The organism is Sphingomonas sp. CFBP 13714 (assembly GCF_014842205.1).
GTDB lineage: Bacteria > Pseudomonadota > Alphaproteobacteria > Sphingomonadales > Sphingomonadaceae > Sphingomonas > Sphingomonas aerolata.
Genome location: NZ_JACYVG010000006.1, coordinates 56,543 through 283,226 on the forward strand (window position 1 = coordinate 56,543; position 226,684 = coordinate 283,226).

The following is a 226,684-nucleotide window of genomic DNA, read 5'->3' on the forward strand; positions in this document are numbered from 1 at the left end:
GCGACGTCGCGCTTGCGGTGCGCGCGATCAAGGCGGGGGCGATCGAGTTCTTAGAAAAACCGTTCGAGCGCGCGACGCTGCTCGCGGCGATCGAGACCGCGCTCGCCAAGGCCGCGCGGATCGGTCGCGACCAGCTTGCCGCGGCCGAGGCCCGCGTCCTGCTCGCGGCGCTGACCCCGCGCGAGCGCGACGTGCTGGACGGGATGGTCCTGGGCCGGCCGAACAAGCTGATCGCGTTCGATCTCGACATCGCGACGCGGACGGTCGAGGTCCACCGCGCCAATCTGATGGAAAAGCTGATGGCGCGCAGCCTGTCGGACGTGCTGCGCATCGCCTTTGCCGCGGGTCTGGGCGAACCTGTCGACCCCGCCTGAGCGCCCCCCCGTGTTTTACGTACAGACCGGGTCCGCGGGTCCTGTCATCGAAGGTCCGACAAGGATCGACGATGACCCCACCGGCCCCGTTTCTGCCTACCAGCCCGGGCATCTCGCTGGTCGACGGCAATCCCGCGCGACGCCGTGCACGGCAGATCCTGCTGCTCTCCGAACGCTACCGGGTACGGTCCTATGCAAGCTGTGCGGCCCTGGTGTCCGATCCGGCATTGCGCGACCATGCGTGCATCATCCTGGACCTCTCCGATCCCCGGCTGGCGGGGCAGGATGACGACGGAATGGCGGCGCTTGCCGCGATGCGGGGCCTGGGCTGGGCTGGGCGGGCGATCCTGCTCGACGGGCGGGTGCCGTCGCCGGCCCTGCGCGCGGCGGCGGACCGGCACGGTGACCGGATCCTCGACCGCGCGACGACTGACGGTGCGCTGCTCGCGGCGATCGCGGCCGCCATGCTGACGCTCGCCGGGTAAGGACGCCGCGCGGGCAGATGGGGTCAGCGTGAGGGTGGGCCGATCGCCGCCTGGCTGAGCCGGGCGGCATGACGGGCGATCTCGTCATCCTCGCGCGAGGCGACGATCCGGATCGCCAAGCCCGGCAGCCATGCCAAGCCGGCACCGATCGCCTGTTGGGTCGCGCGGTCATGTTCGCCGATCCCGCCGGTCAGCACGAGCAGGTCGAGCCCCCCGAGTGTCGCGGCCATCGCCGCGATCTGCTTGCAGACCGATCGCTCGAACATCCGGATCGCGAGGTCGGCATCGGGGTTGCTTCCGGCCGCCGCGCGCAACACGCGCATGTCCCCCGACAGTCCCGAGATCCCCACCATTCCCGATTCGTGATCGATCAGCGTCGCCAATGCCCCGGCGTCGAGCCCGGTCTCACGGAGCAGGTACAACAGGATGCCGGGGTCGATATCCCCCGTCCGCGTCGCCATCGTCACCCCGCCCGACGGCGTCAGCCCCATGCTGGTGTCGACCGATCGCCCGTCGCGCACCGCGGTGACGCTCGCCCCGTTGCCGAGATGCGCGATGACGAGGCGCGACGGGACGCCTTCGCCGAGCTGCGCCAGGATCGATTCGCACGACAGGCCGTGAAAGCCGTACCGCCGCACCCCGCTCGCACGGTATCGGCGCGGGATCGGCAGGACCTGCGCGACATCGGGCAGATCGGCATGGAACGCGGTGTCGAAACAGGCGACCTGCGGCAGCCCGGGATAGCGCGCGCGTGCGGCCGCAATCAGCGCGAGCGCCGCGGGACCATGGAGCGGCGCGAATGCACAGGCCGCGACCAGATCCGCGGTCACTGCATCGTCGATCAGGCAATGCGCGGTACGATGCGGGCCGCCATGGACGATCCGGTGGCCGATCGCGGTCGGCGCCGTGCTGTCCCGCAACGCGGCGTCGAGCGCGTCCAGAACCGCAACGTGACCGTCGGCGGTCTCGATCGTCCCGCCGACGAGCAACTCTGGGTCCGGGTCGACGGCGTAGAGCCCGTATTTCACCGTCGACGACCCGCTGTTCAGCGCGAGGATCAGCGCGCCCATTGCCAGTCGCGCACCTCCGGCAGATCGTCGCCCTGTTCGGCGATGTACAGCTTGTGCCGTTCCATCGTCGTCCAGTAGCGCGCCGTCTCGCGCGGGACGCGGTCGCGGAACCGCGGGATCCGCTCGATCGCGTCGAGCGCGAGCCGGTACCGGTCGAGATCGTTCAGCACGACCATGTCGAACGGCGTCGTCGTCGTGCCCATTTCCTTGTAGCCGCGGACATGGATGTTGGCGTGGTTGGCGCGGCGGTAGGTCAGCTTGTGGATCATCGCCGGATAGCCGTGGAACGCGAAGATCACCGGTGTGTCGCGCGTGAACAGCGCGTCGAATTCGCGCTCGTCGAGGCCGTGGGTATGTTCGGATCGCGGTTGCAGCACCATGAGGTCGACGACATTGACCACCCGGATCCGGATGTCGGGGACATAGGCACGCAGCAGCGTGACCGCGGCCAGCGTCTCGAGCGTCGGAACGTCGCCCGCGCACGCCATCACCACATCGGGCTCGGCATCGTCGCCAGCCCAGTCCCAGATGCCGGCGCCCGCGGTGCAGTGCCGCACCGCCGCGTCGATCCCCAGCCACTGCCATTCGGGCTGCTTGCCCGCGACGATGACGTTCACATAGCCGCGGCTGCGCAGGCAATGGTCGCCGACCGACAACAGGCAATTGGCATCGGCGGGCAGATAGATCCGCGTGACCTCCGCGGTCTTGTTGGCGACGTGATCGATGAACCCCGGATCCTGGTGCGACAGGCCATTGTGGTCCTGTCGCCAGACATGCGACGTCAGCAGATAGTTGAGCGACGCGATCGGCCGCCGCCACGGGATGCCGCGCGTCGCCTTCAGCCATTTGGCATGCTGGTTGACCATCGAATCGACGATGTGGACGAACGCCTCGTAACAGGAAAACAGCCCGTGGCGTCCGGTGAGCAGATAGCCCTCGAGCCAGCCCTGGCACAGATGCTCGCTCAGCACCTCCATCACGCGGCCGTCGGACGTCAGGTGCTCGTCGACCGCCTCGACCTCAGCCATCCAGACCTTGCCCGACACGTCATAGACATCGGCGAGACGGTTCGACGCGGTCTCGTCGGGCCCGAACAGGCGGAAGTTCACGCTCGGCATGTTGAGCTTCATCACGTCGCGCAGATACCCGCCGAACACCCGCGTTGCCTCCGCCATGACCGTGCCCGGCGCGTCGACCGGCACGGCATGCGCACGGAAGTCGGGCAGCGACAGGGGCACCAGCGTCTCGCCGCCATTGGCATGCGGGTTCGACCCCATCCGCCAATGTCCGGTCGGTGCGAGCGAGGCGTAGATGTCGAGGAACTTGCCCGTCGCATCGAACAGCTCCTCGGGACGGTAGCTTCGCATCCACTCTTCGAGCAGCCGGAGATGCTCGGGGTCCTTGAAGTCGGCGATCGGGACCTGATGCGCGCGCCACGTGCCTTCGACCGGCTTGCCGTCGACGGTCTTGGGGCCGGTCCACCCCTTGGGCGTGCGAAACACGATCATCGGCCAGCGCGGGCGTTCGGGCGTCGCGCCGGGGATGCGTGCCGCGGCCTGGATCGCCTGGATCTTCGCCAGCGCGGTGTCGAGCGCGGCGGCGAGCTGCTGGTGGACCAGCGCGGGGTCGCTGCCGCCGACATAGAGCGGCTCATGCCCATAGCCGCGCAGCAGCGCGTCGAGCTCGTCCTCGTTGATCCGCGCGAGGATCGTGGGGTTGGCGATCTTGAACCCGTTGAGGTGCAGGATCGGCAGGACTGCGCCGTCGCGCGCGGGGTTGAGGAACTTGTTCGAATGCCAGCTCGCCGCCAGCGCCCCCGTCTCCGCCTCGCCGTCACCGATCACGCAGGCGACCAGCAGGTCCGGATTGTCGAACGCCGCGCCATAGGCATGCGCCAGCGAATAGCCGAGCTCGCCGCCCTCATGGATCGATCCCGGCGTCTCGGGCGCGACATGGCTGGGGATTCCGCCCGGCCAGGAGAATTGCCGGAACAGCCGGTGCATGCCCGACCGGCTGCGCTCGATCGCGGGATAACGCTCGGTATAGGACCCCTCGAGATAGGTGTGGGCCACCAGCCCCGGCCCACCATGCCCCGGCCCGATGATGTTGATCATGTCGAGGTCGTGCGCGACGATCAGCCGGTTGAGATGGACGTAGAGGAAGTTCAGGCCCGGCGTCGTGCCCCAGTGCCCGAGCAGCCGCGGCTTGACGTCGGCGACCGTCAGCGGGCGTTCGAGCAGCGCGTTGTCGCGCAGATAGATCTGGCCGACCGACAGGTAGTTGGCTGCGCGCCAATAGGCGTCCATCCGCTGTAGTTCATCGGGCGACAACGGATCGGGGCGCGTCACGGCATGCGGCGGTGCCTTGTGGGCGAGGCCAGTCAAGATTGCGGAGCCCATGGACGAGCGGCGGGGATCGCGTGCAGGGTGGGACGCATGTCGATAGTCCTTTGATGGGGCCGCATCAGCCGGCGAGCCGGCTGGTCAGCGAAGGGTCGCGCAGCAGCGCTTCGTCGCCGAACGCCAGTTGCGCGCAGGTGCGGTTCGCCTGAGCGGTGACGGCGTTGAGATGCTGGCCGGCGACCTGCGGATCGAGATGTCTGGTGATATTGGCGAATCGACGCTGCTCCTGCGACCGCATGCCGAAGGCGTGGACGAGGTACTGGTCGACCATGGTCGTCAGCCCCGCCCCTAGCCCCTGATCGTCGAGCCAGACCCGGCTGCCCGCCGCGGTCGTGAAGGTCAGCAGCCGCTTGCCGCCGAGCAGCAGGCTGCGCGCACGCTGCTGGACCGCGACAGGCTCGATCCCTGCGCCGAACACGCGTTCGATATAGCCCTTCATCATCGCCGGCGGGGATCCGAACCAGAGCGGATACACGAGGACGAACACGTCGCAGCCGGCGATCGCCGCGCGTTCGTCCTGCACGTCCTGCGCGAGAACCGCCGCGTCCCGCGTCGGCAATTCCGCCGGTTTGAGCACCGGATCGAAGCCCAGCGCATAGAGATCGCGCAGCACGACGTGCTGGCCGTTCGCGCGCACCGCCTCGCAATAGCGGTGCGCGATCGCGTGGTTGAAGCTCGCAGGGTCCGGATGGCACAGGATCACGGCATGCCGAGGCTGGACCGCACCGGGCTCGTCATCCATCATCGCGCCGACTCCATCCTGCCGACCCTCATCCGATCGCGCGCCGCGCCGGAGACGGTCAGGGAGTCGAGGAGTACGGGATCGAGCCGCGGGTTCTCAGCCTCGGAAACTACGCACTAGGCAGCGCGCTGTAAGCCTGCGCGCCCCGTTGGCCCGGAGGCGGCCACGTCAAAATGCCGCTCGAGCACGGACACGACGCAACCAAGACCTTGTTGGCCTTAACGGCTTTGATGGTGGTGAATAACGGCCTGCCGCCTGGGCGTGCCATGATCATGCGGTGCATGATGGTCGGGAAGAGAGGATTCGAACCTCCGGCCCCTGCCTCCCGAAGACAGTGCTCTACCAGGCTGAGCTACTCCCCGACGGAGTCCGATCGTTACGCCCTTGGGGGACCGACCGGTGACTGGAGGGGCGCCTATACCCAGCACTTCACGGCTGTGCAAGCGGCCGCAGCAAGAAGTTTTCGGAGGATGACGAAAAGCACGGGGGCATTGCGTGATGCGACGGGACAGTTGCGTCGCGACGTCGATGCGGTGCGGATATGATAAGAAGTAATCGCGGACGGCGTCGTGCCGCGGCAGGTTGTGGACGATGGTGCACCCAGAGCGATTCGAACGCCCGACCCTCAGATTCGTAGTCTGATGCTCTATCCAGCTGAGCTATGGGTGCATCGCCATGCCGTTTACGGCCGGCCCGTGTCTGGCCGTCTGGCCCCGCCGCGAGGCAGGAAATCCTGGTGCACCCAGAGCGATTCGAACGCCCGACCCTCAGATTCGTAGTCTGATGCTCTATCCAGCTGAGCTATGGGTGCACTGGAGGGGCGCTGATAGCAGGCATTTTTCGCGGCGCAAGGGTGTTGCGCGATAAAGTTGTGTACGCCGCGTCGGCGGCATAGAGCGACGGGCATGAAACAGCCTTCCCGCCCCGCGCTGATCGCCCTTCTTCTCGTGCCCGCCTTGGCGGTCGGCGCCTGCAGCAAGGATACCGCCAGCTATCCCTCGCTCGGGATCCGCCCGACCGAATCGATCGGCTTTGGCGAACCCGCGGGCAAGCCGGTGGTGGTCCAGCCCGATCCGACGCTCGACGCCGACATCGCTGCGTTCCGGACGCAGCTCGACCGGATCAGGACGGGCTTTGCGAAGGATGCGGCGAGCACCCAGGCCGCCGCCCGCGCCGCACGCGGTGGTGCGGTCGGCAGCGAGCCGTGGCTGACGGCCCAGACCGCACTGGCGGGTCTCGACGACTGGCGCGCGCAGACGTCGTTGCTGGTCACCGATATCGAGCGTCGCGCGACCGATCGCGCGGCGACGCTCGCGCCGGCCTATCCCGCGCTCGATGCGGTGCGCGATGCGGCGCAGGCCGAAGCCGAGAAGCAGGGTGCGACGATCGCGCAGATCCAGGCGAGCCTCCCCGCCGCCTGACGCCGCCCCCCGCAGCCTACCAGAGCCCCTTGAGCAGCGGCAGGATCGTCGAATAATCGTCGGTCCAGGCGGCCATGCCGTCGCGTGCGACGATCGGCTCCCAGCCCGAATTGCGTTGCCGGAGCAGCGCGATCGCCCGCGGGTCGCGCGACAGCGCGATCCAGTCCGATGGCGAGGGATGATCGGCGTCGAGCGGCGAAGGACGGTAGAGCAGGTGGACGGCGTGCCACCCTGCCTCGCGCGCGGCGGCCGCGACCACGGGTTCGAGGTCGATATAGCGGTTCGAGATATGGACGAGCAGCAGCCCGTTGCGTGACACCACGCGGCCATAGGTCGCAAACGCCTCACGCGTCATCAGGTGCATCGGCACCGTATCCGAGGAGAAGGCATCGAGCGCGAGCAGGTCGAGGCTCGCGGTCCGCTCCCCCGCCAGCGCGATCCGCGCGTCGCCGATCCGGATGACCGGATCGGGCAGGCAGCGCGACAGATAGCTGAACTGGCCGGTATCGCGCGCGATCCGCACGACCGCCGGGTCGATCTCGTAGAAGCGCCACTGCTCGCCCGGGCGGGCGTAGCAGGACAGGGTGCCCGTCCCCAGCCCGACGACACCGACCCGCGCCGCCGGGCCATAGAGCGGGCCGAGCGCCAGCATCGCCTGCCCCACGCCCGATCCGGCGACATAATAGGTGGTCGGCGTCCGCTCGCGCGCGGGCGAACCGCGCAGCTGGATGCCGTGGACGGTGGTGCCATGATCGAGCTCGCGGACCCCCTCGCCGTCGCGCACCGTGTAGACGCCGAAATAGCTGCGCTCACGCGCACCCCGCTCGGCGCTGAGTTCCAGCGCGCGATAGCCCCCGAACATCACCAGCGTGCTGGCGAGCACGACGACATAGGGCAGCCGTGCGCCAAGCGTGGCGAGGCCGATCGCGGCGACGATCAGGAAGGCCGCGCCCTGATGCTGGTCGCCCAATATGCCGTCGGGGTTGCTGATCCGCATCCCGGCCGCCACCGCCATGACGAGGATGATGGCCGCGAGCCCGAGACGGCGCCGCACCGCCGGCCCTGACCAGACCGCGCGGAACGTCGCCAGCAGGTACATCTGCGGCACCAGCACGCCCGCGGCCAGGATCAGCAGCGGATATTCATAGGTCCAGTCGAAGATCACGGGCGCGAGCAACGCCGCGAACACCCCGCCCAGCACGCCGCCGACCGACATTGCGAGATAGAAGCCCGTCAGCCGGTCGGGGGCCGGACGGCGGCGATACATGGCGGTGTGGAGCGCGACCGAGACCATGAACAGCAAGGTCAGCGCGATCGTCGCGCTGAACACCGGCTTGTCGTTGAACCCGCCCATGATCACCCCGCCGAACAGCAGGATCGTCACCGGCGCGATCCGGGTCAGCAGGTCGGCGAGCGTGCGGTCCTGCGCGAAGGCGATGGTGAAGCTCAGCAGATAGAGCCCGAGCGGCAGCACCCAGAGCAGCGGCATCGCGACGATATCGGTGGTGATATAGGTCGAGGTGGCGAGCATCAGCCCCGACGGCACCAGCGCGAGCGCGATCCAGTGAAGGATCCGCGTCGCGCCCGGGGCCGGGCTGGTCGCTGCGACGTGCTCCGCCGACGCGGTGCGCGGCAGCCGCGTCGCGCATAGCGCCACCAGCAGGACGAGCACCGCGTACCCTGCGGTCCACAACAGGCTCTGCCCGTGGATCGCCAGCAGCGGCTCGACGACCAGCGGATAGGCGATCAGCCCGGCGAAGCTGCCGAGATTGGACGCAGCATAGAGCGCATAGGGATCCGCGCCGCCGCTCGACGCGCTGAACCAGCGCTGGATCAGCGGCGCCTGTGCCGAGACCGCGAAGAACAGCGGCCCGATCGACAGGCCGAGCAACCAGGGCACCCACACCGCAGGCTGCGCATCGGCGGGCAGATCGAGCGCGAACAGCCCGATCGGCAGCCACAAAGCCGCGACCGCGAGCACGCCGAGATGGATGACCGCCTGCGCGCGCGGCTTCACCCGTCCGAGCCAGTGCGCATAGGCATAGCCGCCGAGCAGCAGCGCCTGATAGACGAGCATCGCCGAGTTCCACACCGCGGGCGCGCCGCCGAGCCGCGGCAGCGCCATGCGCGCGACCATCGGCTGGACGAGGAACAGGAGGAACGACCCTGCCAGGATCGTCGCGACGAACAGGACGCGGCACCACCGTGCCATCGGGGAAGGATCAGACATTGGTGGGGCGATGGATCCGATAGAGGACGTGCCGGCGCAGCGGGTCGGTGGCGGCGAGATCGGGATGGTCGAAATCGCCGTTCTCGACATGGGTCATGCCCAGCCGCTCCATCAGCGCGCGGCTCCGCATGTTGGCGGGGACCGTGATGGCGACGATATGCGCGACGGGCAAATTGGCCCAGCCCCAGGCAAGGCTCGCCGCCGCGGCTTCGGACGCATAGCCCTGCCCCCAGGCATGACGCGCGAGACGCCAGCCGATCTCGATCGCGCCGTCGATCGGCGGCTTGCCCGGTACCAGACCGCAAAAGCCGAGAAACGCGGCATCCGCCTTGCGTTCGATCGCCCAGAAGCAATGCCCCGATGCGCGTTGCCGATCGACCATCCGGCCGACCGCCGCCTGCGTCTCGGCGAGCGTCGCCAGCGGCCCGAGAAAGCGCATCACATCGGGGTCACGCCCCATCGCCGCAAAGGGCTCGACGTCCGCGTCCCGCCACGCGCGCAGGATCAGACGCTCGGTCTCGAGCCTGAACTCATCCATTCAGGAGCCGGGCCGCGTGTGCCGCATGATAGGTCAGCACGCCCGAACAGCCGGCGCGCTTGAACGCCATCAGCGTCTCGAGCACCAGCGCATCGCGGTCGCCCGCGCCCGCTGCGGCCGACGCCTCGATCATCGCATATTCGCCCGACACCTGATAGGCGAAGACCGGCACCTCGAACGCCTGACGGACGCGGACGATGATGTCGAGATAGGGCAGGCCCGGCTTGACCATCACCGTATCGGCGCCCTCGGCGAGATCCATCGCGACCTCGCGCAGCGCCTCCTCGGCATTGGCGTTGTCCATCTGGTACGTCTTCTTGTCGCCCTTCAGCAGCCCGCGGCTGCCGACCGCATCGCGGAACGGCCCGTAGAAGGCGCTCGCATATTTGGCGGCATAGGACATGATCTGGACATTGTGATGCGACTCCGCCTCGAGCGCGGTGCGGATCATGCCGATCCGGCCGTCCATCATGTCGCTCGGCGCGATGATGTCCGCGCCCGCCGCCGCCTGGTTCAGCGCCTGCGCGACGAGCATCTCCGCGGTGGTGTCGTTGACGACATAGCCCGCGGCGTCGACCAGCCCGTCATGGCCGTGGCTGGTATAGGGATCGAGCGCAACGTCGGTCAGCACGCCGACCTCGGGCACCGCATCCTTGAGCGCACGGATCGCCTGGCACATCAGATTGTCGGGGTTGAGCGCCTCGCGACCATCCTCGGTGCGACGCTCGGGCTGGGTGTAGGGGAACAGCGCGATGCACGGAATGCCGAGGTCACGCGCCTCGCGACCGCGCGCGACGATCTGGTCGACCGACCAGCGCGATACGCCGGGCAGGCTGGCGATCGGTTGCTCGACGCCCTCCCCCTCGACGACGAACAGCGGCCAGATCAGATCGGCCGGCGTGAGGACGGTCTCGGCATGGAGCCGGCGGCTCCAGTCGGACGAGCGGGTGCGGCGCAGGCGCAGCGCGGGATAGCTTGCGGACATGGCGCGGCTTTTGCGGGATGGACGCCGCGCAGGCAAGCGTTACGGTCGGCGCGAACGAAACCGATCGCTGCCGATTCGGCCTCGGGGACGCATTTCCCTTTCGCGCGTTGGGCCTCGCATGACCGCCACCACGACAGACACGACCCAGGCGCCCGATACCGGGCCGGCGCGCGACCGGCCGATCCGCTCCGCCGCGCTCGTTGTGAACGCGAAATCGCGCAAAGGACAGGCGCTGTTCAAGCGCGCCTGTGCGGCGATGTCGGGGCTTCCCTATGAGGTCGACGCGCATGCGGTCGAGAACCCCGAGGATCTCGAGCCCACCGTCCGGCGCGCGCTTGCCGCCAAGCCCGATCTGCTGATCCTGGGCGGCGGCGACGGCACGATCAGCGGGCTCGTCGACCTGATGGTCGGGCACGACGTCATCCTCGGCGTGCTCCCGCTCGGCACCGCGAACAGCTTCGCGCGGACGCTGGGCATTCCGCTGACGATCGAAGGCGCGGTCGAGGTCATCCGGACGGGTGCGCCGCGACGGATCGACCTCGGCATGATCGACGGCGATTATTTCGCCAATTGCGCGGCGATGGGGATCAGTCCGAAGATCGCCGAGACGGTGCCGCACGGCCTCAAGAAGGTACTCGGCCGGGTCGGCTATCTCGGCTGGGCGGCGTATCAGTTCATGCGCTTCCGCCCGTTCACGCTGATCGTCGGCGAGGGCCCGGACGCGGTGCGGATGCGCGTCGTCGAGGTGCGTATCTCGAACGGTCCCTATCATGGCGGGACCGAGCTGGTCGACGCGGCGGCGGTCGATTCGGGCGAGATCGTCGTGCAGGCGGTGATGGGCAAGATGAAGCGGCGGCTGGTCCAGAACTGGGTCGCCAGCGTGTTTCGCCACGAATCGCGCCACGAGGAGGTCCGCGACTTCCGCGGCAAGAGCATGCGCGTCGACACGATCCCCAAGCTGCCGATCTCGATCGATGGCGAGGTGCTCGCCAAGACCCCGGTGACCGCCAGGATCGCCGCCGGGATCATCCAGGTCATGGCCCCGGTGACGCCGCCCCAAACCTAGGGCGGCGCTCAGCCGACCGGCATGGACCGGCTGGCGGGCTCGCAATCCGCCTTGGATGCCTCGCCTGCGTCGTGTGCGGCGGGCTCGGTAACGATCCGTCCCTTACGCCAGCCGCCATGCAGGTAATAGCCGATCGTCAGCAGCATCGAGGCGAGCGACCCCACGGGAAAGCTCCACCAGATCGCATCAGCGCCGATCATCGGCTCTAGCGCATAGGCGAGCCCGAACCGTACCGGCCCCATCGCGACCGCAAGGATCAGCAGCGGGCCGACCACCGCGCCGTTCGCGCGTACCGTCGCCGACAGCACCATCGACACGCCGAACAAGATGAAGCTCCACCCCGCGATGAGGTTGATCCGCGTGGCGATGCCGATCGCGCCGGTATCCTGCCCGAGGAACAGCCACAGCACGTGCCGGTCGAGCAGCGTCAGCAGCGCGACCAGCCCGCCGGTCAGCGCCAGATTCATCATCAGCCCGGCGCGCGTGATCCGGTCGACCCGGTCCCAGCGCCCTGCACCGATATTCTGCGCCGCCATCGCGCTGACCGCCGCACCGACCGCCATCGCGGGCATCTGCACATAGGTCCAGAGCTGGTTGGCGGCACCATAGGCCGCAGTCGTGGTGGTGCCGTGCCGGTTGACCAGCCCGATCATCGCCAGCGCCGAGGTCGAGACGACGAGCATCTGCAACCCCATCGGGACGCCCTTCACGACGATCGTCTTCAGCAGCGCACGGTCGGGCAGGATGTAGCGCAGTTCCGCGCCGCGCAGCCGGATCGGCAGGTCCCTGGCATAGATATAGGCGAGGAGTGCGACGAACGACACCGTGTTGGCGATCAGCGTCGCCAGCGCGGATCCCTCGATCCCGATCGCAGGGATCGGCCCCCAGCCGCGAATCAGCAGCGGGTTGAGCGCGACGTCGACGACCGAGCCGAGCGCCATGAACTTCAGCGGCGTCAGCGAATCGCCCGTGCCGCGCAGCGCCATCGTCAGCAGCACGGTCAGGAACCCCGCGGGCATCGCGACGAAGATCACGCGCAGATAGGCGAGCGCGAGCGGATAGACCTCGGCGGGCGTCGCCAGCACGCGCAGGATCGCCGGCGCGACCAGCCAGCCGATCGCCACCGTCAGCACCGAGATGATCGTGAACAGCCCGAACGACGTGCCGAGCACGCGCCGCACCGCATCGATGTCGCGCCGCCCCATGTTCTGGCCGATCAGGATGGTCGACGCCATGCCGAAGCCGAACACCGCGGCGACCAGCAGGAACATGATGATGTTCGCGTTGGTCGTTGCCGCCAGCGCACGCTCGCCGAGAAACTGGCCGATCCACACCGCGTTGATCGAGCCGTTGAGCGATTGCAGGACCGACGATCCGAGCGTCGGCAGCGCGAACGCGAGCAACGTCTTGCCGATCGGCCCCGTGGTCAGGTCGCGCTGGCCGGTCTTTGGTGCAGGCGTGTCCGTCGCATCAGGCATTGCAGTCGGGTCCCCTCCCCTTTGCAGGCGGGGTCAGGACCATCCCCGACCCCGCATGCTCGCAGCACGCGTTACGCACGCCCCGGCCCCGTCCCGTACAGCGGACGGGGTCAGGTCAGCCCAGCCGTCCCAGCGCCGCCTGCAACCGCGCAGCTTCGGCGGCCTTGTCGGCATGGTCCGCCTTGGCCTTCTCGACCGCTTCGGGCTTGGCGCGCTCGACGAAGCTCGCATTGCCGAGCCTCCCTGCGAGCGCGTCGCGCTCCTTCTCCGCCGCCGCGATCGCCTTGGTCAGGCGGGTGCGTTCGGCGTCGAGATCGATCACGCCCTCGAGCGGCAGGACGAAGGTCGCCTCGTCGACCACGACCTGCGCCGCGCCGCCGGTGGCTTCGCCCTCGGCATGCGTGACGCGCGCGAGACGCGCGAGCGCGGGCGCCTGGCGTTCGAGCCGTGCGAGCGTCGCCGCATTCGCATCGCGAACGTGCAGCGGCAGCCGCGCGCCCGGCGGCACGTTCAGCTCGTTGCGCGCGGTGCGGATTTCGCCGACGAGCCGGATCAGCCAGTCGACTTCCTTGCTCGCCTCGGGATCGAGCGAGCGCGCGTCCGCCATCGGCCACTGCGCGACGATCAGGTCGTGCTCGCGAGTGCCCATCGCGTGCCACAGTTCCTCGGTGATGAACGGCATGAACGGATGGAGCAGCACCAGGATCTGGTCGAGCACCCAGCCCGCGACCGCCTTGGATTCGTCGTCGATCTGGCCGCGGACGTCATCGACCATCTGCGGCTTGATGAGTTCGAGATACCAGTCGCAGAACCGGCTCCACGCAAACTGGTAGATCGCGTTGGCGGCGCCGTCGAAGCGGTAGTCGGCGAGCGCGAGGTCGACCGTCTGCACGGTCGCGATCGTCTCGGCGATGATCCACTTGTTGACCGCGAGCTCCGCGCGGGGCGCCTCGAGCGTGGTGCTCGCGACGATGCCGTTGGCCTGTGCGAACCGCGCGGCGTTCCACAGCTTGGTCGCGAAGTTGCGATAGCCCTCGACGCGCTTCTCATCCATCTTGATGTCGCGGCCCTGGCTCTCCATCGCCGCCATGAAGAAGCGCAGCGCATCGGCGCCATATTGGTCGATCAGCCCGAGTGGGTTGACGACATTGCCCTTCGACTTCGACATCTTCGCGCCGTCCGCCGCGCGGACGAGGCCGTGCAGGTAGAGCGTGCGGAACGGCACGTCCTTCATGAAGTGCAGCCCCTGCATCATCATCCGCGCGTTCCAGAAGAACAGGATGTCGAAGCCGGAGATGAGCACGTCGTTGGGATAGCGGCCGCCGAGTTGGGATCCGGGACGCCCCCGGGTTTGGGATTGAGAATGCCCCCCATTTCCGTTCGTGCTGAGCGAAGTCGAAGCACCGCCCGGGGCGGTGTCGCCCGTGGCCTGCCCTTCGACTTCGCTCAGGGCGAACGGGGGTTGGGAGCCGTCCCAGCCTAGCGTCGCGAAGGGCCAGAGTGCGGAGGAGAACCACGTGTCGAGCACGTCCGGATCGCGCACCAGCGTCACGCCGGCGCCGGCGAGCGCCTGCGCTTCGGCCTCGGTTTCAGCCACGTACGGCGTACCGTCCGGCCCGAACCAGGCCGGGATCTGATGCCCCCACCACAGCTGGCGCGACACGCACCAGGGCTGGATGTTCTCCATCCAGTTGAAGAACGTCTTCTCCCAGGTCTTGGGCACGATATCGATCGCGCCGACGCGGACCGCCTCGATCGCGGGCTGCGCGAGCGTCTTGGCGTCGACATACCATTGGTCGGTCAGCCACGGCTCGATCACCACGCCCGAGCGATCGCCGTACGGCGTCTGGATCGTGCGCGGCTCGGCGTCGTGCTCGACGCCGTCCTTGTCGACATGCGCGATCAGGAAGCCCTCGGCCTTCAGCTGCGCGACGACGGCTTTCCGCGCCTCCGCGGTCGTCAGCCCGAGCAGCTCGGCGGGGATCAGCCCGTCGGACACCTGCACGACGCGCGCCTTGGCATCGAGCATGTTGAGCATCGCGCCCGCGGCCATCCCTGCCCGCTTGCCGACCTCGAAATCGTTGAAGTCATGCCCCGGCGTGATCTTCACCGCGCCCGATCCGAGCTCGGGATCGGCATGGTCGTCGGCGATGATCGGGATCAGCCGTCCGGTGATCGGCAGCTTCACCTGCTTGCCGATCAACGCGGTGTAGCGCGCGTCCGCGCCGTTCACCGCGACCGCCATGTCGGCGAGCATCGTCTCGGGCCGCGTCGTCGCGACCTCGATAAAGCCGGATCCGTCGGCGAGCGGATAGCGCAGGTGCCAGAAGCTGCCCTTGATCTCACGCGTCTCGACCTCAAGGTCGCTGATCGCGGTGCCGAGGCCCGGATCCCAATTCACCAGGCGCTTGTCGCGGTAGAGCAGCCCCTGCTTGTGCAGGTCGACGAACACCTTGAGGACGGCCTTCGAAAAGCCCTCGTCCATCGTGAACCGTTCGTTCGCCCAGTCCATCGAGCAGCCCAAGCGGCGGAGCTGCTGCGTGATCTCGCCGCCGCTCTCTTCCTTCCACGCCCAGACCTTGGCGATGAAGTCCTCACGCGAAAGGTCGGTGCGCTTCTGCGGCGGGGACATCGCGCCCATCTGACGCTCCACCACCATCTGCGTCGCGATGCCGGCGTGATCGGTGCCGACCACCCAGAGCGCGTCCTTGCCCTTGAGGCGAGCATGGCGCGTCAGGATATCCTGCAGCGTGTTGTCGAGCGCATGGCCGATATGCAGGCTGCCCGTGACGTTGGGCGGCGGGTTGACGATCGTCCAGGGTTCCGCGTTCGGGCGGTCGGGGCGGAACTGGCCGCTGGCCTCCCAATGCGCATACCAGCGCGATTCGATGGAGGCGGGGTCGAAGGTTTTGGGAAGCTCGCTCATACCCCGTGCCTTAGCGAGCGTGTCCGGGCTAGACCAGCCTCACGTCCGCGCCCCCGGCTTGTCGAGCACCGCCCGGATGCGGTCGTTCAACTCATTCCGCCGATAGGGTTTGCGGATCAGTTCGAACGACCGGCTGCCCTCGTCGATCGCCTCATCGGCAAAGCCCGTCGTCAGCAACACCGCGGTATGCGGATAGTCGCGCCGCACCGACTGGGCCAGAGTGACGCCGTTCATGCCGCCGGGCATCAGGATATCGGTGAACAGCAGGCGGAATTCCGAGTCCTGACGGAGCGTGTCGAGCGCGGCGCGCGCGCTGTTGACCAGGACGACGTCATAGCCGAGATCCTCGAGGATCGTCCGCCCAAGCTCGCCCACTTCGCGCTGATCCTCGACCATCAGCACGCGCTCGGCGCCGCCCGCATGCGGTGCGATCGGCCCCGCGGTCTTGCGCTCGACCGCACCGCTCGCACGCGGGAAGTAGAGCGAGAATTCGGCACCGCCCCCGCTGAGGTTGCGCACCGTGGCAAGGCCGCCCGACTGCCGGACGAAGCCGTAGACCATCGCGAGGCCCAGCCCGGCGCCCTTGCCCATCTCCTTCGTCGTGAAGAAGGGTTCGAAGATCTTGTCGACCGTCCCGGGATCGATCCCCGGCCCGTTGTCGCGAATGCTCAGCACGACATATTCGCCGGGCTCGAGCCTCGCGACACCGCCATCCTCGGGCAGGACGGCGTTGCGCGTCGTGATCGTGATCTCCCCCGTGCCGTCGAGCGCGTCGCGGGCATTGGCGATGATGTTGAGCAGCGCCATCTCGGCCTGCACCGGATCGACGCGACAATTCCAAAGATCGGTCGCCAGGTCGCGCTTCAGCGTGATCCCACTGCCGATGCTGCGGTCGAGAATCGGCCGGAAATCGCCCAGCAGCTGGTTGAGGTTCATCAACCGGTCGCGCAATTCCTGCTTGCGCGCAAAGGCGAGCAGCTGCTGGGTGAGCGTCGCCGCGCGCGAGGCCGAGGTCGAGATCGCATCGACCGCCCGCCGCGCCGATCGATCGCTCGCGTCGATCCGCGCGTCGAGGATGTCGGCATAGCCCTGAATGACCTGCAGCAGATTGTTGAAGTCGTGCGCGATTCCCCCGGTCAGCTTGCCGACCGCCTCCATCCGCTGCGCCTCGTGCAGCGCCTCCTCCGCCTCGCGGCGGCGCGAGATGTCCAGCTGGCTCGCGAAGAAATAGCGCAGCTCGCCGTCGTCGCCGAACACGGGCGAGACGTAGAGCGCGTTCCAGAAGGTCGAGCCGTTCTTCCGGTAGTTGAGCATCTCGACCGAGACTTCCTCACGCTTGGCGATCGCGGCGCGTAATTCGCCTACGACCGTGCGGTCGGTCTCGGGGCCCTGCAGGAAGCGGCAGTTGTAGCCCAGGATCTCGTCCTGCGAGTAGCCGGTCATGAACGAGAAGGCGTCGTTGCAGAAGATGATCGGGTTGTCGGGACGATGCGGGTCGGTGACCACCATCGGCATCCGCGTGGTGCGTACTGCGGCAAAAAAGATGTCGCTGCTGGCATCGGCCGGCGCGATATCGCCCCGGACGCCCTGCGCGGCGAGACGGGCGGGGATTTCAGGCGCGGACACACTGTGATCGGACATTCGCCAACAACCATAGCGGAACCGTCACGGTTCCGCTCGTCGTGACATTACAGTCGTTTGGACCAGAACCCGGCGAGCATCGTCCGATCGCCGCCGGCCGGCCAGGTCCCGATACAGGCCGCAGCGCGAAACGCTGCGGCCGGCCCGGTCAGGGCTGCTGGTTCATGATCTTGGCGATCTCGCGCGCGACCATGTCCTCGACCATGTCGGGCAGGTTCGCGTCGATCCATTCGCGCAGCATAGGGCGCAGCATCTCGCGGACCAGACCCTCGAGCGTGCCGTCGCTGCTTCCCTCGGGCTTGACCATCATCCGCGTCAGCGCCTCGAGCGGCGCACGCGTTGCCGCCGCGGTCTCGCGCGACATGATCGGCTGGGCCGGCTCTTCTGCAGGCTGCGGAGCATGCTGTTGGGGCGCATGAGAGGCTGTGGGCGCGACATGAGGCTGGGGCTGGCTGCGCGGCGGTGCCTGGCGTGGTTCCGGCGCAGCGTCGACCGAGTTCAGCACCGGCGATTTCGGCGGGCGGGGGGTGCGGTCAACCATCGGCATCGGGTCGCTCAGTTCGAGGATTTCATCGTCGTCGATCGCGTCGTCGTCGTAATCGGCCGCATAATCGGTGGCCGCCGATGCGGGCATCGCCCGCTGGTGGCGCCGCTGGCGGCTCGGCATGCCGTCGCCTTCTTCGGCAATGATGCGTTTGATCGACGAGAGGATTTCCTCCATCGACGGCTCCGCGCTGATATCCCCCATACGGACCATTCCAAACCCCGTCGCCCCACGCGCCCCTATTGGCGGCTCGGCGCATCCTTACCTGTCGTCAATGCCGGGTTCCTGTCAACCGGGCTGTCGAGCAACGGGTCAAGTTCGCGGCGCACGGCGGCGTCCTGTGTGGGCGACTGGACGGTACGCGTCGCGACCGGCACCGGCTCGCCATCACCGCCCCAGTCCCAGATCTTCTTGTGGACGCGGTCGTAATTGGCGACCGGATCGTACAGCACGCCGCCGTCGAGTCCGAGATCGCGCGCCTCCGCCTGCCCCATCGCCGCCAGCAGCGCGAAGCCCGCGACATAGGCGTCGCGCCGCGCCGTCACGAGCGTGACCTGGCTGTTGAGCAGCTCCTGCTCGGCGTTGAGGATGTCGAGGATCGTGCGTGTGCCGACGCTGTTCTCCGCTCGGACACCCTCGAGGCTGAGCTTGTTCGCGTTGACCGCGGTTTCGGACGACTGGATCACCTGTTCCGACGAACGCCAGACGGCATAGGCCGAGCGTGCCTGCGCGATCACATTGCGCTCGGCTGCGGTCACATTCTCGATCGCGCGGCTTTGAAACGCCTCGGCCTGGCGGACCTGCGCGGCGGGACGACCGCCCTGGAACAGCGGCATCGTCAGCGACAAGCCCGCCTGCACCGCCTTGTTTGCATTGGGAAAGGTGTTGATGCTGCCGTCGGTCGTCGACGCCGATCCGAGATAGTTGGTGTAGCTGGCGCCGCCGGTAGCACTGATCTGCGGCAGGCGGCTCGCCCGCGCGACACCGACATCGTACCGCGTCGCGTCGCGTTCCTTCGCCGCCGCGATCAGCACGGGATTATTGTCGATCGCCACCGTCACCGCCAGGGCGGGGCTGTCGGGCAGATGCGGGAGGGTCGGCGGCGTTTCGAGCGTGCCGGCGGGCGTCCCGACAAAGCGGATATAGTTTTCCCGGCTGGTGATCAGCTGTGCCTCGGCCGACTGGAGCTGCGCCCGCGCAAGCGCAAGCCGCGCCTCGGACTGGGCGACGTCGGTGCGGGTCAGGTCGCCGACCTGGAACCGGTCGCGGCTGGCCTGGAGATTGATGTCGAGCACGCGAACATTCTGCGTGTTCAGGCCGACGATCGCCTCGTCGCGGATCACGTCCATATAGGCGCCGACGACGTTGGTGAACAGATCGGCCTCGGTACCGCGCAGCGTCGCGCGGCCCGCCTCGACCCGCGTCTTGGCCGCGGCGACCGAGTTGCGCACCTGCCCGCCCTGATAGAGCGGCACGGAGACGTTCGCGCGTGCCACGACCTGACGCGGCAAGGCGATGAAGCTGTTCGCCGCGGTCACGACGAATTCGGTGTAATCGCCGGTCGCATTCGCCGAGGGCAACCCGGAGGCACGCGCGATCGGGACATTCTCGTCGGTCGCACGCAGCGTCGCACGCTGCGCCGTGATCGTCGGGTTGGTCGTATAGGCCTTGACCAGCGCCTCGCGGAGCGTCTCCGCATGGACCGGTGCAGCGCTGTATAGCAGCGCAACACCCGAGAGCAGACGGCGAACTTGAGCGGCGCGCGGCATGATGTGCCTCAGAACTTGAAGGGTTTGGGTGTTTCGAAACCCGGCAGCGTCACGCACTCGACATCGACGAACGCCGCCAGTGCAAAGCCGCCATCGGTCTTTCGTCCCGATGCGAGCCGGGTCACGCCGCGATCGGCGATCCCGGCGACGATGCGGCCGCCCGACCGGATCTGCGCCACCAGCGTGTCGGGGATCGCCTCGACCGCGCCGTCGATGACGAGCACGTCATAGGGGGCACCGGCGGCATGGCCCTGTGCCATCGGCCCCTCGACCAGTTCGACCGTCGGCGTGGCGTCCAGCGCATCGCGTGCGGTGCCGAGCAAGGCCGCATCGCTATCGACCGCGACCACCGTACCGACGATCTCGGCAAGAACCGCGGCGGTGTAGCCCGTCGCAGCGCCGATCAGCAGGACCCGGTCGGTGGCGGTCAGATAAGCCTCGGTGAGCAACCGGCCGGTCGCCATCGGCAGGTTGGCGTAACGGCCACCGCCGAGCGGGATCGGTGCGTCGCGATAGGCGATCGACCGGACATCGTCAGGCACGAACGCCTCGCGCGGCACCCGCGCCATCGCCGCGACGACGCGCTGGTCACTGACCGCGTTGGTGCGCAGCTGGCTGGCCACCATGGCGTGACGCATGACCGCGAAATCGGGACCGCCGTCGGACGTGCCGACAGCCGCACGCGTGCGGGTAGTGGAATTCGTATCGAGGCTGATCGTCGTCATGGTCCATCCTGTCGCACAGCTGTTTTAGTTGCGCAATACACTTGTTCGCTTGCGTCAATCTCTACCGTGCCGCCAGCGTCGCGCCAAGCGACCTGTCGCGAATCGCGCCAGACGGCCCGGCTCGGAACGGCACAGAGGTCGGAATGGCACAGAGGTCGGAATGGCACAGGGGCCGGATGCCGGGACTAGGGCGCCCCGCCCGCCCGTGTGACACCGAAATGCCGCGGGCGGGACGCCGAGGGCGCACGCAGAATGCGGCAACACCTCGCTCAGGCGCCTAGCACGGGCGCGCCCTGATCGGGCATCGGAATTTCCGCCGGGTCGATGACGGGGGTGGGCGTGGGATCGGGGGCGGTATCGATCTTCGGTGCCCGGCGGGCCGGCACCGCGCCGATGATCCGCTCGCTCGTTTCGGCGGGAACCTGCAACGCCTGGGTCGGCGCGCCGAGCACGGCGGCGCGCGCGCGGACGCTTGCGTCGAGAAACGGCGTGCTCATCGCCATGAACCGCCGCGGTGTCATCCCGAGAAACGTGCCGGCGTCGCGCAGGAAATGCGACACGTCGAAATAGCTCGGGTCGATCGCCGAATAGTCGGTGCCGCCGGGCGTCCGGAACACGCGCAGGAACGAGCGCAGGAACCGTGCGCGCCGCAGCAGCATCTTGGGGGTGAAGCCGAAATGACGCACCGCCAGCCGCCGCAGCGTGTCCGGGCTGATCGCCAGCTTGGCCGCGACCGCGGCGACGTCATCGCCGCCGTCCTGCCCGATCAGCCGGGTAAGCTGACGGATCGTCGCGGATTCGCGGTGCGGCGGCCCGAGCAGATCACACAGGATGGCATCGAGGATCGGCGCGACCTGGTCGTCGCGCTCGGCCGCCCGTAGTGCGGTCGTCAGACGCTGGGTCGCGACCGGCCCGAGCGCGTCGGCAAGCGGCACGATCCGGTCACGATAATCCGCCGCCGACCGGTTGAACAACCGGCTCCAGGCCAGCGCGCTGACCCCGAACCCGATCATGATGCCGCCATTGGTCGTCGCCTTCAGCGCGGTCCCCGTCGGGCCGTACAGCGTCGCCGCCGGCAGGGGGCCGAAGGTCCGCCGGCCGATCGCCACGCTGATCGGTCCCGCCTCGAACGCGAACCGGACATTGGCCGTCCCCGGCAGGAAGCGGTTGACCTGGCCGATGCTGGCCGGACCAGTCGCGCGATAGACATGGTAGCCGGTGATGAGATCGGTGAGCGCATCGCAGGGCTGGTCATATCGGATCGCCATCCCCGCGGGCATCGCAAAGACATCGGGCGCCAGCCCTGCGCGGTTCGTTCCCCCGGACACCTGCATCACGTCCAAAAGAAACTCCATATGAAGCCAGAATTGGGCCGTATCGTGCCCAATCCATCGCCGGCGTGCAAGCCGTCCCCCACCCGGCGGCGCACCGCCGTGGCACACCCCACGACTATTTTAGCCCACAAACGCGATCGCCCGGTTGACCCGCCGCACAAAAGCCCGCATTTGCGCGCTCCGCATCGAGGCCCGATGGCGGAGTGGTGACGTAGAGGACTGCAAATCCTCGCACCCGGGTTCGATTCCCGGTCGGGCCTCCAGTTTCATATCCTAATCGTCGCCACATCGCGCGATGCACTGCGGCGATCGCGTTCGGCGGTGTGATGTGCGCGGATCTGGACGGCGCTTCGCCAGGCATGAGCTCTGTCCAGGGACACTTCCCCGCGATAACGCGGCCCTCGCGGCGTCAGACCGCGGCCCCTGATCGACGCCAGGCATCCCGAAATTCAATGATAGGGAGGCGGATCCGAAGCGCGACCGATTCGCTTTCACCCTTATTCGCCAGGTACATGTCATGACCCGACCATCGATCGCCGCCGGCCTTGTCGGCCTTGCCATCGCCGCCGCCGGACTGGGCTGTCCGGCCTCGGCCGCGCCCTCCCCGCAACGCATGCAGCCGCCCCCCGCACCTCAAAAGGCAAACGCGCCCGTGAGGTCCAGCGCGAGCGCCAACGTGCGTATCAGGGGCCCCGTCTTCGGTGTGAACATTGCCGGGTGCAGCTTTGTCGCCGACGGTACGCTCTGCCCGACGCCGGCGTCGGTCCGCGCCTATCTCGACAAGGGGTTCACGATGGTCCGCCTGCCGTTCAAGGGGCCGCAGATGGCGGACCCCGCGATCCGCAGGAAATTGGTGGCAGCGACGCGCGCCGCGCTCGACCGCGATGCCTATGTCGTGCTCGATCGTCACGATTATAGCTGGCCATCGGTATCCGAACAGGTGGCGTTCTGGACGTCGCTGATGGCGAGCATGCCGCGGTCCGACCGGATCATCATCGACCCGATGAACGAGCCGAGGCATTTCGACGACCCGGTGCTGACCAACGACTGGGATCAATGGGCGCGCGATACCAACCAGATCATCGCGGGCCTGCGCGCCGCGGGGATCCGCAATGTCATCGCGCCGGAATATCCCGGGTCCTCCGCCACCTTCCGGCTGCGCAAGCGCGAGGACGCCGCCAAGCCGTCCGAAAGCGCGCTGGTCGCCCTCGACCGCGCGGGCGGGCTGAAGGATCCGCTCGGTCTGACCATCATCAACGGGCACCGCTATTTCGACAAGGGGTCGAGCGGAACCCAGCCAAGCTGCACGGGGACGCCGGGCTATGACAATTTCGCGGCCGAACTGCGTGCGCGCGGGCTGAAGGGGATCATCACCGAATCGGCGTTCGGACGCGCCGGGGCGATACCGCCGAGCTGCGAGGCGGCGGGCGCAGCAGCGATCGCCTATCTCAAGACCAATGCCGATACGGTCGTCGGCGTGACCTGGTGGGGCGGTGGCGCGGCCTGGAACGAGCGGTATCTGTTCAAGATCGAGCCGAAAAAGGGCAGTTTCGGCCCCAGGCACAAGGACGCCTATCTCGACCGCCTGCTCGGCCGCTGACCCCGCGCGGTTGTGGCCGGGCGGGATAAGGTCGGACTTACGATACCCAATTTCGGGACGGCAGCATCAACGCTGGTGCGGCCGTCTCCCGAAGGAAAAGCGCGATTGGGAGTATGCGCACTTCTTGCATTGCCGCACCCAAGTCTCGCCACCGGCCTCATTCACTGAAACAACGCGCCATTCGCCGAGGCGATGCCAGCAGATGAGCATCAGGACACCGCTTCCGCCACGCGTACCGGCTCCGTCGCCGGAACGATGCCCGCTAGCGTGAACGCAATCTGCTCGAGTCTGGTATCGAGCTCCCTATTGTCGAATTCGCGCTCAATCTTGGCGCGTGCCGCCACCCGCATGCTCGCCAGATCCACCTCCCCCGATTCGATTGTCGTTATGATGTCGGCGATCTGTCCCGCATTGCGCTCCTCGACCAGAAAGCCCTCGACGCCGTCGTCGATGAGTTCCGGGATGCCGCTATGCCAAGTGGAGACGGTGATGACGCCGAGCGCCATGGCCTCCATCAGCGACACGGGAATCCCTTCCATGTCGCCATTGTCGGCGACGACGGACGGCAGCAGGAACACGTCGGACCGCTTGAGTTCCGCAAGCACCTCGCGGTGCGGGATCTTGCCGAGGAACGTTACGCGCGCAGGACAGGCCGCAGCGGCCTCGCGCAGTTCCTTCTCCAGCGGCCCGTAGCCGATGATCGACAGATGCGAATCGCCCGGCGCGGCGCACATGGCATTGATCGCGTAGATCAGCCCCTTTTTCTGGACGAAGCGCGCCGTCGTCAGCAGCCGCAATGGCCCGGCAGCGCCGCGACGTGGCTGCGGCATCGGAAAGTCGCTGACGTCGACCCCCATCCGGTGAACCGTGATCATCGCCGGGTCAGCACCCCAGCCGATCAGCTTCTTCTTCCACAATTCACTGATCGGAAGCAGCGCCTCGGTCTGAGTGAAGAGGCGGCGGTAATGCGGCAGGAATTTTTTGACGAGACCATGCTCAGTCACGTCAAGACCATGAAAGACTGTGGCGATCGGGCCCGAGATCAGACCGGCGTCGCGCAGATACATGGCCCGCACGCCCGCGGGGCCGAAATGCGCGATGATGGCATCAAAATGACCAAGTCCCTGTTCACCGACACTGAGAATATCGACGATCGGCGCGACGATTCCATCGCGCAAGCCAGTAAGTCCTGCGCGAATTCGCCGTCGGCTCTTGCCGGATTGCGCGCCAAGCAGAAGTCGAGCCGACTTTTTCAGCAATTGCGCGATCGGCGATGAGCCCCCTGTATTCGCGCGAACGGAGACGATGCGCGCGGCACCGGATAGTGGATCATCGACAGAAAGATCATGCTGGCCGGTAATGATCGTAACCTGATGCCCAAGGTCGATCATACCCCTGATCTGACGAACGACGAACGTTTCCGAAAGAACGGGATAGTTCGAAAGAAAGAAAGCAATCTTCATGACGTGCCGCCCGGTATATTGAACGAATGATGAAACCGGACTGGCGACGCCACTGGGCAATGCAGCATTGCTTACGAGCGCCGTCGATGCGGTTCACGCCGAGCCAGCACATAGGCGAGTTCAAGCAATTCAACGCCTAGGCGGATACAGAAGAATTTCTCCACGAAAAATTTCGGGTCTATCGGCGATCCCTGTACTTTATCGGGACTTGTTGCCGTCGGGCCACGCTTCCGGCGTTGCTTTGGCGATACCGGGGCGCACGTCCGGTCTACGCGCGCTCGATCAGGTGCAGGACGACACGCCAGAACGGATAGGACGCGCATTGCGGCCAAGTGTGCGGGCACAGGCCCTCGACGTGCCAGCGCACGGCGAGGATCGCCAGCGTCGTCGCGATCGCGGTGGCGAGCGCGGTCAGCCAGCGTGCTTTCAGACCGATCCGCGGTTTGACGCCCCATTCGAGCAGCGCCGCCAGCAGCCAGAACGCCGCGATCTGCCAGCGGGAATAGGTATCGAGCAGCATGAACCGCGAAAGGACGGCCAGGGCCACCAGCCCGGCCGCCAGCAGGATGTTCAGAAGGAACGTACGCATCGCGGTCTCGATCTGGAGGGGGCCTTGGCCGGGACGGGCATGGGAGATAACGTACCCCCTCCCCGACTGTCGTCCCGCGCCTACTGCTCTGAGCACATGAATGCGCTGTCCACAGCAGCGGAGCATCGGACGATAGCTATAGAGAAGTGCGCGGCCCCGGCGCGGGGGCCAGGGATCTCTGTGATCCACATGGCGCTAGGTAAATGGCGGAGAGGGTGGGATTCGAACCCACGGTACCCTCGCGGGTACGCCGCATTTCGAGTGCGGTACGTTCGACCACTCTGCCACCTCTCCGCAAGGTCATCCGAAGAGCTGCAAGCAGCGCCTCCGATCGGTCGAGGGCGGGCCTCTAAATCAGACCTCGCCGCAGTGCAAGAGGGTTTTTGCAATCACGAGCGGCCCGGCTTGTGCGTCGCGAAACAGCGCTTAAATTGTCGCCATGCCCCGCCACGACATCCCCATCGACCCCGCCACCCCCGACATCGCCGCGTCCGATGCCCTCTCGTCCGAGCCGGCACCGGCGGCGGCGGTCGAGGTCGTCGCCCCGCCGATCGTCCATGCGAATTTCTCGATCGGCGACATCGTCCGGCACCGCCTGTTCGATTTCCGCGGGGTCGTGTTTGACGTGGATCCGGTCTTTGCCAATACCGATGAATGGTACGAGGCGATTCCCGAACAGATGCGGCCGAAGAAGGACCAGCCCTTCTACCATCTGCTCGCCGAGAATCGCGAGTCGAGCTACGTCGCCTATGTCAGCCAGCAGAATCTGGTATCCGACGCGGGCGACGAGCCGGTCGACCATCCCGGTATCGCCGGGTTGTTCACCGACTTTGCCGATGGTCGCTACACGCTGCGCGCCGTCCACCGGCACTGATCGCCGGGTCGAGCGCGGCGCCCTGATGCGGTTCCTGCCAGGGCCCGCGATGATTTAGCCCCCCGCAATGGCCCTTCTTGGTTGACATCGTCACGCCCCTCGCTTAGCTCCCCGGCTTCTCCCGGCGGACCCCGCGTTCGTGGGGCACATGTATTTGGAAAGTGACAAGGGCCATGTTCGCAGTCGTGCGCACGGGCGGCAAGCAGTATCGCGTCGCCGCCGGAGATAAGATCGTCGTCGAAAAGATCGAAGGCGATGCAGGTGCGTCGGTGACGCTGGGTGATGTGCTGTTGGCGGGCGAAGGCTCGGAACTGCGCTCGGTCGAGGGTTTCACCGTCGCTGCAGAGATCATCGCTCAGGCGAAGGCGGACAAGGTCATCGTCTTCAAGAAGCGTCGTCGTCACAACTATCGTCGCAAGAACGGCCATCGCCAGCAGCACACGATCCTGAAGATCGTGTCCGTCGGCGGCCAGACGGCCAAGCAGACCGAGGCTGACGCCCCGGCCGCTCAGGCATAAGGAGTAGCTTCAGATGGCACATAAGAAAGCAGGCGGCTCTTCGCGCAACGGTCGCGATTCAGCCGGTCGTCGTCTCGGCGTGAAGAAGTTCGGTGGCCAGGCATGCGTTGCCGGCAACATCCTCGTGCGCCAGCGCGGGACGAAGTTCTATCCGGGCACCAATGTCGGCATCGGCACGGACCACACGCTGTTCGCGCTGGTCGATGGCCGCGTCGTGTTCAGCCAGGGCAAACTTGGTCGCAAGTTCTGCTCGGTCGAGCTGGCAGCGAATGATGCCGCCGACATGGCAGTTGCAGCCGAATAACATCGGGTAACCATCCGGGTTGCCCACCAGGGTGACCCGGGTCGCGAAAGCGAACCTGAACAAGGGAGACGGGTCACCCCGGCTCCCTTTTTTATTGCTCCCTCCCCTTGGCTGTCGCCGTCCCGTCATCCTGACGTGGCATGCGCGCAGCCGACGACGCGAGAGGAAGAGAGCAATGTTCGCGCGCACGAAGAGACTGACCCTGCGGCCCGGCTGGCCCGAGGATGCGCCTGCGCTGACGCAGGCGATCGGGCACGAAGCCGTGATCGCCAAGCTGACGCGGGCACCCTGGCCCTATTCACTCGGCGACGCGGCGGCCTTTCTGGCGCAACCGCGCGGCGAGCATCAGCCGCGCTTCCTAATCGATGCGCTCGACCCCGGCGCGCCGCGGCTGGTTGGCGGCATCGATATCCATGCATCGCCGGACGGGTATGGCCATGAACTCGGCTATTGGGTGACGCCCGATGCCTGGGGACGCGGGTATGCGACCGAGGCTGGCGAGGCGGTGATCGCGATCGCCCGCCATGCGCTCGGGCTCCGGCGGCTCGAGGCGTTCCATTTCGTCGACAATCCCGCCTCCGGTCGTGTGCTGGCCAAGCTCGGCTTCCGGCCGACCGGGCGGGTCGAGCTGCGGACGTCGCGCGGGCGTGGCGGCGAGGCTCAGGCCGTGCTGTTCGAGCTGGTGCTCGATGAGGATCGATGTGCGCCGATGCCGATGGCGGCGTGATTCGCGCATCTCAGCCTTGAAATTCCACCACCCCGGCGAAGGCCGGGGCACAGTTGGGGAACGTCGCTGACTGCGGTCATCGCTTCGTTACTACGACCTTTCCAACTGGGCCCCGGCCTTCGCCGGGGTGGAATGCCTGGCGATGATTCGCCCTACATACTTCGCGGGAGAGCCTGGGAGAGGAAAGGCTGTGTCCGTGACTCAGGCCACCACCGCCCGCTTCTCGACCGGCAACACCGCCGCCTCATAATCACTCTCGGCCAGCGCGATCAGCGCGCGGTCGTCGTGTTTCCAGGGATGGAAGCCGGGCAGGAAATAGGCCGCCCAGACGCCCGCGATCTTGCGCGCCATCCCCGGATTGCCGAACGCATACCATGCCATCCGCGCCCAGATCCGCGGGCCCGTGAGCCCGTCCTGCCGCAGCAATTCGGTCATGCCGCGCGCCCGCCCCGTGAAGAAGCGCCACGTGGTGATCAGCATCACCAGCGACTTGACCCGCCAGCGCGTGAACCGCGGCCAGTCGCGCGTCGCGTGCAGCCAGGTGTCATAGGCGACGCCCTTGTGCTCGATCTCCTCGGCGGCGTGCCATTGCCACAGCGCCGCCGCCTGCTGGTCGCCGCCGGCGAGGTGCCGGGGGTTCGCGATCAGTTCGTGCGCGAGCATCGCGGTGAAATGCTCGAGCGCGGTCGTCGCAGCGAGGCTCGCGATTGGCGGGCGCCCCTTGGTGAGCGCGAGCGCGGCGTCGACATCGGCGATCAGCGGCGCGACGTCATACCCCTGGTCGGTGACGTGCCGATTGAACGCGACATGCTCGCGGGTGTGGATCACCTCCTGCTTGATGAACGCGTTGATCTCGGCGGTCAGCTTGGGCGGCGTACCGTCGCGAAACCGGCGAACGCTGTCGACGAAATAGCCCTCGCCCTTGGGGAAGGTGACCGACAAGGCGTTGTAAAAGGCCGTCGCGATCGGATCGTCGTTCAGCCACCACCGGCGAATCGGCGAGCCCCGGCCAAATCGACGATCGCGCGGTGTGATCGTCAGATCGACGGGTGTGGTTGCTTTCGCCACGGAAACCTCCAAACAGAGACAGATCGTCATTACTGACACAGTTGTAAGTAGGTTTTTCATTTCGTGACGTCAACACCCCGCAAGCGCCTCTCCCCGACCGAATCGCGTGATGCCGCCGTCGAGGCCGCGCGCGCGCTGCTCGTCGAAAGCGGTCCCGGCGCGGTCACGTTGAAGGCGGTTGCGGGCCGGATCGGGCGGACGCACGCCAATCTGCTCCACCATTTTGGCTCGGCCGAGGCGCTGCAGACCGCACTGATCACGCGGATGGCGGCGGACATCGTCGGCACGATCGGCGCCGCGGTGCTGCGTGTCCGCGCGGGCGAGCTGGATCCGCGCGAAGTGGTCGAGATGACGTTCGACGCATTCGGCAAGGGCGGCGCGGGCGCGCTGGCGAGCTGGATGATCCTGTCGGGCAACACCGACGCGCTCGACCCGATTCTCACCGCGATCCACGATCTGGTCGACGAACTTGCCGAGGGCGACATGCCCGGCGACCAGCCAATCCAGGACCAGACGCTGACGCTGGTCCTGATGGCGCTGGGCGACGCGTTGATGGGCGCGCCGATGGCCCGCGCGCTCGGCCTGCCCGCGACCAGGGCGCGCGAACTCGCGCTCGACGCGCTGCTCGCGAGCAAGGACGCCGCCGCCTGCCCGTCGGCCTGAGCAACGCCGACCAGGGTCCGAGTCGCAGAGGCTGGCGATTTTCGCCAATTTCGCTATGGGGCGGCGATGCATTTTCTAGACCAAGCCAAGATCTACGTACGTTCGGGTGAGGGCGGCCCCGGTGCCGTCAGCTTCCGCCGCGAGAAATTCATCGAATATGGCGGCCCCGATGGCGGCAATGGCGGCAAGGGCGGCGACATCGTGTTCGAATGCATCGCCGGCCTGAACACGTTGATCGACTTTCGCTACACACAGCATTTCCGTGCCCCGCGCGGCTCGGGCGGCTCGGGCTCGAACCGCACCGGCGCGGGCGGCGAGGACCTCGTCATCCGCGTCCCGCTCGGCACGCAGGTGCTGTCGGAGGACAAGGAGGAGGTGCTGATCGACTTCACGCAGGTCGGCCAGCGCGAAGTGCTGTTCCGCGGCGGCGATGGCGGCCGTGGCAACGCCAGCTACAAGACGTCGACCAACCGCGCCCCGCGCCAGCACGGCACCGGCTGGCCGTTCGGCGAGGCCTGGGTCTGGCTGCGACTGAAGCTGCTCGCCGATGCGGGTCTCGTCGGCCTGCCGAATGCGGGCAAGTCGACCTTCATCAACCAGGTCACGAACGCGCAGGCCAAGGTCGGCGAATATGCCTTCACCACCACCCGGCCGCAGCTGGGCGTGGTCCGCCACAAGCAGCGCGAGTTCGTGGTCGCGGATATTCCCGGGCTGATCCAGGGTGCGGCCGAGGGCGCAGGCATCGGCGACCGCTTTCTCGGGCATATCGAACGCTGCCGCGTGCTGCTGCATCTGGTCGATGCGAACGACGCGGATGTCGGCGAATCCTACCGGATCGTCCGCGACGAGCTCGCCAATTACGGCGAGGGCCTCACCGACAAGAAGGTGATCGTCGCGCTGAACAAGACCGACATGCTCGACGCCGAGCTGATCGCGGCGCTGTCGGCCGAACTGGCCGAGGCCAGCGGTGCCGAGGTGATGGCGATGTCCGGCGCGAGTGGCGCCGGCGTAGAGGCAGTCCTCGACAAGCTGATCGGCGAGATCGGCCCTGCACCGGGTGCGCCGAAGGAGCTGGCGGAGGGCGAAGAGCCGGTCGCATGGTCGCCGCTGTAGCGTTCAAAACCGCTCCGTAGCCCGATCATGTACGCCATCGTCATCCCCGCGCAGGCGGGGATCCATAGCCTCAGGGGTATGCGATTCGGTGGTGAGGCCAGCCAATATGGGTTCCCGCCTCCGCGGGAATGACGATAGAGTGTTGCAGGCTATGACGACCTACGGGGAGGACCTACGGGGTCGACCAATGATGTTTCCGCCGTCCTCCTGTCCCCGCCTGATCGTGAAGATCGGTTCGGCACTGCTTGTCGATCCCGACGGCAGCGTCCGGCGCGACTGGCTCGCCGGGCTCGTCGCCGACATTGCCGCACGCACCCGTGCCGGCCAGCAGGTCGCGATCGTGTCGTCCGGCGCGATCGCACTCGGCGCGCGGCGACTCGGCCTGGCCAAGGGCGGCCGCGCGAGTCTCGAGGATGCGCAGGCCGCGGCCGCCACCGGGCAGATCGCGCTCAGCCAGGTCTGGGCCGAACTGCTCGCCGCGCAAGGCCTGAACGCGGCGCAGATGCTGGTGACGCTCGACGATCTCGAGGACCGCCGCCGCTATCTCAACGCCGCCGCGACGCTCAACCGGCTCCTGTCGCTCGGGGTCGTGCCGGTGATCAACGAGAATGACAGCGTCGCGACCGCCGAAATCCGCTTCGGCGACAATGACCGGCTCGCGGCGCGGGTCGCGCAGGCCGCTGGAGCGCAGGGTGTGGTCCTGCTGTCCGACGTCGACGGACTCTATACCGCCAATCCGCATGTCGACCCGGCAGCCGCCCATATCGCCGATGTCCCGCGAATCGACGCGGTCGCCGGGATGGCGGACGACGGGTCGGGGTCCGGGATGGGATCGGGCGGCATGGCATCGAAGATCGCCGCCGCGCGAATCGCCACGGCGGCGGGCATTCCGCTCGTGATCGCCTCGGGCCGGATCGACCACCCGCTCTCCACCCCTGCCCGCCACACGATCTTCAGCGCCGAACGCACCGCATCCGCGCGGAAAGCCTGGCTGGCGGGCGGACTGACTGCAAAGGGCACGATCCATGTCGACGCGGGCGCCGCCGCCGCGCTCGGCCAGGGACGCAGCCTGCTGGCCGCGGGTGCGACGGGGCTCGACGGGGGCTTCGTGCGCGGCGATCTGGTGACGATCGAGGGGCCGGCCGGCACGGTCGCGCGCGGTCTTGCCGAATATGACGCGGCGGACACCGCGCGTCTGCTCGGCCGTCATAGCGACGATCACGCCGCGATCCTCGGCTATGCGCCGCGCTCGGCGCTCGTCCATCGCAATCATCTGGCGCTCGTATGACTGCCGCGCAAATGTCGATCTGGAGCGAGCCGTCATGATCCTGGCCATCACCGGCGGCACCGGGTTCGTCGGCAGCCACCTGATCGACCATGCCCTGGAGACGGGGCACACGATCCGCGCGCTCGCCCGCAAGCCACAGGCCAAGCGCATCGGCGTGACCTGGATCGAAGGCGCGCTCGATCGCCCGAAGAGCCTGGCGACGCTGGTCAAGGGCGCGGACGTGGTCATCCACGTCGCCGGCGTGGTCAACGCCGCGGATCGCGCGGGCTTTGCCGAGGGCAATATCGCCGGCACTCAGGCGATCGTCGATGCGACGCGGTCGGCGGGTATTCGCCGCTTCGTCCAGGTCTCGTCGCTGGCGGCGCGCGCGCCGGCACTGTCCAACTATGGCTGGTCGAAGGCCGAGGCGGAGACGTGCGTTGCCGCGTCGGGGCTCGACTGGACGATCGTCCGCCCGCCCGCGATCTTCGGCCCGCGCGATCACGACCTGCTCGACGTGTTCAAGGCGGCGCGGTCGGGGTATGTGCCGATGCCCCCTGCCGGCACGCGCGTCTCGCTGCTCTATGTCGAGGATCTGACCGCGCTGCTGCTCGCGCTGGCCGAAATCCCGGTCGCGCCGGCGATCATGGAACCGGACGACGGTACGCCCAAGGGCTGGGACAATCGTGACTTCGCGCGCGCGATCGGCGTCGCGGTCGGCAAATCGGTGACGCCGCTGTCGATGCCGCGTGTCGTCCTGTCGCTGGCGTCCGCCGCTGACCGTCTCGTCCGGCGCGGCAAGGCCAAGCTGACGCGCGACCGGGTCCGCTATTTCTGCCATCCCGACTGGGTCTCGCACACGCCGCCGCCGGCTGCGCTCTGGACGCCCTCGGTCCCGACGCCGCAGGCGCTGGCGCAAACCGCGGCGTGGTATCGCGCGGCGGGGCTGCTATAGCGCCGAAAAGCCGCCGCAATTCGCTGTCAGGATTGCGTCGACACCCGGAAGGAAGAGCATGAGCGACCGTCAGCAGATCTACGACACCGTCACCGCGCAGATCGAGCCGTTCAACAAGAAGGGCGTCGCGCTGAGCGATGCGACGACCTTCCAGGGCGATCTCGAATGGGACAGCCTGACCGTCATGGATTTCGTCGCCGCGATCGAGGATGAATTCGACATCATCATCACGATGAACATGCAGGCCGAGATCGAGACCGTCGGCCAGTTGGTCGATGCGGTCGCGAAGTTGAAGCAGGACTAACCAAAAATATCCCGTTCGTGCTGAGCGTAGTCGAAGCACATGAGACACAGGCCCTTCGACTTCGCTCAGGGCGAATGGCAAGGGGCGATACCGTCCTGATCTGGAACCGAACATGACCGAAGCCGCCACCACCGCCCACGCCCTCCCCGTCGATCCCGCCGAGGTCGCGCCCGAGCGCGATCTGATGAGCAAGTTCGACGGGCTGATCGCCGAACGCGAGGCGCTGGTGAAGTCCGGCGTGCGCAATCCGTTCACGATCGTGATGGACGAGGTCAAGTCGCCGACGCAGGCGGTGATCCGCGGCAAGGACACGATCCTGCTCGGCACCTACAACTATATGGGCATGACGTTCGACCCCGACGTCATCCAGGCGGGCAAGGACGCGCTCGAGAAATTCGGGTCGGGCACCAATGGCAGCCGGATGCTCAACGGCACGTTCCACGATCATATCGACGTCGAACAGGCACTGCGCGACTTCTACGACATGAGCGGCGCGATCGTGTTCTCGACCGGCTACATGGCCAATCTCGGGATCATCTCGACGCTCGCGGGCAAGGGCGAGTACGTCATCCTCGACGCCGACAGCCATGCGTCGATCTATGACGGCTGCAAGCAGGGCAATGCCGAGATCGTCCGCTTCCGCCACAACGACGTCGCCGATCTGGACAAGCGGCTCGGCCGCCTGCCGAAGGAGGCCGGCAAGCTCGTCGTGCTCGAAGGCGTCTATTCGATGCTCGGCGACATCGCCCCGCTGAAGGAGATGGTCGCGGTCGCCAAGAAGCATGACTGCATGGTGCTGGTCGACGAGGCGCATTCGATGGGCTTTTTCGGCCCCAATGGCCGCGGCGTGTACGAGGAGATGGGGCTGACCGACCAGGTCGATTTCGTCGTCGGCACCTTCTCGAAATCGGTCGGCACCGTCGGCGGGTTCGTCGTGTCGAACCACCCGAAGTTCGAGATGGTTCGCTTCGCCTGCCGTCCGTACATCTTCACCGCCTCGCTTCCCCCCTCGGTCGTCGCCACCGCCGCGACGTCGATCCGCAAGCTCATGACCGCGCACGACAAGCGCGCGCAGCTCTGGAAGAATGCACGCGCGATGCATGCGGGGCTCAAGGCGATGGGCTTCAAGCTCGGCACCGAGACGTCGGATTCGGCGATCATCGCGATCATCCTGACCGACCAGGAACAGGCGATCGCGATCTGGCAGTCGCTGCTCGAGGGCGGGCTGTACGTGAACATGGCGCGCCCACCGGCGACGCCTGCGGGCACGTTCCTGCTGCGCTGTTCGCTGTGCGCCGAACATACCGACGCGCAGGTCGAGACGATCCTGGGCATGTTCCGCGACGCGGGTCGCGCCGTCGGCGTGATCGGCTAGCAGCCGGCCGCTGTCATTGCGTCGGGAGCAATACGCACGCTATCGTCGCGGGGTGACGCAGGACGAGGCCGACGCGGCAGCCCTTGGGGGCGGTGCGACCTGGCGGACCATCACGCTCATCGTGATGGCGCTGCTGGGCGCCGCCGTTCTGGTCGGACTCATCGCCACGCTGAGCAGCGCGAATCGTCAGCGCGACAGCGCGTTGCGGCTGCAGGCGCACAGCTATGACGTGATGATCCTCGCGCGCACACTGTCGAGCACGATCGCCCGGTCCGAAGCATCGCTCGGCCGCTATGTAATCAGCGGCGACCGGCAACTGGGCCGGCTCTATTTCGAGGAATGGGTCCTGGCCGGGACGCAGCTCAACCGGCTCGAGCGGCTGACCTACGACAATGGCGAACAGCGCGGGCACATCGCCGAACTGCGCCAGGCCTATGAGGACCGCGGTCGCGAGCTGTCGATGACCGCGCTCAGCACCAATTACGGCAAGAATTCGCAGGCGTTCGCGCGCTATTACCAGGGCCGCAACGCCCCGACGCTCATCGCGATCAACCGGACGCTCGACCGGCTCATCGCGCGCGAGCGGGCGCTGCTCGACAACCGGACGTCGCGGGCGATGGCATCGGTCGAACGTTCGAGCTCGATCGCGGGCGTGCTGGCGGTGTTCGGGATGCTGATCGTGCTCGGCGCGATCGGGCTGGGCTGGTTCACAATCCGCGCGGTCAGCGACCGGGCGGTCGCGCAGGCGGACGCGGACATGGAACGCAGCCGCGCCGAGGAACTGTCCGCCGCGGTCGAACAGGCGACGGCCGAGCTGCGCGTGCAGGACGCGAAGTTGCGGCAGGTCCAGAAGATGGACGCGGTCGGCCGGCTGACCGGGGGTATCGCGCATGATTTCAACAATATGCTGGCCGTCATTCTGGGCGGGCTGGAACTGGCGCTGCGCAACATCGCGCGCGATCCGGCGACCGCGCGGCGGCACATCGAGAGTGCGACCGATGGCGCTACCCGCGCCGCCGCGCTGACCCGTCGGCTGCTCGCCTTCAGCCGCGAGGATTCGCTGAAACCCGAAACGATGGGCGTTGCAGGGCTGGTCGAGGGCATGTCCGACCTGCTCGATCGGACGCTCGGCGATGCGATCACGCTGCACGTGGTCGACGCCTCCGAGGGCTGGCGGGTCCGCGCGGATCGCGTCCAGCTCGAAAATGCGGTGCTCAACCTTGCGGTCAACGCGCGCGACGCGATGAACGGCCGCGGCACGATGATCGTGACCACCGGCGCCGCGGTGCTGACCGCGGGCGCGATCGGCGACTGCCCGGCCGGCGACTTTGCCACCATCACGGTCGCAGACGACGGCAGCGGCATGTCGCCGGACGTCGCCGAGCGCGTGTTCGAGCCGTTCTTCACCACCAAGGAAACCGGCAAGGGCACGGGCCTTGGCCTCAGCCAGATCTTCGGCCTGGTCCGGCAGCTGGGCGGCGAAATCGCGATCGCCAGCGTGGTCGGCGAAGGGACAACGGTGACGCTCTACCTGCCCCGCGACACCAGCGATCCCGCGATCGAGACGCAACCCGTCCTGCCGTTTGCGGACCTGGCAGAGCCGGTACAGCCCGTCGCGCCGACGGGGCTGAACGTGTTGGTGGTTGAGGATGATCCCCGCGTGCTCGCCGCGACGATCGGTGCGCTCGAGGAGCTTGGCCATCATCCGGTCGCCTGTGACGACCCGACCCATGCGGCGGCGATGCTCGCGCGTCACGGCGCGATCGACCTGATCATCTCCGACGTGCTGATGCCGCGGCAGACGGGGCCTGAGATGATCGCGGCATTGCGGCCGCTGTTCCCCGACATCGCGATCCTGTTCGTCACGGGCTTTGCGGGTGAAGCCGCGACGAGCGAATTCGGTGAGCATGAGGTGTTGCGCAAACCCTTCACGCTGAGCGGCCTGGAACGCGCGGTCGCGGCGGCGATGGGCACCGATCGCCCCACCCCGCCCCGCCAGATGGCGGCCGAATAGACCGTGACAGGCCCGCCCCGTCCGCCCTAGATCCCTGACTATATCCCGCGCAAAAAGCTGATATAGACCCGCCCCACGCCTCGCGTTCGAGGCGCTCGCAGAGCCCCCGCTTCATGAAATCCATCGATCGCTACATGGCCCGGCTGATCGCGGTCCCGCTCTTTTCGACGCTGATCATCGCGGCGATGCTGCTCGTGCTCGACCGGATGCGCCGGCTGTTCGATTTCGTCGCGACCGAGGGCGGACCGATCAGCGTTGTCTGGCGGATGCTCGCCAATCTGCTGCCCGAATATCTCGGGCTCGGGATTCCGATCGGGTTGCTGCTCGGTATCCTGCTCGCATTCCGCAAGCTCGCGACGACGTCGGAACTCGACGTCCTGCGCAGCGTCGGGATGAGCTATACCCGGCTGCTGCGGGTGCCCTACATGTTCGCCATCGTGCTGGCGATCGCGAACCTGCTGATCGTCGGCTATCTCCAGCCGATCGCCCGCTATTATTACGAGGGGCTCCGCTTCGAGCTGCGCACGGGCGCGCTTGGCGCGTCGATCAAGGTCGGTGAGTTCACGCATCTGGGCGACCGGATGACGCTGCGGATCGAGCAGAGCCGCGACAAGGGGCGCGAGCTGTCGGGCATCTTCGTCCATGCGCAGACGCCGAAGAACGACTGGATCGGCGTCACCGCCGAAAAGGGACGCTTCCTCGCGACCGACGATCCCAACGTCATCATCTTCCGTCTCGCCAACGGGACGCTGATTCACGAACGGCCCGAGTTCAAGACCCCGCGTGTGCTGACGTTCAGCAGCCATGACCTGCCGATCAACCTGCCCAAGTTCGAGAGCTTCCGTGTCCGCGGCGGGCGCAACCTCGAATTCACGCTGCCCGAACTCGCGCGTGCAGGGCATGAGGCGGCGACGCCCGAGCTGCGCGATGCGAGCCGGTCCGAATTCCACTTCCGGCTGGCGGAGGTGGCGATGATGTTCCTGCTGCCGATGCTTGCGGTGGCGCTCGGCGTGCCCGCGAAACGATCGACGTCCGGTCTCGGCGTCTTCCTGTCGATCGTGATGATCGTCACCTATCACAAGGTGAACCAATATGCGGCGGACGTCGGCGAGCTTGGCCGGATCGACCCGCTGATCGCGCTCTGGGTGCCGTTCACGGTGTTCGCAGGGCTGATCCTGTGGATGTACTACACCATCGCCTATGTGCCCGGCGGCGAACCGATCGGTGCGCTCGAGCGCGGCGTCGGCCGGATCGGCAAGGCGATCACCAGCCGGCTGCCCGGGCGCCGCAAAGAGAAGACGGCATGAGCAGGATCACGATCTTTCCGTCGCGCACGGTCGCGGTCTATATGGGCCGGCTGTTCATGACGCGGACGTTCAGCATCCTCGCGGCGCTGGTGCTCGTGCTCCAGGCGCTCGATCTGCTGAGCGAGTCGGGCAACATCCTGGCGCAGGCGGGGAATGGCGACGCGCAGGTCTGGCAATATGTCAGCCTGCGCGCACCGCAGATCATCGCCTTCGCGCTGCCCTTCTCGGTGCTGCTCGGCACCATCCTGACGCTGATCACGATGAACCAGAACAGCGAGATCATCGCGCTCAAGGCGTCGGGGCTGTCCGCGCATCAGGTGCTCGCCCCGCTGCTGATCGCCAGCCTGGTCGTCGCGATCGTCAGCTTCAGCTTCAACGACCGCGTCGTGTCGCGCGCCACCGCCACCCTGTCGCAGTGGCAGAAGGTCAATTACGGCGCGATGCCGATCGACCGTGGCGACCGTGCCAATGTCTGGGTCCGCGACGGCGACGACCTGATCCAGGTGAACCAGACGCGCGGCAAGGGCGCGGGCACGCGGCTCGGCGGGGTGACGCTCTATGATCGTGCTGGTGGAAGCCTCGTCTCGATCATCCGCGCCCCCAATGGCAAGCGCGTCGCCGGGGGCTGGGAGATCGGCCCCGCGACGCGGTTCGACGTCGCCAGCGGCACGCTGACCACGCTCGGGTCGGTGGTCGTCGGGCGCGATGTCCGGCCCGACCAGTTCACGCTCGCGAGCGTCGACGCCGACAGCCTGTCCTTCGGCGCGCTGAAGGCGGCGATCGGCGATCTGGCCGACGCGGGGCGCCCGACCAAGGCACTCGAGGGATCGCTCTGGCACAAGCTGTCGGGACCGCTCTCCTCGGTACTGATGCCGTTGCTGGGCGCGGTCGCGGCGTTCGGCATCGCCCGGTCGGGCAAGCTGTTCGTCCGCGCGGTGATCGGCATGGGGCTGGGCTTTGCCTATTTCGTCGCGGACAATTTCGCGCTCGCGATGGGCAATCTTGGCGCCTATCCGCCGTTCCTCGCCGCCTGGGCGCCCTTCCTCCTGTTCTTCCTGATCGGCGAGGCTGTCCTGTTCCGGACCGAGGAATAGCCGCTGTACGAACTGCGTGATCGTCGATATCCGCAGCGGCTGACGACGCAGCGCTGAGGGGCGAGCCAATGGCCGGTACGATAACGATCCGCAAGGTCGAGACGAAGCGCGATCGCAAGGTCTTTGTCGACGTGCCCTTCGGCCTCTATCGCGACGATCCGCACTGGGTCCCGCCGCTCAAGACCGAAGCGCTCGGGCTGATCACGCCTGAAAAGAATGGCTGGTTCAGCCATGCCAAGGCGCAACTGTTCCTCGCCGAGGAGAATGGCCGGGTCGTCGGTCGCATCTCGGCGCATATCGACACGCTCGCGCTCACCATGCCCGCCGAACAGGGCTTTGGTCCCGGGGTCGGCCAATGGGGGCTGATGGAGGCGGAGAGCGAGGTCGTATTCCAAGCTTTGCTCGCCGCGGCCGAGGATTGGCTGCGGGCGCAGGGTATGACGCGGATGCTCGGCCCGATCAGCATGTCGATCTGGGAGGAGCCAGGGCTCCTCATCGAAGGCTATGATCACGCGCCGACGATCATGATGGGGCATGCACGCCCCGAATATCGCGACTGGGTCGAGCGGTCGGGCCAGGTCCCCGTCAAGCGGCTGATGACCTATGAAGTCGACGTCACGCGGCAATTCCCGCCGATCGTCCAGCGGATCATCAAGTCCGGCGAGAAGAACCCGCGCATCGTCATTCGCGAGGTCGACAAGTCGCGGTTCGAGGACGAGGCCGCGATCATCCTCGCCATCCTCAACGATGCCTGGTCGAGCAACTGGGGGTTCGTTCCGCTAACGCCCCCCGAGATCAAGGATGTCGGGGTCAAGCTCAAGCCGATCGTCTTCAACGACCTGATCCGGATCGCCGAAGTCGACGGCAAGCCCGTCGCGTTCATGATCACGCTGCCCGACCTGAACGAGGCGATCAAGCCGCTGCGCGGGTCGCTTTTGCCGTTCGGTTGGGCCAAGCTGTTGCTGTGGCTGCGCAAGCCAAAGGTGAAGACGGTCCGCGTCCCGCTGATGGGCGTCGTCCGGGAGCTGCAGTCGTCGCGCATGGCAAGCCAGCTCGCCTTCATGATGATCGAATATATCCGCCGTTCCGCCTCGCAGGATTATGGCGCGACCCGCGCCGAGATCGGCTGGATCCTCGACGACAATCAGGGGATGCGCTCGATCGCCGAGACGATCGAGAGCCGCATGAACAAGGTCTACCAGGTCTACGAAAAGACGCTCTAGCCCGACCGTCGGCCCTGCCTACACTTATCCGGCGGCGGGCGGATCAGCCGATCAGCCCGTCGCCCTGTGCCTCACGCGCGAGGATCCGGCCGATCGCGTCGAACAGCGAATCCATCGCGACCGGCTTGAAGATCACGTCGTCGGCGCCTGCGGAAAGGCAGCGCTGGCGAAGGTCGGGGGCGACGTCCGCGGTCACGACGATGATCGGGACCATGCCCTTGGCGTCGGACCGAGCGCGAATGTGACGGATCGCGGTGATCCCGTCCATGCCCGGCATGCGCAGGTCGACCAGCACCATCTCGAAATCCTGCTCGTCGAGGATTTCGAGGCCACGCTCGGCGCTTTCCGCCTCGACCATCGTCGCGCCGGCCACGTCGAGCATGTCGCCCACCACGCGGCGGTTCATCCGATCGTCCTCGATGAACAAGATGTTCAACATATCCTCCGTGACGGGTCGACCGGGAGAGGCGCGCTGTCCGTCATTGCTAGGCGTTTACGCATCAAGCCGCCCGCGAGACAAGATCGGGAATTGCGTTGTTTTTAACTACCGGCGACGCGAAGATCGCTTCGACCAGATCCGCACCCGATACCGGCTTCGCAACGATGCGTGTAATGGCAGTCGTGAGCAGTACCGGATCGTCGAGCCGATCGGCGGGCCACAACAGCGTCGTCGCGGCATCACCCGCCGCCCGTGTCAGCTGCTCCAGCGCCCGCCCCGGATCGCCACCGGCGCGCAACGTCGCATCGTCGATCACGATGTTTGCGACGACCGTCTGCGCCAGCAGTGTGACAGCCTCGTCGATCGAGGCGGCGGTCAGGACGATGTCGCAATGCGGTGTCACCAGCGTCCGGAACATGCTGCGCATGATGGGATTGCGGTCGATGATCAGCGTCGCCGCGCCGGTTCCCTGATCGGCCCCCAGGTCGCCGAGCGCGATCGCCTCCGCATGGACCAGCGGCAGGCTGAGCGTGAACGTGGCGCCCTGCCCTTCGCGGCTGGTGACGGTGACGTCGCCATTCATCGCGCGCGCGAGGTTGCGACAGATCGACAGGCCGAGCCCGGTGCCGCCGAACTGCCGCGTCGTTCCGGCATCCGCCTGGCGGAAGGATTCGAAGATCTCGTCGAGCTTGTTCGCCGGAATGCCGATGCCCGAATCGGATACGTCGAGCCACAGCCCGTCTTCACCGGTTCGCAACGCCACCGTCACCGCGCCCACGCGGGTGAACTTCAGCGCATTCGACAACAGGTTGAACACGATCTGCCGCACCCGCGCGGCGTCGCCCATGATCCGGGCGGGGCAGTCGGCCATGTCGAGCGTGAACGACAGCCCCTTCGACCGGGCCTGCTCCTCCCACATTTGCGCAGCATCGGTCACCGTGGCGCACAGATCGAACGGCGCGAACTCGATCGTCAGGTTGCCGGTTTCCATCTTGGCGATGTCGAGAATGTCGTCGACGAGCGCACGCATCGTCGCCCCCGCGCCGCGCACGATGCCAAGGCGATCGCGCAGGTCGGGCGTCAGGCGCGAATCGGCGAGCATGACCTCGGTCATGCCCAATATCCCGTTCAGCGGCGTGCGGATCTCGTGGCTGGTCGTGGCAAGGAACTCGGTCTTCGCCGCAAGCGCCTTGCCGAGCGCCGCGTTGGTGATCGCGAGGTCGTCATTCGCGGCGCGCACCTTGTCGCGACTGCGGCGAATCGTCACCAGCCCCAGCGCAAGCAGGCCGATGATGATCGAAACCGCCGCGATCGCGCCGATGAACATCAGCCGCTGCGTCTTTGCCCGGTCCTTCTCGTACCGCACGCTGCGCTCGAGCTCATCGGCGCGCAGTTTGGAAATCTTGAGTTCCTGGTTCGCAAAGTCGAATCGCGCCGCCAGCAAGGCCGTGCTCATATTCGTGGCGAGTGTGGTCGCCTGATCATCCAGACGCTTCTGCGCCTCGAGATGGACGAGCGCGTCGAGGGGCCGGTCGAGGGCCTTATAGATCGCATAGGCAACCTGATGCCCCTCCCGATACGACAGGTTGGTCTTCGTCAGATCGACGCCCGCAAAACGCTGCGTGATGAGCGCGAGCGCGCGCGGCAAATTCCCCTGTTGGAGGGCGACTTCGGCGGCGATCGGCAGCAGCTGAACCCGCCAGACTGCGGCCTCCGACTGCATGGCAAGGCGCTGGCTGGCAGCGATCGCCTTTGCCGCGGCTGCGGTCTTGCCCGCCTTTAGCAACACATGCGCGATATTCCCCTGGATGCGGGACTGCAGCAGCGGGCTCTTCATCTGCTCGGCAAGCGCCAGTGCCTTGCGATACTGTGCGACAGACTGGTCGTAACGGCCAAGATCCTGATAGCAGGAGCCCCGGTTATTGTAGATCGCCACGAGCAGGCCCGGGTCGCCATGGTAGACGTCGAGCGCCTGGCTGAGATATTTGAGGGCGGACTCGCTGTCATTGCCATCGCCGTACAACGTGGCGATCAGCATGAGCGCCTTGGCACGGTTGCGCATGTCCCCAAGCGTGCGGAAGATATTGTGCGCGGCCTGATAGTCCGCCAGCGCCGACGCCAACTCCGCGCGAGTCGCATGAACGCCCCCGCGGGATAGAAGGATCTCGGCATTCAGCGCCGAACCAGGATCCAGCCTAACCACCGTTGCCAGAGCGTTGTGGATCAGCACGGCGGCGCGATCGTCGCGATCGATCCGCAGCGCCGCTTCCCCCTGCAGCCAGCGCGCGGTCGCGACGGCCAGCTGCCGCCTTTCGGGATCCGCTATCGCGGCGGCGGCCTGTTCGGCGGTCGATGCCCTGCGGATGGCCTCGCCTGGATCGGTCTGCACCAGCGACTTGGCATTCCCGATGGCGATATCGAACCGGACCTGCGGCAGCGGCTCTGCCCCGGCTGCCGCGGGCACTGCGCTGACGGCGAGAAGGATCGCCGGCAGCCCATGCCAAAGGCTTAGCCGCCGCCGACCCAGCTGATTCACTCAGCCAGTCTTCCGGACAGCCGCGATCCGCGTGAGCGGTGACCGCACGTCGCGGGCGATTGCCAGATGACGCTCTTCCGCGAGGAACGGCAGCAGAGCGTCGATACCGATCGGGCGACTCACCAGAAATCCCTGAATCATGTCGCACCCCATGACCGACAATAGCGCCATCGCCGAGGGCGTTTCGACCCCTTCTGCGACGACTTCCATTTCGAGCGCGTGCGCGAGGTCGATCGTCGACCGGACGATCAGCGGATCGCGGTTCGAACTGGTGAGTTGCGTGACGAAGAGCTTGTCGATCTTGAGCTCGCTGGCGGGAAGCTGCTTGAGATAGGCGAGCGACGACAGGCCGGCACCATAATCGTCGATCGCGATCACGATGCCGATATCCGCGAAGATCTGCAAATTCCGGATCGCGCTTTCCGGATCGCGAATCACCGACGTCTCGGTGATCTCGAAGCCCAGACGCGCGCCGCTCGACGTGATCATCTCGCACGCCTGCCGCACGAATCGCGCATCGGCGAGCAGGACGCCGGCGATATTGATGAAGATCGGCAGTTCATGACCATGCGCCGCCAGGATCCGCTGGTCGCCGATCACCTGCTCGATCGTCCACAGCGTGAGCGCAACGATGTCGCGGCTCTCCTCCGCGATCGGGATGAAGTCGCTCGGCAACACGAGGCCGCGCTGCGGATGGCGCCAGCGGACCAGCGCCTCGACACTGACGATCTCCTGCCGACGCAGATGGACCTTGGGTTGATATTGGAGGAAAAGCTGGTCGCCGCCGATCGCCTTGTGCAGCTCGCGCGCCAGCATCAGCCGGTCGAGCGACGCGCTGGCCGCCGATACGTCGCGCGCGATCGGTCCGCGCTCGACCCGGGCATCGGCAAGCGCGAGCTCGGCTTCCTCGATCAGGCGGACCTCGTCGTGCTGCGGTGCGCGGACCGATGCGCCGCCCAGCGTCAGGTCGACGTGATAAAGTTCGCCGTCGATGTCGAACGGCGTGGTGAAGGCATGTGCGATCAGCTCGAGCGCGAGGTCGAGCTCGTCCTGCTGATCCGCCAGAAGCGCGATGTCGATCAGATCACGCGCGGCGATCTCGGTACGCGATTGCGGCAGAACCGCCGCGATCCTCAGCGCGATATCACCGACCAGCGTGTCCGCGCGCGCGCGTCCGACATGGCGGCGAAGCATTGCGAAATTCGCGACCTCGGCGAGGATGACGAACTGCCAGCCATGAAAGGCCACGGGCAGGCACGACATAGTCGCGGGATCCGACACGTCAGTCATGCGATAGCCTCGCAGACGCATAACCGCCGCGATGCGAGTCGCACGTGCAGCCGAAAGGAATATGCGAGAGGTCGATCATCCCTAAACGCTAGCTGCCGATACTGAAGATAGCGTTAAGCCTCCCATGCTGGCACGTAAACGTGGTTAACGATTAATAAACCATGTTGAATTCAAGTTAACGCCCGGTTAACTTCCCCTTGCGTCCTAACGGACGTGAACAAGGGAGAAAAAAGTGCTGAAGCTCATTCTTTCGCTCATCTACGGCGACCACATGCGCCCCTGGTAAACAGGTGCCGGCCCGGCGTTTTTGGAAAAACCCGCGTATCGCGGGCAAGCTTCCATTGGCGCCGGGCCACTTTGAATGCCATTCAACTATAGTGTTTTAAGACCCGTTATGGCCTGAAGCCGACGGGTAGACGCCGACGGGCCAACCCCATGGCCGTCTGGATATGTGACCGGTCGCTACCGCTGCAGCGCGCGCATGACGCCGCCCGGCTTCACCATACAGACAAGATGGGCAGCGCATCAGCGCCAGGGCGCAGGCCGAAGCAGCCTGCCTGCAAAACCAGCAACACAGTATAGGGATCGGCGTAGCGCGCCCGCGTCCGCAATCGGGCAGACCTGTGTCTGGCTGCGAGGATCGCGCGGCGAGCTTTACGCGCCGCGTCTCGCGTCTGGGAAGATCCCGTGGCGGGCGCGATCCGCGCCGCCACGGGATGAGGCGATCAATAGTCCTTGGAGTATTTCACGCTGGCGTTGGTCCCGCCCTGCGCGCCGGCCGACGAGAGCAGGCTGAGCGCCTTGGTCAGGGCAATCTCGAGCTGGGTCGAGGTGAAGCCCTTCGCGTCGGTGACGATCTCCACATAGATGTTGTCGGTCAGGTACTTGCCTGCCGCAAGGCTGGTGCCACGCCCGCTGGCCTCGTCCGCGCCAAGGACGCGCAGACGATCGAAGCCGGTCGCCGAACGCAGCTTGCCGAGCGGATTCAGACCGCCACCCGACCCGCGCAGCGAATTGAGCGCAGACGCCAGCTGGATCGCCTCGGTCGCCGAGAGATTCTCGGGGTTGGTCCCGAACAACAGCCGGCTCAGCACCTCGTCCTGCGGCAGCGCCGGGGTCGAGGTGAAGGCGATCTGCGGCCGCTGGCCAGTGCCCGTGACGTTGATCACGACGGTGATGTTGTTCGTGGTCGTCGTCGCCTGGATGTTGATGTCCGGATCGGTCAGCGCCCCACCACGGAAGCGGATCGTGCCGCGATTGACCTCGAACCGCTTGCCCGCGAACGAATAGGTCCCGCGGACGATGTCGAGCCCACCGGTGACGACCGGCGCGGTCGACGTGCCGGTGATCCGCATGTCCATCTCCCATTCCGATTCGAGACCCATGCCGGACACGAACAGCTGGTTTGGCGCCCGCACCCGGAGGTCGAGCTTGATCAGGCTCGGCGGCGCGGGCCGCGCGGGACGATCGGTCGGCAGCGCCGGCCGTATCTCGCTCTTGCGGCGGATACCGGTCAGCTCGGCAACCTCCGCCTGACCCTGGCGGATGATCTCGTAACGCGCCTCCGGGATCTGCAGGTCACCCTTGAGCAGTCCGCCATCGCGGCCATAGGTGAACCGCACCGACCCGGTCGTCGTCGCACTGAGCGCGTCGCTCTTGGCGAGCTGTGCATTGTCGAGCGTCGCGCGCAGATCGATCGGGAAGCCGCTGTCCGCGGCAAGCCCGACACTGCCCTGGGCCTGGACGCTGCCATTGCCGGCACGGGCCCGCAGCTGCGTCAGTTCAAGCCGGTCGTTGTTGAACCGCGCGTTGATCGCCATCTGCGACAGCCGCGTGCCGTAGACCTCATTGTCATAGGTCAGCGAATCGGCCCGTACGATGCCGTTCAGACGCGGGGCCTGGACACGCCCGGAGAAGTCCGCCGCGATCGCGATCGGCCCGGACAGCTGCTGGTTGGGCAGCGCGGCCAGGCTGAACAGCACTGCCGATGGCCCGTTATACCGGATGCCACCCGACAGCGGTGCCGCCATCAGTCGTTCCGACCAGGACGCGCCAGCGCCCAGCGGCCGGAGATTGGCGACCATGCGCCCCACCACCGTCGGCCCGCGCCGGACCAGCGCGCGGCCGGTCCCGCCATCGGCATTGAGCGTGCCGGCGAAGACGATGTCGACCGCATCGGACACCGCCGCGATTCCCGTGCGGGTGAAGTTGCTCACCGTCGCACGGACGTTCGCCGTCGGCACCGCGGTGCTGTTGGCCTGGGCGAAGTCGAGGCTGCCCGTTGCGGTGCCGCCGATCCCGAGGTTCGGCATCAGCGCGCTCAGCACCGACAGGTCGAGCTTGTCGAGCCGCGCCTGTGCGTTCAACCCGCGGCCATAGCTGCCGGCAAGACGCGCTGCGCCGGCCGCGGTCCCCTGACCAAAGTCGATCCGGGTCGGCGAAAGACGATAGACGCCCTGCGTCGCCTCGATCCGCGCGGGATTGGCGGTGCGGAAGTCGATCCCGTTCGCCTGGCCCTTGAGCGCGACCAGATAGTTATCGGGGCTCAGCTTCGCATTCATCGCGAGGCGGAATGGCACGCCGCTCGACCCGGTCGCCAGTGCCTGGGCCGTGCCCTTCCCGCCGACGTAATTCACCTTCGCACGTGCGGCGGACAACACGACCTCGCCGTAGCGCATGTCGGCGATCTGGACGTCGGCGATCACTTCGGGCGCCTTGGGATACAGCACCGCGCTGGCATCGACGATCGCGCGGCCGATCGTGAAATCGACCATCCCCGGAATCTTCGCGCCATAGGCCCGCGCGGCGACATCGGCGCGCTGATACCCGCCCTGGTTGGCGAGACGGACATTGCCCGCCAGCCCCTGCCCCGCGAACTGCAGCGCACCGGCGAACGGCCCTGCCGCACTCTGCACGATCCGGCCGCGTGCAACGATGCCCGCGAAGACCGCACGGCGCACGTCGACCGCCAGCTGCGTGCCCGGCGTGACCAGCACATCAGCGGTGAAGGGGCCGTAATCGGTGCCGCCGCTCGCGACGACGGCATAGGCCCCGTTTCGCCCGACCACCCGCGCCTGGAGGTTGACCAGCCCGACGCCGACGCCCGGCCGCGGTGCGCGCAGAACGACGACCGGCGCCGTCGCACTACCCGTGACCCGCGCCGACAGCGGCCCGTAGACGGTCGAATAGGCATCCGCGTTGACGAGAACCGCGCCGGTGGCCGGATCGAATCGCCCCTCGCCGCGCGTCACGCGGAATTGCGGCGCGTTCATCCGCAGGTTGCGGAAAGTCACGATCCCCTCGGGACTGTACCCGATGTCCGACCGGACGATCGCGTTGCCGCCGAGGAAGCTGCGCGCGCCTTCGTTGAAGATCTGCGCGGTCTGCGCGACGACGCGGCCGGTGATGCCGAATCCGCCATTGGGGCCCGGTACCAGCTTTGCATCGGTCGTCAGGTTGACGATGCCGATCCCGTCGACGCGGTAGTTGTTGACCCGCCCCTTGAGCGCGCCGGTGTAGCGTCCGGTCGACATGTTGGCGACGACAACCGCGGTCGCGTCGATCTTGTCCGAACGGATCTTGAGATTGTCCGACAGGACGTTGACGCCGGAGATCGCGAAGTCCCCGTCGATCGCGACGTTGGTCGCAAGACCGCCAACCGCCGCATTGAGCCCGGTCACGCGACGTGCGCGCGCCTTGATCGGCAGGAGGATGCGGTCGGCATTCACGCGCGCGAGACCCTCGGCATAGAGGTTCTCGACACCCATGTCGCCGAAGGCGATCGTCGCGGCCCGGACCTTGTAGTCGACCGTCGGGGTCGCGAACGCCCCGTCGAGGACGACGCGCGCGGTGACATCGCGACCGCGCAGATTGGGCAGGATCGCCCCCGGGGTCAGAAGCTTGGCATTGACCGCGAAATTGGCGAACCGGCTGTTGGCGAGATCGATCAGGCCACCGGCATCGACCGCGAGCGCGTCCGACTTCAGCGTCATGCGCGTGTCGGCCTTGCGGTCGTTGAGCGTCGTGTCGATCGACACGTCGAGCTGTGGCGCGGTCAGGCGCTCGACCGGTCCTTCGAGATACAGGCCGGGGCGGGTTGCGCCGCGAACCTCGATATGGCCGTTCTTCGCGGTCAGGCCGAGATTGGCGAGCTCGCCGCCGCCCAGCGTCGCGACCGCACGGCCGCGCCAGGCGGCCCAGCTTCCGCGGCCGTCCACCGTCGCGGTCAACGGTGCCTTGAGCGACCCCATCGTCGCGACCACGCCCCCAACGGGCGCGGTCAGCTTGACGTTGACGTCGAGCTTGTTCTGTTCGGGCACCGCGTCGAGCTTGAGGATGAGGCGGTCACCGCCGGCAATGCCGGGGCCGGTCAGCGCGGCGGCGTTGGTCGTCAGCTGCGCGCGCTTGTCGGCGATATGGACCGCGCCGTCGATCTTGAGGATATGCGTCTGGCCCGTCACCGGCTTGCCGATCACGAACCGGTCGATCACCAGCCGGTTCACGTCGATATCGAGATCGGGCAGCAGCGGCGCGTTGGGATCGGTCGGGGTTGCCTTGAGCACCGGACGCCGTTGCAGCGTGACGAGCGGCGTGGTCAGTGACCGGACATCGACATGGTTGCTGGCAAAGGCGAACGGGCGCCAGTCGACGCGCAGCTTCGGGCTGGTGAGGAACACGCCGGTCGGGTCCGACACGCGAACATCGCTGAGCGTCATCGCGCCGTAGATCGATCCGTCGATCCGCCCGACCTTGATGTTGAGGCCGGACGCGGTCGTGTAGCCACCAATCTGATCCGCGACGAGGCGGCGACCGGGATCGGTGTTGATCCCGAACAGCACGATCAGCACGAGGGCGATCAGCGCCACGATCAGGATCGCGATCCCCTTGAGGATCCGCTGCCACAGCGGCCGCCGGGCTACGACGCTGTCGTCAGCCTGATCGATAGGTCCCTGGTCGGCAGGGGGTGCGCCGTTTTCGGCCATCAGAATGCCTGCCCGATCGAGATGTAGAGCGCGACCTTGCCGTCGCCCTCGCGTGGGTTCAGCGGTGTCGCGACGTCGATGCGCATCGGACCGAAGCTGGTGTAGAAGCGACCGCCGATACCCGCGCCGTAGCGCAGGCTCGACAGGTTCGGCGTGCTGCTCTCATAGCTGTTGCCCGCGTCGATGAACGGCACGATGCCGAAATCACCGAACCGGTAGCGCGCCTCGAGCGCGAACTCGTTGAGCGAGCGCCCGCCGACCGGGTCGCCATTGGGATCGAATGGTCCGAGCCGCTGATAGCCATAGCCGCGGACCGATCCGCCGCCGCCGCCATAATAGCGCCGCGAGGGTGCCAGATCGTCGCGCGCGACGCCCTGGATCGTCCCCGCCTTGGCGCGACCGGCGATCACGATGCTGCTCGACACGGGATAGTAGAAGGTCCCTTCAACCATCGCGCGGACATAGGGTTTGACCGAGCCCTGCACCGATGTTTCGGGGCTGGCGTTCAAACGCAGACGGAAGCCCTTGGTCGGGTTCAGCAGGCTGTCGGAGCGGTCGAACAACAGCTGCCCGGGCAGCGCGACGATGCCGTAGGTGCGTCGGACGTTCTCGCCACGAGCGAAATCATACACGCTCTCGTTCGTGCCGACGAGCTCGCCGCCGTAGTAATAGGTAATCGGCTTCTGCCAGATCGGGGTCGAATCATAGCTCCAGCGGATGCCGACGCTCGTCGTGAACGCCTCATAGGCGTCGTAGTTCGAATGATTGGCCCCCGCCGTCAGGCTGAAGGTGCGGTCGCGGCGCCCGGCATTGGCGCGGCGGAACGTGCCCGCAAGCCCCTGTTCCTGCGTCCCCGCGATCACCGACGCGAGCAGACCACCCTCATAGGGGAACAGGTTGCGATGCTGCCAGGTCCCCTCGGCGCGGAAGCCCTGCCCCGTCGAGAAGCCGACATTGCCGCCTAGCGTGCGCGCCGGGCCCCTTTCCTGCCGGATCAGCAGGTCGACCTGCTCGGTCCCGTCGGGGTTGGTTCGGCCGGTCCGCTGCGGCACCACCGAGACGCTCTGGAACAGGCTCGTCGCGACCAGCGCGTCGCGCAGGTCGTCGGTCATCCGGTTGTCGTAGAGCTGCCCCGCCTCGAACCGCGGAAAGACGTTCAGATGCTCGATGTCGAACACCGCATCGCCTTCGGTGCGCAACTGCCCGAACGAGGCGCGCGGACCCGTATCGACGGGCAGCGTATAGGCACCGGTCGGGACCTGCGCCTCGTCGTCGAGCAGGATGTCGCGCTCGCCGACATTGACGAAGGGATAGCCCATCTGCGGCAACATCATCGAGACATTGGCCTCCGCCCCCTGGATCCGGTCCGCCTGGATCGGATCGCCGACCTTCAGCGGCAACTGGCTGCGCACCAGATCCGGCGGAATGGTCTGCGCGGTCTTCACGTCGATCGAGCCGAGCGTGTAGAGCCGCCCCGGCTGCGCGCTGACGATTGCCTTCAGGCGGCCGGGCTTGTCGGGCACGGTTTCGATCGTCGAGACTGCGGTCGCGTCATAATAGCCGAGCGACTTCAGCAGCCGGACGACCAGCGCCTCGTCTTCCTTCGCGCGCGCCGAAACCTGCGTCGTGTTCGCCGCCTTGCCGCCGCCCTTTAGCGCGGACAGCGCCTTGTAGCGCGCTTCGAGCCCGTCGCCCGCATCCGCCAGACCCTTGATCTCCGCATCATAGCGGATCTCGGGCGCATCCTTGTCCTTGATGTCCGCAGCAGTCGCCAGCGGTGCCGTGTCGTAGCTCGCGAGTGCGGGAAGCGGCACGACCAGCTGGGGATCTTCGGGACCGATGGGGGGCAATACGGCGCCCGTCGCGGTTGTCGCGGAGGTCACATCCGTCGCGGGTGTCACGGGCGTGGTTTCGCTCGCCATCGGCTCGAGCGGTGCGTTGATGTCGTTCGAAAGCGGCGGCAGCGCCTGGTTGAATTCCGCGTCGGGAACGATCGGGGCGTTGCCCTTCGGATCGGCCACGCCGGTGTCGGATCGCTGCTCGGCCGTGGGTGCATCCGGTCCCTTGGCGGGCGCGGTACCGGGCTTTGCCAGCTGGGCTTCGCCGGGAGCGGCCACACTCGCCGCCAGAGCGATCGCGAGCCAATAGTGCCGTCTTGTCGAACTCGTCACAGGAAACACGATCCCCTTTCGAAGGGCGACCGCGTTCGATTCATCCCCGTTAATCCCTCGCAACGCACGAAACTTGGGTTGGTTTCCGTCATCCGGCGATTCACACGCAGCCGATCATACCGGCCACCGGAAGGACGATGGTGTCGCGTCCCGGCCGCTCAAGCCGTAGCGTCGCATTGGGTACCATCGCGCCGGACGCCAGATCCTCGCGCGTGACGATCGTCATGTCGAGCGCGACGGTCAGGTCGCCACCGCGATAGGTCGTGACCCCGGCAAAGCCGTAGCCACCCGGCCCGGCCTCGTCGACTCGCGCATAATCGACCGGCTTGCCGTCGACCGCGAGACGCAACCGCGCCGAGTCGGCGGTCGCCATCGCCACCAGCGCTCGGTCGCCCGTCGACCAGAGATACGCCGCGCATCCCCGTGCGGGCATCGCCTGCTTGCCGATCGGACCGAGCGTCGCGGGAGCCTTGGTGGTGTCGCCGGGCACCGTCTTGGCGGGCGTGGCGGCCTGCACGGCCGCGGCGATAAGCAATAGCATCATCCGCCCGACGCTATCATGAAGAGCCAGGCCGGATAAGCCGCGATCGCCAGCAATGCGCCGAACGGCATCGCGGTCTGCCCGGTCACGGGTTTGCCGCCGACGCGCATCGTCAGCACCGCGCCGAGCCCGACCATGCTGGCGATCAGCAACACGGCGGGCAGCATCTGCCAGCCGAGCCACAGCCCGATCGCACCGAACAGCTTGGGATCGCCGCCGCCCATCCCGTCATGTCCGCGGATCCGGCGATAACCTGCCGCGATCGTCCAGAGCAGGGCGAACCCCGCGACCCCGCCGATCAGACGGTCAAGTCCCCCGGGCGCCAGTCCGGCAACACCGCCCGCCGCACCGCCGAGCGCGAGCAAGAGGGTCAGACGGTCGGGCAGCCAGAAGGCGACGAGGTCGAGCGCTGCGAGTGCCAGCAACAGCCAGCCGAAGACCGCGCCCCACAAGGCAGCCTGCCCCGGCGCGACGAGCCCCGCGGCGATACCGATCGCCAGCCCGCACGCCTCGATCCGCCAGTGCAACGGATCGATCTGCGCACCGCAAGACCGACACCGGCCGCGCAGCAGCAGTGCACTGACCAGCGGGACGAGATCGATCGCGGTCAGCGCCCGCCCGCACGCATCGCACGCCGACCGCCCGCGAACGACCGACCGGTCCTGCGGCCAGCGAATCACCAGCGCGGCGATGAAGCTGCCGACGATCGCACCGAGCACGCCCAGCGCCGCCGCGGCGATCATCGGGCTCGGCACGGACATGGCGTCAATCATCCGCCGCGCGTGCCGGGCACGTCCCGCGCCGTCAAGCCGATGCGCGCGCCCCGATCCCGGCGAGCGCTGCCGCCGTCAGAGATCCAGCGTGTAATATCGGCTGAACCGCGAGGGCGGATAAGATCCGAACCGCTTACAGCGGACAAAGCCCGCGCGTTCGTAGAGCGCGCGCGCCGCGGCATAGGCAGCGTTGCCCCCGGTCTCGAGGCTGATCCGCGTCGCGCCCATGTCTCTGGCATGACGGGTCGCATGCTCCAGCAGCGCCGCGCCGACGCCGCGGCGCACATGGTCGGGATGCGTCCGCATCGATTTCAGCTCGCAATGCCCCGCGTCGAGCGGCTTCACCGCGACGATCCCAAGCAGCGCCGAATCGCCCCCCGCCCCGTCCCAGGCCGACCACACCACCACCGACGGATCGCGCAGCCCGGCGAGGTCGAGGGCAAAGACACAGTCCGGCGGCGAATTGGCATGCGCGGCGCGCTGGTGCAGCGCGACCAGATCGACGACCGCGTCGCGCGTCAGATCGTCGCGCTCTATCCGCATGACGCGATCCGGGTGCGACGGCGCGTCATCGCTCAGGGCAGCGCTTCGTCCGCATCGATTCCCCACAGCGCGTCGACGCGCACGAAACCGGCCTGCCCCTTGATGTCCATCTTGCACCAGCCATTGCCGCACTGGCTCAACCGGCCGACGACGCCCGGGGCCGCGCGCCACTGCAGTCGTCCGCTTTCGCTCGGGCGGTCGAGGATCGCGATCGGGGTCGTGCCGCGTACGATCGCGGTGCGCGTGCTACTCATCAGATTGGCCTGCATCCAGCCTTCGGTGCCGTCGGGATCGGCGATCTTGCGCCATTCCTTGTGGATCGCGATCACGCGCACCGGCAGGTCGGCACGCTGATACAGCCAGCTGGCGGGATAGGCGCGGGCCGGGCCGGTCCGCAACCGCGCGCGCCCCGCCGAGATCGAGGCATAATAAGGAAGCTTGCGCACCGGATCCGCGGCGGCGGCAGGCTCGGTGCCCAGCGCCGCCGTGACGAGGGCGGCGAGCCCGAAGGCGAGAATGCGCATGCTGATGTCCTGTTGCCGACGCGGTTCGTGTCCGGCCAAGCTCTATCGCCACCGCGGCGGCGGTTTCAACTGCTAAGCGCGCGCGCCGCCGTTCCACGGATGGCAGCGCGGTTTTGCCGCTCCATCGTTGACGCCGTGGATGACGTTCGCCAAGCCACAGTCATGCCCGATCTACGCCCCGATAGCTGGCCCGACACCCGGCGCAGCCCCAACCCCAAGGTGATCGTCACGCGCGAACTCGCCGATGCGGTCATGGACCGTATGGCGGCGCTGTTCGACACGACCAACAACCACGGCGATGCCAAGCTCAGCCGCGACCAGCTGGCCGCCGCGATGGCCGATTGCGACGTACTGGTCCCGACTGTGACCGACGATATCGACGCCGCGCTGATCGCAGGCGCGGGCGATCGCCTTCGCCTGATCGCCAATTACGGCGCGGGCGTGAACCATATCGACCTGAAGGCGGCGCGGGCGCGCGGGATCATCGTCACCAACACGCCGGGGGTGCTGACCGAAGACACTGCGGACATGACGATGGCGCTGATCCTGTCGGTGCCGCGGCGGCTGGCCGAGGGCGAGAAGCTCGTTCGTTCGGGCGCATGGACCGGCTGGAGCCCCGGCGGGATGCTCGGCCACCGGATCGGCGGCAAGGCACTCGGCATCGTCGGGATGGGCCGGATCGGACAGGCGGTCGCGCGCCGCGCCGCCGCATTCGGCCTCTCGATCCACTATCACAATCGCCGCCGCCTCCCCGTCGCGCTCGAACAGGCGCTCGGGGCGACGTGGCACCCCTCGCTCGACGACCTGCTCGGCGCGGTCGACATCGTCACGATCCACACCCCGCTCAACGCCGACAGCCGGGACATGATCGACGCGCGCCGGATCGCGCTGATGCGCCCGCACGTCTTCCTCATCAACGCCTCGCGCGGCGGCGTGGTCGACGAGACCGCGCTGGTCGACGCGCTCGAGGCGGGCCGGCTCGCCGGTGCCGGGCTCGATGTCTGGCGCCACGAGCCGCAGATCGATCCGCGGCTGCTCGCGCTCGATAACGTCGTGATGCTCCCGCACATGGGATCGGCGACGTTCGAGGGGCGGATCGCGACAGGCGAGAAGGTGATCCAGAACATCCGGATGTGGGCCGATGGCCACCGCCCGCCCGATCAAGTGCTCGAAGGCTGGGCCTGACTGTCCCTCACCCGTCCCCGCGCCTGTGCCCGGAACCGATTCCGCAGTGCGGCATTTGTTGGATACCCCCGGAGAGAAAGAGGAGTATCCCATGAAGAAGATTGCTGTTTCCGCGCTGCTGATCGCGTCCGCCGTGTCGATGAGCGCGTGTTCGACGCTCAAGGGCGCAGGCATTGGTGCTGCGGGCGGTGCGGGTGTCGCCGCGGCGACGGGCGGTAGTGTCGAAAAGGGCGCAGCGGTCGGTGGTGCCGGCGGTGCGGTGGTCGGCACGGTCGCTGACTGAAACGTCTGGCGCGCGCGGGCTTGAAGGTCCGCGCGTCGCCCCTCAAATCACCGTGCGCGGATCCAGCCGGTCCGCTGGACGGTGCCCGTCAGGACCTTCGACCCGAACGCCTTGGCGACGGTCGCGGCATCCGCAATGTTCATCAGGACAATCCGTGTCCCCCCCGACGGCAGCGATTCTATCGCGCTGATCTCGGCCTTGTGCTTGGCGCACATCGCGACGGCCTGGGCCTCGGTGACGCGTACGTTCATCGCACGCGAAATGGGCGCAACATCGGCGCTGGGCGTGGTGGTCATCTGATAATCCCGGCAGGGAGCGGGAGCGCGATACGTCTCTCAGTCGTGGCTTGCCCGAATGAAGCGCCGCAATGCGCCCGGTATGCGCGCTATCCCGCCGATCGGCAACCTCGGCCGCCGCGTCAGACGCGCGTTCCGAGCAGTGCGAGCCCGAAGCCGACGAACACCGCCCCCGTCGCCCGGTCGAACGCGCGCCGCAATGCCGGTCGCGTCAGATGCCGCGCCAGCGTCCGCCCGCTCATCGCATAGACCGCATACCAAAGGCTTTCGACCACCGCGAAGGTGACGACCAGGATCGCGAACTGCGGCCCCTGCGGCGCGGCGCGGTTGACGAACTGCGGCAGGAAGGCGGCGGCGAACAGCAGCAGCTTGGGATTGCTGATGCCGATCACGAACCCGCCGCGGAACAGCCGTGCGGCCGACATCGTGCGCGGCAGCGTGTCGGCGCCCAGATCGACCGGCCCGCCCGCACCGCGCCACGCCTTGATCCCCAGCACGATCAGATAGGCGACACCGGCATAACGCAGCGCATCGAACACCCGCGGCCAGGCGGTCAGCAAAGCCGCGACCCCCGCCGCCGATGCGGCGAGGACGAGGACCAGCGCAGTCAGGCACCCCGCCATCGCCGCCAGGCTGCGCCGCGCGCCGAAGGTCATGCTGCGCGTCATGACGTGCAGCATGTTCGGCCCCGGCGTTCCGCACAACAGGATCACCGCGACCAGGAACACCGTCCACGCATGCAGCGTCATGCCTTTGCCCCCCTACCCTGACCGACTCAGTCGCCGGTCAGGATCCGATCGACCAGCTGCCCGACGCTCGGCACGAACCCGTTGGAATAGAACGGGTCCTTCTTGAAGTTATACGCCGCATGACCTGCGAACATCAGGTTCTGGTCGATGTCGCCGCCATGCGCGATATCCTGCAGCGTCTTCTGGATGCAGAAGCTGCGCGGGTCGGCGAGCCGCCCCGTCGAGTTGGTCTCGGTATCCGCCCAGCTCGAGAAGGAGCATTGCGACAGGCAGCCCATGCAATCCGCCTGATCCTTGCGGATCATGCCCTTTTCTTCCGGACCGACGAAGACCAGCGTGTTGTCCGGGGTCTTGAGCGCGTCGGTGAAGCCTTCGCCGAACCACTGGCGTGCGCGCAGCAGGTCGTTGCGCGTCACCCAGAAATTCTTGCCCTTAACGCCGACGTCGAGCTGGAAGATGTGGTCGCCCGCCTCCTGCGTCGAAAACGCGATCTGGCGCTCGGACCGCGCCTCGAGGCTGCGCAGGAACGGGTTGCGCACCGCCGAGGAATAGAAACCGGTCGGCGAGAATTTATGCAGCAGCACATCGCCTTCCTCGATCTTCGTCAGCGCGTCCTTCCACCCCTGCGGGATCGGGCTTTCGCGCGTCAGCAGCGGGCGGGTGCCGAACTGGAACGCGATCGTGCCGAGCTCGGGATTGTCGATCCAGTCGTTCCAGTCGCGCAGGTACCAGACGCCGCCCGCCATCACGATCGGCACGTCGTCCGAAATCCCGCCCTCGCGCATCACGTCGCGCAGTTCCTTCACCCGCGGATAGGGATCCTGCGGCTTCAGCGGATCCTCGGCATTCGACAGGCCGTTATGCCCGCCCGCAAGCCACGGATCCTCGTACACGACCGCGGCGAGCCACTGCGCCGCCTTCGAATAGGCGCGCTTCCACAGCGCACGGAACGCCCGCCCCGAACTGACGATCGGCAGGTAGCTGACGCCGTAGGACGCGGTGATCTCGCTGAGCTTGTAGGGCATGCCCGCGCCACAGGTGACGCCCGCCACCTTGCCGCGCGTCCGCTCGAGCACGCCGTGCAGGATCCGCTGCGCGCCGCCCATTTCCCACAGCACGTTGATGTTGATCGCGCCCTTGCCGTCGGCGATCTCATAAGCGCGCTCGACCTGCTGGACCGCACCGTCGATCGCATACTGGACGAGCTCCTCGTGCCGGTCACGCCGCGTCAGCGCGGCATAGACCTGCGGGATGATCTTGCCCTCTGGATCGTAACTATCGGCATTCACGGCGGAAACCGTGCCGATGCCACCCGCGGCGGCCCAGGCTCCGGCCGACGCATGGTTGGTCGCCGCGACTCCCTTGCCGCCTTCCACCAGCGGCCACACTTCGCGACCGTTATAGACGATAGGCTTCAGGCCCTTGAACACGACGTCACCTCTCCCGGAAAATACGGCCCCCTATATCGCAAGGACGCAGCGTGCGAGCAAATTAAGACCTAGGTTAGCGCGCCGGGTCTGCCGAGCGCCTCTTCGTACAGCGCACGGTAGCGCGCGATCATCACCGATTCGTCGAATTCGGCCCGCGCCCGCCGCTGATTCGCCGCCCCGATCGACGCGCGCAGCGCGGGATCCGCGACCAGCGCCTGCAGCGCATCGCGCAGCCGCACCTCGCTCGGCGCTTCGGTGATGAACGGCAGGTTTTCGGGCGCGACCATCCGCGCGACGTCGCCGACCGGATAGCTCGCGATCGGCAGACCGGCCGCCATCGCCTCGACCACCGAGATCGGAAACTGCTCGCTGCGCGACGACACAGCGAGGATGTCGAAATGCCCGATAAACCGATACGGCCGATCGAGAAATCCCGGCAGGACAAGCGTGTCGGCCATCCCCATCGCCGCCGCCGCCTGCGCGATCCGCGCGCGCTCGGGCCCCTCGCCGACGATCACCAGCCGCACCCGCCCCGACACGCCGCCGACCGCACGCACCAGTGCGGTCAGGTCCTTCACCTCGCGCAGACCCGCCAGCGCGCCGATGACGACCTCCTTCGCCTTCGGCACGAACCCCGGGATCGCCTTGGGTTCGGGCTTTTGCGCGTAATAGGCGGTGCCGATGCCGTTCACGATCCGGTGCACCCGCTCGCGCGGCTGCTTCCAGGTCTTCAGCGCGATCGCCTCGAGCACCTCGGACGGGACCGCCAGCGCATGCGCCGCGCCCAGCGCGAGGCGGCGATAGATGTTGCGCTCGATCTTCAGCCCACCCGCCTCGTCGGCGTTGAACCCGTCCTCGTGATGAACCAGCGGCGGCGCGCCCTTGCCGAACGCGCGCCGCGCCATCGCCCCGTCGATCGCCCCCCAGTTATAGCTCAGCACCAGGTCGAACCGCCGCATATATTGCGCGATCGCCTCGTAGCGCGCGACCGACGGCTTGCCCGTCAGCGGCGGCGGGTTCTGCGCGATCTCGTAGCGGATCCCCTTGGCGATCGACGCCTGCGCGCCCAGCGCATCGGCCACGCCCGACACGATGGTGTGCTTGGCGCGATCGCCGAACGCATTCATCAACCGCACCGCTCGAGCCTCCTTCCCGCCGAGGTCGAACGAGGAGTGGAGATGCAGGATGTTGACGGGTGCGGCCATGCCCGACGCGATGCCGATTTCTCGCCGGGGTTTCAAGGGAGCAGGCACGCCAGATCGCTGTCCGGTTGCGCCCACTTGCGGACACTAGAAGCATAATTTCATGCCGTGCTATGATGCCGACAACGGAGGGGGGCGGACGGTGAAAACACTGGATGACTTGATCGAATGGGCGAACGAGCAGCGCGAAGAATCTCTGCGACAGGTCGATCTCTTCAGTAACGGCGGAGTGAAGGCACAGCTTGTCATGCCGGATGGTACTACGCAGGATATTACTGCCGGGGTGCTTTCGCATCAGAAAGCGAACGTAGATGCTTTCACCAGTCTTGTGTCAGCCCTGAAGAGGTAAGGCCCGCTCCCCACCAAAATACGCCACGAACCGCATCAGGCGGGCGGGTCGAACGCAGTCTTCGCGATGTGCGTGATCCGGCACGCCAGATCCGCCTCGCCGCTCGCGACCACGTAGAAGTCGCCCGCGTCCGCAATGCCCGTCGTGAAGACGACATTGTCGACGTACATCTGGTCCTTCAGCGGTTCGGTCAGCGCGGGGTTCGCCTCGAGCAGCGGCGCGTGCTGGGTCGCGATCGTGATCGACGGGTCGTCCTTGTCTAGGATCGACCAATAGGTGCGGTAGATGCCGACCACGCCCGACGGCTCGACGCCGTGCCACAGGCTCAGCCAGCCGCGATCGGTCAGGATCGGTGGCGTCCCCCCGCCCATCCGCGCGGTCGAGATCGTGGCGGCGTGCGGGCGGATGCCGGGCTTGTCGTGCGGCTTCCAGTGGAGCGCGTCGGGCGAGCGCGACAGGTTGATCGACGGCCCGGCGCGCCATTCGCTGCCCGGCGGATAGGCGAAATACAGGTCGCCGAGCGGCCGGGTCTGCGCCCAATATTGCCCGCCGATCAGCCCTTCGAAGATCAGCATGTCCTTGTTCTGGTGATCGAGCACGATCCCCTCGAGCTGCCAGTCGAGCGCGTTGGCGGAGGAATAAAGCGTGGTCGAATGCCGTTCCGGACTGACCGAACAGGTCGTCATCAGATAGCGGTCGCCGACCTTCGAGATGCGGGCATCCTCGACGCCGTAGCATTGATAGGGCGTGCGCGGCGCGATCGCCCTGTCGTAATGGACCGCGACGACCGAACGGCCCTCGGCGTCGAGCTCGACCGGCAGCAGCCAGGACAGCGAGGTCAGCGCCATCACCTTCCATCCGCCGCCGGGGATCAGGAATTTGCGCGGATCCTTGGTGTCGACCATCTGCAACGGCCACGCATCACGCAGATAGGCGCCGTCCTGCCAGCGGATCGCATGGACGTTGCCGCCCTTGACCGGCTCGCGCAACGCCTCGGCCACGCGTACCATCAGCAGCAGATTGCCGTTCGCCAGCCGCGTCATCCCCGGATTGAAGGCGCCGAGCACATAGGTCTCGGCCCCGACCTTGCCCGCCAGCGGCGAGCGCGACAGGTCGATGTCCGCAGGGGTGAAGACGAGCTGATCGAACATGCTATTCTCCTAAAATTCTGGTTGTCTGGACGCCCCGCCCCCTCCCCCGTTCGCCCTGAGCGAAGTCGAAGCGTATGCCCTCAGCGCGGGTGCTTCGACTTCGCTCAGCACGAACGGGACGGGTGAGCGGTGTCGCTATTCCCCCTCCAACGCGCGGGGCACGATGACGAGCTGCTGGATCACACTGCGTGTCGGCTGCGTCAGCAAGAACTCGACGCCCGCAGCGATGTCCTCGCCGCGCAGCATCTGCTCCGCCGCGATCATTTCCCGCTGCTTTTCGTCGGGCACGTCGGGATATTGCATGTTCGAGCCGACCTTGCCGGGCTCGATCAGCGACACCCGGATCCCCTTGGGCCCCAGCTCGCGACGCAACGCCTCGGCGAAACCGGCGATACCCGATTTGATGCCCGCATAGACGGTCGAGCTCGGCCCGAGGATATGCGCGCTGAGCGAACCGATCAGGACCAGGTCGCCGATCGGCGTCATCCGGTGCGCGGCATGATGCGCGCTGAGCAGATAGGCGGTGAAATTGACCGCGATCGCGTAGCGCAGCGCGTCCTCGTCCATCTGCGTCAGCCCGCCCGCGGCGATCGAGGCGTTGATGACGGTGATGTCGAACCCGCCCAGATACGCCTCGCCCGCATCGAAAAAGGCGCGGACCTTGTCCGGATCGGCAAGCTCGGTGACCATCCCGTCACCTTCGCCGACCTCGCGGATGCAGACGAGCGCGTCCTCGAGATGACCCGCATCGTGACCGCAGATATAGACTTTGGCGCCCCCCGCCGCGAGCAGCACCGCGATCGCCCGGCCGATCCCCGTCGTCCCCCCCGTGATGATCGCGCGTCGACCCTCAAGGGAGCGATGATTCACATGAAGGTCGGGGGGTGCGGTCATAAGCTGTTCCGGTCATCGAGCAGGCGGGACGAGGCACAGATGCGACGCCTCGTCCCCGTCCCCTAGGCGCGGACAGCATCCCCCTCAAGCACCTGCGCCAGCAGGTCGTCGATCGGCGCCTGGACGATCGGCTCGCTCAGCGTCGGGGCATGACCGACCCCGGGCACGGTGACGAGCGTCGCGCGGTCGAGCGATGCGACCATCCGATCCGCGATCGCGGCGGACAACAGGTCGGACCGGCCACCCCGCACGATCAGCGTCGGGATCTCGCGCAGGCCTGCCAGCGCCTGCCACATGTCCGGCCCGGCCTCGCTGCCCGGCACGCGGAACGGTTCGGCGATCTTCAGGTCGTAATCGAGCACGATCCGGCCCGAGCTGTTCAGCCGGTAGATGCGCTTGGCCATCGCCAGCCAGTCCTCGATCGTCCAGTCCGGATAGACGTCGGCATTGCTCTCCGACACGCAGCGTGCAGCGTGCATCCAGGTCGGAAAGACGCTCGCCTTGCCGACATAGCCGCGGATCCGCGACAGGCCCTGCGCGTCGATCTCGGGGCCGACATCGTTGAGCAGCGCGGCTGCGATTCGCCCGCGCGCCGGCCCCGCCATCAGCATCGTGACGATCCCGCCAAGCGACGTCCCGAACGCGACAAACCGGTCGATGCCGTGCTCGGCCAGCAACGCCTCGACATCCTGCACATAGGTCAGCGGGACATAGGACATCGGATCCTTGGCATAGGCGCTCTCGCCGCGCCCGCGGAAATCGATCGCGATCAGCCGCCAGCGTCCCGCCAGCCGCGCCGCCAGCGCATCGAAATCGCGCGCGTTGCGCGTCAGCCCGGGCAGGCACAGGATCGGCGGACGGCCATCGCCGCCGCCCGGATAGTCGCGTGCGTGCAGCCGCAGCCCGTCCCTGGACCACCAATAGAGGTTTTCGTAAGCGGCCATGGTTGCGTCCTTCGGGTAGCGGCCACCATATCGCCGCATGCCCATCGACCCGCAAGCCTTCCCCGCCTATCGCCCCGAAACCACCTTGCTCGACCTGGGCGACCCGTTCTTCGATCCGGTCGCGGCGGCCGATTTCCCGCGCACCCAGCTCCGCTTCCGCAACGATCGCGCCGCCGCGCAGGTCGGCCTGGCGACGCTCGACGACGACGAATGGACCCGGCATTTCGGCCGGTTCGCGCCCTTGCCGGACACCCTGCCCGGCCCGCTCGCCTTGCGCTATCACGGTCATCAGTTCCGCAACTACAATCCCGATCTGGGTGACGGGCGCGGCTTCACCTTTGCCCAGATGCGCGACGATCGCGACCGCCTGATGGATCTCGGCACCAAGGGGTCGGGGCAGACGCCGTGGAGCCGCGCGGGCGATGGCCGGCTCACCCTGAAAGGCGGCGTGCGCGAGATCCTCGCGACCGAGATGCTCGAGGCGCTGAACGTACCGACCTCGCGCACGCTATCGCTTATCGAGACGGGCGAAGATCTGCAGCGCGGCGACGAGCCGAGCCCGACCCGCTCCGCGGTCATGGTCCGGCTCAGCCACAGCCATGTCCGGATCGGCACCTTCCAGCGCCTCGCCTATCATCGCGACGACGACGCCCTGCGCCGGCTAGTCGGCTATACATTGCGCAACCTGGTCGACGAGGACGGGAACGGGGAAGGCGACGATCCGGTCCGCCTCCTCGCGCTCGTCGTCGCGCGGACTGCGCGGCTCGCGGCGCGCTACATGGCCGCGGGCTTCGTCCACGGCGTGCTCAATTCGGACAACATCAACGTCACCGGCGAAAGTTTCGACTATGGCCCGTGGCGGTTCGCGCCGACCTGGGACCCGGGCTTCACCGCCGCCTATTTCGATCATCAGGGGCTGTACGCCTTTGGTCGCCAGCCCGAGGCGATCCACTGGGACGTGATGCAGCTCGCGGTGTCGCTTCGCACGATCGCCGAGAGCCATCCGCTGATCGCCGCGCTCGACGGTTTCGGCCCCGCCTATCAGACCGAAGTGGGCGCGGCGATCCTGTGGCGGTTGGGCGTCCGCCCGCGCGATCCCGACAGCGACCGCGCGCTTGTCCAGGCGACCGAACGTGCGCTGCGGACCAGCGGGGCGGGTATCGACCGGTTCTTCTTCGATGCGTTCGGCGGCGAGCTTCCCGCGGCCTACGGTCCCGAATGGGACGAGGTCCGCGCCGCGCTCGGCGGCTATGCCGCGCGCAAGGATCGCAGCCATCCCTATTGGTCGGGCATGCCGTGCAGCCTGCTTATCGACGAGGTGGAATCGATCTGGGCGCCGATCGCCGACGCCGACGACTGGAGCGGTCTTACCGCGAAGGTCGCCGCGATCCGGGCGATGGGCGAGGCGCTCGCCTGATCGCGGGTGCCGCGGCCGACGGTGCGGCGGGTGGTGGAAACTCTTCTAAAATTGGGGCAAGAGCCCGATATGGCCGATGAGATCCTCTCCTACGAACCCGCAACCGGTACGCTGTTGTGGCGTCACCCGATCGGGGATGTCGATACTGAAGTGGCGACCGCGCGGTCGGGCTGGGCCGGCTGGGCGTCCAAGCCGCTCGCGTTCCGGATCGAGACGATGCGCCGGTTCGCCAATGTCGTCCGCCAGCGCAACGACGCGTTCACCGACCTGATCGCGCGCGAGACGGGCAAGCCGATCTGGGAGGCGCGCGGCGAGGTCGAGACGGTGATCGCCAAGGTCGACATCTCGGTCAGCGCCTATGCCGAACGCACCGCGCAGCGCCGGATGGAGGCGCCGATGAACAGCCGCGTCGCGCTGCGCCACAAGCCGCACGGCGTGCTCGCGGTGCTCGGCCCCTATAACTTCCCGGCACACCTGCCGAATGGCCACATCGTCCCCGCGCTGATCGCCGGCAACGCGGTCGTCTTCAAACCGTCCGAAAAGACCCCGGCATCGGGCGCGTTCCTCGTCGAATGCTACCGCGCCGCCGGGGTGCCCGAGGATTGCATCCGGTTGCTCGTCGGCGGCCCGGCGGAGGGCAAGGCGCTGGCCGCGCATCCCGATATCGACGGCCTGCTCTTCACCGGTTCGGCCCAGACCGGCCTCGCGCTCAACCGCGCCTTTGCCGAGAAGCCCGAGAAGATCCTCGCGCTCGAAATGGGCGGCAACAACCCGATCATGGTCTGGGACACGCCGGACCTGCACACCGCGGCGGTGCTCGTCGTCCAGTCCGCCTTCACCACCGCCGGCCAGCGCTGCACCGCCGCGCGCCGGCTGATCGTCCAGGAACGGCTTGCCCAGCCGCTGCTCGACACGATCGAGCGGATGATCGCGCGGATCATCGTCGACGAGCCACATGCGAACCCGGCGCCCTTCATGGGCCCGGTGATCGACAATCAGGCGGCGGACCAGCTGACCGAAAGCTTTCTCGAGCTGCTGATGCGCGGCGGCCGGCCGATCCGGCATCTCGAACGCCCGGTCGATACGCTGCCCTTCCTCCGCCCGGCGATGATCGACGTTACCGACATGGCGGAGCGGCCCGATCTCGAGCTGTTCGGCCCGATCCTGCAGGTCTTCCGCACCGATGATTTCGACGCCGCGATCGCAGAGGCGAACAACACCCGCTATGGCCTGTCCGCCGCGCTGATCAGCCAGACGCCCGCGCTCTACGACCGGTTCTGGGCAAATATCCGCGCCGGGATCGTCAACTGGAACAAGCCCACCAACGGCGCCTCGTCGGGCGCGCCATTCGGCGGCGTCGGCTGGTCGGGCAACCACCGCCCCAGCGCCTATTACGCCGCCGACTATTGCGCCTATCCGGTCGTCAGCAGCGAATCCGAAAGCGCGCGGGCGAGCATCGGCATCGGCCTGCGCGACGGCTGAGGCGGGTAGCGGCTCCCAAAGCTGCACTGAAATCCTCCCCCGTCAGGGGGAGGATCATGGGGGTTACTTCGCCCCGCCCAGCCAGTCGTCGATCTTCTTCTCCAGCACCGGCATCGGCAGTGCCCCCGTGTCGAGCACCTGCGCATGGAAGGCGCGCGGATCGAACGCAGCACCCTGCGCCGCCTGCGCCTTGGCCTTCATCCTTAGGATCGTCAGCTGGCCGATCTTGTAGGCCAGCGCCTGCCCGGGAATCGAGATGTAGCGCTCGACCTCGGCGGTCGCGTCGGTCCGCCCCATCGGCGAATTGGCGAGCATGTAGGCGATCGCCTGGTCGCGGCTCCACCCCTTGGCGTGGATGCCGGTATCGACGACCAGCCGCATCGCGCGCAGCATCTCGTCATTCAGGCCGCCCATCCGCTGATAGGGATCGCTCTCGACGCCCAGTTCCTTCCACAAGGTCTCGGCATAGAGCGCCCAGCCCTCGACATAGGCGGTGTTGCCGCCGAACCGGATGAACGCGGGGAGCGCGACATTCTCCTGCGCGAGGCTGATCTGGTAATGATGCCCCGGCACCGCCTCGTGCAGGTAGAGCGTCTCCATCCCCCACAGATACCGCGTCGGCAGATCATAGGTGTTGTAGTAGAAGATCCCCGGCCGCGTGCCGTCGGGGGTCCCCTGCTGATACGACCCCGCCGCATCCGTCTTCGCGCGGAAATCGGGCACTGCACGGATCTCGAGCGGACTTTTGGGCACCAGCGAGAATTGCGTCGCGATCCGCGCGTTTACCCGCTTGCCGATCGCCTCATAGCCCTCGCGCACCGCCGCCGCCGACTTGGGCTGGAAGCGGGGATCGGTGCGCAGATGATCGAAGAACGCCGCCAGCGTGCCCTTGAACCCGACTGCAGCTTTCTGGGCCTCCATCGCCTGCGTGATCCGCGCGACCTCCGACAGGCCGAGCTGATGCACCGCCTCGGGTTCGAGCGGCAGCGTCGTGCTGTCCTCGATCCGCTGGGCATAGAGCGCGGCCCCGCCCGGCAGCGCCGACAGCCCGACCGTGTCGCGCGCCTTGGCGAGATATTCGTTCGCGAGGAAATCGCGCATCCGGACGTGCGCGGGATTGATCACCTCGCGCACCTGCTTCGCATAGGCCGCGGTCAGCCGTGTGCGGTCGGCCGCCGGGATCGACGCGGGAAACATCGTCACCGGCGCGTAGAAGGTCGACTTCTCCACGCCCTCGGCGATCAGATTGTCGAACTGGCCGATCATGTTGCGCACGACCAGCTTGGGCTGGGTCACGCCCGTCGCCATCCCCTCGCGGAACCGTGCGATCGCCCGGTCATAGACGGCGGCATAGCCCGCATTGCGCCGCAGGTTGTTCTCGTAATCCGCGACCGTCTTGAACGGCGCGCCGCCTTTGCCCGACGCAAAATCGGGATAAAAGGTCTGGAACCCGCCGAAATGGCTGAGCGGCAGCAACCGGTCGATCGCGACAAGGTTCGCCGCGAACCCGCGCAGTGCGACCTCGCGGCCGTTGCGGAACACGTCATAGGCGATCTGGTCGACGCGGGTCAGCTTGCTGCGGTCGATCGCGGCGATCGCAGCCAGGTCCTGCTCGACGTTGCGCTTGTCCTGCGCGGTGCGCGCATCGGTCAGATATTCGCCGAAGCGATCGGCATAGCGCATGTCGCCGCGGAAGATCGCCTGCAGCGGATCGTTCTTCAGATCGCGCTCGTCGCTGGCATAGAAGAGCTGCTTGAGCTTTGCATCCTCGGGGCCGTCGCCGGGTATCGGCGCGGGCGGCGGCAGCGCCTGGCTCGACACCGGCACCGCGCCGATGAAGGTGGTCGCCAGCAACATGGCGGCAAGGCAGGTCAGGCGCATTATCGAAGTTCCCCATCGCGTCCGGGTTACCCGGTTCGTCGCGCCTTCCTATCGCGCGGATTCCGCCGCCACCAGCCCGTGACCGGGGCCTGCGCACGTTTCCGGCGATGGCACCCGCGCCGCGTGGGAAAGCAGGACTAGCCCCGGGGCAAATAATGCTGGGCTCGCCAATCGCCCGCCCAGAGCCCATCTTCCTGACATGGTAAGCTTGCTAGACCCCGGTGCCCGCGGGCGCGTCATCCTCGTCGGGGCGGGGCCCGGCGATCCCGGACTGCTGACCGTGCGTGCGGTCGCCGCGCTCGAGATCGCGGACGTCGTCGTCCATGATGGGCTGATCGATCCGCGCGTGCTCGACATCGCGCCGCCTGCCGCCCAGCGCATCTCGGTCGCCAAGCAGCGCGCGCGCCACACGCTGCCGCAAGAGGCGATCAACGCGCTGATCATCGCGCATGTGAAGACCGGCGCGATCGTCGTCCGGCTGAAGGGTGGCGATCCGTTCGTGTTCGGTCGCGGCGGCGAGGAGGTCGAGGCCGTGCGTGCCGCGGGCCTGCCGGTCGAGGTGATCCCCGGGGTCTCCGCCGCGCTGGGGTGCGCGGCCGAGGCGATGCTCCCGCTCACCCACCGCGATCATTCGAGCGCGGTCAGCTTCGTCGCGGGCCAGTGCAAGGGTCTGACCGAACAGGACTGGTCGGGGCTCGCCGGTCAGGGTCGTACGCTCGTCATCTATATGGGGATCGCGACCGCGACCGACATCGCCGACAAGCTGATGGCCGACGGGGTCGCGCCCGACATGCCGGTTGCGGTGCTCGAGCGCGGCACGCTATCGGGCAGCCGTGCGATGCGGACGCTGCTCGCCGATCTCGGCCCGATGGTGCAGCGCGAGGCGGTGAAGAGCCCCGCGATCATCGTCGTCGGCGAGGTCGTCGAACTCTCCGACGCGCAGGACAAGCTCGCCCGCTGGGCACGAATTGCAGAGGCCGCCGCATGAAGCTCCTGACCGGAAACGATCTTCCCACCGGCGACGTGATCTGGTGGACCGGCGACGGCTGGTCGCGCCACATCGAGGATGCGGCCGATGTCGGCGTCGCGGGTGAATCGATCCTCCAGGCGGAGGAAGGCGCACGCCGCGTCAACGTCCCTTATCTGATCGAGGCGACCGCGACCGCCGAGGGCCCTCGCCCTGCGCACATCAAGGATCGCATTCGTGCGCTAGGTCCGACTATGCGGCCTGACCTTACGCTCAAGCCGGCCGATCCGGCTGCGGGGAGTTGGGTTATATGATTCACGCGATGGCGCGAAGGCGCGAAGAGCGCAGTGAGAAGATGCTTCGCGCGGAGGCGCGGAGGCGCGGAGTTGTTGCGCTCGCCGCGCAGCGGCCTTCACAATCACTAGTCGCGACAGGTTCGATACCCGCTAGCGCGGGAGTTCCCCCTCCTTTCTCCTCCGCGTCTCCGCGTCTCCGCGCGAACAAAATTCTTCTGAATCTCTTCGCGCCATCGCGCGTTCGCCCGAACCAAATTCTACCGGGAACCCCCCATGTATAAGTACGACGAATACGACCAGGCCATCGTCGACCAGCGCGTCGACGAGTTCCGCGACCAGGTCCGCCGCCGCCTTTCGGGCGAGCTGACCGAGGACCAGTTCAAGCCGCTGCGCCTGATGAACGGCCTGTATCTGCAGTTGCATGCCTACATGCTGCGCGTCGCGGTGCCCTATGGCACGCTGGACGGCCGGCAGATGCGGATGCTCGGCCACATCGCGCGCAAATATGATCGCGGCTACGGCCATTTCACGACGCGGCAGAACATCCAGTTCAACTGGATCCAGCTCGATCAGACCCCGGACATCCTCCAGGAGCTGTCGACGGTCGAGATGCATGCCATCCAGACCTCGGGCAACTGCATCCGCAACATCAGTTCCGACCAGTTCGCCGGCGCCGCCGCGGACGAGGTCGCCGATCCGCGCCCTTGGGCCGAGCTGATCCGTCAGTGGAGCACGTTCCATCCCGAATTCACCTACCTCCCGCGCAAGTTCAAGATCTGCGTGATCGCGGCGGACGAGGATCGCGCGGCGATGCGGCTGCACGATATCGGCATCGGTCTGCACGTCCGCGACGGTGAACTCGGCGCGAAGATCTATGTCGGTGGCGGCATGGGCCGCACGCCGATGATCAGCCACGAGATCCGCGATTTCGTCCCCGCCGACGACCTGATGAGCTATCTCGAGGCGTGCCTGCGCGTCTACAATCGCTACGGTCGCCGCGACAATATCTACAAGGCGCGGATCAAGATCCTGCTGCACGAGATCGGCCCCGACGAATATCGTCGCCAGGTCGAGGAGGAATTCGCCGCGGTAAAGGGCCTCGGCCTCGATCCGCCGCGCGCCGAGCTGGAGCGGATCACGAGTCATTTCGGCGCGCCCGCATTCGACGAGGCCGCGTCCACCGAAATCGACCGCAGCGATCCCGACTTCGCCGTCTGGCTGGACCAGAATGTGAAGGCGCACAAGCAGCCGGGCTATGCAATCGTCAACATCAGCCTGAAGCCCGTCGGCGGCATCCCCGGCGACGCGTCGGCGGACCAGATCGACGTGATGGCCGATCTCGGCACGCGCTACAGCTTCGACGAACTGCGCGTGACGCATGCGCAGAACATCGTCCTGCCGCACGTCCGCATGGCCGATCTGCACGCGGTGTGGTCGACGCTGAGCGAGGCGGGGCTGGCCGAGGCCAATCTCGACCTGATCAGCGACATCATCGCCTGCCCCGGCCTCGATTATTGCAGCCTCGCCAATGCTCGCTCGATCCCGCTCGCGCAGAAGATCGCGACGCGCTTCGGCGATCTCGGCCGGCAGCGCGAGCTGGGCGAGCTCAAGCTCAAGATCAGCGGCTGCATCAACGCCTGCGGGCATCACCATGCCGGGCACATCGGCATCCTCGGCGTCGACAAGAAGGGCACCGAGAATTACCAGCTCTCGCTCGGCGGCTCGGGCGCGGAGGATGTGAGCCTCGCCAAGATCACCGGCCCCGGCTTCTCGGAGGATGGCGTGGTCGACGCGATCGAACGCGTCACCGATCGCTATCTTCAGGTCCGCGACCCCGGCGAGCGCTTCCTCGACACCTATCGCCGCGTCGGCTTCGAGACGTTCAAGGAGGCGATCTATGGTTGAGTATCCGGACCAGACGCTGCTCCGCTTCCGCGACGACGAGCCGCATGACGAGCCTGCGGTGACGCTTGATTCGTTCATCGGCCAGAGCAACGCCGCCGCCGTCCGCCTCGAGGCGGGTGACGATGCGCGCGCGCTGCTGCCGCAGATCGACCAGCTCGCGCTGATCGAGGTGAGCTTTCCCGGCTATCGCGACGGCCGCGGCTATTCCGCGGCGCGGATCCTGCGCGAGGCGGGTTATACCGGCGAGCTGCGTGCGGCGGGCGACGTGCTCGTCGACCAGATTCCGCTGATGCGCCGCTGCGGCTTCGACAGCTTCGCGCCCGAGGCCCCGATCGATATCGACGTGCTCCGCGCGAGCCTTGCGCGCTACGACACGCCCTATCAGAAGGCGGCCGACGGCGCCGTGCCGGTCTGGAAGCTGCGCCATGGGTGAAGCGCTCCGCCGGATCGACACGATCGACGTCACCCCCGCCTTCACCAAGGCGGACGCACAGGCGATGCAGGACCGGTTCGCCGGCGTTCCTGCGGCGCAGATGCTCCGCGCGCTGCTGACCGGCGAGCTGGCCGGGCGGATCGCGTCGGTTTCGTCCTTCGGTGCCGAATCGGCGGTGCTGCTGCACATGGTCGCGCAGGTCGATGTCGATGTGCCGGTGATCTTCACCAACACGCAGAAGATGTTCGGCGAGACGCTCGCCTATCGCGATGCGCTGGCCGAACGGCTGGGCCTCACCGACCTGCGCGTGTTCAGACCCGATCCGCGGCTGCTCGCGGTCAAGGATCGTGCGGGCGAACGCTGGTCCTACGACCCCGATGGCTGCTGCGACCTGCGCAAGGTCGAGCCGCTCCGACGCGCGCTTGCGCCGTTCGACGCGTGGATCTCGGGGCGCAAGGGCTTCCAGTCGGGCACGCGCACCGCGCTGCCGCGGTTCGAGGAAGATGAGGGCCGGTTGAAGATCAACCCGCTCGCCGACTGGGACAAGGCGCGGCTCGACGCCTATTTCGCCGAGCATGATCTGCCGCGGCATCCGCTCGAGGCGCAGGGCTATCTCTCGATCGGCTGCGCGCCCTGCACGACCAAGGTCGCCCCCGGCGAGGATCCGCGCGCGGGGCGCTGGCGCAGCTTCGACAAGGTCGAATGCGGCATCCACGCCCCCGGGGGTTACGACCCGATCATCTGATTCGTGTCCCTCTCCCCATCGGGTAGAGGGACACCAGAGTTTCAATACTCGGCCAGATCCGAGAACTTCGTGATCGTCGGGTCGAACTTCATCCGCACCTTGCCGGTCGCGCCGTGGCGCTGCTTGGCGATGATCAGCTCGGCAAGACCGTAGACCCGCTCCATCTCGGCCGCCCAGGACGCGTGATCCTCGAAGATCTTCGCGCTGTCGCCTTCGGCCGGCCGCTTGGGCTCCTTCGACGCGACGTAATAATCCTCGCGGTACACGAACCAGACCATGTCGGCGTCCTGCTCGATCGACCCCGATTCGCGAAGATCTGACAGCATCGGCGTCTTGTCCTCGCGGCTTTCGACCGCGCGGCTCAGCTGCGACAGTGCCAGCACCGGCACGTTCAGATCCTTCGCCAGCGTCTTCAGCCCACGCGAAATCTCCGAGATTTCCTGGACGCGGTTGCCGTCCTTGCTCTTGCCCGACCCCGACAGCAGCTGGAGATAATCGACCACCACCAGCCCGATCTCGTTATTGTGGCGACGCTGCAGCCGGCGGACGCGCGTGTGCAGCGCGCCGATCGACAGGCCGCCCGTGTCGTCGATGAACAGCGGCAGGTTCTCCAGCTCGGCAGCGGCAGCCGCGAGCTGCGCGAACTCGGTGCGGCTGATCTTGCCCATGCGGAGCGATTCGGACGAAATCTGCGACTGCTCGGCGAGAATACGCGTCGCCAGCTGATCCGCGGACATTTCGAGGCTGAAGAACGCGACCTTCGCGCCGACCGAATCCTTCGGGGCGATCCCGTCGGCCATGTCGCGCATCCAGCGCCGCGCGGCGTTGAACGCGATGTTGGTGGCGAGCGACGTCTTGCCCATGCCCGGACGGCCCGCGAGGATCATCAGATCGCTGTGATGCATGCCGCCGATCTTGGCGTTGATCGAATCGATACCCGTGGTGACGCCCGACAGGTTGCCGCCCGAGTTGAGCGCCCGCTCGGCCATCTTGACTGCCGCGGTGGTCGCCTGCGCGAACGTCTTGACCGAGTTCTCCGCCCCGCCATCGGCGGCGACCTTGAACAATTCCTCCTCGGCAAGCTCGATCTGCGCACGCGGATTGACCTCCTCCGAGGTATCCATCGCGCGGTCGACCAACGTGCGGCCGACCGAGACGAGCGCGCGCAGCATCGCCAGGTCATAGATCTGCTGCGCGAACTGGCGCGCACCGATCAGCCCTGCGCCGCTGCCCGTGAGGCCGGCCAGATAGGCGGGGCCGCCCAGCTCACGCATGCCCTCGTCCGCGTCGAACATCGGCCGCAGCGTGACCGGCGTCACCAGCATGTCGTTGCCGCGCAGCGTCTTGATCGCGGCGAAGATGCGCCCGTGTACGGGTTCGAAGAAATGCGTGGGTTCGAGCTTGTCGACCAGATCGTCGGCGAGCCGGTTGTCGATCATCATCGCGCCGAGCATCGCGGCTTCGGCCTCGACGTTGCGGGGAAGCTGCTGTGGTTCGGCCACGGCGGGGACGGGGAATGCGAGGGTTGCCATACTGCGTTCTACGCACTGCGCGCGATCGCTCCAAGCCAACTGCGCCAGAATGATGGGGATAAGTCGACCAGCCAGCCGCGATCGGCGGCCGCCGGTGCAGGCGACAAGTGACACGCGTTACGACCATCGCTATCGCACATGGCATGGCCGACCCGCGGATCATCGACATACAGCTCGACGAGCGCACGATTGCGTGGCGCTCCGCGGATATCGAACAGGAACGCCGGATTGCGATCTTCGACCTGATCGAGGGCAATTATTTCGCGCCGCAGCGCCAGCATGCCGATGGCTATGCCGGCCCGTACCGCATCAGGCTCGAGACGGAGGAAGGCCGTCTCGGCATTCACATCCATCGTGAGGACGACACGCATCTTGAAACTTTGGTGCTCGCGCTCGGCCGTTTCCGCCGACCGATCAAGGACTATTTCGCGATCTGCGACAGCTATTATCAGGCGATTCGCCAGTCCTCGCCCGCGCAGATCGAAACCGTCGACATGGCCCGCCGCGGCGTCCACAATGAGGCCGCCGAGCTGCTCAAGGACCGGCTGTCGGGCAAGATCGAGGTCGATTTCGACACCGCCCGCCGCTTGTTCACGCTCATCTGCGTCCTGCATCTGCGTGGCTGAGCAACGCTGATGGCGACAACATTGCTGAAGCTTGCGACCCTGTTGTTCGGCACGGGCGGCATCGCAATTGGCGGCTGGGCCTATGCGACGCAGTGGCATCCCGCGACCGAGACCTATCCGCTGCAAGGCGTCGACCTGGGTGAAAATCCCGCGCCGGTCGAATGGGGAACGGTGCGCGCGCGCGGCGTCGACTTCGCCTATATCGTCGCGACCTCGGGCAAGGATCGCCGCGATCCCGCGTTCGAGGCGAACTGGGCGGCGCTTCCCGAAGCCGGGCTGCGGCGCGGCGCGGTGCATATCTATTCGCTGTGCCAGCCTGCGGTCGAACAGGCGAACGCGTTCAATACCTTCGTGCCCGCCGCCGCCGATGCGCTGCCCGTCGCCGTAGACGTGCAGTTCCGTGATGATTGCGTCGCCCGCCCTGAAAAGGCCGCGCTGGTCGCCGATCTGACGCGCTTCGTGACGATGGTCGAGACGCATACCGGCAAGCCCGTCCTGCTGCGGATCGGCAAGTCGGTCGAGGGCAGCTATGCTTTGTCGGCGGCACTGCCGCGGCCGGTCTGGGCGATGGCCAATCTGCTCAAGCCCGATTATGCGGCACGGCCATGGCGAATATGGCGCGCGAGCAATTTTCGGCGCGTCGAGGGGATCGAGGGACCGGTGAACTGGGACGTGGTGGCAGGATGAACGATGGTTTCGATACCGATCAGGCAACCCGCCTGATCGCTGCGGCGCGCGACGCCGCACGTCACGCGCATGCGCCCTATTCGCGATTCGCGGTCGGCGCCGCGGTGCTGCTCGACGACGGCAGCGTGATCACCGGCGCCAATTTCGAGAATGCGAGCTATGGCCTTTCGCTCTGCGCCGAAACCGTCGCGCTGGCGACCGCCAGCGCGCAGGGCCGCCTGCGTGACGTCGTTGCGATCGGCGTGATCGGCGGCGCGATGGATGCGGACGGCGTCGCCACCGGTCTCGCCCCGGTGAGCCCGTGCGGCCGCTGTCGCCAGGTGATCAACGAGGCGGCGCAGATGGGCGGGCGCGATCTCCCCGTGCATTGCGGCGCGGCGCAGGGCGACGCGGTCCGCAGCTACCGCCTGTCGGACCTTCTCCCCGACGCGTTCGGCCCGGCGGACCTCGGGATCGGCTGATCCGCGGTCAGTAGTTGAACTGCAACTGCGTGCGGATCAGATCGCCCTCCGCCCGGCCCTCGCGGCGTTCGTCGGCCTCGCGCCGCGTCATCCGCGCATAGGCGACCGTCAGCTCGATTGGTGGGGTCGGCTGGAATTCGATCCCCAGCTCGAACTCGTCGGTCTCGAGCCGCGGCGCATTGGGGAGCGCTTTCCACCCGCCACGATAATATTGCCGGCGGGCATAGGGCATGAACGGACCGAGCGGCGACGACCGCACGCGCGCCATCGCCTGGACATAGCCGCCGTTGAGCCGCTTGGTCGTAATCGACTGCGACACGTCGTCATATTCGGGGCCGCGACCCCAGTTCCACTCCGCCTGGAACCCGAAGGGCCGCGGATAGAGGATCGCGTGGACGCCGAACCGCTCGTCGGCAAAGCTCGTGTCGCTGACCCCGCCGCTGCGCAGTTCGGGCTGGACGCGATTACGGATGGCCGCCGCGCCGACCTCTAACACCTGTCCGCTGAACGCCCCGCCAAGCCCGTCCAGCGCGAACGGCCACGTCGCCATCGCCACCGTCATCGCGCCGTCATTGGTCTCGGCACGGCTGATCCCCTGGCCGTTATAGACGCCGAGTGCGAACGCGCCGTAATTGCCGAACAGTTTCTGGCCGTCCTCCTCGAGGCGGTCCCATATCCGTTGCACGCCGGTGGGCGTGTAATAGGCGACGATGCCCAGATCGCGCTCCCCGGGCACCGCGCTGTTGATCCCGTCGCTGCGATCGATCGTGATGCGATTCGACGAGGACTGCATATTCTCCCAGCCGAATGGCACCTTCGACTGCCCGAACCGCAGCCGGAAGCGGCGATCCGCGTCGAGGAACGTGTCGACATAGGCGTCGCGCAGCTGGGCAAAGCCCTCGCGTCGCTCGCCGACCGACTGGTTACTGACGTTCACCGCGAAGTCGGGCTGGAGATAAAAGGACACCCGGTCGGTCAGGTCGCCCTGCAGGACCAGCCGGACGCGGCGGAGCGAGAAGCCGGTATTGTCGCCGATGCTGCCGTCATGCACCGACCGCAACCGCGACCGGCCGTCCGGCGCGGTGCGATCGCCCGACACGATCTCGTTGAACCGCATCTGCGTATAGCCGCGGATCGCGATGCGATCATACCAGGCGCGCTTCGGCTCGGGCGTCGCCGCGGCCAATTGCGTCGAGGGGGCGGCCGCTGGTGCCGGCTTCGGAGCGGGCGCGGGCGTTGCTGCAACCGCGACCGGCGCGGTAACGGGCGCGGGGACTGGTGCAGTGACCGGCGCCGTCCGGGCAATCGGTCCCATCTGCGCGGCCTTGAGCTCGGCAATCGTCGCCTTCAGTTCGTCGATCTGGCGTTGCAGGTCCTGCACCGACTGCGCCTGCGCCGCCGTACCCGACAGCGCGATCGATCCTACCAACGCAATCCGCGCATGGCGGCCGGCGCGGCGCGCGCGGATCGCAGCGCGGTTCCGCTCGTCATCATGGTCCCGGCGCTGTGACTCGACGGACGTACCGCGCGGAAAAGGCTGCCGAATTTGGTTCATGCCGCGCCCCATGACGGCCCGGCACGCCGGCTGCAACGGCAAAAACGCTCTCTGCGTGCGCGCGCTCTTGCCGCCATCGACCATCCGCGCGAAAGCAGCGGCGAAAAGGGGAATGTCTCATGTCCGTCATGTCCGACCGCTGGATTCGCGAACGCGCGCTGGGCGATGCGATGATCGAGCCATTTCACGAGGCGCAGCGCCGCGATGGCTGTATCAGCTACGGGCTGTCCTCCTATGGCTATGACGCGCGCGTCGCCGACGAGTTCAAGATCTTCACCAATGTCGACAGTGCGATCGTCGATCCGAAGAATTTCGACGCGAACAGCTTCGTCGACCGCAAGACCGATGTCTGCATCATCCCGCCGAACAGCTTTGCGCTGGCGCGGACGGTCGAATATTTCCGCATTCCGCGCGACACGCTGGTGATCTGTCTGGGCAAATCGACCTATGCGCGCTGCGGGATCATCGTCAACGTCACCCCGCTCGAACCCGAATGGGAGGGCCATGTGACGCTAGAATTCTCCAACACCACGCCGCTCCCCGCGAAGATCTACGCGAACGAGGGCGCCTGCCAGTTCCTGTTCCTGCGCGGCAATGAGCCGTGCGAGATCAGCTATGCCGACCGCGCGGGCAAATATATGGGCCAGCGCGGGGTCACCCTGCCCCGCCTCTGACCGCCTCAGGCGTCGACCGCACGAGGTCGACGCCTCTGCCTCACTACCGCAACCACAGAACCGGCGCCGGACGAGCGCAACGGCCCTCGTTTAGCGCGTGGCGATCTGTACCGGGGCCACGCCGAGCGCGCGCCGTGCCAGGTCATGCGACGAGGCCACCGCACCCGAGGGAAGGTCCATCGCGATGTCGCGGCGTTCGAGCACCCGCTTGTACAGCGCCCGTGCGTCCGCCTCGCGGCCCGTCCGGCGATAGACCGCGGCAAGGTTGAGCATCAGTTCGGGGCGACCCGGATAGACCGCCTGTTCCGCCAGGATATGGCGTTCGGCCGCGGCAAGATCGCCCGACACGATCGCCTGGTAGCCATTCTGATCCGCCGCGAGCGCCGGTGCTGCCGCGCCGACAAGGGCAAGAACTACAAAGCCGAATTTGCGCATCATCCCGTCTCCATCGCCCTTCTGAGTCGAAAGGTTTCACTTTTGTGACACTGTTGTGTCACTTCAATGACTGTGGCGCAATATGAGATTTTTACGGATATGGCCCTGGTAAGGCCGTGAGGTGCGCGCGCGACATGCCGGCGCTCTTTCTAACCTCCGGTGTCATGGACGTCGGACATGCAAAAGGGGCGGCCCTTGCGGACCGCCCCTGGCATCGTATCGATCGTGTCGCGTGACTTAGAAGTCGTTGCGATACTGCTCGTTACCGATGAAGCCGAGCTTCGTGATCGAAGACCGCTTCACGACGGCCAGCGTGCGATCGACGACTTCGTACCGCGCCTGCGGGTCCGGCTGGAAGTGAAGTTCCGGCTCGGGGTTCATGCCCGCGGTCTGGTCCAGATACTGGCGCAGCGTCACCTCGTCGACCGGCGACCCGTTCCAGGCCACCGTGCCCGATGCGTCGATCGAGATCTTGTTCTTCTCGGGGTCGATCGGGTTCTGCGGCGGGTTCTTGCTGTTGACCGGAAGGTCGACCTTGACCGCGTGCGTCTGGATCGGGATCGTGATGATGAACATGATGAGGAGAACGAGCAGGACGTCGATCAACGGCGTCATGTTCATTTCCATCATCGGCCCGTCATCTTCTTTGCCGCCGCCCATTGCCATTCTATACTACTCCTAAATACGTCCGAGCGATCGTCAGCGTTCGGTGGTGCCGCCGGGGGGCGGCTCGGAGATGAAGCCGACGCGGGCGAAGCCGGCGCGCTGCATCGTGTAGATCGTGCCGCCGATGCACTTGTACGGCGTGTTCACGTCGCCGCGAATATGCGCCTCGGGCAGCTCAAGACCTGCGGCATTCACGCCACCCTGACGGTCGATCTCGGTCTTCAGCTTGGCGACCGCGCGATCGAGCAGCTCGGTCGAGGTGACCGGGGTCATGTTCCAATACACTGCACAGCTGCCATCGCCATTTGTCGTCACCGACAGCGAGACATTTTCGGGCTTGGTCGTGGTCGGATCAAATTTGACCTCGGGGAGCTTCAGCTGCACCGCCTGGACCGCGACGGTCGTCGTCACCAGAAAGATGATCAGGAGCACGAGCATGACGTCGACCAGCGGCGTCGTATTGATGTCCGATATCGATTTCTCGGTGGAATCGCCACCAACACTCATCGCCATGTGCGAACTATCCTATTCTTTAATCGCCACCGGCACCGCCGGCGGGAAGGAAGCGGAGCTGCCGCGAACGGCAGCCCCGCCTTTCTCGCGTCTTAGTTAGCGCGCGGCACGCCACCGGTCTGACCGGCAGTCGTGGTCGCCGTAGCAGGCTTGGCCACAACCGGCTTGACGCCCGAAGCGGTGATCGGACGCACGGCACCGTTCGATGCCAGGAAGCCGAGCACGTCGTTCGAGAAGGCCGACAGGTCCTCTGCGATCGACTTGTTGCGACGCTGCAGCCAGTTGTACGACAGCACGGCAGGAACCGCGACGACGAGACCCAGTGCGGTCATGATCAGTGCTTCACCGACCGGCCCTGCGACCTTGTCGATCGATGCCTGACCCGATGCACCGATCTTCACGAGTGCGCGGTAGATGCCGATAACCGTACCGAACAGACCGATGAACGGCGAAACCGAACCGACCGTTGCGAGGAAGGCGAGACCGCCACCCAGCTTCGAGTTGATCGCAGCTTCCGAACGCGCGAGCGAACCGTGCAGCCAGTCATGCGCCTCGACCGGATCGGTCAGCTTCGAATGCTGCTCCTGAGCGGCCAGGCCGTCGTCGACGATCTGCTTGTAGGCCGAGTTCTTCTCGAGCTTGGCCGAACCTTCGCGAAGGCTGTTTGACGACCAGAAGGCCTGACGGACGCGCTTGCCCTGACCGATGATCTTCTGCTGCTCGAACAGCTTGGAGAACAGGATGTAGAACGAAACCACCGACATCAGCACCAGAATGCCGAACACGGTCTGGGAGATGAGACCGCCTTCGCGAAGTGCCGCTTCGAGGCCGTACGGGTTGGCTTCGGCTGCTGCGGGCGCCGCCGCGGCAAGGATAGTGGTGAACATGGTCGGATGATCCTCTTAAGATTCGTTGGTCTAAGTGCGCCGAGACGCAGATTAATTTTCCGGCAACGTCCACCGGATACGCTGCGTCGCACTCGAACGCATCGGGTTCCCGGCCTGATCGAGCGCCGGCGAGTAGCGACCACGTCGCGTCATCGCAGCACAGGCTGCCCGATCGAGAGCAGGCGAACCGCTCGACGACGTCACGGTGCAGTTCTCGACACGACCCTGGGCATTAATGTCCCAGCGCATCGCGACCGCACCCTGTTCGCCGGCACGGATCGCGCTCGGCGGATAGTCGTCCTGGCTCACCCACGTAGCCGGATTACCCTTGGCGCCCGCGGCCTTGCTGACCGTCGGTGCTGCTGGCGGGGCCGGCGGCGCTGGCGGCGCGGGAGGCGCCGGCGGTGCCGTTGGCTGGCTCAGCGGGATGATGTTCGACGTCGTGATCGCCGGAGCGGGCGACGGCGTAACAACGACCGGCGGCGGCACGACGACGGTGGTCGGCGGCGGCGGCAGGTTGGGCTGGTCAGGCGGCGGCGGCGGGGGCTCGTCGGGCGGAGGCGGCGGTGGCGGCGGCTCCACGTCGAACGTGTTTAACTTTTCGGTGGCCTTTTTCACGTATTGAAACGCGAGGCCGGTGACGAAAGCATAGCCCAAGGCAGCATGAATCAGCGCGACGATGACGATCGCGACGATTTTGCCTGAGGACATCTTCTGGTCAACATAGGCCATTCAGCAACGACACTCCCTTATTCTGTCTGCCTTCACGCAGTCGCGCATGGGGGCAGGCGCAACGCAAACGTGTGCCGTGAAGCAAAAATTCCACGCGGCAGTGCGCAATGTCTATCGCCACGCCATGCGACACGCAAACGCTTTGTCGGACGCAACAAACGTACAAGCGTATGATGGCAATTTTATTTCTGTAACGTTCATGCGCCATCGCGTAGCCCATGGCGATGATATCCCCACGTTCCATCCCGCCGCTCATGACCCTCTTCGCCGTCATCGCCGCGGCCCCGATCGTTGCGCAAACGGCCCCCCCGCCGCAATCCGTGCCGACCGCGCCGCAGCAAAACAGCGCCGGCGACTCGACGACGCTGACCCCCGAACAGCTTGATCGGCAATGGGAAGGCGCGCGCGATGCAGCGCCCGCTGGAGTGGCTGGCGCGGAGCCGGCCCAGCCCGCGGCCGCCGACCAAGGCGCGGGCTATGCGGACCTTGCGGATCTCGTTCTCGCCGCGCCGGTGATCGCCGACGCGACGATTCGCTCGACCGCGCGGATCAAGGGCGCAGAGGCGGCGGATGTCGCACCCGGGCTCGTCCGGTTCTATGTCGAGGCCGACGTGACCGCGCTGATTCGCGGCAGTGGTGGTGTGGCCCCAAGACTCGGCTATCTGCTTGATGTTGCGCCGGATTCCAACGGTCGCCTACCAAAGCTGAAAAAGGCGCGGGTGCTGCTGTTTGCACGTACCGCCGGAACGTCGACCGCCCAGATCCAGCTCGTCGCGCGTGACGCGCAACGCGACTGGACGCCGGCCCTCGACGCGCAGGTCCGCCGCATCGCCCGCGAGGTGCTCGCCGCCGACGCGCCGCCCGTCATCACCGGGATCGGCAACGCCTTTCACGTGCCGGGCGCCCTGCCCGGCGAAGGCGAAACGCAGATCTTTCTGACCACTTCGGATCAGCGCCCCGTCTCGCTGTCGATCCTGCGGCGGCCCGGCGAGCAACCCCGCTGGGCCGTTGCGCTGAGCGAGATCGTCGACGAGGCCGCGGCCCCTCCGCCGCGTGGTTCGCTGTTGTGGTACCGGCTAGCCTGCGCGCTTCCAGCCGCGATGCCGGATCGCAGCGTCGCGTCGATGGCAGCCACCGACGCCGTGATCGCGCGTGAGGATTATCAATTCGTTCTGCGTGCGCTCGGCCCCTGCGGACGTAGCCCGCGGCGCTGACCGGACCGCCGATCAAGGGCCGGCTCAGCGGATCTCGAGGATCTGCCCGGTCGTCGACAGGGCGGTCTCAAGGTAGCCGATCGCCGCTTCGACATCGACGGCCCGCGCCCCATTATGGGACAGGACGGCGTTGATTCGCGTCACCGGCGCCGCCTCGATCGCAAGCGGCGCGATCGCGGCGCGGGCCTGGGCGGCAAAAAGCGAATCGCTGCTTTCGCGAATCACCACGACCAGGCTGTCGTCGGTGCCCAGTCGCGCGCGCGCGTCGCGCACGCACGCCGCGATATCGTTACGCTCGCTCAAGATCAGCCGCACGATCTCACCGACGATGCCGCACGAGCGTCACGCCGATCGCCTCGCCCGCTTCGGCGATCGCCAGCTTGACGATCTTCACCGCGACCCGCTGAACACGCGCGTCCTGCAGGAACAGCGTCTCGCAGATATGGTCGGCAACGGCCTCGATCAGCGTGAAATGCACGCCCGTCGGCAAGGCCGTGGTCGCGGCATGTTTCAGATCGAGATAGTTTTTCGACGCCGACAAGGGCGTGTCGGGATCGAACCGGCTCGGGCAGGTGAGATCGACGGTGAGCGAAATCCGCAGCGGCTGGGGCAGATGCGTCTCCTCCGAATAGATTCCGGTGAGCACCTGCACTTCCATGTCGTGCACTTCGAGCTGAAGACTGTCTTGCATCGCCGCGCTCTAGCAGAGCCGCGACCGTAGGGAAGGCCCGGGGCGGACGCGCCGCTGCGCCGGTTCCGCTTGCGTTCGGCGACGTGCTGCGTAAAGCGCGCGGCCCCGGACGTTCCTGCGCCGGCGCTGGAGAAGCCGGTGTTCGAACTCGTCCCCTTGAACGCCGTCCCGGATGCCGAAGTCGAGGCGCTGCTCGACCGCGCGTTCGGGCAGGATCGTCATGGCCGGACCGCCTATATGATCCGCGGCGATGGAATCGCGATCCCGACGCTCAGCTTCGCCGCCGTGTCGGGCGACGTGCTGCTCGGCTCGATCCAGTGCTGGCCGATCGCGCTCATGACCGCAAATGCGGCATTGCCGCTGGTGATGGTCGGCCCGGTCGCGGTCGCGCCGGGGCATCAGGGCGACGGCATTGGCCGGGCGCTGGTAGCGCGCGCGCTCGAGGTCGCCGCGGCGAGCGATCTGGGTGACGCGCTGATGCTGATCGGCGATCCGGACTATTATGGCCGGTTCTTCGGCTTTTCCGCCGAGCGCACAGTTGCGTGGCAGGCACCGGGTCCGGTCGAACGTCACCGGCTTCTTGCACTAGGGGGGGCCGTACCCGACGACGCTGGAATGCTTGGCCCGCGCCCAGGCGCAGCCGGCTGACGACGCCGCAGCGCGGCTTGGCGCTTCGCCTGCCGCGAGACTTTACGAGAGGCCATGCGCACCCTACCTCGCGCTCATGCCTATGGACCCCCTCCCCGATCTTGCCTCGCTGAGCCTCGCCGAAATCGCCCGGCTCGCCGACGAGCAGAAACTGCCGCCCGTGGACAAATGGAATCCGTCGCATTGTGGCGACAGCGAGATGCGGATCGCGCGCGACGGGACCTGGTATCATCAGGGCACGCCGATCGGCCGCGAGGCGATGGTCCGGCTCTTCTCGACGATCCTCAGGCGCGAACCATCGGGCAGCTATGTCCTGGTCACCCCGGTCGAGAAGCTCGACATCGTCGTCGAAGACGTCCCGTTCGTTGCGGTCGAGGTGAAGATCGATGGCGAGGGTCCGGCGACCAGGCTGACCTTCCGGCTCAACACCGGCGACCTCGTCACCGCGGGCGCCGCGCACCCGATCCGCTTCGTCGAGGATGAGGACGGCCCGCGGCCCTATCTGATGGTTCGCGGCGGGATGGAGGCGGTGGTCGCACGGCCGGTCTATTACGAGCTCGCCGACCGCGCGATTGCCGGCGGCGAGTCGCCGGTCGGACTATGGAGCGACGGCCAGTTCTTCCCGCTCGAACCCGCGATGCCGTCGCCCGAAGACATCGCCGCGTGACGCTCGCTGATCGGCTGCGCAGCGCGCTGTCGCGGGGTGTCGAGCCGGGCATGATCCTGCTTACCGGCGACCGTGACGATATCGATCTGCCGCCCGGCGATACGCTGCTGCCCGCGGCAGTGCTGATCGCGGTGACCGATCGTGCCGAACCCGGGGTGATCCTGACCCAACGGACCGAGACGATGCGCAAGCATGCGGGCCAGATCGCCTTTCCCGGCGGCCGGATCGATCCCGGCGAGGATATCGTCACCGCCGCGCTGCGCGAGGCCGAGGAAGAGATCGCATTGCCCCGCGAACGCGTGACCGTCATCGGCCAGGCCGATACCTATCGCACCGTCACCGGCTTCCAGGTGACGCCGGTGATCGGCGTCATTCCCCCCGACCTGGTGCTCCACCCGAGCGAGGCCGAGGTTGCAAACGTGTTCGAGGTTCCGCTCGAATTCCTGCTCGACTCGGGCAATCATGTCGAAGCCAGCGTCGAGTGGCAGGGTCATGAGCGGCATTATTACGAGATCATCTGGAACGACCGCCGCATCTGGGGCGCGACCGCGGCGATGATCGTCAATCTGAGGCGACGACTGCAATGGGCATGAGCCTTCCCGATGCCGCCTGGCGGACGCGCCCCGCCCTCGCCGCGCTGACCGCCGTGCTGGGCGGCGCGTCGGCGCAGTCGCGGTTCGTCGGCGGGGCGGTGCGCGACACGCTGCTCGGCCTGGCACCAGCCGATACCGGCGCGATCGACATCGACATCGCGACGAGCCTCCCCCCGCAGGAAGTGCTCGAACGGCTCGAGGATGCGCGGATCCGCGCAGTTCCCACCGGGCTCGCGCATGGCACGATCACCGCGGTGACCGAGGGGGGAACCGTCGAGATCACGACGCTGCGCCGCGACGTCGCGACCGATGGGCGGCATGCGACGATCGCCTATACCGATGACTGGCGCGAGGATGCGGCGCGCCGCGATTTCACGATCAACGCGCTCTATGCCGATCCCGTCAGCGGTGAGATCTTCGACTATTTCGGTGGCCTGGACGATCTGTCCGCAGGGCGCGTGCGCTTCATCGGCGATCCGTTGCAGCGAATTGCGGAGGATCATCTGCGGATCCTGCGCTTCTTCCGCTTTCACGCGCGGTTCGGCAACGAGATCGACGATGCCGGGCTGGAGGCGTGCACCGCCCGCGCGAACGACCTGATGGCGCTGTCCCGCGAACGGATCGCCGCCGAACTGCTCAAGCTGCTCGTCGCCGCGCGCGCCGTCGCGGTGATCGCGCTGATGGTCGAGCGCGGTATCTGGCGCGCTGTGCTGCCCGAGATCGACGCCGACGGGGTCGCGCGGCTGGCCGCGTTGGTCGATCACGAACATGCCGCCGGCATTGCGCCCGATCCGATCCGCCGTCTGGCCGCATTGATCCCCGCCCGCGACGGCGATGTGGTCGCTGCACGGCTGAAACTGTCGAACACCAATCGCAAACGCGTCGTCGCGGCGACGCAGGGGATTGGGGACGAAGGCCCGCGCGCACTCGCCTATCGCCACGGCGTGGCTGGCGCGATCGACCGGTTGCTGATCGCAGGCGCGGACGTCGCGCCGATTGCCGACTGGTCGCCGCCGGCATTTCCGATCAGCGGCGGCGCGCTGGTCGAACGCGGCCTGCGCAAGGGCCCCGACGTCGCGGCGATGCGCCGACGGATCGAGACCCAGTGGATCGCGGAGGGCTTTCCCGATCAGGCCCGGGTCGACGCGATCGCGGACAAGGCGGTCACCGAAACGCTCGCCTGAGACTTCAGGCCAGAATCGGGACCCGGCTGAAGATCGACTCGAACGCCTGAGCCGCCTCGAGCGGCCGCGCGAAGACATAGCCCTGGCCATAGGTGCATCCGAGCGCCGCGAGCGTCTGGGCCAAGTCGCCCGTCTCGATCCCCTCCGCGGTCGTCTGCATGTTAAGCGCCTGTGCGAGACTGAGGATCGCGCGGACGATCGACACCTTGTCGCGGTCCGCCAGCATCCCCGTCACAAAGCTCCGGTCGATCTTCAGCACATCGATCGGCAGTTTCTGGAGATAGGCGAGATTGGAATAGCCGGTGCCGAAATCGTCCATGGCGAGCGTCGTGCCGAGATCCTTCAGCGCGTGCATCGCCTGCGCGATCCGGTCCGGGTCGGACACGATCGCACTTTCGGTCAATTCGAGTGTGAACCGATCGCCGCCGAGGCGCGAGCGAGACAGCGCCGACTCGACCACCGGCGCGATCGCATCGCGCTGCAGCTGGATCGCGGACAGGTTCACCGCGACGCGAACGCCGCAATGCCCGCCGGCACGCACGTCCCACGCCGCCAGCGTCCGCGCCGCCGCATCGATCGCCCAGCGCCCCAGTGGAACGATCAGCCCCGATTCCTCGGCAACCGGAATGAACTGTGTCGGCGGGATCTCGCGACCATCCTCGTCGGTCCACCGCGCCAGCGCCTCGAACGCGACAATACGCCCGGTCGCAAGGTCGCAGATCGGCTGATAGGCGAGCCGCAGCCGGTCATTCTCGATCGCGCGACGCAGCGCGGTCTCCATGCCGAACTGTTCGCGCGCGATCACGAATTCCTGGCGCTGATAGCATTCGGTCCGACCCGTCGCCTTGCCGCGCTTCACCGCGAACTGCGCGTGGCGGATCATCTCGGCCGTGTCGCCGGTCTCGTCCCGACCATAGGCGATGCCGATCGAGCATTCGACCCGGATCTCGTAATCGGTCAGGCGGAACGGCGCGATCAGCGCGCGCTGGATCCGGTCGGCGAGACGCAGTGCCTCTGCGGGATCCTCGTCGATCGTCATCAGTACCGCAAACTGCCCGCCGCCGACCCGCGCCAGCGTATCGCGCACCCGCAGCGCGCCCTTGATCCGCCGCGCGACGGTGATCAGCATCTCGTCGCCGACCAGCGATCCCAGGCACGCGTTCAGCCGCCCGAACCGGTCGATATCGATCGCCAGGACCGCGCGCGCGGCGTGATCCTCGACCGCCTCGACCAGATCCTCGAACCCTTCGCGGTTGAGCAGCCCGGTCAGGCTGTCAGTGGTCATCTCGCGCCGCATGCTGCGTTCGGTATGGATCTGCGAGGTCCGGTCGACGAAGCTCAGCGTGCACCGGTCGTGGATCGCTGCGCTGCTCCGCGCGATCGTCACCCGGTAATGCCGGCAATCGATCGTGTCACCAAAGGCCCAGTCGAAGTCGAGTCGGGTCTGCGACGTCAGCAGAAAGGCGATGATCCGATCGCCCAGATCGGCGATCATCGGCGACCGCGTCGCGATGACGCCCAGCCCGGCGAGGCGATAGGCCCGGTTCATCGCGAACAGCTCGAGCCCACCATTCTCGAGCGTCAGGTGGACCATCGGAATCGGGCTCAGCTCGAGGCCGCGCGCGACGAGTTCAGCCGAGACGGTTGCCGGTTGTTCGGCCTCGTGAAGAACCCATTCCATAGTCCTGCCTAACCCGGCTTCGTTAAGGCCGCGTGAAATTTACAAAAGACCCAAAACGAGTACGATTATTTCAACGCCGGTTCAGACAGCCCGGCACCAGTCCGCAACGACCCGGCCGCTGGCCCCCGGTTTACCCTAGAGCCAGATCGCGATGGTCAGCACGCATCGCCATAGCATAGACGAATTTCAGCCGAATCGGTTGTCGCGGGGAAAACCTGTGGGGGGCATCCGCCCGGCCGCGCCGCGCGCCGTACGCCACGGCCCCAGATCCGCCTCGGTCCGCGTGCGCTTGGTCTCGCCGCCCATCGCCCAGCTCAAGCCGTTGGCGAACACAAAGGTGATCGCATCCGCCAGCCCGCCATCGCGGTAACGCTGGAGCTGTACCCCCTGCCCGCGATTCATCTCGACCAGCTCGTTGATCGGGAACACCAGCAGCTTGCGGTTGTCGCCGATCGCCGCGACATAATCGTCCGCGGGGTCGACCGGGCGGACCAGCTTCACCTTCTCGCCGATCCGCGGCGTCATCACCGTCTTGCCCTTGCGCGTCTCCGCGATCACGTCCGCCGCGGTCGCGATGAACGCGCGGCCATCGGTCGCCGCCACCATCAGCTTGGCCTGCCGCGCCGCAGGCAAGAGCGCGACGATCCCGACGCTGCCGTCGAGGTCGATCATCGCGCGTACCGGCTCGCCAAAGCCGCGCCCGCCCGGCAGCTTGTCGGCCGCCAGCGTGAAGAACCGCCCATTCTCCGCCGCCAGCAGCAGCTTGTCCGTCGTCTGCGCGTGGAAGGCGAAGGCGGGGCCGTCGCCCTCCTTGAACTTCAGCGCCTCGGGGCTGGCCAGATCATTGTGCCCGCGCATCGCCCGGATCCAGCCGCGCTGCGACAGGATCACCGTGATTGGCTCGCGTTCGATCATCGCCTCGAGCGGAATGTCGCGGGTCGGGGCGGCCTCCTCGATCGTGGTGCGCCGCTTGCCGAGCAGCGTCTCGGCGCCATAGCGGTCGCGGATCTTGCGCAGGTCCGCCTTCATCCGCTTCTTCTGCAGCTTGGGATCGGCGAGCAACGCGGTCAGCGTCGCCTGTTCCTTGTCGAGCTTGTCGCGCTCGGTCTTGATCTCGAACTCTTCGAGCCGGCGAAGCGACCGCAGCCGCATGTTCAGGATCGCCTCCGCCTGACGATCGGTCAGGTTGAACTCGGCGATCATCACCTTTTTCGGCTCGTCCTCGGTGCGGATGATCTCGATCACGCGGTCGAGATTGAGATAGGCGATCAGATAGCCGTCGAGCAGTTCGATCCGGTCGGCGATCTTCTCCAGCCGGTGCTGGGTCCGCCGCGTCAGCACGACGAACTGATGCTCGACCCAGGCCGACAATGCCTCGCGCAGCGACATCACGCGCGGCGTGCGATCCTTGTCGAGCACGTTGAGGTTGAGGCTGACCCGCGTCTCAAGATCGGTCAGCCGGAACAGACCGTCCATCAGCACCTGCGGATCGACCGTCCGGCTCCGCGGTTCCAGCACGATGCGGATCTCGGCGTCCGATTCGTCGCGCACGTCCGCCAGGATCGGGAGGCGCTTGGCGTTGATCAGGTCGGCGATCTGTTCGATCAGCTTGCCCTTCTGCACGCCATACGGGATCTCGGACACGATCAGCGTCCACATCCCGCCCTTTTCGCGCTCGATCTCCCAACGCGCGCGCACCCGGAACCCGCCGCGCCCGGTGGCATAGGACTCGCGGATCACCGCGGGCGGATCGACGACCAGCCCGCCGGTCGGAAAGTCCGGCCCCGTCACATGCGCCAGGATCGCGTCATTGTCGGCATCGGGCTGATCAACCAGCAGGATCGCCGCCTCGATCAGCTCGGCGGCGTTGTGCGGCGGGATGCTCGTCGCCATCCCGACCGCGATCCCGCTCGCGCCATTGGCGAGCAGATTGGGGAACATGCCGGGGAACAGCTCGGGCTCCTCGTCCTCACCATTATAGGTCGGGCGAAGATTGGCCGCATCCTCGTCGAGCCCGTCCATCAGGTCGACCGCGACCTGGGTCAGCCGCGCCTCGGTATAGCGATAGGCGGCGGCGTTATCCCCGTCGATATTGCCGAAATTGCCCTGCCCGTCGACCAGCGGATAGCGCAGCGAAAACGTCTGCGCGAGCCGGACCATCGCGTCATAGACCGACTGGTCGCCATGCGGATGATATTTGCCGATCACGTCGCCGACGACGCGCGCGCATTTTTTGTAGCCCTGGCTCGGATCGAGCTTCAGCAGCCGCATCGCCCAGAGCAGCCGCCGGTGCACCGGCTTCATCCCGTCGCGCACATCGGGCAACGACCGCGCGGTGATCGTCGAGAGCGCATAGACGAGGTACCGCTCGCTCAGCGCGCTGTCGAACGGAGCGTCGACGATGGAATCGAAGGGATCTTTGAAATCGGTGACCATAGTTGCCTTGTGGATAGCAAGCGCGGCCCAAAGGTTCCACTGTTGTTCTCAACACCCCGACCAGAACGCCCTGTCCTCATCCCCTGCCCGTCACCCTGACGAACGTCAGGACCCACGATCCAAGCCTCCCACCGATATTGCGTCCACCCGCCACGTCCGCCACCGTCAGATCATGACCGCTCCTGCGTTCGTCACCTGCTCCCCGAAAGGCCCTGCAACCCCATGATCCGCCTTGCCTTTCTCGCGCTCGCCGCCATCTCCACACCGGTGATCGCCGAACCGCCCGCGCCCAAGCTCCTGACCTGGCCCGACCTCGTCAAACGCCCGAAGCCCAGCCCCGACGCGACCATCGCCTATGGTCCCGACCAGATGCAGAAGGTCGATGTCTGGCGCCCGAAGGGCAAAGGCCCCTTCCCGGTCGTGGTGATGGTCCATGGCGGCTGCTGGACGACGAGCATCGCCGATCGCAGCCTGATGAACTGGGTCGCGGACGATCTGCGCAAGGACGGCATCGCGGTCTGGAACATCGATTATCGCGGCGTCGACCGCGCCGGCGGGGGCTATCCGGGCACCTTCGAAGACGCGGCGAAGGCGACGGACGCGCTGAGCGCGAACGCGGCGACCTTCAGTCTCGACACGCGCCGCATCGTCGCGATCGGCCATTCCGCCGGTGGCCATCTCGCGCTCTGGCTCGCCGCCCGCGCAAAGATTCCTGCTGCCAGCCCGCTTCACAGCAGCGCGCCGCTCCGCATCGACCATGCCATCAGCCTCGGCGGCCTGCCCGATCTGGAGGCGACGGCGGCCACCCCCGCCAATGGCTGCGGCACGGAAGTCGTCGCAAAGCTCGTCGGTACGCCCAGCGCGGTCCGCGCGGATGTGTACGCCGACACCTCGGTGCCGCGCCTTCTCCCGGTCGGCATAGCGCAGGACCTCGTCAACGGCCGCGAGGATCGGATCATCCCCTTCCCCTTCGCCACCGATTATGTCGCCAAGGCGAAAGCCGCAGGCGACACCGCCGTCCTCCACACCATCCCGGCAACCGGCCATGTCGAACTCGTCGCACCCGAGACTCCCGCTTGGGCGGAAGCGAAACGGCTGATCGCGGCTGCCCTGAAATGACCCTGAACCCGCCCGTATCTACAAAGGCCCGACCATGACCCTCGACGAAGTCCGCGCGCTTGACGCCGCCGATCCTCTGGCGGCGTACCGGGAGCAGTTCGCGCTGCCGGAAGGCGTGATCTATCTCGACGGCAATTCGCTCGGCGCGCTTCCCAAGGCGACGCCCGCCGCGCTCGCCGACGTCGCGACCCGGCAATGGGGCGACCGGCTGATCCGCAGCTGGAACGAGGGCTGGATCGACGCACCGCAGCGGATCGGCGCGAAGATCGCGCCGCTGATCGGCGCCGCCGCGGCCGAAGTGATCATCGGCGACACGACCTCGACGCATCTCTTCAAGGCGCTCGTCGCGGCGTTGCGCGCCAATCCCGACCGCCACACGGTGCTGAGCGAGGCCGGCAATTTCCCGACCGACCTCCACATCGCCGAGGGCGCGGTCGCCTGCGTCCCCGGCGCCCGGCTGAAGGTGGTCGCGCGCGCGGATCTCGCAGAGGCGCTCGACGACGACACCGCGGTGCTGCTGCTCACCCATGTCCACTACAAGACCGGCGAGCGCTTCGACATGACCGCGTGGACCGCCCGTGCCCACGATGCCGGCGCGCTGATGCTCTGGGACCTCAGCCACAGCGTCGGCGCGGTGCCGATCGACCTGAACGGCGCCGACGCCGATCTGGCGGTCGGCTGCACGTATAAATATCTCAACGGCGGCCCCGGCGCGCCCGCCTTTATCTATGTCGCGACGCGCTGGCAGGACAGGCTCGCCAGCCCGCTGTCCGGCTGGATGGGCCACGCCGCGCCCTTCGCGTTCGAGGACGCCTATCGCCCCGCGCCGGGGATGAAGCGCTGGCTCGCGGGCACCCCCGCGATGCTGTCGACCGCCGCGCTCGAAACCGCGCTCGATCTCTGGGCCGACATCGACCAGCACGCCGTTGCCGCCAAAAGCGCCCGTCTGTTCGACATCCTCGCCGCCGCCGGCGACGCGCTCGGCCTCGACTGCGTCAGTCCGCGCGATCCCGCCCAGCGCGGCAGCCATATCAGCTTCCGCCACCCCCATGCGCATGCGATCACGCAGGCGCTCATCGCGCACGGCGTCATCGGCGACTTCCGCGACCCCGACATCCTCCGGCTCGGCCTGACCCCGCTCTATCTCAGCCACGAGGATGTCTGGTGCGCGGGCGAGATGCTGAAAAAGATCGTCGAAACCGGAGAGTGGCAGAATCCACAGTATTCGGAACGACTTGCCGTTACCTGAGAATAAAAGCCTTAGCTGACGGCCAAGAGTTGTAAAATAACACCGCTTTGTATCCGACGAACCAACACTGACTTTCATTACATGATCTGTTAGCCGATAGGCGCGGCGCATGGGGAGCGTCGCGCCGCGGGGGCGTAACAGTGACAATCAAACAGTCGGGTCATGTCGAATTATACGGCATTCAGATGCTGCGTGCGATCGCGGCGCTGGCCGTCGTCGTCCATCACACGCTGGAGGAGTCGGGGGGTGCGATCGGAAAGTTCAGCCCCGACTGGCTGACGACATCGGGCGCGTCCGGCGTCGACATATTCTTCGTCATCAGCGGCTTCATCATGTTTCACGTCACGTTCAGGGATCGCCGCGGCCCACCGACACCCGGGACCTTCCTGTTTCGTCGCGCAACCCGCATCTACCCCTTCTACTGGTTGTGCTGCGTCGCCGTCCTGACGATCTCGGCAATGGGATTCCTTGCTTCCAACCATTATCCCGCACGGACGATCGCCGGCGCGCTGATCCTGCTGCCGGGCCATGCGCTGCTCGGAACCGCGTGGACGCTCGTCTTTGAAATGTATTTCTACCTTCTGTTCGCGGCCACGCTCTGGGCGCGCTCGGCGACGATATCGGTGATCGCGACGATCGCGGCGATCCTGTGCCTGCAGGTCGCGGGCTCGCTGATGCCTGCGACCGCCACCGCCAAATTCTTAGCAAGCCCGCTATCGCTCGAATTCTGCTTCGGCCTCGTCCTGGGATATGGCTATGCCGCCTGGACACGCCGCGAACGGGCCTGGCCCGTGCCGCCCTTCATGGCACTTGTCGCGATGGCGGTCATGGCCGTCGTGCCGCTGTTCGTCGCGCACGACGCCACCACCAGCCTGCCCGAACTGCCGCGCATCGCGGCGTGGGGCCTGCCCGCAGTCGTCGTCGTCGCCAGCGTCTTGACGATCGGTGCACCACGCAACGCGGTTGCGCGGTTCCTCGTCCTGCTCGGTGATGCCTCCTATGCGCTGTATCTCACCCACGCCTTCGTGATGATGGGCTATGGATGGCTGGTGAAGATCCCCGCGGTCAGCCGACTGCCGCAGCAACCCGTCGTGGTCCTGATCGTCATCATCGCGATCATCATCGGCCTGCTCGCCCATCTGCTGGTCGAGAAACCGCTCCTCGGTCTCGTTCGCCGACTGACCCCGGCCCGCCCCGCCCGGGCGGCGCCGGTGGACCAGCCGCTTCCCGAAGTCGCCGGATAGCATCGACAGCCCTGCATTCCGTTCACACCGGCACGCCGATCCGATTGCACCGCCCGCGCCCTTCGCCTATAGGCGCGGCCTATTCCGGCCTCGGCTCCGCGAAGATTATCGTGGGGGTCGGGGCCGCTCAATTTTCAGGGGACCGCGCATGGCTCGCCGCCGCCAGATCTACGAAGGCAAGGCCAAGATCCTCTACGAGGGTCCCGAACCCGGCACGCTGATCCAGTATTTCAAGGACGACGCGACCGCGTTCAATGCCCAGAAAAAGGGCACGATCAACGGCAAGGGCGTGCTGAACAACCGGATTTCCGAGCACATCTTCACGCTGCTCGATCATATCGGCGTGCCGACGCACTTCATCCGCCGGCTCAACATGCGCGAGCAGCTGATCCGCCAGGTCGAGATCGTCCCGATCGAAGTCGTCGTGCGCAACGTCGCCGCGGGCTCGATCTCGAAGCGCCTTGGGATCGAGGAGGGCACCAAGCTGCCCCGCACGATCATCGAATATTACTACAAGGACGATGCGCTCGGCGATCCGATGATCTCCGACGAGCATATCGCCGCGTTCGGCTGGGCGAGCCAGGAGGAGATGCACGACATCGCCGACCTCGCGATCCGCGTGAACGATTTCCTGTGTGGCCTGTTCGCCGGCGTCGGCATCCGCCTCGTCGACTTCAAGCTCGAATTCGGCCGCATCTTCGACAACGATTATGGCCGCATCATCCTCGCTGACGAGATCAGCCCCGATGGCTGCCGTCTGTGGGACATGGAAACCAACGAGAAGATGGACAAGGACCGCTTCCGCCGCGATCTCGGCGGCGAAGTCGAGGCCTATCAGGAGGTTGCTCGCCGTCTTGGCCTGCTGCCCGAAGGCGGCGACAATTCGGTCCTCGACCTCGAAAAGCATCGCAAGAACCGGGGCAAGTAAATGAAACTCAAGGTTTTCGTGACACTCAAGCCCGGCGTGCTCGACCCGCAGGGCCGCGCCATCCACCACGCGCTCGGCAGCCTCGGCTTCGACGGCGTGCAGGACGTCCGCCAAGGCAAGCTGATCGAGCTGGAGGTCGCCGACGATACCGACGACGCGACGATCGACGGCATGTGCCGCAAGCTGCTCGCCAATACGGTGATCGAGAATTACCGGGTCGAGAAGGCATGAAGGTGGTAAAATCATGAAGACTGCGGTCATCGTCTTTCCCGGCTCCAACTGCGACCGCGACATCGCCGTCGCGCTGGAAACGGTGACCGGCGTCAAGCCGACCATGGTCTGGCACGGCGATGCCGACCTGCCGGGCGATGTCGGGCTGGTCGCGGTGCCCGGCGGCTTCTCCTACGGCGATTACCTGCGCTCGGGCGCGATCGCCGCACGCTCGCCGATCATGCGCGCGGTCGTCGAGCAGGCGGGCAAGGGCCTGCCCGTGCTCGGCATCTGCAACGGCTTCCAGGTGCTGACCGAGGCGGGGCTCCTGCCCGGCGCGCTGATGCGCAACCAGGGGCTGAACTTCGTCTGCCGTGACGTCGCGCTGACTGTCGAGACGTCCTCGAGCCGCTTCACGTCTGGCTATAGCGCTGGCGAACGCGTCGCCTTCCCGGTCGCGCATCATGACGGCAATTACTTCGCCGACACCGAGACGCTCGACCGCCTCGAAGGCGAAGGCCGCGTCGCCTTCCGCTATGCCGAGAGCGTCAACGGATCGGCGCGTAACATCGCCGGCCTGCTCAACGACAAGGGCAACGTGCTCGGCATGATGCCGCACCCCGAACGCCGGATCGAAGCGGCGCATGGCGGCACCGATGGTCGGCGGCTGTTCGAAGGCCTGATGGAAGCCGTCAGCGCCTGATCGGGTTCGTCACCCCACCTCACCCCATCCGTTCGCCCTGAGCGAAGTCGAAGGGCCTGAGACCCAGGCGCTTCGACTTCGCTCAGCACGAACGGGGGGATGTGTGTCACACCTGCGTCCGGAACGGCGAGAAGTCCGTCCCCTCGTCATACACATCCACCCCCTCGCGCCGCTTGAGCCACCCCACCGCGACATAGGTTAGCGGCGTGAGCAGCACCTCCCACGACACCTTCAGCGCGAACTGGCTGACCATCACCATCAGCATCGCCTCGACCGGCCAGTCGGGCGCGCCGTAAAAGGCCAGCGGATAGAAGATCAGGCTGTCGAACGCCTGCCCCACCACCGTGCTGCCGATCGTCCGCGTCCACAGCATGCGCCCCTTGGTCCAGATCTTCATCCGCGCGAGCACGAAGCTGTTGGCGAACTCGCCTACCCAGAACGCGCAGATCGAGGCCAGCACGATCCGCGGCACCTGTCCGAACACCGATTCATACGCCGCCTGCCCCGTCCACCCCGCGTCCGGCGGCAGCGCGACGACCACCGTCGACATGAACACCATGAAGAGCATCGCGCCGAACCCGGCCCAGATGCAGCGGCGCGCGCGCGCATAGCCGTAGACTTCGGTCAGCACGTCGCCGATCACATAGCTGACCGGAAAGAACAGGATCCCCGCGCCGAACGGCCAGGCACCGATGAACGGCAGGTCGATCACCGCCCGCTTGCCCGCGCCGATGACGTTGGACAGCATGAGGATGGTGACGAATGCCGCCATCACGAAATCGAAATAGCGGAACTGTTCGCTGCGCATGGCAGTGGCCGCCACGGGTTCGGGCGCGTCGTGATCCACGATATTCATCGCGTCGTTATGATGACGGTTCCAAGCTCGTGCAATGCACGCTAATCGGAAGCCGTGCGCGCCCGTAGCTCAGTTGGATAGAGCAAGGAGCTTCTACCTCCTCGGTCGGGGGTTCGACTCCCTCCGGGCGCGCCAATATCCCTAACGGTCTCGGCGATAGGTCGCGAGATAGGCGATCACGTCGGCGCGCTGCTGCGCACCGGACAGACCGGCAAAGCGCATCGTCGTCCCCGGCACCAGGCCCTGCGGTGCCCGGAGCCACGCATCGAGCCGCGCCGCATCCCAGCGCCCGCCCATTGCCTGCAACGCCGCGGTATAGGCAAATCGCGGCCGGCGTTGCGCGACCGGGCCGTCGACCACGTCGTAGAGATTGGGACCGTCGGTATCGGGAGCGTCCGCACCGATCGTGTGGCAGGCCTTGCACTGAACGAACACGCGCGCACCCGCCACGGGGTCGCCCGTCAGCGTCCCGACCACCACCCGGCGTTCCACAGCGGCGGCATCCCGGCCATCGCCGGTCTGTTGGCATGCGCCGACGAGCATCAGCCCAAGTGTCACCCCGATCCTCCGCATGCCTTCGCTCCGATACCACCGGCCATTCCGAACGGCCGCGCCCCCGCCTAGCGCAGATTTTCGGGCGAAACGAGGCAGCGGCGTGACGAGCGGTGCTGTCAAGTTTCGCCGCCAATGCTAGCTTGTCGTCAGCGACGCAGTGCCGATACGGCATCGCGTCCTCGGCGCCCCGCCCGGATACGAGAGTGTCGCACGGACGGGCGGGGCGCCCCGTTCATTTTCAATTCACGACTGCTTGGCATAAGCCATGGGCAGAGGCGTTGCCGAGTATCGCGTAACCTTCAGCGCCCCGCCAGTTTTCAGTCACACGGGCCGGCGGGGCGCGCAGCACCATCCCTCCCCGCTTTGTCGGCATCGTTTGGTGCAGACCACACACAGCGCAATCGGGATCGCCGAATCGCAACTCCATCTCCAGGTCTGTCCCGCAATCGGTCAGCACAACTTCCTTTCAAAAGTCTTGATACGCAGCGGCATTCCGCCCATATCCGATCAGTCCGACGCGCTTCCCCAAGACAGCAGCGTCGGCGCTGGACTGCGGCCCGCACGAGTTATCCCCTTTTCTCGAGCGGGCCGATTCCCTCAGAAAGCGACAGAAGACACGAACGCACGAACTATGTGCGTGAGCGCTGCGCGCCGTGCCTCAGCGCCGTTCGGGGCCTGCTGCCACGGCGTCGGCGGCCGCCTGTACCGCGTCCAGCCGGGCCTTTAGCGGATCCACGCCGTTGATCGCACTCGCATCGGCCTGCAGCAGCTGCAGTATGCCCCGGCGTGCGTCGAAGGCCGGCCAGCGCGGTAGTCCCGGCGCGTTGGGATCGCCCTTCCGCACGAAATTGACGACATAGCGGTTGGCGAGCTGCGCGGCGCGGGCATCCTGCGGGGTCAGCGCCGCGCCGTATTTCGCCCAAACCGTGTCGAAGAAATACGGGATGTCCGTGGCATGCGGCGCACCCGACCAGTCCTTGCGCATCGATTGCGCGACATAACCGAAGCGATAGAGATAGGCGGGCTGCCCCGCGCGCTGCGTCTCCTGCGCGACGAGCCGCGCGGGTTCGTGCATCAGGCGGTCGCGTCCTACCTCGGGACCGACCGCGGCAAGTTCCTGCGCGCCCGCGGGATCATAGGCGGCGCGGGCGGCGTCGGCCTGCGCACCGAAGCTGGCGAACAGCCCCTGCTTGGACGTCTCGCCAAAGCCCGCGATATCCGCATCGGTGGTCCCGACCATCATCGGCACCGCCATCGCGGTCCCCCGCCGCATCGCTCCGTCGGTCGTGCCGACCACGACGCGGCCATCGACGATCGGTCCGCCGGCATAGGTCGGCACATCCACCGGGCCCCGATAGGCAAGGTTCAACTCGCCGCGCACCTGCTCGGCGGGCAAGGCGCGAAGCGACGCGAGCGTTTCCGCATCAGATCGTCCCGTAATGCCCTGGGCCGTCGCAAAGTTGACGCCGATCGTCTCGGCCGAAGGCCTGCCGCCCGCCTCACCGCGAAGCGGCACGCCACCGATCAATGTCCGCCCGCCGCCCGACATCACGATCGCCCGCGCGAACAGCCCCTTCGCCATCGGTGACGCCATCAGGTTCAAAACCGAAGCGCCCCCTGCCGATTCACCCATCAGCGTGACCTGCGCCGGATCGCCCCCGAATTTTGCGATGTTCGCCCGCACCCATTGCAACGCCGCAATCTGGTCGAGCAGCGCATAGTTGCCGAGCGGTCCCTCGTTCGCCGCGCTCAGCGCGGGATGCGCGAAAAAGCCGAACCGTCCGAGCCGGTAATTGAAGCTGACAAACACGACGTCCTGCCGTGCGAACGCCGACCCGTCATAGACCGCAGGCGACGACCCGCCATTCACGAACCCGCCGCCATAGATCCAGACCAGCACGGGTTTCGGCTCCGCTGACGCCGCCGGGCGCCAGACGTTGAGGACGAGACAATCCTCCGCCGGCGTCGTGCCGAGCGGCGCGGCATCGCTCGGAAAGGGCAGTTGCATGCAGTCATGCCCGAAACGGTCCGCCGCGCGCACGCCCGACCATTTCTGCACCGGCTGCGGCGCCCGCCAGCGCAAGGGGCCGACCGGCGGCGCTGCAAAGGGTATGCCCTTGAAGACCGCGGCGCCTGCGGCCGTCGTGCCGGTCACCGAACCGCCCTCGACCTGGACCGGGGGCGTGACGCTCTGTGCCACGCCCGTGCCCGGGACCATCGCGGCAACACACGTCATCACGATCGCCAGCGCCGTCGACGCCCTCTGCATGCTCATCACCGCTCTCCCCCGGTCCTGCTTGTCTACGAGGGAATGGAACACCCGCGCCCATCCTGCAATCGGGGAAGCCGCTCAGGCGAAGAGTAGCACGCCGCCCATGGGGCTCACTCCCACTCGATCGTACCGGGCGGCTTCGACGTATAGTCGTAGGTGACGCGGTTAATGCCCTTGACCTCGTTGATGATCCGCGTCGCCACGCGCGGCAGGAAATCTCCCGGGAACTGGAACGCCTGCGCGGTCATCCCGTCGGTCGAGGTCACGGCGCGCAGGGCGAGGACGTTATCGTAGGTTCGACCGTCGCCCATCACGCCGACGCTGCGCACGGGCAGCAGCACCGCGAACGCCTGCCAGATCGTGTCGTAGAGCCCCGCCGCGCGGATTTCCTCGAGGTAGATCGCATCCGCCTTGCGCAGGATGTCGCAGCGTTCCTTGGTGACTTCGCCGGGGATGCGGATCGCGAGGCCGGGTCCGGGGAACGGATGACGGCCAACGAAGATTTCCGGCAGCCCGAGCTCGCGACCAAGCGCGCGGACCTCGTCCTTGAACAGCTCACGCAAGGGCTCGACGAGCTTCATGTTCATCCGCTCGGGCAGACCGCCGACATTGTGGTGGCTCTTGATCGTTACCGACGGCCCGCCGGTGAAGCTGACGCTCTCGATCACGTCGGGATAGAGCGTACCCTGAGCCAGGAACTCGGCCCCACCCAGTTTCTTGGCCTCGGCATCGAACACGTCGATGAAGGTCTTGCCGATGAACTTGCGCTTCAGCTCGGGGTCGGTGATCCCGGCGAGGCCGCTGAGGAACAGCTCCTCGACGTTCACATGGATGAGCGGAATGTTGTAGGCGCCGCGGAACAGGCTGACGACCTGCTCGCTCTCGCCCGCGCGCATCAGCCCGTGATCGACATAGACGCAGGTGAGCTGCTCGCCGATCGCCTCATGGATCAGAACTGCCGCCACCGCCGAATCGACGCCGCCCGACAGGCCGCAGATGACCCTGCCCTTACCCACTTGCGCGCGGATCTCGGCGATCTTGGTCTCGCGGAACTCGGCCATCGTCCAGTCGCCGCTGAGACCGCAGACGTGCCGCGCGAAGTTCGCGATCAGTTTGCCGCCATCGGGCGTGTGGACGACCTCGGGGTGGAACTGCACGCCGTAGAAGCGCCGCGCCTCGTCCGCGACGATCGCATAGGGGGCACCGGTTGATACCGCGACGGGGGTAAAGCCCGGCGGGATCGCGTCGACCTTGTCGCCATGGCTCATCCACACCTGGTGGCGCTCGCCCTCGGCCCACAGCCCGTCGAACAGCGCGCAAGGCGACTTCACCTCGACGAAGGCGCTGCCGAATTCGCCGCCGTCACCCGAGACGATCACGTTGCCGCCGAGCTGTGCGGACATGACCTGCTGGCCGTAGCAGATGCCGAGGATCGGGATCCCCGCCTCGAAGAAATGCTGCGGCACCCGGGGGCTGTTCTCGGTCGTGACCGAGGCGGGGCCACCCGACAGGATGATCCCCTTTGGCTGCATCCGTTCGAACGCGGCCGCGGCGGACTGGAAGGGGGCGATCTCGCTATAGACGCCCGCCTCGCGCACGCGGCGGGCGATCAGCTGGGTTACCTGGCTGCCGAAATCGACGATGAGAATGCTGTCTGGGTGCTCCATGTCGGGCGCATAGCCGGATGGGGCCCGTAACGAAAGAGGCCGCGCCTCCCGGATGGGAAACGCGGCCTGCAATTCGACTGACGAGAGGCGGGGATTATGCCGCTTCGTTGTAATCCTCGTCCGACATCACCGGACCCGAATCCTGACCCTTCGCCGAGACGTCGCGGTCGACGAACTCGATGACGGCCATCGGCGAGGCGTCCGACATACGGATGCCGGCCTTGATGACGCGGGTATAGCCGCCGTTGCGATCCGCATAGCGGGTCGCCAGAACGTCGAACAGCTTCACCAGCTGGGCGTCGTCGAGCAGCTTGCCGTACGCGAGACGACGGTTGGACAGGCCACCCTTCTTCGCGAGCGTGATCAGCTTCTCGATGTAGGGACGCAGTTCCTTCGCCTTGGCGACGGTGGTCGTGATCTGCTCGTGCTTGATGAGCGCGGCGCTCATGTTGCGGAACAGAGCAAGACGGTGGGCCGAGGTCCGCTGAAGCTTACGGCCGCCTACGCGATGGCGCATGTTTAATACCTTTTCGTTCGTTCAGGGGCCGTATGAGGTACCCGGGAGCTGGTGGGGACGGCGGCCCACCCGATTATCCGTCATCCCAGCGAAGGCTGGGATCCAGGGCAGAATACGGTGCCGTTCGTTATCCCGCCTTGAGTTAGGATAACGGACGGCTTCGCATTCAGCCCATGATTTCCTGCTCGAGCTTCTTGGCCATCTCTTCGATGTTCTCAGGCGGCCAGCCCGGGATTTCCATGCCCAGGCGAAGACCCATCGACGACAGCACTTCCTTGATCTCGTTCAAAGACTTGCGGCCGAAGTTAGGCGTGCGCAGCATCTCGGCTTCGGTCTTGCCGACCAGATCGCCGATGTAGATGATGTTGTCGTTCTTGAGGCAGTTCGCCGAACGCACCGACAGCTCGAGCTCGTCGACCTTCTTGAGAAGGTACCGATTGATCTGCTGCGTGTCGCCTGCGGGCTCCGCACCACCGGCAGCGGGTGCTGCCTGGCCGATCGGGGCCGACGAACGGGTGACCGACGAATCGTCGAAGTGCACGAACAGCGCGAGCTGGTCCTGGAGAATGCGACCGGCATAGCCGACTGCGTCTTCCGGGGTGATCGTGCCGTCGGTTTCGATCGTCAGCGTCAGCTTGTCGTAATCCAGGTCCTGACCGACGCGGGTCGGGTCGACCTTGTACGACACCTGACGTACCGGCGAGTAGAGCGCATCGACCGGGATCAGACCGATCGGCGCGTCGGCCGGGCGGTTTGCGGTCGCGGGCACGTAACCCTTACCGATGTCGGCGGTCAGCTCCATGTTGAGCGTCGCACCCTCATCGAGGTGGCAGATCACGAGATCCTTGTTCATGATCTCGATGTCGCCCGAGACGGCGATGTCGCCGGCCTTGACTTCACCCGGACCCGTTGCCGAGAGCTGGAGGCGCTTGGGCCCCTCGCCCTGCATGCGGATCGCGATCTGCTTCACGTTGAGGACGATGTCGGTCACGTCCTCGCGGACGCCGGCCAGAGACGAGAACTCATGCAGCACGTTCTCGATCTTGATCGAGGTCACGGCCGCGCCCTGCAGCGACGAAAGCAACACGCGACGCAGCGCGTTACCGAGCGTCAGGCCGAAGCCACGCTCGAGCGGCTCGGCGATGAAGGTCGCCTTGCGCTTGGTGTCGCCACCGGCCTTTTTCTCCAGGCCGCTGGGCTTCTTGAGTTCCTGCCAGTTCTTTGCGTTGACAGACACTTGCTTCCCCTAATTTGGGGGCCGGCGGACAGGACGTCCACCGGCCATGAATATGCACCCGTGCCGCGCGATCAACCGCGCACGGGCAACGTCGGAGAAATCAGACGCGACGACGCTTCGAAGGACGAACGCCGTTGTGCGGGATCGAGGTCACGTCGCGGATCGACGTGATCTGGAAACCGACTGCCTGCAGCGCGCGCAGTGCCGACTCGCGGCCCGAACCGGGGCCCTTCACTTCGACTTCGATCGTCCGGACGCCGTGCTCGGCGGCCTTCTTGCCGGCGTCTTCCGCTGCGACCTGCGCCGCGTACGGGGTCGACTTGCGCGAGCCCTTGAAGCCCATTGCGCCGGCCGACGACCACGAGATCGCGTTGCCCTGGGCATCGGTGATCGTGATCATGGTGTTGTTGAAGCTGGCATTCACGTGTGCGACGCCAGAGGTGATGTTCTTGCGCTCGCGCCGCTTAATGCGCTGAGGTTCGCGTGCCATGGTGTATTTCCTGACCTGTATCTGCGTGACGCCGGGCGGTCCCTCGGGACCAGCGCCGGCGGAGTAATCCGGTGTTGAGTCGGATTACTTCTTCTTGCCGGCGATCGGCTTGGCCTTGCCCTTGCGGGTGCGCGCATTGGTGTGCGTACGCTGGCCGCGGACCGGCAGGCCCTTGCGGTGACGAAGACCACGATAGCAGGCGAGATCCATCAGGCGCTTGATGTTCATCGACACCTGGCGACGCAGATCGCCTTCGACGGTGTAGTCGGCGTCGATCGCCTCACGGATGTGCAGCACTTCCTGGTCGGTCAGGTCCTGGACTCGTGCGGTGTCGGCAATGCCGAGCTTCGCGACGATTTCCTTGGCCTTGGTCGAACCGATGCCGTGAATATAGGTCAGCGCGATCACCACGCGCTTGTTGGTCGGGATATTAACACCCGCGATACGTGCCATGAACTTGGTTCTCCTGCTCCACGAGGTCCGGCATGGCTGCACGGCCCTCATCTCCTAGCGATGATCCGAAACGCACGATAACGGCGAACGCAAAAGAGCGCCGCCGGGAACCGTCGTATCGGGGAGGTCGAATTAGGCGCGCGCTAACGAACTGTCAAGCCGCGGGTTCCGCCGCCCGCGTGATGCGCCCCTGCGATGCGCGCCGTGCAACCGCGTCAGCGCCGGGGCTCGGCCACGCGTCGCATCACGATCCAGCGCCGCAGCGCGACGACGAACCAGATCAGCTCGACCAGCCCGAATGGCCATGCCCCCTGCAGGAAGCCATAGGCCGATCCGAACAGGCATCCAACGGCGAAGCCGAACGTCCACCAGTGCGATCCCGATTCCTTGGCATAGCACAGCAGGGTGAAGGAGACTGCGGCAAGCCCGAAAAGCGAAAGTGCGTCCATCGCCAATCCCTTGGCGCGTCCGACCGGACAAAGCCATCCCCGCTCGCAGTCAGACTGGCAGGACGATCCGCGCGACGAGGCCGGGCGCATTGTCGCCCAGCTCGAACCGCCCGTCATGCAGCCGCGCGACCGCCTCGACCAGCGCCATGCCCAGCCCCGCCCCCGGGGTCGTGCGTGCGCTGTCGAGTCGCCCGAATCGCTTGAGCGCCTGCGCGCGGTCCGCCACCGCGATCCCCGGCCCGCGATCCTCGACCTGGATCGCGACGCCGTCACCGCGCTCGATCAGGCGGAGCGTTACCATGCCACCACTGGCCCCATGCCGCAGCGCGTTGTCGATCATGTTGGTGATCGCCTGGCTCAGCAGTTCGCGGTGCAACGCCATGGCCGGTGGCCGATCGTTGATCGCCACGACGAAGCTCAGGCCCGCATCCTCGGCGACCGGGGCATAGAGCTCACCGATCTCCTCGAGCAGGTTCGCAGGCGACACCTGGATGAACCGGTCGCGCGACACCGATCCCGACCGGCTGATCTCGATCACCATCGTCAGCATCCGCATGACGAGGTCGGTCTCGGTCAGCAGCCCGCCCAATGCCACTTCACGCGCGTCGGGGTCCGCGATCAGCACCGCCTGCTCGGTCTTGGTCCGCAGACGGGCCAGCGGCGAGCGCAGGTCGTGCGCCAGGCTGTCGGTCACGACGCGCAGCTCGGCCATCACCCCCTCGAGCTTGCTGAGCATGACGTTCAGCCGCGCGGCCAGCCGGTCGAACGCGTCACCGCCACCCGCGACCACGGCCACACGGCGTGACAGGTCCCCCTCGCCCGCAGCCTCGACGACGCTCGCTATCCCGTCGAGACGCCGACCGACATAGCGCGCGAGAACGAGTCCCCCGACGATGCCGAGCGCGAGCGAGAGGGTGATGGCGAAGGCCAGCGCGCGCTCCATCGCACGTTCCTCCGCCGCGATCAGATCGAGGTTGCGCCCCGTCAGCAGCCATTGCCGGCCGATCGGGTACAGGGCGTACCCCGTCTCGCGCGCGTTCCACAACGCGTCGTCGCCAAGCCGGGCGATCCTGAAGCGGGTCATCCGCAGCGGCACGGTCAGCCGGGCGGGCGCGACCCCCTGGACGGTCCGTCCGTCCGCGTCGACGAGCGCAAGTACCAGCGAGACGTCGCCGGGGCTGACCGCCTCGCCGATCGCCTGCCGCAATTCAGGAATACCGCCGACCTGCCAGACGGTGCGCAGCGCATCAGACTGTTCGGTTGTCTCGCGCCGGATCGCATCGATCGCATCGGCGCTGGTCTGTTTCCAGACGAAGCCGATGAGCGCGAGGTTGGACACCAGCGACAGCATGATCGCGAGCAGCGCGATCCGCGCGGTGACCGACAGGCGCATCGCGGTTCAACCCTCCACGGCGAGCCGGTATCCTGCCCCGCGTACCGTATGGAGGATCGGCGTCGGGAACCCGTCCTCGAGCTTGCGCCGCAACCGCCCGATATGGACATCGACGACGTTCGATCCCGGGTCGAAATGATAATTCCAGATCTTCTCGAGCATCATCGTCCGCGTCACGACCTGCCCCGCATGCCGCGCGAGGAATTCGAGCAGGTTGAATTCGCGCGCACCCAGCGGGATCGTATGCCCACCGCGCGACACGACGCGTGAAAGCAGGTCGATCTCAAGATCGCCGACCGACAGCTTGGTCTTTTGCGGATCGCTCGCGAGGCGGTCCGACCGGCGCACCAGCGCCTCGACGCGCGCCGACAGTTCCGCGAACGAGAAGGGTTTGCAGAGATAGTCGTCGGCCCCGGCCTTCAGCCCGTCGACCCGGTGATCGACCGCGGCGAGTGCGGAGAGGATGAGGACCGGGGTGACGATGCCGGCCGCGCGGACCGCGCTGACCATGGCGAGGCCGTCGAGCCCTGGCAGCATCCGGTCGGCGATGATGAGGTCGAAGATGCCCTCGCTGGCGAGAAACAGTCCGTCACGCCCATCGCCACAGGTCTCGACGGCGTAGCCCGCCTCAGTCAGCCCCTTGGCAAGATAGCTCGCGGTCGAGACATCATCTTCGACAATCAGGATCTTGCGGTTCACGGCGTCATCGCTTTCCCCTGTCCCATAACGGAAAGGCCGGCGGAAATCACTTCCCGCCGGCCCCCACGGTACCCCCGGGAGTGACGGGCACCGATCTCTGGAAACTCGCGCCGCTCGTTCGGGCGACACGCGTCTCTTAGGATCGGGCACTCGACAGGAGGATGACCCGAACATGACAAACCTGTCATGTTCGGGTCGGTGATCGTCTAATCAGCGGTCGTCGAGGATCGCTGCGATCGCGACACCGACATGGCCGATGTCCGCCATCCCGTCGACGCGGCGCACGAGCCCGCGCGCATCGTAGATTGGCAGGATCGGCGCGGTCTTGGCGCGATATTCGGCCATCCGCGTCTTGACGGTTTCGGCATTGTCGTCGGGACGGCGCTTGAACTCGGTCGAGCCACACACGTCGCAGACCCCGGCAACCGCCGGCTGCTTGAACCGATCGTGATAACCGGCGCCGCAGTTGGCACAGGTATACCGGCCGACCACGCGGTCGATAAGCGCGGCCTCGTCGACCCCGAGCTCGATCACGTAGTCGAGCGTACGCCCGCGAGCCGCGAGCAGCCCGTCGAGCGCCTCGGCCTGGGCCGCAGTGCGCGGATAGCCGTCGAAGATCACGCCGTTTGCGGTATCGGGCTGGTCGAGCCGCTCGCCGATGGTGCCCGACACGATGTCGTCGCTGACCAGGCCCCCGGCGGCCATCACGGCTTTCGCCTGAAGGCCGACGGGCGATTCCGCTGCGACCGCAGCACGCAGCATGTCGCCAGTGGACAGCTGGACCATGCCGCGTTCCGCCACGAGCGTCGCGGCCTGCGTGCCCTTGCCCGCGCCTGGCGGGCCAAGAAGGATGATATTCACGAAACGCACTCCCCTCGTTCGTGCAGGATTATAAACCGGTAACCCCGCAACTTAGCGAAGTCGACCGCCCTTCAGCTTCGCCTTCTTGATCAGGTCGCCATATTGATGCGCGAGCAGATGGCTCTGGATCTGTGTCACCGTATCCATCGTCACGTTGACGACGATCAGCAGGCTGGTGCCGCCGAGGTAGAAGGGGATCGACAGCGCCGTGACCAGATATTCGGGCAGCAGGCAGATGATCGTCAGATAGGCGGCACCGATGACGGTGATGCGCGTCAGAACATAATCGAAGTAGTTTTCGGTGTTCTTGCCCGGACGGATGCCGGGGATGAACCCGCCATGCCGCTTCAGATTGTCCGCCGTCTCTTCAGGATTGAAGACGATCGCGGTGTAGAAGAACGAGAAGAAGATGATGCCCGCACCGTAGAGCAGCATGTACACGGGGCTGCCGTGCTGCAGATACTGGTTGAGGGTGATGATGAAATCGCCCCACTGTGACTCACCCGCGACGCGCTGTCCGGCGAACTGCGAGATCGTCAGCGGCATCAGCAGCAGCGACGAGGCGAAGATCGGAGGGATGACGCCGGCGGTGTTGATCTTCAGCGGCAGATGGCTGCGATCGGCCTGCATCCCGCGCTGCGTCTGGCGCTTGGGATACTGGATCAGGATGCGGCGCTGCGCGCGCTCCATGAAGCAGATGAACAGCACGAGCAGGACGACCGCGACGATGATGCCGATCAGCTTGATCGGGTCGAGGCTGCCCGAACGGCCGCCCTCGAGCAGGTTGACCAGCGTCGTCGGCAGATGCGCGACGATGCCCGCCATGATGATCAGCGAGACGCCGTTGCCGATGCCGCGGCTGGTGATCTGCTCACCTAGCCACATCAGGAACATCGTGCCGCCGATCAGCGAGATGACCGCCGCGATGCGGAAGGTCATGCCCGGTTCGATCACCGCGGCGATGCCCTGGTTCGCGCCGAGCGTCTCGAGCCCGACGGCGATGAAATAGCCCTGCACCGCGGTCAGGCCGACCGTGCCGTAGCGGGTATACTGGTTCAGGCGCTTGCGGCCCGATTCGCCGTCCTTCTTGATCGCCGCGAGCGTGGGGCTCAGCGAGGTCGCGAGCTGCACCACGATCGAGGCGGTGATGTAGGGCATCACGCCAAGTGCGATCAGCGACATGCGGCTGAGCGAGCCACCCGAGAAGGTGTTGAAGAAGTCGAGCACGCCGCCCTGCGTCTGCTGCGACAACAGCCCCAGCGCAGTCGGGTCGACACCCGGCAACGGGACATAGCTGAGCAGGCGGAAGACGATCAGGGCGCCGATCGTGAACCACAACCGCTTCTTGAGATCGGTCGCCTTGGCGAATTTGGACAGGCTGACGCTTTGCGCCATCTGGTCGGCTGCGGATGCCATACGTGTGATCGTCCTGGAAACAAAGAAGGCGGGAAGCGTTGTGACCGCCCCCGCCGCTCATATAGGCGCAGGAGCGCGCTTGTCTAATGCCTAGGTGGTTTCGGTCGCTTCCCATGCCGTTCGTGCACGGCACCGCGCGGGTCATTTAACCCTTCGCCCTGCCCCGTTCGTCCTGAGCGAAGTCGAAGGACATTGCCCGAAGCGAGCAACCCTTCGACTTCGCTCAGGGCGAACGGGGGGCGGGGATGGCGACAGGTGGGAAGGCCGGCAACCTGGCAAATAAAAAAAGGGGCCGGCGCTCTCGCACCCGCCCCCTTTCTCGTTCGGCTCAGGCCTTGAACGACGCCTTGTGCGCCGCACGCTCCTTGTACTTCACGCCCTTCTTGGCGGCAGCCTTCTCGGCTGCGGGGACGAAGTGGATCACCTCGACCTTGCCGCCGATCTTCTCGACCGCTTCGATCGCGCCCTTCGACGCGCCGTCGACGGTGAACGAAAGGACCGTGGTCAGCTCGCCCTTGGCGAGGAGGCGGACGCCGTCCTTGCCGCCGCGTGCCAGGCCAGCGGCCTTGAGCGCGTTGTGGTCGAGCGTGGCGTTCGCCTCGATCTTGCCGGCATCGACCGCGAGCTGAATCGCGCCGAGGTTGACCTCTGCGAAGTCCTTGCGGAAGATGTTGTTGAAGCCGCGCTTAGGCAGACGCATGTGGAGCGGCATCTGGCCGCCTTCGAAGCCGGCGATGGACACGCCCTCACGGCTCTTCTGCCCCTTCTGGCCGCGGCCGCCGGTCTTGCCCTTGCCCGAGCCGATGCCGCGTCCGACGCGCATCTTGGACTTACGGGCACCTTCGTTATCGCGGAGTTCGTTGAGCTTCATGGTAATGCACTCGCTTTCGCTTGTTACGCGCTGGTTGAAAAACCGGGGTTGGATTCTGGAATAAGAAAGGGGGCCGTTAGCCCCCTTTCCCGTATTTGTCACGTGGGTCGTGAAGGCTCAGCCTTCGACCGACACCATGTGCTGCACCTTGCGGATCATGCCGCGGACCTCTGGGCTGTCTTCCAGCTCGCGGGTCTTGTGCATCTTGTTCAGGCCGAGACCGACCAGCGTTGCGCGCTGGTCCTTCTCGCGGCGGATCGGCGAACCGGTCTGCGTGATCTTGATGGTAGCCATGATCGCTTACTCCGTGATCGCAGCTGCATCGGCCTCGGCGGTCTTCGAACCACCATGGCCGAGCAGGTCGGCGATCTTCTTGCCGCGACGCTGTGCGACGGCCTTGGGCGAGGTCTGCTCGCCAAGGGCTTCGAACGTTGCGCGGATCATGTTGTAGGGGTTCGACGTGCCGACCGACTTGGTCACGACGTCTGCGACACCCAGCGACTCGAAGACGGCGCGCATCGGGCCACCGGCGATGATGCCCGTACCCTGAGGAGCCGACCGCAGCGTGACCTTGCCGGCACCGAAGTGACCGTTGCCGTCATGATGCAGCGTGCGACCGTCCTTGAGCGGGACGCGAACCATCTTCTTCTTGGCAGCTGCCGTCGCCTTCGAGATGGCTTCCGGCACTTCGCGTGCCTTGCCATGACCGAAGCCTGCACGGCCCTTGCCGTCGCCGACGACGACGAGTGCTGCAAAGCCGAAGCGCTTGCCGCCCTTGACCGTCTTCGAGACGCGGTTGATGTGCACCAGCTTCTCGATCAACTCTTCGCCGCCATCGTCCGAACCCGGACGACCGCCACGATTGTCACGACCGCCACGACCGCCATCGCGACCACCACGGTTGCCACCGGGGCCACCGCCACGGTTGCCGCCGGGGCCACCACGACCGCCACCGCCGCCGCCACCGGGACGACCACGGCCACCGCCGCTGTTGCCCTGGTACCCGGTGCTCTGGGGCACGTTCCCCGTAACATTCTGAGCCGTGACGTCCTGTGCGGTCGTCTCGGGTGCGATTACCGCTGGCGTGTTGTTTTCGTCAGCCATGTCTTAGAACTCCAATCCGGCTTCGCGCGCGGCATCGGCAAGAGCCTTCACGCGACCGTGGTAGAGGAAGCCGCCGCGATCGAACACGACCTGGGTCACGCCCGCTGCCTTGGCAGCCTCGGCGACGCGCTTGCCGACCGAAGTCGCCGCGTCGATGTTGGCGCCGGACGTGCCGCGCACGTCCTTCTCCAGCGTCGAGGCCGAAGCGACCGTCGTGCCGGCGGCATCGTCGATCACCTGGGCATAGATGTGCTTGCCCGAGCGATGCACGGACAGGCGCGGACGGGTGCCGGCGCGTGCGCGTAGCGCGGTACGGTTGCGGCGACGCCGCTTGGCGAAAAGAGAAAGTCCCTTGGTCATTACTTCTTCTTCCCTTCCTTGCGGAAGATGAACTCGCCGTCGTACTTGATGCCCTTGCCCTTGTACGGCTCGGGCTTGCGCCACTGACGAATCTCCGCGGCCAGCTGGCCAACCATCTGCTTGTCCGAACCCGAGATCTCGATCGTCGTGTTGTCCGGCGTCTTCACCTCGATGCCCTCGGGCACGTCGATGTTGACGTCATGGCTGTAGCCGAGCTGCAGCTTGAGGTTGCGACCCTGGGCTGCGGCACGATAGCCGACGCCGCTGATCAGCAGCTTCTTGGTGAAGCCTTCCGACACGCCGGTGACCAGGTTCTGCACCATGGTCCGCTGCATGCCCCAGAACGCGCGAGCGCGCTTGGTGTCGTTGGCCGGCTGCACCGAAATGCCGCCGTCTTCTATCGTGTAGCTGATCTCGTCGCGCAGCGGCATCTTCAGGGTCCCCTTGGGGCCCTTCATCGTCAGCTGCTTGCCCTCGATCGTCGGCGTGATGCCCGCCGGTACGGTGACCGGCTTCTTACCAATACGGCTCATCAGAACACCTCCGCGAGGACTTCACCGCCGACGTTCTGCTCACGTGCTTCGGAATCCGAGAGCACGCCGCGGGGCGTCGAGACGATGGTGATGCCGAGGCCGTTACGGACGCGCGGGAGTTCCTGCGAGCCGGAATAGACGCGACGGCCGGGCTTCGAGACGCGCGCGACATGCTTGATCGCAGGCTGGCCCTCGAAATACTTCAGCTCGATGCGAAGGCCGGCCGCGGGGCCCATCTGCTCTTCGCTATAGCCACGGATATAGCCTTCACGCTGCAGAACGTCGAGCACGCGGACGCGCAGCTTCGACGCCGGAGTCAGGACGGAGTCCTTCTTCGCGCGCTGGCCATTACGGATACGGGTGAGCAAATCACCCAGGGGATCGGTCACTGCCATGATGTAGTCCTTACCAGCTCGACTTCGTGACGCCGGGGATCAGGCCCTTGTTGGCCAGATCGCGCAGCTGAATACGGCAGAGCCGGAACTTGCGGTAATAAGCGCGCGGGCGACCGGTCAGCTCGCACCGGTTACGGATGCGGGTCGGGTTCGCGTTGCGCGGGATTGCCGCCATCTTGAGGCGAGCGATCAGACGCTCACCATCGTCGAGCGTCTTGTCCGCTGCGATTGCCTTCAGTGCCGCGTACTTCGGGGCATACTGCTTGACCATGCGCTTGCGGCGCTCGTTCTTGTTGACTGAACTCAGTTTCGCCATCGACTTAAGTTCTTTCTTTCCTGAAGCGCCGCCCGTGACACGAGGTCAGGGGCGGCGGTTGGTAGTTAAGCTGCCTTCTTCTCGTCGGCAGCGTCGTCTTCGATCGGGAACGGGAAGCCGAAGAGACGGAGAAGCTCGCGAGCCTCGTCGTCGGTCTTGGCGGTCGTCGTCACGATCACATCCATGCCGCGGACCTTGTCGACCCGGTCATAGCTGATTTCTGGGAACACGATCTGCTCCTTGATACCGCAGGCATAGTTGCCACGGCCATCGAAGCTCTTCGGGTTGAGGCCGCGGAAATCGCGGACGCGGGGAAGAGCGATCGTGATGAAACGGTCGAGAAACTCGTACATGCGCTCGCGGCGAAGGGTGACCTTCACGCCGATCGGCATGCCTTCACGCAGCTTGAACTGCGCGATCGACTTCTTGGCCTTGGTCACGACGGGCTTCTGGCCGGCGATCAGCTCCATTTCCTGGGCTGCCTGGTCGACCTTCTTCTTGTCCTGCGTCGCTTCGCCGACACCCATGTTCAGCACGATCTTGTCGATCCGGGGGATCTCCATGACGTTCTTGTAGCCGAACTTCTCGGTCATCGCCTTGATGATCGTCTCATCATACATCTTCCGCATGCGCGGCGTGTAGGCGGCCTCGGTGCCAGCGGCGGTGTTCTGATCAACCATTGATCTTCTCCCCGGTCTTGACGGCCACGCGGACCTTCTTGCCGTCCTGCTCCTCGAAGCGAACGCGGGTCGGCTTGCCGTCTGCGGTCACGTGCGCGACCTTCGAGACGTGCATCGGTGCTTCCTTGCGGACCAGGCCACCCTGCGGGTCGCCCTGGGTCGGCTTGGTGTGGCGCACGGCGATATTCACGCCCGAGACGACGACCTTGTCGGTCTTCGGCATCGACATCGTGACTTCGCCGGTCTTGCCCTTGTCCTTGCCGGACAGGATGATGACCTTGTCACCCTTCTTGATACGCTGGCTCGCCATTACAGCACCTCCGGCGCAAGGCTGATGATCTTCATGTGCTTCTTGCCACGCAGCTCGCGAACGACTGGGCCAAAGATACGGGTGCCGATCGGCTCCTCGTTCTTGTTGACCAGCACCGCGGCGTTGCCGTCGAAGCGGATGACCGTACCGTCTGCACGGCGGATATCCTTGGCGGTACGAACGATCACCGCGCGGTGAACGTCGCCCTTCTTCACGCGGCCCCGTGGCTGCGCTTCCTTGATGCTGACGACGATGATGTCGCCAACGCCTGCAACACGACGCTTGGAACCCCCAAGCACCTTGATGCACTGCACCCGCTTCGCGCCGCTGTTGTCAGCGACGTCGAGATTGGACTGCATCTGGATCATGGATCCGTATCCCTTCTCTGTCTCTGGGGTCGATACCGACCGAACCCCGCCTAAAAAATCACCCCGCCGCGGACGAATCCGCAACGGGGAGGAGCGGCCGCTTAGCCGTTCCCGTTTACGAAAACAAGAGCGCAGGGAGTTGCCCCCCTGCCCTCATGTTTGATTCAGCCCTCGGCCGAAGCCCGCTCCGGCGTCGCGTGGGTGTTGACCCGCTCGATCACCTTCCAGGTCTTCAACTTGGAGATCGGTGCGGTCTCTTCGATCCGCACGGTCTCACCCTGCTTGAACTCGTTGCTCTCGTCATGAGCATGATACTTCTTCGAGCGACGGATGATCTTCCCGTAGAGCGGGTGCTTCACCTTACGCTCGACGTTCACGACCACCGTCTTGTCGCCCTTGTCGGACACGACCAGACCGGTCAGCACGCGCTTCGGCATGATGTGTTCCTTACTTCGCGGCGTCAGCGCTGGTGCGCTGAGCCTGCAGGGTCTTGATGCGAGCGATGTCGCGGCGGACCTCACGAACGCGGCTCGGCTTTTCGAGCTGGTTCGTGGCGGCCTGGAAGCGCAGGTTGAACTGCTCGCGCTTCAGTTCGCCAAGCGACTCCGACAGCTGGTCGTCGCTCTTGGCCTTCATGTCGTCGATACGAGCCATGATCTTACTCGCCTCCCAGATGCGAGGTGTCGCCCAGGCGGGCAACGACCTTTACCTTGATCGGCAGCTTCATGGCCGCCCGCTCGAACGCCTCGGCGGCGATCTTGCCGTCGACGCCGTCGAGCTCGAACAGGATCCGACCCGGCTTGACTCGAGCGGCCCAATATTCCGGCGCGCCCTTGCCCTTACCCATGCGGACTTCGGCTGGCTTTCCCGAGACCGGAAGGTCTGGGAAAATGCGGATCCACAAACGCCCCTGGCGCTTCATGTGACGCGTGATCGCGCGGCGGGCCGCCTCGATCTGACGTGCGGTGATCCGGTCGGGCTCCATGGCCTTCAGGCCGTAGGAGCCGAAATTGAGCGAGAAGCCACTCTTGGCGTCGCCCGAAATCTTGCCCTTGAAGGCCTTCCGGAACTTGGTCTTTTTTGGTTGCAGCATGTCTGTTCCTGCCCCTTAGCGACGATCGTCGCGCTGCGGCCGCACGCCGGAGGTCTGAGCCTCCATCATGATGCGGTCGTACGACGTCGGATCGTTGCCGAGAATCTCGCCCTTGAAGACCCAGACCTTCACGCCGCAAACGCCGTAAGACGTGTGCGCCGTAGCCTCGGCATAATCAATGTTCGCGCGCAGCGTGTGCAACGGAACCCGACCCTCACGATAGCTCTCCGACCGTGCGATCTCGGCGCCGCCGAGACGGCCGCCGCAGTTTACGCGGATGCCTTCGGCACCGAGACGCATCGCCGACTGAACCGCACGCTTCATGGCGCGACGGAAAGCGATACGACGCTCGAGCTGATCGGCGATGCCCTGCGCGACGAGACGCGCATCGACTTCCGGCTTGCGGATCTCGACGATGTTCAGCGACACGGTCGACGACGTCATCTTGCCGATCGTCGAACGCAGCTTCTCGATGTCCGCACCCTTCTTGCCGATGATCACGCCGGGGCGTGCAGCGAAGATGGAGATGCGGGCCAGCTTGGCCGGACGCTCGATCACAACCTTGGAGATCGCGGCCTGCGGCAGCGTCTTCATGATATATGCGCGGATCTTGAGATCCTCGAGCAGGAGCCGACCATAGTCGGCGCCTTCGGCGTACCAGCGGCTATCCCAGGTACGGTTGATCTGCAGACGCAGACCGATGGGGTTGCTCTTCTGACCCATTATGCTTCTTCCTGCTCGCGCACGACGATGCGCAGACGGCTGAATGGCTTGAGGATGCGGGTCGACTTGCCGCGGCCGCGAGTCGCGAAGCGCTTCATCGTGATCGACTTGCCAACCGATGCCTCGGCGACGACCAGCGAGTCGACGTCGAGGTTGTGGTTGTTCTCCGCATTGGCGATGGCCGAAGCCAGCACCTTGCGGGCTTCGATCGCCATGCCCTTGGTCGAGAAGGCGAGGATGTTCATCGCATCGCCGACCTTCTTGCCACGGATGAGCGCAGCCACGAGGCCGAGCTTCTGTGCGGAACCGCGGATCTGCGTACCGACCGAAAGCGCCTCGTTGTCCGCGACCTTGCGCGGGCTGACTTGCTTAGACATCAGCGCTTGCCCTTCTTGTCGGCGGAGTGGCCGGGGAAGTAGCGCGTGGGCGCGAACTCGCCCAGCTTCATCCCGACCATGTCCTCGTTGACCGAGACCGGCACGAACTTGCGGCCGTTATAGACGTTGAACGTGAGGCCCACGAACGACGGCAGGATCGTCGAGCGACGCGACCAGGTCTTGATCGGCGAACGCGCGTTGGTGTCCTGGGCGGTTTCTGCCTTCTTGAGCAGATGAAGGTCCACGAACGGACCCTTCCAGACTGAACGAGCCATGTTAGCCCTTCCTCTTCGTCGAATGACGCGACCGGATGATCATCTTGTCGGTCGATTTGTTGTGACGCGTGCGCGCACCCTTCGTCGGCTTGCCCCACGGCGTGACCGGATGACGGCCACCCGAGGTGCGGCCTTCACCACCGCCGTGCGGATGGTCGACCGGGTTCTTGGCGACGCCGCGCGTCAGCGGACGAATACCAAGCCAGCGCGAACGCCCTGCCTTGCCCAGGTTCTGGTTCTGGTTGTCGGGGTTCGAAACCGCGCCAACCGTCGCCATGCAATCGCTGCGGATGTAGCGCTGCTCGCCCGAGTTCAGGCGGACCATCACCATGCCCTTGTCGCGACCGACGACCTGCACATACGTGCCGGCCGAACGGGCGATCTGGCCACCCTTCATCGGCTTCATCTCCACGTTGTGGACGATGGTGCCGACCGGCATCTGACCGAGTTCCATGGCATTGCCTGGCTTCACGTCGGTCTTCTTGGCCGCGAGGACCTTGTCGCCAACGGCCAGACGCTGCGGCGCCAGGATATAGGCAAGCTCTTCGTCCGGGTATTTGACCAGGGCGATGAACGCGGTGCGGTTGGGATCATACTCGATCCGCTCGACAGTGCCTTCGACGTCCCACTTGCGACGCTTGAAGTCGATGTAGCGGTACTTCTGCTTGTGACCACCGGCGATGCCGCGCGAGGTCACATGACCCTTGTTGTTACGACCGCCGGTCTTGTGCTTGCCTTCGGTCAGCGCCTTGACGGGCTTGCCCTTCCAGAGCGACGACTTGTCGACCAGGATGAGACCGCGGCGTGCCGGCGATGTCGGATTATAATGCTTGAGTGCCATGGCCTCAGATCCCCGTCGTCACGTCGATGGACTGACCGTCCTTCAACGTCACGATTGCCTTTTTCATGTCCGAGCGCGAGTAGTTCGTGCCCTTCCACTTCTTGGTCTTGCCCTTCTGGACGAGCGTGTTCACGCCGACGACGTTCACGTCGAACAACGCCTCTACGGCCGCCTTGATCTCGGGCTTCGTGGCGTCGTTGGACACCTTGAACACCACCGCGTTGTGCTCCGACAGGGTCGTCGTCTTCTCGGTGATGTGCGGGGCGAGGATAACGTCGTAGTGACGATTATCGATGCCCGCCTTCTGCTTCTTAGCCATGGAAGCGCGCCTCCAGCTTTTCGACAGCGGCGCGCGTCAGCACCAGCGTGTCATGCTTCAGGATGTCGTAAACGTTCGCGCCGGCTGCCGGCATCACGTTCACTTCGTACAGGTTGCCCGCAGCGAATGCGAAGCTGGTGTCGACCATGTCGCCGTCGATGACGAGCGCACGCTTGCCGAAGCCGAGCTTGGCGAGATCGCCCTGCAGCGTCTTGGTCTTGCCACCCTCGACAGCCAGGCTGTCCATGATGACCAGCGAACCCGCCTTGGCGTGGCTGCTGAGCGCCATGCGCAGGCCGAGCGAGCGAACCTTCTTGTTCAGCGACGGGTTGAAGTCACGGACGCGAGCGCCGTGTGCCTTACCACCACCGATGAACACGGGCGCGCGGCGATCGCCGTGACGTGCCGTACCGCCGCCCTTCTGGCGACCGAACTTCTTGCCGGTGCGAGCGACGTCTGCGCGCTCACGGGTGCCACGAGCCGTCTCGCGACGCTTCTCGAGCTGCCAAGTGACCACACGGTGCAGGATGTCGGCGCGCGGATCGAGACCGAAGATCTCGTCGTTGAGCTCGATGTCCGCGCCCTCGGTGCCGGCGAAAGATGAAAGCTTGATCTTCACGCTCAGCCCTCCTGGCCGTCGGCTGCAGGTGCGTCGGTCGTTTCGGCCGGCGTGTCTGCTGCGGTGTTGCTGTTGGCGGTCTTGAGACCGGCGGGGAACGGTGCGTCGGCGTGGCGCGCGACCTTCACCGAGTCCTTGACGAAGAGCCAGCCGCCCTTGGAGCCAGGAACCGAACCCTTGACGAACAGGAGACCACGCTCGACGTCGGTCGATACGATCTCGAGGTTCTGCTGGGTGCGATACTTGTCGCCCATGTGGCCGGCCATCTTCTTGTTCTTGAAGACCTTGCCCGGATCCTGGCGCTGACCGGTCGAACCGAGCGAGCGGTGCGAGACCGACACGCCGTGGGTTGCCCGCAGACCGCCGAAGCCCCAACGCTTCATGCCGCCCTGGAAGCCCTTACCCTGGGTCTTGCCCTGGATATCGACGATCTGGCCTGCGACATAATGGTCGGCCGAGATCTCGGCGCCAACGTCGAGCAGGCCGTCTGCGTTCACACGGAACTCATGGACGACAGCCTTGGGCTCCACTTCGGCCTTGCCGAAATGGCCGCGCTGCGGCTTTGCGACATTCTTCGACTTGGCAACGCCTGCACCAAGCTGGACGGCCGTGTAGCCATCACGATCCATTTCGCGAACGGAAATGACCTGATTGCCTTCGAGTGCCAGAACGGTGACCGGCACGTGCCGACCATCTTCCTGGAACAGGCGGGTCATCCCCATTTTCTTCGCGATCACGCCAGTACGCATGATCTTGTCCCTTCCTAGACAGAGGCCCCGTCGGACTATTCCTCAGGGGCTTGCGGACCATGTCCGGAGCAAGCTCCTTGATGCATCCACCTGACCCCATCCCCGGCAAAAGCCCTGAATGGAGTCGGATCAACCCGGTAAATACGAAACGCGCCCCGTCCCGGGCTGGTGTTCCTGCTAACGCAGGAACGTGACGGGGGACGCTGCCCCGTCGGTTTGCACCGACGGCGGTATCCCAATGTCGAACGGCGCGGGACCGTTACCGGTCGACCGCGCCGCGCTCGCCCTTAGGCGAGCTTGATCTCGACGTCAACGCCAGCGGCGAGGTCCAGCTTCATCAGCGCATCGACCGTCTGCGGCGTCGGCTGGACGATATCCAGCATACGCTTGTACGTGCGCACCTCGAACTGCTCGCGCGACTTCTTGTCGATGTGCGGGCCGCGGTTCACGGTGAATTTTTCGATGCGCGTCGGAAGGGGAATCGGACCGCGGATGAGCGCGCCGGTGCGGCGTGCGGTGTCGGCGATGTCGCCGGTGGCCTGATCGAGCACGCGGTGATCGAACGCCTTCAGACGAATGCGGATATTGCTGTCCATAGTCCCTACCGATGCGAAAGAGCGGGCCCGTTTCCGGGCTCTTGCTGGTTGATGTTTAAACCGAAGGCGGGCCATTACGGGAGAGTCGCCGAAAAGGCAACTAGCGCGACGACGATTTTAGGCCGCCCCCTCGCGGCGGCGATAGGCTCGTGACTACCCCCACCCGACCCCTTTGGCACTACCTCGACCTAGGGCGGGCGCTCGATCAGCCGGATAACCGACGCCTACACGCGTCCCTTGGCGGAATGCTGTACTTCACCTGGCAAGGTCACCCAGTGATGCATCGATTCCTCCCAGACAGAGCGAACGGGAGCTGGGAAAGCAGGATCGGCAATCGCGCCCACGGCGACCCCGATCATCGACGGGTGCTTGGCAGTCCTCGCATAGACCGTTGACCCGCACTCTGGACACAAGACCGCCTCCAAGCGATTGCCTTCGTCCGTCGCTCGCTCAAACCGCTTGCCCTCACCGGCGACAGTGAGCAAGTCCCCGGGATAATAGGCGAGAACACCAAAGGGCGATCCGCTTCGGCGCTGACAGGCGATGCAGTGACATGCCACCACGGCAGGCGATGGCCCCGGAAGCTCGACCGTGAGTTGGCCGCACTGACATTGCGCACGCATAAGCCCCGCCCCCTTTGACGTGCCTAATCTAGCCGCTCGACGGACCCTGGCGATTGCCTGCTCGCCGCCCAACGCTTTGGCGATGCTGCGGCCGCCCCCGAACACGAAAAAGCCCAGCCTCTCTCGCGAGAAGCCGGGCTCTTTTCAATCATCTCCCGAAGGAGAGGATGCTTACTTGTCGATCTGGCTGACGACGCCTGCACCGACGGTACGGCCGCCTTCGCGGATCGTGAAGCGCTGGCCCACGTCCATGGCGATCGGTGCGATCAGCTTGATGCCGAGCGACACGTTGTCGCCTGGCATGACCATCTCGGTGCCCTCAGGCAGCTCGACGGTGCCGGTCACGTCCGTCGTACGGAAGTAGAACTGCGGGCGGTAGTTGGCGAAGAACGGCGTGTGACGGCCACCCTCTTCCTTCGACAGCACGTACACTTCCGAGTTGAAGTCGGTGTGCGGCTTGATCGTGCCTGGCTTGCAGAGCACCTGGCCACGCTCGACTTCGTCGCGTGCAACGCCGCGGATCAGCGCGCCGACGTTATCGCCAGCCTGGCCCTGGTCGAGCAGCTTGCGGAACATCTCGACGCCCGTGACGGTCGTCTTGCGAACGGTCGGGTGGATACCGACGATCTCGACTTCCTCGCCAACCTTGACGATGCCGGTCTCGACGCGGCCGGTGACGACCGTACCACGACCCGAGATCGAGAACACGTCCTCGATCGGCATCATGAACGGCTTGTCGAGCGGACGCTCGGGCTGCGGGATGTAGTCGTCGACAGCCTGCATCAGCTCGGTGACGGCGTCGGCACCGAGCTTCTGGTTCGAACCCGACAGCGCGCAGGTTGCCGAACCCTTGATGACGGGGATGTCATCGCCCGGGAAGTCGTACGAGCTGAGCAGCTCGCGGATTTCCATCTCGACCAGCTCGAGGATTTCCTCGTCGTCGACCAGATCGACCTTGTTCATGAACACGACCATGGCAGGCACGCCGACCTGGCGTGCGAGCAGGATGTGCTCACGGGTCTGCGGCATCGGGCCATCGGTCGCCGAAACGACGAGGATCGCGCCGTCCATCTGGGCTGCGCCGGTGATCATGTTCTTCACATAATCGGCGTGGCCCGGGCAATCGACGTGTGCGTAGTGACGGTTGGCCGTCTCGTACTCGACGTGTGCGGTCGAGATCGTGATGCCGCGCTCGCGCTCCTCGGGAGCCTTGTCGATGTTTGCGAAGTCGACAGCGGTACCGCCGGTCGTCTCTGCCAGAACCTTCGTGATCGCAGCGGTGAGCGACGTCTTGCCATGATCGACGTGACCGATGGTGCCGATGTTGAGATGCGGCTTGTTCCGCTCAAATTTTGCCTTGGCCATTGTTTCCTACCTTCTGATTCGTATTCCGGTGCCACACCGGGAACCGCGCGAACGCGGCCCCATAGCGGCTGTTAAAGCCTGACGCTAGCCCTACCCCCTTAAAGGGTTAGGCCAGTTTCGCCTTCACCTCGTCAGCGACGTTCTGCGGCACTTCATCATAATGCGAGAACTGCATCGAGTATTGCGCGCGGCCCTGCGTGAACGAGCGGAGCGAGTTCACATAGCCGAACATGTTGGCCAGCGGCACCATCGCCTCGACCGTCTGCGCGTTGCCGCGGCTGTCGGTGCCCTGGATCTGGCCACGACGGCTGTTCATGTCGCCGATGACGTCGCCCAGATAGTCCTCCGGGGTGACGACCTCAACCTTCATGACCGGCTCGAGCAGCGTGATGCCCGACTTCTGCGCGACTTCGCGCATTGCGCCACGTGCACAGATTTCGAACGCCAGAGCCGACGAGTCGACGTCGTGATACGCGCCGTCATACAGCACGATCTCGAAATCGATGATCGGGAAGCCGACCAGCGAACCCGACGCGGCGGTCTCGCGGAAGCCCTTCTCGATCGCGGGCAGATATTCCTTCGGAATGTTGCCGCCCTTGATCTCGTCCTTGAACGTGATGCCCGAACCGCGCTCGCCCGGCGTGACCTTGACCTTCACGCGCCCGAACTGGCCCGTACCGCCCGACTGCTTCTTGTGCGTGTAGTCGACGTCGACCGGCTTCTTCAGATATTCGCGATACGCGACCTGAGGAGCGCCGACATTGGCCTCGACCTTGAACTCACGCTTCATGCGGTCGACCAGGATCTCGAGATGGAGTTCGCCCATGCCCTTGATAATGGTCTGGCCCGACTCGGGGTCCGACGACACGCGGAACGACGGATCCTCGCGTGCGAGACGATTGAGCGCGACGCCCATCTTCTCCTGGTCGGCCTTGGTCTTCGGCTCCACCGACAGCTCGATCACGGGCTCGGGGAATTCCATCCGCTCGAGGATGATCGGTGCGTTCATCGCGCAGAGCGTGTCGCCCGTGGTGGTGTCCTTGAGGCCTGCGAGAGCAACGATGTCGCCAGCAAACGCTTCCTGGATGTCCTCACGGCTGTTCGCATGCATGAGCAGCATGCGGCCGACCTTTTCCTTCTTGTCCTTGACCGAGTTGGTGACCTGCGATGCGGTCTCCAGCTTGCCCGAATAGATGCGGGCGAAGGTCAGCGTGCCGACGAACGGATCGTTCATGATCTTGAACGCCAGCGCCGAGAAGGGGACGTCGTCCGACGAAGGACGCTCGTCCGGCGTCACGCCGTCGAGCTTCAGACCCTGAATCGCGGGAACGTCGAGCGGCGAAGGCAGATAGTCGACGACGGCGTCGAGCAGGGGCTGGACGCCCTTGTTCTTGAACGCCGAACCGCAGACCACCGGCACGAACGCCATGCTGAGTGTACCCTTGCGGATCAGCTTCTTGAGGTCGGCGACGCTCGGCTCGTTACCCTCGAGATAGGCTTCCATCAGGGCATCGTCCTGCTCGACAGCCATCTCGATCAGGTCGCTGCGATACTTCGCGGCCTTGTCGGCCATGTCGGCCGGGATGTCCTGATATTCGAACTTCGCGCCCAGGCTCTCTTCGAGCCAGATGATCGCGCGGTTCTCGACGAGGTCGACCAGGCCCTTGAAGCCGCCTTCCATGCCGATCGGCAGGTACAGCACCGCCGGACGCGCGCCGAGACGCTCGATGATCGAGTCAACGCAGAAGTAGAAGTCGGCACCGGTGCGGTCGAGCTTGTTGACGAAGCACATGCGCGGCACGCCGTACTTGTCGGCCTGACGCCACACGGTCTCGGACTGCGGCTCGACGCCGGCAACGCCGTCGAAGCACGCGACCGCGCCGTCGAGGACGCGCAGCGAACGCTCGACTTCGATCGTGAAATCGACGTGGCCCGGGGTGTCGATGATGTTGATAAGGTGCTCTTCACCCTTACCTTCTTCGGCGCGCCACTTGCAGGTGGTTGCAGCCGACGTGATCGTGATCCCGCGCTCCTGCTCCTGCTCCATCCAGTCCATCGTCGCGGTGCCTTCATGCACTTCGCCGATCTTGTAGGACTTGCCGGTGTAATAGAGGATGCGCTCGGTCGTCGTCGTCTTGCCGGCGTCGATGTGCGCCATGATGCCGATGTTGCGGTAACGGTCGAGCGGATGGCTGCGGGCCATGATCGTGCTTCCTTAAGGATATGGGGAGCCGAACGTGCCGGCTCCCCAATATATAGGTGTTTGCGTTACGGGCGAAAGACCGCCCGTGACACGGTTACCAATGCTAGGCTTCGAAGCCCGCTGTTACCAGCGGTAGTGCGAGAATGCACGGTTGGCTTCTGCCATCCGGTGCGTGTCTTCGCGCTTCTTGACCGCGTTGCCGCGGTTGTTGGCCGCGTCCATCAGCTCGCCCGACAGCCGTGCGGCCATCGTGTTCTCGCTGCGCGAACGAGCCGCACCGATCAGCCAGCGGATCGCCAGCGCCTGTGCACGCTCGGGACGCACTTCGACGGGAACCTGGTAGGTTGCACCACCGACGCGACGCGAACGGACTTCGATGCCCGGCTTCACGTTGTTCAGCGCATCGTGGAAAACGCCGATCGGGTCGCGCTTGGCGCGGCTCTCGACGGTTTCGAATGCACCGTACACGATCAGCTCTGCGACGGACTTCTTGCCGTCCAGCATGACGCTGTTCATAAACTTCGACAGAACCTCATCCCCGAACTTGGGATCAGGCAGGATGACCCGCTTTTCGGGACGACGACGACGTGCCATTTTATATTCCTTCTAAACTTCAGCCTGTGTGATCAAACATACCAGTGCCGACTTGCGTCGGTTGGCATTGATCGGCTTACTTCGGACGCTTGGCGCCGTACTTGGAACGCGACTGACGCCGGTCCTTCACACCCTGTGTATCGAGCACGCCGCGCAGGACGTGATAGCGAACACCGGGAAGATCGCGGACACGACCGCCACGGATCAGGACAACCGAATGCTCCTGAAGATTGTGGCCCTCGCCCGGGATGTAGCTGATGACTTCGCGCTGGTTGGTCAGGCGAACCTTGGCCACCTTGCGCAGAGCCGAGTTCGGCTTCTTCGGGGTCGTCGTGTAGACGCGGGTGCAAACGCCGCGCTTCTGCGGGTTGGCTTCCATCGCAGGGACCTTCGACTTGGCCTTCTGCGGATCGCGGCCCTTGCGGACCAGCTGGTTGATCGTCGGCATTGAAGCCTTCACCTTTCAAATGGTTACTTTGCTGGAGCCGTTGAGGCGCCTGAGAATACAAAAAGGACCCTAGGAAGCGCAAAACGCTCCTCAGGTCCTGGAATGCATCCAGCAATGTTCAAGCATGCCCGGCGGGAAAGACTCCCGAAGAACAGGGCGCGCCTATAGGTCAGGAGTCAGCCGCGGTCAACACGGGGATCACCCCACCCTGCCCCGAACCCGACGCCGGATTGGTTGCACGTTTCACAATCGTGCATCGGGCATGAACAGGTGCTTGCCCTGCCGCGGACATAGCGCTAGAGCCCGCCACCGCACAGGAGTGTAGCTCAGTTGGTTAGAGCGTCGGTCTCCAAAACCGAAGGCCCTCGGTTCGAATCCGAGCACTCCTGCCAGATCTTCCCACATCGCCGATCGACAGCTGCCGTGACCCATTGGTCAGCGGCCGACGTACTGCGCCTGTCACGATTGCATAAAACGCATTTCATAATGCAATTTGCGCAGTTGTGAAATTCGCTGCTGCGATGCACAACGACTGTGCCTTTCAGGCATCCTCTCCTAAAACTTTTACGGCCGGTCTTTGACCGGCCTTTTTTTTGGCCTGCGCGCTGATATACCGATGACGGTCCGTCACGCCGGCAAACATAACAGAAACGCAGGAGAGGCGCCGCCGGCAAGACCGGCACCGGTTGACGGCCGGCGGGGGAGAGGGCGCAAACGCCCGCCCCCGCGCCTTCCGGTCCCGCCTCCTACGCTTCCCCTTATGCTTTTAACTGTGTGCGAAAGGCTGGTGCATCGCGGCGTACGCGCTGCCGAGTCGGGCCATCACAGGGCCGCCCGGCGGACGCTGCCGCCCCGCCCCTTGCGTTCCGTCGGCGCGGAAGCTATCTGCGCCGCCATCCGACAGCGAGACGGACGCATGCCCCACCCCTTTGACGGGGCCCTTTGACGGGGCCCTATTGACGGGGCGACCCTTCACAGGGAGCGGGTTATGGGTCTATGCCTCGCTTCTTTTCATGTCTCCATCAGGCGGGTTCGAACAGCACCGTGGCTAAAACGTCCCCACTCGAATTCATCCGGCAGGTCCGCACCGAAACCTCGAAGGTTACGTGGCCGACGCGTCGCGAGACGATCATGACCGGGGTGATGGTCGTCATCATGACGACGATCCTCGCGCTCTTCTTCTTCGGCGTCGACTCGATCCTTCAGGCGATCGTCACCGCCCTTCTGAAACTCGCTCAATAAGGTCCGCACATGGCGCGCTGGTACATCATTCACGCCTATTCGGGCTTCGAGGGCAAGGTCCGCGACTCGATCATGGCAGAGGCGACCCGTATGGGTCTCGAGCAGCTCGTCGAGCAGATCGAAGTCCCCACCGAGACGATCACCGAGGCCCGTCGCGGCAAGAAGATCGCGGTCGAACGCAAGTTCATGCCGGGCTATGTGCTCGCCAAGCTGAACATGAACGACGACGTCTATCACCTCGTCAAGAACACCCCCAAGGTGACCGGCTTCCTCGGCAGCATGGGCAAGCCGCAGGCGATCAGCGAGGCAGAAGCCACGCGGATGCTCAACAGCAAGGAAGAGGCCGCGGCCGCTCCCAAGCAGAAGGTCAAGGTCGACTACGAGATCGGCGATCAGGTCAAGGTGCTCGACGGTCCGTTCGCGAGCTTCAACGGTCTGGTCGAGGAACTCGATTTCGACCGCAGCCGCGTCAAGGTGTCGGTGTCGATCTTCGGTCGCGCCACCCCGGTCGAGCTCGAATTCGAGCAGGTCGAGCGATCCAAGTAATCACCGCCTGAGCCTGCGGGCTCGGTCTGGACAATCGATCATAGGCCTGATGCTGCGACGCCGCGGCATCAGGCCTTTTCGTGTGCGTTTGAGAGCCGTACCCGAGCGGTAAGCCCGTGCCCGGCATAAGCGAGAAAGCCGCGCAGCATGTGGCGCAGGCGGAAACTGTGGAAGCGCCGGATATAGGGAAAGGGCCGCGTCCCCGCGCGGATCTCGCCGAGCGCGTCGCCAAGGTCGCGGCGGATCGCGCCCAGGATTCGCCGGTCGGTTAGGATATGCTTGGCGTAGAGCGCGCCGTCGCCATAGCCATAGCCCGCGAGCAGCGCGATCACCTGATCGGGCCGGCAGCGCCCATGATGATGCTCGACGGCGAAATAGGGGTCATAGGCCACGACCACCCCGGCCGCGATCGCGCGGAACAGGAAATCGGTATCCTCCGCCGCCACGAACCGCGCGCCGGCGCCGAACCGCGTATCGAACCGGCCCGTGCGCGCGATGACGTCGCGCGTGAAGGCAAGGTTCGCGCCCATCACGAACCCGCCGGGAAACGCGCCCGGCACCGGCTCCATCGGATGATCCTCGAGCTTCAGCGTCACCGGCAGGTCGGCGGCATCGCCCGGCAGGATCCGCCCGCCGACGATCGTCGGCGTCGCGACCCCGGCAAACCGGCGGACCAGCGCGACCAGATAGTCCGGCTTGAGCACGCAATCGTCGTCGGTCATCGCGACGATCCGCCCGCGGACATGCGCCAGCCCCAGATTGCGCGCCCGCGCCAGCCCCGCGCGCGGCTCGGCCAGCAGCATCACGGGAAACGCCTGCTCCTCCTGCCAGGCCGCCAGCCGTGCCGCGGTGTCGTCGCGCGACCCGTTGTCGACGACCACCATCTCGACCGCCACGTCCCCCGCAACGCCGACCGCGCGCGTCACCGAGTCGAGCGTGCGCGACAGCGACGCCCCCCGGTCGCGCGTGCAGATCAGCAGACTGACGTCGATCATCCGCGCAGCAGCAGCGGCGATCGCGCGGTCCAGGCCGCGATATAGGCGGACAGCTTGCCATAATCATTGTCGAGCGCGACGTGCGGGATGCCCAGCAGCAGCGCGAGAATATGCGCGTGCAGCCGGTCGGTGACGATCTGCCGCCCGCGCGACAGGAGCGTCAGCCCGCGCGCGACCCGCGCACGGGCCAGTCGCTCATAGTGTGCATGACGCGGCCCCCCCGCCCCCCACACCGGCAGCACGCCGTCCTCGAGCCAGTCGAGCACCACCGCCCCCTCCGGCACCGTCCCGCGATCCCCCGCCACGCGCTCGTCATCGGTCCGCATCAGCATCAGCAGGTCGCAATCCGCCGGCCCACGCGGCTGCGCCCCCAGCGCGAACGCGGAATCGGGCGCGAGCGCGACCGGGCAGGACAACCGCTGTGCGAGGTCGAGGCTCTGCGCATCGCGGACATAGAGGTGGAAATCGGGGTGCGCGGCGACGCAGGCGGCGAAGCGGTCGAGCCCCTCGCCAGCGCGGAAATGGATCGACTGCGGCAGCTGGACGATCGTCCGGTCGCGAAACTCCGCCAGCATAGCCTCGCGGAAATGCTGATGATGCGGCCAGATATCGCCCAGATTGCCGCCACCGTGCAGGAAGACGACGCCCGTCGGACTGTCGCGGCGAAACGCGTCCGCGTCGAACGCGTCCCAGGTACAGACATGATCGGGATCGCGCCCGGTGATCGCGCGGAGCATGGCGATCTCGCCCAGCCAGATCGCGCTGTCGCCGACATTGGCGTGATCGGGAAAGTCGAGCAGCGCATAGCGGTTGCCTTGCCCGACATGCTGCCGGTACAGCGCCGCCAGCGCCTCCTGCTGCGCCGCGATGACGTCATCGCCCCGTATCCGTGCAGATACCGTCACGCGACCATCTCCGCCTTGGCCGCGCATACCTCGGCATAGAGTGCCTCGCACCGGTCAAGCCAGCGGTCGCGCGTGAACAGCCGTTCGACCCGAGCGCGCGGCACATCGCGCGGAATCGCCATCGCCGCAGGGATCGCCGCCGCCAGCCCCGCGACGTCGCCCGGCCCAGCGAGACACCCCGCCTCGCCCACGACCTCGCGCGACGCGCCCATGTCGAACGCGGCGACTGGCAGGCCGCACGCCATCGCCTCCGCCGCGACCAGCCCGAACGGCTCGTCCCAGCACGGCGTGAACAGGAACACCGACGCCTGCCCGAGCGCCGACGCCAGCGCCGTGCCGTCCAGATGTCCGCCATACCGAACGTCGGGTCCCAGATGCGGCGCGACCTCGGCCGCCCAATAATCCAGGTCCTCTATCTGTCCGTACAGCGTGATCGCCACACCCGCGCGCCGCGCGGCCTGCACCGCCAGATGCGGCCCCTTGTTCGGCGTCATCCGTCCCGACCAGATCGCGCTGCCGTCCCCTGCGGCCGAGAACCGCCACGCCGCGGGGTCGATGCCGTTGTGCAGCACCGACGCCTCGGCGGGCGCACCGTCGGGCCACCAGGCGCGCAACTGTGATTGAGACGTCACCGTCAGCCGGTGCGTCGGCGACGGGCTCGCCTTCACGAACCAGTGCAGCGCGTCATAGGGCGGCACGTGGAGCGAGGTGACGGTCGGCACGATCGCGGTTCGCTGCGGCTCGATCGGGAAGCGGCTCAGGCTGTTGTTGTGCACCACGTCGAATCCGCCCGCCGCGATCCTCTCGCACGCCGCGATATAGCCCTGGTCGACATGCGCGATCAGCGGCGCCGATCCGCGATGCTCGGCCCAGGGAAACACCCGCTCATAATGCTGGGGCAGCACCGGATCGATCGCGAAGCGCGGGTCGCTGTCGCCGCTCGCGAACAGCACGACGTCGTGGCCGCGTGCCTGCAGCCCTTCCGCCAGATACCAGCTGTGCGATTCCATCCCGCCCATGAACGGCTGCGCGATCCGCTGGCGGACGTGCGATAGCAAGGCGATCCTCACGCCGCCGCGGCACTCGCGGCGACACGCTCTTCCAGCAGGCGGATGACGCTTGCCGTATTGGCATAGGGCTGGTGGCTCTGCTGTCCGGTCAGCGCGAGATCCGCGTCATCGGGGCGGCGGAGCACGCGGATCGGCTGGCCGGGCCGGTCGTCGATCAGCCCCATCAGCCGAAACGCGTGCAGCCAGTGCCCCATTGTCCGATAGCCCCAGCGCGCCTCGAACAGCTCGGCATTACGGATCACGCTGTCGAGATGATGGACCGGCGGCATGTGATGCGGATGATATTGATGATGCGCCAGCCCGCCCTTGATCCACGCGATCGGCACGCCCGCGGTGTCGAGCACCTTGCCGAAATCGGTATCCTCGCCACCATAGCCGTTATAGCCCTCGTGGAACCCGCCGACCGCCAGGAAGGTCGCACGCCGCATCGCGAAGTTGAGCGACCAGAAACAGCGATAGTCGTTGCACGCCTCGATCCCCTCGGCGGGTGGTCCGCGCCGGTCCGAATGCCGCACCGCGACTGCCGCGAAATCCTCGCTGCGCCAATCCCCCTTCGTCGCGCCGCCCGGCAGGTACATCACCTCGCCCATCAGCAACCCGTCATAGGTCGCGAGGTGCCCGGCATAGTCCGCGACGAGACCCGGCGCCGGGATGCAGTCCATGTCGAGGAAGATCAGCCCCTCCCCCGTCGCGGTCCGCGCCGCCAAGTTGCGCGCAGCGGCGAGCGGCAACGCCTCGCCCGCGATCATCAGCTGTCGGACCGGAAAATCCGTCTCGGGCAGGACATAGGGCTCATCCTGCATCACCGCGACGATCAGTTCGCGCGGCGGGGTCGTCTGTCGCGTGAGCCCCGAAACCAGATTGTAGAGATGCTCGGCCCGCCCCTTGGCCAGCGTGACGATCGAGATAGCGGACATGGGCAGGGCTCCAATGGGATCTGGGAACAGGACGGAACAGGGTAACGACGGGGGCAGAACGGATCAGGCCGGGTGCGGTGCCGTGCCCCAGAGCCTTGCCGCCAGCGCCTCGAGCCAGCGCGCGGCATCGTCGGCGGGGGCATCGGCGATCATCGCGCGCTGCCGCTCGGGGCGGTGCTGCGCATAGGCGGCGTCGATCGCCTGCGTCCACGCGTCCGCCGACGACGGCAGATGCGGCCGGATGCACGCCACACCCGCCGCGCCCAGCGCGTCCGCCTTGCGGTGCTGCTCGTCGAAGTAGCGCCACTCGGGCACGGCGATCCACGGCCGCGCCGCCGCCAGGATTTGCTGGCAGGTGGTGTTGCCCGTCGACGCGATCACCAGATCCGCCGCCGCGACATAGTCCGCCGCATTCTCCACCCAGCCGCGATGGTCGATATTGGCAGGCTCGGTCGCATGCCAGTCGCGCACGACCGGCCCGATCGTGATCCAGCGCGCGGCAGGCCGGCTGCGCGCGCCGACGCCCAGTGGCGCCTGGCCGAACCCGCTGCCGCCGCCGCCGGCCATGACGAGGATCATCTCCTCGCGCTCGCCAATCACCAGCCGCTCCCGCGCCGCGCTCCGGTCGGGGCCCCGCGTATCGACCCCCAGCCCGCCCGCGAAACACGTCTTTTCGACCATCGCCGCGTCCCAGTCGGGCTGGGCGAGATCGACGTGGAACGCGGCGAGCAGCCCGGCGGCGCCGTCATAGGCCGCGCGGTGCCCGGCATCGCCGCGGTCGCCATGCTGCAGCACCTTGACGTGCGGTACGCTGCAGATCCGCGCCAGCTGCGCGATCTCCGCCGACACGTCGCAGATCATCAGCGCCGGGTCTCCTTGCGCGAACCAGTCGGCGATCGTCGCCATCGCGCTTCGGATCCCCGGCCAGCCGAGCGGCGCGCAATGCAGCGTCGCGGGCGTTGCGACCCAGTCCATCGCCACCTCCGCCCCGGTCGGCTCGAACAGCGACGGGATCGTCACGATCCGCGCCTGCGCTGGCAGCGCGGGGAAGATGTCGTCGCGCGCGCAGAAGATCGTCACGGGACGCGACGGCGGCAGCGCCTGCAGGATCGCGGCACAGCGTTCCGCATGCCCGCGACCCTGATGGTGGACGAAATAGCCGAACGGACGCGTCATGCCGCGACTTGCACGGCCGGCGTGGTCAATCCGAGCCGTGCCAGCCCCTCGACCACCCCGGCGGCATGGTTGCGCGTGGCGCGATGCAGCCCGGGACGCGCGGCAAGTGTCGCCAGTTCATCACTCGCATTGGCGACGACAATCGCGAACCCGCACGCGTCGAGCATGTCGAGGTCATTGCCACTGTCGCCCGCTGCAATGCAGTCGTCGAGCGTCAGCCCCAACCCGGCCGCATAGGCCGCGATCGCTGCCGCCTTGCCGCCGCCGGGCGACAGCACGTCGATCAGCCGGCCGTGCGAGAACACGACCCGCGCTGCAAGCCCCGCCTGCGTCAGAGCCGCGCGGATCGCTGCGGCGTCGGCGGCGTCGCCAAAGAAGCTGAGCTTGTGCGCGCCCTCGGTAGCGGCCGGCTGCGCGCGGATGCCGAGCGGGGCAATCGCTGCGCGTACCGCCGCCCGGTCCCAGTCCTTATCGAGCGCGGCAGTAAACGCTGCGCAGGACTGCCACCCGCCTTGCGCCGCCGGACGGAGGATCCGCGTCCCGACATCAACGATGAACGCGTCCGGCTCGGGCAGATGCCACTGCGCCAGCACCGCGCGTGCCTCGGCAAAGCTGCGCCCGGTCGCCACCACGAACGGCAGGCTGCTGCCATGCCGCCAGCGTGCGAACGCCGCTGCGCCGTCGACCGACCCGGTCAGCGTATTGTCGATGTCGCATGCCAGCAGAGCGGGTTGGCGCCGTAATGCCGCATAGATCCCGACAGCCGCCCCGGCATAACGTCGCCAGTCATATGCCGCGCTTCCGACACGTGCCGCCCGACTCAACCGTGCGTGAAGGCCCGCGTCCTCGATCACCGCACGACACGCTGCGGTGATCCCGCGCTCGTCGCGCGGATCGACCAGCAGCCCGTGACCGATCTGCGCGACGATCTCCGCCGGCCCTCCGTTGCGGGTCGCGACGACCGGAACGCCGGCCGCTGCCGCTTCGATCAGGGTCAGCCCGAACGGCTCGTGCAGCGCCGGGTTGACGAACACGCCGCCTGCCGCCGCTCGCCGGTACAGTGCAGTGACATCCGCCGCGTCGTGCCGCGCGGGCAAGGCGAACCGCCCGCGCAGCGCAGGACTAGCGGCGAGCGCCTGCAGTTCGCCCAGGACCGCCCGTTCCTCGTTCGACGACTGGCCCCCATGTTGCCCAGCGAGGATCACCAGATTCGCACGTTCGTGCAGAACCGGATCCGCCGCAAACGCGCGGACGAGGGCCGCGAGGTTCTTCTTCGCCACCGGTCGCGCGATCGCCAGCAGGATTGGAAGATCCGGCCGATCGAGCCAGTCTCCCAGACGGTCGACCAGCGTCACCGTGCCTCCTGTATCGGGACGGCGGGGTATGCCTGGCGGGACGCAGTGGATCCGGCCCGCGACCCCGACGCCATAGGCCGGGACCTGCCGTTCGGCCTCGTCCCGCGTCGATACGATCAGCGCATCGGCCGCAGCGATCGCGGTGGTTTCCACCGCAATCCGCGTGTCGAGTTCGGCTCCGCCAAGGCCCTGACGGCGCTTGTCGATCGCCAGCGCATGCGGCGTGTACACGAACGGAATGCCGAACCGGCGGCGTGCCTCGATCGCGACGGCTGCGGCATCGGCGAAATGCGCATGGATGACGTTGGGCATGACGGCCAGTCCGGCAATGTGACGGCAAAACGCCTCGGTGAATGCGGGCAGGTCGGCGGCGAGCGCCTCCTTCTCGAGATAGCGGTCGTCGCCACTATCGACCCGATCGATCGTCAACCTGTCGGTGACGCGCTCCGATCGCTGGCCATGCACGGATGGCAGATCCGCAGACCGGAACAACCGGGTAACGATCGAGACCCGGTCCACGCCGGGAAGCTCTGCCTGAACCAGCGCTGCGTCGACCACATACGCGAGATGCCCCCCGGAGTCGGCCGTAATGCCGAAGTCGATGGGCGGCGCTTTCAGGCAGCCCCCGAGGGCCAAATGCAGAATGAACAAGGCGACCCCGTATCGTTAGTATGGCGAAACGACACGCCACGACATTCGATCCCGGGGTGCGCGGTTATCGCGTTGCGCTATGTTAACCCTGTTGCAATCTGACGTTTTCTGCCGCTGCCGGGTAGAGCCGCCCCGGCATGTCTGCATGCCCGGGGCGCCCGTTCATGTCACCGCGCGGGGTCGAATGCGAACAAAGCGGTCGGCAGCGATGCCGGCGCACCCGGCTTGAACCAGCTGGTGTCCTGGATATGGCTCGCTGTCACATAGATCAGGCCATCGGGCCCTTCCGAAAACGTATCGGGCCAGCGCAGCCGCTTGTCGGTCAGCACCGGCTCGACACGATCGCCGACCAGCCGCGTGATGCTGTCGTTGGTCGGCGACGTGATGTACAGCACCCCCGCCTTGCTCATCCACAGCCCGTCCGCGACATGCGTCTCGGCGATGGTCTTCACCCCCGCCGCCTGCTGCGCTGCGCTCACGCCCTCGCGGAGCAGCCCGGTATCGATCGCGTACAGCGTCTTGCCGGTGAGTGCCTGGTAATACAGCGTTTTGCCATCGTTTGAGATCGCGATCCCGTCCGCGGAGAAGGCCGGCTGGCGGCCATCGGGGCGGACCAGCGGCTTGCCGTCGGTCATGACCGTCACGCTCTTGTCGATCTGCGTTGAGCCATGCCCGTCGAGTGCGCGCATCCCCTTGCCGCTCTCCAGATCGATCACGATGATCGCGCCGCGCGTGCCCGAATCGGTGATGTAGCCGGTCTTGCCGTCGGGCGAGAAGCGGATGTCGTTGAGGTACGTACCCTGCAGCGCGACATCGGGCGCGACCTTGATAACCTTGGTCACGCGGTTCGTCGCCAGGTCAATCCTGACCAGCTTCGGCGCGCCCTCGAGCGGCTTTTCGTTACCCGGTGCGCCGGGATCGAGCACCCACAGATTGCCGTGCCCGTCGGGCACGATCGACTGGACGCAGACGAAATAGTCGCCGACCGGCAATTCGTTCGCGCGCGCGTTGCGCCAGCTGTTCCACGTATCGTCGGGATAGGCCTTGAGCTTTCCGTCCGGCAGCACCTCGGCGACCGAGATCGGCGCATCGTCGGTCCAGCGCGGGAAGTTGACGAACCGTCGTCCGTCTGCGGTCACCGCGACGCCGGTCACTTGGTGGTCGAACGTCGCCACCTGAGTCAGCGGGCTCGCCGCAGTCTTGGCCTGTGCGACGCCGGCCGCGGTTGCGGCGGCGGCGAGTGCGAACAGCGCGGCGCCTGCGAGAAGGGGTTTGAACTTGGACATGTCTTGGCTCCGGTAAATCGTGTCGGACAATGTGGCGGGATCGCCGGTGAACAGCGTGACGAGCAGGTCGGCGACCGCCTCGGGCCGCTCACGCTGTGGAAAATGGCCGACGCCCGGCAAGGTGACGAAGGCAAAGGGGCCCGAGAATTTCTCCGGTACCGCGGTGGTCGCGCTCGGCGGGTTTACCCCGTCCTCCGCACCCTGAATGTACAGCGCGGGCAGCGACAGCGTCTCGCTCGCCTTTACCGCTTCCTCAAGCCAGACGCTCGCGGGATCGGGCGCCGCTTCGTCCCAGCGCGCGCGATAGCTGTGCAGCGTGACGTCGACCCAGTCCGGATTCCCGAACGCGCGCGCCACTCGCACAAAGGTTGCCTCGTCGAACCAGCCCGCCGGCGACCAGTTGGTCCAGTGGACATGCGCGAACCCCCTGGGGTCATCGCGCACCGCCTGCGCGCCGCGCGCGGTGGCCATGAACCAGTGATACCATTGCCGCTGCGTCTGTTCGAACGGCGGCGTCGGCATGCCGCCCAGTCGCGGCGGCGTCGCGAGCATCGCGATCCGCTGCACCCGCTCGGGCCATCCCACCGCCAGCGCCTCGGCGATGTTCGAGCCCCAGTCATGCCCCGCGACCATGAACCGCGCGATCCCCAGCCCGTCCATCAGCGCAATCGCGTCCATCGCCAGGACCGCGCTGTTGCCGGTGCGCGGCGTATCGCCTTCGAGGAACCGCGTTTCGCCGAACCCGCGCAGGCTCGGCACGATCGTCCGCAGCCCCGCGGCATTAAGCGCGGGCAGGACGTCGTCCCAGGTCGAGGAATCATCCGGCCAGCCGTGCAGCAACAACACCGCATCGCCCTCGCGCGGGCCCGTATCGGTATAGGCGATTGCCAGCGTCGGCGTGGTCATCACGGGCATCTCAGCGCTCCGCCATCGGCAGGGCCGCGACCCGCGCGCGGGCGCGATAGCGGGGCGAAGAGGCGTGGGTCGTCGACGTCATGGCGATACTCGCTGCAGGATCGGGAGGGGGAAACTATCCCCCTCCCAACGCATCAGCGCTTCGCAGGAGCCATGGCGAACGCCGCCTTCAGCCGTGCGACCGCGAGATCGTTCGCATCCTTGGCGCCGCGCACGATCGCGCCCATACCGAAGAACTCATGCGTCACGCCCGGGAAGGTACGCTGTTCGACCGTGTCGCCCGCCGCACGCATCGCCGCAGCCAGCGTCTCGCCGTCCGACCGCAGCGGATCGATCTGCGCATTGATGATCGTCGTCGGCGGCAGCCCGCGCAGGTTCGCCCCGACCAGGTTCAGCCGCGGATCCTGCGCATCCGCTTTGCTGGCCTGGTAGTAATAGCCGAACCAGGGGAGCATCGCGCCGTTGAGCGGCTTGGCGTTCGCCGAATCCCTGCGCGACGGCAGCGTCTTGCTGCTGTTGGCGATCGGATAGACCGAGACGATGTGCAGCGGCGCGGTCAGGCGATTGTCGCGGGCATAGATTGCCGTCGCGACCGCCAGATTGCCGCCGGCGCTCTCGCCCGCAACCGCGATCTTTGCCGGGTTGCCACCCCATGCCGCGGCATTGGCCAGCGTCCAGCGATAGGCCGCCGCTGCGTCGTCATGCTGTGCGGGGAACTTGAACTCGGGGGCATGACGATATTCGACCGACACGACGATCGCGTTCAGCGCCTTCGCCATCACGCGCGGTGCCGCGTCATAGGTCGCGACATCCGCGATCACCCAGCCGCCGCCGTGATAATAGACCACCACCGGCAGGCCCTTGGCATTGGCCGCGCTTGCCGGCTTGTACACGCGGGCGAACTGCTTGGCGTCGCTGCCATAGGGCATGTCCTGCGTCGTCACCGATGCGTCGGGCGTCGTCGACATCCCCTTCTGTGCCATCACTGCCTTGGCGCCATCCGCAGCCGAGGGCTGCTGGCGTGCTTCGGCGGGCGTCAGCGTCTCGATCGGCTTGCCGCCGAGACCGGCCAGCGCGTCGAGCACGGCCTGCATGTCGGGCGCAGCCTTGGCCGGCGCCATCTTCGTGGCGGGCGGCGGGGGCGGCGGCGGCGCGGTGTCGCTGCGTGCCGACTGGGCGAACGCGGCGCCCGGGATGAATACGAGCGTCGATGCAAACACGCCGGCGAGCAGCGTCCGTCGAATGGAATGTGTCAAAATTGCCTCCTGTAATATTGAAAGGCGCAACCCCGCCGGCGGCGTGGGAGTTGCTGTACGAAACCGGACGAAGACCGGATCGTATTGAATTCGTGAAGTGTTTCAGGGGGCGTGATGGTGGGCGACTATCGACTGGAAACCATCGACCGGGATGGGGCTGGCGACGCGTCGGCGCGAGGCACAGGAAATCGGCTGCTTCAGCGTCTGAGCCCCGACGACTTCGCATTGATCGCGCCGCATCTCGACCGCGTCCCCTTTGCGGTCGGCGAGTCGCTGACGCGTGCCGGCGACCGGATCGAGATGCTCTGCTTTCCCGAAGAGGGGATCGCCGGCGTGCTCGACGCGCTCGAGGGCGATCATCGCTTTGCGGTCGGGCTGATCGGCGCGGAGGGCTTTGTCGGCTGGTCCGCGCTGCTCGGCGATGACCGCTCGCCCTATGACGTCGTGATGCGCGCCGAACAGGGCGTCGCACTGCAGCTCCCGCTCGACCGCTTCCACGCCGCCGCCGCGCAGAGCGACACGCTGCAGCTCGCGCTGTTGCGTTTCGTCCAGGTGTTCATGACCCAGATGGGCCGCACGATCGTATCGTCGCTCGCGCATTCGATCGAGCGACGCATGGCGCGCTGGATCCTGCTCTATCACGACCGCATCCGCGACGACGCTATCTGCATGACGCATGAGGAGTTCCGCCTGATGCTCGGCGTCCGGCGTAGCAGCGTGACCGAAGCGCTCCACCGGCTCGAGGAGGAGCATGCGATTCGCTCAGTTCGAGGCCGCGTGCTGGTCCGCGACCGCGACATTCTGATGCGGATGGCGGGCGACACCTATGGCCATGCCGAATCCGAGTATCGACGCCTGCTCGGTTGAGCCGGTCGGAACATTTCGTGCACGGATCACGGAACGAGCCGGTCCGCATACCGTTCATTCAATGGGCGCCAATGGCCCGACCGGAGGGGCCATGCTGAAGCGTACCGACCATATCGACCTGCCGGGCGACACGCGCGCCGCACCGGCAACCCTGCCCGCGGCGATCGTCGTTGCCGAGTTGCTGACCGCCGGGATCGACCGTGCCATTCTGGTGGTCGAGGACGAGGCGCGCGCCGAGGCGATCGCCTGTCTCGCGGAGGGGTTCGCCCCTGCGATGACCGTCGTCCATCTCGTTGCGAGCGATGCGCTGCCCGGCGACTCCGCGCCGCCCAGCGCCGCCAATGTCGGCCGCCGGGTCGAGGCGCTGCGCCGTCTGCGCGCCGCAACCGCTACAGCCTCGACTGACCCGATCCTCCTCGTCCTCTCCGCCGAGGCGAGCGCGGTCCGCTATCCAGCCCCTGCCGCATTCGACGAGGCGCCTCCGGTGTTCCGCGTCGGCGATACGATCGACATCGCCGCGCTGCCCGCACTCGCCGAAACGATCGGCTACACGATCGACGACCGCGTCGACGAACCCGGCGAGATCGCGATCCGCGGCAGCGTCGTCGACCTGTTTCCAGCCGACCGCGCGAACCCCGCCCGGATCGAATTCGACGACAATTCGGTCATCACCGAAATTCGCAGCTATGACCCGGTGTCGCAGCGCAGCCTCGAAACGCTCGACGCGGTGATTGTCGGTCGCGCCTGCGAACCCGATCTGGGTGACGGCGTCGCGATCACCGAGCATCTGCCCGACGCCGCGCTCCATTTCGACTCTCTGGTCGACGACCGCCGCACCCGGTTCCTCGCGCTTGCCGCCGACGGCACCGCGGCGCGTCAGGTCAAGGCCGCGCTGGTCGACACCCGCGCCTGGAACAAGGCGACCGCCGGCCGCCAGATCCTCGCCACCGACACCCCGGTCGAACGCACCCCGCGCTTCATCGAGCGGCGCGATCCGGTCCGCGCGTTCCGTCGATTCGCGCGTTCGGTGATCGCCGACGGCCGGCTCGCGATCGCCGGGTCCGCGCGTGACCTTCGTTTCCTCGCATCGCGGCTCGGCGTCGACGCCGAACACGTCGGCAGCCTTGCCGAGGCGGCGGCCGCACCCGTCGGTTCCGTGTCACTGCTCTGCGCTGCGCTCGACCAGGGCTTTGTCCATGCCGATCTCACCATCGTCGCTGCCGCCGATCTGCTCGGCAGCCGCGCACGACTGGACGACGGTCCCGGTGCCGGCGTTGCGGCGTTCGCCGAAGGCGCGACGCTGCAGACCGGCGACATCGTCGTGCATGAGGATCACGGCATCGGTCGCGTTCTTGGGGTCGAGGCGCTGCCCGACCTCGATGGCGTCGCGGCCGACGCGATCGTGCTCGACTATGCCAAGGGCGCCCGCCGGCTCGTCCCCGTGCATGAGGCCGATCGCATCTGGCGGTATGGCGCGGACGCGGATGCGGTGACGCTCGACACGCTCGATGGCGGCAGCTGGACCAAGCGTCGCGCCGCGATCGACACCGCGATCGCGGAAAGCGCACGTGCGCTTCAGGCGGTTGCCGCCGAACGCGACGCGCGGACGACGCCGCCGATCGTCCCCGATGTAGCGCTCTACGAACGGTTCGCTGCGGGCTTCCCCTTCGCCGAGACGCCCGACCAGGCCCGCGCGATCGCCGCAGTCCGCAGCGACCTCGCCAGCGGCAAGCCCATGGACCGGCTGATCGTCGGCGATGTCGGCTATGGCAAGACCGAGGTCGCACTTCGCGCCGCCGCGCTCGTCGCGCTGGCCGGCCGCCAGGTCGCGATCGTCGCGCCCACCACGGTGCTGATCCGCCAGCATCTCGAAACGTTCCGCACGCGCTTTGTCGGCACCGGGCTGGAGGTCGCCGCGCTGTCTCGGCTGTCGACGCCTGCCGAGCGCAAGCGCGTATGCGCCGGGCTCGCCGACGGGTCGATCGCGGTCGTGGTCGGCACCAGCGCGGTCGGTGGCAAGGGCGTCGCCTTTGCCGATCTCGCGCTGGTCGTAATCGACGAGGAACAGCGGTTCGGCGCGAAGGCCAAGGCGTCGCTGCGCGACATGGGCGCGGGCCATGTCCTCACGCTCAGCGCCACGCCGATCCCGCGCACGCTCCAGTCGGCGATGGTCGGCATCCAGGCGATCTCGGTCATCGCGACGCCACCCGCGCGCCGCCAGCCGATCCGCACCATCGTCGCGCCGTTCGACGACGCCGCGGTCCGCAAGGCGCTCCGCCGCGAACGCGCGCGCGGCGGCCAGAGCTTCGTCGTCGTGCCGCGGATCGAGGACATCGCCCCGCTCGCGAAAACGCTCGCGCGGCTCGTCCCCGAACTCGGCCTCGTCATCGCGCACGGCAAGATGGAGGCGGCCGAGCTCGACGATGCGATGGCGGGCTTTGCCGCGGGCGACGGCGACGTGCTGCTCGCGACCAACATCATCGAGGCGGGGCTCGACGTGCCGCGCGCCAACACGATGATCGTCCACCACGCCGACCGGTTCGGCCTGTCGCAGCTTCACCAGCTGCGCGGCCGGGTCGGGCGCGGCGGCCGGCGCGGTCAGATCCTGCTGTCGACCGACGGCGAGGCCACGATCGCCGACGCGACGATGAAGCGTCTCCGCACGCTCCAGGCGTTTGACCAGCTCGGCGCGGGCTTCGCGATCAGCGCGCGTGATCTCGACATGCGCGGCGCGGGCGATCTGGTCGGCGAGGATCAGGCCGGCCACATGAAGCTGATCGGTATCGACCTCTACCAGCACCTGCTGGGTCGCGCGCTGAAAGCCGCGCGCGGCGAACCGGTCGATCAGTGTCAGCCGGTGCTCAATCTCGGCGTCGGCGGCATGCTTCCCGAGGCGTGGATCCCCGAAACTGACGTGCGGCTGACGCTCTACGGCCAGCTCGCGCATCTGACCGACATCGCCGCGCTCGACGCGTTCCAGGCGGAGCTCGAGGACCGGTTCGGCGCGCTGCCGGACAATGCCGTCCGCCTGCTCGAATGCGCGCGGATCAGAGCGCTCGCCGCCGCCGCCGACATTCGCCAGATCGATGTCGGCCCGGGCGCCATCGCCTTCACGCCGGGGAATCCGACCGCCGCCCTTCCGGCGCCGTTCGAAGCGGCGAAGCGCCGCTGGCTGGTCCGCGAACGGATCGAGGATCCCCTCGCCCGCCTTGATCGCGTCCGCGAGCTGCTGAGCGACCTGTCGGAGTGACGCTCAGCCGCCCGTGCGGCGCAGGAGATACACGTCCATGATCCAGCCGTGCCGGGCGCGCAGTCCGGCACGGCACGTGATGATCTCCGCCCCGACTGTGGCGAGCGGCCCGGCGACCAGCGCCTCCTGCGCCATCCCCAGATACGCCCCCCACCAAATCATGATTCCCTCGGGTGCGAGCGTCTCGAACGCGCACGCCCCGTCGAGCATCACCGCCAGCGTTTCGACCCCCGCTGGCCACCCTTCCGCGCGCAGCCTGCGCCCGGTCGTGATCGTCACCGGCGCGGCGAGCGTGTTGAGCGGGATCGCATGCGCCGCGGTCAGCGCCTGCAGGCTGGTAATCCCCGGCACCACGCTGACCCCGATCGACCGCCCCCCCGCGCGTAGCCGCTCGGCGATCCGCAGGCTGCTGTCATAAAGCGACGGGTCCCCCCAGACGAGGAACGCGACCCGCCCCCCGTCCGGCAGATGCTCGGCGATCTGCGCCGCCCAGACCGCCGCGATCTCGTCATGCCACGCGTCGACCGCCGCACGGTACGGCGCGTCCGCGTCGCGTTCGGGCAGATCGAACTCCACCACTCTGGCCGGCCCGGTCAACAACGCGGCGCAGATGGCCCGGCGCAGATCGACCAGGTCGGACTTTCCCGCGCCTTTCCGCGGCAACAGGATCAGGTCGGCGGCGTTGATCGCCGTGACTGCGGCGCGCGTCACATGATCGGGATTGCCCGTGCCGATCCCGATCAGCGATATCGCGATGTCGGCCCCGCTCATGGTGCCATCAGCGAGCCGTAGAGGATCAGCGCGGGCTTGTCGGACACGCCCCCCGCCAGCCGCGCCGCGAGCCCCGCGATCGTCGACCAGGTCAGGCTCTGGTCGGGATGCCCGACATTTTCCGCGAGCAGCGCGGTCGTGTCGCCCGACAGACCGTGTGCGACGAGCGACTCAACCAGAGCCGGGAACGTCCGCTGCGGCATGAACACGACCGTCGTCGCCTCCGGATCGGCGAGCGCGGCCATGTTGCGCTGCTGCGGCAGTTTCCCGGTCACGTCATGGCCGGTGACATATTGCACCCGGCGTGCCGACAGCCGGCGCGTCAGCGGTATCGCCGCGGCGGCGGCGGCGGCGCTCGCCGCGCTGATCCCGGGGACGATCTCGAACGTCACGCCTGCCTCGCGCAGCGCGACGATCTCCTCCTCGAGCCGTCCGAACATTCCCGCGTCCCCCGACTTCAGCCGGACGACGCGCGCGCCGGTCAGCGCGTGGTCGACCAGCAGCTGCGAGACATGCGACTGGCGCGGTGACGGCCGCCCCGCGCGCTTGCCGACCGCGACCAGCTCGGCGCCGACGCGCGCATGGCCCAGCACCGCGCCCGACGACAGGTCGTCGAACAGCACGACGTCGGCGCGCTGCAACCGCGTCACCGCCTTCAGCGTCAGCAATTCGGGGTCGCCGGGGCCGGAACCGACGAACGAAACGAAACCAGTCATGCAGCCGGTTGGCCAAGGGGGGCGATCATGTGAAAGAAACTACCCGTCACGCCGCCACGATGCGAGCCGGTTTCGGGCACTCCTTGCCCATTCGCGTCGACCACCTGCGCCAGCGGCGCGTCGGGCTGGTCGAGGATCGTCGAATAATGGAATTCATGCCCCGCCAGCATCGCCCCCGCCGCGATTCCGCCGATCGGCGCGTGCAGCGTCGCCCGCCGATAGCCCAGATGCATTCGCCGCTTCTCATAACTCGTCACCAGCCCGAGCAGCCCGGCCATCCGATGCCGCGTGCCGTCCGCATCGATCAGCCCCTCGCCCAGCGCCATGTACCCGCCGCACTCGCCGTGCACCGGCCGCGTCTCGGCATGCAGCGCCAGCGCCGCACGGAACCGGTCCGCCGCTGCCAGCGCCCCGGCATGAAGCTCGGGATAGCCCCCCGGCAGCCAGACCAGATCGGCATCCTTCGCCGGCGCCTCGTCCACCAGCGGCGAAAAGGGCAGGATCTCCACCCCCGCGCTGCGCCACCCGTCGAGCACATGCGCATAGGTGAACGAAAAGGCGGCATCCTGCGCCAGCGCGATTCGCTGTGCCGGCGGGGTCGGCACGACCGTCCCCTGCGCGACCGGCCGCGGCGTGGCGGCGGCCGCCTCGCGCAGTGCGGCGATATCGACATGCGCGCGCAGGAACGTCGCATAGGCCGCGATCTGCGCGTCGAGCGCAGGATGCTCGATCGCCTGCACCAGCCCCAGATGCCGCTCGGGCAGCGTCAGGTCGCCGCGCCGCGGCAGCGCGCCAAACACGCGGATCCCGACCGCCTCCATCCCGCTGCGCGCCAGCCGCTCGTGCCGCTCGCTCGCCACGCGGTTGAGGATCACGCCTGCGACCCGCACGCCTGGATCATAGCGCGCGAACCCCAGGGCGGTCGCCGCCGCGGACTGCGCCTGGCCCGACACGTCGATCACCAGCACGACCGGCCAGCCCATCCGCCGCGCGACGTCCGCGCTGGCGCCATTGCCCGTCGCGCCCGCGTGCGCCACCCCGTCGAACAGCCCCATCGACCCTTCGGCCAGCGTCATGTCCGCATCGTCGCCGCGCGCCGCGATCCCGTCGAGCCGCCGCCCCGTCATGGCCCAGCTGTCGAGGTTGAACGACGCGCGCCCGCTCGCCGCGCGGTGAAACGCTGGGTCGATATAGTCGGGCCCGCATTTGAACGGCTGCACCGCGATCCCGTCATCGCGCAGCGCGCGCAACAGCCCGAGCATCACCGTCGTCTTCCCCGTCCCCGACGCGGGCGCTGCGACGAGCAGGCCCGGCGTGGCGCCGCGCGTCATGGCTTGTCTCCTGCGAACCGGGACTCCGCCGATTGCGGCCGGAACCGCCGGTCATATCCTTGCGCGTACAGGCTGCTCGTCGCGAAATCACCCGGCGCCAGCACGCGCCCGACCAGGATCAGCGCGGTCCGCTCGGGTCGCCCCGTCATCGCCGCCTCGATCGTCGACAGCGTCGCGCGGGCGATCTGCTCGTCGGGCCAGCTCGCGCGCCACACCACTGCGACCGGGCAGTCGCCGCCATAAGCGGGCAGCAGGTCCGCGACGACCTGCGCCAGATTGTGCACCGACAGGTGGATCGCCAGCGTCGCCTGCGTCGCGGCGAACGCGGCAAGTGTCTCGGCCGGCGGCATCGAGCTTGCCCGTCCCGGCGTCCGCGTCAGCACCACCGACTGCGCCAGTTCGGGCAAGGTCAGTTCGACCTCGAGCGCGGCGGCGGCAGCGGCAAAGGCGGGGACGCCGGGGGTGATCGTCACCGGAATGTCCAGCGCGCGCAGCCGCCGCAGCTGCTCGCCCATCGCCGACCAGATCGACAGATCCCCCGAATGCAGCCGCGCGACGTCCTGCCCCCCTGCGTGCGCGGCGACGATCTCGGCCATGATCTGGTCGAGGTCCATCGGCGCGGTGTTGACGATCCGCGCACCCGGCGGACAATACTCGAGCAGCGCCTCCGGGATCAGCGACCCGGCATAAAGGCACACCGGCGACATCGCGATCCGGTCGCGCCCCCGCAATGTCAGCAGGTCGGGCGCACCCGGCCCCGCACCGATGAAATGCACGGTCATGGTCGAAATCCTTGGGCAATGGCGCAGGTCGCGCGTCGGCACGGCGAAATATGGCGAAGGGTCAGCAGCCGCGCGCCTTGCCCCGCGGCGGCGAGTGCAGCGGCCTCCGCGACGCTGCCGGTCCCCCGCACGGCAAGGCTTACCGGCGACCGGGTGGCGGGACTGGCCGCAGTCAGCGCGGCGGGATCGACCGTGATCAGCGGCAGACCCAGCAGCGCCGCGATCTCGCCGGGCAGCCCCTGCTTGTCATCGGGCGCCGCCAGCGCCTCGACCGGCGGCAGCCCCTGCTGCGCGGCGGCCAGCGCGGCCCGCAACGCGGCGGCATCCGCGGCCGTGTTGAAGCCAAAACCCGCGACGATCATGCCGGATACGCCCATTGCACCACCGGGAACTGCGCGCGCCACCCACGTCGCGTCCCGATCGGCACCGCCTGCGCCACCTCGATCCGCATCAGGCTCCCCCCGTGCGCTGCCTGCCACTGCGTCAGCAGCGCCTCCGATTCGAGCGTCACCGCATTCGCTACGATCCGCGCGCCCTGCTCGACCCGCGGCCACAGCGCGCGCAACAGCGCCTCGGACAGCCCCCCGCCGACGAACACCGCATCGGGACACGCCCGCTCGCCAAGACACTCGGGCGCCCGCCCCTCGACCACCACCAGCCGGTCGACGCCCAGCGTCGCGGCATTGGCGGCGATTCGCCCCACCCGCACCGGATCCGCCTCGAACGCGGTCGCGCAGGTCGACGGATGTGCCAGCAGCCAGGAAATCCCGATCGATCCCGATCCCGCGCCGATATCCCACAGGCTCTCGCCCGGCTTCGGCGCGAGTGCTGCCAGCGTCACCGCGCGGATCGGCGACTTGGTGATCTGCCCGTCATGCGCGAACCAGTCGTCGGACAGCCCCGCCTGCGGCATGACCGCGCCCGCCCCGTCGAAGACGATCCCGACCGCGACCGGATGCGCGATGTCGTCGAACGCCATCGTCGCGGCGGTCGTGTGGCGGATCCGCTCGCGCGGCCCGCCCAGCGCCTCGAGCACGTGCAGCGCCGACGCACCGAACCCCGCCGCGTCCAGATACGCTGCCAGCGCGCCGACCGCCGCCCCGTCGCGGACAAGGACGATCGCGCGCCGCCCCCGCGCGATATGCGGCCGCAGCCGGCCGAACGGCGCGGCGTGCAGCCCCAGGCATGTGCAGTCCTCGAGTCCCCAGCCGAGCCGCGCCGCCGCCAGCGCGAAGCTCGACGGTGCGGGATGCGCGATCCACTCGCCCGAGCCGAGGTGCCGCGTCACCGACGTGCCCGCGCCGAACCAGAACGGATCCCCCGATGCCAGCATCACCACCCGCCGGCCGCGATGTGCGATCAGCCGCGCGATCCCATCCTCGAACGGCACTGGCCAAGCCTCGACCGCCCCCCTAAGCTCGCCGGCAAGCGCCAGATGCCGGGTCGCGCCCGTCACGATCTCGGCATCGGCCAGCGCAGTGCGCGCCGCGGCGGACAGCCCGGCCACCCCGTCCTCGCCAATCCCGAGAATCGTCAGCCACGGAGCCTCAGTCATCCCGACCATCCTGCTTCTCGGCGGCACCACCGAAGCCAGCGCGCTCGCCGCACGGCTCGCGGCGCGCGGTGATCCGACCGTGCTGAGCTATGCCGGCCGCGTCGCCAGCCCGCGCGCGCAGCCGGTCCCCGTCCGCATCGGCGGCTTTGGCGGCGTCGGAGGCCTCGTCACCTATCTCAAAGAGCACCGTGTTACGCACCTGATCGACGCGACGCATCCCTTCGCCGCGCAGATGCGCCGTCACGCGATCGACGCCGCGGCACAGGCGGGCGTCGCGCATGTCGCGCTCACCCGCCCCGCCTGGACCCCGGTCGTGGGCGATCGCTGGTACCGCGTCGGCGATATCTCGGCCGCCGTCGCGGCGCTCGCCGGCCCGCCGCGGCGTGTGATGCTCGCGCTGGGCCGGATGCATGTCGATGCCTTCGCGCAGCAGCCGCAACACGACTATCTGCTGCGTTTCGTCGATACGCCCGACGATCCGCCGCCGCTGCCCCGCCACCGCCTGGTCGTAGACCGCGGCCCGTTCGACGCCGCCGGCGACACCCGATTGATGCGCGACCACGCGACCGACATGGTCGTCTGCAAAAACGCGGGCGGCAGCGGCGCGGCGGCCAAGCTCGTCGCCGCGCGCACGCTCGGCCTGCAGGTGATCATGATCGACCGCCCGCCGCTGCCTGCGCGACACGCGGTCGATTCGGTCGACGCGGTGCTCGACTGGCTCGATCATGGCGCCGACCGCGGCGTATAGAGGATCGGCCCCTGCGCCCGCGCGATGATCCGCGTCAGGCTCGAACCGACGATCACCATCGTCCGCATGTCCGCCATCTCCGCCCGAGCCTTGGTGAGCGGTACGATCGACAACGATTCCTCCGGGGTCGACACCGCCCGCGCGAACAGCACAGGGCGATCGTCACCGCACGTCGTGCAAAGGATCTCGAACGCGCGGACCAGCCCGTCGGGTCGCGCCTTCGACCGCGGATTATAGAAGGCGATCGCAAAATCGGCCTCCGCCGCCAGCCGCACGCGGCGCTCGATCACTGCCTGGGGTTTCAGATTGTCCGACAGGTTGATCGCGCAAAAATCATGCCCCAGCGGAGCCCCCGCCCGCGCGCTCGCCGCCAGCATCGCGGTGATCCCCGGCAGTACGCGGATGTCGATCCCGCCCCACGCCGCCGGCCCCGCCTCGAGCGCCTCGAACACCGCCGCCGCCATCGCGAACACGCCGGGATCCCCCGACGACACGACCACGACGCGCGCGCCCATTGCGGCCAGTTCGAGCGCATGGCGCGCGCGGTCGATCTCGACCCGGTTGTCGCTCGCATGCAGCGTCAGTCCGTCGCGTGCCGGAACCCTTGCGACATAGGGGATATAGCCGATCACGTCGGTCGCCTCGGCCAGCGCCGCGCTGACCTCGGGGGTCACCAGCGCGGCATCCCCCGGCCCCAGCCCCGCAATCGCCAGCCAGCCGGTTCCTGCACCCGGGGTCATGGCCGCCGCCCCTGCCCATGGATCAGCAGGATCGCGAAATAGGGCGTGACCGCATCCGCCTCGCACAGCCGCGTGACGCGCTGCTCGGCCATCGCCGCATATTCGACCAGCCACGCCGCCTCCTCGCGCCCCGCCGCGGCGACCGCGCGGCGCAGCTTGGCGAGGTGACGGCCGATCTTCATCACCACCAGCGCATCGGTATCGCGGATGCGCCGCACCAGATCTGCCTCGGGCAGCGTCCCCATCACCACCGTCAGTACGTCGTCGCCCCAGGTGATCGGCGCGCCGCTCGCGGTCCAGGCGCCCGACATGCCGGTAATGCCGGGGACGACCGCGACCGGCGCGACTCCCTGCAACCGCGTATAGAGATGCATGAACGATCCGTAGAAGAACGGGTCACCCTCGCACAGCACCACCACGTCCTCGCCGCCCAGCGCCAGCGCCGCGAGGTGATCGATGCACCCCGCGTAAAAGCCCGACAGCCGGTCGTTGTAACGCGGATCGGACAATGCGATCTCGGTGGTGACGGGATATTCCATCGGATATTCGATCACGTCGTCGCGCAACATCCCCTCGACGATCCGCCGCGCCTGCCCCGGCCGCCCCGCCTTGCGGAAATAGGCAACGTGCCGCGCGCCGCGCACCAGCCGATCAGCGCGCACGCTCATCAGGTCGCACGCGCCCGGCCCCAATCCGACGCCGTGGATCGTGCCCGTCACCACCGCCTGCCCCGGCGGCGGCACCAAGGTCGCGGAGGGCGCCACCACGCCGATCATTCCGCCGCACTCGCCAGCGCGTTGATCGCCGCGACGGTGATCGCGCTGCCGCCCAGCCGCCCCTCGACGATCACGCACGGCACCGGCTGCGCCGCCCACAGCGCATCCTTCGATTCGACCGCACCGACGAAACCCACCGGACAGCCGATGATCGCCGCGGGCCGCGGACAATCGGGATCCTCCAGCATATTGAGCAGGTGGAACAGCGCAGTCGGGGCATTGCCGATCGCCACCACCGCACCCGCTAGATGCGGCCGCCAGAACTCCAGCGCCGCGGCCGAGCGCGTCGTCGCCATTTCTCTCGCCACCGCGACCGTCTCGGGCGTGTGCAGCGTACAGATCACCGCATTGTCCGCCGGCAGGCGCGCGCGCGTGATCCCCTCGGTCACCATCCGCGCATCGCACAGGATCGGCGCGCCCGCCCGCAACGCCGCGCGCGCAGCACGCGCGAACCCAGGCGAAAAGCGGATATCCTTGGCCAGCGCGACCAGCCCCGCAGCGTGGATCATCCGCACCGCGACCGGCTCCTCCTCGGCTTCGAACCGCGCCAGATCCGCCTCGGCACGGATCATCGCGAACGACTGGCGATAGATCGCGGCCCCGTCAGTCTCATAGGCATAGGGCATCAGGCGGCTCCGGACGGCTGGGAGAAATGGGCGATAATCTGAGCGGGTTCGAGCGCGCTGAGCAGCGGCGGCGTGCCCGCGCGCGCGCGCAGGGCAAGATCGAACCGCCCGTCGCGCCCGGTCAGCACCACGTCCGCAGGCCTCGCACGCGCGCAGCCCTTCGCGCATCCCGACACGTGCAGGCTGCCAGCGACCAACGGTGCCAGCCGCCGCGCGAGGTCGCGCGTCTCGACGCTCGACTGTGGACAGGCGGGCGCACCGACACAGGCGTCGACCCCGGCGCGCACGGCGCTGCGGTCGCGCGCGCCATGCGCCACCCCGCCTTCGAGGATCAGCATCCGCCACGGCGTCACGCGGATCGCCGTGACCGGGTCTGCGGTGATCCGGTCGCGCAACTCTACTGCCGCGATTCGCCCGAAGCCGAGCGCGACCGCCGCGCCCAGCGGATGCGCCCCGACTTCGGGCGGTGGCGCGGTGGGCGCGGGAACCAAGGTCGCGGCCCCCGGCACGGCCGCCGCATGGCGCGCCATCCGCCCCGCCGCCGCACCGCCGCTGTCGACGAACCACCGCGCCAGCGCGATCAGCGCGTCGACCGCGGTGTCGCGCGTCACGTCCACCCCCGCCGCACGCCCCTCGCCGCGCACCACCAACCTGCCGTCCACCACGCGCTCGACCCGGAAATCGGCGGGCGCGCGGGTCAGCACCGGTGCAGCGCCGGCATCGATCGCAAAGCCAACCTTGCCAGGCAGCACCGGCAGGTCGGACAGCCGCTCGCGCAACGCGGTGGCGATATGCTGCGTGTCGTCCCCATCCCGCCAGTCGGGCGCGACCAGCATCGCACCGCGCGCCTCGCGCTCCGGATCGGGATCGATCAGCCCGCCCGCCAGCAACGCCTCGACCAGCCCCCGCCAGCCCGCCTCGGTCACACCGCGCATCTGCAGATTCGCGCGACTGGTCACGTCGATCTCGCCATTTCCCCACGCCATTGCCGCATCACACAGCGCGAGTGTCTGCGCGCGCGTCAGCCGGCCGAGCGGCGGGCGGATCCGCACCAGCAGCCCGTCGCCCGCCGCCATCGGCCGCCACGCATCGGGGCACCATCCCTTGACGACGAACGCGCTCATGCCGGCAGCACGAGTTGTGCGAGGATCGAATTGCGCCGCGTCGGCCACAGCCCCGCCGTGTGCAGCGCCGCGAACCGCGCGGTCATCGCCGCCAGCGCCGCGGGGTTTGCGCTCTCCAGAAATGCACGCACCGCGTCGCGCCCCAATGTCGCATCATAATAGAGATCGATCAGCTCGGGCGACACCACCCGCGCCAGCTGCGCGAACATCGCCATATGGTCGAGCGTCGCGGCGATCTCCGCGCCCCCGCGAAACCCGTGCCGCATCATCCCCTCGACCCAGGCCGGGTTCGCCGCGCGCGCATGGACGACGCGCGCAACCTCCTCATCCAGCGACCGCGCGCGTGGCCGTTCCGGATCGCGCGCATCGAGATGATACAGCGCCGCGCTCTTACCCCCGGCAACCGCCTGCGCCGCCGCGAACCCCGCCTCGTGCGCGGCATAATCCGCGGCAAGCAGCAGGTCGGTCTCGGGCAAATCCTGGACATGGACGAACGCGTCGGCGGCGGCGACCCGGTCGCGGATCCCCGCCGGATCGAACCGCGTCGCGATGTCGTCGCCCGGCCCATCGAGCGCGTGGCTCGACGCCGCCAGCCACGCCGCACCCGCCGCCGCCCGCGCCGCCTCGCCGTACGTCTCGCCCGCATCGCCGAGCCCGAGCCCGTAGCGACCCGGCTCCGGCCCATAGACCCGCGCACCGACGGCAGTGCAGACGAACGGATTCCAGTCGCTGGGCTCGTCGCGCATCGCCAGCGCGCGCACCGCCTGCCCGAACATCTGGCCTAGTGCGGGAAACGCATCGCGGAACAGCCCTGATACGCGCAGCGTCACGTCCATCCGCGGCCGGTCGAGCCTGGCCAACGGCAGGATCTCGACCCCCGTGACGCGGTCCGACGCATGATCCCAGACCGGCTCCGCACCGAGCAAATGGAGCGCCATCGCGAACTCCTCGCCCGCGGTCCGCATCGTCGCCGACGCCCACAGGTCGACGACCAGCGCGCGCGGATAGTCGCCCTCGTCCTGCAGATGCCGGCGGACCAACTCGTCGGCCAGCCGCACGCCCTGCGCATGCGCCGCGCGCGACGGCACCGCGCGCGCGTCGGTCGCGTACAGGTTGCGCCCGGTCGGCAGGACGTCGCTGCGTCCGCGCCACGGGGAGCCCGACGGCCCCGCCGCGATCCGCCTGCCCCGCAACGCGTTCAGCAGCCCGTCGCGCTCGGCCTCGCCCTGTTCGCCGCGACCATAGACGTGCAGCCCGTCGCCGAACTGGCTCTCCTTCACGTCGCACACGAACGTGTCGATCCGGGTGATCGCCTCCGCCTGGCTCGTCGACTCGTCGAGCCGCAGCGTCGCCGCCAGCCCGGTCGCGCGCGCCTCGTCGGCGATGTCGCGCTGCAGCCGGTCGCGGCGCGCGGGGTCGAGCCCGTCGGCGGTCGAAAACTCGTCGAGCAACGATTCGAGCCGCCCCAGCCCCGCGCCGCTGCGCGTCGTCGCGGCCGGCGGCGGGACATGGCCGATCGTCACCGCGCCGATACGCCGCCGTGCCTGTGCCGCCTCGCCCGGATCGTTGACGATGAACGGATAGAGCACCGGCATCGCCCCGGTCAGCGCCTCGGGCCAGCATTCTCCCGACAGCGCGACCGCCTTGCCCGGCAGCCATTCGAGCGTCCCGTGCGCGCCGACATGGATCAGCGCATCACTCCCCCGCGCGTGCAGCCACAGATAGAAGGCGACATAGGCATGACGGGGACAGCGCGACAGGTCGTGATACTCCCCGACCCGCGCCGCGCTGCGCCCGCGTTCGGGCTGGAGCGCGATCACCACGCCCCCCCGCTCGACGCCCGCGAACTCGAACGCGCCGTCGATACAGGCCGGATCGTCCTCGGGCGCGCCCCAGCTTTCCTCGAGCGCATCGCGCAACACGGCCGGCAAGCCCCCAAGCGCCGCACGATACGCCGCGACCGGCCACGCGATCCGCCCCGTCGCCAGCGCCTCGGCCAGCGCTTGCGGCGCCGCGCCGCCGGTCGCATAGCCCGCCGCCGCCAGATCCTCGACGATCGCGTCCGCGGACGCCAGCGCGTCGAGCCCGACCGCATGCGCCATCTGATAGTCCTTGCCCGGATAGGTCGACAGCACGACCGCGGGCCGCTGTTCCGAGACCGGCCGCTCCGCCAGACGCACCCACGCGATGACGCGCGCGACGATCGCCGCGATCCGCTCGGGCTCGGCCCGGTGCTCGCGCCGCACATAGCCGAGAGCGTCGTCGCGGACGCCGTCCTCCTTGAAGCTTGCGACGCCCGCGAACAGGCGTCCGTCGACTTCGGGCAGGACGACGTGCATCGCCAGGTCGGCGGGGGACAACCCGCGCGTCGACCCCGCCCAGGCGGCACGATCCGACGTCGCCAGCGCGACCTGGAACACCGGCACCCCCGCCCCGTCGAGCGGCGATGTGTCGTCCGCGCCGCGGCCCGAAAAGGCAGTCGCGTTGACGATCGCCGCCGGGGCGAGCGCGACGACCCAGCGCCTGAGCCACCCCGCGACGCCCGGCGCCTTCAGCGACGGCGCGAACAGCCCGACGACGTCGAACCCCGCCGCACCCAGCCCGGTATGCAGCGCCTCGATCGGGTCGAGGTCGGCAGCGGTCAGGTAGGAGCGGTAGAAGATCAGCAGGATTCGCGGCCGCGTCGCGGTCATCGCGAACGCCGCGGGGCACGTCACCCCGTCGCGCGGCTGCCAGCCACCGACCTCGGGAACCGTCTTCACCCCCGCGACCGGCCCGGCATAAAGCCCCGCCGCCAGCGCCATCTGCGCCAGCGCCGCCTGCGCCGCTACCGCGCCGCCGTCGTCGCACAGCGCGGCGAGCCGGCGCAGCGTCGACACCGGCACTGTCGACGCCGCATCGAGCCGCGCATCGCTGCGCCCGTCCGCGGGCAGCACCGCCAGCGCGATCCCCCGCGCCCGTGCCAGCGCCTCGACCTGCTGCAACCCATAGGACCAGTAGGACCGTCCGCCGATCAGCCGGATCACGATCCCCTTCGCCCCCGTGCCTGCGCCACCGTCCAGCGTCCGCTCGACATAGGTATCGACCGACAGCGGGTGGGTGAGCGCGGACAGGTTGGCGAGCCTGAGCGACGGCAGCGGGCTCCCCCCCGCCGCCGCGCGCCGCCACCCGGCCGCGAACGCGCCGAGATCCCCGTCAGAAAAGGACAGGACGACAAGGTCCGCCGGGCTCTGCGCGAGGTCCTGCGGGATCGCACTTTCCTCCAGCGCGTGGCTTTCGCGGAAGACGACGTGCATCGCCGTCAGCCCTGAAGCGCGGCCCGGATCCTTGCGGGGTCGATCCGGTCATGCTCGGCGATCACCACCAGCCGAGTCTGTCGCGCCTCGTCGGCACGCCACGGCCGGTCATATTGCGTCCGCACCCGCGCACCGACCGCCTGCACCAGCAGCCGCATCGGCTTGCCCGTCACCGCGGCATAGCCCTTCACGCGCAGGATGTCGGCGTCGCGCGCCAGCGTCTCGATCCGCGCGGCGAGCGCCGCCGGGTCCGCGATCTCGCCGAGGTCGACGATCATGCTGTCGAAATCGTCATGCTCGTGATCGTCCGCGCCATCATGGTGCGACGGTCGCGCGGCGATGTCGTCCTCCGCCGCCGCGTTCAGCCCGAGCACGACGCGCGGATCGATCACCCCGTCGGTCAGCGCGATCACCGGCAACGCACGCGCGGATTCCGCCGCGATCACCGCGCGCGCCGCAGCCACCCCCGCCTCGCCCGCCAGATCCGCCTTGGTCAGCAGCACCAGATCCGCACAGGCGAGCTGGTCCTCGAACACCTCGGCGAGCGGCGTCTCGTGATCGACGCTCGGATCGGCGCGGCGCTGCGCCTCGATCGCGGCGAGGTCGGGCGCGAACCGTCCCGCGGCGACCGCTTCCGCATCGGCCAGCGCGATCACCCCGTCGACCGTGATCCGCGACCGGATCGCGGGCCAGTCGAACGCTTTCAGCAAGGGCTTGGGCAGGGCGAGCCCCGACGTCTCGATCAGGATATGGTCGGGCCGCGGGTCGAGCGCGAGCAAAGTCTCGACGGTCGGGATGAAATCGTCAGCGACGGTGCAGCAGATGCAGCCATTGGCGAGCTCGACGACATTCTCGGCCGGGCAATCGGGGATCGCGCACCCCTTCAAGATGTCGCCGTCGATGCCGAGCGTGCCGAATTCGTTGACGATCACCGCGAGCCGCCGGCCACCGGCATTCCGGATCAGGTGGCTGATCAGCGTGGTCTTGCCCGCGCCGAGGAATCCGGTGACGATGGTAACGGGAATCTTGGCCAGGGTCGGCTGGGGGTCGGTCATGCGATACTCTCCGGGCGTTGGAACGACAGCCACGGACGGACGCACGCCCGCAGCCACACGCGCGCACGACCTGACGGCCGCACGCGTTCGTCGCTCAGACGGAGTACCGTGCCGCGACCATCCCCTGGATCAAGGCAAGAGCGACCATGACGCTGGCAGGTCTCCTGGCTCGCGGGTCGAAGCTCGATGCACGCCTTCCCAGGTCCCGTGACCCAGTGGCTGCCCCCGCATCGGGGGCCTGTGCGTCTCGCTCACCGCTTACAGTTGCAGGGACAGCCGCGGCATTGGGAGGCAAAGCTCCCGCACCGCATTCCCATTCAAGCCCCGAAGGGCACCGGCGCGATCTGTCGAGGTTCGGTAGAACCAAACCTCGAGGTTGGGTTTAGAGGAGTTTGGCGACTGTGCCAATGCACCTGACCTCCGTCATCCCGACGAAAGTCAGGACCCAGAGCCACGCGTAATGCGCTGCCTGGCCCTGGGTCCCGGGTCGAGCCCAGGATGACGACGCAGCTCGTTACCCCCGAACCACCTCGATCTCGTCGAACCGCTTCCACCGGTAGATCGCAAAACTCAGCACCCAGCATGCCACGAACAGCGCGATGATCGCAAAGCCCAGCCCGTTGAAATTCTCGCCCAGCGCCGAGGCAACGTCCCACACGCCCCCGCTGAGGCCCAGCTTCGACGCCAGCAGCGCGAGCGTTTCGATCCCGCCGATCGCGATCGCGACGATCGCCGAGATCAGCGTGATCGTGATGTTGTAATAGAGCTTGCGGATCGGCTTCACGAACGCCCATTCATACGCGCCGAGCATCACCACCCCGTCGGCACTGTCGACCAGTGCCATGCCGGTCGCGAACAGCACGGGCAGCACCAGCACCGTGCCGATCGACAGCCCGTCCGCGGCCTGGCTCGCCGACAGGCCGAGGATCGCGACTTCGGTGGCGGTGTCGAACCCCAGCCCGAACAGGAAGCCGAGCGGCGCCATGTGCCAGCTGCGCGTGACCAGCCGGAACATCGGCCGGAACAGCCGCGCGAGCAGCCCGCGATTGCCGAGGAGCAGGTCGAGATCCTCCTCGACATAGCGCCCCCCGCCGCGGACATGGCCGAAGGTCCGCCACACCGATCGCAGGATGATCAGGTTCATCGCCGCGATCGTGAACAGGAACAGCGCGGAGATCAGTGTCGCGATCACCCCGCCCGCCTGCTTGAACGCCTCGAACTGCGCCAGCGCACTCGCGGTCAGCGCGATCGCGACCGCGGCGATCAGGACGATCCCCGAATGGCCGACCGCGAACCAGAAGCCGACCCCGATCGGCCGCTGCCCGTCCTGCATCAGCTTGCGCGTCACGTTGTCGATCGCCGCGATATGATCGGCGTCGACCGCATGGCGCAGCCCCAGCCCCCAGGCCAGCATCGCGGTACCCAGCATCAGCGGTTGCGCCTGGAACAGCGCGAACGCCCATCCCCAGGCGGCGATGTTGGCCGCCACCAGCATCGCGAACATCCAGCCGATCCGGTGTCGCGTCGAACGACCGGCGGTCCGCCCGGTCATGATCTTGGTCATTGGCACATCCCCGGCGTCCGACGAGGACGGGGGCCTGCCGCGAACGACCGGGACGCGCGCCGACCGGACGCCCTGAGCGGCCGGCATGCGTCGCCGATGCGGCCCCCGCCGCATGGTCGTCGCTCAGACGGCGTTCACCGTGCCTCGGCCACCCCCTGGACCGGGACAAGAGCGACCAGACGCCGGCAGGTCTCCTGGCTCACGGGTCAAGGCTCGACGCACACCTTCCCAGGCCATCGGCCCAGTGGCTGCCCCCGTCGCAGGGGGCGCGTGCGTGTCGCTCGCCGCTTACAGTTGCAGGGACAGCCGCGGTCTTGGGGCAAACCCCGCACCGCATTCCCATTCAAGCCCCGAGGGGCACCGACGCGATCTGTGCGGATCCGGCTTGCGTCGGACCTGCGCCACAGGGCTAGCGCGTTTTGCCTGCGCTGACGACAGGATTTGCGCGCGACGCAACGCAGGGCATGTCGTCCCATCTCACCGCAACGTCTGCCTTACCTCGTACGTTGATCGCGTAACCGACCGGTGTCCTGCCGGTCGCGGCGTTGCCCGCTTTCCGCCCCGCGGCAATCGTGCGAGCAGCGCAGACCTTCATCGCCCCGCTGAACGGAGCCCGCATGCGCCCTCTCGTCCCCGTCGCCGAAGCCCAGTCCCGCCTCTTCGCCATGGCATCGCGCGTGCCGGCCGAAACCGTGCCGCTGCGCTCGGCGATGGGTCGCTGGGCGGCGGAGGCCATTCTAGCCCGCCGCACCCAGCCCGCGACCGACCTTTCGGCGATGGACGGCTATGCGATCCGCTACGCAGATCTGCCCGGGCCGTGGACGGTCATCGGCGAGAGCGCGGCCGGCCGCCCCTTCACCGGTTCAGTCGGCGCGGGACAGGCGACGCGCATCTTCACCGGCGCGGCGATGCCGCCCGGCGCCGATACCGTCCTTGTCCAGGAAGAGGCCGCACGCGACGGCGACCGGCTGATGCTCGACGGCGAAGGCCCCGCCTTCGAGGGACGCAACACACGCCGCAAGGGGCTCGACTTCGCGACCGGCACCCGGCTGATCGCGGCCGGCGATCGGCTGACGCCCGCGCGCATCGCGGTCGCTGCGACCGGCGGACACGGCACGCTGTCGGTCGGCCGCCGGCTGCGCGTCGCGGTCGCCGCAACGGGTGACGAGCTCGTTCCGCCCGGCTCGACGAACGATCCCGTCCCGCTGCCGGAATCGAACGGCATCATGCTCGCCGCGATGCTTGCCGATCTGCCCGTCGACATTATCGATCTCGGAATCCTCCCCGACCGGCTCGACACGCTGCGTGACGCCTTTGCCGGGGTCGATGCCGATCTGCTCGTGACCACGGGGGGCGCGTCGGTCGGCGATCACGACCTCGTCCGCCCCGCGATCGAGGCGGCCGGCGGGGCAATCGACTTCTGGCGGATCGCCCTGCGCCCGGGCAAGCCGATGATGGCGGGCACGCTTGGCCGGACAATGCTGCTCGGCCTGCCGGGCAATCCCGTCTCCGCCTTCGTCACCGCGATCCTGTTCGTCCGCCCCGTCGTCGCGCACATGCTCGGCGCGCGCGATCCCTTGCCGCAGACGACGCACGCGCTGCTCGGCGAGGATCTTCCGCCCAACCAGTCGCGGACCGACTATATGCGCGCCGAACTGCGCGACGGTCGCGCCTATGCCTCGACCATCCAGGACAGCTCGATGCTGCTGACGCTCGCCCGCTCGTCCTGCCTGATCGTCCGCGACGGCGACGCGCCGGCGGCAAGGGCGGGCGACTCGGCGGAAATCCTCGTCATCGCGTGACGTCACCGCTTGACGAAGCTGCAAGTGTTCCATAGAAGTTCCTCGTCTGTTCCGGACGGAGAACCGTTATGCTCACGCGCAAGCAGCACGAGCTTGTCTGCTTCATCAACGACCGCCTTGCCGAGACGGGCGTGTCGCCCTCGTTCGAGGAGATGAAGGACGCGCTCGAACTGAAATCGAAATCGGGCGTACACCGCCTGATCAGCGCGCTCGAGGAGCGCAACTTCATCCGGCGTCTGCCCAACCGGGCGCGCGCGCTCGAAGTGCTGCGGATGCCCGAGCGTCCCGAGGCTGCAATCGCGCAGACGACGACGAAGTCAGGGTCGAAGGCGGCGGCGGCGGCATCTGCCGACACCGTATCGGTACCGAACACGGCCAGCGCCACGCCCGCGTCGCCAGCCCGCATCGCGGCGAACGACGTCGTCGAGATCCCGCTGCACGGCCGGATCGCCGCCGGCGTCCCGATCGAAGCCTTTGAAGGCAGTTCGATGCTGGCCGTTCCGGCCGCATTGCTCGGCACCGGCGAGCATTATGCGCTGGAGGTTTCGGGGGACTCGATGGTGGAAGCCGGCATCCTCGACGGCGATTATGCGCTGATCCGCCGTACCGAGATCGCCCGCGACGGCGAAATCGTGGTCGCGCTGATCGAGGACAGCGAAGCGACGCTGAAATATTTCCGCCGCGAAGGCGCAATGGTCCGGCTCGACCCGGCCAACCGCGCCTATGACCCCCAGCGTTATGCGCCCGCACAGGTCCGGGTTCAGGGCAAGCTGTCGGGTATCCTGCGCCGCTACGACTGACGAATGCCGGGTGGCGCTGGCGGTCGTCACCGCCACGCAACCGGCAGTGGCGTTCGTGACCAACGGCCCCAGGCACCATCGTCCGCGTTTCGGAATTGCGGCCCTCCCAATCGGAGGCCCCACCTTCGCAGGATCATGACCCGACATACCCAGTCGCGACCTATCGCTCTGACCACCCCCGAGCCGGCACCCGAAACCGGACCGACGCCGCCCCCCCCGGCCAGCCCATGCTGATCGCCCGCCGCCCCGAACCGTCGCATTGGCCGCGCCAGCGTCGGCGGATCGCGCCACGGGTGCCGGTCCCCCGGATTGAGTACCGTCACCATCCGCCCCGTGGTCAACGTCAACGCGATCCCCCTGGTGCGCGCGAGCACCGATCGATCGAGCTTCAGCCATCGCGGCGTACAGCTACGCGGCAGCTCGCGCTCGCTGATGACGATGTCCGCGCGCTGGCAGGCGGCAACCATCTCGGCGATCGGCACCCGGTAAACGCTCCGCGTTGCCAGCACACGCCACGCCCGCCCCCGCGCGACGACATCGGTCAGGCACAGGTCGCGGCTGCACTGCGCGTCGGGCTGATCCGCCAGCAGTAGCGGCTCACCATCGACCCCGCCATTCTCCGCCAGTGTATCGCGGACATAGTCCCCCGCCCGATCGCGGAGCAGCGCGAGCCCGGCGGCGGTCCGGACCGCGACGTGACGCCCATCGCCCGTCACAAGGATATCGGGTGACGGCGTCGTCAGCGCCCAGATCGCGCCAATCGCCAAGGGCAGCATTCCGATCCGTCGCCACCGCGTCCGCCACAGCGCGATCCACACCCCGCCAACGACCATCAGCGCAAACGCCCCGTCGGGCACCGCCGGCAGCGCGCGGACCGCGCCCGGTGCATGCGCCACGCCGCGCGCGAGCCACAGCAGCGCGTCGAGCGCATGCTGGACCAGCCACCAGGCGGGCGCGCCAATCCCGATCGTGTCGAGCAGCAGCGCCAGCGCCTCGAACGGCATCACGACAAACGTGGTCAGCGGGATCGCGACGATATTGGCGACCGCGCCGTACAGCCCGGCCTTGTGGAAATGATAAACCGCGATCGGCATCAGCGCCGCCTCGACAACGAGCCCGGTCAGCAGCAGCGACGCGGCGCCGCGCAACAGGCGTCTGCTGCGGCCCTCGTCATGCGGCGTGAACGTGGCACGGACGACGGGATGCTCGTGCAGCGCGATGATCGCGGTGATCGCGGCGAACGACAATTGGAAGCTCGGCCCGGCGAGCGATTCGGGCAGCGCGAGCATCACCGCGATCGCTCCCGTCGCGACGAGCCGCAACGTCATCGCCTCGCGCCCCATCGCCAGCGCGACCAGCACCAGCAACGCCGCGACGCAGGAGCGGATCGTCGGCACCTGGCTGCCCGTCAGCACGGTGTAGCCGATCGCCGCTGCGGCACCGGCAAGCGCGGCGATCAGTGGCAGTCGCGTGTGCAGCGCGAGCCATGGGCTGAGCGCCAGCAGCCGCATCACGATCAGCATCGTCGCGGCGACCGCCGCGGTGATGTGGAGGCCGCTTACCGAAAGGAGATGCGCCAGCCCGGCGCGGCGCATCGCCTCCGCATCCGCGTCGCTGATCGCGCCGACGTCGCCGGTCGCCAGCGCCGCCGCGATCCCGCCCGCGCTCCCGTCAAGCTGCGCGACGATATGCCGCGACAGCGCCACCCGGACTCCAGCGCCGCCGCGGCCCGGCTCTGCTACCACCACAGGCGAAAAGCCCCGCCCCGTCGCGCCGATCGCGCCGAACCAAGCGACGCGCGCAAAGTCATAGGCGCCGGGCACCGCCGGCAAGGGCGGCGGCATGAGTCGCGCGCGAAGCTTTATGGTCGCGCCGATCGCGAGCGTCGCCGGCGCATCCGCCTCTGCCAGGTTGATGCGGACGCGGCCGGGCAACGCAACCGGCGCGCCATCGGCGTCCTGCCCCGGCCCGACCGGCCGCACCGTCAACCGCACCAGCCGACGCGCGACGAGCGGTTCGATCGTCTCGACCCGCGCGGACAGCTGCACGAATGTCGGCCCCGCGAGCACCGGTGCCGCCACCCGGTCCGATCGTACCCAGATCAGCCCGATGCCGAGCGCCGCCGCAATCGCGCCGATCGCGAGCATCCGCGCCGCGCGCCCGCCGCGCCCCGCCGCAAGTCCGGCCAACCCGCCAGCGGCCAGCACCAGGATCGCGGTGCCCCATGCCACGGGATCGGGCAGCACGAACCACAGCGCGATGCCGCCGCCAAGCCCGACCGGCAACCAGGTTATGAGCTGGTCGCGCTCTGCCTCCAGCCAGCGTTCGATCGCCCGGCCCGGCTCCGCCATCCAGGGCGGCACGCCCATTTGTCGCCGCCGGGGACGCATGCTAGAGGCGGCGACGGCTGATCCGGCCATCGTTTCTACAGTCTGGGAGCACCCGCGGTTGGGCGCAATATCTGATACGGATGCCGTCGTTTCGGCCGCACCCGTGGTTACTCGTTTCGCTCCGTCGCCGACGGGGTTCCTGCATCTTGGCGGCGCACGCACGGCGTTGTTCAACTGGCTGTTCGCCAAGGCGAACGGCGGCAAATTCCTGCTGCGTATCGAGGATACCGACCGCGTGCGGTCGACCCAGCCGGCGATCGACGCGATCATCGACGGGATGCGCTGGCTGGGGATCGACTGGGACGGCGACGTCGTCATGCAGTTCGCCGGCGCCGATCGCCACGCCCGCGTCGCGCACCAGATGGTGGAGGCCGGCCACGCCTATCGCTGCTACATGACCAATGACGAGATCGCGGCGATGCGCGCCGAGGCGCAGGCGGCCAAGAAGCCGCTCCGCATCCGCAGCCCGTGGCGCGACCGTCCGGCAAGCGAGGCCCCCGATCTTCCCCATGTCGTCCGCCTGCGCGCGCCGCAGGAAGGTGCGGTCACGATCGAGGATCGCGTCCAGGGATCGGTGACGGTCCGCAACGAGGAAATCGACGACCTCGTCCTCCTCCGTTCGGACGGCACGCCGACCTACATGCTCGCGGTCGTCGTCGACGATCACGACATGGGCGTCACGCACGTCATCCGCGGTGACGATCACCTCAACAACGCGTTCCGCCAGCTGCCGATCTACCGTGCGATGGACGCGATCGAGGGCGGCTGGCCCGATCCGATCTATGCGCACATCCCGCTGATCCACGGCCCCGATGGTGCCAAGCTGTCCAAGCGTCACGGCGCGGTCGGCATCGAGGCGTATCGCGACGAGATGGGCATCCTGCCCGAGGCGTTCGACAATTACCTGCTGCGGCTCGGCTGGGGGCACGGTGACGACGAGATCATCAGCCGCGAACAGGCGGTCGAATGGTTCGACCTGTCGGGCGTCGGCAAGTCGCCCTCGCGCTTCGACCTGAAGAAGCTCGAGAATCTGAATGGCCACTATATCCGCGAGGCCGATGATGCGCGTCTGGCCCAGCTCGCCGCCGATCGTCTCGGTCATGCCCTGCCCGATGGCGGACTCGACCTTCTGACTCGCGCAATGCCGGTCCTGAAGCCACGTGCAGCGAACCTGAACGAACTCGCCGAAGGTTCGAATTTCCTGTTCAGCCAGCGCCCCTTGGCCATGGATGACGCCGCAGCGAGCCTTTTGCAGGGTGAAGCGAGTGCGATTCTGACGAACGCGCATGCTGAACTTGACGCGCTCGACAAGTGGGATACGGAAGCGCTCGAAGGCGCGGTACGGCGCGTGGCCGAAGCGCGAAGCCTAAAGCTCGGGCAGGTTGCACAACCCCTTCGCGCCGCGCTGACCGGTCGCAAGACGTCGCCGGGAATATTCGATGTGCTCGACCTGCTCGGGCGTGACGAGAGCCTCGGTCGGATCGCCGACCGGATGGCAGACTGATAAGATTTCGAGGAAGGATACAAGCATGAGCGAGACCGCAAACCTCAAGGTCGACGGCAAGGAATTCGATTATCCGGTCATGTCCGGTACGGTCGGCCCCGATGTCATCGATATCCGCAAGCTGTACGCGCAGACCGACAATTTCACCTATGATCCGGGCTTCACTTCGACCGCCTCGTGCCAGTCGAAGCTGACCTATATCGACGGCGATGCGGGCACGCTGCTCCACCGCGGCTACACGATCGGCGAGCTCGCCGAACAGTCGAACTTCATGGAAGTCGCCTATCTGCTGCTGAACGGCGAACTGCCCAGCGAAGAAGAGCTGTCGACCTTCTCGAACACGATCACGCGCCACACGATGGTGCATGAGCAGCTCGCGCAGTTCTTCCGTGGCTTCCGTCGCGACGCGCATCCGATGGCGATCCTGTGCGGCGTCGTCGGCGCGCTCTCGGCCTTCTACCACGATTCGACCGACATTCATGATCCGGCCCAGCGCGTCATCGCGTCGCACCGCCTGATCGCCAAGATGCCGACGATCGCCGCGATGGCGTACAAGTACAGTGTCGGCCAGCCGTTCGTCTATCCGGACAACACGCTGAGCTACACCGGCAACTTCCTGAAGATGACGTTCGCCGTCCCGGCCGAGAAGTACGTCGTGAATCCGATCGTCGAAAAGGCGATGGACCGCATCTTCATCCTCCACGCCGATCACGAGCAGAACGCGTCGACCTCGACCGTCCGTCTCGCCGGCTCGTCGGGTGCCAACCCGTTTGCGTGCATCGCGGCCGGCATCGCCTGCCTGTGGGGCCCCGCGCATGGCGGCGCGAACGAAGCCGCGCTCAACATGCTGCACGAGATCGGCACGGTTGACCGGATCCCCGAGTTCATCGCCCGCGCGAAGGACAAGAACGATCCGTTCCGCCTGATGGGCTTCGGTCACCGCGTCTACAAGAACTACGATCCGCGCGCGGCCGTCATGCAGACGACCGTCAAGGAAGTGCTCGGCGAGCTGGGTGTCACCGACCCTGTGTTCGACGTCGCGATCGAGCTCGAGCGTCTGGCGCTGAGCGATCCCTACTTCATCGAGAAGAAGCTGTTCCCGAACGTCGACTTCTATTCGGGCGTCATCCTCTCGGCGATCGGCTTCCCGACCTCGATGTTCACGGTGCTCTTCGCACTCGCCCGTACCGTCGGCTGGGTTGCGCAGTGGAACGAGATGATCACCGATCCCGACCAGAAGATCGGCCGTCCGCGCCAGCTCTACAGCGGCCCGACGCAGCGCGACTATACGCCGATGGCGTCGCGCTGAGATGAAGCTGCGGCCGATCCTCATGGTCATCGGCGTGCTGTGCGCGCTGATGGGGTTCCTGTGGATCGGCCAGGGGCTTGGCTATGTCCATTGGCCGCGATCGAGCTTCATGCTCGATCAGCGGCCTTGGGCGGACCGCGGCGCCGCGCTCGCGGTATTAGGCCTGGTACTGATCCTGGCCGCGCGTCGCCTGCGTCGGTAACGACAACACGAAGCGCGCCCCCTCGCCGATTGCGCTGTCGATCGTCAGGTCGCCGCCCATCGCGCGTGCCAGCCGCCGCGCGATATAGAGGCCCAGGCCGTTGCCGCCCGGCTCGGACGCGTCGACCCGCTCGAACTTTTCGAAAATCCGCGCATGATCCGCGGGCGCCACGCCCTTGCCGGTATCTGCGACGACGACGGTCACCTGATCGCTCCCCGCATGCGCCGTCACCAGCACCGCGCCACCCGACTGCGAATAGCGCACCGCGTTGCCGATCAGATTGACCAGGATCTGCAACACGCGACGGAAATCGCCGCGCGCGACGACGCGGGCTTCCGCGGCGGGCCGGGTGATCGTCACATTCGCGTTGCCCGCTCGCACCGCCAGCAGCCCGGCAGCACGCCGCGCAATGTCGGCCATATCGATCGTCTCGAGAAGCAGCGCGAAGTCGGGCCGCTCGACCGCCTGAAGATCGACCAGATCGTCGACCAGCGCCAGCAGATGGCGACCGGCATTGGCTATGTCGGCGGCATAATCGGCATAATCGGGCTGCACCAGACCATCGGTCTGGGCATGGATACTGTCGGCGTTCGCGACGATGCGCGCCAGCGGTGTCCGCAGCGCACGGTCTAGCCCCGCGGTGAAGGTCGGCGACAGCTGGTCTGCCCCCGCCGGCCGGGGCTTGGCGGGCGGCGATGGCACGTCCGCGGGATCGTCGATCAGTTGCCCGCTGCCGATGAACCCGGCAAAGGCGCGTTCCGCGTCACGGCGAACTACGGCGCTCAGCATGATCGCGCGGCCCGACCCCCGCAGGCGCGCGGGCTGTGCGTCGAGCGGCTGGCGGCGCGCGACCGCGTCGAGGATCGGCAGCGCGCCGTCATCGCCGCTGTCGAGCATGACGAGGCTCGTCAGCGGCTTGCCGAGCAACGCCAGCGGGTCGACGCCCATGCGAGGCCCTGCGTCGGGCGATACGAATGTCAGGCGAAGTGCTGCGTCGGTTTCCCAGCGCCAGTCGGCACCACTCGACAGGAAATCGACGCCTGCACCGGGGTTCGGTGCCGCTGGACGCCACGGCTGGAGTTCGCGCCAGCCGCTCACCGCAAGGCCGACTGTATCGCCCTCGGGCTGCGCACGGACCCACAGATCGAGATCGACGTCGTCATCGGCGATCACCACACTGCGCGAAACCGCGATTCCCAGCCGGCGCGCCAGGCGGGCGATCATCGCGAGCTGCGGCACCGCGATCGGCGCGCCGATCACCCCCCCGGCGCGGCTGTTGAGCGCAAGCAGGATCGGATCCGCCGACAGCAACACGCCGTCCCCTGCCACTTCCGCCAGTGCGACCGCAGTGTCGCCGGTCATATATCCCGTCATCGTCGGTCTGCCCCGGCCAGCGCCCGCAACGCAGCGCGAAACTCGCGGTGCATTGCCAGCGGTGCGATCGCCGCGCGCGCGTCGTCGACCGCGACGCTCGCGATGCTGTCGAGCGCGTCGGCGAAACTTTCGATATCACGGCGTGAATCGGCATCGGCCAGCGCCAGCCCGATCCGCGCGATCGTTTCCCGGTCGAGATCCGCCGCCCGCAGTGCCAGCCACAATTGCTCTCCGTCGGGATCGAGTACGATCACCCGCACCTGTTCGGCATCGATCCCGATCGCATGCGCCAGCACCGCAACGAACAACGTCAGACGCCGGTCGCCGAGCGCCTCGACCAGCAGCGCCGGCAATTCGTCGCGACGGGCATCGATCGCCGCGGCGAGGCGGATCGCGACCGCTTCGGGGCGCTCCGCGTCATCATGCGCGGCAAGGCTGCGCAGCGCCGCTTCGGTGATCGCCTGATCGCTCTGGCCGCGGCCCTGCATCGCGACCATCTCGCCAGCGTCCTTCAAGGCATCGTCAAGTCCGTCGCGCACCGCCGCGGCAACCCACCAGACGAGGCGGCGATGCAGGTCAGCGGGCACGTCGCTTCCCGCGATCGTTCCCGACTCATTAGCCGCGCGACGCCGGCTTTCCGCCGCGAGCAGCGCGCCGGCCGCGGTGGCGACGGTCGTATCCGACACCCCCGTCAGGCGGATCAACAGGCTCGGCTCCTCGGGACCGGCGATCGCGGCGGGAAGGGCGTCTGCGATCAGGTCGTGCCGGACGCGTGCGATCAGGTCCTTCATCAGGTCGCGATCGCGCAACACCCCCGACCGCGTCAGCCGCAGCAAGGCGCCGCCCTGCGTCAGGATCGCCTCCGCCCGCGTCGTCTCCCCAAGCCCGGCGAGAACGCGGGCGGCATGGCGGCGGATATCCGCTTCGATCGCCCCGATGATGCCGCGCAGAACATGCGCCAGCATCAACCGCGTACGTTCCTCCAGCCGCGCATCGGCGGTCAGGAAAAAGTCGGTGATTGTGGTTTCCAGCCGGTCGTCGGCCCGCTGACGCGCACGTGCGGCGCGCGCGATCGCGCTCGCGCGTGACAGCGCGGGATCAGGCAAGGGTTCAGAGCCAACCGACATGCGCCGTGCCTACCCCCTTATTATTAAGGCGGTACTAAGGCTGAAGACGAAGATGCTCGATTGCCGCGGCCAGCGTAACCGTCGCGTACAGCCCGGCGATCGCAAGCCCCAACAACGGAAATCCGAGGATCGCGACGATCGTGACGATCAGCAGATAGGCCGGCGCACTGCCCCACCACATGTGGCGCGCGCGCTCGACGATCGCGCGTTCCCCCAGTGCCGCGATCGCAAGCAGCGCGGCCGCCATGACCAGCGCGCTGTTGTCCGCCGAATAGCCCGCCCATAGGAAGGCAAACAGCAGAACGGCGAGCGCGCTGACGACGCCGATCCCGCGCGTTTGCATCGTCGCGACCGACTCATCATCGCGCAGCCCGCTCAGCACCGAGCCGATCGCCAGACCGACACAGGCCGTGCTGGCGAGCACCAGTCCGGTCGCCAGCCAGCCGAACAGCATGGCGCCGAGCCCGGCGGCGGCGATACCCAGCGACGTCGCGCCGACGGTCGTGCCAGCAACGCTCTTATCGACCAGGAACGGCAGGCCAAGCCTGGCGATCGGCGCGAGCACGAAACGGTCGAACCAGCCGCTGCGCCCCGACACGATCGTCGCCAGCACGGCACGGCCGCGTTCTTCCAGCGTCCGCGCCTCGCGCTCGATGCCGTGCCCGCTGCGAATTGCATCGGTCGGCAGCAGGATCTGCACCGCGCGCGCCTGCACCGCGATCCGCAGCAGCGTCGATTGAAGGTCGTAATCATTGGGCAGGCCCGCGACTTCGGCGATCCGGGCGGGCTCCAGCCGGGCGACACCGGCCCATGCCATCTGGCCACCGACGCACTCGAACCCGGGTCCCGCATCGTCCTCAGGCACGACGAGCAGCGCATCGCCGCCCTCGTTCGCCATCGCCGCGACGATGCTCTCGGTCGTGACCAGCCCGTCGCCGAGCATCAAGACGCGCGCCAGCGGATGAAGCTTTTCCATCGCCTCGGCCGCAGTCCGGACGGTATCGACCGCGACACCGCGGCGGTTGATGCGATTAATCGCGCCCAGCAACTCGGGCGTCAGCCGCGCGACGACAACGATGACCTGACGCACGCCGGCTGCAATCAGCAACCGCGCCTGATACTCGATCAGCGTGACGCCGCTGAACGGCAGAGTGGCAGCCAGGCGATCGGGACGATCGTCGGCATCGTGAATAGCAAAGAGAAGCCCGGCAAGCATCTGCGGCTGTTAGGCGTCGAAACGACGGATGCAAAGCCCGCGCGTCGGCAGCGCGTGCAGATCGACGCCCTGCATGCACATCAAAGCTGCTCGACCGCGTCGCGCAGCCGGCGCAGCATGTCGTCGTCGCCGGGCAGGGTGTCGGCCGCCGCGCGCGCCAGCGTCATCAGCGGCATTGCGCCAAAGCTCGCCGCCAGCCCCTTCAGCCGCCATGCCGCGGCGCGCCAAGCGTCGGCGTCGGATGCGTCCACCATAGCGTCCAGCGCGTCGGCCGCGCTGTGGGTGAAGGCGAGGTGCAGGTCGGCGATCAGCAGCGGATCGTCCCCGACCGCGGCTGCCAGGGCGGCGTCGATTGCTCCGGGATCATAGGCCATGAGATGGGGCGTACACGCGACCGACTTAACGGGAGGTTGCGCTATTCGCTTTGTCAAAGCCGATTTCATGGTAAAACCCGGGCATGAACGGGGGTTCTTCCATCATCGGCCTGCGCGCGGACCCTGCCCGGGATCCGGACCTTGGCGACGTCCCACCACCGCCTTTGAAGGAACGCGCACCCGTGTTTATCGACGACTATATCCTGCCGGCGGACGACGACGGCGCCGATCGCGGCCGGATCTTTGCAGGTGCGGCGATCGCCGCGGTCCTGCTCTGGCTCGCCGTCATGCTCTGGCTCGTCCGCGGCGAGATCGGTGCGATCGGACCGGTCGCGCTGGTCCAGCTCCTCGCAGCGCTGTGCGTCGTGCCGGCGCTGATCGGCATCATCTGGTTGCTCGCGATGCGGACGAGCCGGGCCGAGGCGGCGCGGTTCGGTGTCACGGCGCGCGCGATGCAGGCGGAATCCGCCCGGCTCGAGCAGGCGGTCGCCGCGACTGCGCAGACGATCGACCGCAATCGCCGTCATCTGGCGGATCAGGTCGACACGCTGATGACGATGGGCGAGACCGCGCATCAGTTTCTCGGCGCGATCGGCGAAGGCTTCGCGACCGAGATCGAACGCGCCGACGCGCACACGCGCAGCCTCGTTGCCGCGGCCGACGCGACGCAGACGTCGCTCGGTGTCCTGCTTGCCTCGCTGCCGCGCGCGCATGCCGAGACCGAAGCGATGGCGGACCAGCTCGAGCGCGCAGGCCTTTCCGCCAGCGAGCATGCCGGTGCCCTCGATGCGCAGATCGGCGCGCTGGCGGCCCGTGGGCGGGAGGCCGATGCGGTCGCGAGCGGCGCAGCGCAGCGGCTGGCCGCGCATATCATCCGGATGGAGGCAACCAGCGAAACCGCCGGCGCGCGGCTCGAGGCCGTCACCGAGACGATGTCCGCAGCGGTCGACGCGCTGCTCGGGCGCACCGCCGATGCTGTCGACGAGGCACGCAAGGGTATCGCCGCCCAGGGTGACGCGGTGCTGGCGATGGTCAGTGCCAATCACGCTGCACTCGACGGTGCGACGCGCGCGAGCGCCGAGGCAATCGCCGACCGGATCGCCGGCGTCGATTCGGCGATCGCACAGGTTGCCCGCCGCCTCGAGGATCAACGTACAGCCGGGGAGGATATCCTCGGCTCGCTCGGTTCAGGCCTCGACCAGATCGAGACGCGGATCGACACGCTCCACCATCATGGTGTCGAGCGGACCCAGTTGCTCGCTGCGTCGATCAGCGCGCTTGGCGGCTCGGCGGACGCGATGACCGAGGCGCTCCGCTCGGGCGAGGCGATGGCGGGGCGGACGATCGGCACGACCGAATCGCTGCTGATCGCCCTCGACGCCGCGGCGCGTGAGATCGACGAAACGCTGCCCGACGCGCTGTCCCGGCTCGACCGGCGTGTCGCCGACAGCAAGGCGATCGTGGTCGCGGCAAAGCCCGAACTGCTCGCGCTCGTCACCGCGGCCGAAAGCACGCACGACGCGATCGAGGCGATTGCCGGTGTCATCGCCGAACAGCGTAGCGTGCTCGATCGCCTGTCGAACACCCTGCTCGACACGCTGGCCTCGGGACGCGCCAAGGCGGACGCACTTGGCCAGATGGTCGACGAGACGATCGACCGCACCAACAGCTTCTCCGAGGAAGCCGCACCCCGTCTCGTCGAGGCGTTGCTGCGCGTCCGCGAGACCGCGACCGCGGCGGCGGATACCGCGCGCCACACGCTGGCTCAGGTCATTCCCGACGCCGCGCAGGCGCTCGAGGTCGCCAGCAGCGCTGCGCTGCGCCGCGCGACCGGCGACACGGTCGATCGGCAGATCCAGGCGATCGGCGACGCGACCGACGCCGCGGTCGACGCGACGACGCGCGCGACCGAGCGGTTGGCGGCACAGGTCGAGGCGATCGCACAGCAGACAGCGGTCGTCGAAACCCGACTCGAAGAGGCGCGCAACGACCGCGAGACCGCCGATCGCGACACCTTCGCGCGGCGGGTCTCGCTCCTCATCGAATCGCTCAATTCTGCTTCGATCGACATCGCCAAGGCGTTCGCCCCCGAAGTCGCCGACAGCGCCTGGGCCGCCTATCTTAAGGGCGATCGCGGCGTCTTCACCCGCCGTGCCGTGCGGATCCTCGATGCGAACGATGCCCGCGCGATCGCGAACCTGTATGACGACGATGCGGGCTTCCGCGAGATGGTGAACCGCTACATCCACGACTTCGAATCGATGTTGCGCGCGATCCTGGCACAGCGCGACGGCTCACCGCTCGGTGTCACCTTGCTCTCGTCGGATATGGGCAAGCTCTACGTGGCGCTCGCACAGGCGATCGAACGCCTCCGCTAATAGCGGCGCCCGCCCCGGTCGCGCTAGCGGCGGACCATGTCGCGTGTGTCGAACAGGTCGAACATCTGCGGCGTGATCCAGCCATAGGCATAATTCAGCTGGAACAGCACAAACAGCGTCGTCGCGACGATCGTCACGCGCCAGGCGACGCGGCCGGCGTGGAAATCATGCGGCGCGCTCTCGGACTGGCCGGGGACGGTTTCGCCCCCGACCTCACGCGTCGTCCGCACACCGAATGGCAGGACCAGGAACACCGAGAACGCCCAGAACAGGACGTAGATCGCGAGTGCCGAGGTCCAGCGCATCGGCTCAGCCTTCGATCAGCAGAACGTCGACGATCGGCTTCTTGCCGGTCCAGCGCGTCGAGACCTTGCGGACCGCAAGCCGGACCTGCTCGCGCATCTTGTCGATATCGCGCTTGCCGCCCCGCACGGTGTCGGCAACCGCCTGGACCGCATCCGCGACGAACGCGGCACGATCTTCCTCGACAGGCACGCCCTGAACGCGGACCTGCGGCTGGCCAAGCATCCGCCCGTCCTTGCCGATCGCCACCGCGACCGAAATCTGGCCGTTGATCGCCAGCTTGCGACGCTCGTTCAGCGTGGTGCCGTCCGCCGGCAGGATCACGTCACCATCGAGGACCAGACGGCCGACCGTCGCATTGCCGATCTTGACCGGCCCCTTGGGCGCCAGCCGGACGATGTCGCCGTTGCTCTGCACCAGCGCACGGGGAATCCCCTGCTCCAGCCCGAAGCGCGCATGCTCCATCATGTGGCGCATCTCGCCATGCGTCGGGATCAGCGTGTCGGGACGCAGCCACTCGTACATCTGCGCGAGTTCCGGCTGGCCGGGATGGCCCGAGACGTGGACGTGCGCCTGGCGCTCGGTCACCATCCGGATGCCCTTGGCGGCCAGCGTGTTCTGGATGCGGCCGATCTGGACCTCGTTGCCGGGGATCTGCTTCGACGAAAAGATCACCGTGTCATCGGCCTCGAGCGTGATCGTGTGGCTGCCATTGGCGACCCGCGCGAGCGCAGCGCGCTCCTCGCCCTGCCCGCCGGTGGCGATGATCAGCACCTTGTTCTTGGGCAGACGCATCGCGGTGTCGGGATCGATCGTCTCGGGGAAGTCCTTCAGATACCCCGTCGCACGCGCGACCTTGATGATCCGGTCGAGCGACCGTCCGGTGACGCACAGCTTGCGCCCGGTTTCCTTCGCCACTTCGCCGAACGTGTGGAGCCGTGCGGCGTTCGACGCGAAGCTGGTGATCATCACCCGGCCCTTTGCCTTGCTGACCTCTTCGAACAGACCCTTGCGGACCGTGCTCTCGCTGCCCGACGCGGTGGTGTTGAAGATGTTGGTCGAATCGCAGACCAGCACGTCGACGCCCTTGTCGCCGATCGCCATGAAGCCTTCTGGCTTGGTCGGATTGCCGATCACCGGGTTCTTGTCGAGCTTCCAGTCGCCGGTGTGGAACACGCGGCCATAGGGCGTGTCGATCAGCAGCGCGTTCGCCTCGGGGATCGAATGCGACATTTCGACGAAGGTGAAGCCGAACGGCCCGAGCTGGAAGTTGCCGCCCATCGGGATCATCTTGAGCTTCACGCGGTTGGCGATCCCCTCTTCCTCGAGCTTGCCGCGGACCAGGCCCATCGTGAACGGCGTCGCATAGATCGGCACGCCAAGGTCTTCGGCGAGATAGGGCAGCGATCCGATATGGTCTTCATGGCCGTGCGTGATCACGATGCCGAGCAGATCGTCGATCCGCTCCTCGATGAAGGACAGGTCGGGGAGGATGACGTCGACGCCGGGATATTGGGGATCGGCAAAGGTGATACCGAGATCGACCATCACCCATTTGCCCTGGCAGCCATACAGGTTGACGTTCATGCCGATTTCGCCGGAGCCGCCAAGGCCACAGAAAAGGAGTTCGTTCTTCGGAGTCATTGATTACTTTCAGGATTACAGGGGAATGTGGCCCGCAGGCCGGTTGGCGCGAGCCCAATGGCCCTAGATATGGTGACGGTCCCACATCATCGCCAGCCCCTGGATCGTCAGGTCGGCCTCGATGACGTCGAACACGTCGGTCTGTTTTTCGAAGAGGGTAGCAAGTCCGCCGGTCGCGATGACCTTGACCGGGCGTCCGACCTCGGCCTTCATTCGCGCCACCAGCCCCTCGATCATCGCGACATAGCCCCAATAGATGCCGATGTGCATCTGCGAGACCGTGTTCAGCCCGATCACGCTGGTATCGCCGGGTGCCTCAATCGCGATCCGCGGCAATTTGGCCGCGGCAGTGACCAGCGCGTCGAGCGACAGGTTGATCCCCGGCGCGATGATGCCGCCCTTGTACGCGCCGCGATAGTCGACGAGGTCGAACGTCGTCGCCGTGCCGAAATCGATGACGATCAGGTCGCCGTCGTGCAGCGCGTGCGCGGCGATCGTGTTGACCGCACGATCAGCGCCCAGCGAGGCGGGCTCGTCGACATCGATCGCGATCCCCCATTCGACCGGCGCGCGGCCGGCGATCAGCGCCTCGGTCGCGAAATATTTCGACGCGAGGACCTGCAGATTGTGCAGCGCGCGCGGCACCACCGTCGCGATGATCACGCCCTCGACCGCGCCCCGGTCATGCCCACCGAGCTGCATCAGCTGGCTCAGCCACACCGCATATTCGTCCGCCGTGCGGCGTGGATCGGTCGCGATCCGCCACCGCGCCACGATGACGCCCTTCTCGACGAGCGCGAACACGACATTGGTATTGCCGGCATCGATGGCGAGCAGCATGCGGGGACCTTCAACCTTTCCGTGCGGATAGTGCATAGTCGAGACCCGCGGCGATGGCGATGACGCGCCGCATCACAGCAGGAATATGTCGGCGGCGTGGATGACACGACGCTCGCCCGTCGCGGTGCGCAGGATCAACGCGCCATCGCTATCGAGCCCCACGAACAGTCCCTCGACCGCGTCGCCGTCCGCGAGCCGCGCGGTCAGCGCGGTGCCCGCCGGATGCGCGCAATCGACCCAGCGCGCACGGACGGGCGCCAGCCCCTCCGTCCGCCAACGCGCGACCCAGCGCGCAAACCCGTCGGCAAGGATGTCGAGGAACGACGCGGGCTCAATGACGACGCCATGCACCGTGAGATCGGTCGTCTTGCGATCGGCCAGCTCGGGATGGTGCGCAATGTTGACCCCAAAGCCAACCACGACCGCATCGTCGGCCCGCTCGAGCAGGATGCCGGACAGCTTTGCATCGGCAAGTAACAGGTCGTTCGGCCATTTGAGCAGCAACGTCGCGCTCGAGTCCGTCGTCCCTTGGCGGATACCGGCGACGAGGAAGGTCGAGACGGTCTCATACAACGCGACCGCCGCTACGAGCGCAAGGCTGGCGGCGGGCGGATCGTCCGGACGCAGCCGCACCAGCGTGCTCGCATAGAGATTACCGTCGGGGGACGACCATTCCCGCCCCTGCCGGCCGCGCCCCGCAGTCTGCCGGACCGCCCTCAGCCAGAGGCCGTCATCGGCACCGGTGCGGGCCAGCGCCAGCAGGTCGGCATTGGTCGATCCTGTCTCCGCAACGGTACGGATGATGCTCAGAACAACGCCCGCGCTGCCGCCATCGTCCATGCTCCAAGCACGGGGATGAGCAGATAGCCGGCAGGCGAGACGAACACTGCCGCCAGTGCAATCAACCCGCCCTCGACCTTGTTCTCCATCGGCGCAAAGGCGGGTGCCGGATCGTCGAAGTACATCGTCTTGACGACGCGCAGGTAATAATAGGCGCCGATCACCGATGCCGCGATGCCGACCACGGCGAGCGGGAAGAGGCCTGCATCGACTGCCGCACTGAACACCGCGAACTTCGCATAGAAGCCGAACAGCGGCGGAATACCGGCAAGGCTGAACATGAAGATCGCGAGTGCGGCGGCAAGCCCCGGCCGCGTCCGCGACATGCCCGCCAGGCTCGCGATCGTCTCGACCGGCTGCCCGTCATCGCCGCGCATCTGCAGCACGACCAGGAACGAGCCCAAGGTCATCGCGACATAGATCGTCAGATACATCAGCACGCCCGACACACCTTCCGGCGTCCCTGCAGCGAGACCGATCAGTGCGAAGCCGACATTGTTGATCGACGAATAGGCCAGCAGGCGCTTGACGTTGGTCTGACCGATTGCCGCGACCGCGCCGAGGATGATCGAGGCAAGCGCCGCGAAGATCACGATCTGACGCCACTGGTCCGTCGCCGGCCCCATTGCCTCGATCGCGACGCGTACCGCCATCGCCATTGCCGCGACCTTGGGAGCCGAGGCGAAGAAGGCGGTGACGGGCGTCGGTGCGCCTTCATAAACGTCGGGCGTCCACATGTGGAACGGCACTGCGCTGATCTTGAATGCGAGGCCTGCGAAGACGAACACCAGACCGAACAGCAAGCCAAGCGACTTGGTCCCGGCATAGGCGTCGGCGATGCCCGAGAACAGCGTCGTACCGCTGAACCCGTAAACCAGCGAAATACCGTACAACAGGATGCCGCTGGCGAGCGCGCCAAGCACGAAATACTTCAGACCCGCCTCGGCCGACCGCCCGTCGCGCCGCATGAAGCTGGCGAGGACATACGCCGCAAGGCTCTGCAGCTCGAGACCGACATAGAGCGTCAGCATGTCGCTGGCCGAGACCATAATGCCCATGCCGCAGGCCGACAACAGAATCAGTACCGGATATTCGGGACGAAGATCCTCACCCTGCGACCGTGCGAAGAAGCTCGGCGCCATCATGATCGCGACCGCGGAGGCGATATAGATCAGCACCTTGGCAAAGGCACCGAACGCATCGGCACGGTAAAGGCCGTCGAACGCATAGCCGCCCGACGATGCCGGGCCGACCAGCGCGATCCCGGCGCCGACCAGAACGAACACGGAGGCGATCGACACGGCGCGCGTCGACGTGTCCCCGCCCCAGGCCGAGACGAGCATCAGCGCGATCGCTCCCAGCGCCAGCACCAGCTCGGGCAGCGTCATTGCGATGTTAGCGGCGTATTCCATCAGTGTGCCTCCCCGTGCGCGGCTTCATGCACGGTGGCGGGCTTCCCCGCAGTTGGGTTCGAATCGCTGGCCGGCTTGGCGCGGTCGACGCGCGCGAGCAGGACGCTGACATCCTTGCGCATTGGCGCGAGGAAGCTCTCGGGATAGACGCCCATCCACAGCACCACGGCTGCGATCGGTGCGAGCAACCAGAATTCGCGCGCCGACAGGTCGACCATACCGCGAACCTCGTCCGACTTGATCTCGCCGAAGACCACGCGACGGTAGAGATACAGCATGTACGCCGCACCGAGGATGATGCTCGTCGTGCAGAGCAGCGCCGTCCAGGTCGAGACCTGATAGGTGCCCATCAGCGATAGGAACTCGGCGACGAAGCCGCTGGTGCCCGGCAAACCGATCGACGCCATGGTGAAGAACAGGAAGAAGATCGCATAGCGCGGCATGTTGATCGCCAAGCCGCCATAGCGCGAGATTTCGCGGGTATGGAGCTGATCGTAGATCACGCCGACGCACAGGAACAATGCACCCGATACCAAGCCGTGGCTGAGCATCATGATCATCGCGCCTTCGATGCCCTGACGGTTGAACGCAAACAGACCGATCGTGACGATCGCCATATGCGCGACCGACGAATAGGCGATCAGCTTCTTCATGTCCGACTGCACGAGCGCGACCAGCGACGTGTAGATCACTGCGACTGCCGACAGGCCGAAGATCAGCCAGGTCAGCTGGCCCGACGCGTCGGGGAACATCGGCAGCAGGAAGCGCAGGAAGCCGTATCCGCCGAGCTTCAGCAGCACGCCCGCCAGGATCACCGACCCTGCGGTCGGCGCCTGCACGTGCGCATCGGGCAACCAGGTATGGACCGGCCACATCGGCATTTTGACCGCAAACGACGCGAAGAACGCCAGCCACAGCCAGGTCTGCACATGCGCCGGGAAGTCGTAGTTCAGCAGCGCCGGGATGCTCGTCGTGCCCGCGGTCTTCGCCATGTACAGCATCGCGATGAACATCAAGACCGAGCCGAGCAGCGTGTACAGGAAGAACTTGTACGACGCGTAGATCCGGTTCGCCCCGCCCCAGATCCCGATGATCAGGTACATCGGGATCAGGCCGGCTTCGAAGAAGACGTAGAACAGGAACAGGTCCTGTGCCGCGAACGTGCCGATCATCAGCACTTCGGTGAACAGGAACGCCGCCATATATTCCGGCACGCGCGTCGTGATCGAGCGCCAGCTGGCACCGATGCAGATCGGCATCAGGAATACGCTGAGCATGATCAGCATCAGCGCGAAGCCGTCGATGCCGAGCGACCAGCCGAACGGCCCGAAGATGCCGGGGGCATGCTCGACGAACTGCCACTGCGCGCCGCCGATGTCGAAGTTCATCCACAGCATGATGCCGAGCACGAAGTCGATCAGCGTTGCCGCCAGCGCGAGCATCCGGGCGGTGTTCGCCGAGACGAACAGGCACGCGATGGCCGCGATCATCGGGACCGCGATCAGGACGGAAAGGATAGGAAAGCCGGTCATCAATAGAGTCCGATCGCCCAGGTTACGGCGGCTGTCAGGCCGATCAGCATGACGAAGGCATAGGTGTAGAGATATCCCGTCTGGAAGCGGCCGGCGACGCGCGCGCCGACTTGGACCAGCCAGGCCGACCCGTCGGGGCCGAACCGGTTGATCGTCTTCTCGTCACCGCGGTGCCACAGGAAGCGGCCGATCGCGAAGGCGGGGCGGACGAAGATCAGGTCGTACAGCTCGTCGAAATACCACTTATGCAGCAGGAAGTCGTAGAGCACGCCGAACTGTTCGATCGCCTTGCCCGGGAAGGACGGGTTCTTGATATAGGCGTACCAGGCGGTCAGCAGGCCGAGCAGCATCGCGATCGTCGCCGACAGCTTGATGATGAGCGGCACGCCGTGCATCTCGTGCATCAGATGTTCGCGGAACGCGAGTGCGCCCTTCCAGAACTCTTCGCCCGCACTCGGCTCGATGAAGTAACCGTGGAAGACGAAGCCTGCGAGCACGGCACCGATCGACAGGACGATCAGCGGGATCAGCATCGGCAGCGGGCTCTCATGCGGGTGATACCCGCCATCGCCTTCCGCCGGCGCATGCACGGCATCGTGATGATCATGCGGCGCATGGCCTGCGTCCTCGGCCTTGGCCGGGTTCGCGTGATGGTCGTCCGCATGATGCGCGTCGTGCGCATGGTCGTCATGACCGTGCGCATCGTGGAGCGCATGCTGGATATGCTCCGATGCAGCCCAGCGCGGCTTGCCCCAGAAGGTGAGGAACATCACGCGCCACGAATAGAAGCTGGTGAGCAGCGCGACGAGCACGCCGACGAACCACACGCCCGGCTGACCCGCGGCCCAGCTCGCCTCGATGATCGCATCCTTCGAATGGAAGCCTGCGAACCCGAATGCGGTGTTGCCGAAGATGCCGGGGATGCCGACGCCGGTGATCGCGAGCGTACCCGCCATCATGCCCCAGAACGTCACCGGGATCTTCTTACGCAGACCGCCATAATAGCGCATGTCCTGCTCATGGTGCATCGCATGGATCACCGAGCCGGCACCAAGGAACAGCAGCGCCTTGAAGAAGGCATGCGTGAACAGGTGGAACATCGCCGCGCCGTACGCGCCGACGCCGGCTGCGAAGAACATGTAGCCGAGCTGCGAACAGGTCGAATAGGCGATGACACGCTTGATGTCGGTCTGGACGAGGCCGCAAGTGGCGGCGAACAGGCAGGTCGCGGCACCGACCGAGGTGACCACGGTCAATGCGACCGGGCTCATCTCGAACATCGGCGACAGGCGGCAGACCATGAACACGCCCGCGGTGACCATCGTCGCCGCGTGGATCAGCGCCGACACGGGCGTCGGGCCTTCCATCGCGTCCGGCAGCCAGGTGTGCAGGCCGAGCTGTGCCGACTTGCCCATCGCGCCGACGAACAGCAGCAGGCAGAGCACGGTCATCGTATCGAGGCGGTAGCCGAGGAAGCCGATCGTCGAACCGGCCATGCCGGGTGCAGCCGCCAGGATCTCGGGGATCGAGACCGTGCCGAATACCAGGAACGTGCCGAAGATGCCGAGCATGAAGCCCAGATCGCCGACACGGTTGACGACGAACGCCTTGATCGCCGCCGCGCTGGCCGAGGGCTTGCGGAACCAGAAGCCGATCAGGAGGTAGGACGCGAGGCCCACGCCTTCCCAGCCGAAGAACATCTGGACGAGGTTGTTCGCGGTCACGAGCATCAGCATCGCGAAGGTGAACAGCGACAGATACGCAAAGAAGCGCGGCTGGTCGGGATCCTCGTCCATATAGCCCCAGCTATACAGATGGACGAGCGCCGACACCGACGTCACAACGACGAGCATCACCGCGGTCAGCGCATCGACGCGCAGCGACCACGCGACGTTCATGTCGCCCGACTGGATGAAGTTGAGCAACGGCTCCACGGTCGCGCTGCTGGTGCCCGCCATGAAACCGAGGAAGATCGGCCAGGACAACAGGCACGACGCGAACAACGCGGCCGTGGTGACGATTTTCGCCGGCACGTTGCCGATCGCGCGATTGCCGAACCCGGCAACGATCGCGGCCAGTAACGGCAGGAAGACGATAAGCTGGATCAACCGTATTACCCCTTCATCCGGTTGACGTCGTCGACCGCAATGGTGCCGCGACCGCGGAAATATATGACCAGGATGGCCAGGCCGATCGCGGCCTCACCCGCCGCGACCGTCAGCACGAACATCGCGAACACCTGTCCGACGAGATCGTTGAGGAAGGCCGAGAAGGCGACGAGATTGATGTTCACCGCGAGCAGGATCAGCTCGATCGCCATCAGGATGACGATGAGGTTCTTGCGGTTCAGGAAGATGCCGAGCACCCCCATGGTGAACAGGATCGCCGCGACGACGAGGTAGTGGACGAGACCGATCGTCACAATTCGACTCCCTGCCCGACGACCGGGCGCGTGTTGCGCGTTGCGTCCTGCGGACGGCGTGCGTTCTGACGGCTGATGTTCTGCGCCTTCACGCCGCCACGCTGGCGATGCGTCAGCACGATCGCACCGATCATCGCGACGAGCAGGACGAGCCCGGCCGCCTCGAACACGAACAGATAGCGCGTGTAGAGCAGGTTGCCGATCGCCTGGATGTTGGGCACCCGCGCATCGATCGGCGCCGCGCGCCGGGCGAGCTGGATCGGCCCGGTGCTCCACGCGCCGATCGCGATCATCACCTCGGCCGCTAATGCGACCGCGAGCGCCAGCCCGATACCGAAGTACCGTGCCACGCCGGCACGCATTTCGGCAAAGTCGATGTCGAGCATCATGACGACGAACAGGAACAGCACCGCGACCGCACCGACATAGACGATGACGAGCAGCATCGCGATGAACTCGGCCCCGACGAGGATCATCAGACCCGCCGCGTTGAAGAAGGCAAGGATCAGCCACATCACCGAATGGACCGGGTTGCGCGACGCGATCGTCATGGCGCCCGACAGGACGACGACGAAAGCGAAGAGATAAAAGGCTAAGGCCTGGATCATGAGGTCCTCGTCACCCCAGCGAACGCTGGGGTCTCACGCCGCGCGGGCGCGCTCGGAAACGGGGAGATCCCAGCCTGCGCTGGGATGACGGAGTTAATCTGTGTCATCGCGGCGCTCGCTTAACGGTACGGCGCATCGGCGGCAAGGTTCGCCGCGATCGCGCTTTCCCAGCGATCGCCGTTATCGAGCAGCTTCGACTTGTCGTAGATCAGCTCTTCGCGCGTTTCGGTCGAGAATTCGTAATTCGGACCCTCGACGATCGCATCGACCGGGCACGCCTCGGCGCACAGGCCGCAATAGATGCACTTGGTCATGTCGATGTCGTAGCGCGTCGTGCGGCGCGAGCCGTCGTCGCGCGGCTCGGCCTCGATCGTGATCGCCTGGGCGGGGCACACGGCCTCGCACAGCTTGCACGCGATGCACCGCTCTTCGCCGTTGGGATAGCGACGCAGCGCATGCTCGCCGCGGAACCGCGGGGACACCGGGTTACGCTCGTACGGATAGTTGATCGTCGCCTTTTCCTTGAAGAAATAGCGAAGCGTCAACGCGTGCGCCTTCACGAATTCCCACAGAGTGAACGACTTGATGATCTGAGCAACGCTCATGAACCCACTCCAACGCGCGTCAGCATCAACACGCCCGACACGAGGAAAACCCAGAACAGCGAGACGGGCAGGAAAATCTTCCAGCCGAGCCGCATCAGCTGATCATAGCGATAGCGCGGCACGGTCGCCTTCACCCAGCTGAACAGGAAGAAGAAGAACAGGATCTTGGCGAACAGCCAGATGATCCCCGGCACGTAATAGAGCGGCGCCCAGTCAACCGGCGGCAGCCACCCACCCCAGAAGAGCGTCGCGTTGAGCGCGCACATCAGGATGACGTTTGCGTACTCGCCGAGCCAGAACAGCGCGAACGCCATCGACGAATATTCGGTCTGGTAGCCGGCGACGAGCTCGCTCTCCGCCTCGGTCAGGTCGAACGGTGCACGCTGCGTTTCTGCGAGGCTCGAAATGAAGAACATCACGGCCATCGGGAACAGTAGCGGATTGACGATGTAGCCGTTGATATGAAGCCCGAACATGTTCTGCTGCGCGGTCACGATGCCGGACAGGTTGAACGTGCCCGACCACAGCACGACCGAGATCAGGATGAACCCGATCGCGACTTCGTAGCTAACCATCTGCGCGGCCGCACGCAGCGCCGAGTAGAACGGATATTTCGAGTTCGACGCCCAGCCCGCCAGGATGATCCCGTACACGCCGAGCGACGACGCCGCGAGTACGTAGAGCAAGCCGACATTGATGTCCGCGAGCACGACGCCCGGCTGGAACGGGATCACCGCCCAGACGATCAGCGCGACCGTGAAGGTGATGATCGGCGCCAGCAGGAACAGCGCACGATTGGCGGCTGCGGGGACGATCGTCTCCTGCAGGAACACCTTCAGACCGTCGGCAAAGCTCTGCAGCAGGCCGAAGGGACCCACCACGTTCGGACCACGCCGAAGCGCCATCGCCGCCCAGATCTTGCGATCGGCATAGATGATCATCGCGACCGCCAGCATCACCGGCAGCGCGATTGCGAGAATGTCGATGATCGTCGCGAGGAAGAACGCCCAGTCGTAACCGAGCGAGGATTCGAACCAGGAGATCATTCGGCTGCCTCCGCAAAGTCTTCCCCTTGGAGAAGTTCAGCCGAGCAGCGCTGCATCGTCGGCGATGCGCGGCAGATCGCGTTGGTCAGGTAGAAATCCTTGATCGGATAGCCGGCCAGGACCCCCTCACCCGCACCGCCGAGCGATGGCGGGTTCCATTCGAACGTCGCGAGCGCCTGATGACGCAGCGCGGGAACGGCAGCGAACATTTCTTCGCGCAGCCCCTCGAAGCTGTCGAACGGGAGCGTGTGGCCGAGCGTGTCGGACAGCGCGCGGAAGATCGACCAATCGTCGCGCGCATCGCCGGGGGCGAACACTGCACGCTCGCCGCGCTGGACGCGACCTTCGAGATTGACCCAGGTTCCCGACTTCTCGGCATAGGTCACGCCCGGCAGGATGACGTCGGCAGCCGCCGCACCCTTGTCGCCGTGATGACCCACGAACACCTTGAAGCCCGGGAACTGGCTGAAATCGACCTCGTCCGCGCCGAGGAAGAAGCCGAGCTTCGCCCCCATCACGTCCGCGATCCCGCCCGTCTGCGCATAGCCAAGCATCAGCCCGCCCATCCGCGACGCGGCCATATGGACGACGTTGAAGCCGTTCCAGCCGTCCTTTACGAGGCCCAGCGTGTCGACGAGCTTCAGCGCGGCGCCGTGGCCACCCTTCAGCGCCGCGCCACCGACGATCACCATCGGACGCTCGGCCTTGCCGAACGCCTCGGTCACCGCGTCGGGCAGATTGCCGAGCAGCGCCAGATCGTCGCCGAGCCACTCGACCTTGTAGGTCAGCTCGGTTTCGGGCCCGATCGCGAAGACCGTCGCGCCCTTCTTGATTGCCTTGCGGACCCGCGTGTTCACCAGCGGCGCTTCCCAACGCAGGTTGGTACCCACCAGCAGGATCGCGTCGGCACGCTCGGTGCCGGCGATCGTCGTGTTGAAATTGACCGCGGCGATGTTCGACACGTCATAGGCCATGCCGGTCTGGCGGCCCTCGAGCATCGTCGAGCCCATCTTCGCGAGCAGCGCCTTGGCAGCGTACATCGTCTCGCAGTCGACCAGGTCGCCTGCGACCGCGGCCACGCTCGACCCGGCATCAACCGCCTTGATTGCCGCAAAGGCCTCGTCCCAGGTCGCGGGCTGGAGCTTGCCGTTCACGCGGACATAGGGCTTGTCGAGACGGCGACGGACCAGGCCGTCGATCGCATGGCGCGTCTTGTCGGTCGCCCACTCCTCGTTCACGTCCTCGTTGATCCGCGGCACGCAGCGCAGCACCTGGCGACCACGGCTGTCGAGCCGGATGTTGGTGCCGACCGCGTCCATGACGTCGATCGTCAGCGTCTTGCGCAGTTCCCACGGACGCGCTTCGAACGCGTAGGGCTTCGAGGTCAGCGCACCGACCGGGCACAGGTCGACGACGTTGCCCGACAGCTCGCTCTTGACCGCGTTTTCCAGATACGAGGTGATCTGCATGTCCTCGCCGCGGAAGATCGCACCGATCTCCTCGACGCCGGACACTTCCTCGGCAAAGCGGATGCAGCGCGTGCACTGGATGCAGCGGGTCATAACCGTCTTCACGATCGGACCCATATATTTCTCGGTGACCGCGCGCTTGTTCTCGTCATAACGCGAATGGCCGCGGCCATAGGCGACCGACTGGTCCTGCAGATCGCACTCGCCACCCTGATCGCAGATCGGGCAATCGAGCGGATGGTTGATCAGCAGGAATTCCATGATGCCCTCGCGGGCATTCTTGACCATCGGCGAGTTGGTGAAGATCTCCTGCTTGTCCGCCGCCGGCAACGCGCACGACGCCTGCGGCTTGGGCGGACCCGGCTTCACCTCGACCAGGCACATCCGGCAATTGCCGGCGATGCTCAGGCGCTCGTGGTAACAGAAACGCGGGATCTCCTTGCCGGCAAGCTCGCACGCCTGCAGCACGGTGGCGCCCTGCGGCACCTCAATCTCTACGCCATCGACTTTGACTAAGGGCATTACTCTGCGGCTTCCATCATCGGCGCGGTGTCACCACCACGTTCGCGGATACGGCGTTCCATCTCTGGGCGGAAATGCTTGATCAGGCCCTGGATCGGCCAGGCTGCGGCGTCACCGAGCGCACAGATCGAGTGACCCTCCACCTGCTTGGTGACCTGCTGGAGCATGTCGATCTCGGACAGCTCGGCGTCGCCGGTGCGCATCCGCTCCATCACGCGCCACATCCAGCCGGTGCCTTCGCGGCACGGCGTGCACTGGCCGCAGCTCTCATGCTTGTAGAAGTAGGAGATGCGGCTGATCGCACGGACGATGTCGGTCGACTTGTCCATGACGATGATCGCCGCGGTGCCGAGGCCCGATCCGACCGCCTTCAGGCCATCGAAATCCATCGCGCAGTCCATGATCTGCGCGGCGGGCACCAGCGGCACCGAGGAGCCGCCCGGGATCACCGCGAGCAGATTGTCCCAGCCGCCACGAATACCACCGCAATGCGTCTCGATCAGGTCGCGGAACGAGATGCTCATCTCTTCCTCGACGACGCAGGGCTTGTTCACATGGCCGCTGATCTGGAACAGCTTGGTACCGCGGTTGTTCTCTGCGCCGAAGCTCGAGAACCAGGCCGCACCGCGCCGAAGGATCGTCGGTGCAACCGCGATCGATTCGACGTTGTTGACGGTCGTCGGGCAGCCATAGAGGCCTGCGCCTGCCGGGAATGGCGGCTTGAGGCGCGGCTGGCCCTTCTTGCCCTCGAGGCTCTCGAGCATCGCGGTCTCTTCGCCGCAGATGTAGGCGCCGGCGCCGCGATGGACGAACACGTCGAAGTCGTAGCCCGACCCGCACGCATTCTTGCCGATGAAGCCACGATCATAGGCCTCGGCGACGGCTGCGAACAGCGTCTCTGCCTCGCGGATATATTCGCCGCGGATGTAGATGTACGCGGCACGCGCACGCATCGCGAAGCCGGCGATCAGCGCGCCCTCGATCAGCTTGTGCGGATCGTGACGGATGATCTCGCGATCCTTGCAGCTGCCCGGCTCGGATTCATCGGCGTTGATGACGAGGAAGTTCGGCCGGTCGGGCTTCGGCTCCTTGGGCATGAACGACCATTTGGTGCCGGTCGGGAACCCTGCCCCGCCGCGGCCACGCAACCCGCTCGCCTTCATCACGTCGATGATCGCGTCCTGGCCGAGCGCCATCAGGTCCTTGGTATTGTCCCAATCGCCGCGCATGATCGCCGCGTCGATATTCCACGGCTGAAAACCGTAGACGTTGGTGAAGATGCGATCCTTGTCGGCGAGCATCAGGCCCACTCCCCCCGGTAATCGTGGTTCGCGTCGACCATCGCCTTGAGCGAGGTCGGGCCGCCTTCGGGGCAGCTCGCGCGGCGACCGAATTGCGGCCCCGGCGTCGGCGTGCCGCCACTAGCAAGCGCCTCGAGGATCTCGGTCGTCTTGTCGTAGTCGAGATCTTCGAAGTTATCGTCGTTGATCTGGACCATCGGTGCGTTCGCGCAGGTGCCCAGGCACTCGACCTCGGTCAGCGTGAACATGCCGTCCGGCGTCGTGCCGCCCTTGACGAGGCCACGGTTCTTGCACGCAGCCAGCACGTCGTCCGACCCGCGCAGCATGCACGGCGTCGTGCCGCACACCTGCACGTGATAGCGGCCGACCGGCGCGAGGTTGAACATCGTGTAGAAGGTCACGACCTCATAGACACGCATGTACGGCACGCCGATCTGGCGCGCGACGAACTCGATCACCGGAACCGGCAACCAGCCCTGGGTCTGCGTTTCCGCACCAACCTGGCGCTGGGCAAGATCGAGGAACGGGATCGACGCCGACTGCTCGCGGCCCTTCGGGTAGCGCCCGAGGATCTCGTTCGCCTTCACCTGGTTCTCGTCCGTCCAGGCGAACGAGCCCCAGCGTGCGCGGGTCTCTGCCTCGTCGGGAATTCTCGGAGCTTCAGCCATCAGCGGTCACATTCACCAAAAACGATATCCATCGCGCCGAGGATCGCGGTCGTATCTGCCAGCATGTGACCCTTCGCCATGAAGTCGAAGGCCTGGAGATGCGAAAACGCGGTCGGGCGGATCTTGCAGCGGTACGGCTTGTTGCTGCCGTCGGCGACCAGATACACGCCGAATTCGCCCTTGGGGCTTTCGGTCGCGACATAGACGTCGCCGGCGGGCACGTGGAAGCCCTCGGTATAGAGCTTGAAGTGATGGATCAGCGCTTCCATCGACTGCTTCATCTCAGCGCGCTTGGGCGGCACGACCTTGCGGTCGAGCGACGCGATCGGACCCTCGGGCATGTCGCGCAGGCACTGCTTCATGATCCGTGCCGACTGACGCACTTCCTCGACGCGCACCATGAACCGGTCATAGCAGTCGCCACGCGTGCCGACCGGCACGTCGAAGTCCATCTTGGCATAGACGTCATAGGGCTGCGACTTGCGCAGATCCCAGGCGATGCCCGAGCCGCGGATCATCGGACCCGAAAAGCCCCACTTTATCGCATCGTCACGGCTGACGATCGCGATGTCGACGTTGCGCTGCTTGAAGATGCGGTTGTCCGCGACGAGCGAAATCGCATCCTCGAACAGCCGCGGCAGGCGCGTGTCGAGCCAGTCACCGATGTCGGCGAGCAGCTTGAGCGGTGCATCCTGATGCACGCCACCCGGACGGAAATAGTTGGAATGCATGCGCGCGCCGCTGACGCGCTCGAAGAAGTTCATGCAGTCTTCGCGGATCTCGAACAGCCACAGGTTCGGCGTCATCGCGCCGACGTCCATGACGTGGCTGCCGAGGTTGAGCATGTGGTTCGAAATGCGCGTCAGCTCGGCAAAGAACACGCGCAGATACTGCGCACGCTCAGGGACTTCGAGGTCGAGTAGCTTCTCGACCGCCAGCACCCAGCTATGCTCCATGCACAGCGGCGAGCAGTAATCGAGACGATCGAAATACGGGAGCGCCTGCGTGTAGGTCTTGTACTCGATCAGCTTCTCGGTGCCGCGGTGAAGCAGCCCAACATGCGGGTCGACACGCTCGACGATCTCGCCGTCGAGTTCCATGACCAGGCGGAGCACGCCGTGCGCCGCCGGATGCTGCGGACCGAAGTTGATCGTGTAGTTCTGGATCGTGACGTCGCCGGTCGTGGGATCGGCCGCATCGCCCTGGCCCAGAAGCTCCTCTACATAGAGACTCACTGGTTCTGTCCTCCGCCCTTGGTCGGGATCACGTCCGACTCCACGGGCTTGTCCTGCTTCTGGTTGCCCGGATTGGGCTCGCCCGCACCGCTCTGCGTGGTGTTCTGGACATCCTTCTTCGCATAGGGCTCGCTCGGCGCGTCAGGCGCCTTGGTCGCGCTCTGTGCCGCATCCGCCTTGACGATCGTATCGGCCGAGAGCGGCGTCTGCGCCCCCTTGGCCTGCGGCAGCGCGCCCTTCTCGTCACCCGGAAGGACGTATTCGGCGCCCTCCCACGGGCTCATGAAGTCGAACGTGCGGAAGTCCTGCGCGAGCTGCACGGGTTCGTACACGACGCGCTTCGCCTCTTCCGAATAGCGCAGCTCGACATAGCCCGTCAGCGGGAAGTCCTTGCGCTGCGGGTGGCCGCGAAAGCCGTAATCGGTCAGGATGCGACGCAGGTCCGGGTTGCCGCTGAACAGCACGCCGTACATGTCGTACACTTCGCGCTCGAGCCAGCCGGCGACCGGCCAGATGTCGGTCACCGACGGCACCGGCTTGTCCTCGTCGGTCGCGACATGGACGCGCAGGCGGTGGTTCCGCGTCAGCGACAGCATGCAATAGACGACCTCGAACCGCTCGGCACGATCGGGATAGTCGACGCCGGCGATTTCCATGAGCTGCTGATAGGCAAGCCCCGGCGTATCACGTAGCGCGATCATCGCGTCGTACAGATCTTCACGACGGACGTGCAGAGCGACCTCGCCGACCTTGTCGACCGCGTCGAGCAGCATGCCGCCGAGCGCGGCGCGGGCCGCGTCGATCACGCCGTCATTGGCGGCATAGGCTGGTGCGGGCGCCCTCACCGTTCGATGCTCCCGGACCGCCGGATCTTACGCTGCAACTGCATGATGCCGTACAACAGCGCTTCCGCAGTCGGCGGGCACCCGGGGACGTAGATGTCGACGGGGACGATCCGGTCACAACCGCGCACGACGCTGTAGCTATAATGATAATAGCCGCCGCCGTTCGCGCACGATCCCATCGAGATCACGTATTTCGGCTCCGACATCTGGTCGTAGACCTTGCGAAGTGCGGGCGCCATCTTGTTGCACAGCGTGCCGGCGACGATCATCACGTCCGACTGACGCGGCGACGCGCGCGGTGCGGCACCGAAGCGCTCGAGATCATAGCGCGGCATGTTGACGTGGATCATCTCGACCGCGCAGCAGGCGAGCCCGAACGTCATCCACCACAGCGAGCCGGTACGGGCCCACTGGAACAGCTCCTCGGTCGAGGTGACCAGGAAACCCTTGTCGGTCAGTTCACCGTTCAGGCCGTCGAAAAAGCCCTGGTCGGGCGGCACGATCGCGCCACTGCCGGCGGGTGCCAGCAGACCGGAACCGGGCTGCGATGTGAGCTCTACTCCCAATCGAGTGCTCCCTTCTTCCATGCATAGGCGAGGCCGAGGGCCAGTTCGCCGATAAAGATCATCATCGAGATCCACGCGGTCCAGCCGAGCGTGAAGACCGAGACGGCCCAGGGAAACAGAAACGCCGCCTCGAGATCAAAGATGATGAAGAGGATGGCGATCAGGTAGAAGCGCACGTCGAACTGGCTGCGCGGATCCTCGAATGCGGGGAAGCCGCACTCATATTCGCTCAGCTTCTCGGGCGTAGGCTTGTGCGACCCGGTGAGCCTGGAGACAGCCATCGGCAGGAACACGAACGTGCTCGACAATGCGATGGCGACCCCGAGGAACAGGAGGATCGGAAGATAGTGCGACAGGTCGACCAAATGGCTTCTCGCAGATGCGAACAGATGGGGAGCCTTTAGGCCGATGGGCCCCGTGGGGCAAGGCTGGCGGCCCGTGAGAATCACTCGCAAGAGCTGTATGAGCCCCGTGGGAAACCTGCGTTACCTGCATGGTTGTGCAAGCAACGGCAACCGCCGGGCGCCGGTCGTAGCCCCCAGCAATACCGTCACCCCAGCAAATACTGGGGTGACGGACATTTGGCAGGCCGGCCCGGTCTACCGACCAAAATGCATCAGCGCAGCGCGCCGGCCACCAGCTTATGCAGCCGCGAATGCAGCGCATCATTTGCCGCGAGGAACTCGTTGCGCTCCATCGCGCGGTCGCCACCGCGGAAGTCGGTCACATAGCCGCCCGCTTCCTTGACCAGCAGCATCCCGGCCGCGACGTCCCACGGCTTCAGGTTCGATTCCCAGAAGCCGTCGAACCGCCCCGCTGCCAGCCAGGCGAGATCGAGCGCCGCCGCGCCGAGACGGCGGATCCCCGCCACCTCGGGTGCGACCGCACCGAAGATACGGCTCCACTGCGCGAAATCGCCATGACCGAGGAACGGAATACCCGTCGCGATCAGCGAATCGGCCAGATCGCGCCGCGACGACACGCGCAGGCGCTGGTCGGTCAGCCACGCGCCGCGGCCTCGCTCAGCCCAGAAGCTCTCGTCGGTGAGCGGCTGATACACGAGCGCAGTCGTGACCTCGCGCTTGCCATTCGGCATCGGCTCCTCGACCGCGATCGAGATGCAGAAATGCGGGATGCCGTGGAGGAAGTTCGACGTGCCATCGAGCGGGTCGACGATAAAGCGCGGCTTGTTGGGATCACCCGCGACCTCGCCGCGCTCCTCCATCAACATGCCCCAGTCGGGGCGTGCGTGGCTCAGCTCTTCGAAGATCGTCTGCTCGGCGCGCTGGTCGGCCTGGCTGACGAAGTCGGCGGGACCCTTGCGGCTGACCTGCAGCTGCTGGACCTCGTTGAAATCGCGGCGCAGGCGCGGCGCGGCCTTGCGGGCGGCGCGCTCGATGACGGTCATGATGCCGGAATGGCTGGGCATTTCAATCCTTTCAGCCCCCCCCTTCAGGGGAGGGGTTGGGGTGGGGCAGTGCCGCAGACCGAGGCCGTGGGCAAAGCCCGCGTCGTCGGCCGGGCCATGCCCGCCGGCCGGGCCGGCGGGTCGTGCGGATAGCTTAAGCTATCCGTCTCGGCCGCTCGGCCTTAATCAGCACGCCTTACATAGGTCTGCTCATAGACATCGACCACGATCCGGGTGCCGGCACCGATATGCGGCGGCACCATCACGCGCACGCCGTTCTCGAGCACCGCAGGCTTGTACGACGACGAGGCGGTCTGCCCCTTCACGACCGCATCCGCCTCGACGATCAGCGCCTCGATCGTGTCGGGCAACTGGACTGAGATCGGCCGCTCTTCCCAGAGCTCCATCACGACATCCATGCCATCCTGCAGGAACGCCGCGGCGTCGCCCAGGATGTCGGCATCCAGCGTGATCTGCTCGTAATTGACCTTGTCCATGAAGGTCAGCGCGTCGCCGTCGCGGAACAGATACTGGAAGTCGACCGTGTCGAGCCGCACCTTCTCGACGCTCTCGGCGGAGCGGAAGCGCGTGTTGCTCTTGCGGCCGTCGATGAGGTTCTTCATCTCGACCTGCATATAGGCGCCGCCCTTGCCGGGCTGGGTATGCTGAATCTTCACGGCGCGCCAGATGCCGCCTTCATATTCAAGGATGTTGCCGGGACGAATCTCGACCGCGTTGATCTTCATGACCGATTCCTGCTGGAAAGAGCTAGGGGCCGTCCGCCAGGCAAAGCCGTGCGGAAACCCGAAGCCGCGCGCTTTAGCGGGACGGCCGCGCGCGGGCAAGCAGCGGGTAGGGATTGACCTCCTCGCCCTGCCACCAGCGCTGGCCCGGCTGCATCCGGCTCACCCCGAAATGCAGGTGATAATTGCCTGCGCCCGCGTCACCGGTGTCGCCGACATAGCCAAGCCGATCCCCCGCCCCGACCTCCATGCCTTCGCGCAAGCCCGGCGCATAGCCCGCGAGGTGCGCGTAATAATAGGTCCAGCGCCGGTCGGGTGACCGGACATAGACGGTGATCCCGCCAAGCGCGCTCTGGAACAGCTTTTCGATTCGTCCCGGCGCCGCGGCGACGACCGGCGTGCCGCCCGCCGCCATGATGTCGGTGCCATGATGCCCGCGCAGCCCGCCGCCGCGCGGATCGTTCCAGCTGTTGCCGACCGCGGTGCGCTTCACGCCGAGCACCGGCATCGTCAATGCTCGCGGCGCATCAGCATTCTGGACCTCTGCCTGAGCCTTCGGAGAGGCTGGCGACGGTGTGCGCCACGCCACCGCCTGCCGCCCACCGTCGCCGAACGACAGCATCGAAGCGAACGCGCCGACCACCAGGACGATCAGCGCGAGAATAACCCAGAACGTCCGCGTCATGCGATCAGGCCTGGAAGACCGCCTTGGTCCCCGGCTTGATCATCATCGACAGTCGCGCCGCATCCCAGTTCGTCAGGCGGATACAGCCATGGCTTTCGGCGCGCCCGATCGTCTCGGGATTGGGCGTGCCGTGAATGCCGTAATGATCCTTGGACAGGTCCATCCAGACGACGCCGACCGGACCGTTCGGCCCCGGCGGCAGCATCTCCTTCTTCTGTCCCTTCTTCGCATCCCAGAACAACGCCGGGTTGAAGTGGAATTTGGGGTTATAGTCGGAGCCCTTGATCGTCCACGTCCCCAGCGGCAGCGGGTCGTGGCTCGACCCCATCGTCGCGGAGAACTGCGCGATCAGCTTGTCGTTCGCGTCGAGCACCCGCAGCACGCCATCGGACTTGTCGACGACGACGTGATCCGCCTGAGGCTGCTTCGCATCGACGTTGAGCATGTTGAGCGTCGCGCGCCAGTCGGGGCGGAACTTGGAATCATAGTCGCGCGACGTCGGCAGAGCGTTGGGAAACACCACCTTTGTCCCCGCCGACAGTTTGGTCGACGGCGAGTTGAGGGCCATGATCACCGCGGGCGTAGTGTGGAACATCTCACCCAGCTTCTCCATGACCGTCCGGTAGCCGATCGTTTGCAGCTCGGCCTGCTTCGCCGGGTCCTTGGGCAGCGGATTGACGAACGGCCCCGCCAGCATCTCGGGCGTCAGCGCAACCGTGACAGTCGGCCGTGCCGCACGATAGGGATACAGCGCGCGCATCGTCTGCGTGTCGGGCTTGCCCGTAATCGGCAGCCCCTTTGCCTCCTGGAACCCCTTCAACGCCGCGACGAGCGACTGACCACCGCGTCCGTCAAGTACGCCCGGACCGAAACCCAGATGATCGAGGATCACCTGGACGTGCAGTACGTTGCGGTCGATCGGTACCGGCTTGGCAGGGACAGGCTGCGCCACCGCCGGCAGGGCCGCGAGCAGGCAACCTGCAAGAACCGAAGCTTTCGTCACAAATGCCGTCATGCTCGTCATCCCAACCGTTACGCTACTGCATCAAACGGTTGGAACGACGGTTGTTTCCGTGACGCCAGCCAACGCGCCTCCATCACCCCAAACTGTCATCCTGACGAAAGTCAGGATCCAGAGCCGCAAGGCGCAGCGCGACAGTTGAGGTATCCGAGGGCGACGCAGGGTCTCAACGCTTGGCGAGCACCTCGCCGAATGCCTTGATCGCAGCGACCTCGTCACCATTCCAGACGGCGCCCGACACCGCGATGAAATCGGCGCCCGCCGCCGCCAGCGCCGCGGCATTGTCGGGCGTGATCCCGCCGATCGCGACACACGGCATCTCGAACAGCGTCGACCACCAGGACAGGAGCACGGGCTCGGCCAGATGCTCGACGGTCTTGGTCGTGGTCGGATGAAAGGCCCCGAACGCGACATAGTCGGCGCCGGCCTCGCCCGCTTCCATCGCCAGATGCCGGCTGCCGTGACAGGTGACGCCGATCTGCGCATTGGGGCCTAGCTGCGCGCGCGCCTCGCGCGGATCGCCATCGCTTTGCCCGAGATGCACGCCGTCCGCGTCGAGCCGCTTTGCCAGCCCGATATCGTCGTTGACGATGAACGCGACGTCGCGCTCGGCGCAGATCGCGCGCAGCGGCGCGCCGAGCGCCGCAGCGGCGTGCTGGTCGATGTCCTTCACGCGGAACTGGAACGCCGCCACCGGCCCGGCGTCGATCGCACGTGCCAGTCGTTCGGGAAAGTCTCCGCCGACGTCGAGCGGCGAGACGAGATAGAGCTGACATGGCGGCCGCCGCATGTCGCGGCGAAAATTCTCGGCGAATGTCGGGTCGAGCGGGCCCAGCGGATCTTCTTCGGTCATTCCCCGCCCCTAGCGGGTCGCGCCGCGCCCGTCACCCCGGCGCAGAGCCGGGATGACGGACGGGCGAAACCGCGCTTATTCCTCGTTCTTGTAGATCCGGATGATCCGGTCGAGCATCGCCAGCGCCTCGTCGCGCGGACGCTGGAAGGTGTTGCGGCCGATGATCGAGCCGTTGCCACCGCCGTCACGAATGTCGCGTGCATCCTGGAAGACCGCATCGGCACCCTTGGACGCGCCGCCCGAGAACACGTTGATGCGACGCCCGGCAAAGCTCGACTGGACAACGTGGCGGACGCGATCGGCCTGCTTCGACCAGTCGGTCCCCGCATAGAGCGGCTTGGCTTCCTTCTGCTCGATATGATCGGTCGGCAGCTTGGTCTTGATGATGTGCGCGCCGAGCAGCGCCGCCATGTGCGCGGCATAGGCGCCGACGTCGAGCGCGAGCTCGCCGTCCTTGGTCAGCTCGCCGCCGCGCGGATAGGACCAGATGACGGTCGCGATGCCGACCGACTTGGCCTCTTCGCTCAGCTCGCGGATTTCCTCGACCAGGTCGAAGAACTGGTCCGCGCCCGGATAGATGGTAAAGCCGATTGCCGCCGAGCCGAGCCGCACGGCGTCCGCCACGGTCGCGGTCACCGCCTGGTCGATCGACGTCGCCCAGCTGTTCGAGCTGTTGCACTTCAGAATCGTCGGGATCTGCCCGGCGAACGTGTCCGCGCCCGCCTCGAGCATGCCGAGCGGGGCTGCATAGGCGCTGAGCCCGGCGTCGATCGCGAGCTGATAATGGTAATGCGGGTCATAGGCCGCCGGATTGACCGAGAAGCTGCGTGCTGGGCCGTGCTCGAAGCCCTGGTCGACGGGCAGGATCACCAGCTTGCCGGTACCGCCGAGCTTGCCCTGCATCAGGATGCGCGCAAGGTTCGCCTTTACGGCCGAACTCGTGGCCTCATACTTGTCGAGGATGGATTTGACGTGCGGTGTGATGGTCGAGGTCATGGTCATTCCTGTCTTAGAGTTCGAGCCAGCGGCGCAGCGCGTCGTCGACCCGGGTCATGGTGGTGATGGGTATCGTACCGATAATCTTGACGATGGCGTTGCGGTCGAGCGTGTCGAGCCTGTCGACCTGAATCTCGCTGTCGCAGAGAAGACCCGTCTCGGGCGACGCCTCGAGCGACACGCGAAAGAGGCTGGTGCCGGTGATGACGCTGGTGAGTGGGCACAGCGAGACCGTGCCATGATCAGCGAACAGGTCTGACTGAACGACGAGGAACGGTCGTGGCTTCCGGGAAGACTCCCCTTTGCCAGCCCCGATCACGACCATGCCCCGTGTAATTTTCACGTCAGGGACTCCGCGAACATGGCATCCCAGTCTTCGTCCTTCGCGTGTCGATCATGTGCGGCAGCGAGGAGCGATTGCCGCTTTGCCTCCGCAAGGAACGCTTCATCGTGGCGTTCGACGTAGCGGCGCACGGCTTCGCGTGCGATATCGCTCTTGCTGCGTCCTTGCGTGCGGGCGACCGCCGCGAGTCGTTCTTCGAGGTCGCTATCGAGCCTGACGCCGAGCATCCGAGTCTCCGTTTAACATGTTAAACATAGGCAAGGGGCGGCGCTGGATCAACCCCTGCCCGACCGCACTCGAACGCGCGCCAGGGACGGATTGACGCACGATCCCCGGACGCCGAGGATGGCGAAGGGAAAACCTCCGGGGGGAGAGCGGGCAATGACGGTTTCGACAACGGGCGTGGTCGCGAGCGCTCTGGCGCTCGCGATCGCGATGACGCCGTCTCACGCCACGGCGACGATCAAGGTCGGCGACCGGGCGCCAAGGTTCGAGATGACGCTGATCGACGGCAGCAGGATCAGCAGCACCGACCTGCACGGACAGGTCGTCATCCTCAATTTCTGGGCGACATGGTGCGGGCCGTGCAAGGCGGAACTGCCGCTGCTCGATACCTATTATCGGCTCCGCAAGGACAACGGTCTGCGCGTCTTCGCGGTCGCAACCGAAGATTCGCTCCCGGCGTACAAACTGAAACCGGTCTTCGCGGCGTTGGCGATACCATCGGCCCGGCGGATCAAGGGCGCGTTTGGCGTCATGGGCGCGCTGCCAACCAACTACATCATCGATCGCGCCGGGGTCGTCCGCTATGCGAAACCCGGCGCGTTCGACCTGGCCGACCTGAACAGGCTGCTCGTGCCCCTGCTCAACGAGCCGGCGCCGAAAACTTAACGGGTCAGCGCGGCGACGCCGGGCAGGTCCTTGCCCTCCATCCACTCCAGGAACGCACCGCCGGCCGTCGATACGAAGGTAAATGCATCCGCGACCCCGGCATGGTTGAGCGCCGCGACCGTATCGCCGCCGCCCGCGACCGAGACCAGCGAACCACCCTCGGTGAGTGCCGCCGCCGTCTTGGCGAGCGCGACCGTGGCAGTATCGAATGGCGGCGTCTCGAACGCGCCGAGCGGACCGTTCCAGACGAGAGTACGGCAATTCTTCAGGACGTCGCCAAGTGATTCGACCGCGGCCGGGCCGACGTCGAGGATCATCTCGTCCGCTGCGACCTCGTGCACGTTGATCGTGCGCGTGGCGGGGTTCGGCTTGAACTCTTTCGCAACGACGACGTCATAGGGCAGATGGACGGTGCAGTTCGCCTTGTCGGCAGCCTCCATGATCTGTTCGCAGGTGGCGGCGAGCTCATGCTCGCACAGGCTCTTGCCGACGTCGACGCCGCGCGCCGCGAGGAAGGTGTTGGCCATGCCGCCCCCGATGATCAGGTGATCGACGCGCGTGACCAGGTGCCGCAGCACGTCGAGCTTCGACGAAACCTTCGCGCCGCCCACGACCGCCGCGACGGGATGCTCCGGCGCGCCGAGCGCCTTCTGGAGCGCGTCGAGCTCGGCCTCCATCGCGCGGCCGGCAAAGGCGGGCAGGACATGCGCCAGCCCCTCGGTCGACGCGTGCGCGCGGTGCGCGGCCGAGAAGGCGTCGTTGACGTAGAGATCGCCCAGGCTGGCGAAGCGCGCGACCACTGCCGGGTCATTCGTCTCTTCGCCGCCGAAGAAGCGCGTGTTCTCCAGCACCGCGATGTCACCGGGTTCGAGCATCGCGACCGCGTCGTCCGCGCCCTCCCAGTCGACATAGCGAACCTCGCGGCCCAGCACTTCGCTATACGGCCGGACGACCTGCGAGAGCGAGAATTCCGGGCTCGGATTGCCCTTGGGGCGGCCGAAATGGGCGAGGATCAGGACGATCGCGCCCTTGTCGGCCAGCTCGCCGACCGTCGCGACGGTCGCCCGCAAGCGCGTGTCGTCGGTGACGGCCCCTTCGGCCATCGGCACGTTGAGGTCTTCGCGGACAAGCACGCGCTTGCCCTGCACATCGCCCATGTCGTCGAGTGTCTTGAATGGCTTGCTCATGATTCTTCGATCCTGATCTCGTCACCGACGGCGATTCTGCCGCCCATCAAAACGCGGGTACACGCCCCGCCCCGCCAGTCGGGCGTGAGCGCGGCGAACAATCCTGGCGCCAGGGCTTCCATCCGTTCGCACGGATCGGTGTGGCGCGTCACCTCCAGCACGACGTCCGCGCCGATGCGAAGCCGCGTGCCGGGTATCTGGGGAAGGTCGAAGCCGTCGACGAGAAGGTTCGCGCGGCGTTCGTACCAGGGAATATCACAGCCGACCTCGGCCATCGCGGCATCCCAGTCGCCGCGTTCGAGCAACGTGACCTGACGCCGCCCCCTGCCGCCGGGCTTCACATAGCCGCGAAAGTCACCGTGCAGGCCAGCCTCGATGGTGATCTCGACATGGTCGATGACCTCCATCGGGGCTTTCGCTCGGGCGTGACGCGCGATGCCGGCGATCGTGCCTGCGGCCCCGGCCTCTTTCCCGTTCGTGTCGAGCGCAGTCGAGACACCAGCTGTCACGAGCCGCGACTTTTCGACTTCGCTCGAAGCGAACGGCAAGGGAGGAAGCGGAACCGCATTCTCGTACTCTACCTCAGATGAACTTCGCCATCGCCGTGGCCGTGTCGACCATGCGGTTCGAGAAGCCCCATTCATTGTCGTACCAGCTGACGACGCGGACCAGCTTGCCGTCGATCACTGCGGTCTCCAGGCTGTCGATCGTCGACGAGGCCGGGGTATGCTGGAGATCGATCGAGACGAGCGGCTCGTCCGACCAGTCGAGCACGCCGACCAGCGGGCCGCTCTCGGATGCCGCCTTCAGCACCGCGTTCACTTCTTCGCGCGTCGTGTCGCGCGAGGGCGTGAAGGTCAGGTCGATCAGTGACACGTCCGGCACGGGCACGCGGATCGCCGAGCCGTCGAGCTTGCCCTTCAGTTCGGGCAGCACTTCGGACACGGCGCGCGCGGCGCCCGTCGTGGTCGGGATCATCGACATCGCCGCAGCACGTGCGCGACGCAGGTCCGGGTGGATCTGGTCGAGGATCTTCTGGTCGTTGGTATAGGCGTGGATCGTCGTCATCAGGCCGCGCTCGATGCCGATCGCATCGTTCAGCACCTTGGCGACGGGGGCCAGGCAGTTTGTCGTGCACGACGCGTTCGACACGATCGTGTGCTCGGCCGTCAGCTTGTCGTGATTGACGCCGTAGACGACCGTCAGGTCGACATTCTTGCCCGGTGCCGAGATCAGCACCTTCTTGGCGCCGGCGTCGAGATGCTTCTGGCAGCTTGCCTTGTCGGTGAAGAAGCCGGTGCATTCGAGCACGATGTCGACGCCCAGTTCGGCGTGCGGCAGGTTGGCGGGGTCGCGCTCGGCGGTGACGCGGATTCGCTTGCCGTCGACGACGAGTTCATTGCCCTCGGCCGACACGTCGCCCGGATATTTGCCGTGAACGCTGTCGCGCTTGAACAGCCAGGCGTTCGACTTGGCGTCGCCGAGATCATTGATCGCGACGAGTTCGAGTGCGCCGCTCGACTGCTCGAGAACCGCGCGGGCAACGAGCCGGCCGATCCGCCCGAAACCGTTGATCGCAACCTTGACCGTCATTGCTGTATCTCCGCTACGCCCGTGAGTCCGTTCCGGGCGCGCTGCCTTTGCGGGGCGGTGGGGCGCCCTGTCAACACCATGGACGGTGTGCGGCACGGGCGAAAGCCGCTTGCCGCGCCCCCCGGCCATGCTATCTCGCAATCTATGCCAGATACTCTTCCCGACGCGCCGACGGCCGTCGACAGGCCTCCCGACGGTCCAACCGCGGTCGACAGGATCGACGCCGCTATCGGCCGGATCGAAGCCGCGATCCACGCACGCGCCGAAAGCGGCGACGCACTCGCCAGGCGGCATGCCGCGCTCAAGGCGCGCATGGCGGAGGCGGTCGCCGCGCTCGACGACGTCATCACCCGCGGGAGCCCCAACTGATGGCACAGGTCATGCTCGATATCGGTGGCCGCCCGCATGCGGTCGCGTGTCGCGACGGCGAGGAATCGCGCGTGCGTCTGCTCGGCGCGATGCTCGCCGAACGCTGGCCGGTCGCGGACCGCGCCGCCGGGGGGCTCAGCGCCGAACGCGCGATGCTGTTCGTCGCACTGATGCTCGCCGATGATCTCGACGAAGCCGCGCATCGTCCGCCCGAAGGATCGGCGGTCAGCGAGATCGCGCTGACGCGCATCGCCGATCGTCTCGAAGGACTTGCACAGGCCCTTGAGCAAAGCCCGCCGAGCGCCTAGATTGGCCTTGGCGGGTTCTGCCCGGTACGAGCCTTTATTATCCCTGAGGCTATTCATCATCCATAGGGGGCTGTCCCTGTTAGGACCCTGGTCCGAAGCATATGGTCCCCACCTGACGTACCGTGCGTCAGTGGATAACCCGGCACACGGCCATGGTGGGCCCGCCACATCACCATTCCCGTCATCGGACGATACCCGCATGATCGATCCGCACCCGTGAGCGACAAGGCCGCGCTACGTACCGCATTGCGGGCCGCCCGTGCGGCCGCCGCGCCGGTCGAGATCCGCGTCCCGGACGCGTTCCTGGCCCGGCTTTCGCCCGGCCTGACCGTCGCCTCCTATGTTCCGATGGCTGGTGAGGCGGATCCCTTGCCGTTCGCACGCGCTGCTGTCGAGGCAGGGTGCGTCATCGCGCTTCCCCACGTCGTGCGCCGCGACCAGCCGATGCGGTTTCTCGCGTGGGAGACCGAGGCGGCGCTGATCGCAGGCCCCTTCGGGCTTCACCAGCCCCCGGCCGATGCCGCTGCGCTCGCCCCTGACATCATCCTCACCCCGCTGGTGGGGTTCGATCGTCACGGCAATCGCATCGGCCAGGGCGCAGGCTATTACGACCGCGCATTTCTCGCGCATCCCGACGCATGGCGAATCGGGATCGCGCTGGCGATCCAGGAGGTCGACGCGCTGACGCCCGACGCCTGGGACGTGCCGCTTCACGCCATCGCCACAGACAAGGACTGGATCACGCCATGACACCTAGCTGGCGCAAACCCGCCGGGATGCTCGGCATCCTGTTGCTGATCACCCTGTGGTGCGTCGCGATCGTCAGCCTGTCGACGATCGTCGGCAGCTGGCACTGGCTGGGCCAGCTGGCATTCTATCTCGTCACAGGGCTGATCTGGATAGCGCCGCTGAAACCCGTGCTGCGCTGGATGGAAACGGGGCGCTGATCCCGGTCACTGTCCGGACGGCGGCTAATATTTTAAAGGGGAGCTCGGCCACCCCTTAGGGTGGCGCGAGTGACGGGACTCGAACCCGCGACCTCCGGCGTGACAGGCCGGCGCTCTAACCAACTGAGCTACACCCGCATTCCCAATGACGACCTCTGCACAGCACCCGCAAACCGGTCTGGCAGTCGTCACCGTCGTAGACACTATTTCACACCATCGACGAACGATGGCGCGAGTGACGGGACTCGAACCCGCGACCTCCGGCGTGACAGGCCGGCGCTCTAACCAACTGAGCTACACCCGCTGAAACAGCGTGGAGGCGGCAACTAGGCGAGGGTTGGGATAGCGTCAACCCCCATTCAGCCGCCTGTTTCACGTTGGTCGTCGGACGCGTCCCCCCGGCGCCGATTCCGCCCGCTTTTCTGCTGCACCAGCGTGCCATGCTCGAACAGGAACCCCGCGATATCGGGCTTCCCCGCTGCGCCCAGCACGGTCTGAATGATGATCAGCAGCGGCACCGCCAGCAACGCGCCGAGCGTGCCCCAGACCCAGCCCCAGAAGCTCAGAGAGATCAGGATCAGCAGCGGGCTGATCGTCAGCCGGTGGCCGACGATGAACGGCGTGATCGCGTTCGCCTCGACGAGATGCAGCCCGTACATCAATGCCGGGGGAAGCAGCGCCATCCAGATATCCGAAAAGGTCATCAACCCGCCCAGCCCGAGCAGGAACGCGCCGATCACGGGTCCGAAATAGGGGATGTAGTTCAGCAGGGCGACGATCCCGCCCCACATCGCCGGATAGGGCATGCCGATCGCCCACAAGGCGGTGCCGGTCACGATCCCGAGCAGGACATTGATGACGGTGATCGTGCCGAGATAGGCCGAGACATCGTCGACCACGTCCTGAATCACGCGGGCGGTCGCCATCGCCCCGTCGAAGCTCGTGCGGCCCGTGATCGTCTGCCGTCGCATGCCCGTCCAGCCGGACAGGAAGAAGAACACGATCAGGATCCCGAACAGCAGCTGGACGATGACCGCCGGCGCGGATGTCGCGGCGAATTCGAGGATCGAACTCGGTGCCGCGACGCCCGCGGTTGCAGGCTGCTTGATCGGCGTCGACGCGACCTGCCGCAGCGTCTTGTTCACATATTTCTCGAGGCTCGAATAAAGATCGAGCAGCGGCGCCAGATTGCTCTGGATCCGATCGAGCCGTGTCGGCAGCAGCCGAAAAAAGTCGGTTGCCGGCACGAGGATCGCGGCGATCGCGACATTGGCCGCGACCAGGAACACCAGAATGCACGCGAGCGCCGCGATCGGCGACGGCACGCCCCGCCGTTCGAGCCATTCGAGCACCGGAATCAGTGCGACGGCGATCACCAGCGCGGTCGTCAGCGGCAGGAAGAACTCCGCCCCTGCCTTCAACGCGAACGGCAATGCGATGACCAGCCCAATTCCGGCGGTCAGCGTCAGCGCGGCGAGCAGGCGATCGCGTCGCTGCGCGATCCGCATCGCATCCTCGACACCAACGCCGATCGGGGGTTCGAACACCCCTTCCGCGCTGGTTTCCGTGGTTGCCCCGCCCCTAGCGGGCGGCGGCCCTCCCTCATGGACGTCCGCCGTACCCGCCTGGGCCGTATAATCGTCGTTCGCCATGCCGTTACCCCTCGCTTGCCCTTCCCCTTGTCACAATCGGGGCGGCATTCAAGCGGTGTTGACGGTCCGCCCGCGCGATGCAGAACGAATCGCCCTAAACTATGATGCCGTGGCCGGGATCCGATCCGCAAAAAGCGATTGCAGGTCCTTTTTCAGGATCTTGCCGTTCGCGTTGCGGGGCAAGGTCTCGGGCACGAAGCGGATGGCGACGGGCGTCTTGAAGGCCGCGAGCCGTTCGCGCACCCAGGCCTGCAGCTCCGCCTCGCTCGCCTGCGCACCGGGGGCGAGGTGGACGACCGCGACCGGCTCCTCGCCCAGCGTGCGGTGCGGCAGTCCGATCAGCGCGCAGTCGGTGACCGCGGGATACGCGTAGAGGACATTCTCGACCTCCGACGAATAGATGTTCTCGCCGCCCCGGATGATCATGTCCTTGGCTCGGTCGACGATGTAGCAAAACCCCTCCTCGTCGAGCCGCGCGAGATCGCCCGTCCGCACCCAGCCGTCGATGAACGTCGTCGCGGTCGCCTCCGGCTTGTTCCAATAGCCCTTCACGATCATCGGCCCGCGCGCCCATAGCTCGCCGACCTCGCCGATCGGAAGCTCGGTGACGCCGTCCTCCGCGACGATCTTCAGGTCAACGACCGGCGCGGGTGGCCCCGCGCTGCTCGGTCGGTTGAGATAATCCTCCGCGCCGTGATGCGTGACTGTCGCCATCGTCTCGGTCATGCCCCAGCCATTGCCGGGCAGCGCGCCGAGCTCGCTATGGATGCGCCTGACCAGCTCGGGGGCAGACGGCGCGCCGCCATAGGCGATCGATTCGAGCGACGAGAGATCATAGTTGCCGCGGTCGGGATGCTCGATCAGCTGCCACGCGATCGTCGGCACGCCGCCGGTCACGTTCACTTTTTCGCGTTCGATGATCTCCATCGCGCGGACGGTGTCCCACTTGCGCATGAAGATCATCGTGCTCCCCGTCGCGATCACGCCCATCATGCCCGCCGAGCAGGCGGTGACGTGGAAGAGCGGGATGACCGTCAGCGTCACGCGCGGGGTCGGCTCGGGCGGCATCTCGCCGCGCCGCAGGGCCGAACGCGCGCCCGAATAGCCACCGGTCAGGATGTTCGACATCATGTTGCGATGCGTCCCCAGCGCCCCCTTGGGGGCACCGGTCGTGCCGCTGGTATAGAAGATTGTCGCATCGTCGTCGGGCGCGATCACCGCGTCGGGCAGCGGCTGATCGGGCAGCGCCGCCCAGTGCGAGGACGTCCCGATCACGCCCTCCAGCGGCGCTGCGATACCCGTCAGCGGCGCGACCGCGCGGCTGACCAGCACCTGCTCCAGCGACGGGATCGTCGCGTAGATATCCTCGAGCCGGTGATGGCGTTCATCGTCGGTGATCAGGACCCGGGCACCCGAGTCGGCGAGACCATAGGCCATCTCCGCCCCCGTCCACCACGCGTTCAACGGCACCATCACCGCCCCGATCGCCGTCGCTGCGAAGAACGCGACCGGCCATTCGGGCAGGTTGCGCATCGCCAGCGCGACGCGGTCGCCCGGCCCGATGCCGAGCGCCCGCAGATGCGCCGCCAGCGTCGTCACCGCGCGCCACGTCGCTTCATAGGTCACACGCTCGTCTTCATAGATGGTGAAGACCCGCTCGCCATGACCGCGCGCGGCCTCGATCAGGTAACGCAGCGACGGCGGCGCATTCTTCCACACCCGCGTCGCGACCCCGCCGATCGTCACGGTCTCCATCTCGAACTTGCCGCCCGGCGCGGTCAGACGCCGTTCGGTTTCCGCCATCGACATGACCGGCCAGTTGGGGTCCAGGGCGATGATTGGTTCATGAGCCAAGGCCAGCCTACTCCAAATATGAATTTCGGGTTTGGCTTATCCGCCAACCAGATGCACGTTTAGAGTTGATTTGCACGCCACTCAAGGCAATAGGAGTGCCCATGTTCGAACCGGGGGTATGGTGCATGCGGGGAAGCTGGCGATGACCGCCGCGTTCGCTGGGGCGGCTGAACGGCATGGCTTCGATCCGGCACGGCTCGCCGCGATCGATAGGCTATTGAAAGACCGCTATATCGTCACCGGCAAGCTCCCCAATGCGCAGCTGCTGATCGCGCGCGACGGCGAAACCGTGCATTTCTCGCATCAGGGCCTCGCCCGCGAAGGCGGCGCGCCGATCGACGAGACCTCGCTGTTCCGGATCGCGTCGATGACCAAACCGATCACCTCGGTCGCGTTCATGATGCTGGTCGAACAGGGCCTCGTCGCACTCGACACGCCGGTCCATCACGTCCTGCCCGCGTTCAAGGGGATCGGCGTCTATAACGGCGGCGGTGCGGGGGTCCCCTTTGCGGTGAAACCGACCGCCGAGCCGATGCGGATGATCGACCTGCTTCGCCACACCTCGGGTCTGACCTACGGCTTCCAGAATCGCTCGAACGTCGACGCCGCCTATCGCGAAGGCAAGATCGAGAACTGGCACGGCAATCTCGATCTCGACGGGTTCGTCGCCGCGCTGGGCGCGCTGCCGCTCGAATTCTCGCCGGGGACCGCGTGGAATTATTCGGTGGCAACCGACGTGCTGGGTGCCGTCGTCGAGCGCGTGTCGGGCGTCACGCTCGACACCTTCTTCACGACGCGAATCTTCGTGCCGCTGAAGATGGACGACACGGGATTCCAGGTTCCTGCCGACAAGACGGATCGCCTGACCGATTGCTACACGGTCGCGCCGGGCAAGGGGCGCACGATGCTCGACCGCGGCGAGAAGAGCGCGTGGAGCCGTCCGCCGACGCTATTGTCGGGCGGTGGCGGGCTTGTCTCGACCGCGCTCGACTATCAGCGCTTCTGCCAGATGTGCCTCAACGGCGGCGAACTCGACGGTGCGCGGATCCTCGGCCGCAAGACGCTCGAACTCATGACGCAGAACCATCTGCCCGGCGGCGCCGATCTGACGACGATGTCCCGGTCGATGTTCAGCGAGGCGACCAATGCCGGCACCGGTTTCGGTCTCGGCTTTGCGGTGACGATCGACCCGGTACGGTCGATGATGCCGGGGTCGAAGGGCGAATATTACTGGGGCGGGATGTTCTCGACCGCCTTCTTCATCGATCCGGTCGAGCGCCTGTCGATGGTCTTCATGACCCAGGTCTCGCCCAGCAGCCTCTACCCCATCCGCCGCAAGCTCAAGACGATGATCTACGCCGCCATGACCTGATCCGTCAGCGGCCGTCACCAGGAGAGAATAATGACCACCCCGATCCGCACCGAACGCCATGACGACGTCCTCGTCATCATCTCGAACAACCCGCCGGTCAACGCGCTCGGCGCGGCAGTCCGCCAGGGGCTCGAGGCCGCGATCAAGGAAGGCGTCGCCGACGCGAGCATCGCCGCGATGGTGATCCGCTGCGAAGGCCGCACGTTCTTTGCGGGCGCCGACATCACCGAATTCGGCAAGCCTATGGTCGAGCCCGGCCTGCCGACCGTCGTCGACATGATCGAGGCCTCGTCGAAGCCCGTCGTCGCCGCGATCCACGGCACCGCGCTGGGCGGCGGCTGCGAGGTCACGCTCGGCTGCCATTACCGCGTCGCCGTTCCCTCCGCGAAGATCGGCACGCCCGAGGTCAAGCTCGGCCTCCTCCCCGGCGCAGGTGGCACGCAGCGCATCCCGCGCATCGCCGGCGTCAAGCTCGCGCTCGAGATGACCGCCAAGGGCGATCCGATCTCCGCGAAGACGGCGCTCGACGCCGGTCTGATCGACAAGATCGTTGGCGAGGACAGCCTGGAAGCCGACGCGATCGCCTTCGCGCGGGAGGTCGCGGCCAAGCGCCCCCTGCCCCGCGCGTCCGAGAAGACCGCGCAGGCCGATCCCGACGCGGTCGCCGCATTCAAGAAGGAGAACGCCCGCCGCTTCCGCAACTTCGACGCCCCCGCCGCCAACATCGCCTGCGTCGAGAAGGCCTCCGACGGGTCGAGCTTCGCCGATGGCGTCGCGTTCGAACGCGAGCAGTTCATGGCGCTTATGATGGGCGTCCAGTCCGCCGCGCAGCGCCACATCTTCTTCGCCGAGCGCCAGGCCGCCAAGATCGACGACGTCCCCGCCGACACCAAGCTGCGCGAGATCAAACGCGTCGGCGTGATCGGCGCGGGCACGATGGGCGGTGGCATCGCGATGAACTTCCTGTCCGCCGGCATCCCCGTCACGATCGTCGAGATGCAGCAGGAGGCGCTCGACCGCGGCACCGGCGTCGTCCGCAAGAATTACGAGGCGACCGCCGCCAAGGGCCGGATGAAGCCCGAACAGGTCGAACAGGCGATGGGCGCGCTGAAACCCACGCTCGATTTCGCCGACCTCGCCGAATGCGACCTGATCATCGAGGCGGTGTACGAGACGATGGAGGTGAAGAAGGACATCTTCACCAAGCTAGACGCAATCGCCAAGCCCGGCGCGATCCTCGCCTCGAACACCTCCTATCTGAACATCGACGAGATCGCGGCGTGCACCAAGCGGCCCGAGGACGTCGTGGGCATGCACTTCTTCTCACCCGCCAACGTCATGAAACTGCTTGAGGTGGTCCGTGGCGACAAGACCGCGGACGACGTGCTCGCGACGGTCATGGCGCTCGCCAAGAAGATCAGGAAGGTCGCGGTGGTCGCGGGCGTCACTTATGGCTTCATCGGCAATCGCATGCTGATGCCGCGCCAGGTCGAGGCGACCAAGCTGCTGCTCGAAGGTGCGAGCCCCGAGCAGATCGACCGCGTCCATGTCGCGTTCGGCATGCCGATGGGCCCGTTCCAGATGAGCGACCTCGCCGGCGTCGACATCGGCTGGCACCGCGACCCGAGCCGGATCGAAAATATCCGCGACGCGCTGGCGGCAGAAAACCGCTGGGGCCAGAAGACCAAGGCGGGCTTCTACGACTATGACGAGAAGCGCACGCCGTCCAACTCCCCCCGCGTCGCCGAGATCATCGACGATTTCCGCGCCAAGTCGGGCGTCACCCCGCGCGAGATCAGCGACGAGGAGATCGTCGCGCGCACGCTCTACACGATGGTCAACGAAGGCGCGCTGATCCTCGAAGAGGGCAAGGCGCAGCGTGCGTCCGACGTCGATGTGGTGTGGATCTACGGTTACGGCTGGCCGGTCTATCGCGGCGGCCCGATGTTCTGGGCGCAGTCGGAAGGCTTGCCAAAGGTCGTCGCCGGGCTCGAAAAATACGGCTTCCCGGTTGCCAAGTCGCTCAAGGACGCCGCCGCGAGCGGTGGAAAGATCAAGTAAATTCTACGCCCTCTCCCCTCGGGGGAGAGGGAGAAAGGAAGACACGATGACCGACCTCGACACCTTCCGCACCGAAACCCGCGCCTGGCTCGCGGAAAACTGCCCGCCCGAGATGCGCAAGCCCGTCCGCTCGGAGGACGATGTCTGCTGGGGCGGTCGCCAGTTCACCCCGTCCTCGCCCGCGCAAAAGGACTGGCTCGACCGGATGGCCGCCAGGGGATGGACCGTCCCCGACTGGCCCAAGGCCTATGGTGGCGGCGGCCTGTCGCCCGCCGAGGCCAAGATCCTCCGCGAGGAAATGGCAGCGATCAAGGCGCGCAACCCGCTCAACAGCTTCGGCATCTCGATGCTCGGACCCGCGCTGCTCAAATATGGCACCGAGGAGCAGAAGCTCGATCACCTGACCAAGATCGCGCGCGGCGAGATCCGCTGGTGCCAGGGCTATTCGGAACCCAATGCGGGCTCCGATCTCGCCGGGCTTGCCACCTCGGCCGAGGACAAGGGCGACCATTATCTCGTCAACGGCCAGAAGGTCTGGACCAGCTACGCCGACAAGGCCGACTGGATCTTCTGCCTCGTTCGCACCGACAAGACCTCGAAACAGGGCGGGATCAGCTTCGTGCTGTTCGACATGGCCACCCCCGGCGTCTCGACCAAGCCGATCCTGCTGATCAGCGGCAATTCGCCGTTCTGCGAGACCTTCTTCGACAATGTCGAGGTTCCCAAGGTCAACCGCGTGTACGAGGAGAACAAGGGCTGGGACGTCGCCAAATATCTGCTCGGTCACGAACGCGAGATGATCTCGGGCATGGGGCTCGCCTCGTCGGGCGGCAACCCGCTGATCGACGGCGCGATCGCCACCGTCGGGCTCGGCCATGACGGCCGCCTCGCCGACCCGCTGCTCCGCGCGTCGATCGCGTTGTTCGAGGTGCGCGCCAAGGCGTTCGGGGCGATGTCCGAACGCTTCATCGACGAACTCAAGGCAGGCAAGGCCCACCCCGCGCAGCCGAGTATGATGAAATATTACGGCACCGAGCTGAACAAGTCGCGCTACGAGCTGATGATGGCGGCGGGCGGCTCGGACGCGCTCGAATGGGACAGCGACCGCTCGCGCGGCGGTGCGATCCCGCGCTCGTGGCTGCGCACCAAGGCGAACTCGATCGAGGGCGGGACGAGCGAGATCCAGCTCAACATCATCGCCAAGCGGATCCTCGAACTGCCGGCCTGAGCTCTACCGTTCTCCCGCGAAAGCGGGAGCCCAGAATCACGAACGCTGCGCGCGGGGCTCCTGGGCCCCCGCCTTCGCGGGGGAACAGAAATGCCACTCTATCTCGATGACGACCAGACCGTCCTTCAAGACACGATCCGCGACTTCGTCGCCGAACACGCCCCCGTCAGCCACATGCGCGCGCTTCGCGACGCCGATGACGCCACCGGTTTTTCGCGCGACCTGTGGAAGCAGTTTGCCGAGATGGGCTTCACCGGCATCCTGATCGGCGAGGACCAGGGCGGACTCGGCCTTGGCCATGTCGAGGCGGGCGTCGTGCTCGAACAGATCGGTCGCAACCTGTCGCCCTCCCCGTTCCTGACCACCGCCGTCACCGCGGTCGAGGCGCTCAAGGGCACCGGCCAGGCCGAACGCTGGTTCCCCGGCATCATCGCCGGCGAGACCGTCGCCGCACTCGCCATCGACGAGGCTGCCAAGCACCGCGACACGATCGCGATGACCGCCGAACGCGCGGGCAACGGCTTCAGGCTGACCGGCGCCAAGCGCTTCGTCGCGCATGGCCACACCGCCAAGCTGATCATCGTCGCCGCGCGCACCGCTGGCAGCGCGGACGATGCCGACGGCATCACGCTGTTCGCGGTCCCGAAGGACGCCGCCGGGCTGAGTGCGAACGCCGAACGCCTCGCCGATGCGAGCCTCGCCGCGCGCCTCGACTTCGACGGCGTGGAGGTGGATGCGGACGCCGTGATCGGCGAAGTCGATGCCGGCCGCGCCCCGCTCGACCGCCTTCTCCGCGCGGGTCGCACCGGCGCGTCCGCCGAGCTGCTCGGCGTCGGCGGCGGCGCGATGGACATGACAATCGGCTATATGAAGCAGCGCAAACAGTTCGGCACGCTGATCGGCAGCTTCCAGGCGCTCCAGCACCGCGCGGCGCATCTCTATTCGGAGATGGAGGTCGCGCGCGCCGCGGTGCTCAAGGCCCAGCAGTTGCTCGATCTGGGCCATGACAAGGCCGACGAGGCCGTCTCCGTCGCCAAGGCGATGACCGCGCTCGCGACGACGCTCAGCGTGCAGGAAAGCGTGCAGATGCACGGTGGCATCGGCATGACCGACGAATATGACATCGGTTTCTACATGAAGCGCGCGCGCGTGCTGGCCGAACTGTTCGGTGACGCTAACTTCCATGCCGACAGGCTGGCCATCGCCGCGGGCTATTGACCCGAACTTGTACCCCCGCGAAGGCGGGGGCCCAGACTGGGCTCCCGCCGTCGCGGGAGACCAAGGAGGTCAAATGCCTGACGAAACTGCCGAAGTAACACCCCAAGCCCTCGCCCAGGGCCTCGTCGACTTGCTCGAGATCGACGAGGTCGACACCGACCTCTATGTCGGCAAGCGCCAGCCCGGCGGCGTCGGCCGCGTGTTCGGTGGACAGGTGATCGCGCAGGCACTCCAGGCCGCGCAGCGCTCGACCGAGGCGCCCAAGGCCGCGCATTCGCTCCACGCCTATTTCATGCGGCCGGGCAACGAGGATTACCCGATCGTCTACCGCGTCGTCCGCGATTTCGAGGGCCGCAGCTTTGCCACGCGTCGCGTCATTGCGATGCAGAAGGGCCAGCCGATCCTCAACATGGCGGCATCGTTCCAGACCCCCGAGGACGGCCTCCATCACCAAGACGCGATGCCCGACGTCGCCCCGCCCGAGGAGCTGCGTTCCGATCGTGACCTGCGGCTGGAGAATATCGACGGCATTCCCGAAAAATTCCGCGCGCACATGCTGCGCTGGCGCCCGATCGAGGTCCGCCCGGTCAACCCGCGCAGCTGGATCGATCCGCCCGCGCAGGCGCCGAACCATGCCAACTGGTTTCGGATCGTGGCGCCGATCGGCGATGACCCGGCGATGCACCGCGCGGTCCTGTCCTATGCCTCGGACATGGCGTTGCTCGGAACCGCGCTGCTGCCGCACGGGATCAACTGGATCACGCCGGGTCTGCAGACCGCCAGCCTCGATCATTCGCTCTGGCTGCACGAGGATTTCCGCGCGGACGACTGGCTGCTCTATGCCTGCGATGCCCCCTGGTCGGGCCATGCGCGCGGCTTCAACCGCGGCAAGATCTTCTCCCGCGACGGACGGCTCGTCGCGAGCGTCGCGCAGGAGGGGCTGATCCGGATGCGAAAATAACCTTGGTTTACGGGGGTTAACCCGGTCTTCGTAAATTCCGATTAGTCCCGCGCGATCATTCTCCGGGATCATCGGCATGCAACGCCTTCTCTATATCAGCACGTCGCGCGGCCGTATGACGCAGCCGGTCATCGACGAGATCCTGCGGGTCTCGCGTCGCAACAATGCCGCCGCGGGCGTGACCGGTCTGCTCATCGCTGGTGGCAACAGGTTTCTCCAGGTGCTCGAGGGCGATGATCTCGCCGTATCGCGCACTTTCGATCGCATCCAGCGCGACGACCGGCATTTCGCGATGGTGCAGCTCGCGAAACAGACGATCACCGAGCGCAGCTTCGGCAGCTGGTCGATGGGATTTGCCAGCGGCGCGGCGCCTGGCGGTGGCGCGACGTCGCCCGCCGCCACGATCGCGGCGCTGATCGCACCGATCGAGGATCCGACGCTACGCGGCTATTTCACCGGTTTCGCCGACCTCCATCTCTCAGCCGCCTGAGCGGACCGCATCAGGCTGCGGTCTTGCCATAACCCTGCCGCGTCACCGGATGGCTCGACGACAATCCGCCATCGACCACGATCGCCTGACCATTGACGTAGCTTGCGTCATCGGAGGCGAGGAACACCGCGACCCGGGCAAGCTCCTCGGGCTGCGCGCCGCGGTGGAGCGGGTTGAGACGGCCGACGCGGTCCATCTTGTTGGCCTCGCGCGCATAGTCGAACACCGGCTTGGTCATCCCCGTCTCGGTCAGCCCTGGGCAGATCGCATTGACCCGGACGTTCGCACCCGACAGCTGCTGCGCCGACACCGCCGCGAGGTTGATCACTCCCGCCTTGGACGCGGAATAGGCCGGCGACCCTGCGCCCGACCGTAACCCGGCGACACTCGCGGTCAGCACGATCGCGCCGCCCCTGCCCGTCTCGGCCGCGCGCGCGACGATCCGTGGTGCCGCGTGCTTGATGGCGAGGAACGGACCGATCAGATTGACCCGCAGCACTTCGGTGATCAGCGCGACGTCGGTGTCGAAGAGATTGGCCATGCCGCCCGAGATGCCGGCATTGGCGAACAGCACGTCGAGCCCGCCATGTGTATTACAGGCGAGTGCGACCATGCGGATCACGTCCTCCTCCTCCCCCGCGTCGACGCGGATCGGGGTGGTGATGCCGCCGGCCTGGCTGATCAGATGCGCGGTTTCGTCCGCACCCTCGGTACGGTCCGCGACGACGACATGCCCGCCCTCCGCCGCGAACAGCAATGCCGCCGCGCGGCCGATGCCGGATCCTGCGCCGGTGACGATGATCGACCTGTTCTCGAACCGCATGATGCCCTCCCCTTCAGATCGTGACGCCGCCGTCGATGACCAGCGTCTGCCCGGTCATGAAACGACTCGCGGATGCGGCGAGAAACACCACCGCGCCCGCGATTTCCTCGGGTTCACCGATGCGTCGCAGCGGCACGCGGGTGTTCGCAGCCGCGATCCGCTCGGGATCCTCCCACAGCACGCGCGCGAAATCGGTGCGGATCAGGCCTGGCGCGATACAGTTCACGCGGACGCCCGACGGGCCGAACTCGACCGCGAGATTGCGTGCCAGTTGCATGTCGGCGGCCTTGCTGATGCAATAGGCGCCGATGACCGGCGATCCGCGAAGCCCGCCGATCGAGGAGATGATGATGATGCTGCCGTCGCGCTGCTCCGTCATGCCGGGGGCGACCATCTGGATCAGCCAGTGGTTGGAGACGATATTGTTGTCGAGGATCTTGCGGAACTGGTCGTCGCCGATCCCCGCCTGGGGTCCGTAATAGGGGTTGGAGGCGGCGTTGCAGACTAGCACGTCGATGCGGCCGAACGCGCTGCGGGTCGTGTCGACGAGATGCTGGAGCGCCGCCTTGTCGGCGATGTTCGCCGCGACCGCGATCGCGCGGCCCTCGCCGTAGCGCGCGTTGATCTCCGCCGCGACGGCATCGCACGCCTCCTGTTTCCGGCTGGAGATCACCACCCTCGCGCCATGTGCCGCCAGCTCGAAAGCGCTCGCCTTGCCGATCCCGCGCGACGATCCGGTGATGATCGCGACCTTCCCGCTCAGGTCGAACTGCGTCATGCCCTGCCTCTCCCCTTCTGCCTGCGGGACATGCGTCACGCGCCCGCCTTCACCGCAAACCCCCACGCCGCATCCGCCAGCGCATGGACCTTGGCGACCGTCGCCTCGGCCTGCGCGCTCGACGCGGTGCCGTCGATGATCCGCTTCTTGATCCCCTGGACGATCCCCGTGAGCCGGAAGAGGTTATAGGCGAAATACCAGTTGAGATCGGGAACGCCGTCCCGCCCGGTCGCGGCGCAATAGCGCGCGACGACCTGCTCGATCGTCGGAATGCCGGTCTCCGGACCGGTCAGGCCGAGCACCCCCGACCGGCCTTCGGGTTCGGTCACCCAGCTCATCAGCATGTAGGAAAAATCGGCGAGCGGATCGCCGAGCGTCGACAATTCCCAGTCGAGCACCGCGATGACCTTCGCGCCCGCACCGTCCGTCGCATGGGCGAAGATCATGTTGTCGATGCGATAGTCGCCGTGGACGATCGACGTCCGCGTCTGATCGGGCAAGGTCCGTGGCAGCCAATCGATCAGCCGCTCGACCGACTCCATCCGCTCGGTCTCCGCCGCGCGATATTGCTTGGTCCAGCGCCCCACCTGCCGCTCGAAATAATTGCCGGGCTTGCCATAGGATGCGAGCCCCGCCGCCGCGTAATCGGTGTTGTGAAGCGCGGCGAGCGCGTCGATCATCGCGTCATAATGCGCGCGGCGCTCGGCAGGCGTCGCACCCGGCATCGCGCCGTCCCAGATCGTCCGGCCTTCGACCATTTCCATCACATAGAATGGCGCGCCGATGACGTCGGGATCCTCGCAAAGCCCGTACGGTCGCGGCACCGGGAAACCCGTCGGATGAAGCCCGGCGATCACCGCATATTCGCGCTCGACCGCATGCGCCGAGGGCAGGATCGGCCCGAACGGCTTGCGGCGCAGGACATAGGCACGCGCCGGCGTGTCGAGCCGATAGGTCGGATTCGACTGGCCGCCGGCGAACTTGGCGTAGCGCAGCGGCCCGGCAAAGCCTTCGACAGCCTCCGTCATCCATGCCGTCAACCGGTCGAGATCGAGCCGGTCCCGCTCGCCGACCGGGATCGTACCGACCATCGTGCTGGCTGCGTCGCCGCTCATGAAAAGGTGATCACGCTGCGCGTCGTGTCGCCGCGACGCAGTTCGTCGAATGCATCGTTGATCCGTTCGAGCGGCATCCGGTCCGCGATGATCGTGTCGAGATCGAGCAGCCCGCGCATGTAGAAGTCGACGAGCCGCGGGATGTCGACCGGGAACCGGTTCGACCCCATGAATCCGCCCTGCAAGCGCTTGCCCGACAACAGGTCCATCGCCGACAGCCCTACCTTCTCGCCCAGCGGCATCATCCCCAGGATCGTCGCGGTCCCGCCGCGCCGCAGCACCTTGACCGCGGTCGCCGCCGACTGCGTCCGGCCGACCGCCTCGATCGCATGGTGGACGCCGCCCTTCGTCAGCGCGACAACCTCGTCCGCGGCGGTCTCGGACAGCGCGTCGAAGCTGTGCGTGGCGCCAAGCTTCTCCGCCATCGCGCGCTTCTCCGGCACCGGATCGAGCGCGATGATCTTGCCCGCACCCGCGATCTTCGCGGCATTCACCGCCGCCAGACCAATACCGCCGCACCCGACGACGCACACCGTCTCGCCCGGCGTCACGTCAGTCGTGTTGAACACCGCGCCTGCCCCGGTCGTGATCGCGCAGCCGAGCAGCGCCGCACGGTCCATCGGCATGTCGCGGTCGATCGCGACGCAGGCATGTTCGTGCACCAGCATCATCTCGGCATAGGCGCTCAGGTTCAGCATCTGCGCGATCGGCCGGTCACCCAGCATCAGCCGCGGCGGCGCACCCTTTGGACGCCGCACCGAACTGTCGACGCAGAGCGCCATGCGGCCGGTCACGCAGAATTCGCAGTGGCCGCAAAACGCCGAGAGGCAGGTGACGACATGGTCGCCAACCTTGACCATGGCGACCTCGTCACCGACCGCCTCGACGACGCCGCACGCCTCGTGCCCCGGAATGGTCGGCATCGCATGCGGATAGGCGCCGTCGACGAAGTGCAGGTCGGAGCGACACACCCCGACCGCGACGGTACGGATCAACACCTCGCGCGGACCCGGCTTCGAGACGATGACGTCCTCTATGCTGAGCGGCGTATTGGCTTCAAAAAGGACTGCGGCTTTCATGGGTGGTCTGGCTCCAGATTTGGCGGGCGCGCAATCAGAAATGCCGTTCGTCCTGAGCGAAGTCGAAGGACTGGCTCGTTCGGGGCATGTCCTTCGACTGCGCTCAGGACGAACGGGACAGGGTCAGCGGCTCACGCCGACATCCCCGCTCGACACGCCGCCTTTACGAAAGTCCCCGTATTTGCCGAACTCGTTGCGTGCGATCGACCGGTTGTGGACCTCGTCGGGACCATCGGCGAAGCGCAGCGTCCGCATTGCCGCCCAGTCGTGCGCGAGCCGGAAATCGTCCGACACGCCGCCGCCGCCATGCGCCTGGATCGCATCGTCGAGGATCCTCAGCGCCATGTTCGGCGCGGCTACCTTGATCATCGAAATCTCGATCTGTGCGGATTTGTTGCCGGCCTTGTCCATCATGTCCGCGGCCTTCAGGCACAGCAGCCGCGTCATCTCGATATCGATCCGCGCGGTCGCGATCCGCTCCTCCCAGACCGAGAAGTCGGCGATCCGCTTGCCGAACGCGACACGGCTCAGCAGCCGCTTCGCCATCGCCTCGATCGCGGTCTCCGCGACGCCGATCGTCCGCATGCAATGGTGGATGCGGCCCGGCCCGAGCCGCCCCTGCGCAATCTCGAACCCGCGTCCTTCGCCCAGCAGCACGTTCTCGACCGGCACGCGGACATTCTCGAGCACGACCTCGCCATGCCCGTGCGGCGCGTGATCATAGCCATAGACGGACAGCATCCGCTTGATCGTCACGCCGGGCGTGTCCATCGGCACCAGGATCTGGCTCTGCTGTTGGTGCCGCGATCCCTCGAAGCTCGTCTTGCCCATGACGATCGCGATCTTGCAGCGCGGATCGCCGACACCCGACGACCACCATTTCGTCCCGTTGATCACATAATGATCGCCGTCGCGGACCATCGACGTCTCGATATTGGTCGCATCCGACGACGCCACCGCAGGCTCGGTCATCAAAAAGGCGGACCGGACCTCACCGCGCATCAGCGGGCCGAGCCACGCCTCCTTCTGCTCGCGGGTTCCATAGCGATGGAATACCTCCATATTGCCTGTATCGGGCGCCGAGCAGTTGAAACATTCGCTCGCCCAGCTGACCTTGCCCATCTCCTCGGCGCATAACGCATATTCAAGATTGGTCAGCTGCGTCCCCTCGAACACGAAGCTGTCATCGACGTGAGTCTGCCCGGAATGGGGGGGCATGAAGAAATTCCACAGCCCTGCGGCCTTGGCCTTTTCCTTCATCTCCTCGATCACCGGAATCACCTTCCAGCGCTCGCCATGGTGGGCCTGCGCGTCGTAATCGGCCTGACGCGGGCGGATATTCTGGTCGATGAAGTCGCGCACGCGATCTCGGAAATAGGTCTCTCGGTCGCTGAAGCTGAAATCCATGCGGGCTCTCCATCGGTCCACGGTCTGGCGGTCGATTAGACCATACCGCGTATTCGGTAAAGCATCCGGGAGCGTGCCGAAAGCCGGTTTTCCACTCGGCCACGAAAGCGCCTAAAAAGCACTGTAACTTCAAATCGAAGCTGTTAGGGTATTTTGATGAAGGTTCCGGCAGAGGCGATCGAAGACGGCGAACAGGGCACGAAGCGCTTCCGTGCCAAGCGTGACGCCATCCTCGCCGCAGCCGCAGAGGCGATCAACGAACAAAGTGCCAAGGGCATGACCTTCGCGGACGTTGCGCGGCGGGTCGGGCTCAACACGACGAGCGTTACCTATTACTTCAAGCGCAAGGAAGACCTTGCCGCCGCCGCGTTCGAGAACACGCTCGATTATCTGCTGCGGATGCTCGACGAGGCGATGGTCGAGGCGACCCCGCAGGCGCGCGTCGCCCGCTATCTCGCGCTCAACATGGCGCGGCTCGGCCGGATCCAGCGCGGCGAGGAAAAGGCGTTCGCGGTCCTCTCCGATCTGCGCGCCACCGAAGACCCGATCCGCAGCCGGCTGATGAACGGCTGGCGCGAAGTGTTCCGCCGCACCCGCCTCCTCTGGGGCCCGTCGACCGGCCGCGCACAGACCGACATTCAGAGCGCGCGCGCGCACGTCCTGCTCGAAAATACCTTCTGGTTGCCGATCTGGCTGACGCGCTACGAGCCTGACCAATATGCCCGTGTCGAGGCGCGGTTGATGGATGTGTTCGCGCACGGCATCGCCGGGCCGGGTGCGCGCTGGGCGCCGACGCTGCTCGATCTCAGCCATGACGATGCCGAGCCGGGGCGCGAGGCGTTCCTGCTGGCGGCGACGCGGCTGATCAACGAACTCGGCTATCGCGGCGCATCGGTGCAGAAGATCGCGTCCGAACTGAACGTCACCAAGGGCAGCTTCTACCACCATCTCGATGCCAAGGACGATCTGGTCATCGCCTGCTATCGCCGCAGCTTCGATACGATCGCCGATGCGCAGGGCCGCGGTGAGGCCGAGGGCGGCAGCTATTGGCACAAGCTGTCGAGCACGGTCGCGACGCTGCTCGACGTCCAGTTCGCCGAGCGGGGTCCGCTGCTCCGCACGACCGCGCTCAGCGGCCTGCCGCCAAGCGTCCGCGACGCGATGGTCGAGCGGTCGAACGGGATCGCGCGGCGCTATGCGGGAATGATGATGGACGGGATCGGCGAGGGCTCGATCCGCGCGGTCGATGCGCTGATCGCCGCGCAGGCGCTGATGGCGGTCCAGAATGCCGCCTTCGACATGCGCAAATGGGCGTCTACCATGCCGCGCGAGCGCGCCGTTGCAATGTATGCCTCGACGCTGATGTACGGCCTGTTCGACGATTGAGCGGCAGAGGGGCGGCGGGGACCGGCACAGGCTGACTGCCGCGTCGCTCCCCGCCCCCGACGTCTCAGGCCGCCGCGAGCACGGCCTGATCCTCGGCGCGCTTGAGCAGCACGCCCGCACGCCAATAATGATAGAGCGCCCAGGGCGTCATCATCACGATGATCACCAACGCATAGCGTAGTGATTCCTCGCCAAAGGTCGGTTTTAGCAGGTCGCTCAGCCACCCGACCATCGTCGGACCGAGGCCGAGGCCGACCAGGTTGATGACCAGCAACGTGATCGCCGCCCACATCGCACGGGTCTTCAGCGGCGCGAGATGCTGGATCAGCGCGAAGCTCGGCCCCAGGTACGAATTGGCGAAGATCAGGTAGACGAAATAGCTGCCGATCGCGATTGCCGGCACGTCGATCAGGTAGAAGGCCAGCGCGAAGGGCAGCGACAGCCCCTTCATGACGAGCACGACCCAGCTCTGCACGTGAAGGCCGTGGCGCTTGGCGAGCACATCGGCGATCTTGCCGCCGGCAAGCGCCGAGATTGCCCCGAACAGGGCACCCGGCAGCGCGATGTAGCGCGACACGTCGAGCATCGAGATGCCGAGCGAACGCTGCATGAAGCTCGGCCCCCACCCCGTCAGCGCGTACCCGATCATCGAGGTCAGGGTCACGCCGACGACGAGATGCCGCGCGGGCGCGCTCGCCCACATCGAGGCAAAACCCTGCGCGACGCTCGGCATCGGCGCTGGCGCGGCGACCGGGCCGGCGTCGGACAGGCCGCGACGCGGCTCGACCATGAACAGCCGGACGAGCACCGCCAGCGCGATACCGGGCAGTCCGACGGTCATCATCGCCACCCGCCAGCCATAGCTGTGCGCGACGACGCCACCGATCAGCGTCCCGAATCCCGCCCCCAGCACCACGCCGAGCGAATAGACTGCCATCGCGCCCGCGCGCTTTTCGGGGGGATAGAGATCGGCGATGATCGAATGGCTGGGCGGGCTCGACCCGGCCTCGCCAATCCCGACGCCGATGCGGAACAGCATGAGTTGCGTGAAGTTTTGCGCCAGACCGCACATCGCGGTCATCGCGCTCCAGATCGTCAGGCTCACCGCGATGATGTTGCGGCGGCTCGTCCGGTCGGCCAGTCGCGCGACCGGGATGCCGAGCGTGGCGTAGAAGATCGCGAACACGAGTCCCGAAAGCAACCCGAGCTGCGTGTCGGTCAGCACCAGGTCCGCCTTGATGCGTTCGAGCAGGATCGCGAGGATCTGCCGATCCATATAGCTGAAGAAATAGGTGAGCGTGAGCAGGGTGAGCGTCAGGCCGCGGCGCTTCATGGCCAGGGAATCGGCGATGTCGGAATGCGTCTTCAACGCTGTCGCCATGGTCATCCTCTCGTATCGTTGCTGGCCTTGCGACCTTGTTGGGACCGTACCCAATCGTTGAAAGCAAGGCCAGCGCCGAGAGCAATCAGAATTTTTGCGACAAACCGAGTTTTGCGGTGAACCCGAGCGGCGAGGCGGTGAACGGATCGTAATTCTGGTCCAGCCGCGCGAAAGGCGGCGCGCGATCGAAGATGTTGAGCGCGGACAGCGACACCGTCGATCCGGTCGGCAACGCGATCCTCAGCGTGGCGTCCATCGTCTTGAACGCGCCGATCTCCTTGCCGCCCGTCACCGATCCACCGGCCAGCGCACCGAAGTTCGGCCCGAAGATCGCCGCGCCGCGCTGATCGGTATAGCCATCGATATAGTTGAACTGCACGCGCAGGCTGGCGACGTCGTAATCACCCTGCACATACCAGTTGCCCTTGATCTCGGGCACCGGGTAGGCCGTCGTCTGGTAGTTGAGCAGGCCGACACCGTCGAATGCGGGCTGCACGACGATCCCCTCCACCGTCACGTCCTTGGTCTTGTAGTCGATGACATAGGTGCCGGTCGCGCCCACCGTGACGGTCGCCAGCCCGAGCTCTCCGCGGAAGCTTGCCTGGACGTCGAGACCGGAGGTCGTGACATTGGCGCTGTTGACATAGACGGTGCGCAACCGCTGGACGTTGCCGACGCCGCAGCCCGCACCGGTGAAGGTGAAGCGCTGCTGGAGCGCGGCAAAAGCGGCATTGCCGCAATTCGCCGCGCCGCTCGCACCGAACAATGCGTTGACGATGCCCTGTGTCGGCTCCTGCTCGATCGGCCCCTTCAGGTCGTACCGGAAATAGTCGACGCTCGCATTGAACCCGCCCGCGTCGAGGATCACGCCCCCGCTATAGGTCGTCGCCTTTTCAGGCTCGAGATCTGGATTGCCGTTGATGTCGACCGCGCGGAACGAGGTGCCGATGATCTGCAGCGCGGTCAGATTGCCTTCGAGCTGCTGCGCGGGCGGTCCACGGAACGTCGTCCCGGCCCCGCCGCGCAGCGCCAGCCACGGCGCCACCTGGATTCGCAACCGTCCCTGCGGATTGAAGGTCGATCCGACATTGCCGCCATAATCCTCGTACCGCGCGGACAGCTGGGCGTTGATCGCCTCGAGGATCGGCAGCTGCAGCTCGGCGAACAGCGCCTTCACGTCGCCCACCGAGGACGCGTTCCGGTTGGTGCCGAGGAAGCCCAGCGCACCCGTCTGCGGCGTACAGGTCGCACGCGGATTGAGCGGTGTCCCCGGGCAGGGATTTACCGCGAGGTTGCTGTCGGCATTATAGTTCACGGCATAATAATTGCGCCGATACTGGCCGCCGATCGCAAAGCCGACATCGCCACCGGGCAGTCGCAGCCCGGTCCGCCCACCGAGCACGAGGTCGCCGACGAACAATTGCGTGTTGTAGACGGTGCGCGTCGTCCGGAAGAAATTGTCGACCGTCGCAATGTCGTTGACCAGCCCCGCACCGGGCGCGGTGCTGAGCCCGTTGGTGCTTCGCGACCCGGCGTAATTAGGGTTCACCTGGCCCGTGACCGGGTTCGCCGCCACCGCGGTCGAGAACGGGTTGAAGAAGGTGCAGCCGTTCGTTCCGGCAAGCGAAGCGATCTGCGCAGCGGTCAGCCCGGCGCGCGACGCGGTGGTCGCATAGGCGCAATTGGGGCCGCCAAAGCCCGCAATCGCGTTCTGCAGCAGGTCACCGAACGTGTCGGTCCCCTCATTCTCACGGACATATTGCGAATAGGTCCCGCTCGCGGTCAAGTTGATCCGGTCGGTGACCTCCCACGACAGGTCCGCGGTAAAACGCATTTCCTCCGACTGGCGCTTGGAAAATGCCGATCCGCGGTCATTGTCCCCGCCCCGCATGACCGGATTGCCACCGAGCAGTGCCGGACGGAAGAGCACGGGGAAGGCGAGCGCGGGTGCGAGCGGCGTGCCGTTCGCGGTCAGGCAGCCCGCCGCCGCACCATAGACCTGGCAATAGTCGCGCAGTGCCGGCGCATAGGTCGGCACCTGGAAGAAACCCGCGCCGCCGCCCGCCGCATTCGCCGATGGCGGCAGCGTCGGCAGATAGGTCGGCGACGTCGTGATCCGCGTCGAGGTCGCTCCATAGAGCGCGGTCGCGGTGAACTGCAGCGAACTGGTGAGGTCGATCGCGACCTCGGCATAGGCCTGATACCGGTCCTCCGGCTCGACGAGATTGCCGAACTGGCCGTAATTGTTGAAGCATCGATCAGTCGGCACCGCGATCGTCCCGACTGCGGTCGGCGTCGGTGTCGTCGAGCCCGCGACGCTGCGGAATCCGCCGAGCGATTCACACCCCAGATCGCGAACGAAATTCACCCCGTTCGACACACCGTTCGCGCCATAGCCGGTGAACAGACGCCCGCTGACCGGGTCGAGGAACGGAACGGTTGCGTTGAAATCGAGGTTGCCGGGATTGCCGCCGCCGGTCCAGCCGCCCTGGGGATTGTTGGCATATGGCTGAATGGTGAAGTCCCGATCGGTCGTTCGGAGCTCCGACCGGTGCTGATAGCCGAACGACGCCAGCATCCGCACGCCGTTGCCGCTGTGGCCATAGCTCATGGCCGTGCCGTAATCGCCCTTCGACCCGTCGATATAACGGTAGTCGCCCGACACCAGGAAACCCTGCTGGTCGGTCCGTGTGATGAAATTGACCACGCCCGCGATCGCGTCCGAGCCATAGGTGGCGGCGGCGCCGTCCTTGAGCACCTCGACACGACCGATCGCGGCCGACGGGATCAGGTTGATGTCGACGATCGGAATACCGCCGCCGACCGGCACCAGCCGCTTGCCGTTGAGCAGCACCAGCGTACGTTGCGGCCCCAGCCCGCGCAGATTGACCGACGCGACGCCCTCATTGCCTTGGCTGCGGCTGTCGAACTGGTTCGCGTCGCCGGTTACGCCGTTCGAAGTCGGCAGGTTCTTGAGCAGTTCGACCGCGGTCGGCGCGCCCTGCTTCGCGAGTTCGTCACCCGAAATCACGTCGACGGGTGCGGCGGCATCCTCGGACGACCCGCGGATCAGCGAGCCGGTGACGATGATGTCGGCATTCTCTGACTGGGCGGCGGCAGACTGCGCGGGGTTCGCTGTAACCTGCCCTGCTCCCGTCGTTCCCAATGGTTGTGGATCACCCCCGATCTGCGCTGCCGCCGGAACGGCAAGGGCCCATGCAATGACGAAAAACGCGGACGCGACGAAATAGCGCTGCTTGGCCACATCACTCTCCCCTGTTCGGCCGAAGCACTTTGGCCCGTACCGCATCATCGAATAGATTCTTCTACGCCTTACGCGTCAAGCGGGAAAATCGTAGCATATTGCTACTAATCCCCGCCAATACTGTGATGTAGACGGCTTTCGCCAGTTCCGGATCGGCCAGAACCATTTTTCGATCTTGCGATAATGTGGCCCCGGGGAGAGGGCCTTTACCGCAGCGGTCCGACCCTAAGGATACCAGCCGCCGCCGGCCTTCAAGCGCCGAAGTCAGGTGACGCCAGAAATGACGCAAAACGGAACAGCGCATGCGGCGTCAGGCCGGGTCGCACAATGCTCGCTGATGCTGGGGTTTCAGGAAGGACGGCGGAAGGTACGGCCTTGCCGTCCTTCCGCCTTATCCCCTCTCCAAACTCGTCAAGGCGGCGACCTGTTGGACTGCCTGCCTGTCGATACCGAGCACTGCGAGAGTGCTGCGAGGCTCAACCACCCTAAGTCCGTCTCTTTCCGAAACTGAACATCAGGTATGGGCAGCTATTGGCATGATTCGCCGGGGGATGCAAAGGGAAGTTCGGGCGCCGTCGCGGATGCCGGACTAAAGTCGGGGATGCCGGCCTGAGAGCACTCCCACCACGTCCGGCCGGTCCGGAGCACGAGGCCGGGGTCAAGACCCGGGACGCCAGCGGCGCTAGGCCTGTGCGCTCGGGCGGCCTGACGCACGGTCGTGCCAAGCCCTGAGATGTGTCAGCTCGTCCGGGATGGGAATGCCGACGAACCCGGCGAAGTCGATCGTCGTCAGCAGGACGATGTCGGCAATGGTATAGCGCACCCCGTCGAGCCATTCGATGCCCGCCAGCGCAGCGTCGAACTCGGCCATGGCCGACCGGACACGCGGCCGCTGGGTTTCGCCGAATTCGGTATATTGCGGCTTCACGATCCGCGCCGTCCAGGGATGCGTATGCTGCCACACCAGCGACAGCGGCGTCATCAGCCGCAATTCGACCCGCCGCGTCCACATGTCCACCTCGGCGATATTGTGCGCCCCGTGCCCGAACAGCGGCGGGTCCGGATGCAGCGCCTCGAAATATCGACAGATCGCGACGCTCTCGGTCAGCACGCGACCATCGTCGAACGCCAGCGCAGGCGTCTGGCCGTAGGGATTCACCGCGAGGAACGGCGCCGCCTTGTGCTCCGCCTTGGGTATCGACACCTGCACCATCGGGATGCGCACCTGCTTTTCGGCGAGGAAGATCCGGACGCGGCGCGGGTTGGGCGCCGGCGAGGCACTGTCGTAGAACAACATCGGCTGATCCTTTCGCGAGTCGTCTTTTCGAATATCGCGTATGGCATTCGCCGCACACTTCGCCTAGCCACGCGGATATGACGATCGCCTCCGATTTGCTCGCTACCGGCTTCGCGACCCTGCCGAATCTGATCCGCGCACATGCCCGCGAACGCGGATCATCGACCGCCATCGCAGATTCGCAGGGCAGTATCGACTATGCGACGCTCGACCGGACGATGGACCGCGTCGCGGCCGCGCTGCAACGCGACGGCATCGCCGCGGGACAGGCGATCGCGATCGTCGCCGCGCCGTCAACCAGCTATCTTTCTGTTTTCCTTGGCGCGGTACGGGCCGGCTGTGTCGCGACCCCGATTGCGCCGTCGGCAACCCCCTCGGCGATCGCGGCGATGATCGCGGACAGCGGCGCGCCGATCGTCGTGCTGGACGAGCCCATGGCGCAGGCTCTGGCGGACGAACGCATCACCGCGCGGACCATACTGATGTCGGATGCCTACCTGCCGCCCCAGGGGCCGTCCGGCGACGCCGAGCTGTTGGAGCGCTGGCTCGCGCCCGATGGCGCACGCCCCACGCCCGTGGCGATCGCGCCTGGCGATGCGTTCAACATCATCTACTCGTCGGGCACGACCGGCACGCCCAAGGGGATCGTCCAGAGCCATGCGATGCGCTGGGCACACATCGCGCGCAACAGCGCCGCAGGGTTCGACACCGCAGTCACGATAATCGCGACGCCGCTCTATTCGAACACCACGCTCGTCAGTGTCCTGCCGACGCTCGGCTGGGGCGGCAGCGTCGTGCTGATGGGCAAGTTCGACGCGCGCGGCTATCTGACGCTCGCCGAGCGATACCGCGCAACGCACACGATGCTCGTTCCGGTCCAGTATCAGCGGATCATGGCGCTCCCCGATTTCGACGCATTCGACCTCTCGGCGTTCCGCTTTAAGACGAGCACCAGCGCGCCCTTCTCCGCCGCGCTGAAGGCCGACGTGGTCGCACGCTGGCCGGGGCTGCTCGTCGAGTTCTACGGCATGACCGAAGGCGGGGCGAGCTGCGCGCTCAACGCGACCGCGCATCTGACCAAGCTGCATAGCGTGGGTCAGCCGATGCCGGGGCACGAGATCCGCCTGATCGACGACGACGGCGTCGAGGTGCCGCCGGGCGAAATGGGCGAGGTCGTCGGCCGCTCGCCCGCGATGATGAACGGCTATCACGGCCGCAGCGCTGCGACGCGCGACGTCGAATGGTATGACGCCGAGGGTAACCGCTATATCCGCCACGGTGATGTCGGGCGGTTCGACGAGGACGGCTTCCTTATCCTGATGGACCGCAAGAAGGACCTGATCATCTCGGGCGGGTTCAACATCTACCCGTCCGATCTCGAGGCTGTACTTGCCACACATCCCGACGTCGCCGATTGCGCGGTCATCGGCATGCCGTCCGAGGCGTGGGGCGAGACTCCGGTCGCGGTCATCGTCCCTCGCTCGCCCGAGGCTAACCCGGCGGATATCCTGGCATGGACCAACGCGCAGCTCGGCAAGACCCAGCGCCTGTCGGGCATTCATTCGACCAGCGAACTCCCCCGCAGCGCGATCGGCAAGGTGCTCAAACGCGAGCTGCGCGATTCCCTGACGGGGACGGCGGCATGACCAGTCTGCGACAGGCGATCGAGGCGCTGCAGCCGATCGAGGGCGGCTGGCGCGGGACCGTGCCGGACAATTGGCTGCAGGGGCGCACCGCCTATGGCGGGTTCTCGGCCGCGCTTGCACTACATGCGGCGCAAATGTCGGACACCAACCTGCCACCGCTCCGCTCGGCGCAGGTCGCGTTCATTGGCCCGCTCTCGGGCGACATAACGATCCGCGCGACGCGGTTGCGGCGCGGCCGCAATGCCGCGTTCGTCCAGGCGGACGTCGAAAGCGCGGCGGGGCTCGGGCTGCGCGCGACCTTCGTCTTCATGGGGCCGATCGCCTCGCGCGTCGACCATCACACCGGCACCGCGCCCGCCTTCGCGGTACCCGACGCAGACACCGCGACTTATCGCGGCCACAGCGCGGTCGCCTTCTCCCGTAATTTCGATCTGCTCGACCGCCGCGACGACAGCGTCGGCCCCGCCGAATGGCTGCGCTGGGTCCGGCTGGCGGATCGCGACGGGCTCGATCAGATGGTCGAACTGATCGCAGTCGCCGACTGCCTGCCACCCTCTGCGCTCAAGCTGCTCGGCGGGCCTGCGCCGCTCAGCTCGATGACCTGGCTGCTCAACATTCTCGGCCCGCAACCGGTGACGCACGACGGCTGGTGGCTGCTGCGCGCGACGACCGACTATGTCCGCGACGGCAGTTCGAGCCAGTCGATGGCGATCTGGAACGCGCAGGGCCTGCCGATCGCCGAACAGATGCAGAGCGTCGCGATCTTCGCCTGATTGCGGCGTCAGGTCGGCCGCGCGCAAATGTGACGTGCACGATACAGATTGCGACAGTTTATCCGTCACCTGACAAAGCGTCGCGACAGCCGACCGTCATAACCGGGACATTCGATGGGGATCAGCCCCGTCCGACCGGAGATACGCGATGCGCAAGACCCTGCTCACGCTGGCGCTGACAGCCAGCAGCTTTGCCGCCACGGCCTGCGGCGCACAGTCCGCCCCCGCTGACCGCGCCGACGCCGCCGCCACCAGCGCCGCCAACCGCGCCGCGCTGCAGACGACCATCGCCGGCCAGACGCAGGCGGCGCCCGAAGCTGCGCCCCGCGGTCCCGGCCCGCGTCACGCAGGCCGGATGCGCGGCGGGCCGATGATGCAGGCTGACACCGATCGCGACGGTGTCTTCACCCGCGCCGAAGTCCTCGCGCAGGCAGAGGCCCAGTTCGCCCGATTGGACGCCGACGGCGATGGCATCGTGACAGCGGCCGAACGCCAGGCGGCTCGTGAAGCGATGCGCGACCGTCGCGAGGCCCGGATGGCCGCGCGCGGCAAGACGCTCCCGCCCGAGCACGCAGGCATGGCGGACGGCAGGAAGGGCCAGATGATGCGCGGCAGGCGCGGCGGCGGTGACGGCGTGCTCACACGGGCCGAATTCATCGACCGTGCCGGGCAGCGTTTTGACCGGATGGACGCCAATCATGACGGACGGCTCGACGCGGGCGAGCGGCCCGATCGCCGTGCGATGCGCCATGGTCGCGGGCACCGGATGGACCGGCCGGGCGGCGACACCGATCAGTAATCCGCCCCCCTGCCCCTCCGCGCCGGACGGTCTGCGATCGTCCGGCGCTTCCTTTGGACACGCACCATGCTAGACGTCGCCCCCATGGGAGACATGCCGCATCTGTTGCTCGTCGATGACGAGCGTTCGATCCGCGAGCCGCTGGCCGCCTATCTGACCAAGCAGGGATTTCGCGTCACGCAGGCCGGCGACGCGGAGGCCGCGCGGACGCGGCTGACCGCCTATGCGATCGACCTCGTCATCCTCGACATCATGATGCCGGGCGAGGACGGGCTCAGCCTATGCCGCCACATCGCCGCGACCAGCGACGTGCCGGTCATCCTGCTGACCGCGCGCGCCGAGGAAACCGACCGGATCGTCGGGCTGGAAATGGGCGCCGACGATTATGTCGTGAAGCCCTTCTCGCCGCGCGAGCTCGCGACGCGGGTGAAGGTCGTCCTGCGCCGCGCCACCGCGGGCGGCGCCCGTCAGCATGCGCCCGAGGCCAATTCCTACGCCTTTGCGGGCTGGGTGCTCAAATCGGGCGAACGCGCGCTGGTCGATCGCGAAGGCGTGTCGGTGCCGCTGTCGACCGGCGAGTACAACCTGCTGCTCGCACTCGTCACGCGACCCCGCCAGGTCCTGACCCGCGACCAGCTGCTCGATCTGACCCAGGGGCGCGAGGCCGCTGCGTTCGATCGCGCGATCGACAATCAGGTCAGCCGGCTGCGCCGCAAGATCGAGGCGGATGCCAAGACGCCCGAACTGATCAAGACGGTCTGGGGCGGCGGCTATACGCTGGCGGCCGAGGTCATCCGCCTGTGATCGCGCACCCGTGACGGCGTCCCGGCCCTGGCCGCGCAGTCTGGCAGGGCAGATGGCGCTGCTGATCGCGCTCGCCCTGTTCGTCGCGCAGGCGATCAATTTCGGGCTCATCCTCCGCGACCGGACCGAATTTCGTCTCGCTCAGGCGACGCGACCGGTGGCGACGCGGATTGCCGATGCGCTCGAACGCGAGGCGCATGCCGGGCGACCGCTGACCGCCGACCGCGGCCGGGTCCGTCGCCTCACCGCCAATCCGCTCGCCCCCTTCGCCTATCAGCGGCATCCGGAGGTCGCGGCGGAACTCCGTCGCCAGCTTGCCGACCAGGGGCTGACGGTGGGCCGGATCGATACCGGTCTGCGCCCGGTTTCCGACGACGATGCCGGGTCCCGGCGGCGGGAGGGTCGTCGCAACGCCGACCGGCGGGGCGACCTGCAGGGCCCCACGCTGGTGATCGCGGTCGAACAGCCGGGCCGCGGGTGGCTGGCGATCACCGCGCCGTGGCCGCAGCCGGGCTGGCGGCTGCTGTTCGCACTGTTGAGCCAG

The 226,684-nt window shown here is 66.8% G+C and carries 220 protein-coding genes, 9 tRNA genes and 2 riboswitches (2 of these 231 cut by a window edge); of the genes, 75 read left to right on the forward strand and 154 right to left on the reverse strand.

Going from position 1 to position 226,684, the window contains the following annotated elements; all coding sequences use genetic code 11:
• Positions 1 to 374 carry the 3' portion of a response regulator transcription factor gene (locus IFT54_RS14265; RefSeq protein ID WP_192071160.1) on the forward strand. Its footprint begins 259 nt before the window's first position, so only the last 374 of its 633 coding nucleotides appear in the window; its start codon lies beyond the left edge, outside the window; it ends in the stop codon at positions 372 to 374.
• Between the two features lie 71 nt (positions 375 to 445).
• Positions 446 to 859, forward strand: a complete 414-nt coding sequence (locus tag IFT54_RS14270; protein ID WP_192071161.1) for a response regulator — start codon at positions 446 to 448, stop codon at positions 857 to 859.
• Between the two features lie 23 nt (positions 860 to 882).
• Here IFT54_RS14270 and IFT54_RS14275 read toward each other — a convergent pair whose 3' ends face one another.
• From IFT54_RS14275 to IFT54_RS14300, 6 genes are all read right to left on the reverse strand, one after another.
• Positions 883 to 1,929 carry an acetate/propionate family kinase gene (locus tag IFT54_RS14275; RefSeq protein ID WP_192071162.1) on the reverse strand — a complete coding sequence of 349 codons (1,047 nt, stop codon included), beginning with the start codon at positions 1,927 to 1,929 and terminating at the stop codon, positions 883 to 885.
• A complete protein-coding gene (locus IFT54_RS14280; RefSeq protein WP_192071163.1) occupies positions 1,917 to 4,328 on the reverse strand; it encodes a phosphoketolase family protein in 2,412 nt (803 codons plus the stop codon). Before IFT54_RS14280 ends, IFT54_RS14275 begins: the two co-directional genes overlap by 13 nt.
• Positions 4,329 to 4,392: 64 nt before the next feature.
• Positions 4,393 to 5,076 carry an NAD(P)H-dependent oxidoreductase gene (locus tag IFT54_RS14285; protein WP_192071164.1) on the reverse strand — a complete coding sequence of 228 codons (684 nt, stop codon included), beginning with the start codon at positions 5,074 to 5,076 and terminating at the stop codon, positions 4,393 to 4,395.
• Positions 5,077 to 5,358: 282 nt separating this feature from the next.
• Positions 5,359 to 5,435: transfer RNA gene (locus tag IFT54_RS14290), tRNA-Pro, on the reverse strand.
• A 230-nt stretch (positions 5,436 to 5,665) separates the two neighbouring features.
• Positions 5,666 to 5,742: transfer RNA gene (locus IFT54_RS14295), tRNA-Arg, on the reverse strand.
• Between the two features lie 65 nt (positions 5,743 to 5,807).
• A tRNA-Arg gene (locus tag IFT54_RS14300) sits at positions 5,808 to 5,884 on the reverse strand.
• Positions 5,885 to 5,978: 94 nt separating this feature from the next.
• On the opposite strand from IFT54_RS14300, the gene IFT54_RS14305 reads away from it, so the two are divergent.
• Entirely contained in the window at positions 5,979 to 6,494 is a 516-nt protein-coding gene (locus IFT54_RS14305; protein ID WP_192071165.1) for a hypothetical protein, read from the forward strand.
• Positions 6,495 to 6,510: 16 nt separating this feature from the next.
• On the opposite strand, the gene IFT54_RS14310 is transcribed toward IFT54_RS14305, so the two are convergent.
• The 3 genes from IFT54_RS14310 to hemB are packed head-to-tail and all read right to left on the reverse strand — an operon-like array spanning position 6,511 to position 10,247.
• Positions 6,511 to 8,724 carry a hypothetical protein gene (locus IFT54_RS14310; RefSeq protein WP_244649055.1) on the reverse strand — a complete coding sequence of 738 codons (2,214 nt, stop codon included), beginning with the start codon at positions 8,722 to 8,724 and terminating at the stop codon, positions 6,511 to 6,513.
• A complete protein-coding gene (locus tag IFT54_RS14315) occupies positions 8,717 to 9,262 on the reverse strand; it encodes a GNAT family N-acetyltransferase (RefSeq protein ID WP_192071166.1) in 546 nt (181 codons plus the stop codon). Before IFT54_RS14315 ends, IFT54_RS14310 begins: the two co-directional genes overlap by 8 nt.
• Positions 9,255 to 10,247, reverse strand: a complete 993-nt coding sequence (hemB, locus tag IFT54_RS14320; RefSeq protein WP_031396015.1) for a porphobilinogen synthase — start codon at positions 10,245 to 10,247, stop codon at positions 9,255 to 9,257. The genes IFT54_RS14315 and hemB overlap by 8 nt, the downstream gene beginning before the upstream one ends.
• 118 nt (positions 10,248 to 10,365) lie before the next feature.
• On the opposite strand from hemB, the gene IFT54_RS14325 reads away from it, so the two are divergent.
• On the forward strand, positions 10,366 to 11,313 hold the full coding sequence (locus IFT54_RS14325) for a diacylglycerol/lipid kinase family protein (RefSeq protein WP_159512476.1): 948 nt from the start codon (positions 10,366 to 10,368) through the stop codon (positions 11,311 to 11,313).
• Between the two features lie 8 nt (positions 11,314 to 11,321).
• On the opposite strand, the gene IFT54_RS14330 is transcribed toward IFT54_RS14325, so the two are convergent.
• From IFT54_RS14330 to IFT54_RS14360, 7 genes are all read right to left on the reverse strand, one after another.
• Positions 11,322 to 12,791, reverse strand: coding sequence for an MATE family efflux transporter (locus tag IFT54_RS14330; protein WP_192071167.1), 1,470 nt, complete (start codon positions 12,789 to 12,791; stop codon positions 11,322 to 11,324).
• A gap of 115 nt (positions 12,792 to 12,906) precedes the next feature.
• Positions 12,907 to 15,717, reverse strand: a complete 2,811-nt coding sequence (locus IFT54_RS14335; protein ID WP_192071168.1) for a valine--tRNA ligase — start codon at positions 15,715 to 15,717, stop codon at positions 12,907 to 12,909.
• Between the two features lie 39 nt (positions 15,718 to 15,756).
• Positions 15,757 to 17,358 carry a histidine kinase famiy protein gene (locus tag IFT54_RS14340; protein ID WP_192071169.1) on the reverse strand — a complete coding sequence of 534 codons (1,602 nt, stop codon included), beginning with the start codon at positions 17,356 to 17,358 and terminating at the stop codon, positions 15,757 to 15,759.
• 148 nt (positions 17,359 to 17,506) lie between these two features.
• Complete coding sequence (locus tag IFT54_RS14345) at positions 17,507 to 18,106, reverse strand: DUF2497 domain-containing protein (protein WP_192071170.1); 600 nt, start codon at positions 18,104 to 18,106, stop codon at positions 17,507 to 17,509.
• A gap of 35 nt (positions 18,107 to 18,141) precedes the next feature.
• Entirely contained in the window at positions 18,142 to 19,671 is a 1,530-nt protein-coding gene (locus tag IFT54_RS14350) for a TolC family outer membrane protein (RefSeq protein WP_056674946.1), read from the reverse strand.
• Positions 19,672 to 19,679: 8 nt separating this feature from the next.
• Positions 19,680 to 20,309: a protein-L-isoaspartate O-methyltransferase family protein gene (locus IFT54_RS14355; protein WP_192071292.1), complete on the reverse strand. Its 630-nt coding sequence runs from the start codon at positions 20,307 to 20,309 to the stop codon at positions 19,680 to 19,682.
• Positions 20,310 to 20,665: 356 nt separating this feature from the next.
• Complete coding sequence (locus IFT54_RS14360; RefSeq protein WP_192071171.1) at positions 20,666 to 21,751, reverse strand: helix-turn-helix domain-containing protein; 1,086 nt, start codon at positions 21,749 to 21,751, stop codon at positions 20,666 to 20,668.
• A gap of 168 nt (positions 21,752 to 21,919) precedes the next feature.
• Between IFT54_RS14360 and IFT54_RS14365 the strand changes: the two genes are divergently transcribed.
• A tRNA-Cys gene (locus IFT54_RS14365) sits at positions 21,920 to 21,993 on the forward strand.
• 413 nt (positions 21,994 to 22,406) lie between these two features.
• On the forward strand, positions 22,407 to 23,330 hold the full coding sequence (locus IFT54_RS14370) for a cellulase family glycosylhydrolase (RefSeq protein ID WP_192071172.1): 924 nt from the start codon (positions 22,407 to 22,409) through the stop codon (positions 23,328 to 23,330).
• Positions 23,331 to 23,539: 209 nt separating this feature from the next.
• On the opposite strand, the gene IFT54_RS14375 is transcribed toward IFT54_RS14370, so the two are convergent.
• The 3 genes from IFT54_RS14375 to IFT54_RS14385 form a co-directional block, all read right to left on the reverse strand.
• Positions 23,540 to 24,793 (reverse strand): glycosyltransferase, encoded by a 1,254-nt coding sequence (locus IFT54_RS14375; protein WP_192071173.1) that lies wholly within the window; start codon positions 24,791 to 24,793, stop codon positions 23,540 to 23,542.
• 268 nt (positions 24,794 to 25,061) lie between these two features.
• The gene (locus tag IFT54_RS14380) at positions 25,062 to 25,382 is read right to left on the reverse strand and encodes a hypothetical protein (RefSeq protein WP_192071174.1); all 321 of its coding nucleotides are present in this window, start codon (positions 25,380 to 25,382) and stop codon (positions 25,062 to 25,064) included.
• 204 nt (positions 25,383 to 25,586) lie between these two features.
• Positions 25,587 to 25,676: transfer RNA gene (locus IFT54_RS14385), tRNA-Ser, on the reverse strand.
• Between the two features lie 145 nt (positions 25,677 to 25,821).
• Here IFT54_RS14385 and hspQ point away from each other — a divergent pair.
• The 4 genes from hspQ (at position 25,822) to IFT54_RS14405 (ending at position 27,805) form a co-directional block, all read left to right on the forward strand.
• A complete protein-coding gene (hspQ, locus tag IFT54_RS20765; RefSeq protein ID WP_081874363.1) occupies positions 25,822 to 26,256 on the forward strand; it encodes a heat shock protein HspQ in 435 nt (144 codons plus the stop codon).
• Positions 26,257 to 26,429: 173 nt separating this feature from the next.
• Entirely contained in the window at positions 26,430 to 26,774 is a 345-nt protein-coding gene (gene rplU, locus IFT54_RS14395; RefSeq protein ID WP_031393729.1) for a 50S ribosomal protein L21, read from the forward strand.
• Positions 26,775 to 26,787: 13 nt separating this feature from the next.
• Positions 26,788 to 27,078, forward strand: coding sequence for a 50S ribosomal protein L27 (gene rpmA, locus IFT54_RS14400; RefSeq protein ID WP_031393730.1), 291 nt, complete (start codon positions 26,788 to 26,790; stop codon positions 27,076 to 27,078).
• Between the two features lie 175 nt (positions 27,079 to 27,253).
• A complete protein-coding gene (locus tag IFT54_RS14405) occupies positions 27,254 to 27,805 on the forward strand; it encodes a GNAT family N-acetyltransferase (protein WP_192071175.1) in 552 nt (183 codons plus the stop codon).
• A gap of 201 nt (positions 27,806 to 28,006) precedes the next feature.
• Here the strand turns inward: IFT54_RS14405 and IFT54_RS14410 are convergent, their stop codons facing one another.
• Positions 28,007 to 28,903 carry a metal-dependent hydrolase gene (locus IFT54_RS14410; RefSeq protein WP_192071176.1) on the reverse strand — a complete coding sequence of 299 codons (897 nt, stop codon included), beginning with the start codon at positions 28,901 to 28,903 and terminating at the stop codon, positions 28,007 to 28,009.
• Between the two features lie 33 nt (positions 28,904 to 28,936).
• Here IFT54_RS14410 and IFT54_RS14415 point away from each other — a divergent pair, with 33 nt between their 5' ends.
• The 10 genes from IFT54_RS14415 to IFT54_RS14460 all read left to right on the forward strand — a co-directional run bounded on the left by IFT54_RS14415 (position 28,937) and on the right by IFT54_RS14460 (position 40,188).
• The gene (locus IFT54_RS14415; RefSeq protein WP_031441339.1) at positions 28,937 to 29,536 is read left to right on the forward strand and encodes a TetR/AcrR family transcriptional regulator; all 600 of its coding nucleotides are present in this window, start codon (positions 28,937 to 28,939) and stop codon (positions 29,534 to 29,536) included.
• 66 nt (positions 29,537 to 29,602) lie between these two features.
• Positions 29,603 to 30,649 carry a GTPase ObgE gene (gene obgE, locus IFT54_RS14420; RefSeq protein WP_107929587.1) on the forward strand — a complete coding sequence of 349 codons (1,047 nt, stop codon included), beginning with the start codon at positions 29,603 to 29,605 and terminating at the stop codon, positions 30,647 to 30,649.
• 187 nt (positions 30,650 to 30,836) lie between these two features.
• The gene (gene proB, locus IFT54_RS14425) at positions 30,837 to 31,937 is read left to right on the forward strand and encodes a glutamate 5-kinase (protein ID WP_192071177.1); all 1,101 of its coding nucleotides are present in this window, start codon (positions 30,837 to 30,839) and stop codon (positions 31,935 to 31,937) included.
• A gap of 34 nt (positions 31,938 to 31,971) precedes the next feature.
• The gene (locus tag IFT54_RS14430) at positions 31,972 to 32,871 is read left to right on the forward strand and encodes an NAD-dependent epimerase/dehydratase family protein (protein ID WP_192071178.1); all 900 of its coding nucleotides are present in this window, start codon (positions 31,972 to 31,974) and stop codon (positions 32,869 to 32,871) included.
• Positions 32,872 to 32,929: 58 nt separating this feature from the next.
• Complete coding sequence (locus tag IFT54_RS14435) at positions 32,930 to 33,175, forward strand: acyl carrier protein (RefSeq protein ID WP_037527622.1); 246 nt, start codon at positions 32,930 to 32,932, stop codon at positions 33,173 to 33,175.
• Positions 33,176 to 33,287: 112 nt separating this feature from the next.
• Positions 33,288 to 34,550 carry a serine palmitoyltransferase gene (gene spt / locus IFT54_RS14440; protein ID WP_192071179.1) on the forward strand — a complete coding sequence of 421 codons (1,263 nt, stop codon included), beginning with the start codon at positions 33,288 to 33,290 and terminating at the stop codon, positions 34,548 to 34,550.
• Positions 34,551 to 34,674: 124 nt separating this feature from the next.
• Positions 34,675 to 36,564 carry an ATP-binding protein gene (locus IFT54_RS14445; RefSeq protein WP_192071293.1) on the forward strand — a complete coding sequence of 630 codons (1,890 nt, stop codon included), beginning with the start codon at positions 34,675 to 34,677 and terminating at the stop codon, positions 36,562 to 36,564.
• A gap of 113 nt (positions 36,565 to 36,677) precedes the next feature.
• Positions 36,678 to 37,871 (forward strand): LPS export ABC transporter permease LptF, encoded by a 1,194-nt coding sequence (gene lptF / locus IFT54_RS14450; RefSeq protein ID WP_031394134.1) that lies wholly within the window; start codon positions 36,678 to 36,680, stop codon positions 37,869 to 37,871.
• Positions 37,868 to 38,965, forward strand: a complete 1,098-nt coding sequence (gene lptG / locus IFT54_RS14455; protein WP_031394135.1) for an LPS export ABC transporter permease LptG — start codon at positions 37,868 to 37,870, stop codon at positions 38,963 to 38,965. Before lptF ends, lptG begins: the two co-directional genes overlap by 4 nt.
• A 68-nt stretch (positions 38,966 to 39,033) precedes the next feature.
• Positions 39,034 to 40,188, forward strand: a complete 1,155-nt coding sequence (locus IFT54_RS14460; RefSeq protein WP_192071180.1) for a GNAT family N-acetyltransferase — start codon at positions 39,034 to 39,036, stop codon at positions 40,186 to 40,188.
• Between the two features lie 43 nt (positions 40,189 to 40,231).
• Here IFT54_RS14460 and IFT54_RS14465 read toward each other — a convergent pair whose 3' ends face one another.
• The 9 genes from IFT54_RS14465 to IFT54_RS14505 form a co-directional block, all read right to left on the reverse strand.
• Positions 40,232 to 40,624: a response regulator gene (locus tag IFT54_RS14465; protein ID WP_031394137.1), complete on the reverse strand. Its 393-nt coding sequence runs from the start codon at positions 40,622 to 40,624 to the stop codon at positions 40,232 to 40,234.
• 64 nt (positions 40,625 to 40,688) lie between these two features.
• Positions 40,689 to 43,163, reverse strand: a complete 2,475-nt coding sequence (locus IFT54_RS14470) for an ATP-binding protein (RefSeq protein ID WP_192071181.1) — start codon at positions 43,161 to 43,163, stop codon at positions 40,689 to 40,691.
• Positions 43,164 to 44,453: an EAL domain-containing protein gene (locus IFT54_RS14475; RefSeq protein WP_244180301.1), complete on the reverse strand. Its 1,290-nt coding sequence runs from the start codon at positions 44,451 to 44,453 to the stop codon at positions 43,164 to 43,166.
• A gap of 725 nt (positions 44,454 to 45,178) precedes the next feature.
• Entirely contained in the window at positions 45,179 to 49,435 is a 4,257-nt protein-coding gene (locus IFT54_RS14480) for a translocation/assembly module TamB domain-containing protein (protein ID WP_192071182.1), read from the reverse strand.
• Positions 49,435 to 51,606, reverse strand: coding sequence for an autotransporter assembly complex protein TamA (locus IFT54_RS14485; protein WP_342354839.1), 2,172 nt, complete (start codon positions 51,604 to 51,606; stop codon positions 49,435 to 49,437). The genes IFT54_RS14480 and IFT54_RS14485 overlap by 1 nt, the downstream gene beginning before the upstream one ends.
• 100 nt (positions 51,607 to 51,706) lie before the next feature.
• The gene (locus IFT54_RS14490; protein ID WP_052380969.1) at positions 51,707 to 52,150 is read right to left on the reverse strand and encodes a hypothetical protein; all 444 of its coding nucleotides are present in this window, start codon (positions 52,148 to 52,150) and stop codon (positions 51,707 to 51,709) included.
• Positions 52,147 to 52,920: a prepilin peptidase gene (locus tag IFT54_RS14495; protein ID WP_244649057.1), complete on the reverse strand. Its 774-nt coding sequence runs from the start codon at positions 52,918 to 52,920 to the stop codon at positions 52,147 to 52,149. Before IFT54_RS14495 ends, IFT54_RS14490 begins: the two co-directional genes overlap by 4 nt.
• A gap of 75 nt (positions 52,921 to 52,995) precedes the next feature.
• Positions 52,996 to 53,463, reverse strand: coding sequence for a GNAT family N-acetyltransferase (locus tag IFT54_RS14500; RefSeq protein ID WP_192071183.1), 468 nt, complete (start codon positions 53,461 to 53,463; stop codon positions 52,996 to 52,998).
• Between the two features lie 32 nt (positions 53,464 to 53,495).
• Entirely contained in the window at positions 53,496 to 53,987 is a 492-nt protein-coding gene (locus IFT54_RS14505; protein WP_183936260.1) for an SH3 domain-containing protein, read from the reverse strand.
• A 162-nt stretch (positions 53,988 to 54,149) separates the two neighbouring features.
• Here IFT54_RS14505 and IFT54_RS14510 point away from each other — a divergent pair, with 162 nt between their 5' ends.
• Both IFT54_RS14510 and IFT54_RS14515 read left to right on the forward strand, forming a co-directional pair.
• Positions 54,150 to 55,172, forward strand: a complete 1,023-nt coding sequence (locus tag IFT54_RS14510) for a 2-hydroxyacid dehydrogenase (protein ID WP_192071184.1) — start codon at positions 54,150 to 54,152, stop codon at positions 55,170 to 55,172.
• A gap of 91 nt (positions 55,173 to 55,263) precedes the next feature.
• A complete protein-coding gene (locus IFT54_RS14515) occupies positions 55,264 to 55,455 on the forward strand; it encodes a hypothetical protein (protein WP_031395371.1) in 192 nt (63 codons plus the stop codon).
• A 47-nt stretch (positions 55,456 to 55,502) separates the two neighbouring features.
• Here the strand turns inward: IFT54_RS14515 and IFT54_RS14520 are convergent, their stop codons facing one another.
• The 4 genes from IFT54_RS14520 to IFT54_RS14535 form a co-directional block, all read right to left on the reverse strand.
• Complete coding sequence (locus tag IFT54_RS14520; RefSeq protein ID WP_197975206.1) at positions 55,503 to 55,751, reverse strand: hypothetical protein; 249 nt, start codon at positions 55,749 to 55,751, stop codon at positions 55,503 to 55,505.
• Between the two features lie 122 nt (positions 55,752 to 55,873).
• The gene (locus IFT54_RS14525) at positions 55,874 to 56,500 is read right to left on the reverse strand and encodes a LysE family translocator (protein ID WP_031441353.1); all 627 of its coding nucleotides are present in this window, start codon (positions 56,498 to 56,500) and stop codon (positions 55,874 to 55,876) included.
• A 26-nt stretch (positions 56,501 to 56,526) separates the two neighbouring features.
• A complete protein-coding gene (locus IFT54_RS14530) occupies positions 56,527 to 57,930 on the reverse strand; it encodes an NAD(P)H-dependent flavin oxidoreductase (protein ID WP_031441354.1) in 1,404 nt (467 codons plus the stop codon).
• 68 nt (positions 57,931 to 57,998) lie between these two features.
• Positions 57,999 to 59,135 carry a glycosyltransferase family 4 protein gene (locus tag IFT54_RS14535; RefSeq protein WP_192071185.1) on the reverse strand — a complete coding sequence of 379 codons (1,137 nt, stop codon included), beginning with the start codon at positions 59,133 to 59,135 and terminating at the stop codon, positions 57,999 to 58,001.
• Positions 59,136 to 59,235: 100 nt separating this feature from the next.
• Here IFT54_RS14535 and IFT54_RS14540 point away from each other — a divergent pair, with 100 nt between their 5' ends.
• Entirely contained in the window at positions 59,236 to 59,481 is a 246-nt protein-coding gene (locus IFT54_RS14540) for a hypothetical protein (RefSeq protein ID WP_192071186.1), read from the forward strand.
• 35 nt (positions 59,482 to 59,516) lie between these two features.
• On the opposite strand, the gene IFT54_RS14545 is transcribed toward IFT54_RS14540, so the two are convergent.
• The 3 genes from IFT54_RS14545 to IFT54_RS14555 all read right to left on the reverse strand — a co-directional run bounded on the left by IFT54_RS14545 (position 59,517) and on the right by IFT54_RS14555 (position 62,470).
• On the reverse strand, positions 59,517 to 60,632 hold the full coding sequence (locus IFT54_RS14545) for a glycoside hydrolase family 130 protein (RefSeq protein ID WP_192071187.1): 1,116 nt from the start codon (positions 60,630 to 60,632) through the stop codon (positions 59,517 to 59,519).
• A 135-nt stretch (positions 60,633 to 60,767) separates the two neighbouring features.
• A complete protein-coding gene (locus IFT54_RS14550; protein WP_192071188.1) occupies positions 60,768 to 61,526 on the reverse strand; it encodes an SDR family oxidoreductase in 759 nt (252 codons plus the stop codon).
• 62 nt (positions 61,527 to 61,588) lie between these two features.
• Complete coding sequence (locus tag IFT54_RS14555; RefSeq protein ID WP_166745964.1) at positions 61,589 to 62,470, reverse strand: alpha/beta fold hydrolase; 882 nt, start codon at positions 62,468 to 62,470, stop codon at positions 61,589 to 61,591.
• A 37-nt stretch (positions 62,471 to 62,507) separates the two neighbouring features.
• Between IFT54_RS14555 and IFT54_RS14560 the strand changes: the two genes are divergently transcribed.
• Positions 62,508 to 63,887 carry a protein adenylyltransferase SelO family protein gene (locus tag IFT54_RS14560; RefSeq protein ID WP_192071189.1) on the forward strand — a complete coding sequence of 460 codons (1,380 nt, stop codon included), beginning with the start codon at positions 62,508 to 62,510 and terminating at the stop codon, positions 63,885 to 63,887.
• A gap of 69 nt (positions 63,888 to 63,956) precedes the next feature.
• On the forward strand, positions 63,957 to 65,369 hold the full coding sequence (gene astD / locus IFT54_RS14565) for a succinylglutamate-semialdehyde dehydrogenase (RefSeq protein ID WP_031441361.1): 1,413 nt from the start codon (positions 63,957 to 63,959) through the stop codon (positions 65,367 to 65,369).
• A gap of 63 nt (positions 65,370 to 65,432) precedes the next feature.
• Here astD and IFT54_RS14570 read toward each other — a convergent pair whose 3' ends face one another.
• Complete coding sequence (locus IFT54_RS14570; protein WP_192071190.1) at positions 65,433 to 67,250, reverse strand: DUF885 domain-containing protein; 1,818 nt, start codon at positions 67,248 to 67,250, stop codon at positions 65,433 to 65,435.
• Positions 67,251 to 67,449: 199 nt separating this feature from the next.
• On the opposite strand from IFT54_RS14570, the gene cobA (IFT54_RS14575) reads away from it, so the two are divergent.
• From cobA (IFT54_RS14575) to IFT54_RS14595, 5 genes are all read left to right on the forward strand, one after another.
• Positions 67,450 to 68,238: a uroporphyrinogen-III C-methyltransferase gene (cobA, locus tag IFT54_RS14575; protein WP_031441363.1), complete on the forward strand. Its 789-nt coding sequence runs from the start codon at positions 67,450 to 67,452 to the stop codon at positions 68,236 to 68,238.
• A complete protein-coding gene (locus IFT54_RS14580) occupies positions 68,235 to 68,531 on the forward strand; it encodes a DUF2849 domain-containing protein (RefSeq protein ID WP_192071191.1) in 297 nt (98 codons plus the stop codon). Before cobA (IFT54_RS14575) ends, IFT54_RS14580 begins: the two co-directional genes overlap by 4 nt.
• 255 nt (positions 68,532 to 68,786) lie before the next feature.
• The gene (locus tag IFT54_RS14585; RefSeq protein WP_056674898.1) at positions 68,787 to 70,418 is read left to right on the forward strand and encodes a nitrite/sulfite reductase; all 1,632 of its coding nucleotides are present in this window, start codon (positions 68,787 to 68,789) and stop codon (positions 70,416 to 70,418) included.
• On the forward strand, positions 70,411 to 70,851 hold the full coding sequence (locus IFT54_RS14590; RefSeq protein ID WP_031395826.1) for a DUF934 domain-containing protein: 441 nt from the start codon (positions 70,411 to 70,413) through the stop codon (positions 70,849 to 70,851). Before IFT54_RS14585 ends, IFT54_RS14590 begins: the two co-directional genes overlap by 8 nt.
• Entirely contained in the window at positions 70,844 to 71,596 is a 753-nt protein-coding gene (locus tag IFT54_RS14595) for a phosphoadenylyl-sulfate reductase (protein ID WP_192071192.1), read from the forward strand. Before IFT54_RS14590 ends, IFT54_RS14595 begins: the two co-directional genes overlap by 8 nt.
• Before the next feature lie 41 nt (positions 71,597 to 71,637).
• On the opposite strand, the gene IFT54_RS14600 is transcribed toward IFT54_RS14595, so the two are convergent.
• Entirely contained in the window at positions 71,638 to 73,128 is a 1,491-nt protein-coding gene (locus IFT54_RS14600; RefSeq protein WP_031395824.1) for a replicative DNA helicase, read from the reverse strand.
• Between the two features lie 143 nt (positions 73,129 to 73,271).
• Between IFT54_RS14600 and IFT54_RS14605 the strand changes: the two genes are divergently transcribed.
• Genes IFT54_RS14605 through IFT54_RS14615 form a run of 3 tightly spaced genes read left to right on the forward strand, consistent with a single transcriptional unit; the run spans position 73,272 to position 74,902 of the window.
• Complete coding sequence (locus IFT54_RS14605) at positions 73,272 to 73,754, forward strand: UPF0262 family protein (protein WP_031395823.1); 483 nt, start codon at positions 73,272 to 73,274, stop codon at positions 73,752 to 73,754.
• 9 nt (positions 73,755 to 73,763) lie between these two features.
• Positions 73,764 to 74,441: a GH25 family lysozyme gene (locus tag IFT54_RS14610; protein WP_192071193.1), complete on the forward strand. Its 678-nt coding sequence runs from the start codon at positions 73,764 to 73,766 to the stop codon at positions 74,439 to 74,441.
• The gene (locus tag IFT54_RS14615) at positions 74,438 to 74,902 is read left to right on the forward strand and encodes a cytidine deaminase (protein ID WP_192071194.1); all 465 of its coding nucleotides are present in this window, start codon (positions 74,438 to 74,440) and stop codon (positions 74,900 to 74,902) included. The genes IFT54_RS14610 and IFT54_RS14615 overlap by 4 nt, the downstream gene beginning before the upstream one ends.
• 7 nt (positions 74,903 to 74,909) lie before the next feature.
• Here the strand turns inward: IFT54_RS14615 and IFT54_RS14620 are convergent, their stop codons facing one another.
• Positions 74,910 to 76,457: a porin gene (locus tag IFT54_RS14620; RefSeq protein ID WP_192071195.1), complete on the reverse strand. Its 1,548-nt coding sequence runs from the start codon at positions 76,455 to 76,457 to the stop codon at positions 74,910 to 74,912.
• A gap of 119 nt (positions 76,458 to 76,576) precedes the next feature.
• On the opposite strand from IFT54_RS14620, the gene dcd reads away from it, so the two are divergent.
• Complete coding sequence (gene dcd / locus IFT54_RS14625) at positions 76,577 to 77,131, forward strand: dCTP deaminase (RefSeq protein WP_031395819.1); 555 nt, start codon at positions 76,577 to 76,579, stop codon at positions 77,129 to 77,131.
• 90 nt (positions 77,132 to 77,221) lie between these two features.
• On the opposite strand, the gene IFT54_RS14630 is transcribed toward dcd, so the two are convergent.
• The 5 genes from IFT54_RS14630 to IFT54_RS14650 form a co-directional block, all read right to left on the reverse strand.
• Positions 77,222 to 77,569, reverse strand: a complete 348-nt coding sequence (locus IFT54_RS14630; protein WP_235516361.1) for a tetratricopeptide repeat protein — start codon at positions 77,567 to 77,569, stop codon at positions 77,222 to 77,224.
• Between the two features lie 234 nt (positions 77,570 to 77,803).
• On the reverse strand, positions 77,804 to 78,232 hold the full coding sequence (locus tag IFT54_RS14635) for an ExbD/TolR family protein (RefSeq protein WP_031395817.1): 429 nt from the start codon (positions 78,230 to 78,232) through the stop codon (positions 77,804 to 77,806).
• A 33-nt stretch (positions 78,233 to 78,265) separates the two neighbouring features.
• Positions 78,266 to 78,745, reverse strand: coding sequence for an ExbD/TolR family protein (locus tag IFT54_RS14640; protein WP_031395816.1), 480 nt, complete (start codon positions 78,743 to 78,745; stop codon positions 78,266 to 78,268).
• A gap of 92 nt (positions 78,746 to 78,837) precedes the next feature.
• Positions 78,838 to 79,632 (reverse strand): MotA/TolQ/ExbB proton channel family protein, encoded by a 795-nt coding sequence (locus IFT54_RS14645; RefSeq protein ID WP_031395815.1) that lies wholly within the window; start codon positions 79,630 to 79,632, stop codon positions 78,838 to 78,840.
• 51 nt (positions 79,633 to 79,683) lie between these two features.
• Positions 79,684 to 80,364 carry an energy transducer TonB gene (locus tag IFT54_RS14650; RefSeq protein WP_056406249.1) on the reverse strand — a complete coding sequence of 227 codons (681 nt, stop codon included), beginning with the start codon at positions 80,362 to 80,364 and terminating at the stop codon, positions 79,684 to 79,686.
• Between the two features lie 254 nt (positions 80,365 to 80,618).
• On the opposite strand from IFT54_RS14650, the gene IFT54_RS14655 reads away from it, so the two are divergent.
• Positions 80,619 to 81,578 carry a hypothetical protein gene (locus IFT54_RS14655; protein ID WP_244649059.1) on the forward strand — a complete coding sequence of 320 codons (960 nt, stop codon included), beginning with the start codon at positions 80,619 to 80,621 and terminating at the stop codon, positions 81,576 to 81,578.
• A gap of 24 nt (positions 81,579 to 81,602) precedes the next feature.
• Here the strand turns inward: IFT54_RS14655 and IFT54_RS14660 are convergent, their stop codons facing one another.
• Entirely contained in the window at positions 81,603 to 81,893 is a 291-nt protein-coding gene (locus IFT54_RS14660; protein ID WP_192071196.1) for a Rossmann fold domain-containing protein, read from the reverse strand.
• A gap of 4 nt (positions 81,894 to 81,897) precedes the next feature.
• Positions 81,898 to 82,269 (reverse strand): dihydroneopterin aldolase, encoded by a 372-nt coding sequence (locus IFT54_RS14665; protein WP_031395199.1) that lies wholly within the window; start codon positions 82,267 to 82,269, stop codon positions 81,898 to 81,900.
• A gap of 138 nt (positions 82,270 to 82,407) precedes the next feature.
• Between IFT54_RS14665 and IFT54_RS14670 the strand changes: the two genes are divergently transcribed.
• From IFT54_RS14670 to IFT54_RS14685, 4 genes are all read left to right on the forward strand, one after another.
• Positions 82,408 to 82,917, forward strand: a complete 510-nt coding sequence (locus tag IFT54_RS14670) for a GNAT family N-acetyltransferase (RefSeq protein WP_192071197.1) — start codon at positions 82,408 to 82,410, stop codon at positions 82,915 to 82,917.
• A gap of 76 nt (positions 82,918 to 82,993) precedes the next feature.
• On the forward strand, positions 82,994 to 83,584 hold the full coding sequence (locus tag IFT54_RS14675; RefSeq protein ID WP_192071198.1) for a DUF1285 domain-containing protein: 591 nt from the start codon (positions 82,994 to 82,996) through the stop codon (positions 83,582 to 83,584).
• On the forward strand, positions 83,581 to 84,177 hold the full coding sequence (locus IFT54_RS14680; RefSeq protein ID WP_031440742.1) for a CoA pyrophosphatase: 597 nt from the start codon (positions 83,581 to 83,583) through the stop codon (positions 84,175 to 84,177). Before IFT54_RS14675 ends, IFT54_RS14680 begins: the two co-directional genes overlap by 4 nt.
• Entirely contained in the window at positions 84,168 to 85,361 is a 1,194-nt protein-coding gene (locus IFT54_RS14685) for a CCA tRNA nucleotidyltransferase (RefSeq protein WP_192071199.1), read from the forward strand. Before IFT54_RS14680 ends, IFT54_RS14685 begins: the two co-directional genes overlap by 10 nt.
• Before the next feature lie 4 nt (positions 85,362 to 85,365).
• Here the strand turns inward: IFT54_RS14685 and IFT54_RS14690 are convergent, their stop codons facing one another.
• Both IFT54_RS14690 and parC read right to left on the reverse strand, forming a co-directional pair.
• The gene (locus IFT54_RS14690; RefSeq protein WP_192071200.1) at positions 85,366 to 87,042 is read right to left on the reverse strand and encodes a putative bifunctional diguanylate cyclase/phosphodiesterase; all 1,677 of its coding nucleotides are present in this window, start codon (positions 87,040 to 87,042) and stop codon (positions 85,366 to 85,368) included.
• A gap of 186 nt (positions 87,043 to 87,228) precedes the next feature.
• Positions 87,229 to 89,478: a DNA topoisomerase IV subunit A gene (gene parC, locus IFT54_RS14695; RefSeq protein ID WP_031439805.1), complete on the reverse strand. Its 2,250-nt coding sequence runs from the start codon at positions 89,476 to 89,478 to the stop codon at positions 87,229 to 87,231.
• Between the two features lie 222 nt (positions 89,479 to 89,700).
• Between parC and IFT54_RS14700 the strand changes: the two genes are divergently transcribed.
• From IFT54_RS14700 to purQ, 6 genes are all read left to right on the forward strand, one after another.
• On the forward strand, positions 89,701 to 90,597 hold the full coding sequence (locus tag IFT54_RS14700; RefSeq protein WP_192071201.1) for an alpha/beta hydrolase: 897 nt from the start codon (positions 89,701 to 89,703) through the stop codon (positions 90,595 to 90,597).
• Positions 90,598 to 90,631: 34 nt separating this feature from the next.
• Positions 90,632 to 91,846, forward strand: a complete 1,215-nt coding sequence (gene kynU / locus IFT54_RS14705; protein WP_192071202.1) for a kynureninase — start codon at positions 90,632 to 90,634, stop codon at positions 91,844 to 91,846.
• Between the two features lie 140 nt (positions 91,847 to 91,986).
• Positions 91,987 to 93,090, forward strand: a complete 1,104-nt coding sequence (locus IFT54_RS14710) for an acyltransferase family protein (protein WP_192071203.1) — start codon at positions 91,987 to 91,989, stop codon at positions 93,088 to 93,090.
• Between the two features lie 148 nt (positions 93,091 to 93,238).
• Complete coding sequence (gene purC / locus IFT54_RS14715; protein ID WP_031396310.1) at positions 93,239 to 94,018, forward strand: phosphoribosylaminoimidazolesuccinocarboxamide synthase; 780 nt, start codon at positions 93,239 to 93,241, stop codon at positions 94,016 to 94,018.
• Positions 94,019 to 94,249 carry a phosphoribosylformylglycinamidine synthase subunit PurS gene (gene purS, locus IFT54_RS14720; RefSeq protein ID WP_031439802.1) on the forward strand — a complete coding sequence of 77 codons (231 nt, stop codon included), beginning with the start codon at positions 94,019 to 94,021 and terminating at the stop codon, positions 94,247 to 94,249. It abuts the gene before it with no gap.
• Positions 94,250 to 94,262: 13 nt separating this feature from the next.
• The gene (gene purQ, locus IFT54_RS14725) at positions 94,263 to 94,931 is read left to right on the forward strand and encodes a phosphoribosylformylglycinamidine synthase subunit PurQ (RefSeq protein ID WP_192071204.1); all 669 of its coding nucleotides are present in this window, start codon (positions 94,263 to 94,265) and stop codon (positions 94,929 to 94,931) included.
• 106 nt (positions 94,932 to 95,037) lie between these two features.
• Here purQ and IFT54_RS14730 read toward each other — a convergent pair whose 3' ends face one another.
• Positions 95,038 to 95,739, reverse strand: coding sequence for a queuosine precursor transporter (locus tag IFT54_RS14730; protein WP_244649088.1), 702 nt, complete (start codon positions 95,737 to 95,739; stop codon positions 95,038 to 95,040).
• Between the two features lie 106 nt (positions 95,740 to 95,845).
• Between IFT54_RS14730 and IFT54_RS14735 the strand changes: the two genes are divergently transcribed.
• Positions 95,846 to 95,922, forward strand: a tRNA-Arg gene (locus IFT54_RS14735).
• A gap of 6 nt (positions 95,923 to 95,928) precedes the next feature.
• On the opposite strand, the gene IFT54_RS14740 is transcribed toward IFT54_RS14735, so the two are convergent.
• The 38 genes from IFT54_RS14740 to rpsL form a co-directional block, all read right to left on the reverse strand.
• Positions 95,929 to 96,360, reverse strand: coding sequence for a c-type cytochrome (locus IFT54_RS14740; RefSeq protein WP_192071206.1), 432 nt, complete (start codon positions 96,358 to 96,360; stop codon positions 95,929 to 95,931).
• 640 nt (positions 96,361 to 97,000) lie between these two features.
• Positions 97,001 to 98,617: a carboxylesterase/lipase family protein gene (locus IFT54_RS14745; protein ID WP_192071207.1), complete on the reverse strand. Its 1,617-nt coding sequence runs from the start codon at positions 98,615 to 98,617 to the stop codon at positions 97,001 to 97,003.
• Between the two features lie 107 nt (positions 98,618 to 98,724).
• On the reverse strand, positions 98,725 to 100,281 hold the full coding sequence (gene guaA / locus IFT54_RS14750; protein WP_192071208.1) for a glutamine-hydrolyzing GMP synthase: 1,557 nt from the start codon (positions 100,279 to 100,281) through the stop codon (positions 98,725 to 98,727).
• Between the two features lie 94 nt (positions 100,282 to 100,375).
• Positions 100,376 to 100,798, reverse strand: coding sequence for a 50S ribosomal protein L17 (rplQ, locus tag IFT54_RS14755; protein ID WP_192071209.1), 423 nt, complete (start codon positions 100,796 to 100,798; stop codon positions 100,376 to 100,378).
• A 166-nt stretch (positions 100,799 to 100,964) separates the two neighbouring features.
• Positions 100,965 to 102,035, reverse strand: coding sequence for a DNA-directed RNA polymerase subunit alpha (locus tag IFT54_RS14760; RefSeq protein WP_031395236.1), 1,071 nt, complete (start codon positions 102,033 to 102,035; stop codon positions 100,965 to 100,967).
• 100 nt (positions 102,036 to 102,135) lie between these two features.
• Positions 102,136 to 102,525, reverse strand: a complete 390-nt coding sequence (gene rpsK / locus IFT54_RS14765; protein ID WP_031395237.1) for a 30S ribosomal protein S11 — start codon at positions 102,523 to 102,525, stop codon at positions 102,136 to 102,138.
• Positions 102,526 to 102,609: 84 nt separating this feature from the next.
• The gene (gene rpsM, locus IFT54_RS14770) at positions 102,610 to 102,978 is read right to left on the reverse strand and encodes a 30S ribosomal protein S13 (protein WP_031395238.1); all 369 of its coding nucleotides are present in this window, start codon (positions 102,976 to 102,978) and stop codon (positions 102,610 to 102,612) included.
• A gap of 215 nt (positions 102,979 to 103,193) precedes the next feature.
• Positions 103,194 to 103,427: a hypothetical protein gene (locus IFT54_RS14775; RefSeq protein ID WP_166745984.1), complete on the reverse strand. Its 234-nt coding sequence runs from the start codon at positions 103,425 to 103,427 to the stop codon at positions 103,194 to 103,196.
• 49 nt (positions 103,428 to 103,476) lie between these two features.
• Positions 103,477 to 104,820: a sensor histidine kinase gene (locus tag IFT54_RS14780; RefSeq protein WP_192071210.1), complete on the reverse strand. Its 1,344-nt coding sequence runs from the start codon at positions 104,818 to 104,820 to the stop codon at positions 103,477 to 103,479.
• A gap of 6 nt (positions 104,821 to 104,826) precedes the next feature.
• On the reverse strand, positions 104,827 to 105,519 hold the full coding sequence (locus tag IFT54_RS14785; RefSeq protein WP_031395241.1) for a winged helix-turn-helix domain-containing protein: 693 nt from the start codon (positions 105,517 to 105,519) through the stop codon (positions 104,827 to 104,829).
• A 210-nt stretch (positions 105,520 to 105,729) separates the two neighbouring features.
• Positions 105,730 to 106,380, reverse strand: coding sequence for an adenylate kinase (locus tag IFT54_RS14790; RefSeq protein WP_192071211.1), 651 nt, complete (start codon positions 106,378 to 106,380; stop codon positions 105,730 to 105,732).
• A 51-nt stretch (positions 106,381 to 106,431) separates the two neighbouring features.
• The gene (gene secY / locus IFT54_RS14795; RefSeq protein WP_031393745.1) at positions 106,432 to 107,796 is read right to left on the reverse strand and encodes a preprotein translocase subunit SecY; all 1,365 of its coding nucleotides are present in this window, start codon (positions 107,794 to 107,796) and stop codon (positions 106,432 to 106,434) included.
• 328 nt (positions 107,797 to 108,124) lie between these two features.
• Complete coding sequence (gene rplO / locus IFT54_RS14800) at positions 108,125 to 108,667, reverse strand: 50S ribosomal protein L15 (RefSeq protein ID WP_031393746.1); 543 nt, start codon at positions 108,665 to 108,667, stop codon at positions 108,125 to 108,127.
• Positions 108,668 to 108,784: 117 nt separating this feature from the next.
• Entirely contained in the window at positions 108,785 to 108,961 is a 177-nt protein-coding gene (gene rpmD / locus IFT54_RS14805) for a 50S ribosomal protein L30 (RefSeq protein WP_031393747.1), read from the reverse strand.
• 6 nt (positions 108,962 to 108,967) lie between these two features.
• Positions 108,968 to 109,771 (reverse strand): 30S ribosomal protein S5, encoded by an 804-nt coding sequence (gene rpsE / locus IFT54_RS20545; RefSeq protein ID WP_107929659.1) that lies wholly within the window; start codon positions 109,769 to 109,771, stop codon positions 108,968 to 108,970.
• Between the two features lie 3 nt (positions 109,772 to 109,774).
• Positions 109,775 to 110,131, reverse strand: a complete 357-nt coding sequence (rplR, locus tag IFT54_RS14815) for a 50S ribosomal protein L18 (RefSeq protein ID WP_031393749.1) — start codon at positions 110,129 to 110,131, stop codon at positions 109,775 to 109,777.
• The gene (rplF, locus tag IFT54_RS14820) at positions 110,131 to 110,664 is read right to left on the reverse strand and encodes a 50S ribosomal protein L6 (protein ID WP_031393750.1); all 534 of its coding nucleotides are present in this window, start codon (positions 110,662 to 110,664) and stop codon (positions 110,131 to 110,133) included. The genes rplR and rplF overlap by 1 nt, the downstream gene beginning before the upstream one ends.
• Positions 110,664 to 111,059 carry a 30S ribosomal protein S8 gene (gene rpsH / locus IFT54_RS14825; RefSeq protein ID WP_031393751.1) on the reverse strand — a complete coding sequence of 132 codons (396 nt, stop codon included), beginning with the start codon at positions 111,057 to 111,059 and terminating at the stop codon, positions 110,664 to 110,666. The genes rplF and rpsH overlap by 1 nt, the downstream gene beginning before the upstream one ends.
• 10 nt (positions 111,060 to 111,069) lie before the next feature.
• Positions 111,070 to 111,375, reverse strand: a complete 306-nt coding sequence (gene rpsN / locus IFT54_RS14830; RefSeq protein ID WP_031393752.1) for a 30S ribosomal protein S14 — start codon at positions 111,373 to 111,375, stop codon at positions 111,070 to 111,072.
• A gap of 65 nt (positions 111,376 to 111,440) precedes the next feature.
• A complete protein-coding gene (gene rplE / locus IFT54_RS14835; protein WP_042466294.1) occupies positions 111,441 to 112,055 on the reverse strand; it encodes a 50S ribosomal protein L5 in 615 nt (204 codons plus the stop codon).
• A complete protein-coding gene (gene rplX, locus IFT54_RS14840; RefSeq protein ID WP_031393754.1) occupies positions 112,048 to 112,365 on the reverse strand; it encodes a 50S ribosomal protein L24 in 318 nt (105 codons plus the stop codon). The genes rplE and rplX overlap by 8 nt, the downstream gene beginning before the upstream one ends.
• Positions 112,365 to 112,733, reverse strand: a complete 369-nt coding sequence (rplN, locus tag IFT54_RS14845; protein ID WP_031393755.1) for a 50S ribosomal protein L14 — start codon at positions 112,731 to 112,733, stop codon at positions 112,365 to 112,367. The genes rplX and rplN overlap by 1 nt, the downstream gene beginning before the upstream one ends.
• 164 nt (positions 112,734 to 112,897) lie before the next feature.
• On the reverse strand, positions 112,898 to 113,170 hold the full coding sequence (gene rpsQ / locus IFT54_RS14850; RefSeq protein ID WP_031393756.1) for a 30S ribosomal protein S17: 273 nt from the start codon (positions 113,168 to 113,170) through the stop codon (positions 112,898 to 112,900).
• 10 nt (positions 113,171 to 113,180) lie between these two features.
• Complete coding sequence (gene rpmC, locus IFT54_RS14855) at positions 113,181 to 113,387, reverse strand: 50S ribosomal protein L29 (RefSeq protein ID WP_031393757.1); 207 nt, start codon at positions 113,385 to 113,387, stop codon at positions 113,181 to 113,183.
• A gap of 4 nt (positions 113,388 to 113,391) precedes the next feature.
• Positions 113,392 to 113,826 carry a 50S ribosomal protein L16 gene (rplP, locus tag IFT54_RS14860; RefSeq protein WP_031393758.1) on the reverse strand — a complete coding sequence of 145 codons (435 nt, stop codon included), beginning with the start codon at positions 113,824 to 113,826 and terminating at the stop codon, positions 113,392 to 113,394.
• Between the two features lie 15 nt (positions 113,827 to 113,841).
• The gene (rpsC, locus tag IFT54_RS14865; RefSeq protein ID WP_031393759.1) at positions 113,842 to 114,549 is read right to left on the reverse strand and encodes a 30S ribosomal protein S3; all 708 of its coding nucleotides are present in this window, start codon (positions 114,547 to 114,549) and stop codon (positions 113,842 to 113,844) included.
• Positions 114,549 to 114,926: a 50S ribosomal protein L22 gene (rplV, locus tag IFT54_RS14870; protein WP_037529220.1), complete on the reverse strand. Its 378-nt coding sequence runs from the start codon at positions 114,924 to 114,926 to the stop codon at positions 114,549 to 114,551. The genes rpsC and rplV overlap by 1 nt, the downstream gene beginning before the upstream one ends.
• Entirely contained in the window at positions 114,926 to 115,201 is a 276-nt protein-coding gene (rpsS, locus tag IFT54_RS14875; RefSeq protein ID WP_031393761.1) for a 30S ribosomal protein S19, read from the reverse strand. The genes rplV and rpsS overlap by 1 nt, the downstream gene beginning before the upstream one ends.
• A 1-nt stretch (position 115,202) precedes the next feature.
• The gene (rplB, locus tag IFT54_RS14880; protein WP_031393762.1) at positions 115,203 to 116,042 is read right to left on the reverse strand and encodes a 50S ribosomal protein L2; all 840 of its coding nucleotides are present in this window, start codon (positions 116,040 to 116,042) and stop codon (positions 115,203 to 115,205) included.
• A gap of 4 nt (positions 116,043 to 116,046) precedes the next feature.
• The gene (locus tag IFT54_RS14885) at positions 116,047 to 116,361 is read right to left on the reverse strand and encodes a 50S ribosomal protein L23 (RefSeq protein WP_031393763.1); all 315 of its coding nucleotides are present in this window, start codon (positions 116,359 to 116,361) and stop codon (positions 116,047 to 116,049) included.
• Complete coding sequence (gene rplD / locus IFT54_RS14890) at positions 116,354 to 116,980, reverse strand: 50S ribosomal protein L4 (RefSeq protein WP_183936302.1); 627 nt, start codon at positions 116,978 to 116,980, stop codon at positions 116,354 to 116,356. Before rplD ends, IFT54_RS14885 begins: the two co-directional genes overlap by 8 nt.
• Before the next feature lie 2 nt (positions 116,981 to 116,982).
• Positions 116,983 to 117,729 (reverse strand): 50S ribosomal protein L3, encoded by a 747-nt coding sequence (gene rplC, locus IFT54_RS14895; RefSeq protein WP_056406239.1) that lies wholly within the window; start codon positions 117,727 to 117,729, stop codon positions 116,983 to 116,985.
• 287 nt (positions 117,730 to 118,016) lie between these two features.
• Positions 118,017 to 118,325 carry a 30S ribosomal protein S10 gene (gene rpsJ / locus IFT54_RS14900; protein ID WP_007406109.1) on the reverse strand — a complete coding sequence of 103 codons (309 nt, stop codon included), beginning with the start codon at positions 118,323 to 118,325 and terminating at the stop codon, positions 118,017 to 118,019.
• 224 nt (positions 118,326 to 118,549) lie between these two features.
• Entirely contained in the window at positions 118,550 to 118,948 is a 399-nt protein-coding gene (locus IFT54_RS21025; protein ID WP_192071212.1) for a GFA family protein, read from the reverse strand.
• Positions 118,949 to 119,119: 171 nt separating this feature from the next.
• Positions 119,120 to 120,313, reverse strand: coding sequence for an elongation factor Tu (gene tuf, locus IFT54_RS14910; protein ID WP_031393767.1), 1,194 nt, complete (start codon positions 120,311 to 120,313; stop codon positions 119,120 to 119,122).
• A gap of 106 nt (positions 120,314 to 120,419) precedes the next feature.
• Positions 120,420 to 122,516 carry an elongation factor G gene (fusA, locus tag IFT54_RS14915; protein ID WP_192071213.1) on the reverse strand — a complete coding sequence of 699 codons (2,097 nt, stop codon included), beginning with the start codon at positions 122,514 to 122,516 and terminating at the stop codon, positions 120,420 to 120,422.
• A gap of 123 nt (positions 122,517 to 122,639) precedes the next feature.
• A complete protein-coding gene (gene rpsG, locus IFT54_RS14920; protein ID WP_031393769.1) occupies positions 122,640 to 123,110 on the reverse strand; it encodes a 30S ribosomal protein S7 in 471 nt (156 codons plus the stop codon).
• A 76-nt stretch (positions 123,111 to 123,186) separates the two neighbouring features.
• The gene (rpsL, locus tag IFT54_RS14925; protein WP_010164594.1) at positions 123,187 to 123,558 is read right to left on the reverse strand and encodes a 30S ribosomal protein S12; all 372 of its coding nucleotides are present in this window, start codon (positions 123,556 to 123,558) and stop codon (positions 123,187 to 123,189) included.
• 315 nt (positions 123,559 to 123,873) lie between these two features.
• On the opposite strand from rpsL, the gene IFT54_RS14930 reads away from it, so the two are divergent.
• The 3 genes from IFT54_RS14930 (at position 123,874) to nusG (ending at position 125,346) form a co-directional block, all read left to right on the forward strand.
• Positions 123,874 to 123,950 (forward strand) — tRNA-Trp (locus IFT54_RS14930).
• A gap of 652 nt (positions 123,951 to 124,602) precedes the next feature.
• Positions 124,603 to 124,800, forward strand: a complete 198-nt coding sequence (secE, locus tag IFT54_RS14935) for a preprotein translocase subunit SecE (protein WP_031393770.1) — start codon at positions 124,603 to 124,605, stop codon at positions 124,798 to 124,800.
• Positions 124,801 to 124,809: 9 nt separating this feature from the next.
• Positions 124,810 to 125,346 carry a transcription termination/antitermination protein NusG gene (gene nusG, locus IFT54_RS14940; RefSeq protein ID WP_031393771.1) on the forward strand — a complete coding sequence of 179 codons (537 nt, stop codon included), beginning with the start codon at positions 124,810 to 124,812 and terminating at the stop codon, positions 125,344 to 125,346.
• Positions 125,347 to 125,414: 68 nt separating this feature from the next.
• On the opposite strand, the gene IFT54_RS14945 is transcribed toward nusG, so the two are convergent.
• The 8 genes from IFT54_RS14945 to IFT54_RS14980 form a co-directional block, all read right to left on the reverse strand.
• Positions 125,415 to 126,341, reverse strand: coding sequence for a glycosyltransferase family 2 protein (locus IFT54_RS14945; RefSeq protein ID WP_192071214.1), 927 nt, complete (start codon positions 126,339 to 126,341; stop codon positions 125,415 to 125,417).
• Positions 126,338 to 127,246 (reverse strand): polysaccharide pyruvyl transferase family protein, encoded by a 909-nt coding sequence (locus IFT54_RS14950; RefSeq protein ID WP_342354840.1) that lies wholly within the window; start codon positions 127,244 to 127,246, stop codon positions 126,338 to 126,340. The genes IFT54_RS14945 and IFT54_RS14950 overlap by 4 nt, the downstream gene beginning before the upstream one ends.
• Entirely contained in the window at positions 127,243 to 128,304 is a 1,062-nt protein-coding gene (locus IFT54_RS14955; RefSeq protein ID WP_244649061.1) for a glycosyltransferase, read from the reverse strand. Before IFT54_RS14955 ends, IFT54_RS14950 begins: the two co-directional genes overlap by 4 nt.
• A gap of 8 nt (positions 128,305 to 128,312) precedes the next feature.
• Positions 128,313 to 129,233, reverse strand: coding sequence for a glycosyltransferase family 2 protein (locus tag IFT54_RS14960; RefSeq protein ID WP_192071217.1), 921 nt, complete (start codon positions 129,231 to 129,233; stop codon positions 128,313 to 128,315).
• Between the two features lie 63 nt (positions 129,234 to 129,296).
• Positions 129,297 to 130,409: a glycosyltransferase gene (locus IFT54_RS14965; protein WP_192071218.1), complete on the reverse strand. Its 1,113-nt coding sequence runs from the start codon at positions 130,407 to 130,409 to the stop codon at positions 129,297 to 129,299.
• Positions 130,406 to 132,283: an HAD family hydrolase gene (locus IFT54_RS14970; RefSeq protein WP_342354841.1), complete on the reverse strand. Its 1,878-nt coding sequence runs from the start codon at positions 132,281 to 132,283 to the stop codon at positions 130,406 to 130,408. Before IFT54_RS14970 ends, IFT54_RS14965 begins: the two co-directional genes overlap by 4 nt.
• 299 nt (positions 132,284 to 132,582) lie before the next feature.
• A complete protein-coding gene (locus tag IFT54_RS14975) occupies positions 132,583 to 134,616 on the reverse strand; it encodes an alpha/beta fold hydrolase (protein ID WP_192071220.1) in 2,034 nt (677 codons plus the stop codon).
• Positions 134,617 to 134,750: 134 nt separating this feature from the next.
• A complete protein-coding gene (locus IFT54_RS14980) occupies positions 134,751 to 135,872 on the reverse strand; it encodes an alpha/beta hydrolase (RefSeq protein ID WP_197984696.1) in 1,122 nt (373 codons plus the stop codon).
• A 114-nt stretch (positions 135,873 to 135,986) separates the two neighbouring features.
• On the opposite strand from IFT54_RS14980, the gene IFT54_RS14985 reads away from it, so the two are divergent.
• On the forward strand, positions 135,987 to 136,739 hold the full coding sequence (locus IFT54_RS14985) for a Crp/Fnr family transcriptional regulator (RefSeq protein ID WP_192071221.1): 753 nt from the start codon (positions 135,987 to 135,989) through the stop codon (positions 136,737 to 136,739).
• A 91-nt stretch (positions 136,740 to 136,830) separates the two neighbouring features.
• Entirely contained in the window at positions 136,831 to 139,989 is a 3,159-nt protein-coding gene (locus IFT54_RS14990; protein WP_192071222.1) for a helicase-related protein, read from the forward strand.
• A gap of 3 nt (positions 139,990 to 139,992) precedes the next feature.
• On the opposite strand, the gene cobF is transcribed toward IFT54_RS14990, so the two are convergent.
• The 6 genes from cobF to cbiE are packed head-to-tail and all read right to left on the reverse strand — an operon-like array spanning position 139,993 to position 145,144.
• A complete protein-coding gene (gene cobF, locus IFT54_RS14995) occupies positions 139,993 to 140,760 on the reverse strand; it encodes a precorrin-6A synthase (deacetylating) (protein WP_192071223.1) in 768 nt (255 codons plus the stop codon).
• Entirely contained in the window at positions 140,757 to 141,476 is a 720-nt protein-coding gene (gene cobA, locus IFT54_RS15000) for a uroporphyrinogen-III C-methyltransferase (RefSeq protein ID WP_107045390.1), read from the reverse strand. Before cobA (IFT54_RS15000) ends, cobF begins: the two co-directional genes overlap by 4 nt.
• Positions 141,473 to 142,807: a cobyrinate a,c-diamide synthase gene (locus IFT54_RS15005; protein WP_192071224.1), complete on the reverse strand. Its 1,335-nt coding sequence runs from the start codon at positions 142,805 to 142,807 to the stop codon at positions 141,473 to 141,475. The genes cobA (IFT54_RS15000) and IFT54_RS15005 overlap by 4 nt, the downstream gene beginning before the upstream one ends.
• Positions 142,804 to 143,589, reverse strand: a complete 786-nt coding sequence (cobM, locus tag IFT54_RS15010) for a precorrin-4 C(11)-methyltransferase (protein ID WP_192071225.1) — start codon at positions 143,587 to 143,589, stop codon at positions 142,804 to 142,806. The genes IFT54_RS15005 and cobM overlap by 4 nt, the downstream gene beginning before the upstream one ends.
• A complete protein-coding gene (locus tag IFT54_RS15015) occupies positions 143,586 to 143,951 on the reverse strand; it encodes a cobalamin biosynthesis protein (protein ID WP_166746706.1) in 366 nt (121 codons plus the stop codon). Before IFT54_RS15015 ends, cobM begins: the two co-directional genes overlap by 4 nt.
• Positions 143,948 to 145,144: a precorrin-6y C5,15-methyltransferase (decarboxylating) subunit CbiE gene (cbiE, locus tag IFT54_RS20550; protein WP_192071226.1), complete on the reverse strand. Its 1,197-nt coding sequence runs from the start codon at positions 145,142 to 145,144 to the stop codon at positions 143,948 to 143,950. The genes IFT54_RS15015 and cbiE overlap by 4 nt, the downstream gene beginning before the upstream one ends.
• Here cbiE and IFT54_RS20555 point away from each other — a divergent pair.
• Positions 145,143 to 145,892 (forward strand): cobalt-precorrin-6A reductase, encoded by a 750-nt coding sequence (locus IFT54_RS20555; protein ID WP_192071297.1) that lies wholly within the window; start codon positions 145,143 to 145,145, stop codon positions 145,890 to 145,892. The genes cbiE and IFT54_RS20555 overlap by 2 nt on opposite strands.
• Here IFT54_RS20555 and cobJ read toward each other — a convergent pair.
• The 7 genes from cobJ to IFT54_RS15060 all read right to left on the reverse strand — a co-directional run bounded on the left by cobJ (position 145,868) and on the right by IFT54_RS15060 (position 155,061).
• A complete protein-coding gene (gene cobJ, locus IFT54_RS15030; protein ID WP_192071227.1) occupies positions 145,868 to 146,632 on the reverse strand; it encodes a precorrin-3B C(17)-methyltransferase in 765 nt (254 codons plus the stop codon). The genes IFT54_RS20555 and cobJ overlap by 25 nt on opposite strands.
• A complete protein-coding gene (gene cobI, locus IFT54_RS15035; RefSeq protein WP_037532889.1) occupies positions 146,629 to 147,351 on the reverse strand; it encodes a precorrin-2 C(20)-methyltransferase in 723 nt (240 codons plus the stop codon). Before cobI ends, cobJ begins: the two co-directional genes overlap by 4 nt.
• Before the next feature lie 53 nt (positions 147,352 to 147,404).
• Positions 147,405 to 148,034, reverse strand: coding sequence for a precorrin-8X methylmutase (locus IFT54_RS15040; RefSeq protein WP_192071229.1), 630 nt, complete (start codon positions 148,032 to 148,034; stop codon positions 147,405 to 147,407).
• Complete coding sequence (locus tag IFT54_RS15045; protein ID WP_192071230.1) at positions 148,034 to 149,158, reverse strand: cobalamin biosynthesis protein CobG; 1,125 nt, start codon at positions 149,156 to 149,158, stop codon at positions 148,034 to 148,036. Before IFT54_RS15045 ends, IFT54_RS15040 begins: the two co-directional genes overlap by 1 nt.
• On the reverse strand, positions 149,155 to 152,454 hold the full coding sequence (gene cobN, locus IFT54_RS15050) for a cobaltochelatase subunit CobN (protein ID WP_192071231.1): 3,300 nt from the start codon (positions 152,452 to 152,454) through the stop codon (positions 149,155 to 149,157). The genes IFT54_RS15045 and cobN overlap by 4 nt, the downstream gene beginning before the upstream one ends.
• Positions 152,455 to 152,459: 5 nt before the next feature.
• Positions 152,460 to 153,509: a cobalamin biosynthesis protein CobW gene (gene cobW / locus IFT54_RS15055; RefSeq protein ID WP_192071232.1), complete on the reverse strand. Its 1,050-nt coding sequence runs from the start codon at positions 153,507 to 153,509 to the stop codon at positions 152,460 to 152,462.
• 137 nt (positions 153,510 to 153,646) lie between these two features.
• Positions 153,647 to 153,863, reverse strand: a riboswitch (cobalamin riboswitch).
• Between the two features lie 160 nt (positions 153,864 to 154,023).
• The gene (locus IFT54_RS15060) at positions 154,024 to 155,061 is read right to left on the reverse strand and encodes a HoxN/HupN/NixA family nickel/cobalt transporter (RefSeq protein WP_443024340.1); all 1,038 of its coding nucleotides are present in this window, start codon (positions 155,059 to 155,061) and stop codon (positions 154,024 to 154,026) included.
• 179 nt (positions 155,062 to 155,240) lie between these two features.
• A riboswitch (cobalamin riboswitch) is annotated at positions 155,241 to 155,453 on the reverse strand.
• Positions 155,454 to 155,690: 237 nt separating this feature from the next.
• Here IFT54_RS15060 and IFT54_RS15065 point away from each other — a divergent pair.
• Together IFT54_RS15065 and lexA are read left to right on the forward strand one after the other, a co-directional pair.
• Complete coding sequence (locus IFT54_RS15065; RefSeq protein WP_192071233.1) at positions 155,691 to 156,875, forward strand: molybdopterin molybdotransferase MoeA; 1,185 nt, start codon at positions 155,691 to 155,693, stop codon at positions 156,873 to 156,875.
• A gap of 68 nt (positions 156,876 to 156,943) precedes the next feature.
• Positions 156,944 to 157,675, forward strand: a complete 732-nt coding sequence (gene lexA / locus IFT54_RS15070; RefSeq protein ID WP_192071234.1) for a transcriptional repressor LexA — start codon at positions 156,944 to 156,946, stop codon at positions 157,673 to 157,675.
• A 26-nt stretch (positions 157,676 to 157,701) separates the two neighbouring features.
• Here lexA and IFT54_RS15075 read toward each other — a convergent pair whose 3' ends face one another.
• Positions 157,702 to 160,044, reverse strand: a complete 2,343-nt coding sequence (locus IFT54_RS15075; RefSeq protein WP_244649063.1) for a ComEC/Rec2 family competence protein — start codon at positions 160,042 to 160,044, stop codon at positions 157,702 to 157,704.
• Between the two features lie 19 nt (positions 160,045 to 160,063).
• Between IFT54_RS15075 and gltX the strand changes: the two genes are divergently transcribed.
• The 3 genes from gltX to IFT54_RS15090 are packed head-to-tail and all read left to right on the forward strand — an operon-like array spanning position 160,064 to position 163,080.
• A complete protein-coding gene (gene gltX, locus IFT54_RS15080) occupies positions 160,064 to 161,569 on the forward strand; it encodes a glutamate--tRNA ligase (RefSeq protein ID WP_081877730.1) in 1,506 nt (501 codons plus the stop codon).
• A 25-nt stretch (positions 161,570 to 161,594) separates the two neighbouring features.
• Positions 161,595 to 162,878, forward strand: a complete 1,284-nt coding sequence (locus tag IFT54_RS15085) for a citrate synthase (RefSeq protein ID WP_031395755.1) — start codon at positions 161,595 to 161,597, stop codon at positions 162,876 to 162,878.
• A 1-nt stretch (position 162,879) separates the two neighbouring features.
• Positions 162,880 to 163,080 (forward strand): hypothetical protein, encoded by a 201-nt coding sequence (locus IFT54_RS15090; RefSeq protein WP_031395754.1) that lies wholly within the window; start codon positions 162,880 to 162,882, stop codon positions 163,078 to 163,080.
• Here the strand turns inward: IFT54_RS15090 and IFT54_RS15095 are convergent.
• The 4 genes from IFT54_RS15095 to IFT54_RS15110 all read right to left on the reverse strand — a co-directional run bounded on the left by IFT54_RS15095 (position 163,036) and on the right by IFT54_RS15110 (position 167,171).
• Positions 163,036 to 164,442 (reverse strand): sensor histidine kinase, encoded by a 1,407-nt coding sequence (locus IFT54_RS15095; protein ID WP_192071235.1) that lies wholly within the window; start codon positions 164,440 to 164,442, stop codon positions 163,036 to 163,038. The genes IFT54_RS15090 and IFT54_RS15095 overlap by 45 nt on opposite strands.
• A gap of 8 nt (positions 164,443 to 164,450) precedes the next feature.
• Positions 164,451 to 165,581, reverse strand: a complete 1,131-nt coding sequence (locus tag IFT54_RS15100) for a DUF2336 domain-containing protein (protein WP_056406217.1) — start codon at positions 165,579 to 165,581, stop codon at positions 164,451 to 164,453.
• Positions 165,582 to 165,615: 34 nt separating this feature from the next.
• Positions 165,616 to 166,797 carry a hypothetical protein gene (locus IFT54_RS15105; protein WP_192071236.1) on the reverse strand — a complete coding sequence of 394 codons (1,182 nt, stop codon included), beginning with the start codon at positions 166,795 to 166,797 and terminating at the stop codon, positions 165,616 to 165,618.
• Between the two features lie 80 nt (positions 166,798 to 166,877).
• Entirely contained in the window at positions 166,878 to 167,171 is a 294-nt protein-coding gene (locus IFT54_RS15110; protein WP_192071237.1) for an Hpt domain-containing protein, read from the reverse strand.
• A 182-nt stretch (positions 167,172 to 167,353) separates the two neighbouring features.
• On the opposite strand from IFT54_RS15110, the gene IFT54_RS15115 reads away from it, so the two are divergent.
• A complete protein-coding gene (locus IFT54_RS15115; protein WP_342354842.1) occupies positions 167,354 to 169,549 on the forward strand; it encodes a hypothetical protein in 2,196 nt (731 codons plus the stop codon).
• A 23-nt stretch (positions 169,550 to 169,572) separates the two neighbouring features.
• Here IFT54_RS15115 and IFT54_RS15120 read toward each other — a convergent pair whose 3' ends face one another.
• The 26 genes from IFT54_RS15120 to relB all read right to left on the reverse strand — a co-directional run bounded on the left by IFT54_RS15120 (position 169,573) and on the right by relB (position 193,683).
• Positions 169,573 to 169,854: a DUF1467 family protein gene (locus IFT54_RS15120; protein ID WP_031393778.1), complete on the reverse strand. Its 282-nt coding sequence runs from the start codon at positions 169,852 to 169,854 to the stop codon at positions 169,573 to 169,575.
• A 4-nt stretch (positions 169,855 to 169,858) separates the two neighbouring features.
• Entirely contained in the window at positions 169,859 to 171,496 is a 1,638-nt protein-coding gene (locus IFT54_RS15125) for a ribonuclease J (RefSeq protein WP_031393779.1), read from the reverse strand.
• A gap of 63 nt (positions 171,497 to 171,559) precedes the next feature.
• Positions 171,560 to 172,336: a type III pantothenate kinase gene (locus tag IFT54_RS15130; protein ID WP_183936328.1), complete on the reverse strand. Its 777-nt coding sequence runs from the start codon at positions 172,334 to 172,336 to the stop codon at positions 171,560 to 171,562.
• 72 nt (positions 172,337 to 172,408) lie between these two features.
• Entirely contained in the window at positions 172,409 to 173,176 is a 768-nt protein-coding gene (locus IFT54_RS15135) for a biotin--[acetyl-CoA-carboxylase] ligase (RefSeq protein ID WP_192071239.1), read from the reverse strand.
• A complete protein-coding gene (nuoN, locus tag IFT54_RS15140; RefSeq protein ID WP_031440946.1) occupies positions 173,143 to 174,588 on the reverse strand; it encodes an NADH-quinone oxidoreductase subunit NuoN in 1,446 nt (481 codons plus the stop codon). The genes IFT54_RS15135 and nuoN overlap by 34 nt, the downstream gene beginning before the upstream one ends.
• Positions 174,588 to 176,120 carry an NADH-quinone oxidoreductase subunit M gene (locus IFT54_RS15145; protein ID WP_192071240.1) on the reverse strand — a complete coding sequence of 511 codons (1,533 nt, stop codon included), beginning with the start codon at positions 176,118 to 176,120 and terminating at the stop codon, positions 174,588 to 174,590. Before IFT54_RS15145 ends, nuoN begins: the two co-directional genes overlap by 1 nt.
• Positions 176,120 to 178,228 carry an NADH-quinone oxidoreductase subunit L gene (gene nuoL / locus IFT54_RS15150; protein WP_192071241.1) on the reverse strand — a complete coding sequence of 703 codons (2,109 nt, stop codon included), beginning with the start codon at positions 178,226 to 178,228 and terminating at the stop codon, positions 176,120 to 176,122. Before nuoL ends, IFT54_RS15145 begins: the two co-directional genes overlap by 1 nt.
• Before the next feature lie 5 nt (positions 178,229 to 178,233).
• Positions 178,234 to 178,542 (reverse strand): NADH-quinone oxidoreductase subunit NuoK, encoded by a 309-nt coding sequence (gene nuoK, locus IFT54_RS15155; RefSeq protein WP_031393835.1) that lies wholly within the window; start codon positions 178,540 to 178,542, stop codon positions 178,234 to 178,236.
• The gene (locus IFT54_RS15160) at positions 178,539 to 179,150 is read right to left on the reverse strand and encodes an NADH-quinone oxidoreductase subunit J (RefSeq protein WP_031440949.1); all 612 of its coding nucleotides are present in this window, start codon (positions 179,148 to 179,150) and stop codon (positions 178,539 to 178,541) included. The genes nuoK and IFT54_RS15160 overlap by 4 nt, the downstream gene beginning before the upstream one ends.
• Before the next feature lie 119 nt (positions 179,151 to 179,269).
• Positions 179,270 to 179,755, reverse strand: coding sequence for an NADH-quinone oxidoreductase subunit NuoI (nuoI, locus tag IFT54_RS15165; protein WP_031393837.1), 486 nt, complete (start codon positions 179,753 to 179,755; stop codon positions 179,270 to 179,272).
• Entirely contained in the window at positions 179,752 to 180,801 is a 1,050-nt protein-coding gene (gene nuoH / locus IFT54_RS15170; protein ID WP_031393838.1) for an NADH-quinone oxidoreductase subunit NuoH, read from the reverse strand. Before nuoH ends, nuoI begins: the two co-directional genes overlap by 4 nt.
• Positions 180,798 to 182,792: an NADH-quinone oxidoreductase subunit NuoG gene (gene nuoG, locus IFT54_RS15175; protein WP_192071242.1), complete on the reverse strand. Its 1,995-nt coding sequence runs from the start codon at positions 182,790 to 182,792 to the stop codon at positions 180,798 to 180,800. Before nuoG ends, nuoH begins: the two co-directional genes overlap by 4 nt.
• The gene (gene nuoF / locus IFT54_RS15180; RefSeq protein WP_056050371.1) at positions 182,792 to 184,093 is read right to left on the reverse strand and encodes an NADH-quinone oxidoreductase subunit NuoF; all 1,302 of its coding nucleotides are present in this window, start codon (positions 184,091 to 184,093) and stop codon (positions 182,792 to 182,794) included. Before nuoF ends, nuoG begins: the two co-directional genes overlap by 1 nt.
• A complete protein-coding gene (locus IFT54_RS15185; protein WP_192071243.1) occupies positions 184,093 to 184,761 on the reverse strand; it encodes a complex I 24 kDa subunit family protein in 669 nt (222 codons plus the stop codon). The genes nuoF and IFT54_RS15185 overlap by 1 nt, the downstream gene beginning before the upstream one ends.
• Positions 184,761 to 185,972, reverse strand: a complete 1,212-nt coding sequence (locus IFT54_RS15190; RefSeq protein WP_197984712.1) for an NADH-quinone oxidoreductase subunit D — start codon at positions 185,970 to 185,972, stop codon at positions 184,761 to 184,763. Before IFT54_RS15190 ends, IFT54_RS15185 begins: the two co-directional genes overlap by 1 nt.
• A 20-nt stretch (positions 185,973 to 185,992) precedes the next feature.
• Positions 185,993 to 186,841, reverse strand: coding sequence for an NADH-quinone oxidoreductase subunit C (locus IFT54_RS15195; RefSeq protein WP_192071245.1), 849 nt, complete (start codon positions 186,839 to 186,841; stop codon positions 185,993 to 185,995).
• A complete protein-coding gene (locus IFT54_RS15200) occupies positions 186,838 to 187,407 on the reverse strand; it encodes a NuoB/complex I 20 kDa subunit family protein (protein WP_192071246.1) in 570 nt (189 codons plus the stop codon). Before IFT54_RS15200 ends, IFT54_RS15195 begins: the two co-directional genes overlap by 4 nt.
• On the reverse strand, positions 187,398 to 187,772 hold the full coding sequence (locus tag IFT54_RS15205) for an NADH-quinone oxidoreductase subunit A (RefSeq protein ID WP_031393845.1): 375 nt from the start codon (positions 187,770 to 187,772) through the stop codon (positions 187,398 to 187,400). The genes IFT54_RS15200 and IFT54_RS15205 overlap by 10 nt, the downstream gene beginning before the upstream one ends.
• 251 nt (positions 187,773 to 188,023) lie before the next feature.
• The gene (locus tag IFT54_RS15210) at positions 188,024 to 188,836 is read right to left on the reverse strand and encodes an inositol monophosphatase family protein (RefSeq protein WP_031393846.1); all 813 of its coding nucleotides are present in this window, start codon (positions 188,834 to 188,836) and stop codon (positions 188,024 to 188,026) included.
• Positions 188,837 to 188,997: 161 nt separating this feature from the next.
• Positions 188,998 to 189,561, reverse strand: coding sequence for an elongation factor P (gene efp, locus IFT54_RS15215; RefSeq protein ID WP_037527514.1), 564 nt, complete (start codon positions 189,559 to 189,561; stop codon positions 188,998 to 189,000).
• 73 nt (positions 189,562 to 189,634) lie between these two features.
• A complete protein-coding gene (locus IFT54_RS15220) occupies positions 189,635 to 190,243 on the reverse strand; it encodes a M23 family metallopeptidase (RefSeq protein WP_192071247.1) in 609 nt (202 codons plus the stop codon).
• Between the two features lie 4 nt (positions 190,244 to 190,247).
• Positions 190,248 to 191,258, reverse strand: coding sequence for a L,D-transpeptidase family protein (locus IFT54_RS15225; RefSeq protein WP_192071248.1), 1,011 nt, complete (start codon positions 191,256 to 191,258; stop codon positions 190,248 to 190,250).
• 172 nt (positions 191,259 to 191,430) lie between these two features.
• Complete coding sequence (thiE, locus tag IFT54_RS15230) at positions 191,431 to 192,117, reverse strand: thiamine phosphate synthase (RefSeq protein ID WP_192071249.1); 687 nt, start codon at positions 192,115 to 192,117, stop codon at positions 191,431 to 191,433.
• A gap of 75 nt (positions 192,118 to 192,192) precedes the next feature.
• A complete protein-coding gene (locus tag IFT54_RS15235) occupies positions 192,193 to 193,113 on the reverse strand; it encodes a class I fructose-bisphosphate aldolase (RefSeq protein WP_192071250.1) in 921 nt (306 codons plus the stop codon).
• A 13-nt stretch (positions 193,114 to 193,126) separates the two neighbouring features.
• Positions 193,127 to 193,438, reverse strand: coding sequence for a type II toxin-antitoxin system PemK/MazF family toxin (locus tag IFT54_RS15240; RefSeq protein WP_037527513.1), 312 nt, complete (start codon positions 193,436 to 193,438; stop codon positions 193,127 to 193,129).
• Positions 193,439 to 193,452: 14 nt separating this feature from the next.
• On the reverse strand, positions 193,453 to 193,683 hold the full coding sequence (relB, locus tag IFT54_RS15245) for a type II toxin-antitoxin system RelB family antitoxin (protein WP_037527511.1): 231 nt from the start codon (positions 193,681 to 193,683) through the stop codon (positions 193,453 to 193,455).
• Between the two features lie 154 nt (positions 193,684 to 193,837).
• Here relB and IFT54_RS15250 point away from each other — a divergent pair, with 154 nt between their 5' ends.
• Complete coding sequence (locus IFT54_RS15250) at positions 193,838 to 194,347, forward strand: TlpA family protein disulfide reductase (RefSeq protein WP_446740677.1); 510 nt, start codon at positions 193,838 to 193,840, stop codon at positions 194,345 to 194,347.
• Here IFT54_RS15250 and IFT54_RS15255 read toward each other — a convergent pair.
• From IFT54_RS15255 to gap, 3 genes are all read right to left on the reverse strand, one after another.
• Complete coding sequence (locus IFT54_RS15255; protein WP_192071251.1) at positions 194,344 to 195,534, reverse strand: phosphoglycerate kinase; 1,191 nt, start codon at positions 195,532 to 195,534, stop codon at positions 194,344 to 194,346. The two genes, IFT54_RS15250 and IFT54_RS15255, sit on opposite strands and share 4 nt — an antisense overlap.
• Complete coding sequence (locus tag IFT54_RS15260) at positions 195,531 to 195,941, reverse strand: MOSC domain-containing protein (protein ID WP_192071252.1); 411 nt, start codon at positions 195,939 to 195,941, stop codon at positions 195,531 to 195,533. The genes IFT54_RS15255 and IFT54_RS15260 overlap by 4 nt, the downstream gene beginning before the upstream one ends.
• A gap of 175 nt (positions 195,942 to 196,116) precedes the next feature.
• Positions 196,117 to 197,127: a type I glyceraldehyde-3-phosphate dehydrogenase gene (gene gap / locus IFT54_RS15265; protein ID WP_192071253.1), complete on the reverse strand. Its 1,011-nt coding sequence runs from the start codon at positions 197,125 to 197,127 to the stop codon at positions 196,117 to 196,119.
• Between the two features lie 144 nt (positions 197,128 to 197,271).
• On the opposite strand from gap, the gene IFT54_RS15270 reads away from it, so the two are divergent.
• From IFT54_RS15270 to IFT54_RS15285, 4 genes are all read left to right on the forward strand, one after another.
• Positions 197,272 to 197,496: a hypothetical protein gene (locus IFT54_RS15270; RefSeq protein ID WP_031396567.1), complete on the forward strand. Its 225-nt coding sequence runs from the start codon at positions 197,272 to 197,274 to the stop codon at positions 197,494 to 197,496.
• Positions 197,496 to 197,804 carry a cell division protein ZapA gene (locus tag IFT54_RS15275; RefSeq protein ID WP_031440961.1) on the forward strand — a complete coding sequence of 103 codons (309 nt, stop codon included), beginning with the start codon at positions 197,496 to 197,498 and terminating at the stop codon, positions 197,802 to 197,804. Before IFT54_RS15270 ends, IFT54_RS15275 begins: the two co-directional genes overlap by 1 nt.
• 216 nt (positions 197,805 to 198,020) lie before the next feature.
• On the forward strand, positions 198,021 to 198,554 hold the full coding sequence (locus IFT54_RS15280; protein ID WP_037527506.1) for a 5-formyltetrahydrofolate cyclo-ligase: 534 nt from the start codon (positions 198,021 to 198,023) through the stop codon (positions 198,552 to 198,554).
• On the forward strand, positions 198,551 to 198,751 hold the full coding sequence (locus tag IFT54_RS15285) for a DUF2842 domain-containing protein (protein WP_031396564.1): 201 nt from the start codon (positions 198,551 to 198,553) through the stop codon (positions 198,749 to 198,751). The genes IFT54_RS15280 and IFT54_RS15285 overlap by 4 nt, the downstream gene beginning before the upstream one ends.
• 61 nt (positions 198,752 to 198,812) lie before the next feature.
• On the opposite strand, the gene IFT54_RS15290 is transcribed toward IFT54_RS15285, so the two are convergent.
• The 4 genes from IFT54_RS15290 to IFT54_RS15305 form a co-directional block, all read right to left on the reverse strand.
• Positions 198,813 to 198,889 (reverse strand) — tRNA-Asp (locus tag IFT54_RS15290).
• A gap of 89 nt (positions 198,890 to 198,978) precedes the next feature.
• Positions 198,979 to 199,055 (reverse strand) — tRNA-Asp (locus tag IFT54_RS15295).
• A gap of 55 nt (positions 199,056 to 199,110) precedes the next feature.
• Entirely contained in the window at positions 199,111 to 200,259 is a 1,149-nt protein-coding gene (locus IFT54_RS15300; protein ID WP_081874318.1) for an AI-2E family transporter, read from the reverse strand.
• 243 nt (positions 200,260 to 200,502) lie between these two features.
• Positions 200,503 to 202,212 carry a class I adenylate-forming enzyme family protein gene (locus tag IFT54_RS15305; RefSeq protein ID WP_192071301.1) on the reverse strand — a complete coding sequence of 570 codons (1,710 nt, stop codon included), beginning with the start codon at positions 202,210 to 202,212 and terminating at the stop codon, positions 200,503 to 200,505.
• Positions 202,213 to 202,399: 187 nt separating this feature from the next.
• Between IFT54_RS15305 and IFT54_RS15310 the strand changes: the two genes are divergently transcribed.
• From IFT54_RS15310 to IFT54_RS15335, 6 genes are all read left to right on the forward strand, one after another.
• The gene (locus tag IFT54_RS15310; RefSeq protein ID WP_192071254.1) at positions 202,400 to 203,629 is read left to right on the forward strand and encodes a serine hydrolase domain-containing protein; all 1,230 of its coding nucleotides are present in this window, start codon (positions 202,400 to 202,402) and stop codon (positions 203,627 to 203,629) included.
• 30 nt (positions 203,630 to 203,659) lie between these two features.
• Entirely contained in the window at positions 203,660 to 205,690 is a 2,031-nt protein-coding gene (locus IFT54_RS15315) for a 3-hydroxyacyl-CoA dehydrogenase NAD-binding domain-containing protein (protein ID WP_192071255.1), read from the forward strand.
• A 46-nt stretch (positions 205,691 to 205,736) separates the two neighbouring features.
• Positions 205,737 to 206,918 carry an acyl-CoA dehydrogenase family protein gene (locus IFT54_RS15320; RefSeq protein WP_192071256.1) on the forward strand — a complete coding sequence of 394 codons (1,182 nt, stop codon included), beginning with the start codon at positions 205,737 to 205,739 and terminating at the stop codon, positions 206,916 to 206,918.
• Positions 206,919 to 207,008: 90 nt separating this feature from the next.
• A complete protein-coding gene (locus tag IFT54_RS15325; protein ID WP_192071257.1) occupies positions 207,009 to 208,136 on the forward strand; it encodes an acyl-CoA dehydrogenase family protein in 1,128 nt (375 codons plus the stop codon).
• A 73-nt stretch (positions 208,137 to 208,209) separates the two neighbouring features.
• Entirely contained in the window at positions 208,210 to 209,097 is an 888-nt protein-coding gene (locus tag IFT54_RS15330; protein ID WP_192071258.1) for an acyl-CoA thioesterase, read from the forward strand.
• 76 nt (positions 209,098 to 209,173) lie between these two features.
• On the forward strand, positions 209,174 to 209,587 hold the full coding sequence (locus IFT54_RS15335) for a BLUF domain-containing protein (protein ID WP_192071259.1): 414 nt from the start codon (positions 209,174 to 209,176) through the stop codon (positions 209,585 to 209,587).
• Positions 209,588 to 209,597: 10 nt separating this feature from the next.
• Here IFT54_RS15335 and IFT54_RS15340 read toward each other — a convergent pair whose 3' ends face one another.
• The 5 genes from IFT54_RS15340 to IFT54_RS15360 form a co-directional block, all read right to left on the reverse strand.
• Complete coding sequence (locus IFT54_RS15340; RefSeq protein ID WP_197984699.1) at positions 209,598 to 210,410, reverse strand: SDR family NAD(P)-dependent oxidoreductase; 813 nt, start codon at positions 210,408 to 210,410, stop codon at positions 209,598 to 209,600.
• Positions 210,411 to 210,423: 13 nt separating this feature from the next.
• Complete coding sequence (locus IFT54_RS15345) at positions 210,424 to 211,188, reverse strand: SDR family NAD(P)-dependent oxidoreductase (protein WP_192071260.1); 765 nt, start codon at positions 211,186 to 211,188, stop codon at positions 210,424 to 210,426.
• Between the two features lie 35 nt (positions 211,189 to 211,223).
• Positions 211,224 to 212,303, reverse strand: coding sequence for a phosphotransferase family protein (locus IFT54_RS15350; RefSeq protein WP_192071261.1), 1,080 nt, complete (start codon positions 212,301 to 212,303; stop codon positions 211,224 to 211,226).
• Complete coding sequence (locus tag IFT54_RS15355) at positions 212,300 to 213,382, reverse strand: Zn-dependent alcohol dehydrogenase (protein WP_192071262.1); 1,083 nt, start codon at positions 213,380 to 213,382, stop codon at positions 212,300 to 212,302. The genes IFT54_RS15350 and IFT54_RS15355 overlap by 4 nt, the downstream gene beginning before the upstream one ends.
• A gap of 123 nt (positions 213,383 to 213,505) precedes the next feature.
• Entirely contained in the window at positions 213,506 to 214,789 is a 1,284-nt protein-coding gene (locus IFT54_RS15360) for an acyl-CoA dehydrogenase family protein (protein WP_031394444.1), read from the reverse strand.
• Between the two features lie 156 nt (positions 214,790 to 214,945).
• Between IFT54_RS15360 and IFT54_RS15365 the strand changes: the two genes are divergently transcribed.
• Positions 214,946 to 216,175, forward strand: coding sequence for a TetR/AcrR family transcriptional regulator (locus IFT54_RS15365; protein ID WP_192071263.1), 1,230 nt, complete (start codon positions 214,946 to 214,948; stop codon positions 216,173 to 216,175).
• A gap of 64 nt (positions 216,176 to 216,239) precedes the next feature.
• On the opposite strand, the gene IFT54_RS15370 is transcribed toward IFT54_RS15365, so the two are convergent.
• From IFT54_RS15370 to IFT54_RS15380, 3 genes are all read right to left on the reverse strand, one after another.
• A complete protein-coding gene (locus IFT54_RS15370; protein WP_244649065.1) occupies positions 216,240 to 217,508 on the reverse strand; it encodes a spinster family MFS transporter in 1,269 nt (422 codons plus the stop codon).
• A gap of 133 nt (positions 217,509 to 217,641) precedes the next feature.
• Entirely contained in the window at positions 217,642 to 220,821 is a 3,180-nt protein-coding gene (locus tag IFT54_RS15375; RefSeq protein WP_192071265.1) for a TonB-dependent receptor domain-containing protein, read from the reverse strand.
• Between the two features lie 682 nt (positions 220,822 to 221,503).
• Complete coding sequence (locus IFT54_RS15380; RefSeq protein WP_192071266.1) at positions 221,504 to 222,118, reverse strand: glutathione S-transferase family protein; 615 nt, start codon at positions 222,116 to 222,118, stop codon at positions 221,504 to 221,506.
• Between the two features lie 77 nt (positions 222,119 to 222,195).
• Here IFT54_RS15380 and IFT54_RS15385 point away from each other — a divergent pair, with 77 nt between their 5' ends.
• The 5 genes from IFT54_RS15385 to IFT54_RS15405 all read left to right on the forward strand — a co-directional run.
• Positions 222,196 to 223,764, forward strand: coding sequence for a class I adenylate-forming enzyme family protein (locus IFT54_RS15385; RefSeq protein ID WP_192071267.1), 1,569 nt, complete (start codon positions 222,196 to 222,198; stop codon positions 223,762 to 223,764).
• Positions 223,761 to 224,537, forward strand: a complete 777-nt coding sequence (locus IFT54_RS15390; RefSeq protein ID WP_192071268.1) for a thioesterase family protein — start codon at positions 223,761 to 223,763, stop codon at positions 224,535 to 224,537. Before IFT54_RS15385 ends, IFT54_RS15390 begins: the two co-directional genes overlap by 4 nt.
• A 148-nt stretch (positions 224,538 to 224,685) precedes the next feature.
• A complete protein-coding gene (locus IFT54_RS15395) occupies positions 224,686 to 225,336 on the forward strand; it encodes a hypothetical protein (protein WP_192071269.1) in 651 nt (216 codons plus the stop codon).
• Positions 225,337 to 225,420: 84 nt separating this feature from the next.
• Positions 225,421 to 226,140 carry a response regulator gene (locus IFT54_RS15400; RefSeq protein ID WP_031395033.1) on the forward strand — a complete coding sequence of 240 codons (720 nt, stop codon included), beginning with the start codon at positions 225,421 to 225,423 and terminating at the stop codon, positions 226,138 to 226,140.
• A gap of 52 nt (positions 226,141 to 226,192) precedes the next feature.
• On the forward strand, positions 226,193 to 226,684 hold the beginning of the coding sequence (locus IFT54_RS15405; protein WP_192071303.1) for a sensor histidine kinase. The gene runs 825 nt beyond the window's last position; 492 of the gene's 1,317 nt are visible here — the first part of the coding sequence; its start codon is at positions 226,193 to 226,195; its stop codon lies off the right edge, out of view.

Bases quoted from the DNA above. Each gene is read 5' to 3' on its own strand.
- IFT54_RS14270 (WP_192071161.1), top strand. From the start codon at position 446: ATGACCCCACCGGCCCCGTTTCTGCCTACCAGCCCGGGCATCTCGCTG.
- IFT54_RS14275 (WP_192071162.1), bottom strand. From the start codon at position 1,929: ATGGGCGCGCTGATCCTCGCGCTGAACAGCGGGTCGTCGACGGTGAAA.
- IFT54_RS14280 (WP_192071163.1), bottom strand. From the start codon at position 4,328: ATGGGCTCCGCAATCTTGACTGGCCTCGCCCACAAGGCACCGCCGCAT.
- IFT54_RS14285 (WP_192071164.1), bottom strand. From the start codon at position 5,076: ATGATGGATGACGAGCCCGGTGCGGTCCAGCCTCGGCATGCCGTGATC.
- IFT54_RS14305 (WP_192071165.1), top strand. From the start codon at position 5,979: ATGAAACAGCCTTCCCGCCCCGCGCTGATCGCCCTTCTTCTCGTGCCC.
- IFT54_RS14310 (WP_244649055.1), bottom strand. From the start codon at position 8,724: ATGTCTGATCCTTCCCCGATGGCACGGTGGTGCCGCGTCCTGTTCGTC.
- IFT54_RS14315 (WP_192071166.1), bottom strand. From the start codon at position 9,262: ATGGATGAGTTCAGGCTCGAGACCGAGCGTCTGATCCTGCGCGCGTGG.
- hemB (WP_031396015.1), bottom strand. From the start codon at position 10,247: ATGTCCGCAAGCTATCCCGCGCTGCGCCTGCGCCGCACCCGCTCGTCC.
- IFT54_RS14325 (WP_159512476.1), top strand. From the start codon at position 10,366: ATGACCGCCACCACGACAGACACGACCCAGGCGCCCGATACCGGGCCG.
- IFT54_RS14330 (WP_192071167.1), bottom strand. From the start codon at position 12,791: ATGCCTGATGCGACGGACACGCCTGCACCAAAGACCGGCCAGCGCGAC.
- IFT54_RS14335 (WP_192071168.1), bottom strand. From the start codon at position 15,717: ATGAGCGAGCTTCCCAAAACCTTCGACCCCGCCTCCATCGAATCGCGC.
- IFT54_RS14340 (WP_192071169.1), bottom strand. From the start codon at position 17,358: ATGTCCGATCACAGTGTGTCCGCGCCTGAAATCCCCGCCCGTCTCGCC.
- IFT54_RS14345 (WP_192071170.1), bottom strand. From the start codon at position 18,106: ATGGGGGATATCAGCGCGGAGCCGTCGATGGAGGAAATCCTCTCGTCG.
- IFT54_RS14350 (WP_056674946.1), bottom strand. From the start codon at position 19,671: ATGCCGCGCGCCGCTCAAGTTCGCCGTCTGCTCTCGGGTGTTGCGCTG.
- IFT54_RS14355 (WP_192071292.1), bottom strand. From the start codon at position 20,309: ATGCGTCACGCCATGGTGGCCAGCCAGCTGCGCACCAACGCGGTCAGT.
- IFT54_RS14360 (WP_192071171.1), bottom strand. From the start codon at position 21,751: ATGGAGTTTCTTTTGGACGTGATGCAGGTGTCCGGGGGAACGAACCGC.
- IFT54_RS14375 (WP_192071173.1), bottom strand. From the start codon at position 24,793: ATGAAGATTGCTTTCTTTCTTTCGAACTATCCCGTTCTTTCGGAAACG.
- IFT54_RS14380 (WP_192071174.1), bottom strand. From the start codon at position 25,382: ATGCGTACGTTCCTTCTGAACATCCTGCTGGCGGCCGGGCTGGTGGCC.
- hspQ (WP_081874363.1), top strand. From the start codon at position 25,822: ATGCCCCGCCACGACATCCCCATCGACCCCGCCACCCCCGACATCGCC.
- rplU (WP_031393729.1), top strand. From the start codon at position 26,430: ATGTTCGCAGTCGTGCGCACGGGCGGCAAGCAGTATCGCGTCGCCGCC.
- rpmA (WP_031393730.1), top strand. From the start codon at position 26,788: ATGGCACATAAGAAAGCAGGCGGCTCTTCGCGCAACGGTCGCGATTCA.
- IFT54_RS14405 (WP_192071175.1), top strand. From the start codon at position 27,254: ATGTTCGCGCGCACGAAGAGACTGACCCTGCGGCCCGGCTGGCCCGAG.
- IFT54_RS14410 (WP_192071176.1), bottom strand. From the start codon at position 28,903: ATGACGATCTGTCTCTGTTTGGAGGTTTCCGTGGCGAAAGCAACCACA.
- obgE (WP_107929587.1), top strand. From the start codon at position 29,603: ATGCATTTTCTAGACCAAGCCAAGATCTACGTACGTTCGGGTGAGGGC.
- proB (WP_192071177.1), top strand. From the start codon at position 30,837: ATGATGTTTCCGCCGTCCTCCTGTCCCCGCCTGATCGTGAAGATCGGT.
- IFT54_RS14430 (WP_192071178.1), top strand. From the start codon at position 31,972: ATGATCCTGGCCATCACCGGCGGCACCGGGTTCGTCGGCAGCCACCTG.
- IFT54_RS14435 (WP_037527622.1), top strand. From the start codon at position 32,930: ATGAGCGACCGTCAGCAGATCTACGACACCGTCACCGCGCAGATCGAG.
- spt (WP_192071179.1), top strand. From the start codon at position 33,288: ATGACCGAAGCCGCCACCACCGCCCACGCCCTCCCCGTCGATCCCGCC.
- IFT54_RS14445 (WP_192071293.1), top strand. From the start codon at position 34,675: ATGGCGCTGCTGGGCGCCGCCGTTCTGGTCGGACTCATCGCCACGCTG.
- lptF (WP_031394134.1), top strand. From the start codon at position 36,678: ATGAAATCCATCGATCGCTACATGGCCCGGCTGATCGCGGTCCCGCTC.
- lptG (WP_031394135.1), top strand. From the start codon at position 37,868: ATGAGCAGGATCACGATCTTTCCGTCGCGCACGGTCGCGGTCTATATG.
- IFT54_RS14460 (WP_192071180.1), top strand. From the start codon at position 39,034: ATGGCCGGTACGATAACGATCCGCAAGGTCGAGACGAAGCGCGATCGC.
- IFT54_RS14475 (WP_244180301.1), bottom strand. From the start codon at position 44,453: ATGACTGACGTGTCGGATCCCGCGACTATGTCGTGCCTGCCCGTGGCC.
- IFT54_RS14480 (WP_192071182.1), bottom strand. From the start codon at position 49,435: ATGGCCGAAAACGGCGCACCCCCTGCCGACCAGGGACCTATCGATCAG.
- IFT54_RS14490 (WP_052380969.1), bottom strand. From the start codon at position 52,150: ATGATGCTATTGCTTATCGCCGCGGCCGTGCAGGCCGCCACGCCCGCC.
- IFT54_RS14495 (WP_244649057.1), bottom strand. From the start codon at position 52,920: ATGATTGACGCCATGTCCGTGCCGAGCCCGATGATCGCCGCGGCGGCG.
- IFT54_RS14500 (WP_192071183.1), bottom strand. From the start codon at position 53,463: ATGCGGATAGAGCGCGACGATCTGACGCGCGACGCGGTCGTCGATCTG.
- IFT54_RS14505 (WP_183936260.1), bottom strand. From the start codon at position 53,987: ATGCGCATTCTCGCCTTCGGGCTCGCCGCCCTCGTCACGGCGGCGCTG.
- IFT54_RS14510 (WP_192071184.1), top strand. From the start codon at position 54,150: ATGCCCGATCTACGCCCCGATAGCTGGCCCGACACCCGGCGCAGCCCC.
- IFT54_RS14515 (WP_031395371.1), top strand. From the start codon at position 55,264: ATGAAGAAGATTGCTGTTTCCGCGCTGCTGATCGCGTCCGCCGTGTCG.
- IFT54_RS14520 (WP_197975206.1), bottom strand. From the start codon at position 55,751: ATGACCACCACGCCCAGCGCCGATGTTGCGCCCATTTCGCGTGCGATG.
- IFT54_RS14525 (WP_031441353.1), bottom strand. From the start codon at position 56,500: ATGACGCTGCATGCGTGGACGGTGTTCCTGGTCGCGGTGATCCTGTTG.
- IFT54_RS14535 (WP_192071185.1), bottom strand. From the start codon at position 59,135: ATGGCCGCACCCGTCAACATCCTGCATCTCCACTCCTCGTTCGACCTC.
- IFT54_RS14540 (WP_192071186.1), top strand. From the start codon at position 59,236: ATGCCGTGCTATGATGCCGACAACGGAGGGGGGCGGACGGTGAAAACA.
- IFT54_RS14545 (WP_192071187.1), bottom strand. From the start codon at position 60,632: ATGTTCGATCAGCTCGTCTTCACCCCTGCGGACATCGACCTGTCGCGC.
- IFT54_RS14550 (WP_192071188.1), bottom strand. From the start codon at position 61,526: ATGACCGCACCCCCCGACCTTCATGTGAATCATCGCTCCCTTGAGGGT.
- IFT54_RS14555 (WP_166745964.1), bottom strand. From the start codon at position 62,470: ATGGCCGCTTACGAAAACCTCTATTGGTGGTCCAGGGACGGGCTGCGG.
- IFT54_RS14560 (WP_192071189.1), top strand. From the start codon at position 62,508: ATGCCCATCGACCCGCAAGCCTTCCCCGCCTATCGCCCCGAAACCACC.
- astD (WP_031441361.1), top strand. From the start codon at position 63,957: ATGGCCGATGAGATCCTCTCCTACGAACCCGCAACCGGTACGCTGTTG.
- IFT54_RS14570 (WP_192071190.1), bottom strand. From the start codon at position 67,250: ATGCGCCTGACCTGCCTTGCCGCCATGTTGCTGGCGACCACCTTCATC.
- cobA (WP_031441363.1), top strand. From the start codon at position 67,450: ATGGTAAGCTTGCTAGACCCCGGTGCCCGCGGGCGCGTCATCCTCGTC.
- IFT54_RS14580 (WP_192071191.1), top strand. From the start codon at position 68,235: ATGAAGCTCCTGACCGGAAACGATCTTCCCACCGGCGACGTGATCTGG.
- IFT54_RS14585 (WP_056674898.1), top strand. From the start codon at position 68,787: ATGTATAAGTACGACGAATACGACCAGGCCATCGTCGACCAGCGCGTC.
- IFT54_RS14590 (WP_031395826.1), top strand. From the start codon at position 70,411: ATGGTTGAGTATCCGGACCAGACGCTGCTCCGCTTCCGCGACGACGAG.
- IFT54_RS14595 (WP_192071192.1), top strand. From the start codon at position 70,844: ATGGGTGAAGCGCTCCGCCGGATCGACACGATCGACGTCACCCCCGCC.
- IFT54_RS14600 (WP_031395824.1), bottom strand. From the start codon at position 73,128: ATGGCAACCCTCGCATTCCCCGTCCCCGCCGTGGCCGAACCACAGCAG.
- IFT54_RS14605 (WP_031395823.1), top strand. From the start codon at position 73,272: ATGGCCGACCCGCGGATCATCGACATACAGCTCGACGAGCGCACGATT.
- IFT54_RS14610 (WP_192071193.1), top strand. From the start codon at position 73,764: ATGGCGACAACATTGCTGAAGCTTGCGACCCTGTTGTTCGGCACGGGC.
- IFT54_RS14615 (WP_192071194.1), top strand. From the start codon at position 74,438: ATGAACGATGGTTTCGATACCGATCAGGCAACCCGCCTGATCGCTGCG.
- IFT54_RS14620 (WP_192071195.1), bottom strand. From the start codon at position 76,457: ATGAACCAAATTCGGCAGCCTTTTCCGCGCGGTACGTCCGTCGAGTCA.
- dcd (WP_031395819.1), top strand. From the start codon at position 76,577: ATGTCCGTCATGTCCGACCGCTGGATTCGCGAACGCGCGCTGGGCGAT.
- IFT54_RS14630 (WP_235516361.1), bottom strand. From the start codon at position 77,569: ATGATGCGCAAATTCGGCTTTGTAGTTCTTGCCCTTGTCGGCGCGGCA.
- IFT54_RS14635 (WP_031395817.1), bottom strand. From the start codon at position 78,232: ATGGCAATGGGCGGCGGCAAAGAAGATGACGGGCCGATGATGGAAATG.
- IFT54_RS14640 (WP_031395816.1), bottom strand. From the start codon at position 78,745: ATGGCGATGAGTGTTGGTGGCGATTCCACCGAGAAATCGATATCGGAC.
- IFT54_RS14645 (WP_031395815.1), bottom strand. From the start codon at position 79,632: ATGTTCACCACTATCCTTGCCGCGGCGGCGCCCGCAGCAGCCGAAGCC.
- IFT54_RS14650 (WP_056406249.1), bottom strand. From the start codon at position 80,364: ATGGCCTATGTTGACCAGAAGATGTCCTCAGGCAAAATCGTCGCGATC.
- IFT54_RS14655 (WP_244649059.1), top strand. From the start codon at position 80,619: ATGACCCTCTTCGCCGTCATCGCCGCGGCCCCGATCGTTGCGCAAACG.
- IFT54_RS14665 (WP_031395199.1), bottom strand. From the start codon at position 82,269: ATGCAAGACAGTCTTCAGCTCGAAGTGCACGACATGGAAGTGCAGGTG.
- IFT54_RS14675 (WP_192071198.1), top strand. From the start codon at position 82,994: ATGCCTATGGACCCCCTCCCCGATCTTGCCTCGCTGAGCCTCGCCGAA.
- IFT54_RS14685 (WP_192071199.1), top strand. From the start codon at position 84,168: ATGGGCATGAGCCTTCCCGATGCCGCCTGGCGGACGCGCCCCGCCCTC.
- IFT54_RS14690 (WP_192071200.1), bottom strand. From the start codon at position 87,042: ATGGAATGGGTTCTTCACGAGGCCGAACAACCGGCAACCGTCTCGGCT.
- parC (WP_031439805.1), bottom strand. From the start codon at position 89,478: ATGGTCACCGATTTCAAAGATCCCTTCGATTCCATCGTCGACGCTCCG.
- IFT54_RS14700 (WP_192071201.1), top strand. From the start codon at position 89,701: ATGATCCGCCTTGCCTTTCTCGCGCTCGCCGCCATCTCCACACCGGTG.
- kynU (WP_192071202.1), top strand. From the start codon at position 90,632: ATGACCCTCGACGAAGTCCGCGCGCTTGACGCCGCCGATCCTCTGGCG.
- purC (WP_031396310.1), top strand. From the start codon at position 93,239: ATGGCTCGCCGCCGCCAGATCTACGAAGGCAAGGCCAAGATCCTCTAC.
- purS (WP_031439802.1), top strand. From the start codon at position 94,019: ATGAAACTCAAGGTTTTCGTGACACTCAAGCCCGGCGTGCTCGACCCG.
- purQ (WP_192071204.1), top strand. From the start codon at position 94,263: ATGAAGACTGCGGTCATCGTCTTTCCCGGCTCCAACTGCGACCGCGAC.
- IFT54_RS14730 (WP_244649088.1), bottom strand. From the start codon at position 95,739: ATGCGCAGCGAACAGTTCCGCTATTTCGATTTCGTGATGGCGGCATTC.
- IFT54_RS14740 (WP_192071206.1), bottom strand. From the start codon at position 96,360: ATGCGGAGGATCGGGGTGACACTTGGGCTGATGCTCGTCGGCGCATGC.
- IFT54_RS14745 (WP_192071207.1), bottom strand. From the start codon at position 98,617: ATGAGCATGCAGAGGGCGTCGACGGCGCTGGCGATCGTGATGACGTGT.
- guaA (WP_192071208.1), bottom strand. From the start codon at position 100,281: ATGGAGCACCCAGACAGCATTCTCATCGTCGATTTCGGCAGCCAGGTA.
- rplQ (WP_192071209.1), bottom strand. From the start codon at position 100,798: ATGCGCCATCGCGTAGGCGGCCGTAAGCTTCAGCGGACCTCGGCCCAC.
- rpsK (WP_031395237.1), bottom strand. From the start codon at position 102,525: ATGGCACGCGAACCTCAGCGCATTAAGCGGCGCGAGCGCAAGAACATC.
- rpsM (WP_031395238.1), bottom strand. From the start codon at position 102,978: ATGGCACGTATCGCGGGTGTTAATATCCCGACCAACAAGCGCGTGGTG.
- IFT54_RS14775 (WP_166745984.1), bottom strand. From the start codon at position 103,427: ATGGACGCACTTTCGCTTTTCGGGCTTGCCGCAGTCTCCTTCACCCTG.
- IFT54_RS14780 (WP_192071210.1), bottom strand. From the start codon at position 104,820: ATGCGCCTGTCGGTCACCGCGCGGATCGCGCTGCTCGCGATCATGCTG.
- secY (WP_031393745.1), bottom strand. From the start codon at position 107,796: ATGGCATCCGCAGCCGACCAGATGGCGCAAAGCGTCAGCCTGTCCAAA.
- rplO (WP_031393746.1), bottom strand. From the start codon at position 108,667: ATGAAGCTCAACGAACTCCGCGATAACGAAGGTGCCCGTAAGTCCAAG.
- rpmD (WP_031393747.1), bottom strand. From the start codon at position 108,961: ATGGCTACCATCAAGATCACGCAGACCGGTTCGCCGATCCGCCGCGAG.
- rpsE (WP_107929659.1), bottom strand. From the start codon at position 109,771: ATGGCTGACGAAAACAACACGCCAGCGGTAATCGCACCCGAGACGACC.
- rplR (WP_031393749.1), bottom strand. From the start codon at position 110,131: ATGACCAAGGGACTTTCTCTTTTCGCCAAGCGGCGTCGCCGCAACCGT.
- rplF (WP_031393750.1), bottom strand. From the start codon at position 110,664: ATGAGCCGTATTGGTAAGAAGCCGGTCACCGTACCGGCGGGCATCACG.
- rpsH (WP_031393751.1), bottom strand. From the start codon at position 111,059: ATGGCAGTGACCGATCCCCTGGGTGATTTGCTCACCCGTATCCGTAAT.
- rpsN (WP_031393752.1), bottom strand. From the start codon at position 111,375: ATGGCGAAACTGAGTTCAGTCAACAAGAACGAGCGCCGCAAGCGCATG.
- rplE (WP_042466294.1), bottom strand. From the start codon at position 112,055: ATGGTTGATCAGAACACCGCCGCTGGCACCGAGGCCGCCTACACGCCG.
- rplX (WP_031393754.1), bottom strand. From the start codon at position 112,365: ATGGCGAGCCAGCGTATCAAGAAGGGTGACAAGGTCATCATCCTGTCC.
- rplN (WP_031393755.1), bottom strand. From the start codon at position 112,733: ATGATCCAGATGCAGTCCAATCTCGACGTCGCTGACAACAGCGGCGCG.
- rpsQ (WP_031393756.1), bottom strand. From the start codon at position 113,170: ATGCCGAAGCGCGTGCTGACCGGTCTGGTCGTGTCCGACAAGGGCGAC.
- rpmC (WP_031393757.1), bottom strand. From the start codon at position 113,387: ATGGCTCGTATCGACGACATGAAGGCCAAGAGCGACGACCAGCTGTCG.
- rplP (WP_031393758.1), bottom strand. From the start codon at position 113,826: ATGCTGCAACCAAAAAAGACCAAGTTCCGGAAGGCCTTCAAGGGCAAG.
- rpsC (WP_031393759.1), bottom strand. From the start codon at position 114,549: ATGGGTCAGAAGAGCAACCCCATCGGTCTGCGTCTGCAGATCAACCGT.
- rplV (WP_037529220.1), bottom strand. From the start codon at position 114,926: ATGTCTAAGCAAGTCAGCCCGCGCAAGGTCGCGGACAACGAGGCGCTT.
- rpsS (WP_031393761.1), bottom strand. From the start codon at position 115,201: ATGGCTCGTTCAGTCTGGAAGGGTCCGTTCGTGGACCTTCATCTGCTC.
- rplB (WP_031393762.1), bottom strand. From the start codon at position 116,042: ATGGCACTCAAGCATTATAATCCGACATCGCCGGCACGCCGCGGTCTC.
- IFT54_RS14885 (WP_031393763.1), bottom strand. From the start codon at position 116,361: ATGGCTAAGAAGCAGAAGGCGGGCATCGATAATCGTCACTACGACGTT.
- rplC (WP_056406239.1), bottom strand. From the start codon at position 117,729: ATGCGTACTGGCGTGATCGCGAAGAAAATGGGGATGACCCGCCTGTTC.
- rpsJ (WP_007406109.1), bottom strand. From the start codon at position 118,325: ATGGACAGCAATATCCGCATTCGTCTGAAGGCGTTCGATCACCGCGTG.
- IFT54_RS21025 (WP_192071212.1), bottom strand. From the start codon at position 118,948: ATGCGTGCGCAATGTCAGTGCGGCCAACTCACGGTCGAGCTTCCGGGG.
- tuf (WP_031393767.1), bottom strand. From the start codon at position 120,313: ATGGCCAAGGCAAAATTTGAGCGGAACAAGCCGCATCTCAACATCGGC.
- fusA (WP_192071213.1), bottom strand. From the start codon at position 122,516: ATGGCCCGCAGCCATCCGCTCGACCGTTACCGCAACATCGGCATCATG.
- rpsG (WP_031393769.1), bottom strand. From the start codon at position 123,110: ATGGCACGTCGTCGTCGTCCCGAAAAGCGGGTCATCCTGCCTGATCCC.
- rpsL (WP_010164594.1), bottom strand. From the start codon at position 123,558: ATGCCGACGATCAACCAGCTGGTCCGCAAGGGCCGCGATCCGCAGAAG.
- nusG (WP_031393771.1), top strand. From the start codon at position 124,810: ATGGCGCGCTGGTACATCATTCACGCCTATTCGGGCTTCGAGGGCAAG.
- IFT54_RS14945 (WP_192071214.1), bottom strand. From the start codon at position 126,341: ATGATCGACGTCAGTCTGCTGATCTGCACGCGCGACCGGGGGGCGTCG.
- IFT54_RS14960 (WP_192071217.1), bottom strand. From the start codon at position 129,233: ATGTCCGCTATCTCGATCGTCACGCTGGCCAAGGGGCGGGCCGAGCAT.
- IFT54_RS14965 (WP_192071218.1), bottom strand. From the start codon at position 130,409: ATGACGCGTCCGTTCGGCTATTTCGTCCACCATCAGGGTCGCGGGCAT.
- IFT54_RS14975 (WP_192071220.1), bottom strand. From the start codon at position 134,616: ATGCCCGTGATGACCACGCCGACGCTGGCAATCGCCTATACCGATACG.
- IFT54_RS14985 (WP_192071221.1), top strand. From the start codon at position 135,987: ATGGTGGGCGACTATCGACTGGAAACCATCGACCGGGATGGGGCTGGC.
- IFT54_RS14990 (WP_192071222.1), top strand. From the start codon at position 136,831: ATGCTGAAGCGTACCGACCATATCGACCTGCCGGGCGACACGCGCGCC.
- cobF (WP_192071223.1), bottom strand. From the start codon at position 140,760: ATGAGCGGGGCCGACATCGCGATATCGCTGATCGGGATCGGCACGGGC.
- cobA (WP_107045390.1), bottom strand. From the start codon at position 141,476: ATGACTGGTTTCGTTTCGTTCGTCGGTTCCGGCCCCGGCGACCCCGAA.
- IFT54_RS15005 (WP_192071224.1), bottom strand. From the start codon at position 142,807: ATGACGCGCGGCGCCACGCCGGGCCTGCTCGTCGCAGCGCCCGCGTCG.
- cobM (WP_192071225.1), bottom strand. From the start codon at position 143,589: ATGACCGTGCATTTCATCGGTGCGGGGCCGGGTGCGCCCGACCTGCTG.
- IFT54_RS15015 (WP_166746706.1), bottom strand. From the start codon at position 143,951: ATGATCGTCGCGGGTTTTGGCTTCAACACGGCCGCGGATGCCGCCGCG.
- cbiE (WP_192071226.1), bottom strand. From the start codon at position 145,144: ATGACTGAGGCTCCGTGGCTGACGATTCTCGGGATTGGCGAGGACGGG.
- cobJ (WP_192071227.1), bottom strand. From the start codon at position 146,632: ATGACCCCGGGTGCAGGAACCGGCTGGCTGGCGATTGCGGGGCTGGGG.
- IFT54_RS15040 (WP_192071229.1), bottom strand. From the start codon at position 148,034: ATGCCCTATGCCTATGAGACTGACGGGGCCGCGATCTATCGCCAGTCG.
- IFT54_RS15045 (WP_192071230.1), bottom strand. From the start codon at position 149,158: ATGAGCGCGTTCGTCGTCAAGGGATGGTGCCCCGATGCGTGGCGGCCG.
- cobN (WP_192071231.1), bottom strand. From the start codon at position 152,454: ATGCACGTCGTCTTCCGCGAAAGCCACGCGCTGGAGGAAAGTGCGATC.
- cobW (WP_192071232.1), bottom strand. From the start codon at position 153,509: ATGACCGACCCCCAGCCGACCCTGGCCAAGATTCCCGTTACCATCGTC.
- IFT54_RS15060 (WP_443024340.1), bottom strand. From the start codon at position 155,061: ATGACCGGGCGGACCGCCGGTCGTTCGACGCGACACCGGATCGGCTGG.
- IFT54_RS15065 (WP_192071233.1), top strand. From the start codon at position 155,691: ATGCGCCCTCTCGTCCCCGTCGCCGAAGCCCAGTCCCGCCTCTTCGCC.
- lexA (WP_192071234.1), top strand. From the start codon at position 156,944: ATGCTCACGCGCAAGCAGCACGAGCTTGTCTGCTTCATCAACGACCGC.
- IFT54_RS15075 (WP_244649063.1), bottom strand. From the start codon at position 160,044: ATGGGCGTGCCGCCCTGGATGGCGGAGCCGGGCCGGGCGATCGAACGC.
- gltX (WP_081877730.1), top strand. From the start codon at position 160,064: ATGCTAGAGGCGGCGACGGCTGATCCGGCCATCGTTTCTACAGTCTGG.
- IFT54_RS15085 (WP_031395755.1), top strand. From the start codon at position 161,595: ATGAGCGAGACCGCAAACCTCAAGGTCGACGGCAAGGAATTCGATTAT.
- IFT54_RS15090 (WP_031395754.1), top strand. From the start codon at position 162,880: ATGAAGCTGCGGCCGATCCTCATGGTCATCGGCGTGCTGTGCGCGCTG.
- IFT54_RS15095 (WP_192071235.1), bottom strand. From the start codon at position 164,442: ATGACCGGCGACACTGCGGTCGCACTGGCGGAAGTGGCAGGGGACGGC.
- IFT54_RS15100 (WP_056406217.1), bottom strand. From the start codon at position 165,581: ATGTCGGTTGGCTCTGAACCCTTGCCTGATCCCGCGCTGTCACGCGCG.
- IFT54_RS15105 (WP_192071236.1), bottom strand. From the start codon at position 166,797: ATGCTTGCCGGGCTTCTCTTTGCTATTCACGATGCCGACGATCGTCCC.
- IFT54_RS15110 (WP_192071237.1), bottom strand. From the start codon at position 167,171: ATGGCCTATGATCCCGGAGCAATCGACGCCGCCCTGGCAGCCGCGGTC.
- IFT54_RS15120 (WP_031393778.1), bottom strand. From the start codon at position 169,854: ATGCGCTGGACCTCGGCACTCGCGATCTACGTCCTGTTCTGGGCGTTC.
- IFT54_RS15125 (WP_031393779.1), bottom strand. From the start codon at position 171,496: ATGACTCCGAAGAACGAACTCCTTTTCTGTGGCCTTGGCGGCTCCGGC.
- IFT54_RS15130 (WP_183936328.1), bottom strand. From the start codon at position 172,336: ATGCTGCTCGCCATCGATGCCGGCAATACCAATGTCGTGTTCGCGCTC.
- IFT54_RS15135 (WP_192071239.1), bottom strand. From the start codon at position 173,176: ATGGACGATGGCGGCAGCGCGGGCGTTGTTCTGAGCATCATCCGTACC.
- nuoN (WP_031440946.1), bottom strand. From the start codon at position 174,588: ATGGAATACGCCGCTAACATCGCAATGACGCTGCCCGAGCTGGTGCTG.
- IFT54_RS15145 (WP_192071240.1), bottom strand. From the start codon at position 176,120: ATGACCGGCTTTCCTATCCTTTCCGTCCTGATCGCGGTCCCGATGATC.
- IFT54_RS15160 (WP_031440949.1), bottom strand. From the start codon at position 179,150: ATGATCCAGGCCTTAGCCTTTTATCTCTTCGCTTTCGTCGTCGTCCTG.
- nuoI (WP_031393837.1), bottom strand. From the start codon at position 179,755: ATGAGCGTTGCTCAGATCATCAAGTCGTTCACTCTGTGGGAATTCGTG.
- nuoH (WP_031393838.1), bottom strand. From the start codon at position 180,801: ATGATCTCCTGGTTCGAATCCTCGCTCGGTTACGACTGGGCGTTCTTC.
- nuoG (WP_192071242.1), bottom strand. From the start codon at position 182,792: ATGCCCTTAGTCAAAGTCGATGGCGTAGAGATTGAGGTGCCGCAGGGC.
- nuoF (WP_056050371.1), bottom strand. From the start codon at position 184,093: ATGCTCGCCGACAAGGATCGCATCTTCACCAACGTCTACGGTTTTCAG.
- IFT54_RS15185 (WP_192071243.1), bottom strand. From the start codon at position 184,761: ATGGCTGAAGCTCCGAGAATTCCCGACGAGGCAGAGACCCGCGCACGC.
- IFT54_RS15210 (WP_031393846.1), bottom strand. From the start codon at position 188,836: ATGCCCAGCCATTCCGGCATCATGACCGTCATCGAGCGCGCCGCCCGC.
- efp (WP_037527514.1), bottom strand. From the start codon at position 189,561: ATGAAGATCAACGCGGTCGAGATTCGTCCCGGCAACATCCTTGAATAT.
- IFT54_RS15220 (WP_192071247.1), bottom strand. From the start codon at position 190,243: ATGACGCGGACGTTCTGGGTTATTCTCGCGCTGATCGTCCTGGTGGTC.
- IFT54_RS15225 (WP_192071248.1), bottom strand. From the start codon at position 191,258: ATGACGGCATTTGTGACGAAAGCTTCGGTTCTTGCAGGTTGCCTGCTC.
- thiE (WP_192071249.1), bottom strand. From the start codon at position 192,117: ATGACCGAAGAAGATCCGCTGGGCCCGCTCGACCCGACATTCGCCGAG.
- IFT54_RS15235 (WP_192071250.1), bottom strand. From the start codon at position 193,113: ATGACCTCGACCATCACACCGCACGTCAAATCCATCCTCGACAAGTAT.
- IFT54_RS15240 (WP_037527513.1), bottom strand. From the start codon at position 193,438: ATGGTCGTGATCGGGGCTGGCAAAGGGGAGTCTTCCCGGAAGCCACGA.
- relB (WP_037527511.1), bottom strand. From the start codon at position 193,683: ATGCTCGGCGTCAGGCTCGATAGCGACCTCGAAGAACGACTCGCGGCG.
- IFT54_RS15250 (WP_446740677.1), top strand. From the start codon at position 193,838: ATGACGGTTTCGACAACGGGCGTGGTCGCGAGCGCTCTGGCGCTCGCG.
- IFT54_RS15255 (WP_192071251.1), bottom strand. From the start codon at position 195,534: ATGAGCAAGCCATTCAAGACACTCGACGACATGGGCGATGTGCAGGGC.
- IFT54_RS15260 (WP_192071252.1), bottom strand. From the start codon at position 195,941: ATGGAGGTCATCGACCATGTCGAGATCACCATCGAGGCTGGCCTGCAC.
- gap (WP_192071253.1), bottom strand. From the start codon at position 197,127: ATGACGGTCAAGGTTGCGATCAACGGTTTCGGGCGGATCGGCCGGCTC.
- IFT54_RS15270 (WP_031396567.1), top strand. From the start codon at position 197,272: ATGCCAGATACTCTTCCCGACGCGCCGACGGCCGTCGACAGGCCTCCC.
- IFT54_RS15275 (WP_031440961.1), top strand. From the start codon at position 197,496: ATGGCACAGGTCATGCTCGATATCGGTGGCCGCCCGCATGCGGTCGCG.
- IFT54_RS15285 (WP_031396564.1), top strand. From the start codon at position 198,551: ATGACACCTAGCTGGCGCAAACCCGCCGGGATGCTCGGCATCCTGTTG.
- IFT54_RS15300 (WP_081874318.1), bottom strand. From the start codon at position 200,259: ATGCGGATCGCGCAGCGACGCGATCGCCTGCTCGCCGCGCTGACGCTG.
- IFT54_RS15305 (WP_192071301.1), bottom strand. From the start codon at position 202,212: ATGTCGATGGCGGAAACCGAACGGCGTCTGACCGCGCCGGGCGGCAAG.
- IFT54_RS15310 (WP_192071254.1), top strand. From the start codon at position 202,400: ATGACCGCCGCGTTCGCTGGGGCGGCTGAACGGCATGGCTTCGATCCG.
- IFT54_RS15315 (WP_192071255.1), top strand. From the start codon at position 203,660: ATGACCACCCCGATCCGCACCGAACGCCATGACGACGTCCTCGTCATC.
- IFT54_RS15320 (WP_192071256.1), top strand. From the start codon at position 205,737: ATGACCGACCTCGACACCTTCCGCACCGAAACCCGCGCCTGGCTCGCG.
- IFT54_RS15325 (WP_192071257.1), top strand. From the start codon at position 207,009: ATGCCACTCTATCTCGATGACGACCAGACCGTCCTTCAAGACACGATC.
- IFT54_RS15330 (WP_192071258.1), top strand. From the start codon at position 208,210: ATGCCTGACGAAACTGCCGAAGTAACACCCCAAGCCCTCGCCCAGGGC.
- IFT54_RS15335 (WP_192071259.1), top strand. From the start codon at position 209,174: ATGCAACGCCTTCTCTATATCAGCACGTCGCGCGGCCGTATGACGCAG.
- IFT54_RS15340 (WP_197984699.1), bottom strand. From the start codon at position 210,410: ATGCGGTTCGAGAACAGGTCGATCATCGTCACCGGCGCAGGATCCGGC.
- IFT54_RS15345 (WP_192071260.1), bottom strand. From the start codon at position 211,188: ATGACGCAGTTCGACCTGAGCGGGAAGGTCGCGATCATCACCGGATCG.
- IFT54_RS15350 (WP_192071261.1), bottom strand. From the start codon at position 212,303: ATGAGCGGCGACGCAGCCAGCACGATGGTCGGTACGATCCCGGTCGGC.
- IFT54_RS15355 (WP_192071262.1), bottom strand. From the start codon at position 213,382: ATGAAAGCCGCAGTCCTTTTTGAAGCCAATACGCCGCTCAGCATAGAG.
- IFT54_RS15360 (WP_031394444.1), bottom strand. From the start codon at position 214,789: ATGGATTTCAGCTTCAGCGACCGAGAGACCTATTTCCGAGATCGCGTG.
- IFT54_RS15365 (WP_192071263.1), top strand. From the start codon at position 214,946: ATGAAGGTTCCGGCAGAGGCGATCGAAGACGGCGAACAGGGCACGAAG.
- IFT54_RS15370 (WP_244649065.1), bottom strand. From the start codon at position 217,508: ATGAAGCGCCGCGGCCTGACGCTCACCCTGCTCACGCTCACCTATTTC.
- IFT54_RS15380 (WP_192071266.1), bottom strand. From the start codon at position 222,118: ATGTTGTTCTACGACAGTGCCTCGCCGGCGCCCAACCCGCGCCGCGTC.
- IFT54_RS15385 (WP_192071267.1), top strand. From the start codon at position 222,196: ATGACGATCGCCTCCGATTTGCTCGCTACCGGCTTCGCGACCCTGCCG.
- IFT54_RS15390 (WP_192071268.1), top strand. From the start codon at position 223,761: ATGACCAGTCTGCGACAGGCGATCGAGGCGCTGCAGCCGATCGAGGGC.
- IFT54_RS15395 (WP_192071269.1), top strand. From the start codon at position 224,686: ATGCGCAAGACCCTGCTCACGCTGGCGCTGACAGCCAGCAGCTTTGCC.
- IFT54_RS15400 (WP_031395033.1), top strand. From the start codon at position 225,421: ATGGGAGACATGCCGCATCTGTTGCTCGTCGATGACGAGCGTTCGATC.